Origin of the sequence: Streptomyces sp. NPDC060064 (assembly GCF_042736455.1) — a bacterium.
Classification (GTDB): Bacteria; Actinomycetota; Actinomycetes; order Streptomycetales; family Streptomycetaceae; genus Streptomyces.
The window spans coordinates 1-215,504 of sequence record NZ_JBHWWF010000011.1 but is presented as its reverse complement, the minus strand read 5'-3'; the positions used below and the strand labels follow the sequence as shown (position 1 = coordinate 215,504).

The 215,504-nt window shown below is 69.0% G+C and carries 195 protein-coding genes, 15 tRNA genes, 1 other RNA gene, 7 pseudogenes and 1 riboswitch; of the genes and pseudogenes, 100 read left to right on the top strand and 118 right to left on the bottom strand.

What is annotated here, in order from left to right; all coding sequences use genetic code 11:
* From ACFWDI_RS16130 to ACFWDI_RS16055, 16 genes and pseudogenes are all read right to left on the bottom strand, one after another.
* Positions 1 to 1,250, bottom strand: a pseudogene (locus tag ACFWDI_RS16130) (cell division protein FtsK); the annotation flags it as partial.
* Positions 1,251 to 1,325: 75 nt separating this feature from the next.
* Positions 1,326 to 1,526 (bottom strand): DUF6257 family protein, encoded by a 201-nt coding sequence (locus ACFWDI_RS16125; protein WP_385304413.1) that lies wholly within the window; start codon positions 1,524 to 1,526, stop codon positions 1,326 to 1,328.
* Positions 1,526 to 1,684 carry a hypothetical protein gene (locus ACFWDI_RS16120; RefSeq protein WP_385304411.1) on the bottom strand — a complete coding sequence of 53 codons (159 nt, stop codon included), beginning with the start codon at positions 1,682 to 1,684 and terminating at the stop codon, positions 1,526 to 1,528. The genes ACFWDI_RS16125 and ACFWDI_RS16120 overlap by 1 nt, the downstream gene beginning before the upstream one ends.
* A gap of 95 nt (positions 1,685 to 1,779) precedes the next feature.
* On the bottom strand, positions 1,780 to 2,091 hold the full coding sequence (locus tag ACFWDI_RS16115; protein WP_385304410.1) for a hypothetical protein: 312 nt from the start codon (positions 2,089 to 2,091) through the stop codon (positions 1,780 to 1,782).
* Positions 2,088 to 2,354, bottom strand: a complete 267-nt coding sequence (locus tag ACFWDI_RS16110) for a hypothetical protein (protein ID WP_385304408.1) — start codon at positions 2,352 to 2,354, stop codon at positions 2,088 to 2,090. The genes ACFWDI_RS16115 and ACFWDI_RS16110 overlap by 4 nt, the downstream gene beginning before the upstream one ends.
* On the bottom strand, positions 2,354 to 2,728 hold the full coding sequence (locus ACFWDI_RS16105; protein WP_385304407.1) for a DUF6907 domain-containing protein: 375 nt from the start codon (positions 2,726 to 2,728) through the stop codon (positions 2,354 to 2,356). The genes ACFWDI_RS16110 and ACFWDI_RS16105 overlap by 1 nt, the downstream gene beginning before the upstream one ends.
* Positions 2,725 to 3,429 carry a helix-turn-helix domain-containing protein gene (locus ACFWDI_RS16100; RefSeq protein WP_385304406.1) on the bottom strand — a complete coding sequence of 235 codons (705 nt, stop codon included), beginning with the start codon at positions 3,427 to 3,429 and terminating at the stop codon, positions 2,725 to 2,727. Before ACFWDI_RS16100 ends, ACFWDI_RS16105 begins: the two co-directional genes overlap by 4 nt.
* A 144-nt stretch (positions 3,430 to 3,573) precedes the next feature.
* Positions 3,574 to 3,753, bottom strand: a complete 180-nt coding sequence (locus ACFWDI_RS16095) for a hypothetical protein (protein WP_385304403.1) — start codon at positions 3,751 to 3,753, stop codon at positions 3,574 to 3,576.
* Entirely contained in the window at positions 3,753 to 4,397 is a 645-nt protein-coding gene (locus tag ACFWDI_RS16090) for a hypothetical protein (protein WP_385304401.1), read from the bottom strand. The genes ACFWDI_RS16095 and ACFWDI_RS16090 overlap by 1 nt, the downstream gene beginning before the upstream one ends.
* The gene (locus tag ACFWDI_RS16085; protein ID WP_385304399.1) at positions 4,394 to 5,089 is read right to left on the bottom strand and encodes a hypothetical protein; all 696 of its coding nucleotides are present in this window, start codon (positions 5,087 to 5,089) and stop codon (positions 4,394 to 4,396) included. Before ACFWDI_RS16085 ends, ACFWDI_RS16090 begins: the two co-directional genes overlap by 4 nt.
* Positions 5,086 to 5,283 (bottom strand): hypothetical protein, encoded by a 198-nt coding sequence (locus ACFWDI_RS16080; RefSeq protein ID WP_385304396.1) that lies wholly within the window; start codon positions 5,281 to 5,283, stop codon positions 5,086 to 5,088. Before ACFWDI_RS16080 ends, ACFWDI_RS16085 begins: the two co-directional genes overlap by 4 nt.
* A gap of 17 nt (positions 5,284 to 5,300) precedes the next feature.
* A complete protein-coding gene (locus ACFWDI_RS16075) occupies positions 5,301 to 6,905 on the bottom strand; it encodes a DEAD/DEAH box helicase (protein ID WP_385304395.1) in 1,605 nt (534 codons plus the stop codon).
* Between the two features lie 330 nt (positions 6,906 to 7,235).
* On the bottom strand, positions 7,236 to 10,262 hold the full coding sequence (locus ACFWDI_RS16070) for a DUF927 domain-containing protein (RefSeq protein ID WP_385304393.1): 3,027 nt from the start codon (positions 10,260 to 10,262) through the stop codon (positions 7,236 to 7,238).
* Between the two features lie 91 nt (positions 10,263 to 10,353).
* A complete protein-coding gene (locus ACFWDI_RS16065; protein WP_385304390.1) occupies positions 10,354 to 10,971 on the bottom strand; it encodes a DUF6907 domain-containing protein in 618 nt (205 codons plus the stop codon).
* Positions 10,972 to 10,984: 13 nt separating this feature from the next.
* Positions 10,985 to 11,263 carry a DNA-binding protein gene (locus ACFWDI_RS16060; RefSeq protein ID WP_385304389.1) on the bottom strand — a complete coding sequence of 93 codons (279 nt, stop codon included), beginning with the start codon at positions 11,261 to 11,263 and terminating at the stop codon, positions 10,985 to 10,987.
* Positions 11,260 to 11,502, bottom strand: coding sequence for a helix-turn-helix domain-containing protein (locus ACFWDI_RS16055; RefSeq protein ID WP_385304388.1), 243 nt, complete (start codon positions 11,500 to 11,502; stop codon positions 11,260 to 11,262). The genes ACFWDI_RS16060 and ACFWDI_RS16055 overlap by 4 nt, the downstream gene beginning before the upstream one ends.
* 90 nt (positions 11,503 to 11,592) lie before the next feature.
* Here ACFWDI_RS16055 and ACFWDI_RS16050 point away from each other — a divergent pair, with 90 nt between their 5' ends.
* Both ACFWDI_RS16050 and xerC read left to right on the top strand, forming a co-directional pair.
* Entirely contained in the window at positions 11,593 to 12,366 is a 774-nt protein-coding gene (locus ACFWDI_RS16050; protein WP_385304387.1) for a helix-turn-helix domain-containing protein, read from the top strand.
* Positions 12,363 to 13,961 carry a tyrosine recombinase XerC gene (gene xerC / locus ACFWDI_RS16045; protein ID WP_385304385.1) on the top strand — a complete coding sequence of 533 codons (1,599 nt, stop codon included), beginning with the start codon at positions 12,363 to 12,365 and terminating at the stop codon, positions 13,959 to 13,961. Before ACFWDI_RS16050 ends, xerC begins: the two co-directional genes overlap by 4 nt.
* 15 nt (positions 13,962 to 13,976) lie before the next feature.
* Here xerC and ACFWDI_RS16040 read toward each other — a convergent pair.
* The 10 genes from ACFWDI_RS16040 to ACFWDI_RS15995 form a co-directional block, all read right to left on the bottom strand.
* Positions 13,977 to 14,049 (bottom strand) — tRNA-Lys (locus ACFWDI_RS16040).
* A gap of 88 nt (positions 14,050 to 14,137) precedes the next feature.
* Complete coding sequence (locus ACFWDI_RS16035) at positions 14,138 to 15,727, bottom strand: amino acid permease (RefSeq protein ID WP_385304384.1); 1,590 nt, start codon at positions 15,725 to 15,727, stop codon at positions 14,138 to 14,140.
* A 48-nt stretch (positions 15,728 to 15,775) separates the two neighbouring features.
* A complete protein-coding gene (locus tag ACFWDI_RS16030) occupies positions 15,776 to 18,769 on the bottom strand; it encodes an FG-GAP-like repeat-containing protein (protein ID WP_385304382.1) in 2,994 nt (997 codons plus the stop codon).
* 292 nt (positions 18,770 to 19,061) lie between these two features.
* The gene (locus ACFWDI_RS16025; RefSeq protein WP_385304381.1) at positions 19,062 to 22,115 is read right to left on the bottom strand and encodes an FG-GAP-like repeat-containing protein; all 3,054 of its coding nucleotides are present in this window, start codon (positions 22,113 to 22,115) and stop codon (positions 19,062 to 19,064) included.
* Between the two features lie 268 nt (positions 22,116 to 22,383).
* The gene (locus tag ACFWDI_RS16020; RefSeq protein ID WP_385304380.1) at positions 22,384 to 22,746 is read right to left on the bottom strand and encodes an FG-GAP repeat domain-containing protein; all 363 of its coding nucleotides are present in this window, start codon (positions 22,744 to 22,746) and stop codon (positions 22,384 to 22,386) included.
* Between the two features lie 155 nt (positions 22,747 to 22,901).
* Positions 22,902 to 25,094 carry a DEAD/DEAH box helicase gene (locus ACFWDI_RS16015; protein WP_385304378.1) on the bottom strand — a complete coding sequence of 731 codons (2,193 nt, stop codon included), beginning with the start codon at positions 25,092 to 25,094 and terminating at the stop codon, positions 22,902 to 22,904.
* A gap of 205 nt (positions 25,095 to 25,299) precedes the next feature.
* Complete coding sequence (locus tag ACFWDI_RS16010) at positions 25,300 to 25,899, bottom strand: hypothetical protein (RefSeq protein ID WP_385304375.1); 600 nt, start codon at positions 25,897 to 25,899, stop codon at positions 25,300 to 25,302.
* A 54-nt stretch (positions 25,900 to 25,953) separates the two neighbouring features.
* Positions 25,954 to 26,316 carry a fluoride efflux transporter CrcB gene (crcB, locus tag ACFWDI_RS16005; protein ID WP_362684693.1) on the bottom strand — a complete coding sequence of 121 codons (363 nt, stop codon included), beginning with the start codon at positions 26,314 to 26,316 and terminating at the stop codon, positions 25,954 to 25,956.
* Positions 26,313 to 26,864, bottom strand: coding sequence for a fluoride efflux transporter FluC (locus ACFWDI_RS16000; RefSeq protein WP_385304374.1), 552 nt, complete (start codon positions 26,862 to 26,864; stop codon positions 26,313 to 26,315). The genes crcB and ACFWDI_RS16000 overlap by 4 nt, the downstream gene beginning before the upstream one ends.
* The gene (locus ACFWDI_RS15995) at positions 26,861 to 27,211 is read right to left on the bottom strand and encodes a metallopeptidase family protein (RefSeq protein WP_327324599.1); all 351 of its coding nucleotides are present in this window, start codon (positions 27,209 to 27,211) and stop codon (positions 26,861 to 26,863) included. Before ACFWDI_RS15995 ends, ACFWDI_RS16000 begins: the two co-directional genes overlap by 4 nt.
* Before the next feature lie 74 nt (positions 27,212 to 27,285).
* Here ACFWDI_RS15995 and ACFWDI_RS15990 point away from each other — a divergent pair, with 74 nt between their 5' ends.
* From ACFWDI_RS15990 to ACFWDI_RS15975, 4 genes are all read left to right on the top strand, one after another.
* Positions 27,286 to 28,935: a metallophosphoesterase gene (locus ACFWDI_RS15990; RefSeq protein WP_385304373.1), complete on the top strand. Its 1,650-nt coding sequence runs from the start codon at positions 27,286 to 27,288 to the stop codon at positions 28,933 to 28,935.
* Between the two features lie 64 nt (positions 28,936 to 28,999).
* Positions 29,000 to 29,072: transfer RNA gene (locus ACFWDI_RS15985), tRNA-Glu, on the top strand.
* A 39-nt stretch (positions 29,073 to 29,111) separates the two neighbouring features.
* Positions 29,112 to 29,186 (top strand) — tRNA-Asp (locus ACFWDI_RS15980).
* A gap of 22 nt (positions 29,187 to 29,208) precedes the next feature.
* Positions 29,209 to 29,282: transfer RNA gene (locus ACFWDI_RS15975), tRNA-Phe, on the top strand.
* A gap of 115 nt (positions 29,283 to 29,397) precedes the next feature.
* Here ACFWDI_RS15975 and ACFWDI_RS15970 read toward each other — a convergent pair.
* The 3 genes from ACFWDI_RS15970 to ACFWDI_RS15960 all read right to left on the bottom strand — a co-directional run bounded on the left by ACFWDI_RS15970 (position 29,398) and on the right by ACFWDI_RS15960 (position 31,411).
* On the bottom strand, positions 29,398 to 30,225 hold the full coding sequence (locus ACFWDI_RS15970) for a cytochrome c biogenesis CcdA family protein (RefSeq protein WP_385304371.1): 828 nt from the start codon (positions 30,223 to 30,225) through the stop codon (positions 29,398 to 29,400).
* On the bottom strand, positions 30,222 to 30,953 hold the full coding sequence (locus tag ACFWDI_RS15965) for a DsbA family protein (protein WP_385304370.1): 732 nt from the start codon (positions 30,951 to 30,953) through the stop codon (positions 30,222 to 30,224). Before ACFWDI_RS15965 ends, ACFWDI_RS15970 begins: the two co-directional genes overlap by 4 nt.
* Positions 30,954 to 31,030: 77 nt before the next feature.
* Positions 31,031 to 31,411 (bottom strand): hypothetical protein, encoded by a 381-nt coding sequence (locus ACFWDI_RS15960; RefSeq protein WP_385304368.1) that lies wholly within the window; start codon positions 31,409 to 31,411, stop codon positions 31,031 to 31,033.
* 134 nt (positions 31,412 to 31,545) lie between these two features.
* Between ACFWDI_RS15960 and hrpA the strand changes: the two genes are divergently transcribed.
* The 3 genes from hrpA to ACFWDI_RS15945 all read left to right on the top strand — a co-directional run bounded on the left by hrpA (position 31,546) and on the right by ACFWDI_RS15945 (position 35,990).
* Positions 31,546 to 35,469 carry an ATP-dependent RNA helicase HrpA gene (hrpA, locus tag ACFWDI_RS15955; RefSeq protein ID WP_385304367.1) on the top strand — a complete coding sequence of 1,308 codons (3,924 nt, stop codon included), beginning with the start codon at positions 31,546 to 31,548 and terminating at the stop codon, positions 35,467 to 35,469.
* Positions 35,470 to 35,563: 94 nt separating this feature from the next.
* Positions 35,564 to 35,638 (top strand) — tRNA-Asp (locus tag ACFWDI_RS15950).
* 145 nt (positions 35,639 to 35,783) lie between these two features.
* Entirely contained in the window at positions 35,784 to 35,990 is a 207-nt protein-coding gene (locus ACFWDI_RS15945) for a DUF6274 family protein (RefSeq protein ID WP_385304366.1), read from the top strand.
* 366 nt (positions 35,991 to 36,356) lie between these two features.
* Here ACFWDI_RS15945 and bldC read toward each other — a convergent pair whose 3' ends face one another.
* Positions 36,357 to 36,563, bottom strand: a complete 207-nt coding sequence (gene bldC, locus ACFWDI_RS15940; protein ID WP_003949541.1) for a developmental transcriptional regulator BldC — start codon at positions 36,561 to 36,563, stop codon at positions 36,357 to 36,359.
* A gap of 475 nt (positions 36,564 to 37,038) precedes the next feature.
* Positions 37,039 to 37,878 (bottom strand): hypothetical protein, encoded by an 840-nt coding sequence (locus tag ACFWDI_RS15935; protein ID WP_385304365.1) that lies wholly within the window; start codon positions 37,876 to 37,878, stop codon positions 37,039 to 37,041.
* A gap of 155 nt (positions 37,879 to 38,033) precedes the next feature.
* Between ACFWDI_RS15935 and ACFWDI_RS15930 the strand changes: the two genes are divergently transcribed.
* Together ACFWDI_RS15930 and ACFWDI_RS15925 are read left to right on the top strand one after the other, a co-directional pair.
* Positions 38,034 to 39,119, top strand: coding sequence for a Glu/Leu/Phe/Val dehydrogenase dimerization domain-containing protein (locus tag ACFWDI_RS15930; RefSeq protein ID WP_327324607.1), 1,086 nt, complete (start codon positions 38,034 to 38,036; stop codon positions 39,117 to 39,119).
* Positions 39,120 to 39,397: 278 nt separating this feature from the next.
* On the top strand, positions 39,398 to 39,649 hold the full coding sequence (locus tag ACFWDI_RS15925) for a DUF3073 domain-containing protein (RefSeq protein WP_307662491.1): 252 nt from the start codon (positions 39,398 to 39,400) through the stop codon (positions 39,647 to 39,649).
* An 84-nt stretch (positions 39,650 to 39,733) separates the two neighbouring features.
* On the opposite strand, the gene purM is transcribed toward ACFWDI_RS15925, so the two are convergent.
* Together purM and purF are read right to left on the bottom strand one after the other, a co-directional pair.
* Positions 39,734 to 40,828: a phosphoribosylformylglycinamidine cyclo-ligase gene (gene purM, locus ACFWDI_RS15920; RefSeq protein WP_327324608.1), complete on the bottom strand. Its 1,095-nt coding sequence runs from the start codon at positions 40,826 to 40,828 to the stop codon at positions 39,734 to 39,736.
* 33 nt (positions 40,829 to 40,861) lie between these two features.
* Positions 40,862 to 42,379 carry an amidophosphoribosyltransferase gene (gene purF / locus ACFWDI_RS15915; RefSeq protein ID WP_327324609.1) on the bottom strand — a complete coding sequence of 506 codons (1,518 nt, stop codon included), beginning with the start codon at positions 42,377 to 42,379 and terminating at the stop codon, positions 40,862 to 40,864.
* 182 nt (positions 42,380 to 42,561) lie between these two features.
* Between purF and ACFWDI_RS15910 the strand changes: the two genes are divergently transcribed.
* On the top strand, positions 42,562 to 42,654 hold the full coding sequence (locus ACFWDI_RS15910; RefSeq protein WP_385304363.1) for a putative leader peptide: 93 nt from the start codon (positions 42,562 to 42,564) through the stop codon (positions 42,652 to 42,654).
* A 233-nt stretch (positions 42,655 to 42,887) separates the two neighbouring features.
* On the opposite strand, the gene ACFWDI_RS15905 is transcribed toward ACFWDI_RS15910, so the two are convergent.
* From ACFWDI_RS15905 to purS, 5 genes are all read right to left on the bottom strand, one after another.
* On the bottom strand, positions 42,888 to 43,694 hold the full coding sequence (locus tag ACFWDI_RS15905; protein WP_385304361.1) for an META domain-containing protein: 807 nt from the start codon (positions 43,692 to 43,694) through the stop codon (positions 42,888 to 42,890).
* 57 nt (positions 43,695 to 43,751) lie between these two features.
* On the bottom strand, positions 43,752 to 44,543 hold the full coding sequence (locus ACFWDI_RS15900; RefSeq protein WP_385304359.1) for a sterol carrier family protein: 792 nt from the start codon (positions 44,541 to 44,543) through the stop codon (positions 43,752 to 43,754).
* 478 nt (positions 44,544 to 45,021) lie between these two features.
* Positions 45,022 to 47,271, bottom strand: coding sequence for a phosphoribosylformylglycinamidine synthase subunit PurL (gene purL, locus ACFWDI_RS15895; RefSeq protein WP_385304356.1), 2,250 nt, complete (start codon positions 47,269 to 47,271; stop codon positions 45,022 to 45,024).
* The gene (purQ, locus tag ACFWDI_RS15890) at positions 47,268 to 47,948 is read right to left on the bottom strand and encodes a phosphoribosylformylglycinamidine synthase subunit PurQ (protein ID WP_327324614.1); all 681 of its coding nucleotides are present in this window, start codon (positions 47,946 to 47,948) and stop codon (positions 47,268 to 47,270) included. The genes purL and purQ overlap by 4 nt, the downstream gene beginning before the upstream one ends.
* Positions 47,945 to 48,190: a phosphoribosylformylglycinamidine synthase subunit PurS gene (gene purS / locus ACFWDI_RS15885; protein WP_215092426.1), complete on the bottom strand. Its 246-nt coding sequence runs from the start codon at positions 48,188 to 48,190 to the stop codon at positions 47,945 to 47,947. Before purS ends, purQ begins: the two co-directional genes overlap by 4 nt.
* 279 nt (positions 48,191 to 48,469) lie before the next feature.
* On the opposite strand from purS, the gene ACFWDI_RS15880 reads away from it, so the two are divergent.
* The 8 genes from ACFWDI_RS15880 (at position 48,470) to ACFWDI_RS15845 (ending at position 52,947) form a co-directional block, all read left to right on the top strand.
* Complete coding sequence (locus tag ACFWDI_RS15880; protein ID WP_385304354.1) at positions 48,470 to 48,805, top strand: Lsr2 family protein; 336 nt, start codon at positions 48,470 to 48,472, stop codon at positions 48,803 to 48,805.
* A gap of 99 nt (positions 48,806 to 48,904) precedes the next feature.
* Positions 48,905 to 48,976 (top strand) — tRNA-Gly (locus tag ACFWDI_RS15875).
* Between the two features lie 80 nt (positions 48,977 to 49,056).
* Positions 49,057 to 49,129 (top strand) — tRNA-Gly (locus ACFWDI_RS15870).
* A gap of 133 nt (positions 49,130 to 49,262) precedes the next feature.
* The gene (locus ACFWDI_RS15865; RefSeq protein WP_385304353.1) at positions 49,263 to 50,216 is read left to right on the top strand and encodes an ABC transporter ATP-binding protein; all 954 of its coding nucleotides are present in this window, start codon (positions 49,263 to 49,265) and stop codon (positions 50,214 to 50,216) included.
* A 1-nt stretch (position 50,217) separates the two neighbouring features.
* Positions 50,218 to 50,982 carry an ABC transporter permease gene (locus tag ACFWDI_RS15860; RefSeq protein ID WP_385304350.1) on the top strand — a complete coding sequence of 255 codons (765 nt, stop codon included), beginning with the start codon at positions 50,218 to 50,220 and terminating at the stop codon, positions 50,980 to 50,982.
* A gap of 20 nt (positions 50,983 to 51,002) precedes the next feature.
* Positions 51,003 to 52,247, top strand: coding sequence for a sensor histidine kinase (locus ACFWDI_RS15855; protein ID WP_385304431.1), 1,245 nt, complete (start codon positions 51,003 to 51,005; stop codon positions 52,245 to 52,247).
* Positions 52,244 to 52,852 (top strand): response regulator transcription factor, encoded by a 609-nt coding sequence (locus tag ACFWDI_RS15850; RefSeq protein WP_328674668.1) that lies wholly within the window; start codon positions 52,244 to 52,246, stop codon positions 52,850 to 52,852. The genes ACFWDI_RS15855 and ACFWDI_RS15850 overlap by 4 nt, the downstream gene beginning before the upstream one ends.
* A gap of 22 nt (positions 52,853 to 52,874) precedes the next feature.
* Positions 52,875 to 52,947: transfer RNA gene (locus ACFWDI_RS15845), tRNA-Gly, on the top strand.
* A 74-nt stretch (positions 52,948 to 53,021) separates the two neighbouring features.
* Here ACFWDI_RS15845 and ACFWDI_RS15840 read toward each other — a convergent pair.
* From ACFWDI_RS15840 to ffs, 6 genes are all read right to left on the bottom strand, one after another.
* Positions 53,022 to 53,921 carry a phosphoribosylaminoimidazolesuccinocarboxamide synthase gene (locus ACFWDI_RS15840; protein ID WP_385304348.1) on the bottom strand — a complete coding sequence of 300 codons (900 nt, stop codon included), beginning with the start codon at positions 53,919 to 53,921 and terminating at the stop codon, positions 53,022 to 53,024.
* A gap of 107 nt (positions 53,922 to 54,028) precedes the next feature.
* Complete coding sequence (locus ACFWDI_RS15835) at positions 54,029 to 55,489, bottom strand: N,N-dimethylformamidase beta subunit family domain-containing protein (protein WP_385304346.1); 1,461 nt, start codon at positions 55,487 to 55,489, stop codon at positions 54,029 to 54,031.
* 282 nt (positions 55,490 to 55,771) lie between these two features.
* Complete coding sequence (locus ACFWDI_RS15830; RefSeq protein ID WP_385304344.1) at positions 55,772 to 57,412, bottom strand: hypothetical protein; 1,641 nt, start codon at positions 57,410 to 57,412, stop codon at positions 55,772 to 55,774.
* A gap of 211 nt (positions 57,413 to 57,623) precedes the next feature.
* Complete coding sequence (gene purD / locus ACFWDI_RS15825; protein WP_385304341.1) at positions 57,624 to 58,874, bottom strand: phosphoribosylamine--glycine ligase; 1,251 nt, start codon at positions 58,872 to 58,874, stop codon at positions 57,624 to 57,626.
* A gap of 60 nt (positions 58,875 to 58,934) precedes the next feature.
* Positions 58,935 to 61,118, bottom strand: coding sequence for a DNA polymerase III subunit gamma and tau (locus ACFWDI_RS15820; RefSeq protein ID WP_385304339.1), 2,184 nt, complete (start codon positions 61,116 to 61,118; stop codon positions 58,935 to 58,937).
* Between the two features lie 120 nt (positions 61,119 to 61,238).
* Positions 61,239 to 61,337, bottom strand: an RNA gene (ffs, locus tag ACFWDI_RS15815) — signal recognition particle sRNA small type.
* A 72-nt stretch (positions 61,338 to 61,409) separates the two neighbouring features.
* On the opposite strand from ffs, the gene ACFWDI_RS15810 reads away from it, so the two are divergent.
* Together ACFWDI_RS15810 and ACFWDI_RS15805 are read left to right on the top strand one after the other, a co-directional pair.
* A tRNA-Ser gene (locus ACFWDI_RS15810) sits at positions 61,410 to 61,497 on the top strand.
* 1,017 nt (positions 61,498 to 62,514) lie between these two features.
* A complete protein-coding gene (locus ACFWDI_RS15805) occupies positions 62,515 to 62,679 on the top strand; it encodes a hypothetical protein (protein ID WP_385304337.1) in 165 nt (54 codons plus the stop codon).
* A gap of 232 nt (positions 62,680 to 62,911) precedes the next feature.
* Here ACFWDI_RS15805 and ACFWDI_RS15800 read toward each other — a convergent pair whose 3' ends face one another.
* Positions 62,912 to 64,426 (bottom strand): FG-GAP-like repeat-containing protein, encoded by a 1,515-nt coding sequence (locus tag ACFWDI_RS15800; protein ID WP_385304335.1) that lies wholly within the window; start codon positions 64,424 to 64,426, stop codon positions 62,912 to 62,914.
* Positions 64,427 to 64,589: 163 nt separating this feature from the next.
* Positions 64,590 to 65,093 (bottom strand): hypothetical protein, encoded by a 504-nt coding sequence (locus tag ACFWDI_RS15795; protein WP_385304333.1) that lies wholly within the window; start codon positions 65,091 to 65,093, stop codon positions 64,590 to 64,592.
* A 371-nt stretch (positions 65,094 to 65,464) separates the two neighbouring features.
* Here ACFWDI_RS15795 and ACFWDI_RS15790 point away from each other — a divergent pair, with 371 nt between their 5' ends.
* Together ACFWDI_RS15790 and ACFWDI_RS15785 are read left to right on the top strand one after the other, a co-directional pair.
* The gene (locus ACFWDI_RS15790) at positions 65,465 to 69,082 is read left to right on the top strand and encodes an ALF repeat-containing protein (RefSeq protein ID WP_385304331.1); all 3,618 of its coding nucleotides are present in this window, start codon (positions 65,465 to 65,467) and stop codon (positions 69,080 to 69,082) included.
* Positions 69,083 to 69,095: 13 nt separating this feature from the next.
* The gene (locus tag ACFWDI_RS15785) at positions 69,096 to 69,467 is read left to right on the top strand and encodes a hypothetical protein (RefSeq protein WP_385304330.1); all 372 of its coding nucleotides are present in this window, start codon (positions 69,096 to 69,098) and stop codon (positions 69,465 to 69,467) included.
* A 1,089-nt stretch (positions 69,468 to 70,556) separates the two neighbouring features.
* Here ACFWDI_RS15785 and ACFWDI_RS15780 read toward each other — a convergent pair.
* The 5 genes and pseudogenes from ACFWDI_RS15780 to ACFWDI_RS15760 all read right to left on the bottom strand — a co-directional run.
* Positions 70,557 to 70,783, bottom strand: a pseudogene (locus ACFWDI_RS15780) (site-specific integrase); the annotation flags it as partial.
* Between the two features lie 10 nt (positions 70,784 to 70,793).
* Positions 70,794 to 70,919 (bottom strand): annotated as a pseudogene (locus tag ACFWDI_RS15775) (N-acetyltransferase); the annotation flags it as partial.
* Positions 70,920 to 70,949: 30 nt separating this feature from the next.
* Positions 70,950 to 71,369: an arsenate reductase ArsC gene (locus ACFWDI_RS15770; RefSeq protein WP_385304327.1), complete on the bottom strand. Its 420-nt coding sequence runs from the start codon at positions 71,367 to 71,369 to the stop codon at positions 70,950 to 70,952.
* Positions 71,370 to 71,393: 24 nt separating this feature from the next.
* Complete coding sequence (locus tag ACFWDI_RS15765) at positions 71,394 to 72,140, bottom strand: aquaporin (protein WP_385304326.1); 747 nt, start codon at positions 72,138 to 72,140, stop codon at positions 71,394 to 71,396.
* On the bottom strand, positions 72,137 to 72,523 hold the full coding sequence (locus tag ACFWDI_RS15760) for an ArsR/SmtB family transcription factor (RefSeq protein WP_385304325.1): 387 nt from the start codon (positions 72,521 to 72,523) through the stop codon (positions 72,137 to 72,139). The genes ACFWDI_RS15765 and ACFWDI_RS15760 overlap by 4 nt, the downstream gene beginning before the upstream one ends.
* A gap of 101 nt (positions 72,524 to 72,624) precedes the next feature.
* Between ACFWDI_RS15760 and ACFWDI_RS15755 the strand changes: the two genes are divergently transcribed.
* Both ACFWDI_RS15755 and ACFWDI_RS15750 read left to right on the top strand, forming a co-directional pair.
* Positions 72,625 to 73,134, top strand: coding sequence for an ArsI/CadI family heavy metal resistance metalloenzyme (locus tag ACFWDI_RS15755; protein WP_385304323.1), 510 nt, complete (start codon positions 72,625 to 72,627; stop codon positions 73,132 to 73,134).
* Positions 73,135 to 73,511: 377 nt separating this feature from the next.
* Positions 73,512 to 74,000 carry a hypothetical protein gene (locus ACFWDI_RS15750; protein ID WP_385304322.1) on the top strand — a complete coding sequence of 163 codons (489 nt, stop codon included), beginning with the start codon at positions 73,512 to 73,514 and terminating at the stop codon, positions 73,998 to 74,000.
* Between the two features lie 453 nt (positions 74,001 to 74,453).
* Here the strand turns inward: ACFWDI_RS15750 and proP are convergent, their stop codons facing one another.
* Together proP and ACFWDI_RS15740 are read right to left on the bottom strand one after the other, a co-directional pair.
* Positions 74,454 to 75,971 carry a glycine betaine/L-proline transporter ProP gene (gene proP, locus ACFWDI_RS15745; RefSeq protein ID WP_385304429.1) on the bottom strand — a complete coding sequence of 506 codons (1,518 nt, stop codon included), beginning with the start codon at positions 75,969 to 75,971 and terminating at the stop codon, positions 74,454 to 74,456.
* A gap of 317 nt (positions 75,972 to 76,288) precedes the next feature.
* Entirely contained in the window at positions 76,289 to 76,507 is a 219-nt protein-coding gene (locus ACFWDI_RS15740; protein ID WP_385304321.1) for a hypothetical protein, read from the bottom strand.
* A 733-nt stretch (positions 76,508 to 77,240) separates the two neighbouring features.
* On the opposite strand from ACFWDI_RS15740, the gene ACFWDI_RS15735 reads away from it, so the two are divergent.
* From ACFWDI_RS15735 to ACFWDI_RS15715, 5 genes and pseudogenes are all read left to right on the top strand, one after another.
* Entirely contained in the window at positions 77,241 to 77,513 is a 273-nt protein-coding gene (locus tag ACFWDI_RS15735) for a hypothetical protein (protein ID WP_385304320.1), read from the top strand.
* Positions 77,514 to 77,531: 18 nt separating this feature from the next.
* Complete coding sequence (locus ACFWDI_RS15730; RefSeq protein WP_385304318.1) at positions 77,532 to 77,819, top strand: hypothetical protein; 288 nt, start codon at positions 77,532 to 77,534, stop codon at positions 77,817 to 77,819.
* Positions 77,820 to 78,129: 310 nt separating this feature from the next.
* The gene (locus tag ACFWDI_RS15725) at positions 78,130 to 78,486 is read left to right on the top strand and encodes a PRC-barrel domain-containing protein (RefSeq protein ID WP_385304316.1); all 357 of its coding nucleotides are present in this window, start codon (positions 78,130 to 78,132) and stop codon (positions 78,484 to 78,486) included.
* Between the two features lie 565 nt (positions 78,487 to 79,051).
* Positions 79,052 to 79,438, top strand: coding sequence for a DUF5994 family protein (locus ACFWDI_RS15720; RefSeq protein ID WP_385304314.1), 387 nt, complete (start codon positions 79,052 to 79,054; stop codon positions 79,436 to 79,438).
* Between the two features lie 62 nt (positions 79,439 to 79,500).
* Positions 79,501 to 79,677: pseudogene (locus tag ACFWDI_RS15715) on the top strand (hypothetical protein); the annotation flags it as partial.
* Positions 79,678 to 79,719: 42 nt separating this feature from the next.
* Here ACFWDI_RS15715 and ACFWDI_RS15710 read toward each other — a convergent pair.
* On the bottom strand, positions 79,720 to 79,932 hold the full coding sequence (locus ACFWDI_RS15710) for a hypothetical protein (protein WP_385304433.1): 213 nt from the start codon (positions 79,930 to 79,932) through the stop codon (positions 79,720 to 79,722).
* A 450-nt stretch (positions 79,933 to 80,382) separates the two neighbouring features.
* Between ACFWDI_RS15710 and ACFWDI_RS15705 the strand changes: the two genes are divergently transcribed.
* Both ACFWDI_RS15705 and ACFWDI_RS15700 read left to right on the top strand, forming a co-directional pair.
* A complete protein-coding gene (locus ACFWDI_RS15705) occupies positions 80,383 to 80,970 on the top strand; it encodes an HhH-GPD-type base excision DNA repair protein (protein WP_385304312.1) in 588 nt (195 codons plus the stop codon).
* A 163-nt stretch (positions 80,971 to 81,133) separates the two neighbouring features.
* Entirely contained in the window at positions 81,134 to 82,666 is a 1,533-nt protein-coding gene (locus ACFWDI_RS15700) for a M28 family metallopeptidase (RefSeq protein ID WP_385304428.1), read from the top strand.
* 198 nt (positions 82,667 to 82,864) lie between these two features.
* Here the strand turns inward: ACFWDI_RS15700 and ACFWDI_RS15695 are convergent, their stop codons facing one another.
* A complete protein-coding gene (locus tag ACFWDI_RS15695) occupies positions 82,865 to 84,538 on the bottom strand; it encodes a helicase HerA-like domain-containing protein (RefSeq protein WP_385304310.1) in 1,674 nt (557 codons plus the stop codon).
* Positions 84,539 to 84,633: 95 nt separating this feature from the next.
* On the opposite strand from ACFWDI_RS15695, the gene ACFWDI_RS15690 reads away from it, so the two are divergent.
* Together ACFWDI_RS15690 and ACFWDI_RS15685 are read left to right on the top strand one after the other, a co-directional pair.
* Entirely contained in the window at positions 84,634 to 84,930 is a 297-nt protein-coding gene (locus ACFWDI_RS15690; RefSeq protein ID WP_003955420.1) for a type II toxin-antitoxin system VapB family antitoxin, read from the top strand.
* Between the two features lie 142 nt (positions 84,931 to 85,072).
* Positions 85,073 to 85,672, top strand: coding sequence for a LytR C-terminal domain-containing protein (locus ACFWDI_RS15685; RefSeq protein WP_385304426.1), 600 nt, complete (start codon positions 85,073 to 85,075; stop codon positions 85,670 to 85,672).
* 22 nt (positions 85,673 to 85,694) lie between these two features.
* On the opposite strand, the gene upp is transcribed toward ACFWDI_RS15685, so the two are convergent.
* On the bottom strand, positions 85,695 to 86,330 hold the full coding sequence (upp, locus tag ACFWDI_RS15680; RefSeq protein WP_385304309.1) for a uracil phosphoribosyltransferase: 636 nt from the start codon (positions 86,328 to 86,330) through the stop codon (positions 85,695 to 85,697).
* Between the two features lie 116 nt (positions 86,331 to 86,446).
* Here upp and ACFWDI_RS15675 point away from each other — a divergent pair, with 116 nt between their 5' ends.
* The 9 genes from ACFWDI_RS15675 to ACFWDI_RS15635 all read left to right on the top strand — a co-directional run bounded on the left by ACFWDI_RS15675 (position 86,447) and on the right by ACFWDI_RS15635 (position 92,403).
* The gene (locus tag ACFWDI_RS15675; RefSeq protein ID WP_327324637.1) at positions 86,447 to 86,632 is read left to right on the top strand and encodes a hypothetical protein; all 186 of its coding nucleotides are present in this window, start codon (positions 86,447 to 86,449) and stop codon (positions 86,630 to 86,632) included.
* 141 nt (positions 86,633 to 86,773) lie between these two features.
* A complete protein-coding gene (locus tag ACFWDI_RS15670) occupies positions 86,774 to 87,313 on the top strand; it encodes a hypothetical protein (protein ID WP_327324638.1) in 540 nt (179 codons plus the stop codon).
* A gap of 62 nt (positions 87,314 to 87,375) precedes the next feature.
* On the top strand, positions 87,376 to 87,804 hold the full coding sequence (gene tadA / locus ACFWDI_RS15665) for a tRNA adenosine(34) deaminase TadA (protein ID WP_327328396.1): 429 nt from the start codon (positions 87,376 to 87,378) through the stop codon (positions 87,802 to 87,804).
* Between the two features lie 58 nt (positions 87,805 to 87,862).
* Positions 87,863 to 87,947: transfer RNA gene (locus ACFWDI_RS15660), tRNA-Ser, on the top strand.
* Between the two features lie 1,007 nt (positions 87,948 to 88,954).
* The gene (locus ACFWDI_RS15655; protein WP_385304306.1) at positions 88,955 to 89,119 is read left to right on the top strand and encodes a hypothetical protein; all 165 of its coding nucleotides are present in this window, start codon (positions 88,955 to 88,957) and stop codon (positions 89,117 to 89,119) included.
* Between the two features lie 9 nt (positions 89,120 to 89,128).
* Complete coding sequence (locus ACFWDI_RS15650; protein WP_385304305.1) at positions 89,129 to 89,422, top strand: Dabb family protein; 294 nt, start codon at positions 89,129 to 89,131, stop codon at positions 89,420 to 89,422.
* 177 nt (positions 89,423 to 89,599) lie between these two features.
* Positions 89,600 to 90,442 (top strand): RNA polymerase sigma factor SigF, encoded by an 843-nt coding sequence (locus tag ACFWDI_RS15645; protein ID WP_385304303.1) that lies wholly within the window; start codon positions 89,600 to 89,602, stop codon positions 90,440 to 90,442.
* A 235-nt stretch (positions 90,443 to 90,677) separates the two neighbouring features.
* Entirely contained in the window at positions 90,678 to 91,532 is an 855-nt protein-coding gene (locus tag ACFWDI_RS15640) for an RNA polymerase sigma factor SigF (RefSeq protein WP_385304301.1), read from the top strand.
* Positions 91,533 to 91,593: 61 nt separating this feature from the next.
* Complete coding sequence (locus ACFWDI_RS15635) at positions 91,594 to 92,403, top strand: hypothetical protein (RefSeq protein ID WP_385304300.1); 810 nt, start codon at positions 91,594 to 91,596, stop codon at positions 92,401 to 92,403.
* 28 nt (positions 92,404 to 92,431) lie between these two features.
* Here the strand turns inward: ACFWDI_RS15635 and ACFWDI_RS15630 are convergent, their stop codons facing one another.
* On the bottom strand, positions 92,432 to 92,650 hold the full coding sequence (locus tag ACFWDI_RS15630) for a hypothetical protein (RefSeq protein WP_385304299.1): 219 nt from the start codon (positions 92,648 to 92,650) through the stop codon (positions 92,432 to 92,434).
* Between the two features lie 199 nt (positions 92,651 to 92,849).
* Between ACFWDI_RS15630 and ACFWDI_RS15625 the strand changes: the two genes are divergently transcribed.
* From ACFWDI_RS15625 to ACFWDI_RS15610, 4 genes are all read left to right on the top strand, one after another.
* Complete coding sequence (locus ACFWDI_RS15625) at positions 92,850 to 93,344, top strand: MarR family winged helix-turn-helix transcriptional regulator (RefSeq protein ID WP_385304297.1); 495 nt, start codon at positions 92,850 to 92,852, stop codon at positions 93,342 to 93,344.
* 31 nt (positions 93,345 to 93,375) lie between these two features.
* Positions 93,376 to 95,817, top strand: coding sequence for an MFS transporter (locus ACFWDI_RS15620; RefSeq protein WP_385304295.1), 2,442 nt, complete (start codon positions 93,376 to 93,378; stop codon positions 95,815 to 95,817).
* A gap of 166 nt (positions 95,818 to 95,983) precedes the next feature.
* On the top strand, positions 95,984 to 96,802 hold the full coding sequence (locus tag ACFWDI_RS15615) for a YceI family protein (RefSeq protein WP_385304423.1): 819 nt from the start codon (positions 95,984 to 95,986) through the stop codon (positions 96,800 to 96,802).
* A gap of 17 nt (positions 96,803 to 96,819) precedes the next feature.
* The gene (locus tag ACFWDI_RS15610; RefSeq protein WP_385304292.1) at positions 96,820 to 97,290 is read left to right on the top strand and encodes a PPOX class F420-dependent oxidoreductase; all 471 of its coding nucleotides are present in this window, start codon (positions 96,820 to 96,822) and stop codon (positions 97,288 to 97,290) included.
* A gap of 538 nt (positions 97,291 to 97,828) precedes the next feature.
* Here the strand turns inward: ACFWDI_RS15610 and ACFWDI_RS15605 are convergent.
* From ACFWDI_RS15605 to ACFWDI_RS15560, 10 genes and pseudogenes are all read right to left on the bottom strand, one after another.
* Positions 97,829 to 98,596 carry a TetR/AcrR family transcriptional regulator gene (locus ACFWDI_RS15605; protein WP_385304290.1) on the bottom strand — a complete coding sequence of 256 codons (768 nt, stop codon included), beginning with the start codon at positions 98,594 to 98,596 and terminating at the stop codon, positions 97,829 to 97,831.
* Between the two features lie 71 nt (positions 98,597 to 98,667).
* Positions 98,668 to 99,377, bottom strand: a pseudogene (locus tag ACFWDI_RS15600) (MFS transporter); the annotation flags it as partial.
* A 76-nt stretch (positions 99,378 to 99,453) separates the two neighbouring features.
* Positions 99,454 to 101,775, bottom strand: a complete 2,322-nt coding sequence (locus ACFWDI_RS15595; RefSeq protein ID WP_385304288.1) for an ArnT family glycosyltransferase — start codon at positions 101,773 to 101,775, stop codon at positions 99,454 to 99,456.
* Positions 101,772 to 103,181 carry a glycosyltransferase gene (locus ACFWDI_RS15590; protein ID WP_385304286.1) on the bottom strand — a complete coding sequence of 470 codons (1,410 nt, stop codon included), beginning with the start codon at positions 103,179 to 103,181 and terminating at the stop codon, positions 101,772 to 101,774. Before ACFWDI_RS15590 ends, ACFWDI_RS15595 begins: the two co-directional genes overlap by 4 nt.
* A gap of 25 nt (positions 103,182 to 103,206) precedes the next feature.
* Positions 103,207 to 104,724 carry an ATP-binding protein gene (locus ACFWDI_RS15585; protein WP_385304284.1) on the bottom strand — a complete coding sequence of 506 codons (1,518 nt, stop codon included), beginning with the start codon at positions 104,722 to 104,724 and terminating at the stop codon, positions 103,207 to 103,209.
* 1 nt (position 104,725) lies between these two features.
* A complete protein-coding gene (locus tag ACFWDI_RS15580) occupies positions 104,726 to 105,463 on the bottom strand; it encodes a response regulator transcription factor (protein WP_385304282.1) in 738 nt (245 codons plus the stop codon).
* 66 nt (positions 105,464 to 105,529) lie between these two features.
* Positions 105,530 to 106,450 (bottom strand): amidohydrolase family protein, encoded by a 921-nt coding sequence (locus tag ACFWDI_RS15575; RefSeq protein ID WP_385304420.1) that lies wholly within the window; start codon positions 106,448 to 106,450, stop codon positions 105,530 to 105,532.
* Between the two features lie 40 nt (positions 106,451 to 106,490).
* Complete coding sequence (locus tag ACFWDI_RS15570) at positions 106,491 to 106,826, bottom strand: antibiotic biosynthesis monooxygenase family protein (protein WP_385304281.1); 336 nt, start codon at positions 106,824 to 106,826, stop codon at positions 106,491 to 106,493.
* 121 nt (positions 106,827 to 106,947) lie between these two features.
* The gene (locus ACFWDI_RS15565; protein ID WP_385304278.1) at positions 106,948 to 107,817 is read right to left on the bottom strand and encodes a DUF2797 domain-containing protein; all 870 of its coding nucleotides are present in this window, start codon (positions 107,815 to 107,817) and stop codon (positions 106,948 to 106,950) included.
* Positions 107,818 to 107,979: 162 nt separating this feature from the next.
* A complete protein-coding gene (locus tag ACFWDI_RS15560) occupies positions 107,980 to 108,387 on the bottom strand; it encodes a DUF3291 domain-containing protein (protein WP_385304276.1) in 408 nt (135 codons plus the stop codon).
* An 85-nt stretch (positions 108,388 to 108,472) separates the two neighbouring features.
* Here ACFWDI_RS15560 and ACFWDI_RS15555 point away from each other — a divergent pair, with 85 nt between their 5' ends.
* Positions 108,473 to 109,147, top strand: a complete 675-nt coding sequence (locus ACFWDI_RS15555; protein WP_385304274.1) for a MerR family transcriptional regulator — start codon at positions 108,473 to 108,475, stop codon at positions 109,145 to 109,147.
* A gap of 431 nt (positions 109,148 to 109,578) precedes the next feature.
* Here the strand turns inward: ACFWDI_RS15555 and ACFWDI_RS15550 are convergent, their stop codons facing one another.
* Entirely contained in the window at positions 109,579 to 110,511 is a 933-nt protein-coding gene (locus ACFWDI_RS15550) for a hypothetical protein (protein WP_385304272.1), read from the bottom strand.
* A 94-nt stretch (positions 110,512 to 110,605) separates the two neighbouring features.
* On the opposite strand from ACFWDI_RS15550, the pseudogene ACFWDI_RS15545 reads away from it, so the two are divergent.
* Positions 110,606 to 111,106: pseudogene (locus ACFWDI_RS15545) on the top strand (tyrosine-type recombinase/integrase); the annotation flags it as partial.
* Positions 111,107 to 111,122: 16 nt separating this feature from the next.
* On the opposite strand, the gene ACFWDI_RS15540 reads toward ACFWDI_RS15545, so the two are convergent.
* From ACFWDI_RS15540 to ACFWDI_RS15530, 3 genes are all read right to left on the bottom strand, one after another.
* Positions 111,123 to 111,542 carry a DUF5959 family protein gene (locus tag ACFWDI_RS15540; RefSeq protein WP_385304270.1) on the bottom strand — a complete coding sequence of 140 codons (420 nt, stop codon included), beginning with the start codon at positions 111,540 to 111,542 and terminating at the stop codon, positions 111,123 to 111,125.
* Positions 111,543 to 111,637: 95 nt separating this feature from the next.
* A tRNA-Arg gene (locus ACFWDI_RS15535) sits at positions 111,638 to 111,710 on the bottom strand.
* Positions 111,711 to 111,905: 195 nt separating this feature from the next.
* Positions 111,906 to 111,999 (bottom strand) — tRNA-Ser (locus tag ACFWDI_RS15530).
* 256 nt (positions 112,000 to 112,255) lie between these two features.
* Here ACFWDI_RS15530 and ACFWDI_RS15525 point away from each other — a divergent pair.
* Entirely contained in the window at positions 112,256 to 112,681 is a 426-nt protein-coding gene (locus tag ACFWDI_RS15525; protein ID WP_385304268.1) for an SSI family serine proteinase inhibitor, read from the top strand.
* A gap of 169 nt (positions 112,682 to 112,850) precedes the next feature.
* Positions 112,851 to 116,762, top strand: a complete 3,912-nt coding sequence (locus ACFWDI_RS15520) for a PAS domain-containing protein (protein ID WP_385304265.1) — start codon at positions 112,851 to 112,853, stop codon at positions 116,760 to 116,762.
* Positions 116,763 to 116,847: 85 nt separating this feature from the next.
* Here the strand turns inward: ACFWDI_RS15520 and ACFWDI_RS15515 are convergent, their stop codons facing one another.
* The 8 genes from ACFWDI_RS15515 to ACFWDI_RS15480 all read right to left on the bottom strand — a co-directional run bounded on the left by ACFWDI_RS15515 (position 116,848) and on the right by ACFWDI_RS15480 (position 124,625).
* Positions 116,848 to 118,494, bottom strand: a complete 1,647-nt coding sequence (locus ACFWDI_RS15515) for a long-chain fatty acid--CoA ligase (protein ID WP_385304263.1) — start codon at positions 118,492 to 118,494, stop codon at positions 116,848 to 116,850.
* 220 nt (positions 118,495 to 118,714) lie between these two features.
* On the bottom strand, positions 118,715 to 119,269 hold the full coding sequence (locus ACFWDI_RS15510) for a SigE family RNA polymerase sigma factor (protein WP_327324663.1): 555 nt from the start codon (positions 119,267 to 119,269) through the stop codon (positions 118,715 to 118,717).
* Positions 119,270 to 119,433: 164 nt separating this feature from the next.
* Positions 119,434 to 120,600 (bottom strand): lipid-transfer protein, encoded by a 1,167-nt coding sequence (locus ACFWDI_RS15505; RefSeq protein ID WP_385304261.1) that lies wholly within the window; start codon positions 120,598 to 120,600, stop codon positions 119,434 to 119,436.
* Entirely contained in the window at positions 120,597 to 121,001 is a 405-nt protein-coding gene (locus ACFWDI_RS15500; RefSeq protein WP_385304259.1) for a MaoC family dehydratase, read from the bottom strand. Before ACFWDI_RS15500 ends, ACFWDI_RS15505 begins: the two co-directional genes overlap by 4 nt.
* Entirely contained in the window at positions 120,988 to 122,025 is a 1,038-nt protein-coding gene (locus tag ACFWDI_RS15495; RefSeq protein ID WP_385304257.1) for an acyl-CoA dehydrogenase family protein, read from the bottom strand. The genes ACFWDI_RS15500 and ACFWDI_RS15495 overlap by 14 nt, the downstream gene beginning before the upstream one ends.
* Entirely contained in the window at positions 122,025 to 122,948 is a 924-nt protein-coding gene (locus tag ACFWDI_RS15490) for a bifunctional MaoC family dehydratase N-terminal/OB-fold nucleic acid binding domain-containing protein (protein ID WP_385304254.1), read from the bottom strand. Before ACFWDI_RS15490 ends, ACFWDI_RS15495 begins: the two co-directional genes overlap by 1 nt.
* Positions 122,945 to 124,135 (bottom strand): acyl-CoA dehydrogenase family protein, encoded by a 1,191-nt coding sequence (locus tag ACFWDI_RS15485; RefSeq protein ID WP_385304252.1) that lies wholly within the window; start codon positions 124,133 to 124,135, stop codon positions 122,945 to 122,947. Before ACFWDI_RS15485 ends, ACFWDI_RS15490 begins: the two co-directional genes overlap by 4 nt.
* Before the next feature lie 184 nt (positions 124,136 to 124,319).
* Entirely contained in the window at positions 124,320 to 124,625 is a 306-nt protein-coding gene (locus ACFWDI_RS15480; RefSeq protein ID WP_327324669.1) for a hypothetical protein, read from the bottom strand.
* Between the two features lie 400 nt (positions 124,626 to 125,025).
* Between ACFWDI_RS15480 and ACFWDI_RS15475 the strand changes: the two genes are divergently transcribed.
* The 3 genes from ACFWDI_RS15475 (at position 125,026) to ACFWDI_RS15465 (ending at position 128,223) form a co-directional block, all read left to right on the top strand.
* Positions 125,026 to 125,922, top strand: coding sequence for a bifunctional DNA primase/polymerase (locus ACFWDI_RS15475; protein WP_385304248.1), 897 nt, complete (start codon positions 125,026 to 125,028; stop codon positions 125,920 to 125,922).
* Between the two features lie 143 nt (positions 125,923 to 126,065).
* Positions 126,066 to 126,875, top strand: coding sequence for an MBL fold metallo-hydrolase (locus tag ACFWDI_RS15470; RefSeq protein ID WP_385304246.1), 810 nt, complete (start codon positions 126,066 to 126,068; stop codon positions 126,873 to 126,875).
* 358 nt (positions 126,876 to 127,233) lie between these two features.
* Positions 127,234 to 128,223, top strand: a complete 990-nt coding sequence (locus tag ACFWDI_RS15465; RefSeq protein WP_385304243.1) for an LAETG motif-containing sortase-dependent surface protein — start codon at positions 127,234 to 127,236, stop codon at positions 128,221 to 128,223.
* Between the two features lie 357 nt (positions 128,224 to 128,580).
* Here ACFWDI_RS15465 and ACFWDI_RS15460 read toward each other — a convergent pair.
* Positions 128,581 to 128,667 (bottom strand) — tRNA-Ser (locus ACFWDI_RS15460).
* Positions 128,668 to 128,818: 151 nt separating this feature from the next.
* Complete coding sequence (locus ACFWDI_RS15455; RefSeq protein ID WP_385304239.1) at positions 128,819 to 130,348, bottom strand: S1C family serine protease; 1,530 nt, start codon at positions 130,346 to 130,348, stop codon at positions 128,819 to 128,821.
* Between the two features lie 293 nt (positions 130,349 to 130,641).
* Between ACFWDI_RS15455 and ACFWDI_RS15450 the strand changes: the two genes are divergently transcribed.
* The 3 genes from ACFWDI_RS15450 to ACFWDI_RS15440 all read left to right on the top strand — a co-directional run bounded on the left by ACFWDI_RS15450 (position 130,642) and on the right by ACFWDI_RS15440 (position 133,175).
* Positions 130,642 to 131,451, top strand: coding sequence for a glycerophosphodiester phosphodiesterase (locus ACFWDI_RS15450; RefSeq protein ID WP_385304236.1), 810 nt, complete (start codon positions 130,642 to 130,644; stop codon positions 131,449 to 131,451).
* A gap of 53 nt (positions 131,452 to 131,504) precedes the next feature.
* On the top strand, positions 131,505 to 132,104 hold the full coding sequence (locus ACFWDI_RS15445; RefSeq protein ID WP_327324690.1) for an ATP-binding protein: 600 nt from the start codon (positions 131,505 to 131,507) through the stop codon (positions 132,102 to 132,104).
* A 102-nt stretch (positions 132,105 to 132,206) separates the two neighbouring features.
* A complete protein-coding gene (locus ACFWDI_RS15440) occupies positions 132,207 to 133,175 on the top strand; it encodes a DUF5926 family protein (protein WP_385304234.1) in 969 nt (322 codons plus the stop codon).
* An 864-nt stretch (positions 133,176 to 134,039) separates the two neighbouring features.
* Here ACFWDI_RS15440 and ACFWDI_RS15435 read toward each other — a convergent pair.
* The gene (locus tag ACFWDI_RS15435; protein ID WP_327324692.1) at positions 134,040 to 134,723 is read right to left on the bottom strand and encodes a bifunctional DNA primase/polymerase; all 684 of its coding nucleotides are present in this window, start codon (positions 134,721 to 134,723) and stop codon (positions 134,040 to 134,042) included.
* Between the two features lie 455 nt (positions 134,724 to 135,178).
* Here ACFWDI_RS15435 and ACFWDI_RS15430 point away from each other — a divergent pair, with 455 nt between their 5' ends.
* Complete coding sequence (locus tag ACFWDI_RS15430) at positions 135,179 to 136,729, top strand: PP2C family protein-serine/threonine phosphatase (RefSeq protein ID WP_385304230.1); 1,551 nt, start codon at positions 135,179 to 135,181, stop codon at positions 136,727 to 136,729.
* Between the two features lie 89 nt (positions 136,730 to 136,818).
* Entirely contained in the window at positions 136,819 to 138,303 is a 1,485-nt protein-coding gene (locus tag ACFWDI_RS15425) for an aminopeptidase P family protein (protein ID WP_327324694.1), read from the top strand.
* 46 nt (positions 138,304 to 138,349) lie between these two features.
* Here ACFWDI_RS15425 and ACFWDI_RS15420 read toward each other — a convergent pair whose 3' ends face one another.
* On the bottom strand, positions 138,350 to 138,811 hold the full coding sequence (locus ACFWDI_RS15420; RefSeq protein ID WP_385304228.1) for an ATP-binding protein: 462 nt from the start codon (positions 138,809 to 138,811) through the stop codon (positions 138,350 to 138,352).
* A 191-nt stretch (positions 138,812 to 139,002) separates the two neighbouring features.
* On the opposite strand from ACFWDI_RS15420, the gene ACFWDI_RS15415 reads away from it, so the two are divergent.
* From ACFWDI_RS15415 to ACFWDI_RS15375, 9 genes are all read left to right on the top strand, one after another.
* Positions 139,003 to 139,791, top strand: a complete 789-nt coding sequence (locus tag ACFWDI_RS15415; protein ID WP_385304226.1) for a hypothetical protein — start codon at positions 139,003 to 139,005, stop codon at positions 139,789 to 139,791.
* 93 nt (positions 139,792 to 139,884) lie between these two features.
* Positions 139,885 to 140,622 carry a YcnI family protein gene (locus ACFWDI_RS15410; protein WP_385304224.1) on the top strand — a complete coding sequence of 246 codons (738 nt, stop codon included), beginning with the start codon at positions 139,885 to 139,887 and terminating at the stop codon, positions 140,620 to 140,622.
* A gap of 44 nt (positions 140,623 to 140,666) precedes the next feature.
* Complete coding sequence (locus tag ACFWDI_RS15405) at positions 140,667 to 141,320, top strand: SCO family protein (RefSeq protein ID WP_385304222.1); 654 nt, start codon at positions 140,667 to 140,669, stop codon at positions 141,318 to 141,320.
* The gene (locus tag ACFWDI_RS15400) at positions 141,317 to 141,766 is read left to right on the top strand and encodes a copper chaperone PCu(A)C (RefSeq protein WP_385304220.1); all 450 of its coding nucleotides are present in this window, start codon (positions 141,317 to 141,319) and stop codon (positions 141,764 to 141,766) included. The genes ACFWDI_RS15405 and ACFWDI_RS15400 overlap by 4 nt, the downstream gene beginning before the upstream one ends.
* A gap of 22 nt (positions 141,767 to 141,788) precedes the next feature.
* Positions 141,789 to 143,777, top strand: a complete 1,989-nt coding sequence (locus tag ACFWDI_RS15395) for a copper resistance protein CopC (protein WP_385304218.1) — start codon at positions 141,789 to 141,791, stop codon at positions 143,775 to 143,777.
* A 7-nt stretch (positions 143,778 to 143,784) separates the two neighbouring features.
* A complete protein-coding gene (gene efeB, locus ACFWDI_RS15390; protein ID WP_385304215.1) occupies positions 143,785 to 145,035 on the top strand; it encodes an iron uptake transporter deferrochelatase/peroxidase subunit in 1,251 nt (416 codons plus the stop codon).
* A gap of 43 nt (positions 145,036 to 145,078) precedes the next feature.
* Positions 145,079 to 146,014: a prephenate dehydratase gene (pheA, locus tag ACFWDI_RS15385; RefSeq protein ID WP_385304213.1), complete on the top strand. Its 936-nt coding sequence runs from the start codon at positions 145,079 to 145,081 to the stop codon at positions 146,012 to 146,014.
* Between the two features lie 563 nt (positions 146,015 to 146,577).
* Positions 146,578 to 147,855: a serine--tRNA ligase gene (gene serS, locus ACFWDI_RS15380; protein ID WP_385304211.1), complete on the top strand. Its 1,278-nt coding sequence runs from the start codon at positions 146,578 to 146,580 to the stop codon at positions 147,853 to 147,855.
* Positions 147,852 to 148,661 carry an HAD family hydrolase gene (locus ACFWDI_RS15375; protein WP_385304209.1) on the top strand — a complete coding sequence of 270 codons (810 nt, stop codon included), beginning with the start codon at positions 147,852 to 147,854 and terminating at the stop codon, positions 148,659 to 148,661. Before serS ends, ACFWDI_RS15375 begins: the two co-directional genes overlap by 4 nt.
* Before the next feature lie 2 nt (positions 148,662 to 148,663).
* On the opposite strand, the gene ACFWDI_RS15370 is transcribed toward ACFWDI_RS15375, so the two are convergent.
* From ACFWDI_RS15370 to ACFWDI_RS15335, 8 genes are all read right to left on the bottom strand, one after another.
* Positions 148,664 to 148,755: transfer RNA gene (locus tag ACFWDI_RS15370), tRNA-Ser, on the bottom strand.
* Positions 148,756 to 148,872: 117 nt separating this feature from the next.
* Positions 148,873 to 148,960 (bottom strand) — tRNA-Ser (locus tag ACFWDI_RS15365).
* Positions 148,961 to 149,045: 85 nt separating this feature from the next.
* Entirely contained in the window at positions 149,046 to 149,867 is an 822-nt protein-coding gene (locus ACFWDI_RS15360) for a rhomboid-like protein (RefSeq protein ID WP_385304208.1), read from the bottom strand.
* Between the two features lie 93 nt (positions 149,868 to 149,960).
* Positions 149,961 to 150,680, bottom strand: a complete 720-nt coding sequence (locus tag ACFWDI_RS15355) for a hypothetical protein (protein WP_385304206.1) — start codon at positions 150,678 to 150,680, stop codon at positions 149,961 to 149,963.
* 270 nt (positions 150,681 to 150,950) lie between these two features.
* Positions 150,951 to 151,670, bottom strand: coding sequence for an ABC transporter permease (locus tag ACFWDI_RS15350; RefSeq protein ID WP_385304204.1), 720 nt, complete (start codon positions 151,668 to 151,670; stop codon positions 150,951 to 150,953).
* Between the two features lie 17 nt (positions 151,671 to 151,687).
* Positions 151,688 to 152,599, bottom strand: a complete 912-nt coding sequence (locus ACFWDI_RS15345) for an ABC transporter ATP-binding protein (RefSeq protein ID WP_327324706.1) — start codon at positions 152,597 to 152,599, stop codon at positions 151,688 to 151,690.
* Complete coding sequence (locus ACFWDI_RS15340) at positions 152,596 to 153,501, bottom strand: ABC transporter permease (protein WP_385304200.1); 906 nt, start codon at positions 153,499 to 153,501, stop codon at positions 152,596 to 152,598. Before ACFWDI_RS15340 ends, ACFWDI_RS15345 begins: the two co-directional genes overlap by 4 nt.
* Positions 153,498 to 154,484, bottom strand: a complete 987-nt coding sequence (locus tag ACFWDI_RS15335; protein ID WP_362684651.1) for an ABC transporter ATP-binding protein — start codon at positions 154,482 to 154,484, stop codon at positions 153,498 to 153,500. The genes ACFWDI_RS15340 and ACFWDI_RS15335 overlap by 4 nt, the downstream gene beginning before the upstream one ends.
* 263 nt (positions 154,485 to 154,747) lie before the next feature.
* On the opposite strand from ACFWDI_RS15335, the gene ACFWDI_RS15330 reads away from it, so the two are divergent.
* From ACFWDI_RS15330 to ACFWDI_RS15310, 5 genes are all read left to right on the top strand, one after another.
* Positions 154,748 to 155,596: a M24 family metallopeptidase gene (locus tag ACFWDI_RS15330; protein WP_385304197.1), complete on the top strand. Its 849-nt coding sequence runs from the start codon at positions 154,748 to 154,750 to the stop codon at positions 155,594 to 155,596.
* Between the two features lie 109 nt (positions 155,597 to 155,705).
* Entirely contained in the window at positions 155,706 to 157,490 is a 1,785-nt protein-coding gene (locus tag ACFWDI_RS15325; RefSeq protein ID WP_385304194.1) for an SDR family oxidoreductase, read from the top strand.
* Positions 157,487 to 158,404 carry a metal-dependent hydrolase gene (locus tag ACFWDI_RS15320; protein ID WP_385304192.1) on the top strand — a complete coding sequence of 306 codons (918 nt, stop codon included), beginning with the start codon at positions 157,487 to 157,489 and terminating at the stop codon, positions 158,402 to 158,404. The genes ACFWDI_RS15325 and ACFWDI_RS15320 overlap by 4 nt, the downstream gene beginning before the upstream one ends.
* A gap of 25 nt (positions 158,405 to 158,429) precedes the next feature.
* Positions 158,430 to 159,383 carry a MerR family transcriptional regulator gene (locus ACFWDI_RS15315; RefSeq protein WP_385304190.1) on the top strand — a complete coding sequence of 318 codons (954 nt, stop codon included), beginning with the start codon at positions 158,430 to 158,432 and terminating at the stop codon, positions 159,381 to 159,383.
* Positions 159,384 to 159,527: 144 nt separating this feature from the next.
* Positions 159,528 to 160,112, top strand: a complete 585-nt coding sequence (locus tag ACFWDI_RS15310; RefSeq protein ID WP_385304188.1) for an RNA 2'-phosphotransferase — start codon at positions 159,528 to 159,530, stop codon at positions 160,110 to 160,112.
* A 40-nt stretch (positions 160,113 to 160,152) separates the two neighbouring features.
* Here ACFWDI_RS15310 and ACFWDI_RS15305 read toward each other — a convergent pair whose 3' ends face one another.
* Entirely contained in the window at positions 160,153 to 161,052 is a 900-nt protein-coding gene (locus ACFWDI_RS15305; RefSeq protein WP_385304186.1) for an LLM class flavin-dependent oxidoreductase, read from the bottom strand.
* Between the two features lie 95 nt (positions 161,053 to 161,147).
* Between ACFWDI_RS15305 and ACFWDI_RS15300 the strand changes: the two genes are divergently transcribed.
* Complete coding sequence (locus tag ACFWDI_RS15300) at positions 161,148 to 162,017, top strand: HAD family hydrolase (protein ID WP_385304183.1); 870 nt, start codon at positions 161,148 to 161,150, stop codon at positions 162,015 to 162,017.
* 24 nt (positions 162,018 to 162,041) lie between these two features.
* Here ACFWDI_RS15300 and ACFWDI_RS15295 read toward each other — a convergent pair whose 3' ends face one another.
* The 4 genes from ACFWDI_RS15295 to ACFWDI_RS15280 form a co-directional block, all read right to left on the bottom strand.
* Positions 162,042 to 163,091 (bottom strand): M23 family metallopeptidase, encoded by a 1,050-nt coding sequence (locus ACFWDI_RS15295; protein ID WP_385304181.1) that lies wholly within the window; start codon positions 163,089 to 163,091, stop codon positions 162,042 to 162,044.
* Positions 163,092 to 163,286: 195 nt separating this feature from the next.
* Entirely contained in the window at positions 163,287 to 166,850 is a 3,564-nt protein-coding gene (gene cydD, locus ACFWDI_RS15290) for a thiol reductant ABC exporter subunit CydD (protein WP_385304179.1), read from the bottom strand.
* Positions 166,851 to 166,865: 15 nt separating this feature from the next.
* Positions 166,866 to 167,867: a cytochrome d ubiquinol oxidase subunit II gene (cydB, locus tag ACFWDI_RS15285; RefSeq protein ID WP_385304177.1), complete on the bottom strand. Its 1,002-nt coding sequence runs from the start codon at positions 167,865 to 167,867 to the stop codon at positions 166,866 to 166,868.
* A 22-nt stretch (positions 167,868 to 167,889) separates the two neighbouring features.
* Positions 167,890 to 169,398 carry a cytochrome ubiquinol oxidase subunit I gene (locus tag ACFWDI_RS15280; protein ID WP_385304175.1) on the bottom strand — a complete coding sequence of 503 codons (1,509 nt, stop codon included), beginning with the start codon at positions 169,396 to 169,398 and terminating at the stop codon, positions 167,890 to 167,892.
* Between the two features lie 188 nt (positions 169,399 to 169,586).
* On the opposite strand from ACFWDI_RS15280, the gene ACFWDI_RS15275 reads away from it, so the two are divergent.
* Positions 169,587 to 169,961 (top strand): cyclophilin-like fold protein, encoded by a 375-nt coding sequence (locus ACFWDI_RS15275; RefSeq protein ID WP_385304173.1) that lies wholly within the window; start codon positions 169,587 to 169,589, stop codon positions 169,959 to 169,961.
* Here the strand turns inward: ACFWDI_RS15275 and hisC are convergent.
* Positions 169,958 to 171,037 (bottom strand): histidinol-phosphate transaminase, encoded by a 1,080-nt coding sequence (gene hisC / locus ACFWDI_RS15270; RefSeq protein WP_385304171.1) that lies wholly within the window; start codon positions 171,035 to 171,037, stop codon positions 169,958 to 169,960. The two genes, ACFWDI_RS15275 and hisC, sit on opposite strands and share 4 nt — an antisense overlap.
* Positions 171,038 to 171,394: 357 nt before the next feature.
* Here hisC and ACFWDI_RS15265 point away from each other — a divergent pair, with 357 nt between their 5' ends.
* The 3 genes from ACFWDI_RS15265 to ACFWDI_RS15255 all read left to right on the top strand — a co-directional run bounded on the left by ACFWDI_RS15265 (position 171,395) and on the right by ACFWDI_RS15255 (position 174,912).
* Positions 171,395 to 172,507, top strand: a complete 1,113-nt coding sequence (locus tag ACFWDI_RS15265; protein ID WP_362684169.1) for a LacI family DNA-binding transcriptional regulator — start codon at positions 171,395 to 171,397, stop codon at positions 172,505 to 172,507.
* Positions 172,508 to 172,682: 175 nt separating this feature from the next.
* A complete protein-coding gene (locus tag ACFWDI_RS15260) occupies positions 172,683 to 173,939 on the top strand; it encodes a metallophosphoesterase (protein WP_385304169.1) in 1,257 nt (418 codons plus the stop codon).
* A gap of 148 nt (positions 173,940 to 174,087) precedes the next feature.
* The gene (locus tag ACFWDI_RS15255; protein WP_385304167.1) at positions 174,088 to 174,912 is read left to right on the top strand and encodes a hypothetical protein; all 825 of its coding nucleotides are present in this window, start codon (positions 174,088 to 174,090) and stop codon (positions 174,910 to 174,912) included.
* A gap of 27 nt (positions 174,913 to 174,939) precedes the next feature.
* Here the strand turns inward: ACFWDI_RS15255 and thiC are convergent, their stop codons facing one another.
* On the bottom strand, positions 174,940 to 176,706 hold the full coding sequence (gene thiC, locus ACFWDI_RS15250) for a phosphomethylpyrimidine synthase ThiC (RefSeq protein WP_385304165.1): 1,767 nt from the start codon (positions 176,704 to 176,706) through the stop codon (positions 174,940 to 174,942).
* Positions 176,699 to 176,843, bottom strand: a riboswitch (TPP riboswitch). Its footprint overlaps the gene before it by 8 nt.
* Before the next feature lie 71 nt (positions 176,844 to 176,914).
* On the opposite strand from thiC, the gene ACFWDI_RS15245 reads away from it, so the two are divergent.
* The gene (locus ACFWDI_RS15245) at positions 176,915 to 178,258 is read left to right on the top strand and encodes a YibE/F family protein (protein WP_385304163.1); all 1,344 of its coding nucleotides are present in this window, start codon (positions 176,915 to 176,917) and stop codon (positions 178,256 to 178,258) included.
* A 23-nt stretch (positions 178,259 to 178,281) separates the two neighbouring features.
* Here the strand turns inward: ACFWDI_RS15245 and ACFWDI_RS15240 are convergent, their stop codons facing one another.
* The 3 genes from ACFWDI_RS15240 to ACFWDI_RS15230 form a co-directional block, all read right to left on the bottom strand.
* On the bottom strand, positions 178,282 to 178,716 hold the full coding sequence (locus ACFWDI_RS15240) for an SsgA family sporulation/cell division regulator (protein WP_362684154.1): 435 nt from the start codon (positions 178,714 to 178,716) through the stop codon (positions 178,282 to 178,284).
* Positions 178,717 to 179,054: 338 nt separating this feature from the next.
* Positions 179,055 to 179,267, bottom strand: coding sequence for a DUF5326 family protein (locus ACFWDI_RS15235; protein WP_385304418.1), 213 nt, complete (start codon positions 179,265 to 179,267; stop codon positions 179,055 to 179,057).
* Between the two features lie 127 nt (positions 179,268 to 179,394).
* Entirely contained in the window at positions 179,395 to 179,712 is a 318-nt protein-coding gene (locus tag ACFWDI_RS15230; RefSeq protein ID WP_108150174.1) for a cupin domain-containing protein, read from the bottom strand.
* Positions 179,713 to 179,762: 50 nt separating this feature from the next.
* Between ACFWDI_RS15230 and ACFWDI_RS15225 the strand changes: the two genes are divergently transcribed.
* From ACFWDI_RS15225 to ACFWDI_RS15205, 5 genes are all read left to right on the top strand, one after another.
* A complete protein-coding gene (locus tag ACFWDI_RS15225) occupies positions 179,763 to 180,140 on the top strand; it encodes a phage holin family protein (RefSeq protein ID WP_385304160.1) in 378 nt (125 codons plus the stop codon).
* A 64-nt stretch (positions 180,141 to 180,204) separates the two neighbouring features.
* Positions 180,205 to 180,645 (top strand): low molecular weight protein-tyrosine-phosphatase, encoded by a 441-nt coding sequence (locus ACFWDI_RS15220; protein WP_385304416.1) that lies wholly within the window; start codon positions 180,205 to 180,207, stop codon positions 180,643 to 180,645.
* Positions 180,642 to 181,799 carry a cystathionine gamma-lyase gene (locus tag ACFWDI_RS15215; protein WP_385304158.1) on the top strand — a complete coding sequence of 386 codons (1,158 nt, stop codon included), beginning with the start codon at positions 180,642 to 180,644 and terminating at the stop codon, positions 181,797 to 181,799. The genes ACFWDI_RS15220 and ACFWDI_RS15215 overlap by 4 nt, the downstream gene beginning before the upstream one ends.
* Before the next feature lie 291 nt (positions 181,800 to 182,090).
* Positions 182,091 to 182,981, top strand: a complete 891-nt coding sequence (locus ACFWDI_RS15210) for a LysR family transcriptional regulator (RefSeq protein WP_385304156.1) — start codon at positions 182,091 to 182,093, stop codon at positions 182,979 to 182,981.
* Positions 182,982 to 183,033: 52 nt separating this feature from the next.
* Positions 183,034 to 183,513, top strand: a complete 480-nt coding sequence (locus ACFWDI_RS15205) for an NUDIX hydrolase (RefSeq protein ID WP_327324732.1) — start codon at positions 183,034 to 183,036, stop codon at positions 183,511 to 183,513.
* A 19-nt stretch (positions 183,514 to 183,532) separates the two neighbouring features.
* Here ACFWDI_RS15205 and ACFWDI_RS15200 read toward each other — a convergent pair whose 3' ends face one another.
* Positions 183,533 to 185,125: a globin domain-containing protein gene (locus ACFWDI_RS15200; RefSeq protein WP_385304154.1), complete on the bottom strand. Its 1,593-nt coding sequence runs from the start codon at positions 185,123 to 185,125 to the stop codon at positions 183,533 to 183,535.
* Positions 185,126 to 185,428: 303 nt separating this feature from the next.
* A complete protein-coding gene (locus tag ACFWDI_RS15195; protein WP_385304152.1) occupies positions 185,429 to 186,070 on the bottom strand; it encodes an HAD family hydrolase in 642 nt (213 codons plus the stop codon).
* Between the two features lie 76 nt (positions 186,071 to 186,146).
* On the opposite strand from ACFWDI_RS15195, the gene ACFWDI_RS15190 reads away from it, so the two are divergent.
* Both ACFWDI_RS15190 and ACFWDI_RS15185 read left to right on the top strand, forming a co-directional pair.
* Complete coding sequence (locus tag ACFWDI_RS15190; protein WP_385304149.1) at positions 186,147 to 186,692, top strand: DUF2269 domain-containing protein; 546 nt, start codon at positions 186,147 to 186,149, stop codon at positions 186,690 to 186,692.
* Positions 186,693 to 186,697: 5 nt separating this feature from the next.
* Complete coding sequence (locus ACFWDI_RS15185) at positions 186,698 to 187,552, top strand: GNAT family N-acetyltransferase (protein WP_385304147.1); 855 nt, start codon at positions 186,698 to 186,700, stop codon at positions 187,550 to 187,552.
* Positions 187,553 to 187,572: 20 nt separating this feature from the next.
* On the opposite strand, the gene ACFWDI_RS15180 is transcribed toward ACFWDI_RS15185, so the two are convergent.
* Complete coding sequence (locus ACFWDI_RS15180; protein ID WP_385304145.1) at positions 187,573 to 188,781, bottom strand: MFS transporter; 1,209 nt, start codon at positions 188,779 to 188,781, stop codon at positions 187,573 to 187,575.
* Positions 188,782 to 188,924: 143 nt separating this feature from the next.
* Between ACFWDI_RS15180 and ACFWDI_RS15175 the strand changes: the two genes are divergently transcribed.
* The 3 genes from ACFWDI_RS15175 to ACFWDI_RS15165 are packed head-to-tail and all read left to right on the top strand — an operon-like array spanning position 188,925 to position 191,022.
* On the top strand, positions 188,925 to 189,383 hold the full coding sequence (locus ACFWDI_RS15175; protein ID WP_385304142.1) for a MarR family winged helix-turn-helix transcriptional regulator: 459 nt from the start codon (positions 188,925 to 188,927) through the stop codon (positions 189,381 to 189,383).
* 10 nt (positions 189,384 to 189,393) lie between these two features.
* Positions 189,394 to 189,846: a GNAT family N-acetyltransferase gene (locus ACFWDI_RS15170; RefSeq protein WP_385304140.1), complete on the top strand. Its 453-nt coding sequence runs from the start codon at positions 189,394 to 189,396 to the stop codon at positions 189,844 to 189,846.
* A gap of 15 nt (positions 189,847 to 189,861) precedes the next feature.
* Positions 189,862 to 191,022 carry a winged helix DNA-binding domain-containing protein gene (locus tag ACFWDI_RS15165; protein ID WP_385304138.1) on the top strand — a complete coding sequence of 387 codons (1,161 nt, stop codon included), beginning with the start codon at positions 189,862 to 189,864 and terminating at the stop codon, positions 191,020 to 191,022.
* Between the two features lie 102 nt (positions 191,023 to 191,124).
* On the opposite strand, the gene ACFWDI_RS15160 is transcribed toward ACFWDI_RS15165, so the two are convergent.
* The 4 genes and pseudogenes from ACFWDI_RS15160 to ACFWDI_RS15145 form a co-directional block, all read right to left on the bottom strand.
* Entirely contained in the window at positions 191,125 to 192,507 is a 1,383-nt protein-coding gene (locus ACFWDI_RS15160; RefSeq protein ID WP_385304137.1) for a serine hydrolase domain-containing protein, read from the bottom strand.
* Positions 192,508 to 193,000: 493 nt separating this feature from the next.
* Complete coding sequence (locus ACFWDI_RS15155; protein WP_385304136.1) at positions 193,001 to 193,627, bottom strand: glyoxalase; 627 nt, start codon at positions 193,625 to 193,627, stop codon at positions 193,001 to 193,003.
* Between the two features lie 5 nt (positions 193,628 to 193,632).
* On the bottom strand, positions 193,633 to 194,097 hold the full coding sequence (locus ACFWDI_RS15150; RefSeq protein ID WP_385304134.1) for a helix-turn-helix transcriptional regulator: 465 nt from the start codon (positions 194,095 to 194,097) through the stop codon (positions 193,633 to 193,635).
* A gap of 369 nt (positions 194,098 to 194,466) precedes the next feature.
* Positions 194,467 to 194,876, bottom strand: a pseudogene (locus ACFWDI_RS15145) (VOC family protein).
* A 226-nt stretch (positions 194,877 to 195,102) separates the two neighbouring features.
* Between ACFWDI_RS15145 and ACFWDI_RS15140 the strand changes: the two are divergent.
* Positions 195,103 to 195,225: a hypothetical protein gene (locus ACFWDI_RS15140; RefSeq protein WP_385304131.1), complete on the top strand. Its 123-nt coding sequence runs from the start codon at positions 195,103 to 195,105 to the stop codon at positions 195,223 to 195,225.
* On the opposite strand, the gene ACFWDI_RS15135 is transcribed toward ACFWDI_RS15140, so the two are convergent.
* The 3 genes from ACFWDI_RS15135 to ACFWDI_RS15125 are packed head-to-tail and all read right to left on the bottom strand — an operon-like array spanning position 195,206 to position 197,640.
* Positions 195,206 to 195,997 (bottom strand): ABC transporter permease, encoded by a 792-nt coding sequence (locus ACFWDI_RS15135; protein WP_385304130.1) that lies wholly within the window; start codon positions 195,995 to 195,997, stop codon positions 195,206 to 195,208. The genes ACFWDI_RS15140 and ACFWDI_RS15135 overlap by 20 nt on opposite strands.
* On the bottom strand, positions 195,994 to 196,953 hold the full coding sequence (locus ACFWDI_RS15130) for an ATP-binding cassette domain-containing protein (RefSeq protein WP_385304128.1): 960 nt from the start codon (positions 196,951 to 196,953) through the stop codon (positions 195,994 to 195,996). Before ACFWDI_RS15130 ends, ACFWDI_RS15135 begins: the two co-directional genes overlap by 4 nt.
* Positions 196,954 to 196,968: 15 nt before the next feature.
* The gene (locus ACFWDI_RS15125) at positions 196,969 to 197,640 is read right to left on the bottom strand and encodes a DUF4097 family beta strand repeat-containing protein (RefSeq protein ID WP_385304126.1); all 672 of its coding nucleotides are present in this window, start codon (positions 197,638 to 197,640) and stop codon (positions 196,969 to 196,971) included.
* Positions 197,641 to 197,862: 222 nt separating this feature from the next.
* Here ACFWDI_RS15125 and ACFWDI_RS15120 point away from each other — a divergent pair, with 222 nt between their 5' ends.
* Positions 197,863 to 198,618 carry a helix-turn-helix domain-containing protein gene (locus tag ACFWDI_RS15120; protein WP_385304125.1) on the top strand — a complete coding sequence of 252 codons (756 nt, stop codon included), beginning with the start codon at positions 197,863 to 197,865 and terminating at the stop codon, positions 198,616 to 198,618.
* 108 nt (positions 198,619 to 198,726) lie between these two features.
* On the opposite strand, the gene dnaB is transcribed toward ACFWDI_RS15120, so the two are convergent.
* On the bottom strand, positions 198,727 to 200,190 hold the full coding sequence (gene dnaB, locus ACFWDI_RS15115; RefSeq protein WP_385304415.1) for a replicative DNA helicase: 1,464 nt from the start codon (positions 200,188 to 200,190) through the stop codon (positions 198,727 to 198,729).
* Positions 200,191 to 200,632: 442 nt separating this feature from the next.
* Between dnaB and ACFWDI_RS15110 the strand changes: the two genes are divergently transcribed.
* On the top strand, positions 200,633 to 201,970 hold the full coding sequence (locus ACFWDI_RS15110; RefSeq protein ID WP_385304123.1) for an MATE family efflux transporter: 1,338 nt from the start codon (positions 200,633 to 200,635) through the stop codon (positions 201,968 to 201,970).
* A gap of 145 nt (positions 201,971 to 202,115) precedes the next feature.
* Here ACFWDI_RS15110 and rplI read toward each other — a convergent pair whose 3' ends face one another.
* From rplI to rpsF, 4 genes are all read right to left on the bottom strand, one after another.
* Entirely contained in the window at positions 202,116 to 202,562 is a 447-nt protein-coding gene (gene rplI, locus ACFWDI_RS15105; RefSeq protein WP_326651115.1) for a 50S ribosomal protein L9, read from the bottom strand.
* Positions 202,563 to 202,580: 18 nt separating this feature from the next.
* Entirely contained in the window at positions 202,581 to 202,817 is a 237-nt protein-coding gene (gene rpsR / locus ACFWDI_RS15100; protein ID WP_003956534.1) for a 30S ribosomal protein S18, read from the bottom strand.
* Between the two features lie 43 nt (positions 202,818 to 202,860).
* On the bottom strand, positions 202,861 to 203,451 hold the full coding sequence (locus tag ACFWDI_RS15095) for a single-stranded DNA-binding protein (protein ID WP_362677311.1): 591 nt from the start codon (positions 203,449 to 203,451) through the stop codon (positions 202,861 to 202,863).
* Between the two features lie 74 nt (positions 203,452 to 203,525).
* On the bottom strand, positions 203,526 to 203,816 hold the full coding sequence (gene rpsF / locus ACFWDI_RS15090; RefSeq protein ID WP_004950685.1) for a 30S ribosomal protein S6: 291 nt from the start codon (positions 203,814 to 203,816) through the stop codon (positions 203,526 to 203,528).
* A gap of 260 nt (positions 203,817 to 204,076) precedes the next feature.
* Here rpsF and ACFWDI_RS15085 point away from each other — a divergent pair, with 260 nt between their 5' ends.
* The 3 genes from ACFWDI_RS15085 to ACFWDI_RS15075 all read left to right on the top strand — a co-directional run bounded on the left by ACFWDI_RS15085 (position 204,077) and on the right by ACFWDI_RS15075 (position 206,808).
* Positions 204,077 to 204,391 carry a hypothetical protein gene (locus ACFWDI_RS15085; protein WP_385304120.1) on the top strand — a complete coding sequence of 105 codons (315 nt, stop codon included), beginning with the start codon at positions 204,077 to 204,079 and terminating at the stop codon, positions 204,389 to 204,391.
* A gap of 145 nt (positions 204,392 to 204,536) precedes the next feature.
* Positions 204,537 to 205,655 carry a peptidoglycan bridge formation glycyltransferase FemA/FemB family protein gene (locus tag ACFWDI_RS15080; RefSeq protein WP_327324753.1) on the top strand — a complete coding sequence of 373 codons (1,119 nt, stop codon included), beginning with the start codon at positions 204,537 to 204,539 and terminating at the stop codon, positions 205,653 to 205,655.
* 121 nt (positions 205,656 to 205,776) lie between these two features.
* Positions 205,777 to 206,808 carry an alanine racemase gene (locus tag ACFWDI_RS15075; protein ID WP_327324754.1) on the top strand — a complete coding sequence of 344 codons (1,032 nt, stop codon included), beginning with the start codon at positions 205,777 to 205,779 and terminating at the stop codon, positions 206,806 to 206,808.
* A gap of 31 nt (positions 206,809 to 206,839) precedes the next feature.
* Here ACFWDI_RS15075 and ACFWDI_RS15070 read toward each other — a convergent pair whose 3' ends face one another.
* Entirely contained in the window at positions 206,840 to 208,381 is a 1,542-nt protein-coding gene (locus ACFWDI_RS15070) for a glycosyltransferase family 87 protein (RefSeq protein WP_385304116.1), read from the bottom strand.
* Between the two features lie 119 nt (positions 208,382 to 208,500).
* Positions 208,501 to 211,194 carry a transglycosylase domain-containing protein gene (locus ACFWDI_RS15065; RefSeq protein ID WP_385304113.1) on the bottom strand — a complete coding sequence of 898 codons (2,694 nt, stop codon included), beginning with the start codon at positions 211,192 to 211,194 and terminating at the stop codon, positions 208,501 to 208,503.
* Between the two features lie 359 nt (positions 211,195 to 211,553).
* On the opposite strand from ACFWDI_RS15065, the gene ACFWDI_RS15060 reads away from it, so the two are divergent.
* The 4 genes from ACFWDI_RS15060 to ACFWDI_RS15045 all read left to right on the top strand — a co-directional run bounded on the left by ACFWDI_RS15060 (position 211,554) and on the right by ACFWDI_RS15045 (position 215,387).
* Positions 211,554 to 212,270: a helix-turn-helix transcriptional regulator gene (locus tag ACFWDI_RS15060; protein ID WP_385304111.1), complete on the top strand. Its 717-nt coding sequence runs from the start codon at positions 211,554 to 211,556 to the stop codon at positions 212,268 to 212,270.
* Between the two features lie 59 nt (positions 212,271 to 212,329).
* Positions 212,330 to 213,412, top strand: a complete 1,083-nt coding sequence (locus ACFWDI_RS15055) for an inositol-3-phosphate synthase (protein ID WP_385304108.1) — start codon at positions 212,330 to 212,332, stop codon at positions 213,410 to 213,412.
* Positions 213,413 to 213,489: 77 nt separating this feature from the next.
* A complete protein-coding gene (locus tag ACFWDI_RS15050) occupies positions 213,490 to 214,758 on the top strand; it encodes an MFS transporter (protein WP_385304106.1) in 1,269 nt (422 codons plus the stop codon).
* 50 nt (positions 214,759 to 214,808) lie between these two features.
* Positions 214,809 to 215,387: a hypothetical protein gene (locus ACFWDI_RS15045; protein WP_385304104.1), complete on the top strand. Its 579-nt coding sequence runs from the start codon at positions 214,809 to 214,811 to the stop codon at positions 215,385 to 215,387.
* Positions 215,388 to 215,504: the final 117 nt, after the last annotated feature.

Here is a 215,504-nt window from a genome sequence, read left to right as displayed (position 1 = left end):
CCGAGGACCAGGCGGTGGGCGACGTGCCGCATCCCCATCCAGTCCTGCCCGCCCTTGAAGTCGGCGACGTAGTGCTTGACGTAGGCGTCCAGCAGACCGGCCGCGGTGAGGAGCCGCTGGGTGAAGGTCTTGCCGCGGCGGGGCAGGCCGCCGAAGAACATCGACTGCCAGACGACGGGCACCGAGACGCGGTTGCCGCGGGCGTCCTGCCCGAACGGGACGGCGTCCCAGATGGAGAACGTCTCCATCCCTTCGAGGGGCGACGGGACGGGCGGGGCGAGGTACGGGTCGTCGTCGGCGACCCACATGGAGACGCGTCCTGCGTGACCGCCACCGTGGGCGCGGACGCGGGCCATGATGACCTGAATCTCGTCGACGCCGAGCTCGGCCGCGATGGCGGTCCGCTTGGCGAGGACATCGGCCGCGGTCTTGCCGCCGCCGCGCGGGAGGTCGAAGACGACGGCCCAGCCGTTGCCCTCGCGTAGCGGGCCCATGATGCAGGTGACTTTGGGGCCGTCCTCGTCGCCCTTGCCTTGCTTGAGCAGGCCGACGGCGCGCAGGGCGTCGTTGAGCTGCTGGCCGGACATGTCGATGCGCAGCGGCGCGCAGGCGTGGTCGAGGACCTTGGCCTCATCGCCCCAGCCGAGGGTGGACAGGGTGGTGCACAGGCCGCAGGTCACAAGGGCTTTGAGGCCGAACGGGACGAGGTCGATCTTGTATGTGGCTGTGAGAGCCGAGAGGGCGAAGGCGGCGGAGCCCCAGCGCCAGCGGCGGGCTTCGGTGCGGGCGCGGTGCGCCATCTGGTAGCGGATGGCGAGGGTTTCGTCGTCGGGCTTGGCCTTGGACTGGGCGCGCAGGGCCTTGACGGTGCGGGTGTGGTCCTGGGCGGTGAGGACGGGCCACAGGCGTCGGCCGCCGCGGAACGCTCCGCGGGCGCTGTAGCCGACGATACGGACGGCGTACTTGGGGGTGCGGATGGCGTGATAGCCGGCGTGCCAGCCGATGAGCTTGAACAGGGCACCGGAGTTGGCGCGGACGCTGGCCCAGTTGCGGGCCCACGCGGGGAGGATCGGGACGTCGGGGACGGTGAGCCAGTCGGCGAGGGGGTTGTCGTCGCGGTCGACGGCTTCGACGATCGCTTCGGCGTCGGCGAGGACGGCGTCTTCGTGGTCCGCCTTGGTGAGGGTCACGGCGTCCTCGGGTGCGTCCCCGAAGGTGTCCCACGAGATCGGGATGGTGGTGTCGGTCATGATGGGGGTCCTCTCTCTCAGAGATGGGCCCGGGGCGGTCGAGCAGCTGCCAGGCGGACGGCCGCCCCGGGGTTGCTACTTGGTCTTTGCCTCGCGGGCTTCCCGCCGGCGGGCGCCTTCGAGGACGCGCTCGACCTTGCGCTCAAGGTCGGCCTGGTAGACGCGGCCACCGTTCACGCGGTCATCGGCCAGCCCTCGCTTGGCCATACGGGCCATCAGGCTCGCGACCTTGGCTTTCTCCCACGAGGTCAGCTTCGGTTCGTCGGCGTAGGGCATTAGACGGCCTTCTTCTCGTCGACTTCGGAGATGGCTGCGGACACGGCGGCGAGGCCGAGGGCGATGGCCTCGAGCTCGGCGCCTTCGGGCCGGTCGCCTCCGACGGTGCGGGTGTCGAGGACGGCGGCGAGCTGCTGCCGGAGTTCTGCTGCGGTCATGACGCTCTCTCCTGTCTGGGGCTGGACTGTCCGGCCCCACCGCACCCGCCGAGGGCTTGTATGACATGCAAGGCCTCGACAGGACGGAGGGACTGTCAGCGGCCCTTCTGGACGTCCTTCCAGATGGAGCGGAGGACGAGGACGCAGATCGTGAGCGCCACGGCAGAGATGGCGACGGCCATGGCGGAGATGGCGACGGTCAGCAGGAAGATCGAGCCCCCGACTCCGATGCCGATCCACTTCGCCGCGCTGCCCGAGGAGCGGGCGTCTGTCGGATTTCCGACAGACGACTGCTGCGCCTGCTGGGTGAGCTGCTGCGCCCGAAGTACGGCCGCGATGAGCGCCAGTTGCTCCGAGTTGTGCGCTGCCTCAACCGCTTCGGCGGAGGCCTTCTCGATGTCGCTCATCGCCGACCCCGCTTCTTGCCGTCGTCGCTGAACGTCGCGTACTCGCCCTTGGGGTAGACGTAGTTCGACATCGCGCCCTCGGCAGCCACGGCTGCGGCACCGAGCCCGGCAATGGCGTAGGCGGCGGCGGTGCTGTGGTCGGCCGCCGTGTCGGCGAGCACGGAGGCGGCCTGAGTAGCTCGCTGGGCAAGCGCCGGGGTGGAGCCGTCGGCTCGGGTCGTGTTGTTGAGCACGGCGTCACGGACGCGGTCGCGGATTCCCATCACTCGCCCCTCTCCGCGTGCTGCATGGTGGCCAGCTGGCGGGCGAGGGTCCGCAGGTGCACGGAGTGGATGACCAGCGCGGCGGCGATGCGGTCGAGCTGCCGGGGGTCGGACGGGTGCCACTCGCCGTCGAGCTCGACCGCGACGTACACCCCGCGGTCGGGGTCCGTACCGGCGAACGGACGCCGCACGAATGCCGCGCGCATCGCGGTGACCGGGCCGTCGCTGGTCTCGACGTTGAACGGGATGTCGTCCGAGGTGTGGGTGATGTCGGCGCGGGCACCGCCGGGCTGGTGGAAGCCGCCCGTACACCAAGACGGTTCGGGGATGGTGACGGGACCGTGGTCGCGGGTGTTGATGGTGACCGTCTTCATCGGGACGCCTCCGCGAGGAGGGCGTCCGGGTGGAACAGGTTGTGTCCTCGAGCGTCCTTCTCGTGGACGGGCAGGCGTCCGTTGGCGACCCAGCTGCGGACGGTGGACTGGTTGACGCCGCACCGATCGGCGACCTCGCCGGATGTGAGGAGACGCGGCGGGACGGGCGGCAGCTCCGGCGTCTCGGCGGTGTCCTGCTGCTCGGCCCGCTCGATGATGACCGGCTCGGCGGCCGGCCTCTCCGGGACGGCGGCCGGGCTGACGTGGATAACATCCACGACGTCCGTCTCGACCGGGACGGAGTGCGTCTTGCGTGAGTCCCGGGCCAGGGCGTGCGTCCGCCAGATCGCGATCGGGGCGAGCAGGGACACGACGACGACCATGCGCAGGTCGACCTCGAGGACGCCCGCGTCGAGGGCATGGGCTGCGACCTGTGCGGCGCCCATGAGCGCCAGGCTCAGGGCGATATCGAAGGCGCGGAACCAGCGCAGGGCGGCCATCACGTAGCAGTCGATGACGACCGGCAGCATGACGGCGATGGGCTTCGCTGCGCCCATGCGGCGGGCGAGTTCGTATTCGGCGGTCGCGGTGAAGGCGACGCCGGCGGCGAGGGATGCGCGCCGTAGCCACACGCGGGTGCGGTCGGGGGCGACATCGTCGGGGTTGCGGGCATGGCCCGTGGGCATGGCAGGATTCGCCATAGCCGTCTCCTTGCTAGATCAAGGTTTCGGTCAGGCCCTCGTTCGGTGTTGACGCACCGGCGGGGGCCGTTCTGTTTTTGGTTGTACGGCCGAGCTTGGCACAAGATCAGCCGTTCTGTAAGCCTTTGTTACAAAATCGGCGGGTCAAGTCGCCTGCGTCCGGCGGGGGTTGGGCACGCGTCCCATGGCGTCGCCGAGCAGCTCCACGGCTTCGGCGAGGTGGCGCGTGCAGATCTTGAGCTTGGCCGTGGGGTCGACCGCTTCGGCTGTGCACTGGACGCCGCGACGGGACTGGACGCGGCACGTGATGTAGGTGACGGCCATCAGGACGCCTCCTTCTGCTGTGCGTCCTGGTCGTCCCACTGATTGGCAGCGAGGGCGAGCCAGGACTCGGGCGGATAGGCGGTGTTGCACCACTTGCACTCAACCTTGGTGGTGCCGGACGGGACGCGAAGGACGGCGCCGCAGACGACCCCGTCCTCGAAGACGGCCGGGCAGTTGCCGAGACGCAGCGACGCGTCGGGCGGGCTGACGATGGAGAGCACGGACCGCTCGAGGTCGCGGAGCTCCTCGGCGAACGCGCCGGCCATGGGCCAGCTGGCGGCGATCCATTCGAGATTCATGCCGAGCCCGCGCGCGGCGGCCCTGATACGGGCCTCGGTGTCGCCGCGGACCGCGGGCTGGCCCCAGCCGCGGTCCGCCTGCATCGCGGAGCGCCAGTCTTCGAGGATGCCGACGATGCCGCCGGGCCCGCGCAGGTTGAGTACGGGCTCGGCGATCGGCAGGGGTGCGTGTACGCGGGTGCTGCGGCCGAGCTCCGGCCGGCGCCCTCCGGGGTGGAGGAACGCGGCCAGGGCGGTGTAGAGCAGCGGCGCGCGGTCGAGCCGCTTCGCCGTGCCCAGCGTGCAGCCGGGGCACAGGTATCCGTCCTGCAAGTCCCGCTCGCACAGGCCGCACGATGCGCTCATGCCGCCAGTCCTTCCGTGTCAGGCCACGCGCAGCCGACCAGGCCGCGGGCGTTGTCCTCGGGCACCTCGGCCAAGGGGTGGCCGAGGTGGTGCAGGCCCATGGCGAGCAGGGCGTAGGCGTCGGCCATGTCGTAGCGGGCGACGCCCTCGAGCTCGATGCCGTACCGCCGCGAGACCTCGTCGCGGACCAGGCCCTTGGGTGCGGAGCCCTTGCCCGCGGCGTACAGCGCCCGGCAGCTGGGCGGTACGAGGGCGTAGGGGACGCCGCGGCGCCAGCAGGCCTGCCGGACCATGACGCGCAGCCCGGCGAGGTCTTCGTGCCGGTGGGCGACGCCGCCCCCGAATGACGGGCCTTCGATCACCGCAAGGTCCGCCTTCTTGATGAACGAGGTGACCTCGTCGACCAGGTACGCCAGCCGCGGGTGACCCTTCAGGGCCTTGGGCGGGATGTAGTCGACCCACCCGTCACCCGCAACGCCGGTGCAGGTGAGGGACAGGTCCAGCCCGATGACGAGCGGGCGAGAAGGGGCCCGCGAGCTTGCGTACCCTTCTTCCCGGCTCCGGGAAAAAGCCTGGTCACCGCCGGGGGTCACGGTCTGGCCGTGACCCTGGTCGCCGTCCGACCTGTTACGCAGATTGTGCGCACCAGGGGTCTCAACATTCCTTAGACCCTTCTCGTCGGCCGCGGTCACGCCTGCTCCCGCACGGTGAGGGCGTCGCGCCAGTCGCTGGTGGCGACCGACTTGCGGGCCTGGTTGAGGGCGGCCTGGTCGGTCCGTGCTTCGCGGCGGTCGTCGAGGGCCTGGCCGACAAAGTGCACGGCGATGGTGAAGGCGACTCCGATGTTGGCACCCAGCGCCAGCAGTTGTGTCTCGTGGTCGGTCATCGTGAACTCCTTCGGGTTCAGGCGGCGAGGGCCGCAGAGGTGTAGCTACGCAGGGCCTGGCTGGCCTCGTGGATATCCATCAGGTCCGAGACCTGTCCGGCCGTACTGCCGGCCGGGATGATGACCCGCTTGTAGCGGCACCAGGCCCGCTGCTTTGAGCTCGGCGCCTTGTCCCGGTGGCGGGCGGCCCGCTGGAAGTACGCCGGGTTCACCAGCTGGCGGGCCCGGTGCTCCGTCCAGTGCATCGCCTCCGCCAGGGGGAACTCCCGGTCCGGGTCCGGCTGGAGAACGCCCTCCTGCGCGCCCCAGTAGCGCAGCCGGTACATGCCGGGCTGCGAACCGCGAGCGAGGAACAGGAACATGCGGACCGTCAGGGGTACGAACCACAGCCCGTCGTCGGTCTGGAGCCAGCGCACCGGGGATTCGTGGAACAGGTTGACGTCCTCCCACTCCACCTCGCCGATCGCCGCAGCCAAGTCGTCCGCGTCCGATGCTTCACGGAGCGACTGGCCTTCCTTCGGTGCAGAGACGCTGCGCCCGGTGAGGTCGACGATCGAGGCGAGCTTGTGGCGGGTGGAGGCGCCCATCACGTCGAGGATCAGCGCCTTGTCCTTGCCCGGGTGCAGACGCAGCCCGCGGCCAGCCATCTGGCAGTACAGGCCGGCGGACTTGGTCGGCCGGGCGATGACGACACATGAAGTCCACGGAGCGTCGAAGCCTTCCGTCAGGACCATGCAGTTGGTGAGCACTTGGACCTGGCCGGTCTTGTACCAGTGCAGCGCGGTCGCGCGGGCGTCCTTGGACATGTCGCCCCAGATGGTGGCGGCCGGGATGCCGACGTCGTTGAGAGCGTCAGCCATGGACTGGGCGGTCGCCACGGTCGGGGTGAAGACGACGCCGGGCCGGTCTGAGGCGAACTCCTTGTAGGCGTCCGCGACAACCTCGGCCGCGCCGGAGTCGTCGAGGGCCTGGCCGAGTTGGTTGTCCTGAAGGTCACCGGCCCGGGTCTTGACCTTGTCGAGGTCGAGGCCCTCGACGACGACGCGCTTGCCGGTGACGTCGCACAGGTACTCGTTGCGGATCATGTCGAGGATGTCGAGGGTGTAGACGACCTCTTGCCAGACGTCGGCGAGTCCGCCGCCCTGCCGGGTCATGGTGGCGGTGAACCCTGCGGTGGGTACGCCGCGCCAGGCGCCGAAGTGCTCGAGGACTGTCATGTACGTCTTGGCGGCGGCGTGGTGGCACTCGTCGACGATGATCATGCCGATGTCGCGGATGGCTTCGCGGCGGCGCTTGACGGCCAGTGTCTGGATGCTGGCGACGATGACGTCCGCGTCCTGGTGCTCGTCTCGTTCGGCCTTGACGATCCCGACCCGGAGTTCGGGGCAGACGGCCTTGATCTTGTCTGCGGCCTGGGTGAGAAGTTCTTCACGGTGGGCGATGACGAGGGCGGGGTGCCCGTTGAGGCTGGTGAGCTTGTCGACGATGAGGTTGGAGAAGACGACGGTCTTTCCGGCGCCGGTTGGGAGGACGACTCCGAGGCGGTTGTTGTTTCCCTGCCAGCCGTCGGTGAGGGCGTTGATCGCCTCGGTCTGGTAGGGGCGCGGGCTGTAAGCGGGCATAGCTCTACCTCGATCCGGCGGTGCTGGAGGGGTGGCTTGCTGCGGTGGTACGCGTGCGTACCGGCTGCGTACCGGCTTGCGTACCGGCCCCAAAGGGCTTCTGACCTGCTCTTATGTCTCTATTTCTTAGAGTGGTACGCAAGGTACGCAGGAAGACACGCTCATATACGCGCGCACCTGCGCACGCGCACACGCGCGCTGCCATTTCGGCTGCCATTTCCGGCGAGCTGCGTACCGGCCTCGCCGGAGACAAGAAGTCGCCCTGACCTGCGGAAACGGAGGCTGCGGTGTGGTACGCAGAAGTGCGTACCACCCCCCTATCGGTGGCCTTCACGCTGCCTCCGCCTCGTCAGCGCCGACGTCCAGCGCCTGCGGAGTGAAGGTGATGCACCGCGCCCGGGTGCCGGCGAACCGGGCCGGGATCAGGTGCTTGGGCCGCTGAGAGTCCCGCACCTCCAGGTAGCCGGCGGCGATCCAGCCATCCAGCACGGCGTCGAGCGAGTAGCCCGCGGACTCCAGGATCTTGCGCAGACGCTCGGGCAGGACGGCCGCGCTCGGCTTGTCCGCCGTACCCTTCATGACGCCCAGCCAGCCCGTGTACGGGGGCCGGTCGGAGTCGCCCGGCCACAGCTCCCAGCTGTGCGACGCGATGTATTCGCGGACGACGTCCATGGCCATCTCCGGCCGGTTGTCGGTGGGGTTGTGCGCCGCGAACATGCGCTGCCACTTTTCCTCCGGCAGCGGCTCGTAGGGCAGCACCCCCCACTTGCACGCGAGAGCCTCGGCGAGGGCCAGCACGGCCACCATGGGCGCCCTGCGGCCGGTCATGTCGCTGTCCCCACGGAACTTGTCCGTCAGATCCCTGTGCCTGTCCTTAAGGGCCATGTGGCCGTTCGGCTTAGCCAGACCGTCCTGGAGGTGCTGGACGAAGGCGGGGCCCGCGTGGCCAAAGTTGGCGAGGACCCCCTCGCGGGCCTTCACGGCCGTCTCGCCACCGTTGTTCCCGAAGGGCGGGATGGTGGTGCCGAGGATGCGCGCGGCGGCGCCCTGGCTGGTGGTGAAGGACAGGGCGGGGCGTTCGCCGGAGGAGAGCAGGATCGTCTCCCAGGGCAGCATGTTGCCGAACGCTCCACCGGACCGGGCTTTGCCGTGGTTCATCGGCAGCTGGTACAGGACCTCGTCGATGAGGGTGTCGTCGGAGACGGCCATGGTCTCGTCGAAGACGGTGACGATCCCCTGGACGAGGTTGAGCCGCTTCTCGATCGCGTACAGGGTGGTGCGCCAGTTGGACATGGCACTGGAGTGTTCGCTCGGGTTGGCCCACACGCTGAGCGCGCACTGCAGGGCTGTGGTTTTGCCCTTGGTGCTGCGCGAGGAGATGTCGAGGGTGAAGGAGTTGATGCCCAGCGGCCGGAGGAGCGACGCGGCGAGCGCGGCGGCGATGGCGATACGCGGCACCGGGAACTTCTCGAGCGTCTTTACCGTGCCTTGCCAGTCGTCGAACGTGCCCTTCCGTCCGTGAGCCTTGGCGACCTCACGCATCTCCTCGTAGACGACGTCGACCTTGGTGCCGTCCTCGGGGGAGGAAACGAATGTGCCGTCCGGCTGCCAGCCGAGGCGGCGCGCCAGCCTCTCGCTGGGGATCCGGTCGAGGTTGGCGGCCTCGAACTCGGCGAGCCAGCGCTCAAGTACGCGGGCGTCGCCCTCGACGGCGGGGAGGCCGGCGCCGCCCAGGTGCTCGATGAGCTTGCGGCCGCGCTTGGCGATCTCCCGGGACACGATGCGCGTGACGAGCCTGGGGAACTTGCGGCTGCGGTCGATCCAGGACAGCTCTACGTACTGTTCGCCATCGGGGTCTTCGAACGTCGCCTTGATGACGACGGGCGTGAAGGCGAAGCGCACCCATGCTTCGTCCTTGTCCTTCCCCATCAGCCGCTTGACCCAGACTCCGCGGTTGTCGACGCGGTACCCGTAGGGGGTCTTGGTGTCGGCGGGGAGCCCGAACGCCTTCCCGAAGTCGAAGGGCTTCGGGGCCTCTTCGGCTCCCTGTTCCTCGCGTTCGTCCTGGTCGTTGTCCGGGGCGGCCGCGTCGGGCTGCAGGGCAGCGGTGCCGTCGATGGGAGCCTCCGTCTGTGGGGCGGAAACGATGCTCAGGTGCTGGGACTTGGCCGGCCGTGTGGCGCGAACGTCTGCCAGCACCGCGGGCGGGAGCGCGGACGCCGCTGCGGATGCCGAGGGATGACCTTCGGCGGCCCGGCGGATGTCAGCGGAGGCCGCGGACAGGTTGCCGCCGTGGTGCAGCGCGGCGAACAGCTGGCCGGGCGAGAGCACCTTGTTGACGAAGTCGCCGGGCAGGCCGGGGAAGTTGTCGGTGCGGATCGTGACGGCGGCCCCGCCTTTATGTACGGCGATGCCGGTGGTCGAAGCCCCGGGGGCCCAGCCGGGGCGGAGCCACTGCTGGCAGTCCGGCCCGCAGTACGAGCAGTTGCCCGGCTCTTGCTGGTGGTAGGTGCAGCCGACGAAGGAGAGGATCTCTCCGGCGCAGGCGTGCTCGCCGAGGATCTGTATGGGCCCGGGGCCGCCGGTCGTCGGACTCGAGGTCTTCGCTGACCAGACAGGCGGGGCGGCTGCGGGGGGTGTGGGCCGCGGCTCGGGCTTCGGCTTCAGACGGTCCGCGAATTCGAGCAGTTCTTCAAGCGTGTAGCTGGGGCCGGAGGCATCCAGGATCTGACACATGGCCGGGGTCCGGCCGGGCTTGCGGTTGATGGTGCCCGGCAGGCGGAGCACCCGTGCCAGATCTTTGACGCCAGTCCCGTATCCGTTGCCCATCTTCTTCGCGCCGAGCAGCAGGATGTTCTGCCAGTCGGCGGCGAACTGGGTGGCGGTGGCGAGGTCGAGGTCTTCGCCGATGACGGCCGGGGTGGTGAGCTTCCACCTCTTGTACAGTCCGCCGCCGCTGTGGTGTGTCTCGGTGGCCGCGGGCAGCCCGGCGAATGCGGGGATGTCTGCGGCTTCGGCGGCGTCCTTCGGGAGGCCGGTGGTCTTGTGGCCGTCGTCGCCGAAGTCGAGGTCGGACCACATGTCGATCAGCGCGTGCGAGTCGGCAGCTTTGCCTCGGCCGCTGGTGACCGACCCAGGGGCGATCGTGGTGACTCGGACGTAGATCCCTTGGACCCCGGCCCGGTCCTCGGTCATGGCCCATTGGACGAGGTTGCCGATGTCGGCGGTGCGGATGCCGGCGAAGTTTCTGGTGGAGCAGACGGCGAGGAGACCGGGCGGTGTCGCGCCGAAGTGCTGTGTGGCCCAGTCCTGCATGATCTGCGGGTCGGCCGTCAGCGGCTCGGTGTTGCTGTTCACGAACCGTGGCTCTCTTCCGCTCGGGACGGGTGCTGCCTGGCCGGGCGGCCGGAGGTGGGGTCCCCGGCCGTCGCGGTGTTGTCGGTCGCGGTCACTTGCCGCGCTCCATGTCCATCAGGTGGCGCATGTGGCGGAGGCCGTCGACGAAGGTGTCGAGGTCCGCTATGACCTGGTCGAGCTGGGGACCGTTGAGGAGAACGCCGTTGCCGCCGCTGTTGTACGAGACGAGCGGCTCGCCGGTGAACTCGTCGAGGGCGCCGAGGTTCGCGGAGAGGAGCTGGTCGCCGCGGCAGGCCATGTCGTCCGGGAGGGGCATGTCGATGCGCGGGCCGACGTGCTCGACGACGGGCTCGCCGTCGTCGTAGTGGCGGGTGATGTCGCCGTCGCACCACGGGTAGTGGCCGGGCTCGGCGGCCGCCTCGTCCTTCTTCTCCTGCTCGATGAGGGCGAGGAGCGGCTTGAGGGACTGGTTGTCGACGACGCGCCGGGTGATGCTGGCGAGGCAGTCGACGACGGGGATCAGGTCCTGGTTGTTCTGGTCGTGCACGGCGACAGCGAAGGCGCTGTAGGTCTGGCCGGCGGCGATGGTCTCGCGGGCGGTGTCGATGGTGTCCGTGCTGGCGCCGGTCGCGATGAGCGCCGCGAGGATGGTGTCGGTCAGGCTGTCGCTCTGAACGCCGGACGGCGCCGTTGCCGTAATCTGGTTCATGGCGTGCTTCTCTCTACTTACTGGTGGGTGTGGTGCGCTGAACCGAGGCCGCTGGAGGTGCAACTCCGGCGGCTTCGCTGTTGCTGAGGCCAAGGAAGACGTGAAGGTCGACGGTCCGCGCTACGCGGCGGCGACCGAGCCTGATGACCTCGATGGGCAGCCGGTTCTCGGCTGCAAGCTGATACGTGGTGCTCTCCGCCAACCCCAGGGCCCGGCCGACGATCGGCCACAGGGGCACGAGCGCGGGCTGGTCGAGGATCTCGGCGATGGTGAGGGCGGCCGGGGCGGTCACGCTGCAGCCCCGGGGTGCACGAGGGGCTTGAGGTGGCCGGCGAGTTCGTCGAGATCTACGACGAGGGCGAGCCGGTAGAGCGCTTCGATGGAGAGCTGCTTCTCGCCTCGCTCCACCTTGGACAGGTGCCCCGGGTCGATGCCGGAGCGCTGAGCTGCAGCCCGGAGGGACATCCCCTTCGCTTCGCGAGCAGCGCGCAGCGAGGGAAAGTTCAACGCGGACGTTGAATCAATCTGCATGTTGTTGACCGTAGGCCACCGACGCGTTTGAGTCAACGAGAGGTTGAGTGAATCTGGCGTGGCGTTGACTCTTGGTCTACGGTGGCCAGCATGAGTCGAGACGAGCCACTCCCCTACGAGCGCGATGACCTGCCGGAGCACCTGCGCCGCCCCGAGGATCCCGTGCTGTCGATCAACCAGATCGTTTCCTACAACCTCATGCGCGCCCGTCGTACTCACGGCTGGACGCAGCAGGATGTAGCCGAATTGCTCGAGCGCTACACCGGGCGGGCATGGTCAAACGCGAGCGTGAGCGCCGCCGAGCGTGCCTTTCAAGGCGGACGTCCGCGTCGCTTCGACGCGAGCGAGATCGTCGCGATGTGCAAGATCTTCGACGAGCCCATCTCATATTTCTTCATGCCGCCGGAGGACGAGTACTTCAACAAGTGGGTTGCCATGCGGGAGTTTCCCGACGGCATTCCGGAAGTGGATCCCTCCAAGAGTCACGATCTGATGGCGCTCATCCCCACAGCGGTCCTGGTTGAGATGCTCGGCATGCACGAGGCGCCGGCTGACTTCACGGATCGCATGCGCCGCCTTGCGCTCCAGTGGCTGGGGCTGTCGTGGCAGGGGCCAGGCTTTGTCTTCGCCTTGCGGGAGGTCACAGACTTCGATGACCTCGTCGGTGTGGAGGCTCCGAAGGTGGAGCCTGGCGTGGAAGTGGAATTGGTCGAGGCGCAAGAATTGGCGCAGATTGTGGAGAAGCAGGTGACTGAATCCCTTCGAGCCATCCACCCTGAGCTTGTACGCAGCATCGCTCAGGCTCTAGTGCAGGCAAAGCTGACGGTGATCAAACCGAAGAATGAGGGAGACGCTCTGCAATGAAGGGATCCACGTACCGCCGGTGTTACTGCCGGGGCGCGGACGGCCGGGCGCTGGGCAAAGCCTGTCCGCAGCTGTCGAGCCGACGGCACGGCGTATGGGCGGTACGGCAGGAGCTCCCTCCCCGTGAGGACGGCGGCCGCCGTTCCTTCTCCCGCTCCGGGTACGACTCGGCGAAGGACGCACAGAAGGACTTGGACAAGGTCCGCGCCCTGCTCGACCTCCCCGCCGGCGACGACGCCGAGGGACAGGTCAGGGTCGGAGACCTGCTCGAGGCGGTCAGCAAGAACAAGAAGGCCCCGCTGCCGGACCTGGAGGAAACCAGGCGCCGACTGAACCGCGGGCAGAAGCTGTCGTCTTCGCTGACCGTCGGGGACTGGCTGGACGAGTGGGCCGCAGCAAAGCGGAAGACGCGACGGGTGACCACCCTCAACGGCTACGAGGGCCACATTCGCGTGCACCTGAAGCCGGCGATCGGGCACATCCGCCTGGACCGTCTGGGCGTCGGCCACTTGGTGGAGATGTTCGACGGCATCGACGAGCGCAACGAGGCGATCGTCGCGGCGAACGCAGCCCGGCGTGAGCAGGAGGAGCGCTCCCGCTGGACGAAGCCGGGCCGGCCGCCAGCTGCCGCCCGCGCCCTGCTCGACGTGGAGCGGGCCAAGCTGGCTGAGATGAAGCCGCACCGGAAGGTCACCGGGCCGGCGACGAAGCAGGCCATCCGCCGTACCCTGCGTGCCGCGCTGAACGCGGCGATCGGCCGGGAGTACATCACGTTCAACCCGGCGAGCCATGTGGAGCTCGAGACCGCGGCCCGGCCGAAGGGGCTGCTGTGGACTGCGGAACGCGTGGCCCGCTGGCGGGAGACGGGCGAGAAGCCCAGCCCGGTCATGGTGTGGACGCCCGCCCAGCTGGGGGCGTTCCTCGATGCGGCCGACGGGCACCGCCTGTACGCCTTCTTTCACTTGGTCGCCCATCACGGTCTGCGCCGCGGCGAGGGAGTGGGGCAGGCGTGGGCCGACATCTCTTTCGAGACGCGCCAGTTGACCGTGGCGAAGGAGATCACGGTCGACGGCTGGAAGCCGATCGAGACGCAGCCGAAGACGGCCGACTCGGCTGGGACGATCCGGATCGACAAGGGCACCGTGGTCGAGCTGCAGGCGCACCAGCTCCGCCAGCTCGCTGAGCGGGAGCAGCGCCTCGAAGCCGGGCTGCCGTGGACGGACACAGGGAAAGTGTTCACGCGCGAGGACGGAACCTGGCTCCACCCCGAGGAGGTCTCGGAGGAGTTCCGGCGGATCGTGCGCGAGGTCGACCTGCCGCCGATCAATCTGCGCGACCTCCGCCACGGCGCCGCTGCTCTGGTGAAGGCCGCCGGCGGGGATCTGCACGACGCGAAGGAGAAGCTGCGCCACTCCACGATCGTGCTCACCTCGGACACGTACATGGCGCTGTTCGAGGAAGCGACGGAGGAGTTGACGGAGGCTGCGGCGGCCGTCGTGCCGCGCGCCCGGAAGCCTCTCGACGACACGTCCGCTCACGCATCGCTCACGCAAGAGGCCGAAAACAAGATCAGCCCCAAGCCAGAATCTCTCTGACCTGGGGCTGAGGCGTAGGCCGTGTGGGACTCGAACCCACAACCAACGGATTAAAAGTCCGCTGCTCTGCCAATTGAGCTAACGGCCCTCGGCATTGCATCCCCGAGCATAGCCGGACGGGACCGGTGAGCCGATCGGGTATCGGATCACCGGCCCCGTCGAGACCCCGCCGCAGATCACCGACGTGACGTCTCGCGGGCGATCGTCCGGGGGTGGTTGCGGTTCAGGAACCAGTGGCGGGCCGAGGCCAGCCACCACGCCGCGGCGAAGCCCAGGACGACCAGGACCGCCACCGGGGCGTAGTTGAACGTCTCCGAGGTGACCGGGGAAACCTGCGGAAGCATGAAGAGCACGGTGATCACCGCGACCCAGGTCACCGCCACGATGCCGATCGGGCGGGACCAGCGGCCCAGGTGCCAGGGGCCGCGTTCGAAGCTGTCGCCGCGGAACAGCCGCAGCAGTGTGGGGATGACGTACGCGATGTAGAGGCCGATGACCGCGATCGAGGTCACAGCCGCGTACGCGGTGACATTGATCAGATACGGCAGACCGAGGACCAACGCGCCGACGGTCGCGAGCCAGACCGCGGCGACGGGCGTACGGGTCCGGGGGCTGACCGTGTGCCAGACGTTCGAGAACGGCAGGGCGCCGTCCCTGGAGAAGGCGTAGATCATGCGGCTGTTCGCAGTGACCGACGCCATACCGCAGAAGAGCTGGGCGCCGATGACGACCAGGAGCAGCAGCTTCCCGCCGGTCGCACCGAGAGCGTCCAGCAGGATCTGGGCCGGCGGCGCTCCCGTCGGAGAGGCCAGGGCTCCTTCGTACGACTGGATGGCGAAGGTGAAGCCGAGCAGCAGGACGAAGCCCGCAATCCACGAGGTCCAGATGGACTGGACGATGCCGCGCGGGCCGGCGGTCGCGGCGTCGTGGGTCTCCTCGGTCATATGGGCCGAGGCGTCGTAGCCGGTGAAGGTGTACTGGGCCATCAGCAGTCCGATGAGGACGACATACAGGCTGCTGCTCCAGCCGGTGTTGTTCACGAACTTCGTGAACACGAACGACGCCGACTGGTGGGAGTCGGGGGCGAGGGTGAGCGCGCCGACGATCAGCGCGACGCCCAGCACATGCCACCAGACGCTGACGTTGTTGAGGATCGCGACTATGCGTACGCCGAAGGTGTTGAGGAGGCCGTGCAGCGCCAGGATCGCGGCGAACAGCAGGATCGTGCGGCCCGGTGTGACCTCGAAGCCGAACTGGAGATTGAGGTACGCGCCCAGGAAGGACGCGGCGCCGAAGTCGATACCCGCCGTGACGGCGACCTGGCCGAGGACGTTGAACCAGCCCGTGAACCAGGCCCAGGCGGCCGCGGTGCGCGGCGGTGCCAGCCGGTGGGCCCAGAAGTACAGGCCCGCGGAGGTCGGGTACGCCGAGCAGATCTCGGCCATCGCCAGGCCGACGAACAGGGTCATCAGGCCGACGGCGACCCAGCCCCAGGTGATCACGGCCGGGCCGCCGGTGTTCATGCCGAAGAGGTAGAGGGTGAGACAGCCGGAAAGGACCGAGATGATGGTGAAGGAGACGGCGTAGTTGGAGAACGCCGACATCCGGCGGGCGAGAACCTGGGTGTAGCCGAGCTGGGCCAGGCGCTCCTCGTCGGACCCTGCGGAGGGTGGGGTGGGGGTGGTGGATACGGATTCGGGCGCGGCGACGGGCGCGGGCGCCGAGCCGACTGGCGGGGGCTGCCCCGTACTGGCGTTGTCTGTCATGCCCCCAGCAATTCCCTTGCCGGGGGCACCACATGCGCCAGTCGTGGCCTAAAACAGCGCCCGGTAGTTCTGCCAGCCCGTTCCGATCGTCTCCGTCGCCCCGAACGAACCCTTCCCGTCACCCCTGTTGCGCAGCAGCTTGCCGTTCGTGTCGCGGGAGACGAGATCGTTCCTGCCGTCCCCGTCGAGGTCGCCGACGCCCACGAAGGCGTTGCGCCCGGCCCCCCAGTCCTTGAAGACCAGCACGCGCGGCTTGAGCGTCCCGGCCCCCGTACCGTCGTACCGCCACAGCTCCCCGCCCGCGTCCCGCGCCAGCAGATCGCCACGGCCGTCGCCGTTCACGTCGCCCGCCCCGATGAGGGTGAGTCCCTTCCAGCTCTCCGTGCCCAGCTTGACGCCCGCCTTCAGGCCGCCCGCGCCATTGTCCGCGTACAGATACAGCGCGCCCGTGCTCCGCAGGCGGGCGAGCAGGTCGGCGCGGCCGTCACCCGTCAGGTCGCCGGGCGTGACGAGTGCGTCGAAGGCATTGAAGCCGGAGCCGATCTTCGCCTTGGGGGCGCTGGTGGACGGGATGCCGTGGCACCGGCCGCTGTAGCGGTTGAGGTCACCGGCGGTGGTGCGTACGAGCAGGTCGTTGCAGCGGTCCCCGTCCATGTCGCCGAAGGGAAGGACGTGGTTGATCTCCGCCCAGCCTCCCGACTCGGTCTGGAACGAGCCCCACTCGGAGGACGCGGACATGCCCTCGTGCGCGGTGAGCACGGTCATCCGCTTGGTGAGCAGCTCGGGGACGCCGTTTCCGTCGTAGTCATGGAAGGTTGTGGCGCCGCCGGAGATCCGGACCTTTCCGGCCTGCACCGCGCGTGCCCCCGAGCCGTCACCGGGGTCGGCGCTCAGGGTCCAGCCGTACGCTCCACCGAGCACGACCTTCCCGTCGTCGCCCTTGCCGTCCCAGCCGGCCGTGATCCGCGCGCCTTCGCGCTCCGTGGAGCTGATGGTCCGTACCGCGCGCCCTGCCGCGTCCTTGAAGACGATGCTCCAGCGAGCGGCCGGGCGGGTCAGTTGCCAGGAGCCGTCCCAGGTGCGGTCCTGATCGGCGGGCCAGTTGACCACGGCATCCGTGTCCGCCTCGCCCTCGACGACGCTGATCGGGGAGCGCGGGACGGTGACCGGCTTGATGTGGATGCGCTGCTCGGCGTCCGTGTACGCGACATGGCCTCCGAACTTGTCGACAGTCCACTGCCCGTCGTTCGGCACGTCGGCGAACTCCGTCGTCTTCAGGGCGGCCGGGTCGCGGATGTCGGTGAGCAGAAGCTTCCCGGCCGCATTGTCCTTGCGGACGAGGAAGCCGTCGCCGAGCTTCGCCGAACCGAAGGGGACGCGGGTGGTCTCGCGGGTCTTCTGGTCCCACACACCGGCCTTGGAGCGGCTGTCACCGAAGTCGCAGGCCCAGTAGATCCAGCGGCCCACGGCCTGCAGATCGCTCAGGGAGCATCCGGAGTTGATGAAGAATGTCGGCGACGTCTTCTTCGTCTTCACGTCGTACCAGGTGATGGTCGACGGGTAGTTGGATGAGCTCTCCCGCCACAGCGTGCTGCCCCAGATCGATGCCTTCCTCGAGCCGTTGGTGAGGGTCGCGGCGATGTTGCCGTCGCGGTGCTTCCGCAGGTCTCCGACGTACAGATTCCCCTGGGAATAGGAGACCGTGTAGCGGCCGGTGGCATCGGCCAGGGTCCCCTCGGAGGGCAGGTCCACCGTGTCCAACGTGGTCGGGTCCAGGGGCACCCGCACGCGGGACCCCTCACTGAACGCCGAGCGGCCGTCGCCGAGCGCGCGCAGATCGGTGGCACTCCCGGTGGCCCGGGACCGCAGCGTCCGCTCTCCGGCCTGGGGCGTGCCGGTCACCGCCACCTCGTGGTCGTACAGGGAGGGCAGCGGACTTCCGTCGGCCGTGCTGATGTAGCTGAGCTTCCCTCCCCCCAGCGCAAGCGTTCCGGTCTTCGCCACGACCGGCGGCACCTGCTTCACGACGGACAGCTGCGGCGTCCCGTCCGGCCCCGTGGTGATCCGGCGCACGGCCCAGTCCTTGGATCCGCTGCCCCCGGTGGCGAGGACGCTGCCGTCGGGCGCGGTCGCGAGGTACTCGTTCGCGTACGGCAGGAGCTCCTTGACCGGTCCGCCGCCGACCGGCATGGCCTTGAGCGGCGTGCCCTGGACGTACTGCTCCTGCTCGAGGGGCTGCAGGCGGTTGAAGACGATCCAGTCACCGACCAGCGCGAACCGGGCGAAGGTGCGCTCGTGGCCGGTGGGCGGTGGCATCTGCACGGTGACTGGCTTGGCGTCCGGGTTGTACCGCTCGACGGTGGTCAGCGTGGCGTTCTCGTACGGGTAGACCAGTACGTGTTTGTCGCCCAGGACGACGTAGTCTCCGGCCGCCTGGGGGAGCGGTGTGAGCCGCGCGTGCTCGTAGTCGAAAAGATAGGTGAGGCTGGTGCCGTCGGCCCGCCAGACCTTCAGGATCCCGCCCCTGGTGTCCTGTTCCAAGGTGGTGATGCGCACGGCGTCCGTCGGCAGCCCGCGGACCTGCCGCTCGACGACCCGGCCGTCGACGACTCGGAACAGGCTGAGCGTTGAGTTCTGGCCGTCGCTCCCCCGGTGGTAGGCGAGCACGGAGTCGGAGTTGTACGCGTCCGCCCACCAGTAGTCGAGCGGCAGCGTGATGGAGGTGACCCCGCCCGTCCCGAGGTCGGTGATCCGCACCACGTCGCTCTGCTCCGGCACACCGTCGGTGTACGCGGCCCGCAGCCCGGAGTGTCCCCCCTCCTCCAGCTGCCCCGCGGGACGGGTCGCCCCCGTCGCGTAGTCCGTCCACAGCTTTCCGGTAGTGCCTTCCTGCTGGTGCAGGAAGCCGGCGGCCCCGGCCTCCAGCACCTTCTCGTCGCGCGGAATGAACCGCGCGCCGGCCGGGATGACGACTTCCTGTGCCGCCGGGTCGTCTGCTGCGACAGCGGACTGGACGGTCAGTGGACCGAGGCCCGTTGCCATGATGATGGCCAAGGTGCCCGAAGTGCATGCACGCAGGAGCGCATGACGGTTCAAGAAGGTCCCTCCCCAGGAGCCTGAAAAGGCAGGGGAAAGACACGGCACCTCACAGCCGTTGAAATATCCGGCCGGGCTCCCCTTGCCGTGCCCCCCACCGCAAGTGGACGGATCGTAACAGGTGCCTCACAGACAACGGAAGAGATTTTCGAACTCGTTCAAAAAAGAGCCGGGCCCGTGCCTCGCAAGGAGACAGGGACCCGGCCCGGGTTCAGCCCTGGGAGGTCAGGGGCGGACCCTAGAAGAGCCCCTTGTAGCCTTGCCAGCCGGTCCCGATCCTGACCGTCGACCCGAACGACCCGGCTCCGTTGCCGCTGTTGCGCAGCAGATCTCCCGCAACGTTCCGGGACACCAGGTCGGCCTTGCCGTCGCCCGTGATGTCGCCGACGCCGACGAACACGTTGCGGCCAGTGCCCCAGTTGTTGCCGAAGACCAGCACCCGCGGCTTCACCGTGCCGGCCGCCGTACCGTCGTACCGCCACAGCTGGTTCGTGCCATCCACGGCCAGCAGGTCACCGATGCCGTCACCGGTCAGGTCACCGGCACCGAACACCGCGCGGTACGCCTTCCAGTTGGTGCCGATCCGCCCGCGCGCCTTCAACTTGCCGGCGCCGTCGTCCGCGTACAGATACAGGTCCCCGGTCGACGCCTGCCGCGCCACCAGATCCGGACGACTGTCACCCGTCACATCCCCGGGCGACGTCAGCACATTGAACTGGTTCCACACCGTGCCCAGCGAGGTGTACGCGGTGGTGGGCGTCAGCGCCTTCGCGCAGCCCGGCTTGTATGCCCGCAACTCACCGTTCGGCATCCGCACGAGGACGTCATTGCACCGATCGCCATTGAGATCCCCGAACGGAACGGCAACGGCCGAAGTCGGCCAGCCGCTCCCGGTCGTCGCGCCGGAAAACGCCCCTGTGGCGGTGCCGTGGTGGAAGGCGAAGGTACCGGAAGAGTTCAGCGACAGCAGGTCACCGATCCCGTCGATCGTGCCCCCGAGCCCGGCATGGTCGTGCCGTGCCGCCCCCGCACCGGTGAGTTTGACCGAGCCGGATCCCGTCAGTGGCGCGCCTTGGCCGTCAGCGGGTTTGGCGGCCAGGATCCAGTCGTATGTCCCGCCGGGGACGTACGCGCCCGAGCCCGCTTTCCCGTCCCACGTCACCGACACGATCCCTCGCGCCGACGCCCCTGACAGCGTTCGTACCACTTCCCCCGTGGAGCTGTTCCTGAGGGTCAAGGACCATGATGCAGCGGGCTTCGACAGCCGCCATGTCCCCTTCCAGTACTTATTCGCGGACCGCGCGTCGACGGTCGTCGGTGTGCTGGAATCGATCGTGGTCAGGGCGGACACCGTCCCCGGCACTGTCCTCACATGAACACGCTGTTCGCGGTCCAGATAAGCGATTCCTCCGCCGAAGCGGTCGACTGTCCATGTCAGGCCACGGCCTGTCGGGCTCTCGGTCGCCGCCAGTTCGGCAGGCACCTGGGTCGTGCTGCCGCCCTGCCTGAGATCCGTGATCTCCAGCCCGTCCCCGTTGGCACGCCGCACGAGATAGCCGTCGCCGAGCAGGACCTCACCGTCCGGGACAGCAACGGACTGCGCCGTCATACGGTCGTACACACCGGCCGGACCCGCTGCCGCGCAGCTCCAGTAGATCCGACGGCCGACGGTCTGGATCTCCTGGGGAACACAGCCCGCGCCGGTCTCAACTTCCCCGGTCTGCGTGCCACTGCGCAGATCGACCGAGGTGATCCGGCCCGGCTTCGCTGCATCCGCCGTCCAGAGCTCGGCGCCCCACACGGACGCGGCAACAACAGCACGGGTCTTGAGGACCTTCTGTGCCTCGGTGTCGAGCACCGTCTGGACCGCCGGCTCCTCGCCGTTGTAGACGACGTAGCGTCCGGAGGTACTGACGAGACGGCCCCGGACCCCTTCGGGCACCAGCGTGTACGTTCCCGCGCCGCCCTCGCGCTCCACGTTCACGCCTTCGAAGTCCATGGTCTGCGAGACGATACGGGCGACACCGCCGTCCCCGGTGGCCTGCGCGAGGCACTCTTCACCGCCGAGATGACAGGTGGGAGACGCTCCTGCCCCGAAGTCCGTGCGTACTGCGGGGTCGAGCGTGCCGTCCAGGGCAAGGTCCCGGCGGAAGAGGTGCAGATCTTGACTCCACCTACTGCTGCTGGTGTCACCGGTGATCAATTGACTGTGCGCCAGGGTCAGCACTCCGGTGTGGGCAGTCGCAGGCTCGACGTCTCGCACCCGGCTCACCGTCAGGCTTCCGTCCGCCGCGGCGGACACGCGCTGCACGGCCCAGTTCTGGGCATCGGTGCCACCGACCACGAGCAATGATCCGTCGGGAGCCACCGCGCCCTGGTCCTGGGCCAGATCGAGGATCTTCTGAGTCCGGCCGAGCGGCGCCACTGCCCGCAACTGAATAGGCGCGTACCCCGGAGCCCATCCTCCGTCGCCGTTTCCGATGACCCAGTCACCGATGACGGCGAGCGGCCAGTAGGCATTCGACGGCAAAACCTTGAGAGCCGCCCCCGGCTCGTCGCGGGGGACCACCTTCACCTGGCCGGAGCCTGGAAGGACTACAGAGGTCGACGTCAGTCGAACTCTCAGGGAACCGAGGTTCACCCCAGCCGTACCGAGAGCGGCGAACGCCTGGTCAGTCGCACCCGATTCCATGTCGACAACGAGCGCCCTGGTCTCGTCCGCCAGCGCAAAGGGAAGGACGAGGGACCGGGCGTCGCCCGCCAGCACCCCGGCGCGCCACGCCGCGCCGTCCGGCAGACCAGTGATCGTCCGGTCGGTGGTCGTGCCGTTCAGGTCACGCAGCAGATGGAATTCCACCACCTGGTTCACGCGTGTGTAGGTGAGGACGGAGTCCCCGAAGGCGCCGAGATAGTACTGTCCCGCCGGCCAAGTGATCGAGACAGTCCGACCTGTCCCCATGTCCTGGATGCGCACTTTTCTTGCGGCGCTGTCGGCCTGTAGGAGCACGAAGTCCGAACCCACCCCGTTGCGGTTCGTGCGCGCCGGAGTCACGCCTTCAAACGTGGTCGTCGCCCCGTCGTAACGCGTCCACTGCAGCCCGGGTGCGCCTTCCTGCGAGTGCAGATACCCCGAGCTGCCGGCGCTGATGAGTACGTCCGAGCGCGGCAGGCCTCGCTCCGCCGCCGGAATCGTCACCTCGGCCGGCGGCGGCGTCTCAGCAGCTGCCGCAGGCACAACGACCATCGGCGCCAGCGATGTGATCGTCGCGGCAACGGCAATCGCAGCGGACATGCGGACAGCACGCCGTCTTGGAGCAAAACGCAACAAGGAGGTCCCTCCCCGGGAAACCTGAAAGTCAAGGAGCGGGGAGAGTGTGCGGTGGCCGATGACGGGCGGAACGATTCCGCCGGAGCCCCCCTGCCGTGCCCCCACCGCAAGTAGGCGGATCGTAACAGCCGCCTCACAGGCAACGGAAGGCACATTCGAACCCGTTCAAAGAGCGGGGCCCGCCCAGTGCCAGGACGACACCGAGCAGGCCTCTTTCGAACCAGCCGCGCTGCTAGAAAAGGCCCTTGCAGCCCTGCCAGCCGGTCCCGATCCTGACCGTCGACCCGAACGACCCGGCCCCGTTGCCGCTGTTGCGCAGCAGATCGCCCGCCGCATTGCGGGACACCAGATCCGCCTTGCCGTCGCCCGTGATGTCACCGACGCCGACGAACACATTCCGGCCCGCGGCCCAGCTGTTGCCGAAGACCAGCGCCCGCGGCTTCACCGTGCCCGCCGCCATGCCGTCGTACCGCCACAACTGGTTCGTGCCGTCCACGGCCAGCAGATCGCCGACGCCGTCGCCATTGAGGTCACTGGCACCGAACACCGCCCGGTACAGCTTCCAGTTGGTGCCGAACTTCCCGCGCGCCTTCAACGTGCCCGCGCCGTCGTCCGCTGAAGAATCGCGAGGAGGCGCCCGACCCCCCAGTCGTCGCTCGTCACCCGCACAAGTGCGCGGATCACAGCAATGGGCCCGGACACCACCGCTCTCACGGTGCTGTCCGGGCCCATCAGGCGCGGAGCCGGGGATCAGCCGTTGCGCTTCCAGCGCGGCTTGTCGTCACGGCGCCCGAAGGAGCCGGTGTTCGTGCCGGTGCTGCCACCACGGTGGTCGTCACGACGAGCGTGCGGGCGGTCGCTGGTGCCACCGGAGCGGAAGCCGCCCGCGGGACGGTCGTCGCGGCGGTCGCGGTTGAACGGGCGGTCGCTGCCACGGTGGCCGCCGGTGGGGCGGTCGTCGCGGCGGAAGCCACCGCGCTCGTTGTCACGGTTGAAGCCACCACGCTCGTTGTCACGACGGTCGTCCCGGCGGAAGCCGCCCGACGGACGGTCGTCGCGGCGGAAACCACCGGACGGACGGTCGTTGTCCCGACGGAAGCCGCCCGCAGGACGGTCGTCACGACGCTCGAACGAACGGCCACCACGGTCGTCGTCGCGGCGGAAACCACCGGACGGACGGTCGTTGTCCCGGCGGAAGCCACCACGGTCGTCACGACGCTCGAACGAACGGCCGCCACGGTCGTCACGACGGTCGTCGCGGCGGAAACCACCGGACGGACGGTCGTTGTCCCGGCGGTCGTCGCGGCGGAAGCCACCACGGTCGCCGCCACGACGGTCGAAGTTGCCCCGGTCGTCACGACGCTCAACCTGCTCCGGCACAGCCGCCGCAGCAACCGCCGCCTCGACCTCGGCCTCGGCGGCCTCGGTCACCTCGGCGACCGCCGTCTCCGGGTCGTCGCCCCGCTCGCGCGCCGCGCGCGCCACCAGGCGGTCGGCCTCCTCGCGGAGTTCGGACGCACGGCGCTGGACGCGCTCCAGCTGCTTGGTCAGGTCGACGACCTCGCGCTCCGCCTGCTTGGCGGCGTTGTTCGCGGAGTCGGCCTGGACCTCGGTCAGCGAACGGGCGCCGGTGATCTCGGCGACCTCCGGGTCGAACGCGCCCGCTCCGGCCACGATGTGGCGCGAGGCGTCGACGCCCGCGTCCTCCATCAGACGGAAGATCTGGCGGCGCTGGTGCGGCAGCGACAGCGAGACGACCGTGCCGGACTTGCCGGCGCGGGCGGTACGGCCCGAGCGGTGCAGGTAGTCCTTGTGGTCGCCGGCCGGGTCCACGTTCAGGACCAGGTCGATGCCGTCGACGTGGATACCGCGGGCGGCAACGTCGGTCGCGACAAGCGCGTTGACGTAGCCCTTCTTGAAGTCCTCGAGGACGCGGGTACGCGCGCCCTGCGTCATGCCGCCGTGCAGCGCGTCCGCCTTCACGCCCGACTCGACGAGCTGCTCGGCGATACGGTCGGCACCCAGCTGGGTGCGTACGAAGATGATGGTGCGGCCCTTGCGGGCGGCGATCGCCGCGGTGACCGGCGCCTTGTCCTTCGGCTTCACGACGAGCACGTGGTGCGTCATGGTCGTGACGTTGCCCTGGGCGCTGTCGACCTCGTGGCTGACCGGGTTGACGAGGTAGCGGCGGACGAGCGTGCCGATCTCGTTCTCCATGGTGGCGGAGAAGAGCATCCGCTGGCCGCCGGCCGGGATCTGGTCGAACAGCTCGGTGACCTCGGGCAGGAAGCCCAGGTCGGACATCTGGTCGGCCTCGTCGAGGACGGCGACCTGGACGTTCTCGAGCGAGCAGGCGCCACGGTTGATGATGTCGCGCAGTCGGCCCGGGGTGGCGACGAGGACGTCGACGCCGCGCTCGAGCGCGTAGATCTGGTTGCCCATCGACGTACCGCCGCAGACGACCTTCATCTTCAGGCCGAGTACGTCGCCGTACGGCTGCAGGGCGTCCGCGACCTGCATCGCGAGCTCACGGGTCGGGGTGAGGATGACCGCGCGGGGCTTCTTCTTCTCGGTGTGGCCGCCGGCCAGGGTGGCCAGGGTCGGCAGACCGAAGGAGAGGGTCTTGCCGGAGCCGGTACGGCCGCGGCCCAGGATGTCCTTGCCGGCCAGGGCGTCCGGAATGGTCGCGGCCTGGATCGGGAAGGGGGTGGTGACGCCGTTCTGCGCGAGCTTGCGGACGACACCCTCGGGCAGTCCGAGGTCGGCGAACGTGGACTGCGGCTCCTCGGAAGCCTCGACCGTCTCCGAGACGACCTCGAGCTCGGCCTCGATGTCGGCCTCGAGCTCGGCCTGGATCTCGGTGTCGACGGCGGCGGCCACTACGGCCTCCGCGGTCTCGTCGTTCTCGGGCATGACGGCGTGATCAGTACTGAAAGTGGACATGCGAAATGCGAAACCTTCCGGAGTCTCGGCACGCGCCCAAACTCCGTGATTCGCAATTCGACCGCCTCAATGCGGTCAGCCACGGCTAGGGAGAGTACGCGCCACGCGGCGCTCTTCTGTGTCGGCGCCGGGCAATGGGATCAAACGATCTACCACCATACGCACCCTCACCCACGTATGGCAAACCCGACCCGAGTGACCGCCGTTACACAGGTCCGACCTGCGGCGATGCCGTCGGTTCCATGCACTGCCCGTCCGCCATGCTCCCCTGCCCGTCCGCCATCCTCATCGCCCCGGCGTGCACTTCTGGCGCGGACGAGGCCGACGGGGCATCGGTCGGCTCGGACGGCTGCGGCGTGGGGCTCTCCGGCGGCAGTTCCGACGGGGTCGGCTGCGGCGACGGCTGCTCGGACGGGACCGGTCCGCCGCCGGTCGGCCCGGGATCCCGCGGCGGCTGGGGCCGCTGCCCGCTCCGCGGCGGCTGAGCCTTGGGCGGCGCGGAGGCGTTCGGACTCGCCGAGGCCTTCGCCCCCGCCCCGGCCTTCGCGTCCGGCCCGCCGTGCCCGCCGCGGGCCTGCCGACCACCGCCCGACACGCCATGCCCGCCGTCCGGTTCGCTCACCGTCCCACGCCGACCGGTCGACGAATGGGGCGCCGGCTTCCCGCCTTCGTCGTCGCTCACGCTCATACAGCCCGCCGAGGCCGCGACGGCCAGCGAGGCGGCGGCCCAGACAGCCAACCGGCCGGGGAAGGACGAGGGGACGGACGACTGGCGCACGGGGAGCACCTCCGGGGCACGGGACATGCGTTTCCCTGCCCAACTCCCTGTACCCCACAAGGGACACGCCCCGCGCGCCCCTTACGCCACCAGCCCGCGCGCCAACTCCACGCCCAGGAACACCGATCCGAGCCCGACCAGCAGTGACGCGGCCACATTCGCCACCGCCAGAAACATCCAGCCCCGCTCGGCCAGCCGCAGCGTCTCGTACGAAAACGTCGAGTACGTCGTCAGTGCGCCGCACAGCCCCGTCCCCAGCAGCGCGTACGCCCCCGAGGACACCGCCGCGCCCGAGAGCGCCCCCAGCACCAGACTCCCGGCCGCGTTGACCACGAAAGTCCCCCACGGGAACACCGAGTCGTGCCGCGCCTGCACCGCACGGTCCGTCAGATACCGCAGCGGCGCGCCGATCGCCGCGCCCACCGCCACCAGCAGCCAGTTCACCGGGTGACCGCCCGCCGGGTCACTGCCCACCGGGTGAGCGAGGCCGCCAGCCACACCGCGCCGAGCGCCCCGGCCAGCGTCCCGGACGCGTACCCCAGTGCGGTGTCCGCCTCCTCGCGAGCCAGCAGGTCCGAGAAGTCCAGTGCGTACGTCGAGAAGGTCGTGAACCCGCCGAGCACCCCCACCCCGAGGAACGGCCGCACCAGCGGATGCACCGTCCGGCCGCCCTCGCTGACCAGCACCATCAGCACTCCGATCAGCGCGCAGCCCAGCACATTGACCCAGAAGATCGCCCATGGGAACGCCCCCTCGGCGGCGGGCCACAGCACGGTGGCCGCGTACCGCGCCAGCGTCCCCGCCACGCCGCCGGCCGAGATCACGCCGAGCACCGTCCACTTGTGCCGGCCCGCGGTCTCCACGCGCTGGGCCGGCACATGCAGATCAACATCCGGATCGATCGCCTCCGCTGCGTTCGGAACTTCCGGGAGATCCGGGGTCTCCGGTACCTCAGGGACCTCCGGGACCTCAGGACGACCGGGCGGACTCATCCGTACCCCAGCGCGTGCAGCCGCTCGTCGTCGATCCCGAAGTGATGGGCGATCTCGTGCACCACGGTGATCTCGGTCTCCGCGACGACGTCCTCGCGGTCCTCGCACATCCGCAGCGTCGGCCCGCGGTAGATGGTGATCCGGTCCGGCAGCACGCCCGCGTACCACTCACCGCGATCGGTGAGCGGAGTCCCCTCGTAGAGCCCGAGCAGCTCCGGATCGTCGGCGGCCGGTTCGTCCTCGACGAACACCGCGACGTTGTCCATCAGCCGCGTCAGCTCCGGCGGGATCCTGTCCAGCGCCTCAGCGACCAGTTCCTCGAACTCCTCGCGCGTCATCTCCAGCACGTGGCCATTGTCACGTACGCCGTGCGACCGGTCGCCCCGGCATGGCTGCCCGTCGGGGTGGGCATACGGGACCAATGGCCCGCGAAGCCCCGCAACCGACCCGTTCGATCCGAGCCGCACTCACCCGGCTCCGGCGGCACTACCGCTCGCGCCACACCGGCCCCACCAGCGCCCTGGTCCACACCCCGCACCCCTGGGTCCGCGCACTGGGCCTCACCACCGTGGTCCTGCTCGGCGCCTGGCTCGGCCTGCTGATCGTCGGCAGCGTCCGTACGCCGGTGGGCCCGATGGACACCAGCATGACCCTGCGCCCGTCCCTGTCCGGCGGCACAAAGATCAACGTCTCGCCGCTCGGCGCCCTGGAGCTCGACTCCCATGTCGCACCCATCCGTCTCGACGTCGACGTCGAACAGCTCGACCCGGTCCGTTCCCAGGCCCTGGTCGAACACCCCGAACGGATCTCCGGACTCCAGGACGAGGTCGCCCGCGACGTGGCGGACGGCACCACCGAGCTGGCCGTACGCTCCTGCGTCGCCGTCGTCTCCGGCGCGACCGCACTGGGCCTCGCCGTCTACCGCCGCCCACGCCGGGCACTCGCGGCGGGCGGCCTGGCGCTCGCGCTGCTGGCAGCCTCGGGCATCTCCGCGTACGCCACCTGGAACCCGAAGTCCGTCCTTGAGCCGAGGTTCTCCGGACTGCTGTCCAGCGCCCCCTCGGTCGTCGGCAACGCCCGCTCCATCGTCACCGAATTCGACGTCTACCAGCGGGAGTTGGCGCGCCTGGTCACCAATGTCACCAAGCTGTACGACGCGACATCGACGCTCCCGACGTACCAGCCGGACCCTGGCACGATGCGGGTGCTGCACGTCTCCGACATCCATCTCAACCCGGCGGCGTGGCACATCATCGGCTCGCTCGTCGAGCAGTACGGAATCGACGTGATCATCGACTCCGGCGACACGATGGACCACGGCACCGCCGCCGAGAACGGGTTCCTCGACCCGATTCCCGACCTCGGCGCGCCGTACGTCTGGGTCCGCGGCAACCATGACTCCCGCATCACCCAGGCCTATCTCGCCCGCCTCAAGAACGTGCACGTCCTCGACGACGGCAAGGCCGTCACCCTCGCCGGCCTGCGCATCGCGGGCAGCGGCGACCCCCAGTACACCCCCGACCGCTCGATCGTCGCCCAGGGCGACCCGGCCGAACGCATGACGGGCATCCGCCTCGCCTCGGCCCTGCGCGACCAGCAGCGCGCGGGCACACCGGTCGACATCGCGGTCACCCACAACCCGGTGGCCGCGCGGGAGACCGACGGCGAGGTCCCGCTGGCGCTGGCGGGCCATGTCCACCACCGCGAGACGGAAGTACTCGCACACGGCACCCGCCTCAAGGTCGAGGGCTCGACGGGCGGCGGGGGCCTGCGCGCGGTGCAGAACGACAAACCGGAGAAGGTGCGGGCGTCGGTGCTCTATCTGGACCGTACGACCAAACGGCTGCAGGCATGGGACGAGATCACACTGGGGGGTCTGGGCCTGACGACGGCCGAGGTCAGCCGTCATCTTCCGGGGGAGAACCAGCCCGGGGCGACCCCGTCCCCGAGCAGTCCCTCCACCACTCCCTCGACCAGCCCCTCCACCACTCCCTCCGCGCCCCCCTCCCGCTCCCCGACGGCGTTGTCCTGGGGGCGCCCCGCGGACCCCCGTAAACCGTTTTGGCGATAGCTCCCCGCATCCCATATGCTTCTCACGTCCCCGACGCGCCGAAAGGCGCCCAGGTGGGCCCTTAGCCCTCATCGTCTAGTGGCCCAGGACGCCGCCCTTTCAAGGCGGTAGCACGGGTTCGAATCCCGTTGGGGGCACGCAACACTGTGTGCGAGACTCGTGCTCGCACATTGCTTGGTCCTGTGGAGCAGCTTGGAGTGCTCGCCACCCTGTCAAGGTGGAGGCCGCGGGTTCAAATCCCGTCAGGACCGCTGCGGCTCGCAAGGGCTGCGTGGCTGGGTAGCTCAGTTGGTACGAGCGATCGCCTGAAAAGCGATAGGTCGCCGGTTCGATCCCGGCCCCAGCCACAACCCGAAAGCCCCGCATCCTTCCCGGACCGGGGCTTTCGTCGTGTTCGGGGAGCGGCGCGATCCCGAAGGGCCCCGCCCGTCGGCGGGACCCTTCGGCTTCTACGCCTCTTCCTTACGTCTCTTCCCGGCGGCGCCGGCCGCGGACGCCGAGGGTGATCGACACCACCGCCGCCACCACCACGATCAGCAGTGCCCAGTCCGGGACCGCCCCGCCGAGGCCGCTCGCCCATTCCTCCGCCGCGAACGAGTCGTCGACCGACAGCAGCCCGGGCAGCGCCGTCGTGCCGTCGAAGGCGAGGAAGACCACCCCGAGCACGATGAAGAACAGGCCCGACAGCAGCGAGGTCGTATGCAGTTCGAAGCGGCCCACGCGCATCGAACGGCCGCGCAGCCAGGGGCGTTTGCCCAGGTCGAACCGTTCCCACAGGAGCGCGAGCAGGAAGAGCGGGACAGCCATGCCCAGTGCGTAGACCGCGAGGAGCAACCCGCCGTAGACGGGGCTGCCGCTCAGTGCCGCCACCGTCAGGACGCTGCCGAGGATCGGCCCCGCGCAGAAGCCCGCAAGGCCGTAGACAAGACCCAGGGCGTAGACGGAGACCGCGGTCGTCGGGCGGATGCGGCCGGAGATCTCGGCCATACGGCGCGAGGCGAAGCCCATCCCGAGGATCTGGGCCACCCCGAGCGCGATGATCAGCCAGCCGCCGACGGAGACGAGCAGATCGCGGTGGCCGTAGAAGAACCGCCCGGCGAGGGACCCGGCGGCACCCAGCGGGGCGAGCGTCGTCGCCAGTCCCGCGTAGAAGATTCCGGTACGGGCCAGCAGCTTGCCGCCCGAGTCGAGGGAGTACGCGAAGAACGCCGGGAGCAGCAGCGCGCTGCACGGGCTGAGCAGGGCGAGGAGGCCGCCGAGGAAGGCGGCCAGATAGCCGATGTCCGTCACTTGGCGGCCCGCTCCGCCGCCTCGATGGCCTCGGTGAAGGTCGCCGTCGACTGGGCCCCGGCGATGGGACGGCCGTTGATCAGGAACGAGGGGGTGGAGGTGGCGCCGAGTCCGTACGCCTCCTCCTGGTCCTTCTTCACCGCCTGACCCGCACCTTCCCCGTCCAGGTCGCGCGCGAAGCGGTCGAGGTCCTTGACCCCGGCGTCCCGCGCGAGTGCGACCAGCCGGTCCTTGGCGAAGCCCTTCTCCTTCGAGCCCTCGGCGTAGGCGGCGGCGTGGAACTGCCAGAAGCGGCCCTGCTGCCCGGCCGCCCAAGCCGCACGCGCCGCCGCCTCCGAGTCCTCACCGAAGATCGGGAAGTTGCGCCACTCGATGCGCAGGACGCCCTTGTCCACGTACTCCTTCACCAGCGCGGGCTCGGTGTCACGGGCGAACTTCCCGCAGTAGCCGCACTTGAAGTCGGCGTACTCGACCATGACGACGGGCGCGTCCGCGCGCCCCAGGGCGAGCGGGTCCCTGGCGTCGCGGCGGGCGAGTTTCGCCGGCCCGGAGTAGGCGCCGGCGCCCGGTTCGGCGGAGACCTCGGCGGCTGCGGCGGAGCCCGAAGGCGACTCGGGCCTGGTGGCGGTGTACGAGGCGATGCCGAGCAGCACCGCGGCGACGACGACACCGGCACCGATGGCGATCGGCTTACGGGAAGAGCGAGAGGAACGGGAAGCGGAAGACATGGCGGTTCGGTACTCCTGAGCGAAAGGCGAAAACGGCACGAGCGCGGCCACGCCGAAGCGCGGCCCGTCGGGCGGGCCTAAACGCGCAGGATGGAGAGGTCGACCGGTGAGGGCGTGGCCGGCGTCGGCGGTCCGCGTTCCGGGCTGATGTCCAGGGCCGTACCGTCCTGGCACCAGGGGCCGGAGCCGTCGTGGGCGTGCTGCAGTGCGGGCATCAGCTCGTACGAGGAAGAACCGCGCGGCGGGGTCGAGGGGCGCGCGCCCCTGTCGTCGTCCGGCACTCCCTTGCCGCAGCCGGGCGCCTGGCCCTGGTCGGTGACGACGACGCCCACCGCCCGGCCCTCGGCCGGCTCGGCGCTCGCATGTGCCGTCGAACACAGCAGCAGCGCGAAAAGCAGTCCCAGCAGCGCGGTCACGGTCGCCGGAAGACGGCGCCGGCACTCGCGGCTGAGCGGCATGGACGCGCTTCCCCTTGCTTCGGATCTGCTTCGGATCTTGCTACAGAACTGGACGGATCTGCTCCATACTGCACCAGCTCCTGAGCGAAATGCGTTCGCCAGTGCTTTCCCGGGGGTGCGATCCTGGGATCCGTATGTCTACTTCCTTCGCCGACCTTCAGACCCTCCTGGCCGGGGTGTCGCTGCGCGACGCCCAGCGGCTCGGCCGTCGTCTCGAAGGCGCCCGCCGCATCCGCAAGCCCGAGGCGCGGCAGGCCGTGCTGGACGAGATCGCGTCCGAGGCCGAGCGCTCCGCTGCCCGCGTCACGCGGCGCGCCGACCGGGTGCCCGAGGTCACCTACCCCGAGCAGCTGCCGGTCAGCCAGAAGAAGGACGTGATCCTCGAAGCGATACGGGACCACCAGGTCGTGATCGTCGCGGGTGAGACCGGTTCGGGCAAGACGACCCAGATCCCGAAGATCTGTCTGGAGCTGGGCCGGGGCGTACGCGGCATGATCGGCCATACACAGCCGCGCAGGCTCGCCGCCCGTACCGTGGCCGAACGCGTCGCGGAAGAGCTCCGTACCCCGCTCGGCGAGGCGGTCGGCTGGAAGGTCCGCTTCACCGACCAGGTCAATCAGGACGCCACCTTCGTCAAGCTGATGACGGACGGCATCCTCCTCGCCGAGATCCAGACGGACCGCGAGCTGAGCGCGTACGACACGATCATCATCGACGAGGCCCATGAGCGGTCCCTCAACATCGACTTCCTGCTCGGCTATCTCGCCCAGCTGCTGCCGAAGCGCCCCGACCTCAAGGTGATCATCACCTCCGCGACGATCGATCCGGAGCGCTTCTCGCGCCACTTCGGCGACGCTCCGATCGTCGAGGTCAGCGGCCGTACCTACCCCGTCGAGGTCCGCTACCGACCGCTCCTCGAGGACGAAAGCGAGGAGTCCGACCGCGATCAGATCACCGCGATCTGCGACGCCGTCGAGGAGCTCCAGTCCGAGGGCAAGGGCGACATCCTCGTCTTCCTCTCCGGCGAGCGCGAGATCCGCGACACCGCGGACGCGCTCAACAAGAAGCAGTACCGCTTCACGGAGGTACTCCCCCTCTACGCACGCCTCTCGCATGCCGAGCAGCACCGCGTCTTCCAGCCGCACACCGGCCGCCGCGTCGTCCTCGCCACAAATGTCGCCGAGACCTCGCTGACCGTCCCCGGTATCAAGTACGTGATCGACCCGGGCACCGCCCGTATCTCCCGCTACAGCCATCGCACCAAGGTCCAGCGCCTGCCCATCGAGCGGATCAGCCAGGCCAGCGCCAACCAGCGCAAGGGCCGCTGCGGCCGTACGTCCGACGGCATCTGCATCCGTCTCTACTCCGAGGACGACTTCGTCTCCCGTCCCGAGTTCACGGACGCCGAGATCCTCCGGACGAACCTGGCCTCCGTCATCCTTCAGATGACCGCGGCCGGCCTCGGCGACATCGAGAAGTTCCCCTTCATCGACCCGCCGGACCACCGCAACATCCGCGACGGTGTTCAACTCCTCCAGGAACTGGGCGCGTTCGACCCGGTCCAGAAGGATCCGAAGAAGAAGCTGACGCCGCTCGGCCGCAAGCTGAGCCAGCTGCCCGTCGACCCCCGACTGGCCCGCATGGTCATCGAGGCCGACAAGAACGGCTGCGTACGCGAGGTCATGGTGATCGCGGCCGCGCTCTCCATCCAGGACCCGCGCGAGCGGCCCGCCGACAAGCAGACGCAGGCCGACCAGCAGCACGCCCGCTTCAAGGACGAGACCTCCGACTTCCTCGCCTTCCTCAATCTCTGGCGCTATGTCCGCGAGCAGCAGAAGGAGCGCGGCTCCTCCAGCTTCCGCCGGATGTGCAAGCAGGAGTATCTGAACTTCCTGCGCATCCGCGAATGGCAGGACATCTACGCGCAGCTGCGTACAGTCGCCAAGCAGATGGGTATCCATCTCAACGAGGAGGACGCTCCCGAGCAGTCCGTCCACACCTCGCTGCTGGCCGGTCTGCTCTCGCACATCGGCCTCAAGGACACCGACAAGAACGAGTATCTGGGCGCCCGCAGCGCCAAGTTCGCGGTCTTCCCCGGCTCGGCGCTCTTCAAGAAGCCTCCGCGCTTCATCATGTCGGCGGAGCTCGTCGAGACCTCCCGGCTGTGGGCCCGCGTCAACGCCAGGGTCGAGCCGGAGTGGATCGAGCCGCTCGCCCAGCATCTGATCAAGCGCACCTACAGCGAGCCGCACTGGGAGAAGGACGCTGCGGCAGTGATGGCGTACGAGAGGGTCACGCTGTACGGCGTGCCGATCGTCGCGCAGCGCAAGGTGAACTACGGGCGGATCGACCCGGAGACGTCGCGCGATCTGTTCATCCGCAACGCGCTGGTCGAGGGCGATTGGCGTACGCACCACAAGTTCTTCGCCGACAACCGCAAACTCCTCACCGAGGTCGAGGAGTTGGAGCACCGCGCACGCCGTCGCGACATCCTGGTGGACGACGAGACGCTCTTCGACTTCTACGACCAGCGGGTGCCCGAACATGTCGTGTCGGGAGCGCACTTCGACTCCTGGTGGAAGCACAAGCGCCGGGACGAGCCCGAACTTCTCGATTTCGAGCGCGAGATGCTCATCAACGAGAAGGCCGGATCGGTCACCAAGGACGACTATCCGGACTCCTGGCGCCAGGGTGCGCTGAAGTTCCGGGTGACGTACCAGTTCGAGCCGGGCGCGGACGCGGACGGCGTGACGGTCCACATCCCTCTCCAGGTGCTGAACCAGGTCACCTCCGAGGGCTTCGACTGGCAGATCCCGGGCCTGCGCGAGGACGTGGTGATGGAGCTGATCCGCTCCCTCCCCAAGCCGATCCGTCGGCACTACGTCCCGGCGCCGAACTACGCGAAGGCGTTTCTGGAGCGGGCCGTGCCCCTGCAGGAGCCGCTGCCCACCACGCTCGCGCGTGAGCTGCAGCGCATGGTCGGCGTCCCGGTCACGGCCGACGACTTCGACCTGACCCGGATTCCCGATCACCTGAAGATCACGTTCCGGATCGTCGACGAGCGCCGCAAGAAGCTCGCCGAGGACAAGGATCTGGAGGCGCTGAAGCTTCAGCTCAAGCCGAAGGCACGCCAGGCCCTCTCCCAGGCCGCGGCGGCCGCCACGTCCGGCCCCTCGGGGGAGTCCCTGGAGCGCACGGGTCTGACCGACTGGACGATCGGCACACTGACCCGAGTCTTCGAGGCCCGCAGGGCCGGCCAGCCGGTCAAGGCATACCCGGCCCTGGTCGACGACGGCGCGAACGTCTCGGTACGCCTCTTCGACACCGAGGCCGAGCAGCAGCAGGCGATGTGGCGGGGCACGCGGCGGCTGATCCTGCTCAACATTCCGGTGAACCCTGCCAAGTTCGCCTCGGACAAGCTCAACAACCAGCAGAAGCTGGCGCTGTCCCGTAACCCTCACGGCTCGATCCAGGCGCTCTTCGACGACTGCGCCATGGCCGCGGCGGACAAGCTGATCGCCGACCACGGCGGTCCGGCCTGGGACGAGGAGTCGTTCCGCAAGCTGTACGACAAGGTGCGTGCCGACCTCGTCGACGCGACGGTACGGACCGTGGGCCAGGTGGAGCAGATCCTGGCCGCCTGGCAGGCCTGCGAGCGCCGTCTGAAGGCCACGAACAGCCTGACGCTCGTGAACAACGTCCAGGACGTACGACAGCAGCTCGCGGCCCTCATGCCGGCCGGCTTCGTCACCAGGACGGGCCTGCGGCGGCTGCCGGACCTGATGCGCTACCTGGTCGCGGTGGACCGCCGGCTGCAGCAGATGCCGACGGGCGTGCAGCGCGACACGACGCGCATGGAGAAGGTCCACGAGATGCAGGACGAGTACGCCTGGCTGCTGGAGCAGATGCCGCAGGGCCGCCCGGTCCCGCAGGAGGTCCTGGACATCCGCTGGATGATCGAGGAGCTGCGGGTGAGCTACTTCGCGCACGCGCTGGGCACGGCGTATCCGGTCTCCGACAAGCGCATCGTCAAGGCGATCGACGCGGCGGCGCCGTGACCGGCAGGGCTGCTTGCATCGAGTTCGACCGCACCCCCTGACCTGCTGTACAGTCTCTCTCGCAGCCAACGCACAGTTAGAGGCTGCGAAACCTGGTCCTGTGGAGCAGTTTGGAGTGCTCGCCACCCTGTCAAGGTGGAGGCCGCGGGTTCAAATCCCGTCAGGACCGCAGTAGATCGAAGGCCCGTATCCCTGGGGGATGCGGGCCTTCGTCGTGCCATGCCCCCACGCTGCGTCGTACGGCCGTCTTGACGGCGTCATCTGCCACCGGTACCCAGTCATTAGAGGACGGCACACACCCGGAGGTGACGTGCATGGCGGCGTCCGCAGCGAGGCAGCACGAGACCAGAGCGCTTCTACGCGCCCATCTGAAGGCCGCGTCCGGCTACCGGCATCTCACGCGGCACTGCCCCATATGCCATCGCCTCCAGCGGCTCGCCATGGAACTGCCCATGTCCGCCGCCACGTCCGTCCCCGCACTCACCCCTACAGTCGAGGACGAAGGTCCTGCGACTGAGTGACCTACGCCTCGTTACCGCCGGTTTTTTCGGTGACAGCCGCGTCTTTGGCAAGAGTTGTGCGGTGTGACGGGTGTCACCGGGTGGGTTTTCGAAAGCGGGGAACTTACCCCCTTCTTACAAGCAACCAATTTAATATGTGCAATTGCACCACCCTCCGGGCACTTCCCCGGCCGCCGGCCGCCCCCACCCTCAGCAGCCTCCACGGGTCACCCCGGCCCGTCTGCGGGCACAAAAAAGATCGCGCTGGACCCGGCGGAGTCCAGCGCGATCAATGACGAAGTCTGTTGGGGCAGACGGCCGCCATGTGGCGCTATCGGTGGGCTTGTCCGGGATGGGGGTCCCGGAAATGCCCGATCAATGGGGTGTTCAGGCCTCGCTACGCTGCTGCGGAATACCCGCAAGCAGTGCGCGGACCTCTGCCTCGCGGTACCGACGATGTCCACCGAGCGTGCGGATGGACGTGAGCTTGCCAGCCTTGGCCCAGCGGGTGACCGTCTTCGGGTCCACGCGGAACATCGTGGCAACCTCAGCCGGGGTCAGCAGCGGCTCGGCATCAGGGGTGCGAGCGGTCATGAGCGGCCTCCTCGGGAGAACCGAACCATCTCGGTTCTTTCCTCTAAATTCTGCACCTTGACCCGCGTTGCCCGAAATGGCGGACGCGGGTCGAGTCGGTTATAGGACGAACGGCTTGTCCTCGGCACTACAACTACACCATCCGTCCAGCCACGTCGGCCAAACCGATGGAATTGCCCTCTGAGGTGTTCATCAGCGGCGGAAGCCGATGGACCATGCCATAACGGACAGTCACGCCACAGTGACGATCAGTCACAGGATGATCAGGAGTCATCAGACCCCCCATAGAGTGCAATGCCGAGTAATCCGCCCTTACTTGGACGGAAGGAGCCCTCACCGGGCTCCTTGTCCTATTTTGACACGAGGGTGGGTGATGGGCGCAAGGGGCCAGTAAGTGCCGTCCGTCACGCTTGATACAAAGGCCCGGAACGGGACCTACGTCCTGGACCGATGAGCTCAGTGGTCCCCAGAACGCTCAATTTGCGGACTGAAGGTCCCTGACGGCCCGCCAGCGCTCCACAAGACGCGCGTACGCCTCGCCCGCTCCTTCGGTGTCCCCGGCCCGCAGTGCCGCGATCCCCTCGGCCACATCCGCCGCCGAGCGGTCCTCGGCGAGCTGCGGTCCGGGAAGAGCGTGCACCAGGCCGCCGTAGTCCAGCTCGACCAGGGAGCGCGGATGGAATTCCTCCAGCCACCGCCCCACATCTACCAGGCCTTCGGACAGCTGTCCCTCGTCGATCGTCTCTCTCAGCGTCTTCAGCGCGCGGGCCACCCGCCGCCGGGCCTGCACCATCGGCGTCCGGTAACGCAGCACCGGCGCGGCGGGCCCGGCGGGCTCGTACTCGCGCTCCTCGTCCGAGAAGAGCGCGAACCAGCGCACCGGGATCTGCCAGACCGACGTCCTGATCCACGGCCGCGCGTCCGGGTTGCGCTCGCGCCACTGCTCGTAGTCCGCGGCGGCCTGCCCGCGCACCACCGGCGGCAGCACCGCGTCGAGGAGAGGCGCCGGCAGCTGCTCCGCCAGCTCCTCCAGAGCCAGCCAGCCGCGCAGCCGGGTCCGCCACGGGCAGACGCACACCACCCCGTCCACCTCCGTCACAAAGGCGTCGGCGCTCTCGTGGACCGGCACCGGGACCGGCGGGGTGGGCAGCAAGTCAGCCAGCGAGCGCCGCAGTTCGTCCTGGGCGGTGGGGGTGGCCTCCCGGCGGGCGTAGCGGGCCCAGTGGCTCCGCTCGGGCTCGGGAAAGGCCGCCAGCGGCTCGTACACCCGCAGGTAGGCCGCGTAGGGAACGAGGACCGAGGACAGCGCTGGCATGCCGCGAATCCTTCCACGCCGGTACTCCGCCAGGGGGTGATCCTCAGCACTGCGTCGGATCTACGCACGCGTAGGACTTACCCTCGTCCCCAACTGGGCCTTCCCCACCCACAGGAGGGCCTTCCTCCGCCGCTTCGTACCTGGGAGTCACCACCGTGACCGATCTGACCGACGGCGTCCTGCACACCCTGTTCCAATCGGATCAGGGCGGCCACGAGCAAGTCGTGCTGTGCCAGGACCGCGCCTCCGGGCTGAAGGCCGTCATCGCCATCCACTCGACCGCTCTGGGCCCGGCCCTGGGCGGCACCCGTTTCTACCCGTACGCCACCGAGGCAGAGGCCGTCGCGGACGCGCTGAACCTCTCCCGCGGGATGTCGTACAAGAACGCCATGGCCGGGCTCGACCACGGCGGCGGCAAGGCCGTGATCATCGGTGACCCCGAGACGATCAAGACCGAGGAACTGCTGCTCGCCTACGGCCGGTTCGTGGACTCTCTCGGCGGCCGTTATGTGACCGCCTGCGACGTCGGCACGTACGTCGCCGACATGGACGTCGTGGCCCGGGAGACCCGGTGGGCCACCGGCCGCTCCCCCGAGAACGGCGGCGCGGGCGACTCGTCCGTGCTGACCGCGTACGGCGTCTTCCAGGGCATGCGGGCCTCGGCCCAGCATCTGTGGGGCGACCCGACGCTGCGCGGCCGCAAGGTCGGCATCGCGGGCGTCGGCAAGGTCGGTCACCACCTGGTCGAGCATCTGCTGTCGGACGGCGCCGAGGTCGTGATCACGGATGTACGGGAGGAGTCCGTACGCCGGATCCTCGACAAGCACCCGGGCAAGGTCACCGCAGTCACCGACACGGACGCCCTGATCCGCACCGAGGGCCTGGACGTCTACGCGCCGTGCGCGCTCGGCGGCGCGCTGAACGACGACTCCGTGCCCGCGCTCACCGCGCACGTGGTCTGCGGCGCCGCCAACAACCAGCTCGCGCACCCGGGCGTGGAGAAGGACCTCGCGGACCGCGGGATCCTCTACGCCCCCGACTACGTCGTGAACGCCGGCGGCGTGATCCAGGTCGCCGACGAGCTGCACGGCTTCGACTTCGACCGGTGCAAGGCGAAGGCGTCGAAGATCTTCGACACCACGCTGGCCATATTCGCACGCGCGAAGGAAGACGGTATTCCGCCGGCCGCGGCGGCCGACCGGATCGCCGAGCAGCGCATGGCGGAGGCCCGCGGGCGCTGATCCTCGCGGGGCCGGCCCGCCGACCTGGGAGACAAGACTCACCCCGGTCGGCGGGTCGACTGCCAAGAAGAGGTTAAAATCGCAGTTGACCAGCGAGGACGGGGCTCCTCGAGGGTCCTGTGAAGTGGCACGTCATGCGGGCGGCGTACCGTATGGCCGCGGAAGCAGGTACCGTTGAAGTCCTACGGACCGGTCTCTCCATGGAGAGTCCGTTCCGAATTATGAACGCGTGTCAAGACTCTGGGGCCGTCGAGCCCCGTCACCGAGGGGGTCGAGCCATGGGGCGCGGCCGGGCCAAGGCCAAGCAGACGAAGGTCGCCCGCCAGCTGAAGTACAACAGCGGCGGGACTGACCTGTCGCGTCTGGCCAATGAGCTGGGCGCATCGCCTTCGAGTCAACCACCGAACGCTGAGCCGTTCGAGGACGACGACGAGGAAGATGACCCGTACGCACAGTACGCGGATCTGTACAACGACGACGATGACGAGGACGACGAGTCCGGTCCGTCGTCACAGCGCCGCGGCGCTTGACGTACGTACACCTCAAAAAGCGTTGTTACGTGACCCGGTCCGAGGCCCACGCCCCGGACCGGGTTTCGCGCTGCCCTTGTGGGCTCAGCCTGCGTAGTCACCCGTGAGCGTCGCGCCAGTGGTGTGCTCGCCGCGCTCGGTGATCTCTCCCGCGACCCAGGCGTCGACGCCGCGGTCCGCGAGCGTGGTCAGCGCCACGTCCACCGATTCCTCGGGGACGACGGCGATCATGCCGACGCCCATGTTGAGGGTCTTCTCCAGCTCGAGCCGCTCGACCTGACCGGCCTTGCCGACGAGGTCGAAGACCGCGCCCGGGGTCCAGGTCGAACGGTCGACGACCGCGTGCAGGCTGTCCGGGATGACCCGTGCCAGGTTGTTGGCAAGACCGCCGCCGGTGATGTGGCTGAAAGCGTGCACCTCGGTGGTCCGGGTGAGCGCCAGGCAGTCCAGCGAGTAGATCTTGGTGGGCTCGAGGAGCTCCTCGCCCAGGGTCCGCCCGAATTCCTCGACCTGCTGGTCCAGGGACATCTTGGCGCGGTCGAAGACGACATGGCGGACCAGCGAGTACCCGTTGGAGTGAAGGCCGGAGGACGCCATGGCGATCACCGCGTCACCCGTACGGATACGATCCGCGCCCAGCAGCCGGTCGGCCTCCACCACGCCCGTACCGGCGCCTGCGACGTCGAAGTCGTCCTCGCCCAGCAGTCCGGGGTGCTCGGCGGTCTCGCCGCCGACCAGCGCGCAGCCGGCCAGCACACAGCCTTCGGCGATGCCCTTGACGATGGCGGCGACACGCTCGGGGTGGACCTTGCCCACGCAGATGTAGTCGGTCATGAAGAGCGGCTCGGCGCCGCAGACGACCAGGTCGTCGACGACCATGCCGACGAGGTCGTGGCCGATCGAGTCGTACACGCCCATCTTGCGGGCGAGATCGACCTTCGTGCCGACGCCGTCGGTGGCCGAGGCGAGCAGCGGACGCTCGTAGCGCTTGAGGGCGGAGGCGTCGAAGAGGCCGGCGAAACCGCCGAGGCCGCCGAGGACCTCGGGGCGCTGCGTCTTCTTCACCCACTCCTTCATCAGCTCGACGGCGCGGTCGCCGGCTTCGATGTCGACGCCCGCGGCTGCGTAGCTGGCACCGGCGCCCGCGTGCGGAGCACGCTCAAAAGACTCAGCTGTCATGACGGAGAGAACTTTCGTGTCGTACTGCAGGACTTACGGGCGACGGAGCGCGTCGGCGGCATCGGCGCCGCCCGCCAGCTCCGTCTCCAGAAGCTGCTTGCCGAGCAGCTCGGGGTCGGGAAGGTCCATCGGGTACTCGCCGTCGAAGCAGGCGCGGCAGAGATTCGGCTTGGCGATGGTGGTGGCCTCGATCATCCCGTCGAGGGAGATGTACGAGAGCGAGTCCGCGCCCAGCGAGGTGCCGATCTCTTCGATCGTCATGCCGTTGGCGATGAGCTCGGCGCGGGTCGCGAAGTCGATGCCGAAGAAGCAGGGCCACTTCACCGGCGGGGACGAGATCCGGATGTGGACCTCGGCGGCGCCGGCCTCGCGGAGCATCTTCACGAGCGCACGCTGGGTGTTGCCGCGGACGATCGAGTCGTCGACGACCACCAGGCGCTTGCCGCGGATGACTTCCTTGAGCGGGTTCAGCTTGAGGCGGATGCCCAGCTGGCGGATGGTCTGGGACGGCTGGATGAAGGTGCGGCCGACGTAGGCGTTCTTCACCAGACCGGAGCCGTACGGGATTCCGCTGGCCTCGGCGTAGCCGATCGCGGCGGGAGTGCCGGACTCCGGCGTCGCTATGACCAGATCCGCTTCGACCGGGGCTTCCTTGGCGAGCCTGCGACCCATCTCCACACGGGAGAGATAGACATTCCGGCCGGCGATGTCGGTGTCGGGGCGGGCCAGATACACGTACTCGAAGACACAGCCCTTGGGCTTCGCGTCTGCGAATCGGGAGGTGCGGAGGCCGTTCTCGTCGATGGCGATGAGCTCGCCCGGCTCGATCTCGCGGACATAGCTGGCGCCGCAGATGTCGAGGGCGGCGGACTCGCTCGCGACGACCCAGCCGCGGTCGAGGCGGCCGAGGACGAGCGGGCGGATGCCCTGCGGGTCGCGGGCCGCGTACAGGGTGCCCTCGTCCATGAAGACGAGCGAGAAGGCGCCCCTGACCTCGGGGAGCACCTTGGCGGCGGCCGCCTCTATGGTCAGCGGCTTGCCGTCGTCGTCGACCTGGCCCGCGAGGAGCGCGGTGACCAGATCGGTGTCATTGGTCGCGGCGACCTGGGTGGCCCGGCCGTTCTCCTTGGGGAGCTCGGCGACCATCTCGGCGAGCTGGGCGGTATTGACCAGGTTTCCGTTGTGGCCGAGCGCGATCGAGCCGTGGGCGGTCGCCCGGAAGGTCGGCTGCGCGTTCTCCCACACGGAGGCGCCCGTGGTCGAGTAGCGGGCGTGACCGACCGCGATATGACCCTGGAGGGAGCCGAGGGAAGTTTCGTCGAAGACCTGAGAGACCAGGCCCATGTCCTTGAATACGAGGATCTGTGAGCCGTTGCTCACCGCGATTCCCGCGGATTCCTGGCCTCGATGTTGGAGGGCGTAGAGCCCGAAGTAAGTGAGCTTCGCGACCTCTTCGCCCGGGGCCCAGACACCGAAGACGCCGCAAGCGTCCTGGGGGCCCTTCTCACCGGGGAGCAGGTCGTGGTTGAGTCGTCCGTCACCACGTGGCACGGCACCGAGTGTAGGCGAGATCGACCACTGGTCCGAATTGGGGATGCGGAACGGGCTCGCTCGGGGGTGGTCCGGGGCGGTCCTGACGGGCGCACGGGGGCTTGGCGGGTGTCCATTCGGGTGTCCGCATTTCGAGACGATCGTTGGCAGGTACACGAGGGTTCGGGGAAAGCTCCTCGCTCATGCAGCCTCTTGGTGACCGGACGGTCACGCTGGTGGAGCGCAGACGCGTTGACCTGGTCCGTGTCGCGAGCGCGATCTGTCGCTGCGTGTAGTTCCTCGCTGACTCCGGTTCGGGGGTCCTTTCGATTCCGGTTCCGGGGTCCGGAACGAGTGCGGTCTGCTCACAGGGCGGCCGGTCCGCCCCGCGTTGCGCATTTCACACTGCCGCTCCCTCTCTGGAGCGTGGCCAGTCATGTCTGGAGACACCGTGACCTCGTACGACCACAGGGAGCTGCGGGCGGCCCGGGAGCGGACGGACGCCGGGCTGCTTCCGTACCCCGGCTGATCACTTCTGCGCGGCGGTGGCGGCCAGTCCCTTGCCGTTCGGCGCGGTGAGGGACAGGCCGCGGTGCTGCAGTTTGTACGTCACCGTCCCGTCGAGAACCTTGAGCAGTTCGCGCTCCACGTTCATCTCCGGGCCCGGGCACTGCTTCCGGGTGGTGGCGAGACGGCCGAAGGTGATGTTGGCGCCGGTGATCTTCGCGGTGCTGTGGAAGGTGTTGCAGCCGAGGCTGCCCTGTACGGAACCGTCCTTGCCGAAGGTCAGATACGCCTTCTTGTCCGTGCCGGCCGGCAGGGACGACGCGGTCCCGTCGGAGAGGAGTGAGTTCACCCACCACTTGGTGCCCACCAGCGCGGCCGGACGCTCGGAGGTGAGGGCGATGGAGTCGCCCTTCTCGGTGGTCAGCGTGAGCTTCCCGTCGGCGATCTTCGCCTTGAGCTTGCCGGAGAAGGCGGCCCGCAGCTCGTCCTCGAAGCCCTGGATGTCCTTGGCGCAGGCCATCTCGGTCATCTCGGCCGGGCTCACGGTGACCGTGTCGCCGTCGACCTTGACGTCCGCACCGAAGTGGTTGCAGCCGTAGTTGCCCTGGGCCCGGCCCTTGTCCGTGATCTCGACATGCGCGCCGGCCGGCGCCGCGGACCTCTTACCGCCGACGGTCACGCTGTCGACGGACCAGTGGACACCGGTGAGGGGCAGATCGGTCTTCACCGAGCCGCCTCCGTCGCCGGAGCCGGATCCCGGCTCCGTGCCGCAGGCGGCAAGGGCGAGGAGGGCCAGGACGGTGACAGGAATGCTCAGCTGGTTGCGCATACCGTTGGGACGGGGGAGGTGTGGCTCTGGTTCCCCCGCCGGGTTCCGGCGCTGCGCTCAGCCGAGGATCGGCAGCAGCGCCGAGAGGTCGGCGCGCTCGCCGCTCGCGCTGACCTTCGCCGCGTCGAGCGCCTCGGCCCATCCCGTACGCCCCGTGGCGAGCCGGATCCAGGTCAGCGGGTCGGTCTCGACGACATTGGGCGGGGTGCCGCGCGTGTGCCGCGGGCCTTCGACGCACTGCACAACGGCGAACGGCGGCACGCGCACCTCGGTGGATGCACCGGGGGCCTTCACCGCGAGGGCGTCGGCGAGGAGCCGGGTGCAGGCGGCGAGCGCCTGTCGGTCGTACGGGATGCCGAGGCCCGTCGCGTCGTTCAAGTCGTCTGTGTGGACGATGAGTTCGACGGTGCGGGTGACGAGGAAGTCGCCGAGGCGCATCGCGCCGACGCGGGTGGCGAGCAGCCGGCCGTCGGACGCGGCGGGCAGCAACTCGGCCAGCCGGGCGGCAGTTCGCACATAGAGCTCTTCGGGCTCACCGCTCGCCGCAATCTCCTTGGTGTCGTCGGAGACCTTCCCGGCGAAGGCGACGGTCGCGAACGGCCAGTCCAGCAGATCGAGTTCCTGCCTGGCGGGCTCGCGCTGCTCGAGACTCCGGCCGACCGCACCGACGACCATGGCGATGTGCCCGGCCAGATCGCGCACCGTCCAGTCGCCGAGCCGGGTGGGAAGGGCGAGCTGCTCGGGCGTGAGTGAGCCCACCGCCTGCCGTACGTTCTCGAACTGGGCGAGGACGGCGGCGCGGATCTTGACGGGGTCGTAGCTGCGGGTGCGCTTCTTGGCCGGTGGCATGAGACCGACATTAAGGGGTGGGTACGACAGCGGGCGGGCGTTCACTCCCTGACGAAGTCCGCGGGCTCGGGGAACTTCACGTCCGTGCAGCCGCGGCGGGCGGCGACGTCGTCGACGTACACACCAAGCAGCCCGCTGAGGCGTCCTTGAACGACCCTGTCGCCGGTGGCTTCCGCGGTCCGGAAACATCCGCGGGGGGGCTCGGGGAACGCGATGTGCGAGCCGGATCGTCCGGCCGGCGCGATATGGGCGACGAGTTCATGGACTTCCCGCTCCCCCGTACGACCGCACGGCCGACGAAGCTGTCAGGCAGGCGCGTCCGGCTTCGCGGCGGTGAACGGTTCGCCGTTCACCGGAACGCCGATACCGCGCCGACGTCGGAACGGAATTCCACGCGCCGTATCCACGACCTCGGGGCCACGACTGAACCCCTGCCCGAGGCGGACCCGGACAGGGGCTCAAATCAATCGGTGACGCGTCAGACCAGCAGACCGGGGATGGTCTCCTCGTGTGCCGTACGGAGCTCGCTCAGCGCGATGCTGAACTCGCCCTGGACCTCCACGTCCTCGCCGTCCACAACACCGATACGGGTCACGGGCAGACCCCGCGCCCCGCACATGTCGTTGAAGCGGAGCTCCTCGCTGCGCGGCACGGCCACGACCGCACGGCCCGCCGACTCGCTGAACAGCAAGGTGAAGGCGTCGAGCCCGTCCGGGACGATCAGCCGCGCGCCCGTACCGCCGCGCAGGCACGACTCGACGACGGCCTGGATCAGACCGCCGTCCGACAGGTCGTGCGCCGCGTCGATCATGCCGTCGCGGGAGGCCGAGATCAGGATGTCGCCGAGCAGCTTCTCGCGGTCCAGGTCCACGGCCGGCGGCAGCCCGCCGAGGTGGTCGTGGACGACCTGGGACCAGGCCGAGCCGCCGAACTCCTCACGCGTGTCGCCCAGCAGGTAGAGGAGCTGGCCCTCTTCCTTGAAGGCGATCGGCGTACGGCGGTTCACGTCGTCGATCACGCCGAGCACCGCGACCACGGGCGTCGGGTGGATGGCCACGTCGCCGGTCTGGTTGTAGAGCGAGACATTGCCGCCGGTCACCGGAGTGCCGAGCTGCAGGCAGCCGTCCGCGAGGCCACGCGTGGCCTCGGCGAACTGCCACATGACGGCCGGGTCCTCGGGCGAACCGAAGTTCAGGCAGTCCGAGATGGCGAGCGGCTTGGCGCCGGAGGCGGCGACATTTCGGTATGCCTCGGCCAGCGCCAGCTGCGCGCCCGTGTACGGGTCGAGCTTCGCGTACCGGCCATTGCCGTCGGTCGCCATGGCCACGCCCAGGTTCGACTCCGCGTCGATCCGGATCATGCCCGCGTCCTCGGGCTGGGCCAGCACGGTGTTGCCCTGCACGAAACGGTCGTACTGGTCGGTGATCCAGGACTTCGAGGCCTGGTTCGGCGATGCGACCAGCTTCAGCACCTGCTCGCGCAGCTCCTCGGACGTCGCCGGCCGGGGAAGCTTGTTCGCGTCGTCGGCCTGGAGCGCGTCCTGCCACTCCGGACGGGCGTACGGACGGTGGTACGTCGGGCCCTCATGGGCCACCGAACGCGGCGGTACGTCCACGATCTGCTCGCCGTGCCAGAAGATCTCGAGCCGCTCGCCCTCGGTCACCTCACCGATGACGGTGGCGATGACGTCCCACTTCTCGCAGATCTCGAGGAAGCGCTCGACCTTCTCCGGCTCCACGATCGCGCACATGCGCTCCTGCGACTCGCTCATGAGGATCTCCTCGGGCGAGAGGGTCGCATCACGCAGCGGCACGGTGTCGAGCTCGACCCGCATACCGCCGGAGCCGGCGCTCGCCAGCTCGCTCGTCGCGCAGGACAGTCCGGCGCCGCCGAGGTCCTGGATGCCCGCGACCAGCTTCTCCTTGAAGATCTCGAGCGTGCACTCGATGAGGAGCTTCTCCTGGAAGGGGTCGCCGACCTGGACGGCGGGACGCTTGGCCGGGCCGGTCGACTCGAAGGTCTCGGAGGCCAGCACGGAGACGCCGCCGATGCCGTCGCCGCCGGTACGGGCGCCGTACAGGATGACCCTGTTGCCGGGGCCGGAGGCCTTCGCGAGGTGGATGTCCTCGTGCTTCATCACACCGATACAGCCGGCGTTGACCAGCGGGTTGCCCTGGTAGCACTCGTCGAAGACGACCTCGCCGCCGATGTTCGGCAGTCCGAGGCAGTTGCCGTAGCCGCCGATGCCCGCGACGACACCGGGCAGCACCCGCTTGGTGTCGGGGTGGTCTGCCGCGCCGAAGCGCAGCGGGTCGACGACCGCGACCGGACGGGCGCCCATGGCGAGGATGTCGCGGACGATGCCGCCGACGCCGGTGGCCGCGCCCTGGTAGGGCTCGATGTAGCTCGGGTGGTTGTGCGACTCGACCTTGAAGGTGACGGCGTAACCCTGGCCGACGTCGACGACACCCGCGTTCTCGCCGATGCCGACGAGCATGGCGTCGTTCTCGGGAACCTTCTCGCCGAACTGCTTCAGGTGGACCTTGCTGCTCTTGTACGAGCAGTGCTCGGACCACATGACGGAGTACATGGCGAGTTCGGCGCCGGTCGGGCGGCGCTCGAGGATTTCGCGGATGCGCGCGTACTCGTCCTGCTTGAGGCCGAGTTCCTTCCAGGGCTGCTCGACGTCGGGCGTCTCGGTGGCGTGCTTGACGGTGTCGAGAGTCATACGGAGACCAGCTTCTTCAGGATCGAGGTGAAGAATCCGAGGCCGTCGGTACGGCCCGTACCGATCAGCGGCTCGACGGCGTGCTCGGGGTGCGGCATCAGACCGACGACATTGCCCGCGGCGTTGGTGATGCCGGCGATGTCACGGAGCGAGCCGTTCGGATTGAAGTCGAGATAACGGAAGGCGACCCGGCCCTCGGCCTCGAGCTCGTCGAGCGTGCGCTCGTCGGCGACGTACCGCCCGTCCATGTTCTTGAGCGGGATCTGGATCTCCTGACCGGCGGTGTAGTCCGCCGTCCAGGCCGTCCCGCTCGTCTCCACCCGCAGCTTCTGCTCGCGGCAGATGAAGTGGAGGTGATTGTTCTGGAGCATCGCGCCCGGCAGCAGATGCGACTCGGTGAGGATCTGGAAGCCGTTGCAGATACCGAGGACCGGCAGACCGGCCTTGGCCTGCTCGATGATCGTCTCCATCACCGGCGAGAAGCGGGCGATGGCTCCGGCCCGCAGATAGTCGCCGTAGGAGAAGCCTCCGGCCAGGACCACGGCGTCGACCTGCTTGAGGTCCTTGTCGCGATGCCAGAGCGAGACGGGTTCGGCGCCCGCGAGACGGACGGCGCGAAGACTGTCCTTGTCGTCGAGCGTGCCGGGGAATGTGACGACGCCGATACGAGCGGTCACGACTCCACCTTTACGACGAAGTCCTCGATGACAGTGTTGGCGAGGAACGTTTCGGCCATCTCGTGGATGCGGGCGAGGGCGGCGTCATCGACCGGCCCCTCCACCTCCAGCTCGAAGCGCTTTCCCTGACGTACGTCCGCGATCCCGTCGAATCCAAGGCGGGGCAGTGCGCGCTGCACCGCTTGGCCCTGGGGGTCGAGGATCTCGGGCTTGAGCATGACGTCGACTACGACGCGTGCCACGGGCACTCCCGGTGGTGTGTTGCGAGGGCGGTTCCCTCAGCGTACCCGCCCGAAAAATCTACGCGAGTAGATATCTCGAGAACGCCGGGGGAAAATCCAGAGAAAAATCCCGCTCCCCATTGCCGTCGGACACGCGCATGTAATTGGCTGGGCTTCACAATGCGCCGCCTACCGCTGTACAAAGGAATACAGAGGAAAGCAGCATTGCCCCTCACCAGCCGGAAAGCCGGTATCACCGCATGCCAGAACCGGCGATACCGCAGGAAAGGACCGATATCCGTGGCTCAGCGAGTAGTGGTCACGCTCTCCGACGACATGGACGGCGGAGAAGCGGCGGAAACGGTCGCGTTCGCCCTGGACGGGAAGTCGTACGAGATCGACCTCAATCCCTCCAATGCAAAGAAACTGCGCAAGGCCCTGGCCCCGTACATGGCGGCCGGCCGAAAGCAGACATACACCGGGAAGCGCGACAAGTCCCGCATCTCCTACCGGCACACCTCGCTCGCGCCCGCGCCGGCGGCCGTGCGGGCCTGGGCACAGTCCAACAAGATGGACGTGCCCGCTCGCGGCCGGATCCCCAAGAGGGTCTACGAGGCCTTCCGCGAGGCCAGTTGAGGGGGCTCGCGGATCCGAGTTGCACTGCACCCCTGCAGTTCGGCTAGAGTCTGGAGCACGCCGAGGGGCGAGGCCGCAAGGTCCGACCTCACGCAGCGTGCGGGTGTAGTTCAGTAGTAGAACATCCCCCTTCCAGGGGGAAGGCGCAGTGTGCAATTCCTGTCACCCGCTCTGCATCGCTTTACCGGCCATCCAGGTGGATCAGGTAGGGTGGTGATCGCACCGCCCAGTGAGAGCTGAGCGGCAGCAATGCGGACGTGGCTCAGTTGGTAGAGCATCACCTTGCCAAGGTGAGGGTCGCGAGTTCGAATCTCGTCGTCCGCTCAGAGTGAAGGCCCCGGTTGATTCGACCGGGGCCTTCGTCGTATCCGTACGGCCCGGGTCCGATGACATTTGTCATCGGCAGTGATGACAGCGCGCACTGCCCGTGGCTCACGCTCGGCGGAAGCCTTGAGCCATGACCACAGACCAGTACGTCATCGAGGCGGAAGGGCTGCGCCGGACCTACTCCGGCGGCTTCGAAGCGGTGACCGGAATCTCCTTCTCCGTGGCACGCGGCGAGATCTTCGCCCTGCTCGGGACCAACGGCGCGGGCAAGACCTCGACGGTCGAGCTGCTCGAAGGCCTCGCCGCCCCCGACAGCGGGACCGTACGCGTCCTCGGCCACGATCCGTACCGCGAGCGCGCCGCCGTCCGGCCGCGGACAGGCGTGATGCTCCAGGAGGGCGGCTTCCCCTCCGACCTGACGGCCGCCGAGACGGCCCGTATGTGGGCGGGCTGCACCAGCGGGGCGCGGCCCATCGGTGAGGCGCTGGAGCTGGTGGGGCTCGAACGGCGCGCCGACGTGCGGGTCAAGCAGCTGTCGGGCGGCGAGCGGCGGCGGCTGGATCTGGCGCTGGCCCTGCTCGGGCGGCCGGAGGTGCTCTTTCTCGACGAGCCGACGACCGGTCTTGACGCGGAAGGGCGGCTCGACACCTGGGAACTGGTGCGGACGCTGCGGGAGGGCGGCACCACCGTGCTGCTGACGACGCACTACCTGGAGGAGGCCGAGTCGCTGGCCGACCGGCTGGCGATCATGCACAAGGGGCGGGTCGTGAGCACGGGCACCCCGGCCGAGGTGACGGCGGCCCGGCCGGCGCGCATCCGGTTCGTCCTGCCCGAGGGGGTGGCTGCGGGACGGCTGCCGCTCTCGCTGCGAGCCGCCGCGGACGGCCGGCGGATCGAGATCCGTACGCACCAGTTGCAGCAGGCGCTCGAAGAACTGCTGCGGTGGGCGCGGGAGTCGGACGTACGGCTCGAAGAGCTGGATGCCCGCACCGCCTCGCTCGAAGAGGCCTTCCTCGACATCGCGCGGGGCGCGGCGCAGGACACCGCGCAGGGCATCGCGAAGACAGAAACGGCAGGTGTGTGACATGACCGCGACGGCTGGACGACTGACCGCTCTCGGGCGGGCCGAACTGACTCTTCTGCTGCGGAACCGGACCGCACTCGCCGTGGCGCTGGTGATGCCCGTGGCGAGCGTCGCGGGCATCAAGTCATCACTGGACCAGATCGATCCCGACAAGGCCGGGATGAGCCTCGCGGAGGCGGCGATGACGGGCGGGATCGGGATCGTGCTGATCCTCGTCGTCCATCTCAACCTCGTCTCGGCGTATGTGGCGCGGCGCGAGGAGCTGGTTCTCAAGCGGCTGCGCACGGGGGAGGTACCGGACCGCGAGATCCTCGCCGGGACGGCGCTGCCCGCTGCCGGTCTCGCGCTCGCGCAGTGCGTGCTGATCGTGGTGGCCGGGGTCGCCTTCCTGGGTGTGGGGGCGCCGAAGCGGCCCGAACTGCTGGTCCTGGGTGTGCTGCTGGGGATGGTGCTGCTGGCCGCGCTGGCGGCCGCCACGTCCGCGCTGACCCGGACCGTGGAGAGCGCTCAGCTCACCACGCTGCCGATGCTCCTGATCTCGTATGCCGGCTCCGGCCTGTTCATACCGCTGGAAGTGATGCCGCAGGAGCTCGCGTCGGCGTGCAAACTGCTGCCGGTGACCGGAGTGATGACGCTCGTACGGGCCGGCTGGCTGGGCGGTGCCGACGCCCATGACGTGGTCGGGGCCGCGGTGACGGCTCTGGCCTGGACCGCACTCTCGGTGTTTGCTGTGCAGCGGTGGTTCCGCTGGGAGCCCCGCCGCTGACTTCGGGAGTTTCTGTGCGAGTGAAGGGCTGGAGCGGCCGCAGCGGACTGGCAAAGGTGGACCTGTATACGCGCGGCACGGTCTATCTGATCCCGTGGGCGGGGGTCCTCGGGCTGACCTTGCTGCTGCAGGCCCGGCCGGTCCACGAGGACGGGCAGCTGATGCTGGTCTTGAGCGCCTCGCTGCTCGCCGTCGCGGAGGGGGTGCTCTGCGGACGGCTGGCCCGGCACGCGATGGATGCCTATCTCGGGCAGGGGCAGGTGCCCCGGAGCCTTCTCTCGCGGGCGGCGGCGGTGACGGCCGCGACGACGGCCGCCGTGGTGGCGCTGGCGGCGACGGTCGATCTGACAGGGCTGCTGCCGACCATGCTGGCGGCGGGGCTGGCGCCGTTCCTGACCGTCCACTGTCTGCTCGTACGCAACCGGACCACGGCCCTGATCCAACTCGCGGTGCTGGCCGTGGTGGGCGGGCTGGTTGCGCTGACCGGCCGGACCGCCGCTGAGGCGCTGTTCGCCGTCGTGACGACCGGCTTCGTGACCGGCTGGATGGCGTTCACGGCCCGGGTGTCCATGTGGGTACTGGCGGTGATGTGGGAGCTGCGCGAGGCGCGCGACGTACAGGCGCGGCTCGCCGTCGCCGAGGAACGGCTGCGCTTCGGCCGCGATCTGCACGACGTACTGGGCCGGAACCTCGCCGTCATCGCGCTCAAGAGCGAGCTGGCGGTGCAGCTCGCCCGGCGCGCGCGGCCTGAGGCTGTCGACCAGATGACAGCGGTCCAGCGCATCGCCCAGGAGTCGCACCGAGAGGTACGGGACGTGGTGCGTGGCTACCGCGAGGCAGACCTGCGGGTGGAAGTGGAGGGCGCGCGGGGCGTGTTGGCGGCGGCCGGGATCGTCTGCACCGTCGCGTGGGGGGAGGCGGAACTGCCCGGCGATGTCCAGTCGGCGCTGGGCTGGGTGGTCCGGGAGGCCACGACGAACGTGCTGCGGCACGGGGACGCTCAGCGCTGCACGATCTCGGTGCGCACCGAGGACGACACCGTCGTCCTGGTCGTCGAGAACGACGGGGTGACCGAGGCGGCGCCGGGCGACGCCCCGGGCTCAGGGCTCGCGGGCCTGCGGGAGCGGCTGTCCGCGGTGGTCGGCACGCTGGAGGCCGGCCCGTGTCGGGGCGGACGCTTCCGTCTGACGGCCCGCGTTCCCCTCGATGACGGCAGAAACGACGGGGACGACCTGGTCGGGGATGACGTGAAGGAGGCGGTGTGACCGTACGCGTACTGCTCGCCGACGACGAGCATCTGATCAGGGGCGCCCTGGCCGCCCTGCTCTCGCTCGAAGACGATCTCGTGGTGGTCGCCGAGGCGGCCACGGGCGGCGAGGCCCTGGCCATGGCTCGGGCGCACCGGCCCGATGTCGCGGTCCTCGATCTCCAGATGCCGGGGCCGGACGGTGTGAGTGTGGCCACATCCCTGCGGTCCGAACTGCCCGAGTGCCGGACGATGATCGTGACCGGTCATGGGCGGCCCGGCCACCTCAAAAGGGCGCTGGCTGCGGGTGTGCGGGGGTTTGTCCCCAAGACCGTGAGCGCCCAGCGGCTGGCGGAGATCATCCGTACGGTGCACGCCGGAAACCGCTATGTGGACCCGGAGTTGGCGGCCGACGCGATCTCGGCGGGGGACTCGCCGCTGACCGGCAGGGAGGCGGAGGTGCTGGAGCTGGCGGCGGACGGGGCACCCGTCGCGGAGATCGCCGAACGGGCCTCGCTGTCGCAGGGGACCGTGCGGAACTACCTCTCGTCGGCCGCCTCCAAGCTGGGTGCCGAAAACCGGCACACGGCAGTGCGTCTCGCACGGGAGCGAGGTTGGGTATAGTGGGCTCCGCGCTACGGCGCATGCGGACGTAGCTCAGTTGGTAGAGCGCAACCTTGCCAAGGTTGAGGTCGCCAGTTCGAACCTGGTCGTCCGCTCAGCTTGAAGGCCCCGGTCCTTTCGACCGGGGCCTTCTTCGTGTCTGTCTGTCGGTCGTGTCTCCCGGCCGTGTCTACGACCAGCTCATGCCGGTCAGCAGCTCGTACGCCTCGATGTACTTGCCGCGGGTCGCGTCGACGATCTCCTGCGGGAGGGCCGGGGGCGGCTGCTCGCTCTTCCTGTCCCAGCCGGAGGCGGGCGACGTCAGCCAGTCGCGGACGTACTGCTTGTCGTACGACGGCTGGGCGCGGCCCGGCTCCCAGGTGGCGGCCGGCCAGAAGCGCGAGGAGTCCGGGGTCAGCACCTCGTCGGCGATGACGAGCTCGTCGCCCTCGAAGCCGAACTCGAACTTGGTGTCCGCGAGGATGATGCCGCGCTCGCGGGCGATGTCACGGGCCCGGCTGTAGACAGCGAGGGTCGTCCGGCGCAGCTGGGCAGCGGTGTCCGCGCCGACCTGGCGGGCGACTTCCTCGTAGCTGACGTTCTCGTCGTGGTCACCGACGGCCGCCTTGGTGGCGGGCGTGAAGATCGGGGCCGGGAGCTCGGAGCCGTCGGAGAGCCCCTCGGGCAGCGCGAGACCGCAGACCGTGCGGGACTCGTTGTACTCGACGAGACCCGATCCGGTGAGATAGCCGCGGGCGACACACTCGACCGGGACCATCCGCAGGGACTTGCAGACAAGGGTGCGGCCGGCCCAGTCGGCAGGGGCACCGGCGGGCAGCTCGGTGGAGATGACGTGGTTCGGTACGAGGCTCTCGAGACGCTCGAACCACCAGAGCGAGAGCTGGGTGAGCACCCGTCCCTTGTCGGGGATCTCGGTGGGCAGCACCCAGTCGTACGCGGACATGCGGTCGCTGGCGACCATCACGAGGTCGCCCGCCTCGTTCTGATACAGATCGCGCACCTTGCCGGTGTGCAGATGTACCAGGCCCGGCACCTGAAGCGGCTCGGGCTTTTCGACGAATCCGGACACGGTTCCTCCCCGTGGTGGAACAAGAGGGGCGCCCCGAAGGGGCACCAACGCGTCCGATTGTCCCGTACGCGGGAAGCGCGGGCCCGGCCAGGGGCCCCTCGGCGTCTCTAGTCGCGTTTGCAGATGCGGTCGAGCAGATTGGCGGTCGCCCGCTGGACGCGGGTGTCGACATGGCCGGGCCGGTCCAGCGCCGGGGACCAGGCGAAGGTGCCGGACGCGAAGACCAGGGCGCCGGAAGGGGCCCGGTAGAGGGACGTCTCCTGGTGGCGGGTGGCGTCCTCGCTGTCCCGGTACGGGGAGTGGGCGAGCAGGATCCGGCCCTGGTGCTCGGGGAGCGCGGTGCGCGGGAAGTAGCGGTCGGCCTCGCCCGCGACCAGTCCGGCGAGCTCGTCGCCCTCGCCGGCGCCGGTCGCCTCCCAGAGCCAGTGGTCCGCGTTCCGTACGACCAAGGGATACGGCTCGGGGACCCGTCCCGCGTACTGGATGCCCAGCAGCTGCTGCTCGGCCCGGTCGATCTCGCGCCAGAGTGCGGGCTTGCCGGGGCAGCGGCGCTTGCGGCAGGTCAGGAGACGGTCGGGTACGCCGGAAGGCGCGGGCCCGAGCTCGACCTGCCAGTACATGGTGTTGGCGGAGAGGAAGACGAGCGAGGTGCCTTGGTCGCGGGCGAGCTCGACGGTGCGGCGCATGGGCGCCGACCAGTACTCGTCGTGGCCGGGGAAGACCAGTCCTCGGTAGCGGGAGGGGTCGACCCGGCCGGCGTGGAGGTCGCGGGTGTCGGCGTAGGCGAGGTCGTAGCCGTAGCGCTCGGCCCAGCGGATGAAGTCGTAGGCGTGACCCACGTGGAGGGGGAGGCCGGCGCCTGCGTACGGACGGTCGAAGGAGACCGTGATGGCGGCGTCCTCCTCGCCGAGGAGCCGGCCCGTCTCGTCCCAGGCGTGGTAGAGGCTGGCGCCGGTACGGCCGTCCTCCGGATAGAGGTTGTACGCCTGCCAGGTGATGTCCGGGAGGAGCAGGAGGAGGTCGGCGGGGCGGTCGTCGCGGACCGTGAAGGGAATGTGGGAGCGGTAGCCGTCGCCGGTGGTGAGGACGGCGACGTAGGCACCGATCGACCAGTAGGAGGGGATCTGCAACCGCCAGGAGAGCCACCAGTGGTGGCAGGAGACCGTGCGGTCGGCGGCGAGCGGGGGCGGCTGGACGATCCCGGAGAGACGCGGGCTGGTGGTGATCTTGGCGGCGCCGTCGCCCGCGTAGTGCCCGATGCGGTAGATGTCGACGGAGAACTGCTGGGGCGGATCCACGGTGATGTGGAAGTCGATCGACTCACCGGGTGCGGCCGCGCCGGTGGACGCGAAGCCCTTGATCTGGCGGCGTACGTCGTCGGCGGAACGGGGCCCGCCGGAGCGGCCTCTGGCAAGGGTGGGGTCGGCGTACCAGGGGACGACCTGGCCGGTGTCGTCGAAGTAGTGCTCGCTGCCGCGCAGCCACGGGAGCGGGCCCTGCCCGAAGGGATCCGTGACCGCGTGGGCCAGGGCGCCCGATTCCCATCGCCGGATCTGCTCCGCCCCCATGCCGCGCCCTCCCTCGATGCCCCGGGACCACTGTGATGCGCCGATTGTTCAGCGCCGGTCTCCAGCACATCACATAACGCACGCACTCCGTCACCGTTCGTCGCGAATTGGCGTGAACGGAACGCGCCGTTCCGTCGTGCGGGACCGTGATCGACCGGTTTCGGAAGCGTGGCTCGACCGGTTTCGGAAGCGTGGCTCGACCGGTTTCGGAAGCGTGGCTCGACCGGTTTCGGAGCGTGACTCGACCGGCTCCCGGGGACCGGTGAGTGGGCAGATGCGCGCCTACACCAGGCGGACCGGCTTCTCAGGGCGGATGCCCAGCGTGGTCAGCCAGCCGCGCAGTGGGGCCGCGTCGCCGTCCTCGATCAGGCTCAGGACGCGGCTGCCCAGGTCCGCGCGGCGTTCGCCGTTGATCAGAAGGGCCGGGCCGTCGAGCCAGTCGAGGCCGGGGACGGCGCCCGCGGTGTCGACCGCGGCGCAGCAGACCATGGCCGTGACATGGTCGGCGAGCAGCTCGCGGCCGGTACGCGGCGGCTGCAGCGGGAACAGGGGCAGCGGGTCCGCACCCCAGCCGTTGACGGGGTCTGCCGGGCCCTGCGGGAGCGGCGGCGCCTCCTCCTCGCGGGCGACCTCCGCGCTGATCCCCGCCGCCAGGGTGTCGCCGATGGCGGTGCCCCGCGCCGACAGGTGGTTCATCACCCGCGCGAGCGTCGGGCCGTCGGGGCCGGTCGACGGAGGCACGCCCAGGCCGTCGAGCACCCGGTGGAGCCGGGCCGCCTCCGTACGCCACTTCCGGTCGACGACCTCTTCCGGATACTGCTGCCAGTCCACCGGGGACCAGTCGGGGCCTGCCTCGGCCGGGCCACCGTGGAAGAGGCGGGCCGCCAGCAGCGAAGCCGCCTCGTCGACCGCGCCCGGCTCCTCGAGCAGGTCGCAGGCGGGGCGCTCGCCCAGCCTGGATGCGAAGCCCTCGGCCAGGCGGTCGCGACGGGAGAGCTCGGTGAGGGCCGAGACGACGCCCGCGTCCAGACGGGAGGGCCAGCGGCCCATACGCCAGGCGGGCAGCGCGACCCGGGTCAGCAGCCGGTCCCACCCTGCGTAGGCGAGGCCGACCTGCTCCTGGGCGACGATCCGCAGACCGTAGTCCACAGCCTGTGCACGCTCGGAGGCATCGGCCGCGACCCCGCGCTCCATCTCACCGACATGCAGCTGGCAGCTGCGCAGCAGCAGCCGGGCGATCCGGCCGACAAAGCCGAGCGCGAGCCTGGGTATCGCTCTCCGGCCGGGGCTCGCGGCAACCGCGACCGCCGCGTCCAGTCCCCGTACGAAACGGCGGGCCGCGGCTATGTCCGGGTGTGCGGAGGGCGCGGTGCCGGCCACGACCGGCGCCAGCACCGCCCGCAGCTCCGCGACCCGCATCCACCACAGGAACGGCGAGCCGATCACCAGCACGGGCGCCTCGGCCGTCCGGCGTCTGCGCCCGCCCTGAATCCCCCGGATCGCATGGGCCGGGTGCGTACGGTCCTCGAGCCAGCTGTCGCAGTCGGGTGTGAGCGCGAGCGCGGACGGCGCGGGCACCTCGAGGCGCTCTGCCACGTCCCGCACCAGCCGGTACAGATCAGGGGCGGCCCGCTCCGAGAGCTCCACGGTCGGGCTGAGTGCCGGACTGGCCCGAACGATCACGGTCGCGACCGCCGCGGCGACCAGCAGCACGATCACCGCGCAGAACGTCACACCCCAGCGCGCCGCGTTCCAACTACCGCCGTCCATATGGTCCGTGGTACCGCCTGCCAGCAGCACGACGGCAACGGCCGCGGGCAGCAGCGCCACGGCCAGCGCCCGGCTACGTATACGCAGCACGGCGAGAGCCCGGGACCGCGCGGCCTGCGCGCCCATGGACTCACCGATACCGGAACCCGACACGGCCGGACTCACCCCCTCTGCCCTGCGACGGTGCTGCTCACTCCCCCACTGTGGCACCCACCACTGACATCGCAATGCCGGTGGGCCAAGTGCCGGAATGCCTGCGCCGCACCCTAGTTGGGGCTTCGGCGGGCGTCATCCGGATGGGTCACCCGTCACTCGATGGAATGGCTTTGGGCAAAGGTGATGACGGGCTCCGGGCCCTAGAGGTTCACTCCCCGGCGGCTTTGCGTGCGATGTCCGTGCGGTGCTGCGAACCGTCCAGGCGGATCCGGGCCACCGCCTTGTACGCGCGTTCGCGGGCCTGCGCCAGGTCCTTGCCGGTCGCGGTTACCGAAAGTACGCGGCCACCGGCACTCACGACCGCGTCGCCTTCGTGCCTGGTCCCGGCGTGCAGGACGTACGCATGGGGGGCATCCTCGGCCGCGACCTCGTCCAGGCCCTCGATCGGGTCGCCGGTGCGCGGGGTGTCCGGGTAGTTGTGGGAGGCGACGACCACGGTCACGGCCGCGTCGTCGCGCCACCGCAGCGGCGGCTCGAGGTCGAGGGTGCCCTGGGCCGCGTTGAGCAGGACGCTCGCGAGCGGCGTCGCGAGGCGGGCCAGGACCACCTGGGTCTCCGGGTCGCCGAAACGGGCGTTGAACTCGATGACCCGCACGCCGCGCGAGGTGATCGCGAGGCCCGCGTACAGCAGCCCGGAGAAGGGCGTGCCACGGCGGCGCAGCTCGTCGACGGTCGGCTGGAGGACGGTGGCCATGACCTCGTCGACCAGCTTGGGGTCGGCCCACGGGAGCGGGGAGTACGCACCCATGCCGCCGGTGTTGGGGCCTTCGTCGCCGTCGAGGGCGCGCTTGAAGTCCTGGGCGGGCGTCAACGGGACGACGGTCTGGCCGTCGGTGATGGCGAAGAGGGAGACCTCGGGGCCGTCGAGGAACTCCTCGATGACGACGCGGTCGCAGGCCAGCGCGTGTTCTCGGGCTGCGGCGAGGTCGTCGGTGACGACGACGCCCTTGCCGGCGGCCAGACCGTCGTCCTTGACGACGTACGGAGCGCCGAAGGCGTCCAGGGCCTGGTCGATCTCCTCGGGAGTCGTACAGAGATAGCTGCGGGCCGTGGGCACTCCGGCCGCCGCCATCACGTCCTTGGCGAAGGCCTTGGAGCCCTCCAGCTCGGCGGCCTCCCGGGAGGGGCCGAAGCACGGGATGCCCGCGGACCGTACGGCGTCGGCGACCCCGGCGACGAGCGGCGCCTCGGGGCCGACGACGACGAGCTCGGCCGCCAGCTCGGTGGCGAGCCGCGCCACGGCCGCGCCGTCCAGCGCGTCGACCGGGTGCAGCTCGGCGACCTCGCCGATGCCGGCGTTTCCGGGCGCGCAGTGCAGAGCGGTGACGTCGGGGTCGAGGGAGAGAGAGCGGCACAGGGCGTGTTCGCGGGCGCCGCCGCCGATGACGAGGACCTTCACGGCAGCCAGCCTAACCGCCGGGGGCGGCTGGTCCTGTACGGGCCTCCGAGGACCCGCCCGCTACTCGTTCGTATATTCCTCCACGACCGTGGCACCGAGCTCGCGCACGATCAGGTCGTGGCCGGAGAGCGCGGAGTCGACGAGGTCGGGATCGTCCTCTTCCGGTACGTCGTCCTCGGGAGCGACCGGGGGCGGGGTGTGCACCGGGGCCGCGCGCGGCGGCTCCGGCGCGGAGGTCTGCGGGCCTGATCCGGAGTGGGGAGCCGCCGGGGCGGGGCGGGGCGCGGGGGCTGCGGGGGGCTGCGGGGCCGGAGCCGCCGGGGCACGACCGCCGCCGAATCCGCCACCGAAGCCGCCGCCGCCGGACGGGGGCTGGGCACCGCCGCCGGGACCGCCTGCGCCACCTGTGCCGCCCGCACCGCCCGAGGGATCGATGATCGCCTCGACCTTCCACTGCACATTGAACTGCTCGGAGAGCGCCTGCTTCAGCACCTCCTCGCTGCCACTGCTCGCGAAGTTGTCCCGAGCGCCGGCGTTGATGAAGCCGAGCTGGAGGGTGGTGCCGTCGAAGCCTGCGACCTGGGCGTTCTGACTGAGCAGGATCCAGGTGAAGCGGCGGCGGTTCTTCACGGCCTCCAGGATGTCCGGCCACATGTTCCGCACCTGTACGGCGCCCTGCACCATGCCGGCGCTCGGCGCGGCGGGGGCGGACGCGGCCGACGCGGGGGCAGGGGCCGCGGGCGTGGGCACCGCGGGCTGGCCGCCCTGTCCCGGGGCCGATGCCGTGGGCCAGCCACCGGGACGCCGCCCCGGCTCCGCCGCGGCCGCGGCGGGCCAGGCCCCCGGGCGCGAGTCGGCCGGCTGTGGCTGCTCCGCCGGGGGAGCCACCGCCTCGGGAGCAGGTGCGGGTGCCGTAGTGGGCGCGGCGGGAACAGGAACGGGCGCGGGCGCACCTCCGCCCCGAGCCGCCGCCCGGGCCGCGGCGGGCCCGCCCCCCTGCGGGACCGGCGGTACGGGAGCGTGCGCCTGCGCCTCCGGCCCCGGCACGTACCCCATCGCGGGCCCGGAGCCCCCGGTCGAGAACGTCGCACCCCGCTCCAGCCGGTCCAGCCGCGCCTGCATCGACCGCTCGTCGTCGAAGGCTGCGGGCAGCAGCACCCGCGCACAGATCAGCTCGAGCTGCAGCCGCGGCGAGGTGGCGCCGCGCATCTCCGTGAGCCCGGTGTTGACCAGATCGGCGGCACGGCTCAGCTCGGCCGCACCGAAGACGGACGCCTGCGCCTGCATACGCTCGACCACGTCGGCCGGTGCGTCGATCAGGCCCTTGTCCCCCGCGTCCGGCACGGCGGCCAGGATCACCAGGTCCCGCAGCCGCTCCAGCAGATCGGCGACAAAGCGCCGCGGGTCGTTGCCGCCCTCGATGACCCGGTCCACGACCTCGAAGGCCGCGGCCCCGTCACCCGCCGCAAAGGCATCCACGATCGAGTCGAGCAACGACCCGTCCGTGTACCCGAGAAGGGAGGTGGCCATGGCATACGTCACACCTTCCTCGGTCGCGCCCGCCAGCAGCTGGTCCATCACGGACATCGAGTCACGCACGGACCCGCCGCCGGCCCGCACGACGAGCGGCAGCACGCCGTCCGCCACCGGGATGTTCTCCTTGCCGCACACCTCGCCGAGGTACTCGCGCAGCGTCCCCGGAGGCACCAGCCGGAACGGATAGTGGTGCGTACGCGACCGGATCGTCCCGATGACCTTCTCGGGTTCGGTGGTCGCGAAGATGAACTTGAGGTGCTCCGGCGGCTCCTCGACCACCTTCAGCAGAGCGTTGAAGCCCTGCGGGGTGACCATGTGCGCCTCGTCAATGATGTAGATCTTGTACCGGCTGCTCGCCGGCCCGAAGAAGGCCTTCTCCCGAAGATCACGCGCATCGTCGACACCACCGTGCGACGCGGCGTCGATCTCGATGACATCGATCGACCCCGGCCCGTTCCTGGCGAGGTCCTGGCAGGACTGGCACTCGCCGCACGGCGTCGGCGTGGGGCCCTGCGCGCAGTTCAGACAGCGGGCGAGGATGCGCGCACTGGTCGTCTTTCCGCATCCGCGCGGCCCGCTGAACAGGTACGCGTGATTGACCCGGTTGTTCCGCAGGGCCTGCTGCAGCGGGTCAGTGACATGCTCCTGCCCGATGACCTCGGCGAACGACTCGGGGCGATAGCGGCGGTACAGCGCAAGGGACGACACGCCTACGAGGTTATCGGGGCCCACTGACAAGCGGCGCCGCCCGACGGCGCTGGGGACCGGCCCGCATCCGCATCCGCGTCGCGGACCGGGAGGCGGACCGTCGGGCAGGCAGCGCCCGCAAACGCAAGCGCCCCCCACGCACCCGCCAGAGCCAACCTACCCTTGCTGCCTTCCGGCCCTGGGGGATTTCAGTCAGATAGCGCCACGTGAGGGGCTCCGCACAGGGTACCTGATCGCAGGGGGTGGGAACGAGTTCGCTAGCACTCCTCAACGTCTTGTATTGTTTGCCGCGGAGGATTCGCCTAGTGGCCTAGGGCGCACGCTTGGAAAGCGTGTTGGGGGCAACCCCTCACGAGTTCGAATCTCGTATCCTCCGCCATTGCTCTCACCGGGCAATACGTCGAAGGGCCCCACCGTTCGCGGTGGGGCCCTTCGTCGTGCGTGGTTGCAGTTTTGCTTGCCAGGTGATCGAACGGATCCTCGCGAGTCAGGTCGATCAGCGGAGATCCGACAAGGCCGTCATTTCGGTGCTCGTTTCGCTTGTAGCGACTATTACAGGGGGAACAGGCCAGCAGGAGATTCGGCCTGGCCAGCGCTGGTCGCAGCCCTCACCAACGCCGAGGCCGCCGGCCACGACACGCAACGCCTCCTGGAGCACGCCACCCGACAGCGTGCACTGGATGACGCCCGCTCGGCTGCGCGGACGCTCACCTGGCGCATCCAGCGCCTCTCCCAGAGGCAAGCCCCCAGCGCCCGAGCACGCGCCGCCCAGGCCCGCAGGGCGGAAGCGTCACGGGCAGCACCCTCCTTCCAGGTGGGACGGGGGAGCCGCAACCAGCCCGCCACGCCAGGAGTGCAGGGGCGACGACGGTGACCCTGGAGGTTGGGGCAGAGCCGAACGCCCACGGCTCTGATGCGGCTGAAGGTCGCCAATTACTACGGTTTCTGCCCTCACCGCAGGGCAGAAACCTCACAGGGGGGAGACCCACGGCTCAGATTCTGTCCGCCCGCAAGTGGCCATCCATGGACATCCGCGAGTGCGTGAGCCACGCCGGCGAGGGTTCGGGCAGCACGTGTGATGGCCTGCGTCCTTGTCACCCGCGAGCACCACCCGCTGCAGCGCCAGAGCCTCGAGGTCCTGGGGCAGATGCACTGTCGCGGGCGCCTGGAACTCCTGCTCGTCCTGCCCGACGGCAGCAAGTCCTGGTCCCGGCGGCCTGGACCGACTACGCGGCTGATGCCCAGCCCGGCACGGGGACCGAGCCTGCGGGATACGAGGTCCTCGCAGCGCCCGAGGACCTGCTGGTGGCCCGCGTCGTGGTTTCCGCGCTTCTCGCGCGGACGATCAGCGCCCCGGAGCAGGCTGCACGGCAGTTTTCGTCCAAGGAGGACCACCGTGCAGCCCGTCCAACTCAGTCTGCTCCCCGATCAGTTACTCTCGCCGCCGAACCAGCTGATCGACCAGCTCCCGCCCCAGGACCTACAGGGGGCCCTGGCCCAGTTCGCCCGCCTCGTCGCCAAGATGACCGCCGCCAACCGCCCGGAGACCAGCGATGAGTGACAACAGCAAGGTGCCCCCGTCCCATCGGCAGAAAACGGCGATCGTCTACGTTCGCCAGTCCACCCTCCTCCAGCTCGAACGCAACAAGGAGTCCACCCTGCGCCAGTACGATCCGGTCGAGCGCGCGGTGGAGCTGGGCTGGTCCCGCGCGATGGTCAGCGTCGTGGATGAGGACCAGGGCCACTCCGGCTCCACCGCGGTCGGGCGCCGCATTCAGTTGGTCACATGCGGATCAGGTGGCCGGGGCCGGGGTGACGATGGGGGTGTTGAAGCCACCGTTGCCGTTGCCGGGGTAGGCGTGGATGCTGCCGTTGGTGTGGATGGCGATGAGGTCGCTCTTCTGGTCACCATTGAAGTCGGCTTCGGAGATCAGTCGCATGTTCTGCCAGCCGCCGCCGGTCTTGCTGGCGGTGTTGAAGGTGCCGTTGCCCTTGCCGGAGGACAGGTACAGGTCTCCGCTGTTGTGGACGGCGTAGATGTCTGACTTGCCGTCGCGGTTGAAGTCTCCGGCGGAGAGCAGGCGCATGTTGGTCCAGCCTGTGCTGGACGCGGTGCCTGAGGTGAAGTTCTTGCCGTTGCCCGGGTAGAAGAAGAGGTTGCCGTTGGTGTGGATGGCGAGCAGGTCGCCCTTCTTGTCGCCGTTGAAGTCGGCCGCAGCGAGCAGGCGTATGTCGCCCCAGCCGCTTGCGACGACGGAAGAGCCGGTGACGCCGTTCTTGCCGTTGCCCGGGTAAAGGTAGAGGTTGCCGTTGGTGTTGGCAGCGAGGATGTCGGCCTTGCCGTCACCGGTGAAGTCGGTTGCGGCCAGCAGACGCATGCCGGTCCACTTGCCCGGACTGACCTTGACGGGCTTGCCGAACTTGCCCTTGCCGTCGCCGGGCTGGGCGTAGAGGAAGTCGTCGGCCGCATCGATCGTCAGCAGGTCGGCCTTCTTGTCGCTGTTGAAGTCCTCGGCTGTCATCAGCAGTGCCCACGACCGTCCCGCGGTGGTGGCGATCCAGTCGGCCATGTCGTCCGTGCGGGTGGCGATGGCGTCGGTGCGGGTCTCGGTCTCGGTCTCGCCCAGGCAACCGCCCTGCCGCGAGCGGGTGGCGATACCCACCAGCTCGACGCCTTCTTCGGTCTCCCGCAGCAGCGGGGCTCCGGTGTCACCCTTGCACAGGACGTCGTTTGCGGTCACACCCGTCAGGGTGACATCGGTGCCGGAGGCTGCGCCGACCTTCATCGCCGCGGAGTGGGCCGCGCCGGGCACCCATTCGGTCTTGGTGCGGCCGAAGCCGATCGCCTGCAGAGTGTCGCCCTCGTCCGCCGGGGAGGCGGCCACTGTGAGGGAGGTGATGCCGGTCGCGGGTGTCGCCATGCGGGCCATGACCAGGTCGCCACTGGGGGAAGGGACAAGTTCGGCGACTTCGGCGACGTGCCCGCCGGTCCCGGTCACGGAGCTTCGACCGATACTCGCGGTGGTCTTGAAGGCCGGCTTGCCCGCGGCGATCTGGGTCGGGGTGGCCGGGTTATTCGCGAAGCAGGCCGCGGCGGTCAGCACCCACTGGCGGTCCACCAGGGCACCGGAGCAGGAACGGGAGGTGTCGCCTTCACCGATGTGGAGACGGGCCACAGATGCCTGGCTGTCGGCGGAGGCAGCCGGACCGGAAGCGGCCGTGGCGGGTATACCGGTGAGGACGGCCGAACTGGCGGCAGCGGCTACGACAGTTGTGAGTACGGCGAGACGGGTGTGTATGCGGGACACCGTAAAGATCATCCTTGCTGTGGGGCGGGAGGGACTGCAATAGGGATCGTCAACCGGTGCTAACGCAATCTCAGCCAGTGGAAATGGCCGATGCCGACCCGCTTGAGGGCCGCTGTGCCGTGACTCCCCCGGATACCGCTTCGGACGGATTCCTTACCGGACTTCAAGCACCGGTTCGGATTTCCACGAGAGTGTGCTCGCGCTTCTGCGGGTCGGCGGTGATGCCCACCGGCGTCCACTGGCCCTTAGTCACGTCGAAGGAGACATCGGTGGCCGTTCCCGGAACATTCATGTCGACCGAGACCGTACGGTCGATTCCCTTGACGCCATAAACGCTGGGGAGCTCCAGGGTCAGATAGCCAGAGGGCCCAGTGACCTCGAAGCAGAAGCGACTTCCGGCATCCTGACTGCTCCACACCTCCAGAAGCCCGCCCTTGGAATCACACGCGACAAGGACGATGTTCCCGTTACCCTTCTTGAGCTTGATTTTCTGGGTCTTGAGTATCTCCTCGGCTTGCGGGTAGCCGAAGTCCTCCACTGCGTACGGAATCTCGGCGGACGCGGCCGCGGGAGCATCCGACGGAGCGCCGACGGCAGTGGCCACACCTGCGGCCATGGTCGAGACAGCGAGCACACCGACAGCGGACAAGATTGTGACGCGCTTCACGAAGAAGCCCCCCTCGAAACTGACAACAGGCACAAGCAGCGAACGGCCCAAGTCTGACTGTAGGGAACAGCGGTTTCGGTGCACTTCCCCCAGCACCAAACAGAGGTGGTCAAAATCCACTCTGCATTCCCCCGCTTACCGAGTATCACCCTCGGGCAGCGAAGCGACTTTACACCGCTCCCACCGTGCGTCAAAAATCTTGGTCGCGGATACACTCCGGCTCGCGGCACAGCACAATGCCGCCGGTTTGCCGATGCATGGGGGTATCGGGAACCGAAACAAGCGGAGTTGACAATTCAGTGACCACGTCACAACGAAACGGAATGCGATGGTCCGGTGGGGGAGCCAGGCGCACGGCCCGTCTTCTTACGGTGGGTTCTCTGGCACTTGCCCTGATTGCCTCTTCCGAAGCTCTGGGGGCGTCAGTCGCCTTCGCCGCGGACGAGCCCGCCGATGCCCAACTCACCGACCGGGGCCGGGTCATCGAGGCCTGGCGTGCAGGCGGGGAGAGCACTCGCGCCGCAGCCGAGCAGGCTCTCGCAGGGTCGGACCAGCAGATCGCCACATTCCTCGATGACGGTCTGCGCCGCGCAGCCGAGGAGGACGACCGCCTCCGCGCACTGCGCATGGTCAGCCACAGCGGACCCGGAGTCCGCAAGGGGATCAGCGAGGTCCTGAACTCGCCCGCGCAGCTCTCCAACTATCTGAAGTCGGGATGGCAGAAGCCGCACCAGGACGACCTCCGGCAGGACGTGCTCGAGGTTCTGCACGCGGGGGGCAGCACGGTCAATTCGGTCGGCAGTGAGGCTCTGACCACCGGCACCACCCAGGCGCTCCAGCTGTTTCTGACCAAGGGTCAGTACAAGGCCCGGGCGAACGACGACCGCCTCGAACTGTTGACGCTGATGAACGTTGGCGGCCCGACGCTGAAGAAGGCCGCGCAGGAGGCCCTGACCGGCGGCCCGGCCGAGATCCGGGAGTTTCTGGAATCGGGCCAGCACGTGGCCAGAGCCCGCGACCAGGAAACTATGACGGTCGCCCAGCTTGCCGAGGTGGCTCGTAAAGCGGGTGTGGTGGCCAAAGCGCAGACCGATGCGGCCTCCAAGGCCTCGGCACAGGCGGTTGCCGCCTCCCAGATCGCCAAAGCGGAGGCGGCTCACGCCGCCGACGAGATGGCTGATGCGAAGAACGACTCGGTAAAGGCAGCCAACGCCGCAAGGCGAGCCGCCCGCGCCGCCGAGGGGGCGGCGAATGCTGCCCGCACCGCCATCAGCGCTGCCAGCACGGCCACTTCGGCTGCTCGGACCGCAGCCTCTGCTGCCTCGGCCGCCGCAGCCGCCGCGGCCGCCGCAGGTGAGGCAGCGGCTCGCGCCTTCAATCTGGCTACGGCCACGCTCAAGGACGCCGGCCAGGCCGAGGCCGCCCGCAAGTCCGCGGAGCGGGCCCGTGAGGCGGCTGCCGGGGCACGTACTGCCGCGAAGGCGGCGCTCGCCTCGATGGACGCCGTCAAGGAGGCGGTCAAGGCCGCCCAGGCTGCCGCGGCAGCCGGAGAGAACGCCGCCGCAACCGCAGACGCGGCCGCACAGGCAGGAGCCCATGCCGGTGTCGCGGAGGCGGAAGCTCGTCGAGCCGCCGCCGCAGCCGCCAAGGCCCGCCAGGCCGCTGCTATCGCGACCAGCGCCGCGAACACCGCAGAGCGGCTGGCCGGGCAGGCTGCCCAGGCTGCGCAGCAGGCGCACGCCTTTGCCAACAGTGCCGCCGGCCACGCAGAGGCTGCCTACAAGGCGGCCATGGAGGCTGTGAGCCAGGCCGGCAAGGCCGTCAACTTCGCGAACAAGTCCACGGCCCACGCCGATGCCGCGCTGAATGCAGCGAAGACCGCCAAGGACGCCGTGGACCAGGCGCGCACCGTGGAGGCAACCGCGCGCGCTGCGGAGAACGCGAATCTGGAGAACGAGACCGCTGAGGCGATCCTGGACGCCGAGGAGGTGAAGCAGCAGGAGGAGCAGGCCAACGCGGCCTTCGCCAAGGACCAGGCTGAAGCTACCCGTATCGACACTGAGACCCGGCAACTGCTCGCCGATGCCCGCAAGCAGGAGACCACGTCCGCCGACGTCTTTGCCAAGGGGCGTACGGCCGCGGTGCGGCTGCTGACCACCGGCGGTCCATGGACCCGTAAGGCCGCTGAGACCGCGCTGTCGGGCACCGATGAAGATGTACGGGCCTGGCTCAACGTCACGCAGGCCATCGCCGCCGAGCAGGACGACCGCGCCCGCGTGGCGCACCTGTCCGACACGGGCACGGCGTCCGTGAAACGGTCTGCCGACGCCGCTCTGGCAGGCTCTCACACCGATGTGGTGCGCTTCCTCGAGCGCGGACAGCACGACGTGCAGATCGACGACTACCGCGTAAGGGTGCTGGAACTGTCCCACTCCGGCGGCTCGGGCGTGAGGAAGGCGGCGAGCGCCGCCATCGACGCGGGCACCGCCGATGCTCTGCTGGAGTTCATACGAACCGGCCACGCCAAAGCCCAGCGGGACGACGACCGGGTCGAAACCCTGCGCATCATGAACAGCGGCGGCCCGGAAACCAAGGCCGCGGCGCAGATCGCCATGGCCGGACCGTCGTGGATGGCCCGCGAATTCGTCACCGTCGCCCAGCACAAGGCGGCAAAGCTGGACTACGAGGCCGCAACCCACGAGGCATCGGTCAAGAAGATGATCGCCGAGGCCGCACGGGTCGCCGCCCAGGCGGGCACGGACAGCGCGAAGGCAGCCGAGGTGGCCGCCCGCGCCCGCGACGCGGCGGCTGACGCGACCAAGTACGCCAAGGACGCCCTGAAGTCGGCCAGCGAAGCCGACGGCTTCGCCGATGACGCGAAGGCGTCCGCGAAGAAGGCCGACACCTCGGCGCAGCAAGCTGCCGAGTCCGCCCGTCTGGCCAAGGGCGCCGCGGCCAGCGCGAACCAGTCGGCCGCCCAGGCCACTGCCTCCGAGCGGTCCGCCGCCAAGTCGGCGGCGCAGGCCAGCACGTATGCCTCGATGGCCGCTGATTCAGCCGAGATCGCCCGCCACGCCGCGTTCAAGGCGAACCAGGACGCCCAGGCAGCGGCCAAGGCCGCTCAGGATGCCCTGAGCATCGCGGCGCGCAAGCAGCGTGAGGAGGACGAGGCCCGGCGCGCGAAGGCCGACACGGCCGTTCCCGGCAAGTCCGGTGAGGGAGAGGTCGATGGCCTCCAGGAGTACGAGAACGGCGTCACGCTGTTCTGGTTCGACGGTGGCTGCTACCTCAACGGCACGGCCATGCCGTCGAGCATGACGCTCGGGGCCTGCGAGAAGGTAGCCGCGGACTTCGATGACTGGATGGGCGACTGGGAGGGCAACATCCTGTGGGAGTCGCTGATGGAGACTCCCGACCCCGCGAAGTCACTGCTGGCGGCCTACTGCGGATACGACGACAACCGGCCCTTCGTCAGCGACAAGAAGGCCGATATCTGCGGCCCAGCCCTGATGAAGGAGCTGGAGCAGGTCGTCCCGGCGATGTACTACCTCGAGTCGGGTGCCGGGAAGGCCATCGGCAAGCTCTTCAAAGAACTCGGCAAGAAGGTCGGCATCAGAGCCAAGCCGCGTCTGAACGGACCGGCCTTCGGCCGTACGCAGTTTGAGCTCTACAAGCAGACCCTCCGCGAGGAGATGGCCAAGCCATATGTGGTGGACAAAGCACTCAAGGAGTGTGTGGACAAGCTGTATCGTGCCAATGCATCAATTGGTAGCGGCAGCACGGCAGCTGCTGTGAGGTACGAGGCCATCACTGGGAAGCCGGTAGGTAATGCCTTCCACGCCCAAAAGGCCAAGGACGAGATATCCTTCCTTTACACGTGGCTGAAGAAGAGCCCGATGGCTCGACTGGGCGACCGTGCAGCCGCAGAGAATTTGATCCAAGACATGGAACAGGCTCTCAAATTCGCAGCCAATCTGGCGAAAAAATAGAGTAAGGTCAAGCATGACAGACCCGCAGTGGTGGCGCGAGATGCTGACTGTAGACGCATCTCTCGCGGCCAGAGTGGACGACGACTATCCGCTGACATCAAAGCTTGGCTCCTTCGGCCTCGCATTTTCAGATCTCTGCGGCGATCTCACCGAGCAACAGCGTGGGAGAATTCTGGAAATCGTGGAGAGGGTGCTGGCGTCAGGGGATGAGGAGGATCGGTCCGCTGTGGCAACCGGATTTCTTGAAGCCCTCCTCCATAAGTGGGATGATGGCTTTGACCTGGAGTCCATCTGGCCTTTGATGGGACCGCTCTCCCGAGAACATTGCCTGGCCTGGAATGCTTTCGGTGGCGTCGAATCACCTGCCTGGATGCGTCCGACGTAGCCCTCGTCCGCTCTCGATGAAGACCCCCGCACCGTGTGCCTTGCCGGCCAGGGTGCGGGGGTTCGCATCGTCCCGCCGCGCCGGGCTTCCGGCGGATGCTGAACCGCCGGCGGGCCGCATCCAGCGCGCTGGGGCCAGCTGCCCCGGGACCCCCAAGGCCCGGACCGTCGGAACAGTGCTTTCAAGTCCGCACCGTCGGGCGTCGGGCCGGAACCGTCAGGTCGGGAGCCTCGCAGTGCCCCGATCAGGGCGGCGGCCAGCAGCAGGTAGACCACCACCCGGGCCGGGATCTTCCAAACCGTTGCTGGACGGCGCCGGTATCGGCGAGGGGCTCGTTGCTGGACGGCGCCGGTATCGGCGAGGGGCTCGTTGCTGCCGCTGCTCCTCCGTCAGTTTGCCCACGGGGCCCTCCGCTCAATTGCTCGCGGCCCCAGTGTGAGAGAGAAGATGCACAGCTCGGTCACTTTGACCGTCCTCGGCTTCCGTGTGCTCAGAGCGACCGAACTGGAATGACAACAATCGAATTCGCAGAAGTCATCGCGGTGAGTGACGGCTGATCACAAACCGGAAAGGCCGCTCCGCTCCGCTTCGACGAGACGGCCACGTGGGCGTATCACTGCCCAGGAATGCCTCCGTGCTCCAGGTAGACCATCTCGCCGCGCCGTCATGCCCGGAACGAGGCCATCGAGATCGGTTATGCCGCTGCTCTGAACGACGTGCGCGACGGCGACTTCGACGACGACATCCGGGAGTGGCGACCGGAGCTGTCCGTGGAGTAAGCCCAGGTCGGCAGGACTGAACCCATCTGCTCCGTGGTCTCAGTTCTGGTCTCATTCACGTGCGTCCGGGACCGTTCAGAAGCCCCACCACACCCTGCTCCACCACAGGTCAGAACGCTCCCGCATACCTGCGGACCCCCAGACGAACATTTGGAAAGCGTGTTGGGGGCAACCCCTCACGAATTCGAATCTCGTATCCTCCGCCATTGCTCTCACCGGGCAATACGTTGAAGGGCCCCACCGTTCGCGGTGGGGCCCTTCGGCGTTGTCCGTCTCAGTTTCCGTCTCAGTCTCCGTCTCAGTCTCCGTCTCAGTTGGTCCTCGGCAGCTCCCAGAGCGCATCGCCGACCTGCTGCGCCACCTTCCGCAGCATCGGCCCAGTGACGTGCATGCCATCCGCGCTGCTCCCCCAGGCCCCCAACCCATGATCGCGTCCACCACAACGTCCGGGACACCGAGCAGCAGAAGCACCGTAGCCGCCGTGTGACGTGCATCATGCAGCCGACCGTCCCGCACACCTGCGTCCCGAAGCAGCTTCGGACGGGATGTGCGCGGGCAGCCGGGAGGCGTCGAATGCCTCCCAGGTGGGTGCAGTGGTTTCTATGCCGGCGTCACCGCCGTCGATGCCGAGTTGGTAGATCGCCAGTACCTGTTCGGCATGCTCGGGCAGCATGCTGACGATCCGTACCGCGGACGTCGTGGGTCATGACCGTGCCTCGACGCCGAGTTCGGACAGCAGGCCGCGTATGCGCTGCTCGATCTCGTCGCGGATCGGTCGGACGGCGGCTACGCCTTGGCCGGCGGGGTCGCCGAGCTTCCAGTCGAGGTAGCGCTTGCCGGGGAAGTAGGGGCAGGCGTCGCCGCATCCCATGGTGACCACCACATCAGAGGCCTGTACAGCTTCGGTGGTCAGGATCTTCGGCGTTTGGGCGGAGATGTCGATGCCGGTCTCCTGCATGGCTTCGACCACCGCGGGGTTCACGGTGTCGGCCGGCGCGGAACCGGCGGAGCGGACTTCCACCTGGTCGCCTGCGAGGTGGGCGAGGAACGCGGCGGCCATCTGGGACCGGCCCGCGTTGTGGACGCAGACGAACAGCACAGACGGGGTTTCGCGAGCGGTCACGTGCGGATCTTCCTTCTCTGGAGTTCAGCGGCCGGAGGCGGCGAGCTTGGGCTCACCTTGGGCGACGATCACGGTGTCCGCAGCTGGGCGGGATCGGCCGAACAGCGCGGCGACCAGGACGAGACCGACGACCGCTCCGACGAGTTGGGCTGCGATGAACGGCGGTACGGAGGCGGGGGCGATCCCGGCGAAGGTGTCGGTGAAGGCGCGGCCGATGGTCACTGCCGGGTTCGCGAAGCTGGTGGAGGAGGTGAACCAGTACGCCGCCCCGATGTACGAGGCGACGGCGACTGGGCCGAGGCGCTGCTGCCCCGTGCGAGGCAGCCCGAAGACGAGGAGGACCAGGCCCGCGGTGGCGACGACCTCGCCCAGCCACAGGTGACCGGCGGCCCGGTCGTGCGTCGAGAACCGTACGAGGGGCTCGGCGAACATCGCGTTCGCCAACACCGCGCCGCCGATGCCCCCGGCCACCTGCGCGGGCACGTATGCCGTCACGTCGCGCAGCGTGAGCCCGTCACCGCCTTGGCGGTCGGTCCACCAGGCGGCCAGTGTGACCACCGGGTTGAAGTGGGCGCCGGAGACCGGGCCGAGCAGGGCGATCAGCATGCCCAGACCGAAGACAGTCGCCAGCGAGTTGGCCAGCAGCTGCACACCGACATCGCGCGTCAGCTCGGTCGCCTGGATACCGGAGCCGACCACGACGGTCACCAGAGCCGCCGTGCCCACCAGCTCGACCAGGGCGCGGCGTCCGAGCGAAGGGGTGCCGGTCATCCCGCGACGCCCGCGCCAACGGAGTCGGCAGGAGTCTGGAGGAGAGAGGAGAGCCTGGCGAGGGCGGCGGGCAACACCCAGTAGTAGACCCAGGTTCCGCGCCGCTCCGAACCGACGAGGCCCGCCTCGCGCAGCACCTTCAGATGGTGGGAAATCGTCGGCTGCGACACGTCGAACGGGCCGATGAGGTCACACACGCAGGCCTCGCCACCCTCGTGCGAGGCGATCAAGGACAGCAGGCGCAGGCGTACCGGGTCCGACAGCGCCTTGAACATCCGGGCCAGGTCAACGGCGGCTTCTGCCCCCAGCGGCTCGCGGACCATCGGCGAGCAGCAGGCCGCCTGATCGTCCTGCCCGAGCACGGGCAGCTCTGATTTCGACATGCGTCTATGTTGACAGTCATCTATCCGAGTGGCAACCTCGACTTCATCGAGCTGTATCGACGAACGTCGATTCAGTGCCGGATCAGGACCAGGAGACAGCCATGTCCCGCGTTCAGCTCGCCCTGCGTGTCAACGACCTCGAAGGCTCCATCGCCTTCTACTCCAAGCTCTTCGGCGCGGAGCCCGCCAAGCTCCGCCCCGGGTACGCGAACTTCGCGATCATCGAGCCCCCGCTCAAGCTCGTCCTGATCGAGGGCGAGACCGGCGAAGACACCCGCCTGGACCACCTCGGAGTGGAAGTGGAGTCCACCGAGCAGGTCACCGCCGCGGCAGGCCGACTCCAGGAGGCAGGCCTCGCGACCTTCGAGGAGAACGACACCTCCTGCTGCTACGCCCTGCAGGACAAGGTCTGGGTGACCGGCCCGGGCAAGGAACCGTGGGAGGTGTACGTCGTCAAGGCCGACGCCGACAACCTCGGCAAGAGCAGTGACGGCGCACCGGATGCCTGCTGCGGCACCACCGCCTGCTGCACTCCCGAGGAGCAGGCCCTCGACCCGGCCCAGACCCCGGCCGAGGCGAAGGCCACCGCCGGATGCACCTGCGGCAGCTGACCCACCGCGCAGCGGGAGGGCAACGCCGGCGGCCCGACCGACCCACAAGACCAGCCTTCATATCCCGAGGCCAAGGCTCGAACACGGCCGGCGACCGCATGGGTGAGAGCGGCCCGCAGGGCGTCGCGCGAAGCCTGGATCACCGGCGGGGCGGAGCAGAGGAACCCTCTGCGGCCGGGGGCGGTCGGTAGGGGCGGGGGGCTGGAATGGGAACGTGCGTCACTCCGAGCCATGGAAAACGGGCCCGGAAAAGCCCGACACGCCGGACATTTGGGTGAACTATGTGTTCACCCGTGATGGATGGCGTGTCGCAGGTAACCATTCTTTCGCCAAGCGGATCACGAAATCCGCTTCCACAAAAGGAAGGGGCGTATGGAATGGAACGCAAGCGTAGGCTTGCCGCAACGCTGACCGCCACAGCCATCATGACGGTCATCGGGGCTGGCGGCGCAGCAGCGGCTCAGACACAGCCCGAGGACGGAATTGCTGACCTGCTCGTACACGCTCAGTCGAAGCTGGACTCGCCAAAACCGGACCGGCCAAAAAAGGGCTGCGTGGACCTCGACTCCGTGGGGAACGAATCGAGCCATGCCAAGTACGTCGCGGCGCTGTGCAACGGCAAGGTCTACGCCCTGACAGTCAATGAGAACAACAACCCAGGTACTCCTGTTGGCGGCTGGCAGGCGGTGGGAGGCCCCTCCAACGTTGTCGATGTCACGCTGGCATCCAACGTCTTCGATGTTTCGGCCGGCCCGGTGTTCATCACCGTGCTGACTTCGACGGGAACAGTGTGGGAGGGCAGATGCGCCAATGGTGTGCCGCTCGGGCCGTGCACGTTCTATCAGCTGCCCATTCCGCCGCAGTGATCCCAGGCGTACATCCGAGCCTCCCCGGCGGGCTCGTCGTGGCGTAACCCGTTCGGTCACCAGCGGCCGGGCTGTACAGGAGCGCCGTACCGCAACCACGGCAACCGGCCCTGTCCGGCAGCGCCCCGATAGAGCTTGCGGCGACCGAAATGACCGCCGCTGACCGATCGGCCAGAGCTACAGATCAGAAGGTCGGCCACTCCAGCCTTGAGGCAGAGACTCGAGGTCGACGACGAGTGGCCGGCCTGGCTCACGTACTTGCTCCGTCATGAACCCAGGTGAACGGCCACGACCGCAGTCCTCACCCCCACCAACAGACTGGGAAAGCGTGTTGGGGGCAACCCCTCACGAGTTCGAATCTCGTATCCTCCGCCATTGCTCTCACCGGGCAATACGTTGAAGGGCCCCACCGTTCGCGGTGAGGCCCTTCGGCGTTGCCGTCCAGTGTCCGTCTCAGTTGGCGCCGTGGCGCCCCCATGGATGGCGCAGGCGGAGCCAGGCGTCGCGAGCCCAGCGGCTTGCCTCGGTGCGGCTGCCGGCGACCAGTTCGCGGGCCTCTTCCGGGGTCTCCACCATCGGTCCGGAACCTCGGAGCGGCTTACCGGCCGTCTCGTGCAGGAAAAGGGACGAGACGAAGCCGATCACTCCGGCGGCCATCAGGTAGTACGCGGGGACGAGCTTGTTCCCGGTGCCCTCCACCAGCGCCGCGGCGATCAGAGGCGTCGTACCGCCGAACAGCGAAACAGAGATGTTGTACGAAATCGACAGCGCCCCGTAGCGCAGCCGGGTGGGGAAGAGTGCCGGCAACGTCGCCGCGGCGGTTCCGGCGAAGCAGACCAGGAGAAGGCCCAGGATCAGACAGCCGATGGCCGGCAGCACGACGCCGCCCTCCCGGATCAGGAGTATCGCGGGCAGAGCCAGCACCACCAGCGCGATGCTGCCGATCATGAACAACGGTCTGCGGCCCCAGCGGTCGGAGCTGCGGCCGACCACGGTGATGGTCAGCGCCACCACGAGCATGGTGCCGAGCACCAGCAGTTGTGCGGTGGTCTCGTTCTGCCCGAGAGACTCGATCATGTACGTCGGCAGGTAGGAGGTGACCATGTAGCTGGTGACGTTGTACAGAAGCACCAGCCCCATGCAGATCAGGAATGCCTGCCAGTGCTTGGTGAAGATCTCCTTCAGTCGCCCCTTGCCGGACTGGCGGGCCTGCTCGATCGGGTCCTCGCCCCACGCCCTCAGCGCCTCGGACTCCTTGTGCATCCGTTCGGCCTCGTCCCGGAAGGCTGGGGTCTCCTCCAGCCGCAGCCGCATGTAGAGGCCGATCAGCCCGAGCGGGCCGGCGAGCAGGAAGGGGATCCGCCAGCCCCAGTCCACCATGCTGTCCGGGCCGATGGCGGCGGTGAGCACGGTGACCAGGCCGGAGCCGAGGGCGAAGCCGATGAACGTCCCGAAGTCGAGCCAGCTGCCGAGGAAGCCACGACGCGTGTCCGGGGCGTACTCGGCGATGTAGGTGGTGGCCCCGGCGTACTCACCGCCGGTGGAGAAACCCTGCACAAGACGGCAGACGACGAGCAGCAGCGGGGCGGCGAAGCCGATGGCGTTGTAGCCGGGCAGCAGTCCCACCGCAAAGGTGCCGATCGCCATCATGATCATGGTCGCTGAGAGCACCCGCTGGCGCCCGATACGGTCGCCCAGCGGACCGAAGACCAGCCCGCCGAGGGGGCGCACGACGAACGCCGCGGCAAAGGTGGCGAAGCTCGAGACCACCTGCGCACCGGGGGAACTGGAGGGGAAGAAGACCTTGCCCAGCGTGGCCGCCATGTAGGCGTAAACGCCGAAGTCGAACCACTCCATCATGTTGCCGAGCGCCGCGGCCGAGACCGCGCGCCGCATCTGCGCCGCGTCGGTGACGGTGACGTCCTCGACGGTCAGCGACTTCTTGCGGCGCCGCAGCAGCGTGCGCAGCATGCGGTCGGTGGCGCTGCGGCCGCCATAGGGCGGCCTGCCGCTGCCAGGGGGGTTGGGTGCGCTACGGCCCGTGCTCATCGCATTCCGTCGGCAGGTTCGAGGGTATGGGGCTCACGCTTCCAATGCCGTCTTTGTCATTATATGGACCGTTGCTCACAGTTTCGACTGCAGATGCGCGGCCGACGAGCCTCGTCCAGAACATGCATGAACCCCGGAACTGGAGCGTTCCGGGGTCCTGGCCAACCTACTGGTATGCAGATGCACCGGTGGGTCGAGTAATACTCCTGGCCATTAGACGTTGTCGCAAAATGCCGCTGTCAGATGCCGGTGGTCTGCACCGAGACGAGACCGGCGAGCTGCGAAACGGGCAGGGCGGGCGCGAGGGAACGGGCAGTCCCGACTACGTCGCCGATGCCGACGGAGGCGCCGTTACCGGCGACATGGGCACCGGCGCCGGCGACACCACCGGAAATGTTGTCCAGCTCGCTGTCGGAAATCTCGACGGTCTCAACCTGAGGGGTGAAGTCCTTGCGCACGACTTTCCCTTCCTTTCAATGCTCTGGGGTTCCTGAACGGGCGTCGGCCGGGTTTATGGCAAGACAAATCCGGCCGGTTCAACGGGCGCCTGACACCCAACCGGGTACCAATAATTACGACTCCCGTACTCGCAGGATGCAATCACGCCGAGGGACCGCCGGGCAACTTACCTCCCGGTTCTTTTCGGTGCACACACTTCGTCACCACAACCTGCCTTGAAGTGCAGTTTTGTCTGCCGGTGGCGACGAACCCATCGCACGGAATCTACGGTCAACACTCACGTAAAAGCCCTGCGCACGACCCCGACAGGGCATATCAGCATTTACGGTTCGACGCACACCCAGCGAGACGAGATGGCATGAGATGTCTACATCTTCTACTTATCGATGTATAGGTGAAACGAAAACGGCATTTAGCGACGAAGCTCCCTGGGGCACACGCCGTCTCCCTCGCGATGGACAGCCCAGAGGAAATGACTCAGTCACGCGGAAAAAGCGCGACAAGAAACCGAACCATCACCGAAATTTTGATTCGGAACCGGCGGTTCGGGACCACTCGGAGTGTGAAATCGGGAGCCGGGGCCGGGACATCGAGCGGATGCGAGCCAGGGGCCCCTGTTCGCGCCGGAGTAGGGTGAAGACACCGGGGCCATTTCGAGCGCGCCCGCGCATGCCGTTCTACGCCCTCGCCTCACATCGCTGGGCGCACCATTCGCCGGACAGCGAGGCCATCATGAAATCTGCGGAACCAGTGCCCGGGGCAGGGCTCGCTGAGGTTCGCATCGTCGCCACGTCCCCCGAAGCCGCCCGCCGGGTCGCAGAGGTTCTCCGGCACTTCTTCACCTCCACCGAACAGCGCAGCTACCCCGCCGGCCACGACGGCGGGACCCGGCTCCACATCACCCTGGACACCACGCACACCCCCCAGCCCACCGATTCGGCCCCGCCATGGCTGGTGACCAGCAAGTCAGCGGCGAGTGACCGCCCGCACAAGGACGAGGTCTGAGGAGACCAGGTGGCAGTCATGGCATCTCTGACGGAGCGGAAGGCGTACCGCGAGAAGATCATGCAGGCTCTGTACGAGGCCACTGAAGGCAACCGCCTCCTGGGTGTCACCGGGGCGCAGCTGCTTCACGGTCTCGGGATCCGCGAAGAGGATCTGGCTGCCGCCTGCACCTATCTGGTGGGCGAGGAGCTGATCACGGTCGACTGGGCCACAGGCAACACGCCCGCCATGGTCACGCTGACACACGAAGGAATTCGGCGCATGGAGGCCATGGAAGAAGAGCAGGGACGAGACAGCGGGCAGTAAAATCGACTGTGGGTTGGTGCACTCTCACGTGCAACCGCCCGGAAGGGCGACCCCGGCGTGTATACGCCGGGGTCGTTGCCCAAGTCGTCGGTGCGACAGCGCAGCAGATGCCAGGGCTCGCATGCGGGGCGGGCGCGGATCCGACTGGGTGAGTGAGCGTGGCGTCAGGGGCCCGCGGGGGCAGGCTGGAAAAGTGGAGGGCCACCGATCCAGGTGCTCGGCCGCGACATTCCGTGGGACGGCTCGCACCGACCGGTGATCCGCTCAGACGGCTCGCACCGACCGGTGTCCCGCTCAGGAGGGAGAGGGCATGATCCAGGCAGCCGACATCCGCGAGTGGCGCGACCACGATGTCGTCGACGAGAAGCAGCGCAAGATCGGCGTGCTCGAAGCGGTCTATGTGGACACCACCACCGACGAACCGGCCGTGGTTACCGTCCGGACCGGGCTGCTCAGTCGCCAGCGCCTGGTCTTCGTCCCCCTCGACAAGGCCGTCCTCGGACCGGGATACCTCAAGGTCTCCTACGCCAAAGGACTGGTGAGGAAGGCCCCTTCGATCGGCACGGACGACGTACTGCCCGCCGGGCAGGAGGAAGCGATCTTCCAGCACTACGGCATGACCTACCAGCCGGGCGCCAACGGCGAACGGCAACTCGCGCGCCGCTGACCCGCGACGCTCAGTACAGCTCAGCACTGAAGGCTCAGCACTGAAGGCTCAGCGCTGACGAAGGATTCGGGTGATGGTGCTGGTCTCGGGGTGCTCGGCGGCGTCCCATCCGCCGGCTGCGGCAGCACATTCGAAGCATTTCGGCGGGGTCCGGCCGGGAGTACCCTGGCAACACCGAGAACTCTTCGCGCACCAGCTTCCATTGCTCGTGTCGTTTTCGGCGATTCACGACACCGGGCCGGTTTCGATCGGGCCGGGGCAGGGTCCGCGTCATGACCGCGACCATGTTGCATACGCCCGCGGTCGAAGACCGGACCTCTTCGCTGCCCCTCCGACTCATGCTCGCGCCGGCCACCAGCCCGCCCGGCCTCAGGTTCAGCTGCGCAAGAAGTCGTTGCTCAGGTACCACTCGGCCCACGGCAGTTCCACCCACGTCCCGCGGACACGCGGCTTCGAGTGCCACTGGCGGCGTCTCATGACCTGCGATTCCAGCATCCCGAATCCTCTCCTGCTCCTCGAGGACACAAGCGATCAGCCGATAGTTCCCGGCGCGGCTGTGCTGAGGATGGAGACGACCTCCAGCCGGGTGGGGTTGTTCGACGGCGCGTGGTGGCCGAGCTCCCGTGACATCGAAACCCAACTGCCCGGCCTGATCACCGCCCTGACCGCCCGACTGGGCCCCATCGCAAGCGTCGGCCTGGACGCGAGTGCCTGGAACCACGCTCCCGGCCACCTGGCCATCGACGGCCGCACGGTCCATATCGACTGGTCGGCCGTCGACGACAGCACAATGATCATCACTCGCGGGCCTCAGGACCACTTCTCCTTCCTGGTGATCCCGCCACAGGCTCCCGCATCGGCCGCACGCGCCGCGATGACCATGGCCGTACTGGACAGCAACTGCAGATCGGCGGAGCAGATCCTCACCGTCACCGGCATCACCCCCGCGTAGTCCTGGGTCACTTCACCTACGAGACCGTGAGCACGATCTTTCCCCGGGTACTGCTCGCCGCGATGGGCGGGCAGGACCCGGATCGGGCCGACGTCGCACACGTCAACGAAGCGGCGGCCCGCCCCGACCTCGCACCCCAGCTGGCCCTCGCGGAGACGAAGTCGGACACGGACACAGCCGATGCGGAAGCGGAAGCGGAGAGCGAGCGGCAGCCGGTCCTGCACTGGCGGGCCGAGCACCCCGCGCCCGCGGCCCTCGCGACGGTGGCCCGCGACGCGGTGCTACTGGTCAGCGGCCCCCAGCCAGAACACGCACCGCACCGCCCGCTGCACCTCGCCGCGGCTCAGCCACGCATGGTGGGCCCTCGCCCACACCTCGTCGCTCTCGGGATCCCTGCCGGTCACGTGGGCGGCAAGCGCGAGCCGCTCAAGGTCGTCAGGATCGAGCGGATGCAGCCCGTCGGCCTCCGACAGAATCGCGTACACATCCCCCACGCGTGCCGCGACATCGCTTCGTCGACGGACTGCAGCGCTGAGGCCGGGGGCATGCAACCACTGTCCCAGCATCCGCGGAACGAGGGAACCGCTCGTCGATCCGCCAGGTTTCGGCAGGTCTCGTCAGGGCTCGGCAGGGCTCGGCAGGTCTCGTCAGGGCTCGGCAGGTCTCGGCAGGGCTCAGGGGGGCGCCGGCAGGTCCCCGGCAGATCATGGACGGGCGCGCGGCCCCGTCCGGACGAGGCAGCACCGGCCGAATGGGGCGACCGCGGACCCGGCCGCCCCTCAGCACCGGCCACCTGATCAGCCGCACCGGCCGCCACCGCAGCCTTCCGATCCACGGCAGCGCGGCAGCGACCCTGGGCGCGCACCAGCTCTTGTGCACCCCGGAGCGACCCGATCGCCCGCGTGAGACTGGCGGCGCGTCAGCGGCCGGGTGATCATCGGGACATGAGCCCCACGATTCATCTCGCCCAGCAGCCCGAGGCCGACGAACTGCTCAGCCGCAGTCCGCTCGCCGTGCTCATCGGCATGCTGCTCGACCAGCAGGTCCCCATGGAGTGGGCGTTCTCCGGCCCGTACACCATCGCGCAGCGCATGGGCGCCGACGATCTCGATGCTGCCCAGATCGCCGCGTACGACCCCGACGCCTTCGCCGAGCTGCTGAAGCAGAAGCCCGCCGTCCACCGCTATCCGGGAAACATGGCCAAACGGGTGCAGCAGCTGTGCCAGTACCTGGTCGACGAGTACGACGGCGACGTGAGCGCCATCTGGCGCGATGTGGAAACCGGGGAGGAGCTGCTGGCGCGGCTGAAGGCGCTGCCCGGCTTCGGCGAGCAGAAGGCGAAGATCTTCCTGGCTCTGCTGGGCAAGCAGTTCGGGGTGCGGCCCAAGGGCTGGCGCGAGGCTGCCGGAGCGTACGGCGAGCAGGGCTCGTACCGCTCGGCGGCCGACATCACCGGGCCCGAGTCGCTCGCCAAGGTGCGCGCGTACAAGCAGGAGATGAAACGCGCCACGAAGGCGGACAAGAAGGCCTGATGCACGGCGTGTTGAAGTGGATGGGGCGCCTCCTGGTATCAATGCGATGAAATACGCCGTGAGTTGGGGCACATCGGTTCACAGAGCTCGCAAAGATCGCTAACTTCCCCTCAACCTCGTACACACGGGAAGGATCTCTGTGAAGGCAACCCATCGCAGAGCCGTGGCCACCATGGCCGCAGCCGCACTCGCGACCCCGCTCCTGCTGGCATCCGCATCCCCCTCCGCAGCCCGCCAGAACCCCGGCGAGCAGGCGGCCAAGGACGCGTCGAAACTCGCAAGGAAACTGGTCGAGAAGTCGTCCGCCAAGGACGCGTTCCAGCACCTGAAGAAGTTCCAGCAGATAGCCGACACGACCGACGGCAACCGCGCCGCAGGGACGCTCGGGCACGACGCCTCCGCCGCGTACGTCTACCAGCAGCTGAAGAAGTACGGCTACGACGTCTCGTACCAGCAGTTCGACTTCATCTACACCGAGACACAGGCCGAGAAGCTCTCCGTGGTCTCGCCCGCGCCGCGCGCCGTCGAGATCAAGGCGATGACGTACACCAAGTCCACTCCGGTGGGTGGCGTCAAGGCCGATCTGGCCGCCGTGCCGGTGGACGCGACCACCGGCTGCGAGCCGGCCGACTACGCCTCCGGGACCTTCACCGGAAAGATCGCGCTGATCAAGCGCGGCGGCTGCACCTTCGGCGAGAAGCAGGCTGCCGCGGCGGGTGCCGGCGCGGTCGGCGCGGTCATCTACAACAACACCGACGGCGCGCTGTCGGGCACCCTCGGCGACCCGGCCACCGGCAAGATCCCGACCGGCGGAATCACCCAGGCCGAGGGCGAGCAGCTCGCCGCCGACGTCGCCAGGGGCCCGGTGAACATCTCCTTCGAGATCCGCCAGCTCCAGCAGAAGCGCTCCACCAACAACGTCATCGCGGAGACCCGCGGCGGCAACGCCGCGAACACCGTGATGCTCGGCGCGCACCTCGACTCGGTCACCGCGGGCCCCGGCATCAACGACAACGGCTCCGGCTCGGCCGGACTCCTCGAAGTCGCCCAGGAACTCGCCAAGTCCAAGGCGAGGCCGACCAACAAGGTCCGCTTCGCCTGGTGGTCGGCGGAGGAGAACGGCCTGCTCGGCTCGGAGGCATACGTCGCCCAGCTGAGCTCGCTGGGCAAGAAGGAGATCAAGCTCTACCTGAACTTCGACATGATCGCCTCGCCGAACTACGGGCTCTTCGTCTACGACGGCGACGACTCCGACGGCGTGGGCGCGGGCCCCGGCCCGGCCGGCTCGGCGCAACTCGAGCGTGACATCAACGAGTTCCTCGACAAGCGGGGCAGGCCGCACGAGGGCACGGACTTCACGGGCCGCTCGGACTACGGCCCGTTCATCGAGGCCGGCATCCCGTCCGGCGGTACGTTCACGGGCGCCGAGGGCATCAAGACGGCGGCCCAGGCGAAGAAGTACGGCGGCACGGCCGGGGTGGCGTACGACTCCTGCTACCACGCCAAGTGCGACAACATCAGCAACATCGACATGAAGGCGTTCGCCGTCAACATCGGCGTCATCGCCAACGCGGTGGGCACATACGCCCACGACCTGAGCTCGCTGCGCAAGCCGGTCGTCACGGTCCCGACGGGCGGCGAAGCGGGCAGCGGTGGCGGCCTGCACGACGGACACGACCACGATGTGACCGAGTAGGCCGCGGCTGGGGCGCCGCCCACCGCGCGCCTCAATCGCCGGCGAGGCTCTTGTCGGGGCTCCGCCCCAAGCCCCGCTCCTCAAACGCCGGAGGGGCTGAAATGCCCCTCCGGCGGAAACCCGGCCCGTCCGGCGATTGAGGACACGGCCGAAGGCCGTACGGGGCCTGGGGGCTCGCCCCCCAGTGGGGAACCCGCCCTAGCTTCGCCTGCGGGCCGTGCCGAAGATCGAGCGGGAGATCTCCCGGCCCAGCTGCGTACCGACCGAGCGCGCCAGCGACTTGAAAAGGCCGCTGCCCATAACCTGCCCCACCACAGACTCGTCCTGCGCCCGCGCCCGCGGGGCCTTCGCCGTCCCCGCCGCCTCCTTGGCACGCTCGGCCTCCACCGCCGCCCGCATCGCCGCCGCCTCCGCCTCCTGCTGTTCGGCCGTCAGCTTCTCGTAGGCCGACTCCCGGTCGACCGCCTCCGCATAGCGCGAGTACAGCTGCGAGGACTTCACCGCCTCGCACAGGGCCGCCGCGTCGATCGGGCCCATCAGCGACTGCGGGGCGCGCAGACGGGTCACCGCGACCGGCGTCGGGGCTCCCTTGTCGCTGAGCACGGTGATCACCGCCTCGCCCGTGCCGAGCCCCGTCAGCACCTCCTCCAGGTCGTACGGCGATTTCGGGAAGGTCTTCACCGTCGCCTTCAGTGCCTTGGCGTCGTCCGGAGTGAAGGCGCGCAGCGCGTGCTGCACCCGGTTGCCGAGCTGCGCCAGCACATCCCCCGGAACATCCTTCGGCGTCTGCGTGACAAAGAAGACGCCGACTCCTTTCGAGCGAATCAGCCGCACCGTCTGCGTAATCGACTCCAGGAACGCCGTCGACGCCCCGTTGAAGAGCAGATGCGCCTCGTCGAAGAAGAACACCAGCTTCGGCTTCTCGACATCCCCGACCTCGGGAAGGTCGTGGAAGAGGTCCGCGAGCAGCCACATCAGAAACGTCGAGAACAGCTGCGGCTTGTCCTGCACGGCGGGCAGTTCCAGTACGGAGACGAGCCCGCGCCCGTCCGGAGCCGTACGCAGCAGCTCACTCGTGTCGAACTCCGGCTCGCCGAAGAAGCCGCCCGCGCCCTGCTGCTCGAAGGCGGTGAGCGCACGCAGGATCACCCCGGCGGTGGCCGTGGAGAGTCCGCCGATGTTCTTGAGCTCCGCCTTCCCGGTGTCCGACACCAGAAAGGCGACCACGGCCCGCAGATCCTTGAGATCCACCAGCTCCAGTCCCTTGGAGTCGGCGTAGTGGAAGATCAGCCCGAGCGACTGCTCCTGCGTCCGGTTGAGCTGGAGCACCTTGGAGAGCAGTACGGGTCCGAAGCTGGTGACCGTCGCGCGCAGCGGAACGCCGGGGCCGATGCCGCCGAGGCCGTAGAACTCGCAGGGGAATCCCTTGGCCTCCCACGCCTGCCCGACCTGCCCGGCCCGCTCCTGGACCTTCGCGCCCGACTCGCCCGGGGCGGAGATTCCGGAGACATCACCCTTGATGTCGGCGAGGAAGACGGGCACGCCGTTCGCGGAGAGCTGCTCGGCGATCAGCTGGAGTGTCTTGGTCTTTCCGGTGCCGGTGGCGCCGGCGACCAGACCGTGCCGGTTGAGCATGGACAGCGGGATGCGGATCTGGGCCTCGGGTCGGCACTGGCCGTCCCAGAGCAGTGCGCCGAGGTCCAGTGCGGCGCCGCTGAGGGCGTATCCGGCGGCGATCTCCTGCGCGGGCGGCGGCAGCGCGGACCTGGCGGCCGACGCGCCCGCCGGGGTGGACGCAGCCCCATCAGCCCCGGACACACCCGTGGGCGTTTCCGTTTCCGGCGCGTTCAACGGCTGTTGGCCGGCGCTCATGGCGACCCCCTATTCCCGATATGAGGCACTTCGACCAGCATTACACTGGCGCTGCCTGGCTGCGCCGACCGCCGCTTGCCCGGTAGGCTTTCCGTGTGATCTTCAAGCGCATCGGTAACGGGCGGCCGTATCCCGACCACGGCCGGGAAAGCACCCGGCAGTGGGCGGATGTCGCGCCGCGCCCGGTCCGCCTCGATCAGCTCGTGACCACCAAGGGCCAGCTGGACCTGGAAACGCTGCTTGCCGAGGACTCCACGTTCTACGGCGACCTCTTCGCGCATGTCGTGAAGTGGCAGGGCGACCTCTATCTGGAGGACGGCCTGCACCGCGCCGTGCGCGCCGCGCTGCAGCAGCGCCAGGTACTGCACGCCCGCGTGCTCGAGCTGGGCTGAGGCCGGGGCCGGTCGGCGACCAGTCCGACTGAGCCTTTCGGACCCTTTCGGGACCGTACGGACGCAATCGATTGATCATCTAGTAGGCATCGGCACCAGCCCGCACTACGCTGCGCCCATGAGCATGCTCACTCCCCCCGGCATGGGCGGAAAGTACCGCATCACGGGCGACAAGTACCCGCGTATGCGACGCCCCAGCAACCGCCGCAGGATCGTATCGGCGGCCATCGCCGCGGCGGTCGCCCTCGGCCTGGCCGGCTGGGGAACACTGCAGCTCATCGACGTGTTCGCGGGCGACGGCAAGAAGACAACCGCGGGCGGCCGCACGACGGACTGCAAGCCCGCGCCGAGGTCGTCCGCCGTGCCCCCGGCGCCCAAGCCGGGCCAGATCACGGTGAACGTCTACAACGCGACCCCGCGCGGCGGCCTCGCCAAGGCGGCGGCCGACGAGCTGAAAAAGCGCGGCTTCGCCATCGGCAAGGTGGGCAACGCCTCTCCGGCGTACGACAAGAAGGTCCCGGGCACCGCAATACTGCTGGGCGCCCCCAACGCGTACGAGGGCGCCTTCCGCGTGCTCGGCACCCAGCTGAGGGGCAGCCAGCTGAAGACCGACACCCGCGTAACGGCGGACGTCGACCTGATCCTCGGCACGGCGTTCAAGGCACTGGACACGAAGAAGGACGCCGACGCGGCTCTGGCCACCCTGGCCAATCCCGCTCCGGCGCCCTCCAGGAAGTGCTGAGGAACCACCTGGCTCCCAGCTCCTAGTCCACGGTCCCGTACATGCGGTCGCCCGCGTCGCCCAGGCCCGGCACGATGTAGCCGTGGTCGTTGAGCCGCTCGTCGACCGAGGCGGTGACCACGGTGACCGGCGTGCCCGCCAGCTCGCGCTCCATCACCTCGACGCCCTCCGGCGCCGCGAGCAGCACGACCGCGGTCACATCGTCCGCGCCGCGCTTGATCAGCTCCCGGATCGCCGCGACCAGCGTGCCGCCGGTGGCCAGCATCGGGTCGAGCACGTACACCTGGCGGCCCGAGAGATCCTCGGGCATCCGGGTCGCGTACGTCGACGCCTCCAGGGTCTCCTCATTGCGGATCATCCCGAGGAAGCCCACTTCGGCGGTCGGCAGCAGCCGCACCATGCCGTCGAGCATGCCCAGGCCGGCCCGCAGGATCGGCACCACCAGCGGGCGCGGGTGCGAGAGCTTCACGCCCGTCGTCCTGGTCACCGGGGTCTCGATGTCGACCTGCTCGGTGCGCACGTCCCTGGTGGCCTCGTACGCGAGCAGGGTGACCAGCTCGTCGGCGAGGCGCCGGAAGGTCGGGGAGTCGGTGCGCTTGTCGCGCAGCGTGGTGAGTTTGTGCGCCACCAGCGGGTGGTCGACGACATGGATCCGCATGCGCACAACAGTATCCGCTCGCTTCAAGCCAGGGTCCGGAGGGAAGGTGGAGGGGGTCCCTCCCGGGCCGCAAGGCCCAGGGGGAATACGGACCAAGCCGTGGGGTGGTGTGGCCGATGCAGGAGCCTGAGCAGGAGCAGCACGACATAGAACCCGAGACTGAAGCGCAGCGCAGGCGGCGACGCGCCCAGTTCCTCCGCGAACTCAACGAGGCCAAGGCACTGCGTGAGCGAGTCCAGCCCAGAAGGGCCCGAGCGGCCCGGATGCGCCAGCAAATGCGCATGCGGACCTTTCGCTGGTAGCCCCTCCTCGTAAGAACTGATGGCCGACGCAACGACGGAAGACCTCTCGCAACGGGCTCGTTTCTGCCACGATTCCGAGTGGGCGGGGCACAAAGCACAGCGCCGCCGGTCGTCACACCTCTGATCAGTGGGAGAGTCACGGTGTACTTCGCCGCACTGCTCGCGCGCACTCAAGACGGGTGGCAAGCGAGCGACACAGAGCTCGACGATGTGGAGACCCTGTCGGATCTGACCGACCTGGCCCGTGATGCCTCGGTGGACGAGGACACGGTGCTCGTCTTCATCGAGCAGGAGGACGCCTGGTTCGGTGTCGTCCGCGTGGAGGGCGAGGAGGATCCTCGTATCTACGTCTCGGACGCGGCCGCGGCCGCACGCTCCTCGTACGGGGAGATCCTCACCAAGGAACTGCTCGGCGGGGACGATGACGACCCCGCCGACGATCTCGACACGCTGGACCTCGACGGCACCGAAGACGGAGAGCCGGAAGAGGACGACGAGGAGGAGGCGGACGGCGAGTCCGGACCGGCCGGCGAGTTTGTGCCGGCGGGACCGGTCGGCGACCGCGACATCCTTATGGACCTGGGACTGTCGGAGAAGGAGCTGCTGGCGCTGGACACGGACGCGCTGCTGGAGATCGCGGACGCACTGGGCGCCGCCGAGGTACTGGAGACCGTCCGCTAGTGACAGGACCGGCTTCCGGTGGCGTACCGCCCGATCCCGTACGCGAGCCGTGGGAGGCGCCGATGCGCCTTGCCCTGGCAGCGGCGGAACGCGCGGCGCTCTCCGGCGATGTGCCGGTCGGCGCTGTCGTGCTGTCCGCGGACGGCACGGTCCTCGCCACCGGTCACAACGAGCGTGAGGCGACGGGCGACCCGACGGCGCACGCCGAGGTGCTGGCGATCCGCCGGGCCGCCGCGCATTTGGGAGAGTGGCGGCTGACCGGCTGCACGCTTGTCGTCACGCTGGAGCCGTGCACGATGTGCGCGGGCGCGATCGTGCAGTCCCGGGTGGACCGGGTGGTCTACGGCGCACGGGACGAGAAGGCGGGCGCGGCCGGTTCACTCTGGGACGTCGTACGGGACCGGAGGCTCAACCACCGGCCCGAAGTCATCCTCGGAGTGCTGGAGGCCGAATGCGCCGAACAGCTGACGGGCTTCTTCCGGGACCGGTGAACGACGGGATCCCGGGCGGATTTCAGAGCACGGCCCACCTTGGGCTAAGCTCTCTCCCGGTAGCGTGTCCGAGCGGCCGAAGGAGCTCGCCTCGAAAGCGAGTGTGGCGCAAGTCACCGAGGGTTCAAATCCCTCCGCTACCGCAGATGGACGAAGGGTCCGGCTCCACGAGCCGGGCCCTTCGTCTGTCTGCGTCTGACTTGCGGCGCGCCCGCGCTCTCTTCACTGAGTCGAACCATCGCAAGCGCCGACGCTTACGCAATCGTTTCGCAGACGGAGAACCAGGTCACTTCGGGATTCTGGTCGGTGGAGCCGTTACGCACGTTGGTCGACCAACCCTTGAGTGTCTCGTCGGGGTACGACTGAGCGATCGTCGTGACGGCAGTGTCGGACCTTGCACCCCCCGATACAGGCTCCAGTCCCTCAGGACATTCCGGGGTCCGCAAGCCAGCCGCACCGGCAGGAACGACAATGGGGCCGACGGCAACCACCTCGCGCGTGATCGTCGTACCGGCAGGGCCAGTCGGACCGGTGGGACCCTGAGCGCCCGGCGACCCGTCCCTGCACTTGTCGCCTCTGCTGCCCTCACTGCTGGACACGCTCACGCCGTCAGCCACGCTCTGAGCCGTGGCCGCGACCGGACTGACCACCCCGGCCGCCAGGACCAGCGCAATCGAGGCGAGCGCGCCGCCGGCCATCCCCTTGCCTCAAGGGGGCAGAGGTCCCAGCGGGGACGCTGTCCTGTTGTCAGGAGTCATGCACTTGCTCCTTGTCCTTGAGGACTTCACGTTCGAACCCAAGGCGGAGCCTGACCCGTACACAGTCGACAGGTCGTCACGCTCGGCCGGAACTCACCAGATGATCAGCAATTCGGAGCATTCGACTCAAACCTCGCCGGGGTCCACCCACCGGCATCTTCATCGCGTCCGCACGATGATCGGAAAGAAACGGTCCAGCGCACAACTTTCGGCTTTACCAGCACGAACAGACCTCGCCGGGCCCAGCCGCAGTCAGTGTCGGCAAAGGGCCTCGACACCCGGGACCTTGGTCCACAAGGGCTCGGTTAGACTCACGCGACTGCGCGACCGGGGGACAGCAGGGACCGCAGAGGCTGCAGGGACCACAGGCATCGCAGGGGAGGCAGGGGCTGATGGTGCAAACGAAGAAGATCGCTCTCTACGTTGTCGTTGTCTTCGTGCTGTACACGATCATCACCTCCCCGGACAGGGCTGCCGACATGGTCCAGATAGGCTTCGAGGGCATTTCGAGCGCCGCACAGGGCGTCGGACGATTCATGACAGAGCTCGTCAATTAGGAGTGCCCCTTGATCCGCCATCTTGTCCTCTTCAAGCTCAATGAGGGCGTCGATCGCGACGAGCCGCGGGTGGCCGCCGGCGTGAAGGCCTTCCAGGCGCTCGACGGGGTCGTGCCCGAGCTGGAGTTCTGGGAGTGCGCCTGGAACATCACCGACCGGCCGATCGCCTATGACTTCGCCATCAACTCCGCGGTGTCCGACCGCGAGGCGCTGGCGCGGTACATCGGGCATCCGGCCCATCAGGCTGCCGCCGGACAGTGGCGCGAGTTCGCCACGTGGGTGATCGCCGACTACGAGTTCTGAGCCCCCGGTTTCCCCAGCCCCTCGCCTGTCCGGCGGGGGGCCTTTCGAGTTTAGCCCTCAACTTGCCTTCAACACGGCGTTTTCGGGTGCTTGCACACAGTGGACATGTCTTGTGATGCTATGACCGCTTTTGACGGATGAGTTGACCGTAGTTGACCGCAAAGGGGTGGCGTGACCGTGTCGGCCAGTACTGCGCCTCAGGTGCCACCCCAGAACGAGCGGCCCGACGACACCCCGGCCCCCGGAAAACCCCAGAGCCGGGGCGCGGACACCCGGGCCCTGACCCAGGTGCTCTTCGGCCAGCTCAAGGAGCTGAAGCCGGGCACTCCGGAACACTCCCGGGTGCGTGGGGCGCTGATCGAGGCGAATCTGCCGCTTGTGCGCTACGCCGCCGCGCGGTTCCGCTCCCGCAACGAGCCGATGGAGGACGTCGTCCAGGTCGGCACGATCGGGCTCATCAACGCCATCGACCGCTTCGACCCGGACCGCGGTGTGCAGTTCCCGACGTTCGCGATGCCCACCGTGGTCGGCGAGATCAAGCGGTACTTCCGCGACAACGTACGGACCGTCCATGTGCCCCGGCGGCTGCACGAGCTGTGGGTGCAGGTCAACGGCGCCACCGAGGATCTGACGACGGCTCATGGGCGCACCCCGACGACGGCCGAGATCGCCGAGCGGCTGAAGATCGGCGAGGACGAGGTGCTGGCCTGCATCGAGGCCGGGCGCTCGTACCATGCGACCTCCCTCGAGGCGGCCCAGGAGGGCGACGGGCTGCCGGGGCTGCTCGACCGGCTCGGTTACGAGGACCCGGCGCTGGCCGGCGTCGAACACCGCGACCTGGTTCGCCATCTGCTCGTACAACTGCCCGAGCGGGAACAGCGGATCCTCATGCTCCGCTACTACAACAATCTGACGCAGTCACAGATCAGCCAGGAGCTGGGCGTTTCGCAGATGCATGTGTCAAGGCTGCTTGCCCGAAGCTTTGCCCGACTCAGATCCGCAAACAGGATCGAGGCGTAGCTGAAACGGGTAGACCGTTTCAGGGGCAGCTTTGGGCTGCCCAAATGCCGCACACCCTCTGCTTCCTGCGCAAATTCACCCGATACATGTCGACATGTCACTACAGCGTGTTGCCGACATGTGACATTCTGCGGGAACCGCGTTTGCCGCAGCCCCGCCTCCGGTATTCAGGTGGAGGCTGCGTTCCTCCGATGGTCGTGGCCGCCGCGACCGTCCGCGACCTCAAGGGGGTGGCATGTCCGTAGAACAGGGCAGCTCGAAGGTGCTCACGCTCACGAAGAGCGCACCCGCACCTGTCGTGCCTGACAGCTCGGAAGCCATCGACACGCGCACTCTGTCCCGCTCCCTGTTCCTGCGGCTGCGCGCGCTGGACTCCGAGGGAACGGGCGACACCCCGGAGCGCACCTATGTGCGCGACACCCTCATCGAGCTCAATCTGCCCCTCGTGCGGTACGCCGCGGCGCGGTTCCGCTCCCGCAACGAGCCGATGGAGGACATTGTCCAGGTCGGCACGATCGGCCTGATCAAGGCGATCGACCGGTTCGACTGCGAACGGGGCGTGGAATTCCCGACGTTCGCGATGCCGACGGTCGTCGGCGAGATCAAGCGCTTCTTCCGCGACACCTCGTGGTCGGTGCGGGTGCCGCGCCGGCTCCAGGAGCTGCGGCTCGCGCTCACCAAGGCCAGCGACGAGCTGGCCCAGAAGCTCGACCGCTCCCCGACCGTTCCCGAACTCGCAGCGGTGCTCGGGGTGTCGGAGGAGGACGTGGTCGACGGTCTCGCCGTCGGCAACGCCTACACCGCCTCCTCGCTGGACTCGCCCTCGCTCGAGGACGACGGCGGCGAGGGCTCGCTCGCCGACCGGCTGGGGTACGAGGACACGGCGCTGGAGGGCGTCGAGTACCGCGAGTCCCTCAAGCCCCTGCTCGCCAAACTCCCGCCCCGCGAACGGCAGATCATCATGCTGCGGTTCTTCGCCAATATGACCCAGTCGCAGATCGGCGAGGAGGTCGGCATCTCGCAGATGCATGTCTCGCGGCTGCTGACCCGTACGCTCGCGCAGCTGCGGGAAGGCCTGATCGCCGACTGACCCCGGACCGAAGCCCGCGGACAGGGTTCCTTATTGACGGTGCGTCAGACACACTGACGCGATGCGACGACGTCATGGAGCAGCTCTCGCAGCGGTCGCGCTCTGCCTCGGCGGGGCGCTGACCGCGTGCGGGAGCGGCGGCGGCGACGGCTATGTGGCGGTCGGCGCCGCCGGATCCGGGCCCGATGAGGCGCCCACGGCCGCCGTGCCGCCGAAGGGCAAGGTCGTGCTGGTGCCGCTGGACGGTGCCACGCCGTCCGGTGATGCGGAAGGCACGACACCGGGCAGGCCCGGGAAGCCCGGCGGGACGGGGACGGCGCCAGGCGGGCAGGAGCTGCCCGCCGTACCGGACAGCGGCGGTACGGGACGTACGAGCGAAGGCACCGGCAGCGCGAGCGGCAGCACCGGCGGCGCGGCAGGTTCCGGCGGCAGCACCGGCGGCGCGGCAGGTTCCGGCGGCAGCGCCGGCGGCGCGGGAGATTCCGGCGGTACGAGCGGCGGTGGACCCGCCACCCCGCCCCCGCCCGGCACCACCCCGCCGAAGCCCACTCCCACGCCCCCAGGACCCGCCGCGCTCAGCCTCGGCGTCCCGGTTCGCGCAGCCCTGGAGGTGCGCTGGTGCGAGAAGGTGACCGTGGAGTTCCGCAACACCGGCGGCTCACCGGTGGCTTCGGGCACCGTCACCTTCGCGACGCACATCATCGGCGCGCTCGGGATCGACTGGGCGACCATCGAGTCGGCTCAGCCGCTGCCCGCGCCGATCGCCGCGGGAGCGGTGAGAAAGCAGGCGTACACCGTGTGCGTGGACGCCTGGCGGGTGCCGCTGGGCATGCATATCGAGACCCAGGACGTCACCGCCGTAGGGAAGTGAGCCGACCCGAGGCGGGCCAGGGCACGCCCTAGCCGAGGGCGAGCCAGGCCACCACGCCGAGGATCACGACGGCCGCGATGACGCCGACGATCAGCCCGACCCGCGAGGAGGACTGCGCGGCGGGCGCGGCCTGCCGGCCCCGCGGAGCGCCGTCATCGACGAAGGCGCGGAACATCTGGGTGCTGCCCGCGGGGTCGTAGTTGCCCTCGGGGCCCTGACCTTGGGGAGCATGGGGGTTGTGTGCCATGGGGCAGGACCCTAGCGAACCCTCCTGCCGCGCCCAACCCCGGGCCGGTAGCGCATACCTCCCCCGGCGAGCCATGACCGGACCCATGCAAAGCCTTTGAGGTTCCTTTACTGCCGCAACCCCGCTTTTAGTTTGCCTGCAGCAACCAACAGCTTCTATGGTTGCCCTAAGCAACAAGATGTGGGAGGGGCGGACTGCCATGGCCGCACACAGTCAGTACGCGGAACTGGCCCGCCAGCTCAGCGCCATCGGAGCCGTGAAACGCGGCCTCACGCGGATACTGCCCGCCGAGTGCCCGTCCGGCTCCGCCGCCGTCCTGACCCTGCTCGATCGGCACGGTGAGATGCGGATGAGCCGGCTCGCCGAGCTCCTCGCCGTCGACATGTCGGTGACCAGCCGCCATGTCGCCCACGCCGCCGAGCGCGGCTGGATCGAACGGCTCCCCGACCCGGGCGACAAACGCTCCCGCATCCTGCGGCTGACCCCCGCGGGCCAGAACATGCTCGGCGAACTCGCCGAACGAACCACGGACATGTTCGCCCGCAACCTCAAGGACTGGTCCGACCACGACGTCGGACAGCTCATCGAGATGCTCGCCCGCCTGCGCGACTCCTTCGGAGACTGCCGGGCGCGCCATCCCGACGAACGACAACAGCAACAGCACGGCAGCACGACGACCCGCACACCCGCGTGACTCGACGTAAAGACGCAAGAAAAGGATGAAAATGGCTACGACCACACCAACCGGTGTGCGGGGCGGCCACGCCAAGCACGGAGGCGGCCACGCCTCCGACGGCGGCGCGCCGATGACACACCGGCAGATCATGGAGGCGTTGTCCGGGCTGCTGCTCGGCATGTTCGTCGCCATCCTGTCGTCGACGATCGTCTCCAACGCCCTGCCGGAGATCATCACCGACCTCGACGGCGGCCAGAGCGCGTACACCTGGGTGGTGACGGCCTCGCTGCTGGCGATGACCGCGACCACCCCGCTCTGGGGCAAGCTCTCGGACCTCTTCTCCAAGAAGCTGCTGGTCCAGATAGCCCTCGTTATCTATGTCCTGGGATCGGTGGTCGCCGGACTCTCGCAGAGCGCGGGCATGCTGATCGCCTGCCGTGTGGTCCAGGGCATCGGCGTCGGCGGTCTCACCGCCCTCGCGCAGATCGTGATGGCCGCGATGATCGCCCCGCGCGAGCGCGGCCGCTACAGCGGCTACCTCGGCGCGACCTTCGCCGTCGCCACCGTCGGCGGCCCGCTGATCGGCGGCGTCATCACCGACACCGAGTGGCTCGGCTGGCGCTGGTGCTTCTACGTCGGCGTGCCGTTCGCGATCATCGCGCTGATCGTTCTGCAGAAGACCCTGAAGCTCCCGGTCGTGAAGCGCCAGGTCAAGGTCGACTGGTCGGGCGCCTTCCTCATCAGCGCGGCGGTCTCGCTGCTGCTGGTCTGGGTGACCTTCGCCGGCGACAAGTACGACTGGATCTCCTGGCAGACATACGCCATGGTCGGCGGCTCGGTCGCGCTCGGCGCGCTCTTCCTCCTGGTGGAGGCGAAGGCGAGCGAGCCGATCATCCCGCTGCGGCTGTTCCGCAACCGCACCATCACGCTGGCGTCGCTGGCCTCACTCTTCGTCGGTGTCGCGATGTTCGCGGGCACCGTCTTCTTCAGCCAGTACTTCCAGCTGGCGCGCGACAAGTCGCCGACGATGTCCGGCGTCATGACGATCCCGATGATCGGCGGCCTGTTCATCTCGTCGACCGTCTCCGGCCAGATCATCACCAAGACGGGCCGCTGGAAGGCGTGGCTGGTCAGCGGCGGTGTGCTGGCGACGGCGGGCCTCGGACTGCTCGGCACCATGCGGTACGACACCGAGTACTGGCGCATCGCGGCCTTCATGGCCGTCCTGGGTCTCGGCCTCGGCATGATGATGCAGAACCTGGTGCTCTGCACGCAGAACCAGGTGGCCCCGGCGGACCTCGGCTCGGCCAGCTCGGTCGTCACCTTCTTCCGGTCCCTGGGCGGTGCGATCGGTGTCTCGGCGCTGGGCGCGGTCATGGCCAACCGGGTCACGCGCTACGTCAAGGACGGGCTCACCGAGCTCGGCCCACAGGGCGCTGCGATGGGCCACGGCGGCACGGGCGGCGGCATCCCCGACCTGGACAAGCTGCCGGGCCCGATCCGCACGGTGGTGGAGACCGCGTACGGGCACGGTGTGGCCGACGTCTTCCTCTACTCGGCGCCGTTCGCGCTGCTCGCCTTCCTGGTGACGCTGTTCATCAAGGAAGTCGCGCTGAAGAGCCACGCGGCGCCGGAGACGGCGGACACGGCGGAGACCGTCGCGGCTCCCGAGGCTGTGGACGCTCCCGTCCAGGTCGTCGAGACCCTTCCCGTCCCCACTGCGGGCGGCACGGCGGTATGTGGTGTGGTGCGCGGAAACGAGGGCGTGCCGGTGCCTCAGGCAGCGGTCACGCTGATCTCGCCGACCGGACGGCAGCTCGGCCGCGCGGTCTCCCAGCCGGACGGAAGCTATGCGCTGGATGCTCCGGGCGCCGGTTCGTACGTACTGATCGCCTCCGCCGACGGCTTCCAGCCGCAGGCGTCCACGGTGGTCGTCGGCGACGAGACGCTGGTCCACGACATCCTCCTCTCCGGCACGAGCGGCCTGACCGGGACCGTGCGGGCCGCCGAGGGCGGTGCGCCGATCGAGGGCGCGATGGTGATCGTCACCGATGTGCGCGGCGATGTGCTGGCCACCGGGAAGAGCGCGGAGCAGGGCGAGTTCGCCTTCGGTGAGCTGGTGCCCGGCTCGGTGACCGTCGCGGTGAACGCCGCCGGCTACCGGCCGCTGGCGCTGCCGGTGGACATCGGCGGCCAGGGCGTGACCCGTATCGAGGCGGCCCTGCAGGCCGGAGCCCTGGTCCAGGGCGCCGTCCGCGGCGGAGCCGGCCGGCGTCCGCTGGCCGACGCCCGGGTGACCCTGGTGAACGCCGCGGGGAATGTGGTCGCCACCGCGACGACCGGGGACGACGGGGCGTACGCCTTCGCCGACCTGGACGCGGGGGAGTACACGGTCATCGCGACCGGGTACCCGCCGGTGGCCGGCGCGCTGACGGTGGCCGGTCGCGGGGTCGACGGCCACGACATCGAACTCGCCCACCCCGGCGAGTAGCTGAGCCCCCGGCCGGGCGCTCGCTCTGTAGCGGAGGCGAGCGGCCGGCCGGTGGAAACGGGCCCCGAAGGCGGGGACGGCGGGCAGGGGACGGCCTGCCGCCCCCGCCCGGGGCCCGATCATTTTCTGCGCACGTGCGGCAAGGAGAGAAAACGGGATGAGCGGCATGGGACTTCGCGCACAGGTGAGGACGCGGGACGGCTGGGCGGTCCAGCACGCGGTCGTGACCGTGACCGACATGACCGGCGCGCAGGTACTGCGGGCGACGGCGGACGGGGACGGCGCGGTGACCTCCGCGGATCCCCTGGCCCCGGGCCCGTACACGGTGATCGTGACGGCGCTCGGGTACGCCCCGGCCGCCTCGACCGCGCTGGTCACGGCGAGCGGCCGGGCCGAGGTCGGCACGGTGGTACTGGCCCGCCAGGGCGGCGTGGAACTCCCGCCGCCCGGCGCGTGGTCGGTGGACCCGGCGCACTCGTCGGTGGGCGCGGCGGCGCAGCATCTGGGGATCTCCAGCGTGAACGGGCGCTTCACGGAGTTCGGCGGCCGCATCACCATCGCGCCCGACCTGTCACAGTCCCGCGTGGAGGCGGTCATCCAGGCGGCGTCCATCGACACGGGCAACGGCCTGCGCGACAAGCACCTGTGCTCCGCGGACTTCCTGGACGTCGAGCGGTACCCCGAGATCACGTACCGCAGCCACGGCCTGATCCCGGCGGGCACGGACCGCTGGACGGTGCACGGCCAACTCTCGCTGCACGGCGTCGCACGCGAAGTCGACCTGGACCTGGCGTACTTGGGCACCGGACCGGACCCGTGGGGCGGGGTGCGGGCGGCCTTCCGCGCGACCACGGAGCTGCACCGCGAGGACTTCGCGATGAACTACAACCAGGTGGTGCAGGCGGGCATCTCGGCGATCGGAACGACGCTGAAGGTGGAACTCGCGATCCAGGCGGTCCAGGGCGAGTCGCTTCCGACGGCCTGAGGATTAGGCTGCGGCGCATGGCACCCAACATCGCCACCAACACCCAGGTGGTGCTCGATCAGTTGCTGGAGTTCGTACGCCCCAGGCACCGGGCGATCCTGCTGACCACCCGCGCCTCGGACGGCGCCCCACAGGGATCCCCGCTGACCTGCGGGGTCGACGACTCGGGCCGGATCGTGGTCTCGACCTACCCGGAACGCGCGAAGACGCGGAACGCGAAGCGGAATCCGCGGGTGAGCGTGATCGTCCTGTCGGACGACTGGGACGGGCCGTGGGTCCAGATCGACGGCACGGCGGAGGTGATCGACTCCCCGGAGTCGGTGGAGCCTCTGGTGGAGTACTTCCGGAACATCTCGGGCGAGCACCCGGACTGGGACGAGTATCGCGCCGCGATGGTGAAGCAGGGCAAGTCGATCATCCGGGTGACGCCGGAGCGGTGGGGACCGATTGCGAAGGGCGGCTTCCCAGCGAGGCTCAGCGGGAGCTGAGGCCGGAGGGTGTTCCCCTGTCCCGCCCCTTCCCGAAACTGGGGGCTGCGCCCCCAGACCCCCTGCCGGGGGGAAGGTGGTACGTGGGGGCTGACGCCCCCACACCCCTGAAACTCCAGCGGCTGCGCCGCGTTGCTCAGTTGCTCGGTCATGTGGTGAGCGTGGGCCGGGGGCGTTGGCGGTTGCTCTTCGTGGGTGGTTTCCACCGGCGAACCGCTGAACCCCCCGCGGCGGGCCGCACCCGTGTCGTCCTGCGGCGAACCGCCTGAGCCCCCGGCGAGCGGTCTCGTTCCGTACACGTGGGGAGGGGCCGTGCAGGGTCGTCCCCACAGGGGATTGGCGGCAAAACCGGGGTCACGCACCAAGAGCCTGTACGCCGCCGACCCCGAGGAGTCGAGCCCGGAGGGGCACCGGAGCCCGCACCCCACAAGACCGGACGACCCCGGGCCCGGGCAACAAGACCCCGCACCCCGCCGGAGGCAACCCGCACCCGACAAGACCGGACGACCCCGGGCCCGGGCAACAAGAACCCGCCCCCCTACGCGCGAGCAACCATCGCTTCGATGCCGGCTACCAGCAAGTCCAGCGCAAACCCGAAGTCCCGCTCCCTCATCTCCTCCACCGTGTCCCCGCCCCTCGCCTTCATCAGTTCAGCCGACTCCTCGAACGCCTCCTGCAAACCCGGCTGCTGCCCGATCGCGCCCATGACCTGGTGGAAGTAGTCGTCCTGGCTGATCCCCGCCGTCGCGCAGCGCTGCGCGAAGCGGCCCTCCACCGTGCCGAAGCCGTACACGAACTGGAACACCGCCGAAAGGGCGCCGGTCTGGCCGTGCAGCGGCAGACCCGTGTTGCGTATCACCCGCTGGACCGTCGTGGAGAAGGCCATCGAGCGCGGTCCGATGTTGAGGTACTCACCGATGAGCGGCGACACCCAGGGGTGGGCGACCAGCAGTGACCGGTAGCCGCACGCAAGCCGGCGCAGCTGGTCGCGCCAGTTCGCGCCCGGCTCGTCCGCCGGCGGAAGCGGGAGCTCTCCCATGACCCGGTCGAGCGCCAGCTCCAGCAGATCGTCCTTGGTGTCCACGTACCAGTAGACCGACATCGCGGTGACGTTCAGCTCCGCGGCCAGCCGCCGCATCGAGAACTTCGCAAGGCCCTCCGAGTCGAGGAGCCGGACCGTAGCGGCGATGATCTTGTCGCGGTCGAGGCCGGCGGGCTGCTCGGTCCTCCGTTTGGGGGTCGCCTTGCCGTCGAGCCACACACTGGTCCGCGCGTGACCCTTCGCGCGGTCGGCCGCACTCACCATCGCGCATCCTCCTCGGTTCTTCCCGGCCGGGGCGGACGAGCCGGAACGGGCCGGTCCGCCCGCTCCCGATGCTATGCCGCTGCCTTGGGTGAGTCTGCCCGCTCCGCCCGCCTCAGCAGCATCGCCGCCAGCAGACCGCCGGCCAGCACCGCCACCGCGCCGACCAGCTGGCTCGTCTGAAGGCCCGAGGCGAACGCGTCGGAGATGCGGCCACGTTCCGCGGGACCGTCGGCCGCGGCGAGCGCCGCGGGCAGCGAGGCCGCGCCCACCACCGTCGGCACCAGAGCGGTGAAGCGGGAGTTCAGTACGGCGCCCAGAACGGCGACGCCGAGGCCGTTGCCGAACTCGGCGAGGGTGCCGTTCACACCCGCCCCCACACCCGCCTTCTCCGGCGGAATCGCGCTCATGATCGCGTTGGCCATCGCCGGCATGGAGAGCGCGACACCCGCACCCATCACGATCAGCCCGAGCAGCATCCCGCCGTAGCCGTCGCCGCCGAGCACCGCGATCGCGGCGAGGCCGGCTGCCACCAGAGTCATCCCGGCGGCGATGCTGCCCGGAGTGCCGAGCTTCGGCAGCAGCCGCGCCCCGGCACCCGTGAGGTTGAGGGCGATGACGGTCAGCGCGAGCGGAGAGCCGTACGCAGACCCGCGTCCAGCGGCCCGTAACCCAGTACGAACTGCAGATGCTGGGTCAGCAGAAAGAGCGAACCTCCCATGCCGAAAGCGACGAGGATCGCGCCCGCGACCGCGCCGATGAAGCGCTGGTTGCGGAAGTTGCCGTCATACAGCTCCTTGTACGGCGTACGAGTTCGCTTCTCGAACACCGTACAAGGATTCCTCATACGCCGTATAGGACTATTTCTTGTCCGTCAGGTCGTAGAGGGTCGTGCCGCCCACGGTGACCTTGGTGAAGGTGGAATCGATCCAGGAGGTGATCCCGGAGCTGGAGTTGCCACCGGGGCCGCCGCCCATGCCACCGCCGCTGCCGCTGCCGCTCGAGATGAAGTAGTGGATCTTCCCGTCGGCCACGTACTGCTTGAACCGGGCGAGGCTCGGGGACGGGTCGCTTCCGTTGAAGCCGCCGATCGCCATGACCGGCTTCTCGGTGGCGAGCTGGTAGCCGGCGGCGTTCTGGGAGCCGATGGCTGCGGCGGCCCAGGTGTAGTCGTCGGCGTTCTGCTTCAGCTTGGCCTCGACCGCCGAGTTGACATTCGCGCCCTGGAGGAGGCCACCCATGCCACCGCCTCCGCCGCCGACGCCGCGTTCACCCTGACCGGGGAAGCCGCCGGGCAGCCGGCCCTGACCTTGGCCCTGGCTCTGACCCTGCCCCTGACCCTGGCCCTGGCCCTGGCCCTGGCCCTGACCCATCTGACCGCCGGTCGGAGGCTGCCCCATACCGCCGGCGGGACCACCCTGCTGACCCTGCCCCTGGCCCTGACCCTGACCCTGCTGCCCCGGCGGCTGCATCAGGCCGCCGCCGTCACCGCCGCCCCGAGGACCGCCACCGCCGCCGGGGCCACCCCGGCCGCCCGCGACCGCCGGCCCCGCCGTCACGATCGAACCGGCGTGGCCCTCGCTCACCGTGGTGAAGGAGTACGCGAGCGGGCCCGCCAGCGAGACCGCGATCCCCAGTCCGGCCGCACCGAGCGCCAGTCGACGGCCCATCCGGCCCGCGAGCAGCAGCCCCGCGGCCGCCGCCAGACCGCCGATCAGCACCGCCCAGCGCAGCCACGGCAGATAGTCCGTGCTGCGTCCCAGCAGCGTGTACGACCAGTACGCCGTCACCGCGACCGTGCCGCCCAGCGCCGCCGAGCCGAGCAGTTTCGTCCGCTCCTCCCACAGCACCGTGGCACCCATGCCGACGAGCGCGGCGATGTACGGCGCCAGCGCCACCGTGTAGTACTCGTGGAAGATCCCGGCCATGAAGCTGAAGATTCCCGCGGTCATCAGCAGCGAGCTGCCCCAGACCAGGAAAGCCGCGCGCGCCGTGTCCGTGCGCCTGGCGCGCCAGGTGACGACGATCCCCGCGACGAGCAGCAGCAGCGCTGCGGGCAGCAGCCAGGAAATCTGGCCGCCGATGCCGGCGCTGAACATCCGGTCGATCCCGGTCTCGCCCCAGCCACCGCCACCACGGCCGCCGGCTCCTCCGCCGCCCCCTCCGACGCTGCCGGTCTCATTGCCGTTGATCCGGCCGAGGCCGTTGTAGCCGAAGGTCAGCTCCAGGAAACTGTTGTTCTGCGAGCCGCCGATGTACGGACGCGACGCCGCCGGCCACAGCTCGACGATCGCCACCCACCAGCCGCCCGCGACGACCATCGCCAGCCCTGCCAGGGCGAGTTGGCCGAGCCGCCGCCGTACGGTCGTCGGCGCGCACACCGCGTACACCAGCGCCAGCGGCGGCAGGATCAGGAACGCCTGCAGCGTCTTCGTGAGGAACGCGAAGCCGACCGCGACGCCCGCCCAGACCAGCCACTTCGTCCGCGCGTCCTCCAGCGCGCGCAGCACGCAGTACACGGTCACCGTCATCAGCAGTGCCAGCAGCGCGTCCGGGTTGTTGAAGCGGAACATCAGCGCGGCGATGGGCGTCAGTGCCAGCACCGCGCCCGCGATCAGCCCGGCCGCGGGCGTGAAACGACGGCGTACGGCCCCGTACACCACGCCCACCGTCGCGACGCCCATCAGTACCTCGGGCAGCAGGATCTGCCAGGAGCCGAGCCCGAAGAGCCGTACGGACAGGGCCATCGGCCACAGTGCCGCCGGAGGCTTGTCGACGGTGATGGAGTTCGCGGCGTCGGACGAGCCGAAGAAGAAGGCCTTCCAGCTCTCGCTGCCCGCCTGCACGGCGGCGGAGTAGAAGGAGTTGGCGTAGCCGGACGCGCTCAGGTTGTAGACGTAGAGCAGCGCGGTGGCGAGGAGGATCGCGAGAAAGGCGGGCCGCACCCATGGGGCGTCCTCCTCCCGGCCGCGCCAGATCCGGGCCATGCGCCCGCCCGCCCGGCGGTGCCCGCCGAGTTCCTGCTGGTCGGCGCCGGGCGGGAGCGGGGCTGCGCCGGGCGCGGGCCGGGCGGCATCGGGCGCGGGCCGGGCGGCGTCGGGCGCGAGCCCCACCGCCTGCGGCGAGAGACCGGGCGGGCTCCCCGGTGGCGGGTACGCGTGGCTGTCGTGCGACGTGGTCATCGTGCGTTCCTCTGGTCGTTGTCCTGCGGGACGACGCGCAGCTGCGTCGTCACGTCCCACGTGCGGTCCGCGGCCTCACCGGCGCGGAAGTCGGCAGTGTCGTACAGGTGTTGGGTCTGGCAGGTCACGGGCAGGGCGGTCGCGGATTCGTCCGCCGCAGGCGCATCGCGCCGGTCCGGGAAGACCCACGCCCGGAACAGCAGGAACCGCAGCACCGTCGCCGCCAGGTTCGCGGCGATCAGGACCGCGAGTTCGGTGCTGTGGGAGGGGCTCCCGGCGGCCGCGTCCAGGGCCGCCAGCGAACCGCTGGTCAGCGCGAGCCCGATGCCGAACACGACCAGGCCCTGCGCCTGATGGCGTACGGCGCGGTCCCGGCCGCGTACGCCGAAGGTGAGCCGGCGGTTCGCTGCCGTGTTCGCGACGGCGGAGACCAACAGCGCGCCCGCATTGGCGACTTGGGGCCCCACGCCGGCCCGGAAGAGCGAATACAGCAGCAGATACAGGAGCGTGGAGAGCGCCCCCACCACACAGAAACCGACCAGCTGCCGGGCCAGACCGCCCGGCACTCCGCTGAGCTGCCGGTCCCGCGGGTCGTCGCCGAAGGGCCGCGCCAGCCGGTCGAGCGGCAGCGCGCCGACCGCCAGCGCCCGACCCACCCGCCACACGCCCTTGAGGTCGTCCGTCGCCGTGCTCACGATGTGCACCGTGGAGTCCGGGTCGTCGACCCAGTCCACCGGCACCTCATGGATACGCAGCCCGGCGCGCTCCGCCAGCACCAGCAGCTCCGTGTCGAAGAACCATCCGGTGTCCTCGACCATCGGCAGCAGCCGCTCGGCGACCTCCCGCCGTATCGCCTTGAATCCGCACTGGGCGTCGGAGAACCGCGCGGCAAGCGACCCGCGCAGAATCAGGTTGTAGGCGCGCGAGATGAACTCCCGCTTCGGGCCGCGCACCACCCGCGACGACCGCGCGAGACGCGATCCGATCGCCAGGTCCGAGTGCCCCGAGATCAGCGGCGCGACCAGCGGCAGCAGTGCGTTGAGGTCGGTCGACAGATCCACATCCATATAGGCGAGTACGGGGGCGTCGGAGTGCGACCACACGGTGCGCAGCGCGCGCCCCCGCCCCTTCTCCTCCAGCCGGTACGACCGCACCTCGGCGATCGTGTCGTCGAGCCACGCCGCCACCTCGGGCGTGCGGTCGGTGCTCGCGTTGTCGGCGATGGTGATCCGGAAGCCGTACGGGAAGGTCCGCGCAAGGTGGTCGTGCAGTCGCAGCACGCACCGCTCGAGGTCGGCCTCCTCGTTGTAGACCGGGATCACCACATCGAGTACGGGCAGTCCGGCCGCGGCGGCGAGCAGATGCTCCCGGGCCGGCAGAGTCCCCCTTGGGGTGTCGGTTCGCATGGAACGACACTCGGCGGGCGCGCTGTCACATCTGTGTGATGCGCCTGTGCCCCGTCTGTGAGTCGTACACGGCGGGCAGTTCCACCGCGAAGACGGTGTGACCGGGCCGGGACCACACCGTCACGGTGCCGCCGTGCGCGGTGACGACGGCCTGCACGATCGCCAGGCCGAGACCGGTGCTTCCGGCGCCCCGGGACCTGGACGCGTCGCCACGCGCGAACCGTTCGAAGATGTGCGGTTGCAGCTCGGGCGGGATGCCGGGCCCGTCGTCCTCGATCTCCAGCACGACCTTCGGCCCGCCGACACGTATCCGCGCGGTGACCGTGGTGCCGGGTGGCGTGTGGGTACGGGCGTTCGCCAGCAGATTGACCAGCACCTGATGGAGCCGGGCGCCGTCGCCGCGTACGGTCGCGGGTTCGACCGGCAGCTCGAGCAGCCACTTGTGGTCCTGGCCCGCCGCCCGCGCATCGCTGAGCGCGTCCACGACGAGTGGGGAGAGATCAGTGCTCTGGTACGAGAGCGGGCGTCCGGCATCGAGCCGCGCGAGCAGCAGCAGGTCCTCCACCAGGCCCGTCATCCGGGTCGCCTCGGCCTCGATCCGCCCCAGCGCGTGCCGGGTGTCCGCGCCGACCTCCTCCCGTCCGCGCCGGGTCAGCTCGGCGTACCCGCGGATCGACGCCAGCGGCGTACGCAGCTCGTGGCTGGCGTCCGCGACAAACTGCCGCACCCGTGTCTCGCTCTCCTGCCGCACCGCGAGCGCCGAACCGACGTGCCCCAGCATCCGGTTGAGCGCGGCGCCGACCTGCCCGACCTCGGTCCGAGGATCGGCCTCGGCGGCCGGGACCCGCTCGTGCAGGGCCACCTCACCGCTGTGCAGCGGCAGTTCGGAGACCCGGGTGGCGGTGGCGGCGACCCGCCGTAGCGGCCGCAGCGCGACGCCGACCAGGGCGGCGCCGGCGATCCCGGCGGCGATCAGTCCGGCGCCGGTGACACAGACCTCGACCACTACGAGGGTGCCGAGCGCGTCCTGCAGCTCTCGTGTGGGGAGCCCGACGAGGAAGGAACCGCGGCTCCCGGTGATGTACGTGACCCGGTATTCGCCCAGGCCCGTCAGCTCCGTGGTGTGCTCACTGCGGTCGCGCGGTACCTCCGCCAGGCCTTCGGCCTGCGCCACGGTGAGCGCGCTCACCTGCGGCGCGAGACCCTTCGACGCCTGCTCGGTGCTGGCCACGCCCCGGTCGATGCTGCCGTCCTCGGCAACCAGGGCGCCGACGGTGCCCACCGGCATACCGCCGCCGTTGACGAAGCCCAGCGGATCCTTGGACAGCGTATCGATGGGCGACCGCCCGCCGCCCATGTCCGGCGGGCCCGCGGCCCGGATCGCGACGTTGCGCAGCTGGATGTCCAACTGGCCGTACAAGTAGGTGCGGTACGCGATGGTCGTGACCGTGCCGATCACCGCCGCCACCACCGCGATCAGCGTCACCGCCGAGACCACGAGCCGGGTCCGCAGCGACCATCTGCGGCCCCTCAAACCGCTCAAGCTACTCACCGGGCTTGATCAGATACCCGGCACCGCGCCTGGTGTGAATCATCGGCGGCCGCCCCGCATCGATCTTCTTCCGCAGATACGAGACATACAGCTCGACCACATTGGCCTGGCCGCCGAAGTCGTAGGACCACACCCGGTCGAGGATCTGCGCCTTGCTCAGCACGCGCCGCGGATTGCGCATCAGAAAGCGCAGCAGCTCGAACTCGGTCGCCGTCAGATGGATGGAGTCCCCGCCGCGGCTGACCTCATGGCTGTCCTCGTCGAGCGTCAGGTCGCCGACCGCCAGCATCGACTCGCTCCGTACGGTCGCCGCGCCCGAGCGCCGGATCAGCCCGCGCAGCCTGGCCACGACCTCCTCCAGCGAGAACGGCTTGGTGACATAGTCGTCGCCGCCCGCCGTCAGCCCCGCGATCCGGTCCTCGACCGCGTCCCTGGCGGTCAGAAAGAGCACCGGCACCTCGGGCAGATCGCGGCGCAGCCGCCCCAGCACGGCCAGCCCGTCCATGTCCGGCAGCATCACATCCAGGACCACCGCGTCGGGCCGGAAGTCGCGTGCCGTGCGCACCGCGCCCGTGCCGTCGCCGGCGCTGCGCACCTCCCACCCTTCGTAGCGCAGGGCCATCGACAGCAGCTCGCTCAGCGCTGTCTCGTCGTCCACGACGAGTACGCGGACGGGGCTGCCGTCCGGCCTGAGCATTTCGGTACGCCCATGGGGCGAGGTCGCGGTCATGCTCGTACCCTGCGACCCCGCCCTGAGAAGGTCCTTTCCACTTCCTGTGAATTTCCTGAGAATGCGCTAGAAGTGCGGAAGGCCGAACAGCCTGGCGCCGTTCTCGTAGCAGACGGCTCGCAGCCAGTCGTCCCCGAGCCCGAGGCCTTCGAGCGCGTGGAGCTGATGGACGTACGGATACGGGATGTTGGGGAAGTCCGTGCCCAGCACGATCCGGTCGCCGAGGTCGGCGAGCCGTGCCCGCTCCCGCTCCGGGAAAGGCGCGAACCGCTCGCTGAAGTCCGTGAAGGCCATCGTCGTGTCCAGTCGCACCTCGCCGTACCGCTCGGCGAGATCCAGGAAGTCCGTGTACTCCGGCATTCCCATGTGCGCGACCACCAGCCGCAGTCGGGGATGCCGCGCGAGCAGCCTGCCCACCGGCTCGGGCCCGGTGTGCTTGCCGGGCGCGGGCCCGGAACCGCAGTGCATCACCACGGGGGCCCCGGCCTCGGCGAGCAGCCCCCAGACGGGATCGAGCCGCGCGTCATTGGGGTCGTACGCACCGACTTGGAGATGCGACTTGAAGATCCCCGCGCCGGTCTCGACCGCCTCTCGTACGTAGCGCTCGACGCCGTCCTCCGGGAAGAGGGTCGCCGTATGCACACAGTCCGGTGTGCGCGCCGCGAACTCCGCCGCCCAGCCGTTGAGCCAGGCGGCCATCCCGGCTTTGTGCGGGTAGAGCATCGAGGTGAAGGAGCGCACCCCGAACTCGCGCAGCACAGCGACCCGTCGCTCTTCCTCGTGCCGATAGGTGATCGGCCACTCCAGGCCGGTCAGCGGTCCGGCGGCGTCGAAGTAGGCCCACACCTTCCTGAGGACCTGCTCCGGCATGAAGTGCGTGTGGACGTCGACAAGGCCGGGCAGCCGGAGCCGCCCCCAGAACCTCCGTACGTCCGCCGTCTCGTTGTCGTTCGAACCCTCGGTCCGGCCCTCGATCCGGCCTTCGATCCGGCCTTCGTTCGAGCCCTCGATCCGGCCGTCAGTCCCGTCAGTCCCGCTCAAAACCGTAACTCCGCTCGACCTTGCCGACATGGACGCTGTAGCTCTCGTACCACTCGGCCCGTCCGCGCTTCTGCGCGGCCTGGTGCTCCAGATTCCGCTGCCAGGTGGCGATGGCTTCCTCGTCCCTGAAGTACCCGACGGTGATCCCGAGCCCGCCGGGTGTCCGCGCCGACTCGTACCCGAGGAACCCGGGGACCTCTTCCACCAGTTTCTTCATGCGCTCGGCGGTCTCGCCGTATCCCTCGGGCCGCTCCGTCTGAACCGAGGTGAAGACCACGGTGTAGTAGGGCGGTTCATGTGCCGCGACAGGTTTGATGCTCATGACACTCACCTTCCGTTCCCGGGCACGGAGGTGTCCAGACTCATTGCTCGAAGGGATCCATACGGGATCCAACATTTGACCTTCGGGTCGCACGAATCGGCAGACCCTCCGGAATCAGCCGTCAGAAGAGCCCGTCCTGCACTGCACCGGGAGCGCCCTTCCCGGTGAGGGGCACCGTCACCCCCGCATCGCACTCGGCCCCCACCAGCGCCCACCCGGTCATCAGCCGCGAATCGACCACGACAAGACCGTCACCCGCCGTCCGCAGATGCAGATCGGGCCCGGCGGCCGCCACCAGCAACCCCGCGACCACCCCGCCGTCCACCAGCTCGCGCACCACCCCGGTCGCGGCCGGCAGCCCCTCGAGCCCGAACACCTCGGCGTGATCGACCGCCTCGAAGTCCATCCGCTCCAGCGACTCCGCCCACCCGCCAAGGCCGACCGCTCGCCGGTGCAGCTCTTCGATCTCCGCGGCCCGCTCCACCGCGCCCGGCAGCGCGGCACGTACCGCCCGCTTGTCGGCGTACGGAATCCGGTCCGGCACGCCCAGCGCCGTACGCAGCAGCTCCTCGGTCCGCCGCGCCGCCATCAGCGGCCCGCGCCCCAGCCAGCTGAAGACCACGGCCCCCTGCTCCAGCAGCCGCGCCGCGCCGCGCTCCTCGGCGGTGATCCCTACCTTGACCATGCCGGGACCGAACCAGGCGAGATACACGCGGTACGTCCGCGGGTCATCGGCGATCGTGTCGGCGGCCACCGAGTGCGCCCGGTCCAGCCGCGCACACTCCGCACACCGCGCCTGCGTCGCCCGACCGGACACGACGGCCCGCAGGGGGCAGGGATTCCCCCGCGCTCCGACACACCGCCGCTGCCCCTCGGCCCGGAAGCCCAGCTCTTTCCCGGCGGTGAGCGGACTGATCCGCCCGCCCTCCCACTCGAGCACGGGCATCCGCGTACCGCGGGGCCAGCCGAGCCCCGCACACCGCCACGCCATACACACACCTCCGGCCGAATACGGGGACGCTACCGGAGCGCACGGACCGCGGCCGTGGTAACGCCGGCCGCGACCCGCAATGGGCTGAACACCTGTTCAGTTGTGGCCGGAACTCGCCGCCGCCGAGCCTCGGCGCAGACGGGCCAGGACGAGCACCCGACGTCAGGCTCCGCCGTCGGTCCGCGCCTGCTCCGCGATGCGCCGCTTGGCCTCGTCCCAGCGGATCGGCAACTGCTCCACCGGGACTTCCCAGAACGTGAAGGTCGAGCTGCGCATGGTCGCGCGCAGCCCGGTCATGATCCCGCGGTGCGGCTCGGTCCTCGCGTACGCGTAGAGGACGTCCCGGCTCTCCCACGCGGACAGCGTGAAGAAGACGCGCTTCGTCGGCCGGGCGATGAGGGAAGCACCAAAGGCTCCCGGCGCGGACCGCACCTGCCGCCACGCGGCGAGCGACTTCCAGAAGAAACGCGGCACGTCCCCGAGGGAGCGCACCTCGAAGCGGGAGGCCATGACGAAGGCCTGAGCGCCTGGCGGGGCAGGGTTCGGGGTGACCCAAGGGAGTGTGGGCATGACACTTCTCGCCTTCATGGATAGGCAGTGACACTATCCATATTAGAGAGTGACACTCTCTAATAGCCAGACGAGAGTGGGAACAGTGCGAATTTCCGAGCTGAGCCGCCGCAGCGGGGTGCCGATCACGACGATCAAGCACTACCTCCGGGAGGGACTACTGCCGCCCGGACGGGCGACAGCCGCGACCCAGGCCGAGTACGAGGAGTCGCACGTACGCCGCCTCCGGCTGATCCGCGCCCTCATCGGAGTACGAGGGTTGTCGGTCAACGCCACCAGGGAGCTGCTGAGTGCGGTGTCCGAGCACGAAGCCGACACCCACCAGGTGCTCGGCCTCGTCCTCGGCGCCCGACCGGTCACCGAGCCGGAGCCGGATCTCGAGTCCGAGTCCGCGTCCGCGTCCGCGTCCGCGTCCGCGTCCGCGGAGGAGAACGACCGGCCCGGCATCGCCGCCGCGGATGCGCTGCTGACGGAAATGGGCTGGCAGGTCTCGGAACACGCCCCGGCCAAGAGCGTCATCGCCGAAACCCTGGAGACCTTGCGATCACTCGGAGTCGACTACGACTGGCGGTCCCTTCTCCCCTACGCAACCCTCGCCGAGCGCACCGCCGCCCACGATCTCGATCAACTGGACGACACCACCGACCCCCTGGAACAGGCCGAACGAGCCCTGCTGCTGACCGTGTTGCTGGAGCCGGCACTCCTGGCGCTGCGACGCCTCGCACAGGAGGACGAGTCGGCCAAAAGGTACGGCGGCTGACGAGGGGACCCGCGAGGGCGGTTGCCGTCAGCCGCCACCGTCGGAGCAAAGGCCAAAGGCGAGAGGCCCCGTCGATTTCTCGACGGAGTACGCTCGCTCGATCTCGGGTAGAGCGGTCAACCGGGCCGGAGAAGCTGCTCCGGTTGCATGCCCACGACCCTTCTGTCGCTGCGCGCGATCAAGTCGAGGCCGTCGACAAAAGGTACGTGTGCGTGGCAGTGCCTTCAGGTGGCCCAGGGCAGGTGCCGATGAGCAACGTGCTGATCCGACTGCGCCTTTGGCGATCGGGCGACCTGACCCGAAGCGCATGCGGGGAGGACCTACGCGGCATTGGCCCTTCGTGGCATCATGCGCCGATCGTACTGTCGGCGGCCGCACGCCCACCGGGACGGACGGCCGCCGAAGCCTGCCGGGGCCGGGGTCCTGCGACCCTAGTTGGCCAGCCAGTCCGTGAGGGTCACGGGACGGTCGGTGAGCACGCGGAGGTTCCCGCCATCGGCGGCGTCGACGACATAGGCGCCACTTGTGCCGGCGAAGTCGTCGACGGCGGTGAAGGCGATCCGGTTGCCGTCGGGGGCGAAGACCGGGTTCTGGATGCCGGAGAGGGGCATCGGCCACTGCGGCTCGGTGGCGGCGCCGGTCGCGACGTCCGTGATGCGCAGACCGTGCCCCGTGGAGTGGACGACGCGCTGTCCGTCGGGGGACCAGTCGGCGGGCGTCGACAATGCCTGATGGTCGGTTGTGACGGCGCGGACCTCGCGGGTGGCCAGGTCCAGGATGTAGACGTCGGAGCCGTACTCCCAGCCGCTGGGCGTCTCGTACGAGGTGGCCTTCAGGAAGGCGATGCTCCGGCCGTCCGGGGAGAACGTGCCGCGGCTGCCGGAGGTGAGCACCTCAGCACCGGTGCCGTCCGCGGCGATCCACTCCAGGCCGCGTGGGCTGTCATAGACGATCCGCTTACCGCTCGGGGACCAGTCAGGGTGTCCGACGTACGGCGCGGTGGCGTCTTCGGGCTGGACGCCCTCGGCCAGGACGCGCCGGTCGCTGCCGTCGGTGTCGGCGATCACCAGGTCGCGGGCGTACATGCAGCCCTCGGCCTGCGGTATGCATGTGTCCCGGCGTTGGATGTACGCCACCCGGGAACCCTTGGGCGAGAGGACCCCGTCCTGCGCGGCCTGGGCGAGCGTGGCGGTGACGGAGCCGGTCGCCGGGTCCAGCGCGATGGTGGCGGGCGACCCCGCAGAGTAGTCCGTGGCGGTGATCCGGCCCGCCTCCACCGTTCCCCCCGCGCTGGCGGTCCCCGCCAGTGACAGGCTCGTCGCAACCGCGAGCCCGACTGTCAACGCAGCGTGTGTGAAGCGCACATGCGCTCCTTCCTTGATCCGTGGACCGGCCGTACCGGCCCTGCTGAAACACAGCGCAAACCGATCAAGAAACGTCACGTCCGGCCCACGCCCCGTACTGGGCCTGACGTGGAAGTCCGTCGATTTCGACACCGGCGAGCTGTACCTGGATCACCAGATCCAGCGAGCGGGGAGCAAGATCCTCCACCGCGAGACCAAAACCGAGGACTCAGACGACTTCCTGCCGCTGCCCGCCCTGTGCCTCAAGGCTCTGAGAATGCGCCGTGCGCAGCAGCTCGGCGACCGGAAAGCCGCGGGCGAGCTCTGGCAGGACAGTCACGGCGTGGTCTTCACGACGAAGTACGGCACTCCGATCGAGCCCGGGAACCTGACCCGGATGTCCGCCCTGCGTGCTCGCCGTGCCGGCCTTCGCGTGATCCCGCTGCGGAACACCCGGCACACCTGCAGTTCGCTGCTGGTCGCTCTCAAGGTCCACCCGAAGGTGGCCCAGAGCATTCTGCGGCACTCCCAGATCGCCATGACGATGGAGGTCTACGCCGAGGCGAGCGAGGAAGCTGTACGCGCCGCGATCGGCAAACTGTCCGACGCCATGGGCGCGGATGACCCCGCGCCTATACCCCGAGTGCTCGTCGGACCGCCGCGAGTCGGTCCCTGGCTTCGGCGATCCAGTCAGCCTTCAGGTCGAGCGGCACGTGGACGCAGATCTGTGTGCTGGGCGCGTCGTGGACTTCGACCACGTACGGATCGTCGGCCACGAACCTGAGGTACGCCGAGCGGCCCTCACTCGGCCAGTCGGCCGTGAACACCGAGTCGTCCTCTTCTTCGGCGTCTTCGACGGCATCCAGGAGAGCGCCCCACTCCTCGATGTCCTCGGCGTCGAATCCTGTCCGGACGGTGGCGTTCACGAAGTCGCTTCGGATGTCGATCTCGGCGTCGTAGTAGCCCGGCTGGGTCGACCGCAGTCGGACGACGACGCCCTGCAGCCCGTCATCCAGCCGGATCAGTTCCAGCAGCTCGGCGCTCTCGGCCATGGTTCCCCCTCAGGCTGACGCGGTTGCTGTACTTCGCTGCTGTACGCGCAATGCAAGAGGCCCCCCGGATTTCTCCGGGGGGCCTCTCAACTCTGTGCACTCGGCAGGATTCGAACCTGCAACCTTCTGATCCGTAGTCAGATGCTCTATCCGTTAAGCTACGAGTGCTCGGCGTCCCGGGCTTTTCTGCCTGGTCGGCGTTGCGGGAACAACATTACATGACCCGCGGCGTCAGGTGAAATCCGTTAACCAAACCCATCCTGACCTGCGAAAACGCCGCAGAAACGCCTGCAGAACACCTTCCGGAACACCTGCCGGAACGACCGAAGCCCCGACCATCAGGACGGGGCTTCGGTGATCAACTGGCGGAGGCGGAGGGATTTGAACCCTCGATGGGCTTTAAGACCCAAACCGCATTAGCAGTGCGGCGCCATAGACCGGACTAGGCGACGCCTCCAGCACACCCGCGCGGGCGCGAGTGGTGCGTGCAGATGATGACACAGCCCAGCGGGGTGTCACCAATCGCTGCCCACGGTACTAGGGACGTGGGCCGCAGAGCAAAGTCCGGCCCCTCCGGGAGTCCGGCCGGTCCGGGAGACGTCCCTCGAAGAGCGCAGTCCGGTTGCGCAACGCCCGGACGCCACGAGCGTTAGAGAGTGCGGGGCCTCTCGGTCCCAGCAGGACCCCGTGACTCTCCAGCTCCAGGAGCACCCATGCTGCGCCACCTCGTCCTCACCGCAACCGCGTCCCTCGCCGCGCTCGGCGCCGCCCTGCCCGCCGCCGCCGCGCCCCTTCCGCTGCTGAAGGCGCCGGACAAACTGACCGTGATCGTCTCCGAGACCGGGAACAGGCGGACCGACGGACGGTACGAGCTGGCGTGCGGGCCCGCCGGCGGGACGCACCCCACGGCGCAGGCCGCCTGCGACCGGCTGGACCAGCTTGCGCGGGAGAGGCAGGACCCCTTCGCGCCGGTGCCAGAGGACCAAATGTGCACCGAGCAGATGGGCGGGCCGGCCACCGCACGCGTCATCGGAACCTGGCAGGGGCGGCGCGTCGACTCCACCTTCAGCCGGACCAACGGCTGTGAAATCTCGCGCTGGCGGACGATCGAACCGGTACTGCCGAACACCAGGTCATAGGCCCGGGCGTGCGCCGTGTGCACACAACATTGGTGAGAGCTCCCCCTCATCCGCCGTCGCGTCCGCATCCGCTGCCTTTAGACTCCCTCCAGTGACAGGCTGAAGTCCGAGGAGCAAGATGGGACCGGCCCGTCCGCAATATGCAGTAGGTCAGGGAGGAAGCGTCGTCGTGAGCAGCAGGCCATCCCGAGGCGCTGCTCGCCTCGCAGCCATACTCGACGCCCTTCCGGACGGGCTCGTGCTAGTCAACTGCAATGGCACGGTCGTCAATGCCAACACCATCGCCCTCGAACTCTTCGAGACGCCCGGCACCGCCCTCGTCGGACGCGGGCTGCTCGATCTGCTGCCCTCCTTCGACTCTCGGCTGATTCCCGGCTCCATGCGGCGCCCCGAAGCCGCGGACGAGCGGGGCCGCACCAAGCCGGCCCGGATGGTCGCGCGACGCACGGACGGCAGTGAGTTCCCGGTCGAGGTGACCAGCGCCAGCCTTGAGGACGGGCACGAGGCCTACGCCTCGTCCCCCGGATACACCGGCGACGAGCTGCTGATGCTCGTCGTACGGGATCTGTCGGGCACCGTGGACGCCGAAGCGGAGCTGGCGCGTTCGCAGCGGCAGACCGAGATGATCCTGCGGGCGGCGTCCGAGGGCGTCGTCGGCACGGACACCGACGGACGGGTCGTCCTGGTCAATCCGGCCGCCGCCCAGATCCTGGGGTTCCGGGCGAGCGACCTGGGCGGCCAGGAGCTGCACCCGCTGATCCTGCACTCGCGCGCGGACGGCGAGCCGTTCCCGTACGAGGAATCGCCGCTCGCGGACACGCTCAAGTCCGGCCGCAAGCACCGGGTGCGCGGGCAGGTGCTGTGGGCGAAGAACGGTTCGAAGGTGGCCGTCGATCTGACGACCGCGCCGGTACGGGACGGGGACCAGCTCGTCGGCGCGGTGATGACCTTCACCGACCGGCGTCCGTACGAGGAGCTGGAGCAGCAGCACTCGGCGGAACTCGCGGAGACGACCGAACGGTTCACGGCCGAGATCGAGGAGACGACCGAGCGGCTCACGGCAGAGCTGGCGGACAGGTCGGAGCGGTACGCGGCCGAGATCGAGGGGCGCACTGAGCGGTACGAGGAGCTGGCCGCCCGGCATGCTCAGCTGACCGCCGTGCTCGGCGAGTCGCTGCGCGGGCCGCTGGAGGAACTGCGCGCCGAACTGGGCACGCTGGCCGCCGACCCGGCCGGGCAGCTGTGGCCCGAGGCGAATCAGATCCTGCACCATCTGGCTGCCGGTTATGCCCGAATGACAACGCTTGTCGACAATGTGCTCGGCTTCCAGCGGCTCGACACGGGCGCGGAAGAGCTGGACAAGGCGAACGTGCTGCTCGACGCGGTCGTCGCGGCCGGGATCGAGGGCGCGATCGAACTGATCGGGCCCGGGCGGGCGCAGTTCGCGGTGCACGCGCCGCCCATAGAGGCCGAGGTGGACGGAGCTCGGCTGGCGACGGCACTCGCGCATCTGGTCGCGGACGTGGCCGGGGTCGACTCGACCGGCAAGGCCCGGGTGGTCCCGGGCGGCGGGTACGTGGACTCGACGGTCGTGGTGGCGGCGGCGCAGCGCGGTGAGGTCGTACGGATCGAGGTGCGGGGGCCGTTCGCCGGGGGAGACCCGGTGCACGAGCCGATCGTGCGGGGGATCGTACGGGCGCACGGCGGCGTGCTGCAGACGCACGAGGTGCCGGGGATGAGCGGCAGCGCGTACGTCCTGGAGGTGCCGCTCGGCGAGGGCGCGGGGACCGTGACGGCGTCGCAGGAGGCCGGTCCGGAGACCGGTGCGCTTGCGGAGTCCGGTGTGCTTGCGTTGCCGGAACAGCCGACGGGATCCGCACCGGGTACGTCCGGCGGGGGCGGCGGGCGGCGGCGCGCGCGCAGAGCCTCTACGGACGCGTTCCTGGAGAGCCCCGTGGCCATGGAGGACCCCGTGGCAGCGCAGCCGACCGGGCGGCGCCGGGGCCATGCGGAGAAGCCTCAGCAGGAACTGATCCCGGCCCAGGATTCGGGTTCGCGTGCGGGCTCGGGTTCGGGTTCGGGTTCGGGGAGCGGTCCCGGGAGCGGTTCGGGCAGTGGCGGAACCGGGCGACGACGCGGGCGGCCGAGCCCGGCCGAGCAGGCGACGACGGCTGCCGCCGTTGTCGCGGGGACCCTTGAGCCGACCGAGGGTTCGGTGGTGACGGCCGCGGAGGGCGCGGCCTCGACCGGGCGCGCGGCGCTGGGCCAGGCGGTACCCCCGCAGGGCGTGCCCGTCGACGCACAGGGTTCGGGCGCGTCGGGGCGGCGTGGTGGCGAGGGCGGGCTGCCCGAGCTGTCCGCCGCGCCAGTTGCCGCATCTGCCGCCTCCACTGGTCCGGCCGAGGCACGGCCGGCCGGGCGCCGGGCCAGGCGGGCACTGGCGGCCGCTCCGGCCGAGGTGGAGACCGGCCGCAGCGCGTTCGCGCTCCCGCCGGCCGAGGCCGACCGGATCCGGCCGATCCCGCCGACGGCCGGTGAGGCGGACGCCTCGCTGCCGGGCCGGCACGATGCCGTACGCACCGAACCGGGCACCGACCACCACACGCCACCGCAGCAGCATCCCCTGCCGACGGGCCGCCGTCGCGCCCGCAGGGAAGAGGTTCAGCCGCTGCCGGGCCGGGCGCCGGAGACCCTTCAGGCACCGGAAGCGGCCGGGCAGGTGCCCGCCGCCGCGCAGCCGGAATGGGCGGAGAACGGCTCCTCGGGCACCGGCCTCGCCGCGATCGCCTCGGGCGGCCGGCAGCCGACCGCCGCGGATGACTCGACCGGTCAGCACTCGGCCGGTCAGCACTCGGCCGCCGCGGACGGCGAAGCCGCCGTGGAGAGCGCGCAGGGGACCGTTCAGAACACCGGTTCCGTATCCCTGCCGCTGCCACTGCCGCTGCCTGCCGAGGTGCCGGCACAGCCGGTCGCCGCGCGCGCCGCGCAGCCCCTGCCCGCCGAGGCACCGGTCTCGGCCGACTCGACACAGGGCCGGGCGTTCAGCGTGCGCACGCTCGGTCAGGGCGTGCCGTTCTCGCAGCAGATCGCCCAGCAGCAGAACCAGACGCTCGGCGCCGGCCGTCGCCGCAAGCTGGCCACACCGCCGGACGGCGAGCGGCCCGAACCCGCCGCGCGTCCGCACCCGCAGGCCCCCGCGCAGAACGGGCCGCGGCTGCCCGCCGCCCAGGCCGAGGGCCGGGCGTACGCGATCGGTGCGCCCGACGAGGGCGCGGAGGGACCCGAGCCGCTGGACGGCCCGGGCGGCGCGGTCGAGGTGGCCAACCGGCCGCATCCGCAGCCCGTCGACGACGAACTGCCCCCGGAGCCGCTGGACAACCCGCGCCGGCTGCTGGTCTGGCCCGCGCCCGACGTCTCCACACAGCAGGCGTTGAGCGACCGCGGCTACCGCCCGGTGGTCGTGCACTCGCGCGAGGAGGTCGACGCGCAGATCGCGGCCTTCCCGGCGGCGCTCTTCGTCGACCCGCTGACCGGACCGATCACACGGACGGCGCTCCAGTCCCTGCGCCAGGCAGCCGTGGCCGCGGAGGTGCCGGTGCTGGTGACGGCGGGCCTCGGGCAGGCGACGCGGGAGGCCGCGTACGGCGCGGATCCTGCCGTGTTGCTCAAGGCGCTGGCTCCGCGCGACAGCGAACAACACCCCTCGCGCGTGCTGTTGATCGAGGAGCACGAGGAGATCGCGCTCGCGCTGACGGCCACGCTGGAGCGGCGCGGCATGCAGGTCGCCCGGGCGGGTGCGGACAGCGACGCGGTCACGCTCGCCACCCAGATGCGGCCGAACCTGGTGGTGATGGACCTGATGCAGGTACGCCGCCGGCGCGCGGGGATCATCGACTGGCTGCGCGCGAACGGCCAGCTGAACCGCACCCCGCTGGTCGTCTACACCTCAGCCGGCCTCAACCAGGCGGAACTGCCGCGGCTCTCGTCCGGCGAGACGGTGCTCTTCCTCGCGGAACGCTCGACGAGCAGCGAGGTCCAGGCCCGCATCGTGGACCTACTGGCAAAAATCGGCACGAACTGACAGGCATCAAGTAGCGCAAAAGGGGCGGCAGTCATGACTGCCGCCCCTTCCTCGCTCTTCAATCGGCCAGCGGCTCTTGCATCGGCTAGAGCCGGGTGACGTCCAGCTCGCCGTCCGCGTACTGCTTGCGGATCACCTTCTTGTCGAACTTGCCGACGCTCGTCTTCGGCACCGCGGGCACCATCGCCCACCGCTCCGGCAGCTGCCACTTGGCGAGCCTCCCGGCAAGGAAAGCCTTCAGCGTCTCGTAGTCGGCGCTCGAGCCCTCCTTCAGCACCACTGTCGCCAGCGGCCGCTCACCCCACTTGTCGTCCGGGACGGCGACGACCGCGGCCTCCGCGACCTCCGGGTGTGCCATCAGCGCGTTCTCGAGTTCGACGCTCGAGATCCACTCGCCGCCGGACTTGATGACGTCCTTCGCACGGTCGGTCAGTGTCAGAAAGCCGTCCGGGCTTATGACGCCGACATCGCCGGTCCTCAGCCAGCCGTCCTCGCTGAACTTGTCCGCGGGCCTGAAGTCGTCACCGCCCGCGCCGCCGTAGTACGCGCCAGCGATCCAGGTCCCGCGCACCTCCAGCTCACCGGCCGACTCGCCGTCCCACGCCAGGAACTCGCCGCCGGGGCCGACCAGCCTGGCCTCGACGCCCGCCGGGAAACGGCCCTGGGTGATGCGGTAAGGCCACTCCTCCTCCGCGCTCAGACCCGCCGGCGGGTGGGCCATCGTGCCGAGCGGGGAGGTCTCCGTCATGCCCCAGGCGTGGCAGAGCCGCACACCGAGCTTGTCGTAGGCCTCCATCAGCGCCGGGGGACAGGCCGAGCCGCCGATGGTGACCTGCTTCATGGAGCTCAGGTCCCGGGGGTGGGCGGTGACTTCGGCCAGCAGGCCCTGCCAGATGGTGGGGACGGCCGCGGCGTGCGAGGGCTTCTCGCGCTCGATCATCTCGGCGAGCGGCGCGGGCTGCAGGAAGCGGTCGGGCATCAGCATGTTGATGCCGGTCATGAACGTGGCGTGCGGCAGGCCCCATGCGTTGACATGGAACTGCGGGACCACCACGAGCGTCGTGTCACGGTCGGTCAGCCCCATCGACTCGGTCATGTTGACCTGCATGGAGTGCAGATAGAGGGAGCGGTGGGAGTAGACGACGCCCTTGGGGTCGCCGGTGGTGCCCGAGGTGTAACACATGGCCGCCGCGGTGCGCTCGTCCAGCTCCGGCCAGTCGAAGGTGGTCGGGCGGCCGGCGATCAGCTCCTCGTACTCGTGCACCTGCGCCTGTGCGTCGGCGAGCAGGGCGCGGTCACCGGGGCCGGAGACGACAATGTGCTCGATCGTCGGCAGATCCGGCAGCAGCGGCGCGAGCAGCGGCAGCAGCGAGCCGTTGACGATGACGGCGCGGTCGGCGGCGTGGTTGACGATCCACACCAGCTGCTCCGCGGGCAGACGGAGATTGAGCGTGTGCAGTACGGCGCCCATGGAGGGAATCGCGAAGTACGCCTCGACGTGCTCGGCGTTGTTCCACATGAGCGTCGCGACGCGCTGGTCGCCGACGATTCCGAGTTCGTCACGCAGGGCATTGGCCAGTTGGGCCGCCCGCCCGCCGATCTCCGCGAAACTGCGGCGCTGCGGCTCGGCCTCCCCCGTCCAGGTGGTGACCTGTGACTTTCCATGGATCGTCATCCCATGCTGAAGGATGCGGGTCACAGTCAGCGGTACGTCCTGCATGGTGCTCAGCACGGCGTCCTCCCGGTGGGCGCTAGCGCTACGTGGCAGTTAAGGGTTGTGCAGATTCTGCTCACGTACCGCGCGGTATGTCACTACCCAGGGGTAATGAATCGCCACACAGGATCAGCTCACATCGGCGCGCCGACGCGGCGCGGGCCTGCCGTGTCGGCGCGGTGCCCCGGGGCCGACCGTGTCACCAGCGTGGCGGCAGGGCACCGGCGACAGCGTGGCGTCAGCGCACGGGCGACAGCTCCGGGTCCTCGCGGAGCTTGCCGAGCGCCCGGGACACCGCGCTCTTGACCGTGCCGACCGACACCCCGAGCACCTCGGCCGTCTGGGCCTCGCTGAGATCCTCGTAGTACCGCAGCACGACCATCGCGCGCTGTCGGTCCGGCAGCTTCATCACGGCACGCCACATCGCGTCGTGCAGCGCCTGCTGCTCGGCGGGATCGGGCGTGGGTACCGTCTCCGGCTCGGGCAGCTCGTCGCAGGCGAACTCGTCGACCTTGCGCTTGCGCCACTGCGAGGTGCGGGTGTTGAGCAGGGCACGGCGGACATAGCCGTCGAGCGCCCGGTGGTCCTCGATCCGCTCCCACGCGACATAGGTCTTGGTGAGCGCGGTCTGCAGCAGGTCCTCGGCATCGCTCGGGTTCGCGGTGAGCGAGCGGGCGGTACGCAGCAGTACGGGCCCCCGCGCCCGTACATACGACGAAAACGATGAGTAGGGCGCATACGACGGCACCGGCGCGGCGGCCTTCGAAGCGCTTGTGCAGACTGGCGTGGTCATAGGTCCACGCTAGGAGCGGGTACTACTGTCGCGGATCGGCCCCAGGTCCCGAAGCGTTGTCCGCCTCAGGTTGTACGGGTGGTGCTGCCCCCACCTCCTGAAGGTGGAGGAGACCCTCAGGGATCGGACACGGCTACGGGAGCATCCGCCATATTCCGGTCGCCTCAGCCGTCCGCGCCCAGGATCAATCCGGATGTGGGAACGCCGGTGCCTGCCGTGACCAGGGTCCTGGCCGCGCCCGGTATCTGGTTCACCGAGGTGCCGCGCAGCTGTCTGACCGCCTCCGCGATGCCGTTCATCCCGTGCAGATACGCCTCGCCGAGCTGACCGCCGTGTGTGTTCAGCGGCAGGGTGTCCGCGGCCACGAACTCCGCCGCCTCGCCCGGCTTGCAGAACCCGAACTCCTCCAGCTGCATCAGTACGAACGGGGTGAAGTGGTCGTAGATGATGCCCACGTCCATGTCGCGGGGGGCCAGCCCGGAGGTCTGCCAGAGCTGCCGGGCGACCACGCCCATCTCGGGCAGGCCGGTGAGGTCGTCGCGGTAGAAGCTGGTCATCTGCTCCTGAGCCCGGGCGGCGCCCTGCGCGGCGGCGACGATCACCGCGGGCGGCTGTGGCAGATCCCGCGCCCGCTCGGCGCTGGTGACGACGATCGCCTGGCCGCCGTCCGTCTCCTGGCAACAGTCGAGGAGACGCAGTGGTTCGACGATCCAGCGCGAGTCGGCATGGTCGGCGAGAGTGATCGGCTTCTCGTAGAAGTACGCGGCGGGGTTGTTCGCGGCATGGCGGCGGTCGGTGACGGCGACATGACCGAACGCCTCGGGCGCGAGCCCGTACGTGTGGAGATAGCGCTGGGCCGCCATGGCGACCCAGGAGGCCGGCGTGAGCAGCCCGAACGGCAGGTTCCAGCCGAGCGCCGCGCCCTCGGCGGACGGCTCCCGGTGCTGCACGCCGGAGCCGAAGCGGCGACCGGAACGCTCATTGAACGCCCGGTAGCAGACGACGACTTCGGCGACGCCCGCGGCGACAGCGAGTGCGGCCTGCTGCACGGTGGCGCACGCCGCGCCACCGCCGTAGTGGATACGGGAGAAGAAGGAGAGCTCGCCGATGCCGGCCGCCTGGGCGACGGTGATCTCGGGGCTGGTGTCCATGGTGAAGGTGACCAGGCCGTCGACATCGGCGGGGGAGAGGCCCGCGTCGTCGAGGGCGGCGTGCACCGCTTCGACGGCCAGCTTGAGCTCGCTGCGGCCCGAGTCCTTGGAGAACTCGGTCGCCCCGATGCCGGCGATGGCTGCCCGGCCGCCGAGCGCGTCCCGGCTGCGGATGCTCATGCGTCACCCTCCGGAAGGATCCCGGGCAGAGTCACGGTCACCGAGCCGGTGACGTGGTTGCCGATGCCGTTGGCCCCTATGACCCGCACATGGGCCGTGCAGCCGTCGACGGAGGTGACGGCTCCGCTCAACACCATGGTGTCTCCCGGGTAGTTGGGTGCCCCCAGCCGGATGGCGACCTTGCGGAGCACCGCATGCTCGCCGAAGCAGTCGGTGACGTACCGGCCGACCAGGCCGTTGGTGGTCAGGATGTTCATGAAGATGTCCGGGGAGCCCTTCTCCTTCGCGAGCTCCGTGTCGTGGTGCACATCCTGGTAGTCGCGGGAGGCGACGGCCCCGGCGACAATCAGGGTGCGGGTGATGGGGATGGTGAGCGGCGGGAGTTCGTCACCGGCTTTCACGCGATGGCTCCTTTGCGAGCAACTCGCCCAGTTCGGCGAGGAGTTGTGAACCGCATCCGAGATAGGCGTCCAACTGGCGCCCCCACAGGAAGTGCCGGTGGACGGGGTGATCGAGGTCGGCACCCGTCCCGCCGTGCAGATGCTGCCCGGCGTGGACGACGCGTTTGCCGGCCTCGGAGGCCCACCATGCGGCGGTCAGCGCCTCGGCGGCCGCGTCCAGGCCTTCGTCCTGCCGCCAGGCGGCTTCGTAGGCCGTGACCCGTATCGCCTCGGTGTCCATGTACGCGTCGGCAGCGCGCAGCAGCACACCCTGATTGGTGGAGAGGGCTCGCCCGAACTGCTCACGGGTCGAGGTGTACGCGACGGCCCGGGCGAGCGAGCCCGCGCACACTCCGGCCTGCAGCCCCGCGAAGGCGGTACGGCCCAGGGACAGTACGGACTCGTACGCGCCTGGCCCGCCGAGCCGCTCGCCCGCCGTCCCGGACAGGACGAGCCGCCCAGCAGCCCAGGGCGCGGTGGTCTCCACCTCCGTCACCTCCGCGTCGGCGGTCCGTACGAGCCACAGCGCCCGATTCGTGTCGGGGACCAGGACGTGGGTGGCGTCCCGCAGCCACGGCACGAACGGCAGCGAGCCACTCAACCGCCCGGGCGCAGCGGTCCGTACAGCACCGCCCGCCGGGAACGCCCCGGTCGCCACCGCCGCACCCTCCCGCAGAGCGGGCAGCATTCGGGCCCGCTGCCCGTCCGTGCCGTGCGCGGACACGGCCAGCACTCCGTACACACAGGTCGCCGCAAAGGGCACCTGCGCGGTGGTCCGCCCCTGCTCCTCCAACACCAGCACCAGCCCGAGCAGGCCTATGTCCTCGACGGCCCCGGGCAGCCCCGCCGCACACAACGCCTTCCACAACTCCGTGTCCGTCCCGGTTCCGGCGGCGGCCAGCCGCTCATGTGTGGAGAGATCGCCGAAAATCTGCGCCGCCAGCTCCTGCGCGGCGGACTGCTCCTCCGTGGGCGTGAAGTCCATCAGTCCGCACCCCCGTCCGAGGCCCGGAAGACCGGCAGCTCCAACTCCTGGTCCACCCGCAGGAATTCCAGCTGCACGGGCATTCCGACCCGCACCTTGTCGTACGGCACGCCGACCACATTGCTGACCATGCGGACACCTTCCGCGAGCTCGATCAGCCCAACCGCGTACGGCGGATCGAAGGCCGGGAACGGCGGATGGTGCATCACCACGTACGAGTAGACGGTCCCCGCGCCGCTCGCCTCGACCGTGTCCCACGCGGGCGACCCGCACGCACCGCATCCCGGCAGCCACGGGAAGCGCAGCGTCCCGCACCCCTCGCAGCGCTGGATCAGCAGCCGGTGCTCCGCCACCCCTTCCCAGAACCCGGCGTTGTCCCGGTTGATCACCGGCCGCGGCCGCTTGGCCGCCCCCTTCGGTTTCCGCCGGGCCGGCGCGTACTTGAGGATCCGGAACCGGTGCGTACCCGCCGGCTCTCCGTCCGCCCGGACGTCCATTCGCGTGGTGACGAAGTGGCCCGTGCCCAGCTTCGTCGTCTTGAGCTCCGAAACCGACTCGATCACCGCGTCGAACGTGATCCGGTCCCCCGGCCGCAGCGGCCGCAGATACTCCTGCTCACAGTCGGTCGCGACCACCGAGGTGTACCCCGCCCCGTCCAGCAGAGCGAACAGCTCGTCCTGCGCCGGGGACCGGTCCGTGTGCCCCGACAGACCGCCCATCGTCCACGCCTGCAGCATCGTCGGCGGCGCTGTGGCGTCCGGCCCGGTGTACGCGGGGTTGGCGTCCCCCATCGCCTCGCACCAGTGCCTGATCATCGGCTCATTGACCAGGTCCTTGCCCACGCCCGAGACGGTGGCCGGCCGCCCCTCGTACGCCTTCAGCCGTGCGTACAACTCATCAGTCACCCTTTCCGCTCCGGTCACCTCTTCCCCCTCTTCATGCCGAGCCGCATCGTCGCGACGATCTCCCGCTGCACCTCGCTCACCCCGCCCCCGAAGGTGTTGATCTGCGCCGCTCTGTTCATCCGCTCCAGCTCCCCGTTCCCCAGCGAACCGACGTCGAGCGAGCCCGGCGAACCGGCCCGGATCAGCCCCGCCTCCCCCGTGATTTCCTGGCACATTCGATACACCTCCACGGCGGATTCGGTTCCCGCGAATTTCACGCCGCTCGCATCGCCGGGTGCCAGCCGGCCCGCCCCCACATCCCCCACCAAACGCCAGTTGAGCAGGCGTGTTGCCGACAGCCTGGCGTGCACCTCGGCCGCCCGGAATTGCACCCATGACTCGTCAATCCGGCGCTCACCCGTCACTGGATCAGGTGTACGCGCGCGCTGCAGTGCCGCCTCGTAGAAGTCCTCGGCCTGCATCCCGATCGCCGCCAGCGCCACCCGCTCATGGTTGAGCTGGTTGGTGATCAGTCCCCAGCCGCCGTTCTCCTCGCCGACCAGATTCGCGGCGGGCACCCGTATCCCGTCGTAGTACGTCGACGTCGTGGTCAGGCCGCCCACCGTCTCGATCGGCGTCCAGGCGAAACCCGGTGCGTCGGTCGGCACCAGGATGATCGAGATGCCCTTGTGTTTGGGTGCCTGAGGGTCCGTACGGCATGCGAGCCAGATCCAGTCCGCGTTCTGGCCGTTGCTGGTGAAGATCTTCTGTCCGTCGACGACCCAGGAATCGGCGTCAGCGGTGCGCTCCCGCACGGCGCGCGTCCGCAGCGAGGCGAGGTCGGTCCCGGCCTCCGGCTCGCTGTAGCCGATCGCGAAGACGAGGTCGCCGCTGAGGATGCGCGGCAGGAAGAACGACTTCTGCTCGGCGGTGCCGTACTTCATCAGGGTCGGTCCGACGGTGTTCAGGGTCACCATGGAGACGGGCGCGCCGGCTCGGTACGCCTCGTCGAAGAAGACGAACTGCTCGTCGGGACCGCGCCCCCGACCTCCGTACTCGACGGGCCAGCCGAGCCCGAGCATGCCGTCCGCGCCGATCCGCCGCAGCAGTCGGCGCTGCTCCGCTCCGTCATCGGCGGGCGGCGGTCCGTCCGGCATCACATCGCGGAAGTACGAACGAAGTTCGGTGCGCAGCTGCTGCTGCCGCTCCGTCGGGGCGAGGTGCACGGCGGCCGCCTCCCGGGCGTACGGATCAGGATTTCTGACTGTCCGTCAGATCTGCGTCCGCTGTCAAGGTCACCGCCATGAAGACCCACCACCCCACCCGCACAACCGCCTGCGCGACGGCACCGAAGTACCGTCGCGCAGGCAGTGGTTCACCCCTTGGTCAAACCCCCCATCGGGCCGGCCGTCACCAGAGATTCGTGAAGTTCACCACGGCGTTGGACTGGTCGATGTCCGTGAAGCCGAAGCCGTTCACGCTCGCGGTGTTGCTCTGGTTGGACGCGCCTGCACCGCTCGCCACCTGCTGAGTGGTGGTCGAGTTGCCGTAGTTGTCTCCACCGACCCCGCTGCCGATGATCGAGGCCACGGTCGCATTCGATCCGTCGTCCGCGAAGGCGCCGTTGTCGGCCTGGGCAATGCCCGAGAACAGGGCTGCCGTGAGGGGCAGAGCGGCGACAGCGGCGAGGACGCGTGCGGTACGGATGCTTGCCATGTCATTTCCTCCAGGAACCAGAACTGCAGAAGTACGGCTAGTTCCAAGGCAGTTGGCCTACCGCCCCGGATCGTGGTCACGACGTCGCGAGATCAGAATTGCCCACCGAATCCCAGGCGAACCACCTCGGAGGCCCCAATTCCCCCTCAAGCGTGATGACATGTCGATAAACCCCCTTCGGCCCACAGAACCCCACCCCGGGGCGGAACGGACCCGGAACAGACCCGGAACGGACCCGAGCCCGACCCGAGCCGCACCCAGGAGCGACCCGGAGGGGGGCCCGGTAGGGACCCGGTACGGACCGCCGGGCCCGGTCGCCGCAAGAGATGAACCGTTCCGGCAGGTTTTCGGGCAATCTCTCCCCCTTCCCTTCTTCGAACACTCGTACGAACATAGAGGTATGGCCACCACCGACCGGCAGTCCGTCACCCTGGCCCTCGCCCACGCTCTTTCCGCCGCCGAGCGCGGGCTCCCCGTCATACCCCTGTCCCCCACCAAGCTCCCTGCCCTGCGCTCTCCCCACCGTGGCGACCCCGAGCCGGTCCTGTGCCGCGGCGAATGCGGCCTCCCGGGCCATGGCGTCCACGACGCGACCACCGACCCCGCGGGCGTACGCGCCCTCTTCGCCGCCGCTCCCTGGGCCACCGGCTACGGCATCGCCTGCGGCCGGCCCCCGCACCATCTGATCGGCATCGACCTCGACACCAGGTCCGCCACCTCGTCGACCGACTCCGTGTCCGCGCTCCAGCACCTGGCCCTGCGGCATCTGTTCACGATCCCGGAGACGGTCACGGTCCTCACCCCCAGCGGCGGCCGCCACCTCTGGCTGACCGGACCGCCCGACGTCGTCGTCCCGAACTCCGCGAGCCGGCTCGCCCCCGGCATCGACGTCCGCGGCGCAGGCGGCTACCTCGTGGGCCCCGGCTCGGTCTCCGCCCACGGCGCGTACCGCCTCGCTCCCGGTACCGCCGAGCTGGCACCCGCGCCCTGCCCCCGCGCACTCCTCCGCCTTGTCGCACCTCCCGCACACCCCCACCACCCCACCCGCACCGCACCGTCCCGACCACCCCCGGGCCACGGTCAGGGCCAAGGCCTGGTCCAGTTCGTGCTCGCGGCGCACGAGGGCCAGCGCAACACTCGGCTGTTCTGGGCGGCTTGCCGCGCGTACGAGAACGGCTTCGGCGAGGAGCTCGCGGACGCCCTCACCGATGCGGCGGTCCACGCGGGCCTGACCGAACGCGAAGCCCGGGCGACGATCGCCTCGGCAGACCGACTGACCTCGGGGCGCCGCCACTGACCGGGCGCCCCTGCGCGGCCACCCGGACCGGCCCCGGCCCCTGCGTGCCCTGCTCCTGCACTGGCCCACCCGCCCGGACGGGCCCACCCTGGATATACAGCGGGGGCACGATCCCGCCCGCAGGTGACTCACGGAGACCCGCCATGAGCATTCACAAGGTCGGAAGGGACATCACCGTACTCAGCGATTGCCTGGAGGTGCCCGGGATCGGCTTCCTCCCGGTCAACGCCTTTGTCCTGCACGCCGCCCAGCCCGTCGTCGTCGACACCGGCCTCGGGCTCCCCGACCGGAACTTCGTCGAGACGCTCAGCTCGGCCCTCGACCCCGCCGACGTACGGTGGATCTGGCTCACCCACCCCGATCGCGACCACACCGGCGGACTGTTCGATCTGCTCGCCGCCGCTCCGCACGCGCGCGTGGTGACCACGTTCATCGGCGCCGGGCTCATGTCCACCGAGCGGCCGCTGCCGCTGGACCGTATCTGCCTGGTCAACCCCGGCCAGACCCTGGACGCCGGCGACCGCGCCCTCATGGCCTTCCGGCCACCGCTGTTCGACAACCCCGCCACCGTCGGCTTCTACGACGAGCGATCGGCGGCCTGCTTCAGCTCCGACTGCTTCGGCGCGCCCATGCCCAGCGCCGAACTCGCCCTCACCGACAACGTCGGCGCCTTCCCCGCCGGCCAGCTGCGCGACGCGCAACTGCTGTGGGCCACGGTCGACAGTCCCTGGGTCCACACCGTCGACATCGGTAAGTACCTCGCCACCGTCCAGCCACTGCGGATCATGGACCCCGAGGTCGTCCTCTGTACCCACCTGCCGCCCGCGGTCGGCCTGGCCCCACAGATGACCGACACGCTCGCCGAGGCGCCTGACGCGAATCCGTTCATCGGGCCGGATCAGCTGGCACTCGAGAAGATGCTCGCCGGCTTCGAGCCAGGTGGCGGCAGCTAGCGGCGCGTGCACAGAGAGCGGCGGCAGCTAACGGCGCGTGCACAGAGAGCGGCGGCCGGCGGTGCGTGCACGGACGGGGTGCCCGGAAGCTCTCCTGGCGGGGCGATACCGGTGGCGTGCACAGCGCGCCCGCAGCCGCGCTGCGGCCTTTTGCCGCCCCCTGTGCGGTCGGGTGCGAAGAGGTCCGTCGGCCCGGCTGCGGGTTGTCCGTGAGTGCGCTGTGAGGGTGATCACGCGGGGCAAGTCCTTCTGGTGTGCAACCTTCTGATGAACCGACAGGTCACGTACGTATACGCGTACGGCCATACCGCGCAAACCCCGTCGCGGCGGCCACTTCGGCTCCAAAGAGAAGGTCTCAATGAAACTTCACCGTGCTCTGGCGACCGCAGCTGTCACGGCTGTCATCGGCCCCGTGGCGCTGCTCGCGGCCCCTGCCGCGTACGCGACGGGGGAGGCGCCTGCGCCCGGCGGCATCCCCTCCGCGTCCGCTTCCACCACGCCGGCGCCCGAGCCGTCCTACACCGGTGGCGTAGTCGGCAACGGGGAGCAGCCGACCGGCAAGGCGACCGCCTCCGGACCGGCCGAGCCGACCGCTTCGGTGTCGGCGAAGCCCAGCGACAAGCCGTCCCCTTCGTACACCCGCCCCACCTTCTGCTCCGGCATCCCCGACGAGGAACGCGGCAAGACGGGGCTGCGCGGCTTCCCGAGCAAGATCGTCTCCGGGTCGGGCTGGCACGAGTTCACCTATCGCGTGGTCAACGTATCCAAGATCACGGTGATGGAGACCGACGTCTCTCTCTACCTTGGCACCGCCGATCCGAAGATCAAAGACGTCTCCGAGCTGTTCGTCACTGTCCAGTGGTACAACCCGGCGACCGGCAAGTGGAAGCCCATCGAGGGAGAGGGCGCCAAGTTCCGCGACAATGACGAGTTCGCCACCGTGAAGCGCCTCAAGCCGGGCGAGTACGCGGATGCCAGGATGCGCATCAAGATCGGCGAGAAGGCCAAGTCGGGAACTGGCTATTTCTTCACCATCGGCCACTCGTTCGGCGAGGACGGCCAATGCGGCTTCGACGAGATCAGCCAGTTCGACTTCACGGTCCTCTCCGTCGGCAGCAAGCCCGGCACGATCGAGGACGCCAAGGCCGAGCCGGGCAAGCCGCGCAAGGTCGAGCACAAGGCCGCGCCGCAGGGCGGCCTCGACGAGCTCCAGGTCAGTGGCAGGCTCGCCGAGACCGGTTCGTCCAACGTGCTGCCGACCCTCGCCTCCATCGGTGGCGCCGCGGTCGTCGCGGGTGCCGGTACCGTTTTCGTCGTGCGTCGTCGTAGGGCCGGTTCCGTCGCGTAAGCAGGCGATCGGCATCGGCTCGTGAGAAACGGGGCCGCACCCCGGCTGGGACACCGTCGGCGCAGGGCCTCAGCGCTTCGCCGTCTGCTGGACGTGAGCAGCCGTGGCCGGCCACACCCGACCATTCGCGTCTTGCTCTCAGGATGCCGGTGCTGATTCGCGGGGGGCCGCGCCCACTGATGGCCCCTCCGTGCCAGGGGGAAGGGCGGGCCTTTTGAGGCTCGGATCGTGGCCGCAGCTTGGCGCCATACGCGCTGGTCGACAGCGGGATACCCCCGAACCAGGGTGAGACAACGCAGGAGGGGTGTCTCTCACTGAGAGACACCCCTCCCGACCAGCTCTTACGCTGACCTGCTGCGGTGGGTGTGGGATTTGAACCCACGGTGACATCGCTGCCACGACGGTTTTCAAGACCGTTCCCTTAGGCCGCTCGGGCAACCCACCCGCGCCCCAGCCACCTGCGGCGGAGCGGGCTACAGACTACCGGCCCCGCGTCACGTGTCGCAGCATCGTTCCTCGGTCGGGCCTTGGGACGAGCAACTGGAGCGGGCTGGAGCGGGCAGCAGTGCGGGCAACCGGTGCCGGCGGGCCGACGTCAGCTGTCGCCGTTGCGTTCTCCTAGGACGAGGTCCGCCGTCTTCTCCTTGCCGTCGCGCTGGAACGTGAGCGTCACCTTGTCGCCCGGCTTGTGGTTCCAGATCTCGCTGATCAGGGTCGGGCCACTGTCGATCGGCTTGCCGTTGAACTTGGTGATGATGTCGCCCGGCTTGAAACCGGCCTTCGCGGCCGGACCGTTCGGGGACACCGCCGCGGTGCCGCCCGCGCCCTGGGTGGCGATCTTGGCGCCCGAGTTCTTGTCCGTCATGTCGACCGTGGCGCCGATCACCGGGTACACCGGCTTGCCCGTCCTGATCAGCTGCTCGGCGACGTTCTTCGCCTGGTTGATCGGGATGGCGAAGCCGAGGCCGATCGAGCCGGCCTGCGTCTGGCCGAGGCCGCTTCCCGCCGACTGGATCGCGGAGTTGATGCCGATCACCGCGCCGCCCGCGTCCAGCAGCGGGCCGCCGGAGTTGCCCGGGTTGATCGAGGCGTCGGTCTGCAGCGCGCTCATGTACGAGTTCTTGCCGCTGGAGCCGTCGCCCGAGGCGACAGGCCGGTTCTTCGCGCTGATGATGCCGGTGGTGACGGTGTTCGACAGGCCGAAGGGCGCTCCGATCGCGATGGTCGAGTCGCCGACCGCGACCTTCTCGGAGTCCCCGAGGGCCAGCGGGGCCAGCCCGGAGGGGGCGTTCTTCAGCTTCAGTACGGCGACGTCGTAACCCTGGGCCCGGCCGACCACCTCGGCGTCGTACTTCTTGCCGTTGGAGAAGATCGCGGACAGCGTGCCGCCGTCGGCCGCGGTTGCCACCACATGGTTGTTGGTGAGGATGTGGCCTTCCTTGTCGTAGACGAAGCCGGTCCCCGTACCGCCTTCGCCCTGGCCACTCTCACCCGTACCGCCGCCGCCCGCCTTCGCCTCGATCGTGACCACGCTGGGCAGCGCCTTGCCCGCGACGGCGGCGACCGTGCCGGGCTCCCGCTTGAAGTCCCTGGGTGCCTCGCCCGCGGAGACCGTGGTCGAGCCGGTCGTGTCGTCGTTGCGCTCGGCGGCCCAGTTGCCGATGCCGCCGCCGACACCGCCCGCGACGAGTGCGGCGAGGAGCACCGCGGCGATCAGCCCGCCGGAACGTTTGCGCGGCTGCTCCGGCACCTGAGCCGGCGCTCCCCAGACGGGACCACCGCTGCCGCCCCCGTAGGAGGGGAGGGCCGGCGGGGGCGGCGGCCATGCGGCTCCCGGTTGCTGCGCACCGGCAGGCACACCTCCATGCGCCCCCGCCGACGCGGCAGCGGGTACGGGCCCGGGCAGCGGCGCGGTGGCAGGCTCGGGCTGGGGGGACTGCCCGAGTTGCTCTGCCGCTGCCCGCTCATGAGCCTCACCGTGTGAGGCGTGCGCGTCGTGTGTCCCGTGTGTCTCGGTTCCCGGAGCGGACGCATGCGTGCCATCGGGAGCGGCGGCCGGCACAGGAGGTACGGACGGGGCGGCCGGAACCGCAGTGCCCTCGTTGCCCTCGTTCTCAGTGCTCACAGCTCTTTTCTCCTCAGGTTCCACGTCAGTCTTCAGGTTCCACGTCAGTCTTCGGCTTGCATTCCGCTGTGCAAGTGTCTGCCGTCAGCTTTTCCCAGAGCGCGTCAGGCCACTGTAAGCAGGACCTGTGCGTATGCCCGCAATCCTTTACGTCCGACAAAAGGGACGCATCTTCAGGCACACCTGACGCGCTCGTCGGCCGTCGGAGGCGCCGGCCCACCGGACGGCTCGCCACTGGCTGTCACCGGCTCCCCGCACACGCGCCTACCCCGCCACGGTGACACCATGACGCGGTGACCCAAGCACGACAGCACAACATCCAGGTCGTCGCCCACCGAGGCGCCTCCGAAGACGCCCCCGAGCACACCCTGGCCGCGTACAAGAAGGCGATCGAGGACGGCGCCGATGCCCTCGAGTGCGATGTACGCCTCACCGCCGACGGCCATCTCGTCTGCGTCCACGACCGCCGCGTCAACCGCACCTCCAACGGCCGCGGCGCCGTCTCCGCCCTGGAGCTCGCGGATCTCGCCGCCCTCGACTTCGGAACGTGGAAGGGCCACGAGGACGCCACGGAGAGTCCCGACTGGGGAGACCCCTCGCTCACCTCCGTACTCACCCTCGAGCGACTGCTCGAGCTGGTGGCCGATTCCGGCCGCCGTATCGAGCTGGCCATCGAGACCAAACACCCGACCCGCTGGGCGGGCCAGGTGGAGGAACGGCTGCTCCAGCTGCTCGGGCGGTTCGGCCTGGCGGACCCCGCGACGGTCGGCGACTCGCCCGTACGGATCATGAGCTTCTCGGCCCGCTCCCTGCACCGGGTCGCGGCGGCCGCGCCGAACATCCCCACCGTCTATCTGATGCAGTTCGTGTCCCCGCGGCTGCGCGACGGACGGCTGCCCGCCGGCGCGCGCATCGCCGGGCCCGGTATCCGGATCGTCCGCAGCCATCCCGGCTATATCGCCCGGCTGCACCGGGCGGGCCATCGTGTCCACGTCTGGACGGTCAACGAGCCGGAGGACGTCGAGCTCTGCGCCCGCCTGGGCGTGGAGGCAATCATCACCAATCGCCCCAAACAGGTGCTGACCCAGTTGGGTCGCCTGTAACCCCGATTACAGGGAGTGCACCGGCGCGTTCGGTCCGTATTCGATCGTTACGAGTGCGTCACTGGCCCCGCCATGGCCGGTTTCCGGTCCAGTCCATTGGGGCATTCACACCGTGGCGTGGGGCAAAGGAGGTCTCGGGGGTGGCGTTGGTGGTGGCACAGGAGGTGCCCACGTCGTCGAGCATGGCCGTACCCCATGGTCCTGCGGGCGTGGGTGAGGCACGACACCGAATGCGTGAGCAGTTGAGCCGCAGCGGGGTGTCGGAGACGGTCCTCGACGATGCAGTACTGATCCTTTCCGAACTGCTCAGCAATGCCTGCCGGCATGGCCGGCCGCTGGGGCACGCGGAGGTGGGCGACGGCGATGTCCGCGCCGCCTGGCGCATGGACAGAGCAGGCCGGCTGACGGTCGAAGTGACGGATGGAGGCGGTCCGACCCGACCGGTTCCGGCCACGCCTTCGGTCACCGCCCGCGGCGGCCGTGGGCTCAACATCATCAGCGCGCTGGCCCAGGACTGGGGTGTCCGCGACAGCGCGACCGGTGAGGTCACCGTGTGGGTGATTGTCACCGAAGGTCATCGGCGCGAGGATTTCGCTACGCGCGTCGCAGGCCCCAGCTTCGACTTCGGGGGGGCGTACGACGATCTCGACTGAACCGGGACCAACCGCTGTGGGGCGCTGCACCCCCCGGAAGGCGACGGACGGCTAGGCTCGCGCCCGAGACAAGCACCACCGCAGTCGGGAGAGAGCCACACCATGGCCAAGAAGCGCCCCCAGACCAAGGCCGCCAGGCCCCAGGTGACCAACGGCGAGGTTCCGGCCGTCGGGGCCCGTGAGCCCTGCCCATGCGGATCGGGCCGCCGCTACAAGGCCTGTCACGGCCGGGCCGCCGCGCACGCCGTAACCGAGCTGGTCCAGCGCCCCTTCGGCGATCTGGTCGGCGAGTGCGACTGGGTGGCCCTGCGGGAGCTGGTGCCCGCCGCGACCGTCGCGCTGACCCTCAAGGGCGGACTGCCCGAGGGCGTGCCGTCGGTGACCCTCGCGACCGTACTGCCGATGGCGTGGCCGGCACTGCGCCGCGACGACGGCTCCGTACTGCTCGGCCTGCAGAACGACACCTCGTCCGGCGACCTCAGCCGCCATCTCGCCGACACCCTGCAGCGGGCGCTGGCCGCCGATCCCGGCACCCCGGTCGCCGCGCAGCGCGTGCCTGCCGAGGGGCCGCGACTGCAGGATCTCCTCGACGAGAGCGCCGCCTTCGAGCCGACCGTCCACTCCGGCTTCGAGTTCTGGATCCCGGGCTCGGCGGAGAGCGCGTCCCCCGAGGTGGCCGCATCCCTGGAGCGCGCCAACGCCGCGGCGATCCCGACCGTGAAGCTCTCCAGTGTGGACGCCGCGTACTGGTGCGAGACCCCGGAGAAGAACCACCTCCGCTGGGTCATGCCGCACCCCGAGGAGCAGCTCCTCGACGCGCTCGCCCGGCTGCACGCCGCCGGTACGTCCTCACTCGGCGATGGCACCCGGCTGGTCGGCTCCTTCCGCGCACACGGGCTGATGGTCCCGGTCTGGGACCTGCCGAGCGGGATGGGGGCCGAGGAGTGCGAGAAGCCCGCGGCGGAGTTCGCGGAGCGGCTCGCGAAGGCTCTGGAGACGGACGCTCCGCTGACCGCGGAGGAGCGCCGGTCGCGCGGCGGGCTCACCAACCGCCAAGTCACCCTGAGCTGAGAGTGACGGTTTCTGTCGACCGATAGGTGACTCCAGTCACAACTCGCCCTACGAGCCGGTAAATCCCTGTCCGAATACCCGAGATCGAATTTGCGAACTGCCGATCTCTTGTTACGGTTCTAGAAGCCCGGTCGCTGGTGCATCCCCCGTCGCCAGCGACCGGGCGCTTCCATTTCTGCGGAGCGGTTCGTTCCGTCAACGGCTCGCAGGGGCGCCAGAGTTACTCCCCCGGACCACAGCGGCAAGCGCTCTTCTCCCGCACCGTCCGCAGTTGCGAACTCCGCCACCACCGAATAGCCCTCGGCAGGGTCGCGAGAGGGCTCACGAGGCGTCTCGCAGACGTCCGGGCGTCATTCGCCCCGACCGCCCAGTTGTTCTGCTGAGTGCGCCGGCCGGGGCCCATCGGAGTGAGTACGGAACCCAATTCCTGGCCCGTCGCATTGCGGTAGTAAGTACGTACTCAGGTGCCGCGCCCCTCGGCCGGCACGCAGGTCTGCGCCTCGCCCCCGTCCGGAGAGGCGAGTTCCGGCCCACATCGCGCGGCCGTCCGAGGCAGTGGCCCCGGTCACACCAGAGACCTGGACGGTGGGCACCAACGCCGGCTCGTGCGCTGTTTTCGGCCCTGTTCACGGACGGGGCCGGCGGCAGGCAGCGCGGTGAACACCACGGCGGCGGCAGGCTCGATCGTGCGGAGATTCATGGGATCACCGCGCCGATTGCGCGGAAATTCCTCACGCTGGGCCGAAAATGCCGACGGAATTGGGCGCCGGGTAGCCGCGCGCCCAATTCCGGTACAACTCGGTCCAGCGCTTACCCGTACGAGTGACAGAGCTGGACCGTGAGCACTCGAGCCCTCGATCGAGCTCAGTAGGCGAGCCGACTACCGCCGTCCGGTGCGCTGGTGCTCGCCTCGACCAGCGCGTCCACCACCGCCTCCACATCCGGCAGCCAGGGAGCCGCGGATCCCGGCAGCGGCGCGCGCTCCCAGCGCACCTGCCCCGTTCCCGTCTCCGAGGGCGGCAGCACCAGATAGCCGCCCTCGCCGTGGAAGCGCAGCGAACTGGGCACACAGTCCTTGACGAAGAGCAGTTCGCCGAGCTGTTCCAGGGTGTACGGAGCCACCAGCAGCGACCAGCGGGTCGGCGTCGCGACAACTGGTCCCAGCCGTATGCCCATCCGGTCGAGCGCCGAGAGCGCGAGCGCCCCGGCGACGGCCGGCAGGCTCACCGCGCACGGCGCAAGGCCGCCCGTGGCCAGCACGATCGGGGCGGTGGGCCGGTTGGTCCACCACCAGCGCACCATCCGCTCGTCGGTCGTCGCGGCCAGGATTGCGGGGTCGAAGGGGTGCGCGCCGGGTACGACGCACTCGGAGTCGGGGCAGGCGCAGCCGCGCCCGCGGTCACCGCGAATACCGGCCGCTTTCAGTCCCACACCAGGGAGTACGGGCCATTGCCACTCGGCGGCGCAGGTGAGCGCCGCTTCAAGCTGTACAGGCCCCCTCTTGCGCCGGAACCGGAGCCTGCGTCGCCTTCCGAGGATCTCGCGCATGAGCGCTCGTTCCTTTCCGTTGAACGCCGAGGTCCACATCACACCATGTGTGCAGCTCTTCACTGTGCGTATAATTCGGCGCATCACCGCCCCTTGCCGGTGGCATGGGCGACCCCCCGCTTCGCCTGCGACAGGATCGCCGCCCGGGGGCCGAACGTGGGCTGTAGTCCATTAAACGCGTGGCGAGGGGTGGCGTGCGCCTGGCGCTTGTAGTCCCGCTGTAACTTTTCCCCGCCACTCGGGGATGAGGCGCGGCCTACGGGCTTTAGGACGCCCGGTCCCGCCGCCAGGTTCCGGGGCGGTCCCAACTGCCCCTGGCCATCACCGTTTACGTACCCATCACGCTTGGAATGACGCTCTGCCGAACGACCTCAGTCGACCCCAGTAGACCGCCATCGGGTGCATTTTTCAGCCAAGTTAACGGTCTCGTAGACACCACCAATCCCACTGGTGCAATGCTGGACATCCCCTTACTTGTGCGTGTACATGTGGATGCATTGATAGCGGCGCAGAATGACATGGGGGTTTGCGATGCTATTGAGCGAAACGCACCAGTCGGAAAGCCGGCTGCCATGAGCGCCCCTCACCTGCCGAAAGTGGCTGGAATCGATTCAGCGGTTCCCGCGCCCACGCACACTGCCCCGCCGCTGCCCGCGGTCCCGGCGGCACCGGCCCCTCCCGGAGCGGTGATTCAGGACCGGCTGGCCGGATGGGTCTCCGATCTGACCACGCTCCACGAACTGACCGAGCGCCTGGCCAGGACCGGTTCGCTCGACGACGCCCTCCATGAACTGCTGCGCGCCGGGGCCGCCCTGGTCGGCGCCCCCCGCGGCATGATCGTCCTCGAACCGTCGCACGTCACCTCACGGGCCGAATGCTTCGAGTCGGACAGCGGCCCCGCCCTCACCAAGGGCCTCGGGCTCACGCATGCCGAGCTCGGCCATATCGAGACAGTGCCGCGCGGCGCCACCGCATGCGGCCGGATCCTGGACGGCAGACTCCCGGACGGGCAACCAGGGCCCACCGGGCCGCCGGAGGCCGTCGCCAACGCCGACCTCCTCGGCGACGAGACGCTCGACCCCCGATACCGCGAGGTCGCCGTCCGCCTCGGGTATGCCGCCAGCTACACCGTGCCGCTCGCCTCCCGGGCGGCCGGGACACTCGGCGCGGCCGTCTGGATGTACGACGAGCCGGCCGCCCCGGTGGAGCGCCAGTGCCATCTCGTCGGCCTCTACATGCGATACGCCACCGAGCATCTGGACCGTCTCCTCGAGCTGGAGCACGCCCGCGCCACAGTGGCGACCGTGGCCGAGGAACTGCTGCCCAGCCGACTGCCCCGGGTGCCCGGCGTCCAGCTCGCCGCCCGGCACCGCACAGGACCGCACGGCGGCGGCGACTGGTACGACGCGCTGCCGCTGCCCGAGGGCGCGCTGGGGCTCGCCGTCGGATCGGTCAGCGGCTCGGGGCCGAGCGCGCTGGCGGCGATGGGACGGCTGCGCGCCTCCCTGCGCGCGTACGCCGTGATGGAGGGCGAGGATCCCGTCGCCGTGCTCTCCGATCTGGAACTGCTGCTGCGGCTGACCGAACCCGCGCGCACCGCCACCGCGCTCTTCGCCTACGCCGAACCGGCCCGGGGAAAGATCGTGCTGGCCGGGGCCGGGCACACCCCGCCGCTGATGGTCGGCGAGCGGCGCACCGAGTTCGTCGAGACATCCCTGTCGGCGCCGCTGGGAATGCTCGCCTGCTGGGAGGCGCCGAGCGTGGAGCTCGCGCCCGAGCCTGGAGAAACGGTGCTGCTGTATACGGACGGACTGCTGCGGCATACCGGAGACCCCATGGACCGGGCCTTCGCGCGGCTGCACGCAGCGGCCGTGAGCGTGCCCAAGGCCGCCCGCGACGATCCGGCGGCGATCGCCGATCACGTGCTGCGCACGGTGCTGCCCAAGGGGCTCGACGAGGCCCAGACCGGTGAGGACGTGGTACTGCTCGCCGCCCGTTTTGACTGATTTCCCACACGTTTTCCACAGGGCTCAGGGCCGTCTTCCCGTCGCACATACGATGGAAGGCGGTCCAGAGTCGTATCGAGGAGGCAGACGTGGCCGAGGAGCTCACCCCGGCGGAATCCGATCTTGCTGCTGACGCAGCAGGCCCGGAAGAAGAAGAGCAGCCGATCAAGCAGCGCAAGAACGGCCTGTACCCGGGCGTGTCCGACGAGCTCGCGGAGAACATGACGACCGGCTGGGCCGATACCGAGCTGCGCGATCTGGAGCCCATCGCGCAGGCCTCGCACACGGCCGCCCGCCGTGCCGCGCTCTCGGCGCGCTTCCCCGGCGAGCGCCTGGTGATCCCCGCGGGCAATCTGAAGACCCGCTCCAATGACACGGAGTACGCCTTCCGCGCCTCCACTGAGTACGCCTACCTCACCGGCGACCAGTCCGAGGACGGCGTCCTGGTGCTCGAGCCGACCGCCGACGGGCACCGGGCGACCATCTGTCTGCTGCCCCGCTCCAACCGCGAGAACGGCGAGTTCTGGCTGTCCGGCCAGGGCGAGCTCTGGGTCGGCCGCCGCCACTCCCTCAGCGAGGCCGAGCAGCTGCTGGGCATCCCCGCCAAGGATGTGCGCGAGCTGCCCGAGCAGCTGCGCCAGGCGACCGGCGCGGTCCGCGCCGTACGCGGGCACGACGCCGGCATCGAGGCGGCGCTGACCGACAAGGTCACCGCGGAGCGCGACGAGGAGCTGCGCGTCTATCTCTCCGAGGCGCGTGCCGTGAAGGACGAGTTCGAGATCGGCGAGCTGCAGAAGGCGTGCGACTCCACCGCGCGCGGATTCGAGGACGTCGTCAAGGTCCTGGACAAAGCCGAGGCGACCAGCGAGCGCTACATCGAGGGCACCTTCTTCCTGCGCGCCCGCGTCGAGGGCAACGACATCGGTTACGGGTCGATCTGCGCGGCGGGCCCGCACGCCACCACCCTGCACTGGGTGCGCAACGACGGCCCGGTCCGCTCCGGCGAGCTGCTGCTGCTGGACGCCGGCGTGGAGACCCACACCCTCTACACCGCCGACATCACGCGCACCCTGCCGATCAACGGCCGCTTCAACGAGCTGCAGCGCAAGATCTACGACGCCGTGTACGAGTCCCAGGAGGCGGGCATCGCGGCGGTGAAGCCGGGCGCCAAGTACCGCGACTTCCACGACGCCTCGCAGCGCGTGCTCGCCGAGAAGCTCGTCGAGTGGGGCCTGGTCGAGGGCCCGGTGGAGCGTGTCCTCGAACTGGGTCTGCAGCGCCGCTGGACGCTGCACGGCACCGGCCACATGCTCGGCATGGACGTCCACGACTGCGCCGCCGCGCGCACCGAGGCATACGTCGACGGGACGCTGGAGCCCGGCATGTGCCTCACGGTGGAGCCCGGTCTCTACTTCCAGGCGGACGATCTGACGGTGCCGGAGGAGTACCGCGGCATCGGCGTCCGGATCGAGGACGACATCCTGGTCACCGAGGACGGCAACCGGAACCTGTCGGCGGCGCTGCCGCGGCAGGCCGACGAGGTCGAGGCCTGGATGGCCTCGCTCAAGGGCTGACCGGACAGGGCTGACCGGACGACGGATACGGCGGAGGGCGCGCGGCTCAGGACACCTTGAGCAGCGCGTCCTCCCGCCACTTCAGGATCTTGTCGAAGCTGACCACCGCGCCCCGGCCCGGCCGGTTGCGGAAGTGGACATGGTCGGCGAGCTGCTCGATCAGACAGAGACCGCGGCCGCTCTCCGCGGTCGGCGAGGCCGGCGTCATGGCGTACGCGCACTGCCCGCCGTGCCGCATCGGAAAGCCCGGACCCGAATCGGCCACTTCGATACGGCACGTCTCGCCGTCCAGATATGCGGTCACCCGGTACGCCGCCGAGGCTTCGCCGGACCCCCGGTCACCGCCGTGCTCCACGGCATTCGCGCAGGCCTCGCTCAGCGCGACCGAGAGATCGTACGAAATATCAGGATCAACCCCCGCGGTCTCCATCGTGCCGAGCAGCAGCCGACGGGCGAGCGGAACGCTCGCAGCTTCGCGCCTCAAGTGGAGAGACCACCAGATGCTCATGCTCCAGCCTCCTGGCTGCGCCTCGACATACCGATACGTATTGCCGCAAGACGCGGTCCGTAAGCACACAGTTGACGTGATTCCGCTCATTCGGCGGATGCGCCCCCCGAGCGCGCCGGTGTATGTCGGAAAAGGGATCTTCCGGACCTGCCGTGTGGGCCGTCCCACCGCAGTGCGATGATGGCCCGGCCATGTCGTCCATCCCCGTTGCACGCGCCGGAGCCGGTCTACGGCTGCTGAGGGCCGCGGTGTTCACCGCGGTCTGTGTTGTGCTGTCCGCGACGGGACATGCCTTGGCCGCTTGTGCGGCCGTCCCCTGGTGGACGCTGGCGTTCGGCTTCCTCGCGGTGTTCGCGCTGGTCGCGCCGTTCGCCGGACGGGCGCGCTCACTGCCGTCCATCGCCGTCGCGCTGACCGTCGGACAGCTCGCTCTGCACACTCTGCTCGGCCTCGGGCAGCAGCATCAGCTGCAGCTGGCGCCGACGGCCGACGACGCGCTGATCAGGATGGCCGCGAAGCTGGTGTGCGGCGCGGGCGCCTCGTCCCTGAGCCACACCGACGCGCAGCGGATCGTCACCAACGCGGGCATCGCTCCGGCGGGGCACAGCGCCCATGTTCATATGGCGCAGACCGCCGCCGCATCGCCCGAGCTGCTGCCGACCCTCCCCATGATCCTGGGGCATCTGCTGGCCGCGCTCGCCACCGGCTGGCTGCTGCGGCGCGGGGATCTGGCGCTGCTCCGGCTGATCAGGCTCTCCGCCGACTCGGCGCATGAGGTGGCTCAGGCGGCGTGGCTGCGTTCGCTGCGTGCCGCGCTCGTTCTCGTACGGGCGCTGCGTGCCGGTCTCCCGGGGGCGCCCGCGGTGGATCCGCGCGCTCCCCGGCCGTCCTCCGGTCCGCCTCCGCCACCGGCCGGTGAGGCGCTTCAACACACGGTGATCAGGCGCGGGCCTCCCGCCCGCCTCGCTCTCGCAGCCTGACGCGGCCCACTCGACGGGAGTGGTGTCGCGGTGCCCGCGCACCCGTATGCGCCGGCACTCACTCGCCTCTCCTGATCCGGAGTGTCTTCTGCCATGAACGTTTCCCGTATCGCGCTCGCGACCGGCGTCGCCGCCTCCTCCGTACTGCTGCTTTCCGGCACCGCCTTCGCGCACGTCAGCGTGCAGCCGCAGGGCGAGGCCGCCAAGGGCGGCTACGCGACGGTCAACTTCAAGGTCCCCAACGAGCGCGACAACGCCTCGACCGTGAAGCTCGAGGTCAACATCCCCACCGAGCACCCGCTGTCGTCCGTGATGCCGCAGCCTGTGCCCGGCTGGAAGGTCGAGGTCACCAAGTCCAAGCTGGCCAAGCCGCTCCAGGTGCACGGCAAGCAGATCACCGAGGCGGTCTCCAAGGTCACCTGGACGGCGGACGGCTCCAAGATCGGGCCCGGCCAGTTCCAGCAGTTCCCGCTCTCTCTCGGCAAGCTTCCCGAGGACGCCGACCAGTTGGTGTTCAAGGCCCTCCAGACGTACGACAACAAGGAAGTCGTGCGCTGGATCGAGGAGGCGAAGGAGGGCGCCGCGGAGCCCGAGTCGCCCGCGCCCGTCCTGAAGCTGTCGGCCGCCACCGGGGACGAGCACGGCGGCGGCGCGAAGGACGCGTCCGCGAAGGACGGCAAGAACGCCGGTCATGACGAGGACACGAAGTCCGAGGAGGCCTCGGACGGCAGCAGCGACACCACGGCCCGCATCCTGGGCATCGTCGGCATTCTCGTCGGTGTCGCGGGTGTTGCCTTCGGCGTCCTGGCCGGACGCCGCCGCACGTCCTGATGCGCCGCCCGACGCTTCGTACATCACATTTGGGATATTTCTCCATGCGTAAGAAGACTGTGCTCGCGGCCACGCTCGTCGTGGCCGCCGGGCTCACGCTGTCCGCCTGCGGGGGCGGAGACGACTCGGCCAAGAGCCCCGTCGCCGATGTCTCCGCCGAGGCGAACCGGCCCGCGACCCTGCTCGACCAGCCCTACACCAAGCCGAACCTCGTCCTGACGGACACCCACGGCAAGAAGTACGACCTGCGCGAGCAGACCAAGGGCAAGCCGACGCTGATCTACTTCGGCTACACGCACTGTCCCGACGTCTGCCCGCTGACGATGAGCAATATCGCCATCGCCAGGAAGAAGCTCCCCAAGGCCGACCAGGACAAGCTCCAGGTCGTCTTTGTCACCACCGACCCGGAGCGGGACACCGCGGCCGAGCTCGCCAAGTGGCTGCCGAGCGCAGGCGATCCGTCCTTCACCGGTCTCACCGGCGACTTCCCGACCATCCAGGCGGGCGCGCGCCAGATCGGCATCGGCATCGACCCGCCGAAGAAGGAGAAGGACGGCACGGTCGTCTCCATGCACGGCGCGCAGGTCATCGCGTTCTCCCCGAAGACCGACGCGGGCTACGTCCTGTACAGCCAGGACACCACGGCGGACGACTACGCCAAGGACCTGCCGAAGATCATCCGTGGAGAGAACCCGTGAGCCGCCGTTCGACCCTCGCCGGCGTCATGGCCCTGAGCGCGGGGCTGGCGCTGGCGGGCTGCTCGTCCGACGGCGAGCCCGAGTTGAAGGTCAATGGTGCCTTCATGCCACAGCCCGTCGGCGACGACATGGCAGCCGGGTTTCTGACGGTGCACAACAGCGGGGGCACGGCCGACAAGCTCACCTCCGTCACCAGCGACCTCTCCGACGACATCACGATCCATGAGTCCAAGGACCAGAGGATGCAGGAGGTGAAAACCTTCGACGTACCGGCGGACGGCGAACTCAATCTCGAACGCGGTGGAAACCACATCATGTTCATGAAGCTCAAGCAGAAGCCGAAGCAGGGCGAGAAGGTCACCTTGGAGCTGCGCTTCGAGAAGTCCGGCCCGATCAAGGTCGAACTTCCCGTGAAGGAACCCACCTACAGCCCGAAGAAGCACTGAGCACCGAGGGACTGATCACGCCATGACAGCCACCGCCCCGCGCTTCGGCCCTTCACCGGTCCGGCTGCTGCTCGCCGCGACCGTGCTCCTCGGCACGCTCATCGGCGCACTCCTGGCCGGCGCGAACCCCGCGTCGGCCCACGCCGCACTGACCGGGAGCAACCCGAAGGACGGGGCGGTGGTCGCCACCGCCCCGGGCAACGTCACGCTCACCTTCTCCGAGCAGGTCGCCATGGGCGACGACTCGATCCGGGTCCTCGAACCCAGCGGCAAACGCGCCGACAAGGCCAAGGTCCGCGACCTCGGCACCGGCGGCAAGGTCATGTACGGCGTCGATCTGCTGCCCGGACTGCCCAACGGCACGTACACCGTGGCCTGGAAAGCCGTCTCCGCCGACAGCCATCCGGTCTCCGGAGCCTTCACCTTCTCCATCGGAGCGCCCTCCAAGACCACCGCCGCCGTGCCCGACCAGAAGGCCGGCGGAGGTGTCGTCGGAGTCCTCTACGACATCGCGCGCTACGCCTCGTACGCCGGTTTCGTACTGCTCACCGGCGGCGCGGCCTTCGTCATCCTCTGCTGGCGGCGCGGCGCTTCCGTAAGGCCGCTGCAGCGCCTGGTCGTCCAGGGATGGGTGACGCTCACCGCGGCCACCCTTGCGCTGCTCCTGCTGCGCAACCCCTACACCGGCTCCGGAAAACTGGCGGACACCTTCGACCTCGGCGGGCTGCGGGACGTCCTTCAGACCAAGACCGGGGCCGCGCTCAGCTCCCGGCTGATGCTGCTCGGGGCCGCCGCCCTGTTCATCGCCGTGCTCTTCGGGGCGTATGCGAAGCGGGAGGACGAGACCGAGAAGAAGGATCTGACCTTCGGTCTTGCCATCGGCGGCACGGTCGTCGCGGCCGGGATCGCCGGGACCTGGGCGCTGTCGGAGCATGCATCGACCGGTATCCAGCCGGGGCTCGCGATGCCCGTGGACGTACTGCATCTGCTGGCCGTCGCGACCTGGCTCGGCGGGCTCGCGGCGCTGCTGACCGCGCTGTACCTGGCACCGTCGATCGAGCGCGCGGCGGTACTGAGCTTCTCGAAGGTCGCGTTCGGCAGCGTCATGGTGCTCGCCGCGACCGGGATCTACCAGTCCTGGCGGCAGGTCGGCTCGTGGTCGGCGCTGACCGGGACGACGTACGGACAGCTGCTGCTGGCCAAGGTGGCGCTGGTTGTTGTCATGGTCGCCGTGGCGTGGATCTCGCGGCGGTGGACGGCGCAGCTCAGTGAGACGCGGACGGCCGAAGTTCGGACCGACGAGGCCGAGCGGGAGCCGGTGACCGTCCCCGAGAACGCGGACGCCGAGGAAGCGGAGGACTCGCAGGTCTCGGAGCTTTCGCAGGTCTCGCAGGTCACGGAGGTCTCGCAGGTCACGGAGGTCTCTGCCGACCCGGAGCGGGCGGCTCAACTCGCCCGCCAGAAGGCCGCGGTGGCGACGGCGGAGAAGAAGCGGAACCGGGACGCCGATCCCGAGCGCTCCGGACTGCGCCGTTCCGTACTGGCCGAGGCAGGCATCGCGGTGATCCTGCTGGGCGTGACGACCGTGCTGACGAGCACCGAACCGGGCCGTACGGAGGAAGAGGCGGCCAAGGCCGGCAGCACTCAGGCGGCCGCCACCGTGCCCCAGGGGCCGACCGAGATCAAGATGCCCTTCGACACCGGCGGCCGGAGCGGCAAGGGCACGGTACGGCTCACCTTCGATCCGGCCACCTCGGGCGCCAACGAGATGCACGTCTGGGTCGACCGGCCGGACGGAAAGCCGCTGGACGTGCCCGAGGTGAAGGTCGCCTTCACGCTCAAGGCCAAGCAGATCGGTCCGCTGCCGATCACCCCAGACCGCATCACTGCCGGACACTGGAGCGCGGCCGCGGTCCAGATCCCGATGCCCGGCGACTGGCAGGTCCAGGTGACCGTACGGTCCTCCGACATCGACCAGACGACCATCGACAAGAACATCAAGATCGGCTGACGTACCTGTGAGTGACCCTGTGCGCGACAACGACATCTCCAGGCGGCGGCTGCTCGGCACCGTGGGCGCCGGCGCCACCGGTCTTGCGCTGGGCGCTGCGGGCGGCGCCGCCGCGTACGCCGGCGCGGCAGGCGAAGCCCCCGCCGCGCTGAGCACCGTCGGCGCGACCGGCATCGCCTTCCACGGCGAGCACCAGGCGGGCATCACCACGCCCCTGCAGGCGTGCGGCCATCTGATCGCCTTCGACCTGGCGCCGGGCGCGGGCCGCAAGGAGGCGGCCGCGCTGATGCGCCGCTGGTCCGCGCTCGCGAGCGAACTGATGGCGGGCAGGGCGGCCGGCGACGGCGACACAGGCGTCGCGCTGGACGCCGGGCCCTCTTCGCTGACCGTCACGTTCGGCTTCGGCCGCACCTTCTTCGACCGTACGGCGCTGGTGGCACAGCGGCCGCCGGAGCTGGATCCGCTGCCCGCCTTCTCCTCCGACCAACTGGACGCCAAGCGGTCCAACGGCGATCTGTGGGTGCAGATCGGCGCGGACGACGCGCTGGTCGCCTTCCACGCACTGCGCGCGATCCAGAAGGCGGTCGGGGACGCGGCCCGGGTGCGCTGGCAGATGAACGGCTTCAACCGCTCGCCGGGCGCCACCGGAAAGCCGATGACCGCACGCAATCTGATGGGCCAGCTCGACGGAACGGCCAATCCGAAGCCGTCCGAGGCCGACTTCGGCAAGCGGATCTTCGTGCCGTCCGAGACGTCGGGCACGAAGTACGACTGGCTGGCAGGAGGCTCGTACGCCGTTGTACGACGCATCCGGATGCTGCTCGACGACTGGGAGCGGCTCTCGCTGAAGAAGCAGGAGCTGGTCATCGGCCGGCGCAAGTCCGACGGCGCCCCGCTGACCGGCGGAACCGAGACCACCGAGCTCGCGCTGGACAAGACGGGGCCCGACGGGAAGCTGGTCATTCCGGACAACGCCCACGCCCGGATCTCGGCTCCGGAGCAGAACGGCGGTGCGGCCATGCTGCGTCGGCCGTTCTCCTTCCACGACGGGATCGGCGCGGACGGAACGCCGGACGCGGGGCTGCTCTTCGTCTGCTGGCAGGCCGATCCGCTGCGCGGCTTCGTACCGGTGCAGCGCAAGCTCGACCGGGGCGACGCGCTGTCGGCATTCATCCGGCACGAGGCGAGCGGGCTGTTCGCGGTGCCTGGCGGGGCACGGACCGGCGAGTACGTGGGCCAGCGGCTTCTGGAGTCGTAAGGATCGCGGGCCCTTCGGATCCCGGGCCCATTAGGGTGACGGTATGTCGGCCACGCGCTTCACGTATCTCGGTCCCGAGGGCACCTTCACCGAAGCCGCCCTGCGCACGCTTCCCGAAGCAGCCACCCGCGAGCTCGTCCCGATGCTGTCCGTGCCCGCGGCGCTGGATGCCGTACGGAACGGGGATGCCGCGGCCGCCCTCGTACCGATCGAGAACTCCGTGGAGGGCGGCGTCACCGCGACCCTCGACGAGCTGGCCTCCGGACAGCCGCTGATGATCTACCGCGAGGTGCTGCTGCCGATCGCCTTCGCGCTGCTCGTGCGGCCGGGCACCAAGCTCTCCGAGGTGAAGACGGTGACCGGCCATCCGGTCGCCCAGCCGCAGGTGCGCAACTGGCTGCGGGCGAATCTGCCGGACGCGCTCTGGGAGTCGGCCGCGTCGAACGCGGACGGGGCGCGGCTGGTGCAGGAGGGGCGGTACGACGCGGCTTTCGCGGGCGAGTTCGCGGCCGCGACGTACGGACTCGAGCCGCTGGTCAGCGAGATCCATGACGCGGAGAACGCGGAGACGCGTTTCGTGCTGGTGGGCCGTCCCGCCAGGCCCGCGGCGCCGACCGGCGCTGACAAGACCTCGGTGGTCATCTGGCTGGGCGACGACCACCCGGGTGCACTGCTGGAGCTGCTCCAGGAATTCGCGGTGCGCGGGGTCAACCTGATGCTGATCCAGTCCCGGCCGACCGGAGCGGGCATCGGGAACTACTGCTTTGCCGTGGACGCCGAGGGCCATATCTCGGACCGGCGGGTGGGCGAGGCGCTGATGGGGCTGAAGCGGATCTGCCCGAAGGTGCGGTTCCTCGGTTCGTATCCGCGGGCGGGTGTGGCAGTGGAGGACGTACGGGCGCTGCGCGCGGGGACCTCGGACGCCGAGTTCACGGCCGCGTCGGACTGGCTGGCGCGCTGCCAGGACGGCCGGGCCTGAGCGGTCGGTGCTGTCGGAGCAGCCGGTCCTACCTGCACATTTTCGTTGTCCACAGAAGTTATCCACAGGCATGCTTCTCGACCTGGGGACAAGTCGACAACAGAGGGCGACATGGTCGACATATCGGCTCACTCACCCCACTTCCCTCCACAGAACGGCAGGTTGCCCCGTGTCACCTCAATTCCATTGATCAACCCTTTGGAGCGAGGAATTCCCACCCGAATGAGTGTGTGGGGTGGGTTTGGGTGAGGAATCCTTCGACCCGCGCAGGGCTTTCGGAACGATCGCTTCCGTAGTCCACAGATCCCCCACACAGGCTGTGGATAACTTTACGAAGGCCCGCATCCCTGTGGACAAGGGATGTCCAAATCCCGGACAGGGCAAGGGGGGCAGGTCAATGCGGGCGCTCACCGGGTGCCCCATTTCGGCGAATAGCGTCCTGTTTATTGACGCTTACGCCGGTGATTTACCCGCACCTTTCTAAATTCCGGCAATTCGGGCAAAGTGACACGCAAGGCTATATCGAGTGAGGTGGCGCGAGTCCGCACCGGTAGCCTGGTGGGGTGATTGACCTTCGCCTGCTTCGTGAGGACCCCGACCGTGTTCGCGCCTCCCAGCGCGCCCGTGGAGAGGACGTCGACCTCGTCGACGCCCTGCTCTCCGCCGATGAGCGGCGCAGGTCGTCCGGCCTTCGCTTCGACGAGCTGCGCTCCGAGCAGAAGTCGCTCGGCAAGCTCATCCCCAAGGCCACTCCGGAAGAGCGCGCCGACCTGCTGAAGAGGGCCGAGCAGCTGAAGGCCGACGTGAAGGCGGCCGACGCCGCACAGAACGAGGCCGACGAAGAGACCAGGCGGCTGCTGCTCCAGCTCGGGAACATCGTCCACGGGGACGTCCCGGTCGGCGGCGAGGAGGACTTCGTCGTCCTCGAGACGCACGGCACGATCCGCGACTTCGGCGCCGAGGGTTTCGCGCCCAAGGACCACCTTGAGCTCGGCGAGGCGCTCGGCGCCATCGATGTCGAGCGCGGCGCGAAGGTGTCGGGCTCGCGCTTCTACTACCTGACGGGCGTCGGCGCGCTGCTTGAGCTCGCGCTGGTCAACGCCGCGATCGCGCAGGCGACCGAGGCCGGCTTCATCCCGATGCTGACCCCGGCGCTGGTCCGTCCGCGTGCCATGGAGGGCACGGGCTTCCTCGGCCAGGCTTCGGAGAACGTGTACCACCTGGAGAAGGACGACTACTACCTGGTCGGCACCTCCGAGGTCCCGCTCGCCGCGTACCACATGGACGAGATCATCGAGGCCGACAAGCTGCCGCTGCGGTACGCGGGCTTCTCGCCGTGCTTCCGCCGCGAGGCCGGCACGTACGGCAAGGACACCCGGGGCATCTTCCGGGTGCACCAGTTCGACAAGGTCGAGATGTTCTCGTACGTCGCTCCCGAGGACGCGGAGGCCGAGCACAAGCGTCTGCTGGACTGGGAGAAGCAGTGGCTGACCGGCCTCGAGCTGCCCTTCCAGGTGATCGATGTGGCCACCGGCGACCTGGGTGCCTCGGCCTCGCGCAAGTACGACTGCGAGGCGTGGATCCCGACCCAGGGCAAGTACCGCGAGCTGACCTCCGCGTCGAACTGCGACAGTTTCCAGGCCCGACGGCTCTCGGTCCGGATGCGTGACGGCAAGAAGGTGCAGCCGCTGGCGACGCTGAACGGCACGCTCTGCGCCGTACCGCGCACGATCGTGGCGATCCTGGAGAACCACCAGCTGGCCGACGGTTCGGTGCGGGTGCCCGAGGTGCTCCGTCCGTACCTGGGGGGACGAGAGATCCTGGAGCCGATCTCCAAGTGAGCCCCGCCCCCTTTCCGTACAAGCTTGTCGCGACCGATCTCGACGGCACGCTGCTGCGTGGCGACGACACGGTCTCGGAGCGCACGCGCGACGCGCTCGCCGCGGCCACCGCAGCGGGCGCCGCGCACATCATCGTCACCGGGCGTGCTGTGCCGTGGACCCGGCACATCCTGGACGACCTGGGGTACGACGGCCTCGCGGTCTGCGGCCAGGGCGGGCAGGTCTACCACGCGGGTGAGCACCGGCTGCTGACCTCGGTGACGCTGGACCGGCAGCTGGCCGGACTCGCGCTCTCCAAGATCGAGGCGGAGGTCGGGCCGCTCGCGGTCGCCGCGAGCCGCGACGGGCTCGACGGCGAGGTGCTGGTCGGTCCCGGCTATCGGGTGCAGGAAGGCCCGCTGCCGGTGGTGGCGTTCGAGGACCCGGCCGAGCTGTGGTCCGCACCGCTGAGCAAGGTGTTCATCCAGCATCCGGAGCTCGGTGACGACGCGCTGGCACAGGCTTCCAGGGCGACGGTCGGCAGCCTGGTGGATGTGGTGGTGGCAGGGCCCGGCGTCGTCGAGATACTGCCGCTGGGGCTGAGCAAGGCGACGGGGCTCTCGCTGGCGGCGCGGCGGCTGGGGCTGCGGGCCTCGGACACGATCGCGTTCGGCGATATGCCGAACGACATCCCGATGTTCGGCTGGGCCTCGCACGGTGTGGCGATGGCCAACGCGCACGACGAACTGAAGGCCGTGGCGGACGAGATCACGGCGTCGAACGAGCACGACGGCATCGCGGTGGTGCTGGAGCACTTGCTCGGCTGAGGCGGAAGAGGTGGGGGTCGAACCCACACGGGCATTCACATGCCCCAACACTTTTCGAGAGTGCGGCCGGCGCCTGCTGTCGGCTGGCTCTTCCCGTGGGTACTGCGTGACTGCCGGACCGGGCGACTGCGCAACTGCCGGACCGGGCGGCTTCGTGACCGCGTGACTGCGTGACCGCGTGACTGCATGACCGCGTGACTGCATGACCGCGCGGAGGATGCGCGGATCGAACGCGCGCGGGGTTCACGGCCCCGACGACGGCTTAGCAAGCCGCTGCCTTACCACTCGGCCAATCCTCCGGGAGGGGGCGGCCCGCGCGGATGCGCGCTCGAAGCGGCCGCCCCCGGACAGTCCCCCTGGGCGGCTCGGCGGAGTGGTCGGTGGCTACTCCGCTGCCTGCCCGGGGCTGCCCTGACGGGAGCTCGACGGACTCGCACTCGTACTCTCGGTCATCGCCGCGCTCCTCTCCCGGTAGGTGACGCCGGCCGCACTGGCGTGCTCCGGCTCAACTACTGTGCCTCGGACAGCGGTTCGATGCCACCGAATTACGGTCCGGACGCGGCTCGGTCCGTCCTTGCCGTCGCACGTCAGCAGCCAGCAGACCAGGCCGATGGCGAGAGCGATCGCATGGCCGAGGTCGGTGTAGGTGCCGACGGTGGCGAGCGGCAGACCGAAGAAGGCGAGCGCACCGGCGAGATAGAGCCAGCGCCAGGGCCGCGGGATGCGGTGGGTGAGGATGCCGACCGACGCGGCGAGCCCGTAACTCACCCCGATGTCCACCACATGCGCCATCCGCCGCGGCACCTCGTGGTTCTCGATGCTCATCTTGACGACCTTCTGGCTGATGAGGGTGGCGCAGATATGCGCGGTGGCCACGGTGAACAGCCAGCGCAGAGTGCCGAGCCAGCGCTCGACCGGCGCGTGAAAGACCTCGAAGAGGACCGCGTAGAGGAGGAAGGAAGAGGGGTTCTCGATCCAGAACGAGCTGGTCAGGAGGGACTGGAGGGGATGGGCGGCCAGCTCGTGGATATTGCTGCTGGTGCGGTGGAGCAGGAAACGCTCAAGTCCCTCGGTGGAGAAGGCGATGACGACGCTGGTGATGGCAATGATCAGCAGCCAGATGTGGGTGCCGGGTGAGGAACGGATCCAGCTCCGTACCGGCCGGGAAGGTTCGCCCCGGCCGGTACGGTCTGTCGCTGCGGTCACCCCTCGATCATCGCGCGTACGTCTCGTCGGCGCGCCGTACGACATTGACTGCCGTAGGAACAGGGTGCCCCTGCGGCAGCGTTGTGCGGGGTATCAGCGGCGCTTACGGCGCCGGCTGCGCTGCAGCTCCCTCAGTTGATGGGCGAAGTCGTCCATCCTCCGGTCCATCCGGCGCTCCATCCGCCGCATGTCGTCGGAGAGATCGCAGAGCCGGTTGCTCATGGCCCCGACGACCTGGTTGGTGGCGTCGAGCCGCCGGTCGAGCCGGTCGAGCCGGACGGAGATCCCGTTGATGACCGGACCGAGATCCTGAAGCGCGTGCCCGACGGTGTCCAGGTTCGCCTCGACCTTGGTGACGCGTAGGTCGAGAGAGGCGTAGTCCTGGCGCCGGCCACCGGCCTCCTCGGCGTCGAGGAGGTACGTGCGGACGCAGCGGGCGATATCGCTGTCGCGAAGCAGCATCGCGACATTGAGCACCGTGCGGCGGGTGTAGAGCCTGAGGTGCGCGCGACCCTGTGGATAACCTCTCGAACCGTCGTCCTCTGAAGTGGCCAAGTTGGCCACTTCAAATTCCTGCAGGTCAGATCCCCGGAGCGTGATCATCCCGTTGGAGCCCAGCTCCTCTCGGTGCCGCTTGACGACGCTGTTGATGGCCTCCCTGTGGATTTCGAAGTACCGCGCGACGCCCTCTGTGGATACATGCATTCCGTCCCGGAGCATGACAAGCGCCTTCACCTTGTCCAGGACTTCGACCCGCCCCTGATGCTCGCCGCGCAGCGCGCGCGACTCGAGCAGGGCGACCTCCGATGGCATGAGCAATGCCTTCCGTTCGTGAAACCGATCATGGACGGCCCTCTCCCCGGGCACAGGGGTGGAGGTCGGCTCACGGTGCTGCTCACCCAATGACCGGCCCGGCTTTCGATCCGGCACCGGCAATCCCCAATTTCACGAACTCTCGTCGCTACGAACTCCAGTTGCCTCCACGCACAGTGGACAACGAACCGATAAACGCACAGTTACACGGATATGCGTCAACCCCCGTCCACCGGACGGGGGTTGACTTACAAACGCGATGCTCTACGGTCACTCCTCGCCGGCGAGCTTCAGCACCCGCAGCTTCTGCCCCGCATACCAGGTCGCCACCACCGTGACCCCCACCAGCAGTGCCACCGCCAGCGGCAGGCCCACGTCCGAGCCGATCAGGCCCTCGCCGCCGATCTTCTCGGCGAGCGACAGGGACCACTGCTGCACACTCAGCGTGCGCGCGCCCGGGACCAGGCTGCCGAACAGCGTCTCCCAGACCAGCGCGTAGACGAGCCCTATGACCACCGCGTGCCGGCTGACCGTCCCGAGGAGCAGGAACAGCGCGCTGTAGGCGATCGAGGCGACCAGCGCCGCCACCGTGTACGCCACCGCGACCTGCTGGCCGTTGCCGTTGAGGATGAACCCCGCGACAAAGGTGGGGACCGCCGAGAATGCCATTGTGATCGCGATCGCGACGATCAGCTTGGTGAAGACGATCGTCGACCGCTTCACCGGCTTGGCCAGCAGATAGACGATCGAGCCGTCGTCGATCTCGGGCCCGATCGCCCCGGTGCCCGCGATCACCCCGATCAGCGGCACCATCGTCGCGATGGCGAACCCGCCCAGGACATCGGCGGCGACCTGGTCGTCCAGGCCGTTGAAGCTGCGTACCGCCGCCGCGATGAGCAGCAGCAGACCGGGCAGTACGAACAGAATCGCTGCCCGCCGCTTGCCGAGCACGGCCCGATAGGTGAGCCGGGCGACTGTGGGGTTGTACATGGACGTCACAGCTCCTTTCAGGCCGCTACGAGGTAGGAGAAGACCGACTCGAGGGACTCGTCCGACGGCGAGACCGTGAGCAGCCGGATGGAGTGCTCGCGGGCGACCCGCGGCAGCAGTTGGGTGAACCGGCCGAAGTCGACGGCCTGGATGCGCAGCGCACCTTCGGTCAGGTCGACCTCGATGCCGGCCGTCGACGGGTCGGCGATCAGGGCCGCGGCGAGCGCCCGGTCGTCGCTGGACCGTACGAGATAGCGGTGCGGCCGGTCCGTCATCAGCCGGCGGATCTTGCGGAAGTCGCCGGACGCAGCATGCCGTCCGGCCACGATCACCTCGATATGGGAGGCGAGTTGCTCGACCTCCTCCAGGATGTGGGAGGAGAAGAGCACGGTGCGGCCCTCCGCTCCCATCCGCCGCAGCAGGTCCATCAGCTGCATGCGCTGGCGTGGGTCCATGCCGTTGAAGGGCTCGTCAAGGAGGAGCACGGACGGCTCGTGGACGAGGGCCGAGGCCATCTTCACGCGCTGCCGCATGCCCTTGCTGTACGTCGCGATCTTGCGGTCCTGCGCGTACTCCATCTCCACGGTGGCCAGGGCGCGTTGGGCCTCCTTCCTGCCCAGTCCGTGCAATTCGGCGTTGGCGACGACGAATTCGCGGCCGGTGAGGAAGTCGTACATCGCCTCCCGCTCCGGTACGACGCCGATCTGCCGGTAGACGGACTCGTTGCGCCAGATCGTTCGACCGTCGAGCGTGACGCTTCCCGTGGACGGGTTGAGGAAACCACCCATCATGTTGATGAGCGTGGACTTGCCCGCGCCGTTGGGACCGAGCAGACCCGTGACGCCGGGGCCGATCGTCATGGTCACGTCGTTGACGGCCACGACATTGCCGAACCACCGCGAGGTGTGCTCGATGTTGATGGTGGTCACAGCCCGACCTTTCGGTAGCGGCGCATCAGGACGGCGTACGAGCCGAGGACGAGCGCGAGGACGACGAGCAGATAGACCATGCCCACGCCGGCTTCCGGCCCCGCCTTGCCGGGGAAGGCGGAAGTGGCGCCGAGGAAGGCAGTCTGTACGCCGTCGATGAGCGTGACCGGCGAGAAGAGGCCGAACCACTTGATCACATCGGGCGAGCCGGTCTCCCAGGCGATGGCCTGGACAGTGGAGACGGCGCCGTAGGTGATGGTCAGCGTGGCGATCACGGCGGCGACACCGAAGCCGCGGCGCGGCGTGAGCGCGGCCATCACCAGGCCGAGGCCGCCGAAGAGGACGGAGAGAAGCGCGACGGAAAGCATCCCCTGCGCGAATCCCTTCGTCTGGTCCACGAAGTCCATCTTGGCGAGCAGCGAGCCGACGTAGAGGATGACCAGCGGTGCCGCGGTGAGTACGAAGAGGGCCGAAGCCATTGCCCCGTACTTGGCGAGGACGTAGTCGATGCGCTCGATCGGGCGCGAGAAGTACAGCGGCACGGTCTTGAAGCGCAGATCACGGGAGACGGACTGCGGTGCCTGCGCGGCCAGGAAGAGGCCGATGACCGCCTGGGTGACGATCGCGTAGCGCGTGTAGTCGAGAGGAAGGTCCTTGAGTTTGGTGGCGACGGCGACCGCGACGATGATCGCCGCGGGCAGGCACATCACCGCGAAAAGAATCATCGGCAGCACTTTGGACTTGGCCGAGCGCCCAAGTCCGTACGCCCCGCGCAGGGACTGCGAGTAGAGGGAGCGGCGTGCGTACGCGCGTCCGAGCCGCGGCCCGTCGTAGTTCCGGTAGCCGATGTTGTGGATCCGGGTGGTCTCGGCCCCGGTCACGGTATTGGTCTCGGTGCTCATCGAACCTGCACCTCCTGCTCCTGGGCGCCCTGCGCGCCCTGATCACTCTGTGCCTCGGGGCGGAAGACCTCCGCGATGTGGTGGCGGCGCTGTTCCATCCGTACGAGACCGAGGCCGAGCCCGGCGACGGTGTCACGCACCACGTCGTACGTCTCCTCTCCCGTCGCCTCGAGGAGCAGGATGTGGCCCGCGCCGGGCAGACCGTCCTCCACGCGCGCGTGGAGCGTGATTCCGGCGGCGGCGAGCGCCTCACGGAGCACCGCGGTGCCGTCGGGATGCGTGTCCGTGTCGGTGACCTCGACCGCGAGGGTCGTGGTGATCTGGGTGAAGTCGCTGGTGGAACTGGAGCGCAGCAGCGAGCCGCCGTCGATGACAACAACATGGTCACAGGTGCGCTCAAGCTCGCCGAGGAGATGCGAGGTGACCAGGACCGAGATGCCGAAGTCGGTGTGGACGCGGCGGATCAGGCCCAGCATCTCGTCGCGGCCGACCGGGTCGAGACCGTTGGTCGGCTCGTCCAGGAGGACCAGCTTCGGGTCGTGGACCAGGGCCTGCGCGAGCTTGACGCGCTGTTTCATACCGGTCGAGTAGCCACCGATGGGGCGGTACCGCTCCTCGTACAGACCGACATGGCGCAGGGTGTCTGCGGTGCGCTCGCGGGCGGCCGTGGGCGGCAGCCCGGACATGCGCGCCATGTGGACGACGAACTCGGTGGCCGAGACATCGGGCGGCAGGCAGTCGTGCTCGGGCATGTACCCCACCTGCTCGCGGATGGCGCCGCCGCTGGTGGCGACGTCGAGTCCGAGCACCGCGGCCCGGCCTTCCGTTGCGGGGGACAGACCCAGCAGGATCTTGATCAACGTGGACTTGCCGGCTCCGTTGGCGCCCACCAGGCCGGTCACACCGGGTCCGATGTCCAAGGAGAGCCGGTCAAGAGCGGTCACCCTGGGGAACCGCTTGCTCAGGCTTTCGGTCGCGATCACAGTCACATTTCGAAGGTAGTGGCGCACGACACATCGGGCGTCAGCCCTGGCGGCTGGATCGGTGTCCGACTCGAGAGGTACGGACCCGTAAGGGCCTACGACGAAAGTGGACAGCCGGTCTCGGGGCCCATGACCTTCGGATGGGTTTTCCACAGGCGGGTTTTCCACAGGCTGACGCACGACCCTTGACGCAGCCGCCGAGCATTGTCACATTCATCAGTGTCAAGTTACGGACACGTACCGCGCTCGGGACGGACGGTGGCATGGCCTCAGCAGTGGCAAGCGAACTGACCGCGGAACTGCGGGGGTTCAAGGAAGTGCAGCGCCTCGCGTACGCATGCGCGGAGGCGGTCGCGGCGCAGCTCAAGCCCGGCGTGACGGAGCGCGGGGCGGCGCGGATGCAGCGTGAGTGGCTGCGTGAGCGGGGTGTGCGCGACTGGTTCCACCTGCCCTTCGCCTGGTTCGGGGACCGTACGGCCTTCGTCAACTTCCGGATACCGCTCCAGTTCTTCCCGACCAACCGGGTGCTCGAGGCGGGCATGCCCTTCATCCTCGACATGGCCCCGGTCCACAAGGGCTACACGGCGGACATCGGTTACTCCGGCTGCCTCGGCCCGAGCCCCGTGCACAACAAACTGCTCGCCGATCTGGAGGCGCACCGCGAGCTGATCCTGCGCGAGGTGCGGGAGCGGCGTTCGCTGCGCGAGATCTACGAGGACGTGGACCGGCTGATGGTCCGGCAGGGGTACGCCAACCGGCACCGCGCGTATCCCTTCGGGGTCATCGCCCACAAGATCAACCGGGTGCAGGAGCGCCGCTTCTCGCCGCATCTCTTCGGGTTCGGCACACAGTCGCTGAAGGGGCTTGCCGGCGATGCGGTGCGCGGTCACCGGGACGGCTGGTCACCGCTGTGGAGCCCGTACAGGTTCTCCGACCACCCGCCCCGACCGGGGCTGTGGGCTGTCGAGCCGCACCTCGGATTCAGGGGTACGGGCGCGAAGTTCGAGGAGATCCTGGTGATCACCGACTCCAAGGACCCGCAGCAGAGCGCGTTCTGGCTGGACGACGATCTGCCGCATGTGCGGCGCTGGGCGGAGGAGAGGACCGCGTGAGCGACGCACGGGGGGCCGCCGGGCCGCAGAAGACCACGATGGCCATGGTCGCCGCGATCGCCGCGCCTCTGCGCCGAGCGGGCGGAAATGCGAACGTCAAGGAGGAAGCGTGAGTCTCAAGGGGGCGCGGGAGCGCTGGGTACGTACGGGCGGAATCGAGCTGTGCGTCGCCGAGCTGGGGGACGCCTCGCAGCCGACCGTGCTGCTGGTGCACGGCTATCCGGACAGCAAGGAGGTGTGGTCCCAGGTCGCGGAGCGGCTGGCGGACCGCTACCGGCTGCATGTAGTGCTGTACGACGTCCGGGGGCACGGCCGCTCGACAGCTCCGGCCCCGCTGCGCGGCGGCTTCACGCTGGAGAAGCTGACGGACGACTTTCTGGCGGTCGCGGACACGGTGAGTCCGGACAAGCCGGTGCATCTGGTCGGACACGACTGGGGTTCTGTGCAGTCCTGGGAGTTCGTCACGGTCAAGCGCACCGAAGGCCGTATCGCCTCCTTCACCTCGATGTCAGGACCGTCCCTGGACCACTTCGGGCACTGGATCAAGAAGCGGATGAGCCGGCCCACACCCCGCAGGATCGGCCAGCTGCTCGGACAGGGTGCCAAGTCCTGGTACGTGTACATGCTGCATACGCCGGTGCTGCCGGAGCTCGCCTGGCGCGGCCCGCTGGGCAAGCTGTGGCCGAAGATCCTGCAGCGGGTGGAGAAGGTGCCCGGCGGCGACTACCCGACGGCCTCGCTGCCGCAGGACGCGGCGCACGGCGCCTGGCTCTACCGCGACAACGTCCGTACTCGGCTGCGCCGCCCGCGCTCCGACGCGTACGCACACACACCCGTTCAGTTGATCACGCCGACCGGCGATATGTTCCTGTCCGAGCGGCTCTACGACGAACTGGGCGAATGGGCCCCGCAGTTGACGCGTCGCTCGCTGCCGGCGAAGCACTGGGTACCCCGCACCCGGCCCGATCAGCTCTCGGCCTGGATCAGTGAGTTCGTCACGGCCAACGAGGACAGCGCCGCCGGAGTGGCCGGAGTGGCCGCGCTGGACACCGTAGCCCGGGGCCCGTACGCCGAGCGGTTCGCCGGGCAGCTCGTGCTGGTGACGGGTGCGGCCAGCGGCATCGGGCGGGCCACGGCTTTCGCGTTCGCCGAGGCGGGGGCGCGGATCGTGGCCGTGGACCGGGACGCGGAGGGCGCGGCCAGGACCGCGGAGATGTCGCGGATGATCGGCTCCCCCCAAGCCTGGGGCGAAACGGTGGACGTCAGCGACGAGCAGGCGATGGAGAAGCTCGCCGAGAGGGTCGCCACCGAGTACGGCATCGTGGACGTCCTGGTCAACAACGCCGGCATAGGGCTCTCGGGCTCCTTCCTCCAGACCAGCGCCGAGGACTGGAAGAAGGTCCTCGACGTCAATCTGTGGGGCGTCATCCACGGCTGCCGGCTCTTCGGCAGGCAGATGGCCGATCGCGGCCAGGGCGGCCATATCGTCAACACCGCGTCCGCTGCTGCCTATCTGCCTTCGAAGACCCTGCCCGCATACAGCACCTCCAAGGCCGCGGTGCTCATGCTCAGCGAGTGTCTGCGGGCGGAACTGGCCGGACAGGGGATCGGGGTCTCGGCGATCTGTCCCGGCTTCGTCAACACCAACATCACCTCCACGGCGCGCTTCGCGGGCGTCGACGCGGCTGAGGAGAAGCGGCGCCAGAAGAAGACCGCCCGGCTGTACGGGCTGCGCAACTACCCGCCGGAGAAGGTCGCCGACGCGATCCTTCGCGCCGTCGTGAAGAACCAGGCGGTGGTGCCGGTGACGCCCGAGGCCCGTGGAGCCCTGTTCATATCCCGCTTCACGCCCAGGACGCTGCGTGCGATCGCCCGATTGGAGCCGCCGCTGTGAGCACCGAGGAGCACGCCGGCCACCACGCCATCGCGCCGCGCCGGGTCTCGTTCGACTGGGACGGGACGCCGCTGCACTGGATACCGGACGAGCCCACCGCCACGCATGTCATCAATGTGCTGCATCTTCTGCTGCCGGCCGGCGAGCGGTGGTTCGTCAAGGTCTTCAAGGAAGCGCTGCCCCTGGTCGACGACCCGGAGCTGCTGAAGGACGTCAAGGGCTTCATGGGCCAGGAGGCCACGCACAGCGTGCAGCATGCGTATGTGCTGGACCACCTGGCCGCGCAGCGGCTCGACACCCAGGCATTCACCAAGTACGTCGACCTCCTCTTCGAGAAACTCCTCGGCGAGAAGCCGCCGTTCGGGGCGCCGGTACCGCACCGGGAGTGGCTGCGCTTCCGCCTGTCGGTCATCGCCGCGATCGAGCAGTTCACGGCAGTCCTGGGCAACTGGGTGCTGCACGCCGAAGGACTCGACCGGGCGAACGCCGACAAGATCATGCTCGATCTGCTGCGCTGGCACGGCGCGGAGGAGGTCGAGCACCGGGCAGTCGCCTTCGAGATGTACCAGCACTGCGGGGGCGAGGGACTGCCACGCTATGCCCGCCGCATCGAGGGCATGGCCGTCACCGCGCCCGCGCTGGCCTGGCTCTGGGTGTGGGGCACCGCCTACCTGATCCGGCACGACCCCCAGCTCGCCGGCCGGCTGCGCTACTCCCTGCGCGAGCACAACCGCGCGGTCGGCAAAGGACTGCTGCCCACGTGGCGCGAGCTGGGCGCGGCCATACCTCGATACTTCCGGCGGTCGTACCATCCCTCGCAGGAGGGCTCGCTGCGCAAGGCCGTCGACTATCTCGCGACCTCGCCCGCGGCCCGTGCCGCGGCGGGAGCGGTGGGCCGCGCCGCCTTGTCGTAGGCGGCCTGTCATCGAGGGAGCGGACTTGTCCGAGCAGTCAGTCGCCCAGTCGGTCGCCGAGTACCGGATCGAGGACCTGGCGCACCACAGTGGCGCCACCGTCCGTACGATCCGCGCCTACCAGGACCGCGGGCTGCTGCCGAAACCGGAGCGGCGCGGGCGGGCCAATGTGTACGGGTCCGCCCATCTCGCCCGGCTGCGGCAGATCGCCGATCTGCTCGACCGCGGCTACACCCTGGCCTCGATCAAGGAGCTGCTCGAGGCCTGGGACGCCGGGCGCGGGCTCGGCGGGGTGCTGGGTCTGGTCGCTGAGGTGCAGGGACCGTGGACGGACGAGGAGGCGGCCCGGATCTCCCGCGCGGAGCTGGACAGCAAGTTCGGCGGGAAGCCGGACGAGGCCTCCGTCGCGGAAGCGGTGGACCTGGGGGTGCTGGAGCGCATCCCCGGCCGTGACGACGAATTCCTGGTGCCGAGCCCCCAGGAGCTGGCGGTCGCCGCAGAGTTGTACGCCGCCGGGGTGCCGCTCCCGGCAATCTCCGGTCATCTGCGGGAACTTCGCGGGCAGGTCGAGCACATCGCCTCCCGTTTCCTGGAGTTCACCACCGAGCATGTCTTCGCCCGCTATCTGGGGCATCGGCCGCCGACCGACGCGGATGCGGCTGAGGCGGCGTCCCTGGTCCGGCGGCTGCGCCCACTCGCACAACAGACGATCGATGCCGAACTGGCGCGGGCCATGCGGACGTTCGCCACCCGCCATCTTCAGCAGCACCTGAGTGCGGAAGGACCGCCGCAGGTGGAGAGTGAGCTCCGTCCTGTGACGTTGCCGCCGGAGACAATTCGCTCGGTCCAGGCCCTGGTTGGCAAGGAGAACGCGGCCGCCTTCATCACCGCGGCGACCGAACGGGAGCTGCAGGCCAGGACCTTGGACGCCCTCATCTCAACCGATGGCGATTCCCCGCAACTTGACCAAAGCCCCTAAATGACCGATGAGTTGTCCACAGAATCACCAATTCCCCTGTGGATAACTACAGTTGGCTGTGGATCAAACCTATGGAGCGACATTTTCGATGTGGAGCGAGATTTTCAGTGGCGCTGTCGGCGAGCGGACGGGCACGCTGACGGGATGAACGCAAGACCCGAACGACCCGATGGGCCTGATGAGCCCGATGAGCGACGCACCGTGAAGGTGTCGAAGTACCTCTCGAAGCATCTGCGCCACCAGCCGGAGCGGATCGGCATCGTCCTCGACGAGAACGGCTGGGTGGCCGTCGACGAGCTGATGCGGGCGGCGGCCGAGCACGGCTTCCGGATCACCCGCGCCGAGCTCGACCATGTCGTCGCCGTCAACGACAAGCAGCGCTTCACGATCGACGGCACCCGCATCCGCGCCAACCAGGGCCACTCCGTCGAGGTCGACCTGGACCTGCCTCCGGCCGAGCCGCCCGCGTATCTCTACCACGGCACCGTCGCCCGCAGCCTGGACGCGATCCGCGCCGAGGGACTGCGCGCCATGAACCGCCACCATGTCCATCTCTCGCCCGACCGCGAGACCGCGACCCGCGTCGGCGCCCGCCGCGGCCGCCCCGTCGTCCTCTCCGTGCATGCCGGCGCGATGTATGAAGCGGGCCACCTTTTCCACGTCAGCGCCAACGGAGTCTGGCTCACCGCTGCCGTACCGCCGGAGTTTCTGCGCTTCCCAGGCCACTAGATCCTGCTGCGGGGCCCTCCTGCGGGGGCCCTCCTGCGGGTCAGCGACTCAGCTGGGCAAGCCCCTCTGTGGCGATCTGCTCGAAGACCGCCTGGTCCGCTGCGAAGTCCGAGTCCGGAATCGGGGCGTGGATCACGAGCTCCGTGAAGCCGAGCTCGAAGTGCTTGCCCGCGAAGTCCACAAAGGCGTCGAGGGACTCCAGCGGCCGGCCGGCCTCCGGCGTGAAGCCGGTGAGCAGGATCTTGTCCAGCTCGGCCACGTCACGGCCGATGTCCGCGCACGCCTTGCCGAGCTTGTCGATCTGCCCGCGGATGGCCTCGACGGACTGCTCGGGCGTACCCGTCTCGAAGAGCTTCGGGTCACCTGTGGTCACCCACGCCTGCCCGTGCTTCGCCGCGAGCTTCAGTCCGCGCGGCCCGGTGGCGGCGACCGCGAAGGGCAGCCGGGGCCGCTGGACGCAGCCGGGAATGTTGCGGGCCTCCACCGCCGAGTAGAAGCTCCCGTCGTACGTCACGGAGCCCTCGGTCAGCAGCCGGTCGAGCAGCGGCACGAACTCCCCGAACCGGTCGGCACGTTCGCGCGGCGTCCATGCCTCCTGGCCCAGCGCCGTGGCGTCGAAGCCATTGCCGCCCGCGCCGATGCCGAGCGTGATCCGCCCGCCGGAGATGTCGTCCAGCGAGATCAGGTCCTTGGCAAGGGTCACCGGGTGGCGGAAGTTCGGTGAGGTGACCAGCGTGCCGAGGCGCAGCCGCTCGGTGGCGGCGGCCGCGGCGGTCAGCGTCGGGACCGCGCCGTACCAGGGGCCGTCGCGGAAGGTACGCCACGACAGGTGGTCGTAGGTGTACGCGGTGTGAAAACCGAGCTGCTCGGCTCGGAGCCACTCGTCGCGGCCACCTTCGTGCCAACGGCGGACGGGGAGGATCACGGTACTCAAACGCATGCCTTCGAGAGTACGTGGCTCCGGCAGCGGCCCGAGCCCACTCAAATGTGCGACCCGTCGCACGCCCGTGCGCCCGCGTACGGGAGAATGGATCTGTGACCTCAGCTACCGATCCCAGCCCGCTGCCCGCCACCCCCCGGCTGATCGCCACCGATCTGGACGGCACCCTGCTGCGCGACGACAAGTCCGTCTCGGACCGTACGATCGCCGCCCTGGCCGCCGCCGAGGAGGCCGGGATCGAGGTCTTCTTCGTCACAGGCCGCCCGGCCCGCTGGATGGACGTCGTCAGTGACCATGTCCACGGCCATGGGCTCGCGATCTGCGCCAACGGCGCGGCGGTCGTGGATCTGCACGCCGGGGGGAAGCTGCTGGAGGTCCGCGCGCTGGAGCGGGAGACCGCCCTCGATGTCGTGAGGATCCTGCGCGACGCCGCCCCCGGTACCTCTTTCGCGGTCGAGACGACGACCGGCATCCACTACGAGCCGGACTATCCGCCGTTCCATGTCGACCCGGGCGCGACCGTCGCCACCGCGGAGAAGCTGCTTCACGAGGAGCGGCTGGGCGAGGGCGCCCCGGTGATCAAGCTGCTCGCGCACCACCCCGAGCTGACACCGGACGGCTTCCTCACGCTGGCCCGTACGGCCGCCGGTGACCTGGCATCCTTCACCCGCTCCAGCCCGACCGCGCTGCTCGAGGTCAGCGGCCTCGGTGTGAGCAAGGCCAGCACCCTCGCGTTGTGCTGCGCCCGGCGCGGGATCTCCTCCGACGAGGTCGTCGCCTTCGGGGACATGCCCAACGACGTGGAGATGCTGACCTGGGCGGGCACCTCGTACGCGATGGGCAACGCCCATCCGGACGTGCTCGCCGCGGCCTCCGGCCGGACCGTCGCCAACAACGAGGACGGCGTAGCGGTCGTCATCGAGCAGATCCTCGCCCGGCGTGCGGAAAGCAGCGAAGAGCTCTGAAGCAAGAGCTCTGGACAACGAGAACTACTCGACCCGGACCCCGCGTTCGCTGAACCAGGGCAGCGGATCCACTCCGGAGCCCAGATACGGCGTGAGCCGCACCTCGAAGTGCAGGTGCGGCCCTGTCGAGTTGCCCGTGGTGCCGGACTGCCCGATCCACTGCCCGGCGCGTACCTGCTCGCCCTGATCGACGGTGGTCGTCGCCAGATGCGCGTACTGCGAGTAGTAGCCGCCCGGGTGCTGGACGACGATCTCGATGCCGAATCCACCGCCGCACGAGACAGACACCACCCGGCCCGCCCCGACCGACCGCACCGGGGTGCCGATGTCCACCGCGAAGTCCTGCCCGGTGTGCCGATGGGCCCAGTGCTCACCCGCGCTGTCGAACCCGGCGGACAGTTCGTACTTCTCCACCGGCGTCACCCATGCCGTGCCCGCCGGCGCGCTTCCGCGCTTCCCGAGCCGGACGACGCCCGCGCACTTGCCCGCCGCCACGCTGCGGTCCGCCTCCCCCTGCAGCTCCCACTGTGCCTCTTCCAGCTTCGAGTTGATGCCCTGCTTGATGGTTGCCAGCTGTGCCTGCCGTACCTCGAGCTCGCGCCGGGCCGTCCGGGCATTCCCCTCGGTCACGGCGAGCCGCCGCTCGGCCTGCCTGGCCCGGCCGAGCAGCTGGTTCACTGCCGTCTCCGCCTGCCAGGCGAGCCGCTGTCCGCGCATCAGCTCCTCGGGGTTGTCGGCGAACAGCAGCTGAGCGGTGACGGCAAGCGGGCCGCCGGTGCGGTACTGGGCGCGGGCGACACCGCCGATGGCGTCGTGGATCGTGGTGAGTTCGTTCCGCTGCAGTGCCAGCTGCCCCTGGAGCCGGGCCGCCGCGGTGCGCTGCGCGTCAGCGGCATGCCTGCCTTGTTCATACTTCGCGGTGGCTTTCGCCGCGTCCTCGAACAGTCGCGCCACCTCGGCGCCGGTACCGATAACGGGCCCGTCGGAGGCCATGGCGGCGGGTACCGCCGTACCGAGGAGCGCGCACAGCACCGCCAGGACGAGCAATGGCCGGTCGCGGTGTCTCAAGCACATCCACGGATCGTCGCCCGGCACCGCGGCGATTTCGGGTACCGCTGAGGTGTCGTGACTCCACCTGGCCTACTGGGACGCCTCTCCGTACACCGTCGTACCCCCTTCGTCCTGTCGCGGCTTCCAGCGGGCCCTTCGATTCGGGCGCTGTCACACCCTTCAGAGGAGCAGGTCCTGTGCGGCGACGAGAGCCGGGTACTAAACCGGGTACTCGGCTGTCGAGAGCCGGGTACCGAGCAGGTCCGCGGCCCTCTCGCGCTCCAGCATCCGGCGCAGCGGCCCCTCGGCAGTGGCGAGTTCTGCGTACGAGCCGCGCTGCACGGTCCGGCCTGCCTCCAGGACGACGATCTCGTCGACGGCGTCGAGCCCTTGCAGCCGGTGCGTGATCAGCACTGTCGTCCGGCCTTCCGTCGCCACCAGCAGATCCGCCGTCAGCGCATCGGCCGTCGCCAGGTCGAGGTGCTCGGCCGGCTCGTCGAGTACGAGTACGGGGAAGTCGGCGAGGAGCGCGCGGGCCAGCGCCAGCCGCTGCCGCTGACCGCCCGACAGCTGCGCCCCGTGCTCGCCGACGAGAGTGTCGAGACCGTCGGGCAGCACGTCGACCCACTCCAGCAGCCTCGCCTTGGCGAGCGCCTGCCGAAGCTCGTCCTCCGTCGCCTCCGTACGCGCGAGCCGGAGGTTCTCCCGTACGGAACTGTCGAAGAGGTGGGCGTCCTGCGCGCACAGCCCGACGAACCGCCGGACCGCGTCCCCGTCGAGCGCGGCCGCGTCCACGCCGCCGATCGTGTACGTCCCTTCCCTCACGTCCAGGAAGCGGAGCAGCACCTGCGCGAGGGTGGTCTTTCCCGAACCCGAGGTGCCGACGACGGCGATGCGCCTCCCCGCGGTGAGCGTCAGATCGAATCCGCGGAGCGCGTCCCGCTCCTGTCCGGCGTACCGGGCGCCGAGTCCTCGCACCTGGAGCGGGAATGCCGTCGCGGGCGGAGCCGCCGCCCGGTCCGGCTCGTGTACGGGGACGGGCGCGTCCAGCACCTCGAACACCCGCTCGGCGCTCCGCCTGACCCGCTGCCGGTACTGAACAGCCGCCGGAAGCCCGGTGACCGCCTCGAAAGCGGCGAGGGGAGTGAGCACCACCACCGCCAGGGACACCCCGTCCAGCCGCCCGTCACGCACTGCCTGCACTCCGGCGAAGGCGGCGCACACCACGGTCAGCCCGCAGGCCAGCGCGGAGAGGCCGCCGCCGAGTGCGGTGGCGACGGCGCCCCGGGAGGCGATGCGCGTCAGCTGCCGGTCGGCTTCCCGCGTCCTCTCCACCCGTCCCTTCAGGGCTCCGGCGACGGTCAGTTCGGCTGTACCGCCGAGCAGTTCGACGACACGGGTGGCCAGCACCCCGCGTGCGGGCGCGAGTTGACGTTCGGCCCGCCGTGCGAAAGCGCCACTGATCAGCGGTACGACAACACCTGCGAGGAGCAGACCGACGGCGAGCACGGCCCCGGCCTCGGGCAGCAGCCACGCCGTGAAGCCGACGGCCCCCGCGCCGACGACGACGGCCACTCCTGCAGGCAGCAGCCAGCGCAGCCAGTAGTCCTGCAGGGCGTCCACATCGGCGACGAGCCGCGACAGCAGATCCCCGCGCCGGGACTGCCGCAGCCCGGCGGGCGCGATCCGCTCCAGCCTGCGATAGACCGCGACCCGCATCTCGGCGAGCATCCGCAGCACGGCGTCGTGCGACACCAGACGCTCGGCGTACCGGAAGACGGCCCGCCCGATGCCGAAAGCGCGGGTCGCCGTCACAGCCACCATCAGATAGAGCACCGGCGGATGCTCGGACGCGCGCGAAATGAGCCAACCGGAAACGGCCATAAGCCCTACGGCGGAACCCAGAGCAAGGCTGCCCAGCAGCAGCGCGAGCCCGAACCGGCCCCGCAGTTCCCCGGCAGCGCTTCGTACTCGTGCCAGCGGCGACCGTGTGCGCGCCGACTGCGTCGGCCCTGCGGTGTCAACGGCCTCGGCGGGCTGCTCTCTGTCCCTCTCCGTGCGCGCTGCCGCCGGAGTGTCCGCCGAACTCGATGGCTGAGTACCTCCGTACGCCGTAACTCCCGACCTCGCGGGCCCTGGAATCAGCGATGCGCGGCGGGAGAGCGTGACCACCCGGTCCGCCACCGCCAGCAGTGCCGGCCGGTGGACAACCAGCAGCACCGTCCGCCCCTGAGCCAGCCGTCGCACCGCATCGACGATGCCCGCTTCCGTCTCGCCGTCCAGCGCGGCCGTCGGCTCGTCGAGCAGCAGCAGCGGCCGGTCCGCGAGGAACGCCCGGGCCAGCGCGAGCCGTTGCCGCTGGCCGGCCGAGAGCCCGGTGCCGTCCTCGCCGAGCAGGCTGTCCACACCCTGGGGGAGCCCGGCCACAAAGTCGTACGCACCGGCGTTCCGCAGCGCTTCCCGCACCGCGGCGTCATCGGCGTCCGGTCGCGCCAGCCGTACGTTCTCCGCGATCGTCCCCGCGAAGAGATACGGCCGCTGCGGCACCCAAGCGATCTGCTCGCGCCACCGGTCCAGGTCGAGCGTCGCCAGATCGGTACCGCCGACGCGCACCCGCCCCTCGGCCGGCTCCACGAAGCCGAGCAGCACATCCAGCAGCGTCGACTTCCCGACCCCGCTCGGTCCGACCAGCGCGACCGTGTCACCGGGCTCCACCACCAGTGAGGCCGCATCCAACGACGCCTCGCCACGCCCTGCGTGACGGACGGTCACTCCGTCGAGCTCCAACCGGAGTGTGCCCGGCACCTCGCTCGTACCGCCCGCCCGCGGCTCGGTCTCCAGGACCTGGAAAATCTCCTCCGCGGCCGAAAGCCCCTCCGCCGCTGCGTGGTACTGCGCGCCCACCTGCCGGATCGGCAGATACGCCTCGGGCGCGAGGATCAGAATCACCAGGCCCGTGTACAGATCCAGGTCCCCGTGCACCAGCCGCATACCGATACCGACGGCCACCAGCGCCACCGAGAGAGTCGACAGCAGCTCCAGCGCGAACGACGAGAGAAACGCGATCCGCAGCGTCCGCAGCGTCGCCTTCCGGTACTCCGAGGTGATCGATCGGATCGACTCGGCCTGGGCCTTCGCCCGCCCGAAGACCTTCAGGGTCGGCAGACCGGCGACCACGTCCAGGAAGTGCCCCGACAGCCGGGACAGCAGTCGCCACTGGCGGTCCATCCGGGCCTGGGTGGCCCAGCCGATGAGAACCATGAACAGCGGAATCAGCGGCAGGGTGAGCACAATGACCGCCGCCGAGACCCAGTCCTCGGTCACGATCCGCGCCAGCACCGCCGCGGGCACCACGACGGCGAGCCCCAACTGCGGCAGATAGCGAGAGAAGTAGTCGTCCAGAGCGTCGACACCGCGGGTGGCGAGCGCGACCAGCGAACCGGTCCGCTGCCCACTCAGCCACTCGGGCCCCAGGTGAGCGGCCCGCTCCAGCAGCCGCCCCCGCAGCTCCGACTTGACCGCCGCACTCGCCCGGTGCGCGGCCAGTTCGGTCAGCCAGGAGACAACAGCCCGTCCGACCGCGACCGCCGCCAGGAGTGCCAGCGGCGTCCCCAGAGCGGAGGTGGAGAGCCCCCGCTCAAACGCGCCCACCACCACGTCGGCGATGAGCATCGCCTGGGCAACGACCAGCGCTGCCCCGGCAAGGCCGAGGAGCACCACCGCGGTCAAGAAGAGGCGGGTGGCCCGAGCGTACCGGAGCAGACGCGGGTCGATCGGTTTCACGTGAAACATCCCCCACTAATGAACATCGGCGATGTGCTGCGTGCCGATCCGCTTGCGGAATACCCAGTACGTCCAGCCCTGGTAGAGCATCACCAGCGGCGCGGCGATGCCCGCGCACCAGGTCATGATCTTCAGCGTGTACGGACTCGACGAGGCGTTGGTGACCGTAAGGTTCCACTCCTCGTTGAGCGAGGACGGCATGACGTTCGGGAAGAGCGTCAGGAACAGCATCGCGACCGCGGCAGCGATCGTCACGCCCGACAGCGCGAACGACCAGCCTTCGCGTCCCGCCTTGATGGTCCCGACCGCTCCGACCAGCGCCACCACCGCGACGATCATCGCGATCAGGCTCTTGCCGTCACCGCGCGAGACCTGGGTCCAGAACAGGAAGCCGAGCACCAGCAGGGCCGTGAGCAGCCCCAGCTTCAGCGCCAGCCCCCGGGCCCGGGCCCTGATGTCCCCCACCGTCTTCAGCGCGGCGAACACCGCACCATGGAAGGTGAACAGTGTCAGCGTCACCAGCCCGCCCAGGATCGCGTACGGGTTGAGCAGATCGAAGAGGTTGCCGACGTACTCCTTCTGCCCGTCGATCTTCACGCCGCGCACGATGTTGCCGAACGCGACGCCCCACAGCAGGGCCGGCAGCAGCGAGGTCCAGAAGATCGCGTGCTCCCAGTTGGTCTGCCACCTCTCCTCGTCCCGCTTGTGCCGGTACTCGAAGGCGACTCCCCGCACGATCAGGCAGAACAGGATCAGCAGCAGCGGCAGATAGAAGCCGGAGAAGAGGGTGGCGTACCACTCGGGGAAGGCGGCGAAGGTCGCACCGCCTGCCGTCACCAGCCAGACCTCGTTGCCGTCCCAGACGGGCCCGATGGTGTTGATCAGGACCCGCCGCTCGGTCCGGTCCCGGGCCAGCAGCTTGGTCAGGACGCCGACCCCGAAGTCGAAGCCATCGAGGAAGAAGTAGCCGATCCAGAGGAAGGCGATGAGTACAAACCAGACGTCGTGAAGTTCCATGCCTCAGCAGCTCCTCAGGGCCTCAGTACGAGAAGGCCATCGGGCGGTCGGCGTCACGGTCGTCGCCGCCGATCTTGGTGGGCGGGTTGAGGTCGGCCTCGGTGAGCTCGGGCGGTCCGGCCTTGACGTACTTCAGAAGCAGCTTGACCTCGATGACGGCGAGCACCGCGTAGAGCAGGGTGAAGACGATCATCGAGGTGAGCACCTCACCCTGCGAGGCACTGGGGGAGACGGCGTCGCGGGTACGGAGCACGCCGTACACGACCCAGGGCTGACGCCCCATCTCGGTGAAGATCCAGCCCCAGGAGTTGGCGATCAGCGGGAAGAGCATCGTCCAGAGCGCGACGATCCAGTACCACTTGGTCAGCCTGGGATTCAGCGCCTTGTTCTTGAAGAGCACCAGCTGCGGCACTTCGTCCGCGCCCGTCCGCAGGCCCGGCGGCAGCATGAACTTCTTGCGGGTGAGCCAGAGCCCGAGCAGGCCGATGGCGAAGGACGTCATCCCGAAGCCGATCATCCAGCGGAAGCCCCAGTAGGCGACGGGGATATTGGGCCGGTAGTCGCCGGGGCCGAACTTCTCCTGCTCGGACTTGTTGACGTCGTTGATGCCGGGGACATACGAGGAGAAGTCGTCGTTGGCCAGGAAGGACAGCAGTCCCGGGATCTCTATCGCGACCGTGTTGTGGCCCTTTTCGACGTCGCCGTACGCGAACACCGAGAAGGGCGCGGGCGCCTCGCCGTCCCACAGCGCTTCGGCTGCGGCCATCTTCATCGGCTGCTGCTTGAACATGACCTTGCCGAGCAGGTCACCGCTGACAGCGGTGAGCAGTCCGGCGATGACGACGGTGACCAGCCCGAGCCGCAGCGAGGTGCGCATCACCGGAATGTGCTTCTTGCGCGCCAGGTGGAAGGCAGCGATGCCGACCATGAAGGCGCCGCCGACGAGGAAGGCGGCCGTAATGGTGTGGAAGAACTGGGTGAGCGCGGTGTTCTGTGTGAGTACGTGCCAGAAGTCGGTGAGCTCTGCCCGGCCCCGCTCCTTGTTGATCCGGTAGCCGACCGGGTGCTGCATCCAGGAGTTGGCCGCCAGGATGAAGTACGCCGAGAGGACGGTGCCGATCGAGACCATCCAGATGCAGGCCAGATGGATCTTCTTCGGCAGCTTGTCCCAGCCGAAGATCCACAGCCCGATGAAGGTGGACTCGAAGAAGAACGCGAACAGCGCCTCGAAGGCGAGCGGGGCACCGAAGACGTCACCGACGAAGCGCGAGTAGTCGGACCAGTTCATGCCGAACTGGAACTCCTGGACGAGGCCGGTGACCACACCCATGGCGATGTTGATCAGGAAGAGCTTGCCCCAGAACTTGGTGGCCCTGAGGTACTTCTCCTTCTCGGTGCGCACCCAGGCGGTCTGCAGGCCGGCGGTGAGCGCGGCGAGTGAGATCGTCAGAGGGACGAACAGGAAGTGGTAGACGGTGGTGATGCCGAACTGCCATCGCGCCAAGGTCTCCGGCGCCAGAGCTAGGTCCACGTCGTCTTCTCCTTACATCGCCGTGGTCACTGCGGCAGTCTGCCCCTTTAATCCCGCCGAGGACGGGAGAAACGAGGCGCGCTTGTGAACGCGTTCACATTCACAAGCATTATGGCTCATACGAGATTCGCACCTTCGACCGGGGGTACCTCTTCCCAAGCCCTTCAACATCTTGTTGAATCCGGCGAATGCAGATACGGATCTCCTGGCCCGCCGGGCACCTGACCGCGACCATCGAAGAAACCCCCACGAGCACGGCGCTCATGGGGGCTCTGCCACTCGCCTCCACCGCCCACACCTGGGGCGAAGAGGTCTACTTCGACACGACCATCTCCCCCGCCCTGGAGGCAGCCGCCCGGCAGGTGGTGGAACCGGGCACGGTCGCTTTCTGGACCGAGGGCGACGCACTCGCGCTGCCCTACGGCCCCACACCGATCTCACGCGGCGACGAATGTCGGCTCGCAGGCCCGTGCAATGTCCTCGGCCGGATCGACGGCGATCCCCGCCTGCTGGCGACGGTCCGCGCCGGCGACCCGATCCGCGTGGAGAGGGTCGAGGCCTAGAACTCCTTGCGGAACGCCTCGGTGACGTGCAGGAAGAGGTCGTTGGCCTCGGTCTCACCAATGGTGACCCGCACGCCCTCACCCGCGAAGGGCCTGACCATGACACCGGCCTTCTCGCACGCCGCCGCGAAGTCGAGCGTACGCTCGCCGAGCCGCAGCCAGACGAAGTTCGCCTGGGTCTCCGGCACCGTCCAGCCCTGCTTGACCAGGCTCTCGTGCACCCGTACGCGCTCGGAGACCAGCGAGCCGACCCGGCCGAGCAGTTCGTCCTCGGCGCGCAGCGAGGCTACCGCCGCGTCCTGCGCGAGCTGCGAGACACCGAAGGGGACCGCGGTCTTGCGCAGCGCTGCGGCCACCGGCTCATGGGCGATCGCAAAGCCGACCCGCAGCCCGGCAAGTCCGTACGCCTTGGAGAACGTACGCAGCACCGCCACATTGGGGCGGTCGCGGTAGATCTCGATGCCGTTCGGGACGTCGACATCGCGGACGAACTCGATGTACGCCTCGTCCAGCACCACCAGGACGTCGGATGGCACCCGGTCGAGGAAGCGCTCCAGCTCGGCCCGGCGCACCACCGTGCCGGTCGGGTTGTTGGGGTTGCAGACGAAGATCAGCCGGGTTCGGTCGGTGATCGCATCGGCCATCGCGTCCAGATCATGCACATCGCCCGCGGTCAGCGGCACCTGCACCGGCTTGGCCCCGCTGATCTGCGTGATGATCGGGTACGCCTCGAAGGACCGCCAGGCAAAGATGACCTCGTCGCCGGGGCCCGAGGTGGACTGCAGCAACGACTGGGCGACGCCGACCGAGCCGGTGCCGGTGGCCAGATGCGTCACGGGCACCCCGAAACGGTCCGCGAGCTCGTTCATCAGGCCTGTGCAGGCCATGTCCGGATAACGGTTGAAGCTGTGGGCAGCGGCGATCGCGCTCTCCACCACACCGGTCAACGGCGGATACGGGTTCTCATTGGACGACAGCTTGTACGCGACCGCGCCGCCCGAAGCAGCCGGCTTGCCGGGCTTGTACGTGGGGATGCCGTCCAGCTCGGCGCGCAGCTTGGGGCTCGTCTCGCTCACCGCGGGTCCTCCTCGACCATCTGTACACAGCAGTACTCCAATACTGCTCACCTTATGAGGATTCGCGTCCGCTGCGAATGGGGGCCCAGGAAAAAGGGGGGCGCTCCTCTCATATCGCGCGCGCCGGTAGCTCACTCCGTGGCGCGCATCCCCCGTAGTGGTGAGTTGAGACCTCTTCGAAACATCAACCATTCGACAGGCCCCTGTGGCTGGACGCGCGAGACGCCGTGGGCGCACCACCCAACTGCCTTGATTTCCAAGGTGATTGATGATGAACAGCCATGCAGAAACGTGCCTGTCAACGAGTGAATATGCGACCGGCTCAACCGCCTGCGCGAGCCCTACTATCGGCTCGCCATGACAGCAGCAGGGAAGCACCAGGTGAGCCGGACGGAGACATCACGCCGGGGCAGCCGGCAGAGTCGGGCGGGCATCCGAGATGTGGCCGCCGCCGCCGGTGTCTCCATCACGACAGTCTCCGACGCACTCAACGGCAAGGGCCGGCTCCCGGACGCCACCCGCCGACATGTCCGCGAGGTCGCCGACCGGCTGGGCTATCGCCCGTCCGCCGCGGCCCGCACGCTCCGTACCGGAAAGTCGGGCCTTATCGGCCTGACGGTGACGACGTACGGGGATGAACCTTTCACCTTCACCGAGTTCGCGTACTTCGCCGAAATGGCGAGAGCCGCGACCTCCGCCGCGCTCGCCCGCGGCTACGCCCTCGTCATCCTGCCCGCCACCTCACGCCATGACGTCTGGTCGAACGTCGCCCTCGACGGCACCGTCGTCATCGATCCGTCCGACCACGACCCGGTCGTCACCGAACTTGTCCGCCAGGGCCTTCCCGTCGTCTCCGACGGACGTCCGGCCGGCACGCTCCCGGTCACCGCCTGGGTCGACAACGACCACGAAGCCGCCGTACTCGATCTGCTCGACCATCTCGCCGCCGCCGGCGCCCGCCGTATCGGCCTGCTCACCGGCACCACCACCGACACCTACACACGACTGTCCACCACCGCGTACCTCAGCTGGTGCGAGCGCGTCCGCCAGGACCCGGTCTACGAGTCCTATCCGGCCCACGACCCGTGCGCCGGAGCCGTCGCTGCCGACCGGCTGCTCGCCCGCCCCGACCGGCCCGACGCCGTCTACGGGCTCTTCGACCCCAACGGCACCGATCTCCTCGCCGCCGCCCGGCGGTACGGCCTGCGCGTCCCCGACGATCTGCTGCTCGTCTGCTGCAGCGAGTCGACCGTGTACGCCACCACCGAACCGCCCATCACCACGCTCTCGCTCAAACCGCGCCGGATCGGCACGGCGGTCGTCCAGCTCCTCATCGACGCCATCGAAGGAGTCGACGAGGACCGGCCGGTCGGGCAGGTAATACCGACCGAACTGATCGTACGGACGTCATCACAGCGCCGCCCTCAGCGAACGACTGTGAGCGCCCCGCGATCCCCTTCTCCGGACTAGACCTTCCTAATCGGTACGAAACAGTCGGCGCACCAGGGGTGTGAAACGGATTCACCACCCCTGGTGCGTCACACAGCGCGGAGCTCATTCCTATGATGGGCGCACGACACCGCGGACCACCCCGACCAGGCTGGGCCGAGAGGTGAACGGCGGCGCGACGGTGGTGGAGGGGTCGATGACTCAGGGGGCCGGTCAAGGACCCGTGGTGCGGACGGCGACGTTGCGCGATTTCCGTGTACCGCCGTATGCGCAGGTTCCCGTGCAGTCACAGGAACCACAGTCCGCTGCACCGCAGCAGCAGCAGGAAGTGCCATCCGCGGCGCCGCAGCAGCACGCACCGCAGTCCGCGGTGCCGCAGCCGCAGGAACCACAGTCCGAGGCGCCACAGCAGCACGCACCGCAGCCGCAGGCACCGCAACCACAGCCTCAGCCACAGCGGTCTCAAGTGCAGCAGTCCACGGAGTCCGGCCATCCCGGCAACGCCGTCCCGGAGAGCGAGACTCCGGACGGCTACACCCCCACCGCGCGCGACCTCCCGGTGATCAGCCGCAGCGGCCCCGGCGACACCGTCCAGGTGCAGATCAACCCGTCCGAGACGCCCGCGGCCGACGGGCTCGGCCCGCTCTACGTCGTCGGCGACGTCCACGGATATCTCGACGAACTCCACGCGGCCCTCACCGAACAGGGCCTCATCGACGCGGACGGCCAGTGGGCCGCGGGCAACGCCCGGCTCTGGTTCCTCGGCGACTTCACCGACCGGGGCCCCGACGGCATCGGCGTCATCGACCTCGTGATGCGGCTCTCCGCCGAGGCCGCGGCCGCCGGCGGCTACTGCAAGGCCCTGATGGGCAACCACGAACTGCTGCTGCTCGGGGCCAAGCGATTCGGCGACACCCCCGTCAACTCCGGGGCCGGCACCGCCACTTTCCAGGCCGCCTGGCTGCTCAACGGCGGCCAGAAGACCGATATGGACCGTCTGCAGGACGTCCATCTGCAGTGGATGGCGCGCCTCGACGCCATCGAGCTGGAGGACGAGCATCTGCTGATGCACTCCGACACCACGGCCTATCTCGAGTACGGCGACTCGATCGAAGCGGTCAACGACACCGTCCGCGAGACCCTGACCCGCAATGACGCCGACGAGTGCTGGGACCTGTTCCGCAAGTTCACCAAGCGCTTCGCCTTCCGCGACGACGGCGGCCCGCAGGCCGTACGCGAACTGCTCTCCGTCTACGGCGGCCGACGCGTTGTGCACGGCCACAGCCCCATTCCGTATCTGCTCGGCGAGGTGGGCACCGAGGACGGTGAGGACGGCGCGCGTCCGGTTGTCGAAGGCCCGCATGTGTACGCCGACGGGCTCGCGATCGCCATGGACGGCGGGGTGACCATGGCCGGAAAGCTGCTTGTGGTCGAACTCCCGCTGCATGACTGAGCCAACCCTCGACAGGGGATTTACGGAAACCCCCTGTCACCCCGTGCCGTAACCGCTCTACCATCGGCTTATCCGTAGCAGGCTCTCCTCCGTTTCTGCCCAACCGCCCGGTCAATGCGGGCAATCCGGCCCTACGGAGCATCGGGGGATGCACATGAACAGCGCTCCGCACCTGCTGACCGAGGATCGTGCCGAGTACGAGCGAATCCTCGACGACGCGCTGCGCAACGCCCATGACCGTCCGGATCTCGCTGCCGTGGGGCAGCGCCTGAACGCCGAGCAACTCCGCACGATGGCCCTGAACGCGACAGCGCTCATCACCACAGCGGCCGCAGCCGAGTACGAGCACTATGTGAAGGTCCGCGAGGATCTGCGCGCGCCCACGGCGGCCGCGTCCGTGCACAATTCCGTGCTGGCCCCGGCCGCGGGCGAGGCAGACGAGAGCGGCGCCGGATTCGCCGCCGTCATCGCCGTACTGGCGCCGGTGCTCGCGGGAACGGCTGCGGCGATCTTTCTGCTGGTCGGCTACATCCTGAAGATGCTCAGCCCCACGCCGTCCTTCGCGGACAGCCTGCTCACCGCCGGGTGGTTCTTCGGCGCGGTCACGGCGGCCGGAATCCTGGTCGCCGCGGTCGCGCTGCTGCTCACCGCTCTGCGCAACGGCGCGACCCAGGTCCCGGCCGAAGAGTCGGCGGGCGAGCCGGACGAGGTGGCCCGTGCCAGGGAGGCCTGGCGTCATGCGGTGCTGGAACGCGGCCTGCTGCCGTTTCTGCGGGCAGCGCTGGCCGATCCCAGCGCCGACCCGTCGTCCGCGGACCCGCCGCGCCATGTGAGCCGTATTCCGAAGGTCGGCTACAGCGGCCCGGACTACTCCAGCCCGAGCGAGGGCTCGACGACGGGCCAGAGACCCACCTTCACCAGTCCGGACTTCACCAGTCCGGACTTCGGCGGCCCCGAGCACCAGCCGGAGTGACCCCGGCCGGCGCCCGTGGCCGGGAGTTCACTCGGCGATCGGCAGATAGACCCGGTTGCCGGCCGCGGCGAACTCCTTGGACTTCTCGTCCATGCCCGCCTCGATCTCCTCCTGCGAGTTGCCGTGCTGCCGCCGGATGTCCTGGGAGATCTTCATCGAGCAGAACTTCGGACCGCACATCGAGCAGAAGTGCGCGGTCTTCGCCGGCTCGGCCGGCAGCGTCTCGTCGTGGAACGCCCGTGCCGTGTCCGGGTCGAGGGCCAGATTGAACTGGTCCTCCCACCGGAACTCGAAGCGCGCGTCGGAGAGTGCGTCGTCCCACTCCTGCGCTCCCGGGTGGCCCTTCGCGAGGTCCGCCGCATGCGCCGCGATCTTGTAGGTGATGACACCGGTCTTCACATCGTCGCGGTCCGGCAGGCCCAAGTGCTCCTTGGGCGTGACGTAGCAGAGCATCGCCGTTCCCCACCAGGCGATCATCGCGGCGCCGATACCGGAGGTGATGTGGTCGTACGCGGGCGCGACGTCCGTCGTCAGCGGGCCGAGCGTGTAGAAGGGGGCCTCCTCGCAGATCTCCTGCTGAAGGTCGATGTTCTCCTTGATCTTGTGCATCGGGACATGGCCCGGGCCCTCGATCATCGTCTGCACGTTGTGGCGCTTGGCGATGGTGTTGAGCTCGCCGAGCGTACGCAGCTCCGCGAACTGCGCCTCGTCATTGGCGTCCGCGATCGAGCCGGGGCGCAGTCCGTCGCCGAGGGAGTACGTCACGTCGTAGGAGGCGAGGATCTCGCAGAGCTCCTCGAAGTTCTCGTACAGGAACGATTCCTTGTGGTGCGCCAGACACCAGGCCGCCATGATCGAACCACCGCGGGAAACGATGCCGGTCTTGCGGCGGGCGGTGAGCGGCACATACCGCAGCAGCACGCCCGCGTGGACGGTCATGTAGTCGACGCCCTGCTCGGCCTGCTCGATGACCGTGTCCTTGTAGACCTCCCAGGTCAGCTCCTCGGCCTTGCCGTCGACCTTCTCGAGCGCCTGGTAGAGCGGCACGGTGCCGATCGGGACCGGGGAGTTGCGCAGCACCCACTCGCGGGTGGTGTGGATGTTGCGGCCGGTGGAGAGGTCCATGACCGTGTCCGCGCCCCACTTGGTGGCCCAGGTCATCTTGTCCACCTCCTCCTCGATGGAGGAGGTGACCGCGGAGTTGCCGATGTTGGCGTTGACCTTCACCAGGAATCGCTTGCCGATGATCATCGGCTCGATCTCGGGGTGGTTGACGTTGGCGGGCAGGACGGCCCGGCCCGCCGCGATCTCTTCACGGACGACCTCGGCGGAGACGTTCTCGCGGATCGCGACGTACTCCATCTCCGGGGTGATCTCACCGCGGCGGGCGTACGCGAGCTGTGTCACCGCCTGGCCGTCGCGGCCCCGGCGGGGCTGGCGCGGGCGGCCGGGGAAGACGGCGTCGAGGTTGCGCAGTCCCCCGCGCGGCGAGGTGTGCTTGATCCCGTCGTCCTCGGGGCGGACCGGGCGGCCCGCATACTCCTCGGTGTCGCCGCGGCCGATGATCCAGTTCTCCCGCAGCGGCGGCAGGCCGCGGCGGACGTCGGTCTCGACGGTGGGATCGGTGTACGGGCCGGACGTGTCGTACAGCGTCACGTCCTTGCCATTGGTGAGGTGCACTTGCCGGACCGGCACCCGGAGGTCGGGGCGCGAACCCTCGACGTACCCCTTGTGCCAGCCGGGCTTGCGCTCCGCCTGGTCGGCGGCAGGCGTGCGTGCATCCTGAACGGTCATGAGACCTACTCCCTACGCCGGCATTACCCGGTAACAGGTTCGGCGGTCGACGCAGCGGCTTCCGTACGGTTCGTCACGACTCGTACGAAGGTCAGCGCCCTCTCAGCCCGGTGCTCCGAGCTCCCGCGTGTGCAAAGGTGCCACCACGCTAGCGTCATTTCTGGCGTGCTGAACAGTGGGCCCCTCCCGTTCTTGCGATGATCGGTCGGTGACCTCCTCGCAGCAGAAGCCCGAAGCACACAGCCATGCGCACAGCCATGGGCCGGCCGCGCCCGTCTCCAAGCACCTGCGCAAGGTCATCGCCGCGGTGCTGATTCCCTTCTCCACCGCGGTTTTGGTCGGGCTGTTCGTACTCTGGCCGGGCGGTGCTCCCGACCATCAGCGCAGCGGTGTCGGCTTCGACCGGCAGACCGAGCAGGGCAAGGTGGTGACGGTCGAGGAGGTCAACTGCAAGGACGTGAATGCGGCGCAGGTGCCGCCGACCGGCGACACCTCCACGCCCGAGGGGCGCGAGGCGGTCAATTCCCAGCGGGGCAGCTGCGCGAAGGCGACGATCGAGGTCACCAGTGGTAAGGACAAAGGCCGTACCTTCACCGAGATTGTCCAGCCGGACGCTCCACGTCAGTTGAGCAAGGGCCAGGGTGTGGTGGTGGCGTACGCGCCCGATGCGCCCCGCGATCTTCAGTACTCCGTGACCGATGTGGACCGGAAGTTCCCGATGGTGCTGCTGGCCGGCATCTTCGCGCTCGTGGTGGTGCTGGTGGGACGGATGCGCGGTGTGATGGCGCTGATCGCGCTCGCCGCCTCGTTCGCCGTGCTGACCCTGTTCATCCTGCCGGCGATCCTGCAGGGCTCAAATCCTCTGATCGTCGCGGTGATCGGGGCGAGCGCCATCATGCTGATCGCTCTCTATCTGTGCCACGGACTCACCGCACGTACGTCGGTCGCGGTCCTCGGCACGCTGATCTCGCTGCTGCTGATCGGACTGCTCGGTTCGCTCTTCATCGGCTGGGCGAGCCTGACCGGCAACACCGACGACAGCACCGGCCTGATCCATGGCCTGTTTCCGAACATCGACTTGAGCGGACTGCTGCTGGCCAGCGTCATCATCGGTTCGCTCGGTGTGCTCGACGATGTGACAGTGACCCAGACCTCGGCGGTCTGGGAGCTGCACCAGGCGGATCCGGGTATGGGGGCGCGCGGTCTCTACCGGGCGGCCATCCGGATCGGCCGGGACCATATCGCGTCGGTCGTGAACACGCTCGTACTCGCTTACGCGGGCGCGGCGTTGCCGCTGCTGCTGCTCTTCTCGATCGCGCAGAGCAGTGTGGGCACGGTGGCCAACAGTGAGTTGGTGGCGGTGGAGATTGTTCGGACCCTGGTGGGGTCGATCGGTCTGGTTGCTTCGGTTCCGGTGACCACCGCGCTCGCCGCGATGGTGGTGTCCGCGGACCGGCCGAGTACGGCGGGAGCGTCAGGCGCCGTGAGCGGTCCGCCGGTGCCGCCGGTGCCGCCGGTGCGGAGCGGGAAGGGCCGCCGCCGCAAGAAGTAGCTCATCGGCGCTCCGGCCACCGCTCAACCGGCGTTCTCCTCGGCGAGGATGCGCCCGAGCGCCTCTTCCAGACTGCCCTCGAATTCGCCCAGTGTGCGCTCCTGCCCCAGCGGCACCAGCTTGTCGGTGCGGTCGAGGAAGCCCACCAGTGGCGCCGCGCTCGACCGGAACAGCGCCCGGTCGCGGCCGACCTGGAGCCTGATGCCGACGTCGGACAACCCTGCGGGCCCGGTCGGCGCAATGTGCACATCGCCGTCCCCGCTCGGCCCGTTGATGCCGTCGAGCAGCAACTCACGGCCGAATGCCCAGGTCACGGGGGCGTCTCCAGGTAGATGGAAGGTCATCCGTACCGCGTAGGGGTCCTCCGTCTCGTATCGGAGCTCCACCTGGATCCGGAAGGAGAGCTCCTCTGAGACAAGGAAACTCATGAGGACCTCGGCATGGACCGACTCACGCATCGTGTACCCCGCAGTGGCTGAAGCAGTGAATGAAACCTGCTGAAAACGGCCAGGATTGGCACCCCATGGCCCTCTTGACGCAATGGTGCTGGAAGCGCTGGAAGATCACAAGGAGTGATTTTTCAGATACTGATAGAGAAGGTTAGCGAACTTAGCAGCCCAGCCATACCGCTACGTAGCTGTTCGATCTCAGGCAGTAATCGCTCGTCCAGGCGAAGGGAGGGAAATGGCCATCGCGGCGACAGGATCCGGCCATGACCTCGATTGCGGGCCCGATGTTCACGGCGGATCTGCTGTCGCGCCGGCTCAGCAGACGCTGACCAAGGGCACCGGTCGCTCTACCAGTCGCTGCTCGAACTCGAGGACGCCATGAACTTCCGTACGACAAAGATGAGTCCGCCGACGAGAGCGACGAAGACCAGAGCCTTGAAGAGCAGCCCGATCACAAAGCCGACGACGCTGGCAATCAGCCCACCGAACACAACAAGGGCGATAACGGGCACAGCAACCCACTTCACCCACCACGGCATCCCCGCGAACATCTCTCGCACAGCCATCGTCCTTACCTCGTTTCTCTGAGTTCCTGGCTTCGATGCTAGGCGGGAGAGGGGGGCAACGGGGGCGCGCAGGCCCTTGAACTCCCCTGACCGAACCCCTAGGGACAGGACAGGGTCACGCTCAGCTCTCAGGCGGAGAGAAGACCACCATGACCCGCAGATCCTCGGTGATGTGGTGGAACTTGTGCGCCACTCCGGCCGGGACATAGACCACGCTGCCCCGTCCGACTTGCGTCGTTTCCATCCCGACGGTGATCGCGGCCCGGCCACTGACGACGAAGTACACCTCGTCCTGGCGATGGGGCAGCTGCGGGTCGAGCTCGCCCGCGTCCAGCGCGTACAGGCCGACCGACATGTTCCGTTCGCGCAGGAACTGCAGATACGCACCGTCATTGGCGGCGCGCTCCGCCTCCAACTCGTCCAGTCGGAATGCCTTCATCGTCCGTCCGCCCCTGCCTTGGTCCGATCACGTCTGCCACGATCAGACACATGAAGAATTTTGTAGTCAAGACGATCGCCAACGCGGCAGCCCTGCTGGTCGCGATCTGGCTGCTGCAGGACATCACCCTGACCGGTGACAGCACCGGCAGGAAGGCATGGACGCTGGTTCTGGTGGCCCTGCTCTTCGGGCTGGTCAATTTCCTTGTCAAGCCGGTGGTGAAGCTGCTCACGTTGCCGCTGTTCATCCTCACGCTGGGGCTGATCACGCTGGTGATCAATGCCCTGATGCTGCTGCTGACCTCTTGGCTGGCCGACCAGTTCGATCTGAACTTCCATGTCGAGGGCTTCTGGACGGCCGTGCTCGGTGGCCTGATCATCTCCGTCGTTTCATGGGCGATGAATGTCGCCCTGCCCGACAAGGACTGAGTACCGCGTGAATTCTGCGTATCGCATCTGCTTTGTCTGCACCGGCAACATCTGCCGCTCACCCATGGCCGAGTCCGTCTTCCGCGCGCGAGTGGCGGACGCCGGACTCGACGGGGTGGTGGAGGTGGACAGTGCCGGCACGGATGGCTGGCACGAGGGCGACGGTGCCGACCGGCGCACCGTCGCTGTGCTGGAGGCAGGCGGCTACGAGTCCAGGCACAGCGCGCGCCAGTTCCGCGCCGCCTGGTTCCCGCTCCTCGATCTGGTGATCGCGCTGGACGAGGGGCATCTGCGGGAGCTGCGGCGGCTCGCGCCGACAGCCTCGGACGCCGCGAAGGTACGTCTGCTGCGGGCGTACGATCCATCGGCCGTCGCGGATCTGGATGTTCCCGATCCGTACTACGGCGGCATGGACGGCTTCGAGGAGTGCCTGAACATGGTGGAGGCGGCGAGCGAGGGCCTGCTCGACGCGGTACGCACGGCTGTCGAGGAGCGAGCTGCATGAGCGCGGGACATGAGACCTTCCCACTGAGGACAGGGGATGGCACCAGGGCGGTACGGGCGGGGCTGCCCGAGCCGGTGAAGTACGAACCGACCCTGCCGGGTCCGGTCTTCGCGGCCCACTTCCATCTGCCGGGCGAAGCCACCGGGCCGTACACCTACGGCCGTGACACCAACCCGACCTGGACGTATCTCGAGCGGGCGATCGGCGAGCTGGAGGCACCGGGGGAGTCCGTCGAGACCGTGGCCTTCGCCTCGGGCATGGCAGCGGTCTCGGCCGTGCTTTTCTCGCAGCTCAAGGCCGGTGACGCAGTGGTGCTGCCGGTCGACGGCTATCAGGCGCTGCCGCTGGTGCGCGAGCGGCTCGAGGCGTACGGCGTCGAGGTGCGCACCGCGCCGACCGGCGACGACGCGCAGCTGTCCGTCCTGGACGGCGCCCGGCTGCTGTGGATCGAGACACCGTCCAATCCGGGGCTCGATGTGTGCGATGTGCGGCGGCTCGCGGAGGCGGCGCACACGGCCGGCGCTCTGGTCGCGGTCGACAACACCCTGGCGACGCCGCTCGGCCAGCGCCCGCTGGAGCTGGGCGCCGACTTCTCGGTGGCAAGCGACACCAAGGGCATGACAGGCCACGGCGACATCCTGCTCGGCCATGTGACCTGCCGTGATACGGAGTTGGCCGCGGGTGTACGGCAGTGGCGCAAGGTCGTAGGAGCGATCCCGGGCCCGATGGAAGCGTGGCTCGCGCACCGCTCGCTGGCCACGCTGCAGCTGCGGATCGAGCGGCAGTGCGCGAACGCGCTGGCGCTCGCGGAGGCGCTGAGCGGGCGTGGCGAGGTGACCGGTCTGCGCTATCCGGGCCTGGCGACGGACCCTTCGCACAAGACAGCCTCGCTGCAGATGCGGCGCTTCGGCTGTGTGGTCTCGTTCGTCCTGCCGGACCGCGGCCACGCGGAACGCTTCATGGACAGTCTGCGGCTGGTGGACGACGCGACGAGCTTCGGTGGCGTGCGCTCCACCGCGGAACGGCGCGGACGCTGGGGCGGCGACGCCGTGCCGGATGGCTTCATCCGCTTCTCGGCGGGCGCAGAGGACGCCGAGGACCTGGTGGCAGATGTGCTGCGGGCGCTGGACGAGGCGGCGGACTCGACTCCGTAGGCCGGGGCCGTAGCCCGGGGCCGGGGGCGTACGCCGGTGTACGTCGGCGCGCTGAGAGGCTGTACGTACAACGGGCGGCCCGAGCCTCCCCCCTCATGGCTCGGACCGCCCTCGGTTCCACGCGTCAAGAACCGCGTGACCAAGGCTAGTTGACTCTGTGTCAGTGTCCAATCACAGTAGCGACAGCGACCTATCGACTTATTTATAGTTGGCCGGGTTCGCAGGCATTGCCCGGTGGGCGCAGTCAGGCTGCATCGTCGGGCGCGTATCGTCGCGTCGGGAGGGCATGGCATGGATCTGGCCCTGTTACGCACATTCGTCACGGTGCACCGGGCCGGCTCATTCACCCGCGCCGCGGCGCTGCTCGGCCTCTCCCAGCCCGCGGTGACCGGCCAGATCCGCACGTTGGAGCGGCAGCTTGGCCGCCCGCTGTTCCTGCGCCAGGCGCGCGGAGTGACTCCCACGACCATCGGCGACGAGCTCGCGCACCGGGCCGCACCGCATCTGGACGCCTTGGTGGAGATCGCCGAGACCGGGCTCGACGAGGAGGCAGGCGTACGAACCCTGCATCTCGCCGGTCTCCCGGAGTTCACCTCGCTGCGCGCCCTGCCCGCCCTCACCCCGCTGATCTCCCGGGGACTGGCGCTGCGCGCCTCGTTCGGGAACTCCGAAGAAACACTGGAGGGGCTGGCCGCCGGACACCACGATCTGGCCATCACCACGGCCCGTCCGCGCGGCGGGCTGCTCACCGCGACTCCGCTCTGCGACGAGGAGCACGTACTCGTCGCCTCGCCGCGCTGGGCGGCGCGGCTGGGGCCCGGCCTCCTGCGCAAGGGGCATGTGGTGCTCGAGCAGCTTCCGGTCGTGGAGGTGCACGAGTCCCTGCCGCTGGTCTCGCGCTACTGGTCCGCCGTCTTCGACTCCCGGCCGGCCGCCGCGGGCGCCGTCATCGCGCCCGATCTGCGGGCGGTCCTGGAGGCCGCGGCCTCGGGCGCCGGGCTCGCCGTGCTGCCGCGCTATCTGTGCGAGGACGCCTTGCAGCGCGGCCGGGTGGTGGCGCTGCTCGACCCGCCGGTGCCCCCGCTGCGTACGTACTTTCTGGTCGTACGCACCGGCACACTCGCCCTTCCGCACATCGCGCGGGCGCACGAGTGGCTGCTGCGCGCGGCCGTCGACTGGTGACCGAAGGGCGGACAGGAGTTTCAGAACGGGTGGAGTGGGCCACTCTCTTGCCATGACCGAACGACCTGTGGTCAAGCGCACCGCACGCGCCATCCTGCTGGACGGCAGCGACCTCGTCCTGATCAAGCGCACCAAACCCGGAGTGGATCCTTACTGGCTCACGCCCGGTGGCGGGGTCGAGCCCGAGGACGCCACCGTCGTCGACGCGCTCCACCGGGAGGTGGACGAAGAGCTCGGCGCCAAGATCACCGATGTGGTGCCCTGCTTCGTCGACACTGTCGAACACATCGCGGACGGCGGTGTGACGGGGGTGAAGGTGCAGCACTTCTTCGTCTGCCGACTGGAGTCCATGGACCCGGCGCGGCGGCACGGCCCGGAGATCGACGAGCCCTGCGGGGAGTACGAGATCGTACGGGTGCCGTTCAGCCGGGTCGGGATCGCGGCCGTCCATCTCGTACCGCTGTCACTGCGGCACTACCTGGACGGCAATATCGAGGGCGTACGCGCGATGCACGCACCCGACCTGGGCTAGTACGCCACCCAGCACGCCGCTAGTCGCCGGCCGCCACGAGTTCTTCGAGGGAGTCGTGGCGGATCCGGTCGGACGGGATGCCGATGCCGCGCAGCGCGTTGACACTGCTGCGGATCATTCCGGGCGGTCCGGAGAGATAGGCGTCGTACTCGTACCACGGGCCGTACTCCCGTACGGCGTCCGGGAAATGCGACCGGCCGTCGACCACCGGGCGGACCGAGAGCCAGGGGTGCGTCTGCTGGAGCCGCAGCATCGTGTCGATGTCGTAGAGGTCGAAATCGGTGCGCGCTCCGTAGAAGACCTGTACCGGACGCCGGTCGCCGTGCTCGGCGACATCCTCGACCAACGCCTTGATGGGGGCGATACCGGTACCGCCGCCCAGACAGAGCAGACCGTTGTCGGTGGTGTGGTCGACGGTCATCGAGCCGGCGGGCGGCCCGAGGCGCAGGATGTCCCCGGGGCGGGCGTGGTGGACCAGGGCGTTGGAGACCCAGCCGGCCGGGACCGCCTTGACATGGAACGAGAGCAGACCGTCGGAGCGGGGCGCTCCGGCGAAGGAGTAGTGCCGCCAGATCCGCGGCCACCAGGGCGTTTCCACGCTTGTGTACTGGCCGGCCAGGAAGGCGTACGGCTGGTCGGGGCGAACGGTGATGATCGCGATGTCAGGAGTTCTGAGGTCGTGCGACACCACCTCGCCGTGCCACCAGGCGGGAGCGTGCCGCTCGTTCTCGGAGGCCGCGTCGATCATGATCTGGGAGATCGTGATGTACGTACGGACCCAGGCGGCCTCGGTCTCCTCGTCCCAGGTCGTCGTGGCGTACCGGGCCAGCGCGCCGATCAGCGCTTCTCCGACGGCTGGGTAGTGCGCGGCCTGGGTGCCGTACTTGCGGTGGCCGCGGCCCAGGTGCTGGAGGTAGTCGGTGAGCACGGCCGCATTGTCCATGTGATCGGCGGCGGTGAGCAGGGCTTTGAGGAGCCGGTCACGCTGAGAGTCCATGGCGGCGGGGAAGAGGCCACGCAGCTCGGGATGGCGGACGAAGAGCAGGGCGTAGAAGTACGAGGTGACCTTGTCGGCGACGGGCGCGATCTCCGCCATGGTGCGGCGGATGAGAATGGCGTCGGGGGAAGCGGGGGCGGCGGGTGGTGGTTCATGAGGGGTGGGGGCCTCGTGGCGGCCGGGGGCCTCATGGACTGTGTGGGCCTCTTGGGCCTCGTGGGCGTTGTCGAGCGGGGGGCGCTCGTCCGGGGCGCGCTCGATCGGGTCGTGCTCGATCGGGAGGTCGTCGACGGGGACCTCGTCGAGAGCAGTCTCATCGAGCGGGGCGTCGGCCACGGGGGCGGCGGCAGCGGCCACATGGGCTGCCTGAGTTTCAGCCGCGGGCGACGGGGCGGTACGGGACGGACCGGAGCCCACCGGGCGTATGGAGGCGACGGGGCGCCGCGGGGCGACTATTCGTTCCTGCCCGCCATCACCCGCAGACGCCCCCTCGCCGGGGGCGGGAGTGGGGGCGGCCCGGCCCTGGGCCGGCTGCTTACGAGGGGTGAACCATCCGCCTCCGCCGCTGTCACCTGCAGTGCCGTTGTCGGCCGACGTGGTGGTCGGAGCGTCCATTGTCTGCCTCGCCTCGAACATCTTTCGGTCGGTCCACGCACTTCCGCTGGTCCGGAACGTGCCTCAATTCCCCGTTGCCTCAAGACTGCTGCCGGCCCACACTAACCTCGGCCACGCGCCGATTAGGGAGAAGTAAGCCCGGAATGTGACATTGACCGCAGCGCCCGTCGTCGCAGCATGCCAGGTGGCGGGACCGCATTGGACAAAGAGCGGAAAGTCCGGGCATCCGAACCCGCTTTCCCGTTAGGCTCCAATGCCCCCATGTCCATGTGCCGGGTCTCCCGGACCCCCGGAGCTGCTGAACTATCTGCGAAATCGCACCAGTTCATAGGCCTCGCGCAGATCGCCCCCCATATAGGTGTGTGTAGCCAGACCCGACAGATGGTGGTCGGCATTCACCGCCACCGTTGTGGGCACCGACGCGAAGATCTCCGCGTCGGACATGGAATCACCGTATGCAACACATGCGTCCAGACCAACCCCGAAGTCTGCACAAAGCCGATCAGCGATCTTCACTTTCGCGGCCGCGTTGAGAGTGCCCGCGGGGTCCACGGGCCGGGTGAAGGGCAGCTCGGGAAAGAGTGAGCCGTGCGCCGCATGAGCTCCCCAGCCCAGCAGCCGCTCCACGAAGAAGGAGGGCGAGAGTGAAATGACGGCGCAGTAGTCGCCGCCTTTACGGATCTCCCGCCACACCTCCTGGATACCGTCGAGCCAGGGCGCCGTCTCAAAAGCGGCCGCCACATGCGCCTCGGTGAGATCGGCCCACAGAGCGTGCACACGCACCGCATACTCCGGCGGGCCGATCCTGCGAGCGATGATGTCCCGCTCCAGCTCGCCGATCTCTTCCAGCAGCCCCAGCTGCCGGGATATCTCCACGGGCGCCGCCGATCCGCGGATCAGTGTGCCGTCGAGATCGAATATGTGCAGCCTGCGTGTTCTCTCCATGTACGCCGAGGCTAGTACTCGCGATTACTCCCGCTGCCAGACGCGACGGTCCGGCCCACCCGGCACCGTGTTTCACGTGAAACCACTCAGGCGCCCCGCTCGCCGGGCTCTCCTCGTCGTCCATGTAGCCGCATCCGCCGGCTGGCTCGGGCTCACGCTCGGTCTGCTCGCGCTTGCCGTCACCGCCGCCACCACCGAGTCGGGGCCGATGATCGAGGCCACGTGCCGCTCGATGAAGGTCTTCACGGACTGGCTGGTGATTCCGGTCGCGATGCTGACCCTGGTCAGTGGTCTGCTGCTGTCGCTCCGCACCAAATGGGGCCTTGCCAGACACCGCTGGGTCTATACGAAGTTCTGGCTGACCCTCGTCACCATCACCGCATCACTCTTCGCTCTGCGCCCTGGGGTCAACAACGCGGTCGACACCATCTCGTCCGGCACTCCCTTGGCCGAGCCGCTCGACCTGGTGATGGGCCCGGCCGTCTCCCTGACCACATACGTCTTCATGACCGTCATCTCCGTCCTCAAACCGTGGGGTCTCACGCGGCGCGGCCGGCGGTCGCGCGTCTCGGCCACTTCACCGAAAGCACTGGACGAACGATCACCGCGTCAGAGAGCCTGACCTCTATGTCGACACCGCTCTCCGAGCTGCCCATTCGCCGTCTGACCACGGATGACCTCATTTCCTGCGCCGATCTGTCCGAGGACCGCGGCTGGCCTCGCGAGGAGCACAAATGGGGCCTGCTGCTGACGGCAGGGACGGGGTACGGCATCGACGACCCGGCGGGCAAGGGACTGATGACCGCCTGCGTACTGACTTCGTACGGCCCTGGGCTCACCGCGATCGGGATGGTGCTCGTCGCCGAACGGTTCGCCCGCCAGGGCGTCGGACGGCACCTGATGAAGCATGTGCTCGAGGTGACCGGGGAGACCCCGGTCACCCTGCACGCCACCGCGAACGGACAGCCGCTCTACGAGGAGCTGGGCTTTATGAACACTGGCCGCGCCGAAATGGTCCGCGGCCACTTCCATGCCTCGGGCCCGGCCGCCGAAGTGTTCACCCGCCCGGCGACCGCCGAGGACCTCCCGGCCGTCCTGCGCCTCGACACCGAGGTCTTCGGCCTGGACCGCACCCATATGATCACGCGCCTGCCCGCCTTCGCGGACCAGCTCCGGGTGGCGGAGGAGGACGGCGAACTGACGGGCTACGCGGCGGCCTGGCCGAACATGGAGACTCAGGTCGTCGGACCGCTGATCGCCCGGGACACGGAGACGGCGCAGGCGCTGATCGCCTCGTTGGCGGCGGGCACGGACCGGCCGCTCCGTACGGATATCGACGTACGCCATGAGGAGCTGCTCACCTGGGTGAAGGAGCACGGCCTGGAGCCGATCGCCTTCAACGCGGTGATGACGTACGGCATCCCGGGCCTCCCGGGGGACTGGACCCGCCGCTTTGCACCTTTGACGGTCGCGGCGGGCTAGCCGGTCGGGCAGATCCACCTTCAGTGGCGGGCTGCGGTGGCCAGCGCCGCGTCGGGGCTGGAGGCAGCGATGAACTGGCTGGTGTCGGTGCGGCGCTCGAGGCGGCGTGAGAGGACGGCGAGGGCGAGAGCCGAGGCGGCGAGGGCGGCGCCGACCCAGTTGGGGGCGGTGTAGCCGAGGCCGGCCGCGATGACGATGCCGCCCAGCCAGGCCGAGAGCGCGTTGCCGAGGTTGAAGGCGCCGATGTTGACGGCAGAGGCCAGCGTGGGGGCTCCGGCAGCCTGGTCCAGGACCCGCTTCTGCAAGGGCGGGACGGTCGCGAATCCCAGGGCACCGATCAGCACGATGGTCACGGCCGCCGCGATCTTGCTGTGGGCGGTGAGCGTGAACAGGGCGAGCACGGCCGCAAGGGAACCCAGCGACACATACAGCATCGGCATCAGGGCACGGTCCGCGAACTTGCCGCCGACGAGGTTGCCACCGACCATGCCGAGGCCGAAGAGGACGAGCAGCCAGGTGACGGAGCCATCGGCGAAGCCGGTGACCTCGGTCATCATCGGCGTGATGTAGGTGATGGCGGCGAAGACTCCGCCGAAGCCGAGGACCGTCATCGCCATGGCGAGCAGCACCTGCGCATTGCGGAAGGCGGCCAGCTCGTGGCGCAGCCGTACACCCTCGACCTTCGGCATGTCGGGTATGAGCTTCGCGATGCCGACGAGGCCGATGACACCGAGCCCGGCGACGATGGCGAAGGTCACCCTCCAGCCGATGCTCTGGCCTACGAAGGTGCCCAGCGGAACGCCCACGACGTTGGCCACTGTCAGACCGGTGAACATCATCGCGATGGCGCCGGCCTTCTTCTCGGGGGCGACGAGATCCGCCGCGACGACCGAGCCGATGCCGAAGAACGCGCCGTGCGCCAGCGAGGCGACTACCCGGCCGGCGAGCATCACGCCGAACACCGGGGCGACCGCGGAGAGCAGGTTGCCCGCGATGAAGAGTCCCATCAGCAGCATCAGCATGCGCTTACGGGAGATCCGGGTGCCGAGGACGGTCATCAGCGGGGCGCCGAGTACGACGCCGAGCGCATAGCCGGTGACCAGGAACCCAGCCGTGGGGATCGACACCCCGAAGTCCGTGGCGACCTCGGGCAGCAACCCCATGATCACGAACTCGGTGGTGCCGATACCGAAGGCCCCAATGGCGAGGGCGAGGAGCGCGAGTGGCATGGAACAACACCTTCCAAGACGATTGCATCTGCGCCTTACGAGCGTCGACAATAATTGCAGACGCTGGCTAATTGCAAGCGCGGGCTATTGCACTCGTCGTCTATTCTGGTGAGAAGCCGCTCCGGCCCGGAGGAGGAAGACACATGACCGCGACCGATCCCGCACTCACCGCTCTCTCTCAGAGCTGGTGTGCTCTCTCCCTGCTCCACGGAAAGATCGAGGCCCATATCGAGCGCGCCCTCGAGTCCCGGCACGGCCTGAGCATGCGCGAGTACTCACTGCTCGACGTCCTGAGCCGCCAGCACAGCGGCCCCGGCGGCCATCTGCAGATGAAGCAGGTCGCCGACGCCGTCGTCCTCAGCCAGAGCGCCACCACCCGACTGGTCACCCGCCTCGAGGACCGCGGCCTGCTGACCCGCTATCTCTGTGACACCGACCGGCGCGGCATCTACACCGACGTCACCGAGGCCGGCCTACAGCTGCTCGCCGAGGCGCGGCCCACCAACGACACGGCTCTGCGCGAGGCGCTCGACGAGGCAGCCAAGAACCCCGAGCTGGCTCCCCTGGTCAGGGCTGTCGAGGAACTGCGGGTCCCCGCGTAGTCTGCCGATCATGAGCGATCTGGAAATACGGCCGGCGGCAGTCGAAGACATCCCGGCGATCGTGGCGATGCTCGCCGACGACCCGCTGGGCGCTCAGCGCGAATCGCCGGAGGACCTCACCCCGTACACCGCCGCCTTCGAGCGGCTTGCCCAGGACCCGAATCAGTACCAGGCCGTCGCTGTACGCGAGGACCGGGTCGTCGGCACGCTTCAACTCACGATCATCCCCGGGCTGTCCCGCCGCGGCTCCACCCGCTCGATCATCGAGGGCGTCCGGATCCACGCCGACGAGCGCGGCAGCGGGCTCGGCACCCGGCTCATCGAATGGGCCATCGACGAATCGCGCCGCCAGGACTGCCAGTTGGTGCAGCTGACGTCGGACGTCAGCCGCACCGATGCGCGCCGCTTCTATGAGCGGCTCGGCTTCACCGCCTCCCATGTGGGGTTCAAACTCCCGCTCTGACCAAGGGAATTCACCGTGCACCGGATCAGTGACGAGCAGCGCCGCATCCGGCTCGGCCGCCGCCATCTGCTGGCCCCGTCCGTACGAAGTGACACACCGGTGGCGGTCGCCGACGCGATCGTCGCTCTGCACGCCACCGACGCCTCGACCGTCTTCCTCTCCGCCTGCGCCCGCCTCACCGACCCGGGCGTCCAAGCCGTGGAGCAGTCCCTGTACGAGGACGTGACGCTGGTCCGGCTGCTCTCCATGCGGCGCACGCTCTTTGCCGTCTCCGCCGAACTAGCCCCGTATGTCGATGCGTCCACCGCGCGTTCCATCGCCGCCAAGGAGCGGAGGACACTCATCAGTCATCTGGCGGAGGACGGGAACGGGCTGGACGAACGGTGGCTCGCCGAAGCCGAGGAGGCGGTCCTGGCCGCTCTCGCCGCACGCGGCTCCGCGACCGGCAGCCAGCTCTCCACCGATGTCCCGGCCCTTCGGACAAAGATCACCGTCTTCCCCGGCAAGAAGTACGAGACGGTGCAGGGCGTGGCCAGCCGGGTGATCCGCGTACTCGCCGCCGACGGCCGTATCCGGCGGGACCGGCCGCGCGGCTCCTGGACCTCCAGCCAGTTCCGGTGGACGGCGAGCGAGCCATGGCCTCCGTTGCCGGCCGCCGAGGCACGGGCCGAACTGGCCAGGCGCTGGCTGCTCTCGTACGGTCCGGCCACCGAGGCCGACCTCAAATGGTGGACCGGGTGGAACCTCGGCGACGTACGCAAAGCGCTGGCTGCCGTCGGCGCCGAGGAGGTCGGCCTCGATGCGGGCACGGGCTATGTGGCGCCCGGCGACACCGTGCCCGAACCGCCCGTGGAGCCCTGGGCCGCACTGCTCCCCGCGCTCGATCCGAGTGCCATGGCCTGGGCCGACCGCGGCTTTCATCTCAGCGTCGACCATCGCGCCGCGCTCTTCGACCGCTCGGGCAATATCGGCCCCACCGTGTGGTGGAACGGAGAGATCATCGGCGGCTGGACCCAGCGCGCGGACGGCGAGATCGTCTGGCGGCTGCTGACCGACCCGGGCCGTGAGGCCGCCGCCGCGATCGAAGCGGAGGCCTCACGACTGTCGGCGTGGGTGGGAGAGGCACGGATCACGCCGCGCTTCCGTACGCCGCTGGAGCGGGAGTTGACTGCCTGACGGCTGCCCGGGGAGTGATGTTTCACGTGAAACGGGCGCGAGGCTGACCGTTTCGCGTCCTCATCCGTTTCAGTCCACATCTCTTCCATGCGGACATCCGTTTCAGCTCCGGAGTCCGCGCCAGCCCTCCTTGTCCACACCGCCGGGCACCGCCTCGCCCGGCTCGTACGGCGCACGTGTGAAGACGAACGACCCCAGGTCGAGATGGCTCACCGACCCGTCGTCCCGCCGCACCACGCGCAATGACTCCCCCGCGTAGTAGCCGTCAAGGCCCGTCCAGGTCCCGTCCGCCTCTGCAACGAAGTGCGAACCGCGACCGGTGCCGCGCAGCGGCTGCAGCTCCACACCACGGTCGGCGCCAAGGCGCAGACCGAAGGAGTATGTCCCCCAGTACCAGGGCCCGGTCAGCTCAAGGAGCGACTGATCGACCTCGGGCAACGGTCGCCAGGGCTCAGGGATACGCGGCTCGGCCTCGGCCACGATCCGCACGAGATCGGCGGCGACCACCGCGGTAAGCGGCCCCGAGGTGGCATTGGCGAGCGCGACGGCGGCCACCCCGTCGTCCACGCTCACCCAGAGTCCCGCGACAAAGCCGGGCAGCGAGCCCGTGTGCCCGACCAGAGTGCGCCCGTCCCTCCGCTGGACCTGCATCCCCAGGCCGTAGGCGCTGTCCCACTCGCCCACCTCCGGCGGCACGGACGGTGTCCGCATCTCCCGCACGGACGCGGCGCTCAGCACGCGGTCGTCGCCCTCGGCAAGGAATGCGGCGAACCTGCAGAGATCGGCGGCGGTCGACCAGAGCTGTCCGGCCGGAGCCATCAGACCGAGATCCTCGGAGGGCTCGGGGAGTATCACATCGGCCCAAGGGTGCACCGCCCAGCCGCCGGCATGCGGGGCCCGAGGCTGCGCGCTTGTACGGTCCATGGCGAGCGGTTCCAGAATCTCGCGCTGCAGGACCTCCTCCCAGGACGCCCCGCGTACCGCCTCGATCAGCGAACCGAGCAGGGTATAGCCGGGGTTGGAGTAATGGTGGCGACGGCCGACGGGATGCATCCGCGGCTGTTCACCGAGGACATCGGAGAGTTCGGGGCGGAGCGAACCCGGCGTCCGCTCCCACCACGGCGCCGGGGATTCCGCGCCCAGGCCGGCGCTGTGGCCGAGGAGCTGAGCGATGGTCACATCCCCCACACCCGTGCCGGGGAGATGCTTCTCCAGAGGGTCGTTCAGATCCAGCAGCCCCTCGTCGCGCAGTCTCAGCACCAGGACGGCCGTGAAGGTCTTGGTGATCGAGCCAATGCGGTACTGGGTGCCGGCGTCCGGGGCATGTCCGTCGACCGAGCTACGGGAACCCGTCCAGACCAGGTGTCCCTCGCGCGCCACAGCGGCGACGAACGAGGGGGCGCGCCCTTCGGACTGAGCGACGGCGATGCGATACAGAAGGGCTCGTTGCGTACCGGGGAGCAGCTCTTCAAAAGGTGAAGTCATGGGGCAGGTCTATCGCTGCCGGTCCCCCGCGTCGACTTGAATACGCGGTACACGGAAGCGCGGCGCCGCCTCTCGATACCCAAAAGCTTGACGGGGGCATCGCCGCCGCGGTCGAAGGCGCCGTCGCCATGTGCCGCGCCAAACGCAGCGCCCGCCCCTCTACCAACTCCACCCCACTCGAAGCGCTGGTCAGCACAGCGACCGGCGGCTGAGCACGTCGGCCGATTTGCGAGCCAGCTGGTGGGCCCGCGGCACCTTCTCGGCATCGTCGGGCTCGCGCAGCAGTTGCGCGTGCATGACCAACCCGGCCTGGCTCAGCAGCTCGGCGGCGGCAGTACACGAACCCCATGGCCGGCGAGGCGCGCGCTGCGCTCGGTCCGAGTGACGATGGTGGTCGGCCGCGGCGGGCGCATCAGCTCGGCACCCGGCACCGCCCCGAGCCCGGCGGCCGTCTCGTGATGGGCGACCGGGCAGGGCAGGCAGCAGTGACACATCAGGGCGTGGGTGCCAGCGATGCGGCCTCCCATGCAAACCCGTCCGGGTCGGTGAAAGGCCCGGCATCGCCGCCGATCATGAGCCGGTGCGATCCGGTGCCGTCGGGAGAGACGCCGACGTCCTTGGCAAGGGCACGGCGCCTGTACAGCGCCAGCTTGACGGGACTCGACCCAGCAGCGAACTCGACGTACATGCGGCTGAAGCTCTTCGCCACGGCAAGGCCTTGGTCGACGTAGAACCGCTTGCTCGCTGCCACGTCCGCGACTCCCAGCAGGAGCACGATCTCGTCGACCTGCCGGGTGGCAGGGCCGGTGTCCTTCTTCGCCGAGGTCGCGACCTTCCAGATCGTCCCGTCCGGGGCTTGTACGACACCGCCGTAGCCCCACAGCGACTTCGCGGCAGGCTTCAGCGACGTGGCGCCGGCGTCGAGGGCGGCGTCGATGAGGCTGTTGACGGTGGCCGGCTGGGACACCGTGAGCGCCAGCGTGAACCCACGGAAGCCGGTTGTGGGTGCCTCCGAGGCCCGCAGGCGTATCTGCGTGTCCAAACCGAAGGCGGCGGTGTAGAAGCGGTTGGCGGCCGTGGGGTCGGCCACGTCGAGGGTTACGGATTCGATGGATGCCATGGCCATCACGCTAGTTGCGGCTCGGCGACCGGCGCTTCTTGATTCCTGATCGGTCTTGTCACCTGTTTCGCCACACACGGCGGCATCCCCCCCGCAGCGCCCGTTGCGCGGCGCCGGTAGGCGCTGGGCGACATGCCGACCAGCTCGGTGAAGCGGGTGCTGAAGGTGCCCAGCGATGAGCAGCCGACCGCGAAACAGACCTCGGTAACGCTGAGGTCGCCACGACGCAGCAGCGCCGTCGCGCGCTCGATGCGACGCGTCATCAGATAGGCGTACGGCGACTCGCCATAGGCCAGCCGGAACTGGCGGCTGAGGTGCCCGGCCGACATGTTCACGCCGCGGGCAAGCGCCTCGACGTTCAGCGGCTGCGCGTACTCCCGGTCGATCCGGTCGCGGACGCGGCGCAGCCGCGCGAGGTCGCTCAGGCGCTGCGCCGCGGTGCGTGCGCGCCCCCACGAGGGGTGACACATGAGAGAACTCCTTTTCATCGATGTCCGCGAGCACCTGGGTTGCATGCCGAGGTAGGCGGCGAGGGTGCTCGATGGTGATGACCGGCTTGCCGGAGCCGACGAGCCGGTCGAGCAGGCCGAGCAGGCCGAGCGACTGCTCGACGGCGGCGGGATGGAGGCCGGTGGTCGCCTCGGCGAGGATGTAGGCGGCGCCCTTGTGGGCGGTCGGCGTGCGCGCCTCGGCCTCGGCGGCCGACATCGGAGCACCTCCGCGATGGTGCGGGCGCCGAAGGGGTGGTCGAGGACAGCTGCCTGGAAGCGCTGGCCGCCGCATTCTTCGCAGGTGGTCGCGATGCCGGCCATCATGGCCGGCATCGATGACCCGACGGCTCAGCGAAGCTCCTGGATGCGGATCAGATTGCCCGCGGGATCGCGGAAGGCGCAGTCGCGGCCGCCGTACGGCTGCTCGGTCGGCTCCTGGACGACCTCGGCGTCGCCGGCCTGCACCTTCTCGAACGTACCGTCGAGGTCCCGGGTGGCCAGCAGGATCCAGCCGTAGGTGCCCTTGGCCATCATCTCGGCGATGGTGCGCGCTCGTCCTCGGTGACCCCAGGGTCGGCGGCCGGCGGCGCCAGGAGGATGGACGTGCCGGGCTGGCCGACGGGGCCGACCGTGATCCAGCGCATCTTGCCCTGTCCGGCATCGCTGCGGACCTCGAAGCCGAGGGTGTCGCGATAGAAAGCCAGGGACGCGTCCGGGTCGTCATGCGGGAGGAAGCTCGTGTGAATGGTGACGTCCATGGCCGTCACGCTAGTTGCGGCTCCGTGACCCGCGCTTCTCGATTCCTGATCGATCCGGCCACCTGTTTCGCCACACACGGTCGCGTCCTCATCGTGGTGTGGGTTTCATTGGGCGGCCGCGTTCAGCGCGTTCGAGCAAGGGCTGTTCGAGGTCGCGCTAGAGGCGGTTGATCTGGATCACCCGGGTCGACATTCGGAATGTCCCCCCCGGGGATCCCCAGGCCGGATGGCCGAGAGCGCCGACGGGGCGGCCTACGCCGACGCGGTGTCGGAGTACGCCGCCCTGGGGCGGGACGAGTTGCGGGAGGCGGCCCGCGCTGTCATGGCGGTTACTTCGGGTCGCGGTTGAACTTCGAGGTCGACCAGAAGTAGCCGAGCACCGCGAGACCCAGGCACCAGGCGATGGCGAGCCATCCGTTGTGGCCGATCTCGCTGCCGAGCAGCAGGCCCCGCAGGGTTTCGATGGCGGGCGTGAACGGCTGGTACTCGGCGATCGGCTGGAACCAGCCCGGCATCGTGTCGACCGGGATGAAGGCGCTGGAGAAGAGCGGCAGCAGGATCATCGGCATCGCGTTGTTGCTGGCGGCCTCGGCGTTCGGGCTGATCAGGCCCATGCCGACCGCGACCCAGGTGAGCGCCATGGCGAAGAGCGCGAGCAGCCCGAACGCCGCCAGCCACTCCAGGACCGTGGCGTCCGTGGATCGGAAACCGATGGCCACGGCGACGGCGCCCACGAGGACGACGCTCATGATCGACTGCAGCACGCTGCCGACGACGTGCCCGACGAGCACCGAACCGCGGTGGATCGCCATCGTGCGGAAGCGGGCGATGATGCCCTCGGTCATGTCGTTGGAGACGGACACCGCGGTCCCGACCGTCGTCCCGCCGATGGTCATCAGCAGGATGCCCGGGACGATATAGGCGATGTACTCGGAGCGGTCCGCGCCGCCGCCGCCGATACCCGCGCTCATCACGTCGCCGAAGATGTAGACGAAGAGCAGCAGCAACATGATCGGGGTGAGCAGCAGGTTCAGGGTGAGGGACGGGTAGCGCCGCGCGTGCAGGAGGTTGCGGCGCAGCATCGTGGACGAGTCGCGCACGGCGAGGGAGAGGGAGCTCATCGGATGGTCTCCTTGGGCTGGTTGGGGACGGCGGCGCCGGTCAGTGCGAAGAACACGTCGTCGAGGTCGGGGGTGTGCACGGTCAGCTCGTCCGCCTCGATGCCGGCCGAGTCCAGCCAGTCGAGGATGGAGCGCAGCTCGCGCTGGCTGCCGTCGCTGGGGATCTGCAGCGACAGCGCCTCGTCGTCCCGGGTCACCTCGCGCAGCGCGACGGCGGCGGACTGGTACGCGGCCGGGTCGTCGAACCGCAGCCGCACGTGCCCGCCCGGGATGAGCCGCTTCAGCTCCTCGGCGGTGCCCTCGGCGGCGATCTTCCCGTCGTTGAGCACGGCGATACGGTCGGCGAGCTCGTCGGCCTCCTCCAGGTACTGGGTGGTGAGGAAGACGGTCGCGCCGTCGGAGACGAGCTCGCGGATGATCTGCCACATGTTGTGACGGCTGCGCGGGTCGAGGCCGGTGGTCGGCTCGTCGAGGAAGATGATCCGCGGGTTGCCGACCAGGGTCATGGCGAGGTCGAGGCGGCGCTTCATGCCGCCTGAGTAGGTGGAGGCGGGCTTCTTCGCGGCGTCGGTGAGGTCGAAGCGCTCCAGCAGCTCAGCGGCGGTGCGGCGGCCCTCGCGCTTGGACAGGTGGTGCAGGTCGCCCATGAGGAGCATGTTCTCCTCGCCGGTGATCAGGCCGTCGACGGCGGAGAACTGGCCGGTGACGCCAATCGCGGCGCGCACCGCCTGGGGGTCGGCGGCCAGGTCCTGGCCGCCGATGTGGATGCCGCCGGTGCCTGGGTCGGCGGAGATGAGGGTGGAGAGGATCTTCACGGCGGTGGTCTTGCCGGCGCCGTTCGGGCCGAGCAGGGAGAAGATCGTTCCTTCGGGGACGGCCAGGTCGACGCCGTCGAGAACGACCTTGTCGCCGTAGGACTTGCGCAGCCCGTTCGCCGCGATGGCCAAGTTGGTCATGTTGGTTGCTCCTTTTTAGAGGCTGCGGGCGGTGATGTCGCCGTAGGCGGTGGTCGCGTGGATGTTCAGGCCGGCGGCGGCGCCGTCGGTGTTCTTGAGCGCGTTGTGGATCCGGCCGTAGGTGGTGCCGGCGTCCAGTGAGGCGGAGACTCCGCGGGCGGCGCCGACCGACACCTCGCCGGACTCGGTGCGCAGCACGACCGTGCCGCGCACGGCCTCGGCGATGTGGATGTCGCCCTTCTGGGTGCTGATCTCCGCGGGGCCGCCCAGGCGGCCGACCGAGACGTCGCCGGCGAGGAGGCTGAGGCGGGCGCTCGCGGCCTCGTCGAGCTTGACCGAGCCCTGCGCGCCCTCGAAGGCGACGTCGCCGAGCCGTCCGACGCCCCGGAACTCGGCGCTGGCCGCCTTCGCCTCGATGCGGGAGCCGGCGGGCAGCTGGATGGTCACCTCGACGGATCCGGAAGCGCCGAGGATCCGGTTCTTCGCCGGTGAGGCCTCGATCCGCAGGACGCCGTCGCCGTATTCGACCGTGATCTGCTCCGCCGCCTTCACGTCGCGGCCCTTCGAGGCGTCCGCGGGCAGAACCTCGACCGTGGTGTCGGCCCGGTCGGCGGCGATGAACCGGATGCGTCCCGCGGGGATGTCGAGGACGGCGGAGACCGGGGCGGGGGTGTCGAACTTCTGCATCGTGCTCTCCTTCGATCCGTTGTTTCTGACTTTGGAAACGCTACGTTGCATTCAAAAATCTGGCAACACAGTCGTTGCGCATAATCGCCATCAGCGCAGGTGAAGGCCAAGAAAACGTTGCAATGGCTTTGGTTCTAATGCAACAACAGTCGCCCAGACCGTTGCAATGACTGAGGAGTGAACGCTATACTGGAGACACTAAGGACCACGAAGGAGACCGCGATGCCGGGAGGCAGACTCACCCAGCAGGAACGCCAGCAGATCGCGCTGGGACTGGCCGACGGCCTCGCCTACGCGGAAATCGCCAGACGCCTCGACCGCCCCACCTCGACGATCACGCGCGAAGTGATGCGCAACGGCGGCCCCACCGCCTACCGCGCCGACCTGGCCCACCGCGCCACCGAACGCCGCACCCACCGGCGCAGGCAGGCCGCGCCCCGGGGGTCGGAGGCGCCTCCGCAGGCCCACGGACGCGATGCCGAGGCCGTGCGCGAGTACGAGGAGATGTTCACCGCCCTCCTCATGCAATCGGGCCTGCCCAAGATGACGTCCCGGGTGCTGGTATCCCTCTACACCACCGACGCGGGAAGCCTCACCGCGTCCGAACTCGTGCAGCACCTCCAGGTCAGCCCGGCGTCCATCTCCAAAGCGATCACGCTCCTCGAAAGCCAGGGCCTCATCCGCCGGGAACGGGACGAACGCCGCCGCGAGCGCTACGTCGTCGACAACGACGTCTGGTACCAGGGGATGATCGCCAGCGCCCGATCTCATGCCCAGCTCTCCGAGACCGCACGGCAGGGCGTCAGCATCCTCGGCCCCGACACCCCGGCCGCCGCCCGCCTCGAGAACATCGCCCGCTTCGTCGACTTCGTCGGCGAGAGCATCATCCGCGCCGCGGAGCAGGCCCGCGAGGTCCTCTACACGAAAGCCGAAACGACCTCGGGCGGCACTGCCACGCCAAGTTCAGAACGCGGATAGACAGCCGTCTTGACGGTCACAGCCAGTGGTGCCCGCGCCGGATCCTTCAACCTGTGCCGACCCCATCGCGCGCCCGCCAGGGGGCCTCGTTCATGCGGGGGTCGACGATCAGGTCTGCGCCATGTCCACAAAGCGCGAGTAGTGCCCCTGGAAGGCGACCGTGATCGTGGCCGTCGGACCGTTACGGTGCTTGGCCACGATCAGGTCCGCCTCGCCCGCGCGCGGCGACTCCTTCTCGTACGCATCTTCGCGGTGCAACAGGATGACCATGTCCGCGTCCTGCTCGATGGAGCCCGATTCACGCAGGTCGGAGACCATCGGTTTCTTGTCCGTACGCTGCTCGGGGCCACGGTTCAGCTGGGACAACGCGATCACCGGTAGCTCGAGCTCCTTGGCCAGCAGCTTGAGGTTTCGGGACATGTCCGAGACCTCCTGCTGACGGCTCTCGGCGCGCTTCGAGCCACCGGACTGCATCAGCTGCAGATAGTCGATGACGACCAGCTTCAGACCGTTGCGCTGCTTCAGCCGTCGGCACTTCGCGCGGATCTCCATCATGGAGAGGTTCGGGGAGTCGTCGATATACAGCGGGGCCTGGGAGACATCCGGCATGCGGCGCGCCAGCCGGGTCCAGTCCTCGTCCGTCATTGTCCCGGAGCGCATGTGATGCAGCGCCACCCGCGCCTCTGCGGACAGCAGGCGCATCGCGATCTCATTGCGCCCCATTTCGAGAGAGAAAATCACGCTGGGCAGGTTGTTCTTGATCGAACAGGCCCGGGCGAAGTCCAGCGCCAGCGTCGACTTACCCATGGCGGGCCGGGCCGCGATGACGATCATCTGGCCGGGGTGCAGACCGTTGGTCAGTGAGTCGAAGTCGGTGAACCCGGTCGGTACACCCGTCATCTCGCCGCTGCGCGAGCCGATCGCCTCGATCTCGTCGAGCGCGCCTTCCATGATGTCGCCGAGCGGCAGGTAGTCCTCGCTGGTGCGCTGCTCGGTGACGGCGTAGATCTCGGCCTGGGCGGAGTTGACGATCTCGTCGACGTCGCCGTCGGCCGCGTATCCCATCTGCGTGATCTTGGTGCCGGCCTCCACGAGTCTGCGCAGTACAGCGCGCTCATGGACGATTTCCGCGTAGTACGAGGCGTTGGCCGCGGTCGGCACCGACTGGACCAGCGTGTGGAGGTACGGCGCTCCGCCGACCCGGGTGATCTCGCCTCGCTTGACCAGCTCGGCGGCGACGGTGATGGGGTCGGCCGGCTCGCCCTTGGCATAGAGGTCGAGGATCGCCGTGTAGACCGTCTCGTGGGCGGGCCGGTAGAAGTCGTGGCCTTTGATGATCTCTACGACGTCGGCGATGGCGTCCTTGGAGAGCAGCATGCCGCCGAGGACGGACTGCTCGGCGTCCAGGTCCTGGGGAGGCACACGCTCGAAGCCGGGGGAGCTTCCGTCCCAGCCGCCGCTGTCCCTGCCGCGCTCGTGCTGGTCCTCTCGACCACCGCGGCCTTCGCCGCGACGCTGGCGGGAGACGGGCAGACGATCACTGGGACCGTCTGCGGCCCATGGGTCGTCCAAGGGCTCGGAAATGCTCACCCGGGCCACCTCCTCCCGTCCGCTCCGCGGACCTCGCCGTGCCACTCTTTCTACGGCACGACACTGACAAAACGAACGGCCAGACTCCGCTTCCGGCGCGTCGGGCGACGGTCCACGGTAGGCCCGTCGGCACCGTCAGCCAATCTGGTTATCCACAGGCCATGTGGACGACGGACCAGATGCTGTGGAGAACCCTGCGGAACCTGTGCACGGACCGGGGGACAGCACTGTGGACAAATTCATAGTCACCCCGCCACACATACTCTGACCTGGCTCTTTTCCGTCCACCGGCTGTGGGGGAGAAAAACTTTCCCGACTGGACCAAGATCAGAACAAACGGCACACAGCCGAAGGCGCACCGAGAGGATTGGTAAGGACTGCAAGGCAATTGCATCTCTTACCTGTGGAAGATTAGATTGATGCCATGACAGCGGCTCCCGCAGCACCCAAGGCGCGTCGGCAACGGCACGACCGAGAGATCATCACGCTCGCCGTCCCCGCCTTCGGCGCCCTCGTCGCCGAGCCTCTCTTCGTGATGGTGGACAGCGCCATCGTCGGCCACCTCGGCACGCCGCAACTTGCCGGACTGGCGGTCGCCTCGGCCCTTCTGATGACCGCCGTCAGCATCTTCGTCTTCCTCGCCTACGCCACCACGGCCGCCGTCGCACGCCGCGTAGGCGCAGGCGATCTCGCGGCCGCCATCCGGCAGGGCATGGACGGCATCTGGCTCGCCCTACTGCTCGGTGTCGCCGTCATCGCCGTCACCCTGCCCACCGCCCCCTGGCTCGTCCAGCTCTTCGGCGCCTCCGACACCGCCGCCCCGTACGCCACCACATATCTGCGGATCTCCAGCCTCGGCATCCCCGCAATGCTGATCGTGCTGGCCGCCACCGGCGTACTGCGCGGGCTGCAGGACACCAGGACCCCCCTGTACGTGGCCATCGGTGGCTTCACCGCCAACGCGGCACTCAACGTCGCCCTTGTCTACGGCGCCGGTTTCGGCATCGCCGGCTCCGCCTGGGGCACCGTTATCGCCCAGTGCGCGATGGCCGCCGCCTATCTGGTCGTGGTCGTACGGGGAGCGCGTCGGCACGGTGCCTCCCTGCACCCCGACGCCGCCGGGATACGGGCCAGTGCTCAGGCGGGTGTCCCCCTCTTGATCCGTACACTCTCGCTGCGCGCAGTCCTGATGATCGCCACTGCCGTCGCGGCCCGCCTCGGTGACACCGAGATCGCCGCCCATCAGATCGTCCTCGCCCTGTGGAGCCTGATGGCCTTCGCACTCGACGCGATTGCCATCGCCGGGCAGGCGATCATCGGCCGTTATCTGGGAGCCGACGACGCCGAGGGCGCCCGGCAGGCCTGCCGCCGCATGGTGCAGTGGGGCATCGCCTCCGGCGTGGTTCTCGGCATCGTGATCGTGGCCTCCCGACCGCTCCTGCTCCCTCTGTTCACCACCGACCAGGCGGTGCACAGCACCCTGCTCCCGGCATTGCTGGTGGTCGCCGTCTCTCAGCCGATCGCGGGCGTGGTCTTTGTCCTCGACGGCGTACTGATGGGAGCGGGTGACGGCTCTTACCTGGCCGGGGCGATGCTGGTGACGCTGGCGGTCTTCGCACCGGTCGCCCTGCTCATCCCCACCTTCGGTGGCGGACTGACCGCCTTGTGGTGGGCCATGACGCTGATGATGACCGTGCGCATGCTGACGCTCTGGCTGAGAATGCGCTCCGGCCGCTGGATCGTCACCGGTGCGACGCGCTGAAAGACCGCCTGTCCGGGGTTCCACGGTCGATGTTTCACGTGAAACGGACGACAAACGGACGACTGGGACGAACAGCAAGAGGGCCGCACCCCCAGGGGGTGCGGCCCTCACGTGCTCTGCAGCGCGTGCACTGCAGAGCGCAGCGTTACGCGGCGACGACCTCGACGCCGAGCTTCGCGGCAACCTCGGGGTGCAGACGCACAGACACCTGGTGCGAGCCCAGGGTCTTGATCGGCGAACCGAGCTCAACGCGACGCTTGTCGACGTCCGGACCACCGGCAGCCTTGATCGCCGAGGCGATGTCGGCCGGGGTGACGGAGCCGAAGAGGCGGCCGGCGTCGCCGGAGCGAACAGCCAGACGCACCTTTACGGCCTCGAGCCGGGCCTTGATCTCATTGGCCTGCTCGATGGTCGCGATCTCGTGGATCTTGCGGGCGCGGCGGATCTGCGCCACGTCCTTCTCGCCACCCTTGGTCCAGCGGATCGCGAAACCACGCGGGACCAGGTAGTTGCGAGCGTATCCGTCCTTGACGTCAACGACATCGCCGGCGGCACCGAGGCCAGAGACCTCGTGGGTGAGGATGATCTTCATTGGTCGGTCACCCTTCCCTTATCGCGCGGTGGACGTGTAGGGCAGCAGCGCCATCTCACGGCTGTTCTTCACGGCCGTGGCGACGTCACGCTGGTGCTGCGTGCAGTTGCCGGTGACGCGGCGGGCACGGATCTTGCCGCGGTCGGAAATGAACTTCCGCAGCATGTTCGTGTCCTTGTAGTCCACGTACACGGTCTTGTCCTTGCAGAATGCGCAGACCTTCTTCTTCGGCTTGCGCACAGGCGGCTTCGCCATGGTGTATCTCCTGTGTGATCAAGAAGTGGGGTACGAGCTGCCCTTAGAAGGGAGGCTCGTCCGAGTAGCCGCCGCCGGAACCGCCGGAGCTTCCGCCCCAGCTGCCCCCACCGCCCTGCTGCTGGCCGCCGCCGGCCGGCGCACTGGTGGCCCAGGGGTCGTCCGCGGGTGCACCGCCGCCGCCCTGCTGCTGACCACCACCGGGACCGCCGCCCCAGTTGCCGCCGCCCTGCTGCTGACCGCCGCCATAGCCACCCTGGCCACCGCGACCGGTGGTCTTGGTGACCTTGGCCGTGGCGTTCTTCAGGCTGGGGCCGACTTCCTCGACGTCCAGCTCGTAGACCGTGCGCTTGACGCCCTCGCGGTCTTCGTAGGACCGCTGCTTCAGCCGGCCCTGCACGACGACGCGCATGCCTCGCGTAAGCGACTCCGCGACGTTCTCCGCCGCCTGACGCCAGACCGAGCAGGTGAGGAACAGGCCTTCGCCGTCCTTCCACTCATTGGTCTGCTTGTCGAAAATGCGGGGAGTGGACGCGACACGGAACTTCGCGACCGCCGCACCGGAGGGGGTGAAGCGCAGCTCGGGGTCGTCGACGAGATTGCCGACGACCGTGATGACGGTCTCGCCTGCCATGGGTGAACCTCTCGGCGGGGATTGCTTCTGGCTGCTTACTGCTACTCGAACCCGATGACCTCTGAGCTAGGTGCTCAGTGGGTCTCGGGACGGAGGACCTTGGTCCGGAGGACCGACTCGTTCAGGTTCATCTGGCGGTCGAGCTCCTTGACGACCGCAGGCTCGGCCTGCAGGTCGATGACCGAGTAGATGCCCTCGGGCTTCTTCTTGATCTCGTAAGCGAGACGACGACGGCCCCAGGTGTCGACCTTCTCAACCTTTCCGTTGCCCTCACGGACGACGGAGAGGAAGTTCTCGATCAGCGGGGAGACAGCGCGCTCCTCGAGATCGGGGTCGAGGATGACCATCACCTCGTAGTGACGCATGTGGAACCCACCTCCTTTGGACTCAGCGGCCACGGTCGTTCCGTGGCAGGAGGGTCGTGATGCGTAAGCAACGGTATCGGCCGCCACTGACAATCCGGGAGGATCGCGTTCTGGCCTGGGCAGACACCGGTGCAGATCGTACAGAGTACCTGCAGACAGGCTTCCGGTTGAAATCCGGTGGCCAGGAGACGCAATCTGTACACATCGGGTGTGCGCGGCGCTACGATGCGCCGCCTTCCGGCAACGCCAGGAGGTGCCTCATGGCACAGGCAATGCGACGTCAGTCCTCAGTCTCCCTCTTCGCCACCGACGGCAAGCCCCATCCCCTTCAGGACACCCTGATGGCGGTGACGCTGGCGCTCGGCGCTGTCGCCTTCGTCTCGGCGATGTTCTACAACCTCCATCTGCTCAGCTCGTGGGCCGGGCTGGTGGGAATCATCACGGGCGCGTACGGGCAGTTCATCTCGGCGACGACCCGCGAACGTTTCGTGCTGATCATGGGTCTCGGCGCTTCCGCGGTCGGCTTCTACCTCGGCATGGCACACGGCGGGCTCTTCGGCGGCATCATCAGCTAGGGCAGAGCAGAACAGGAGGGGACGGGGGTCACAAGGACGCTCCTTCCCTACAGCCATCCGGGGCGCTCCCCCAGCGCAGTAGGCTTCGGCGCGAGAGCCGGAGCCCCTGTACCCATGGGGACACACCTGCCGAGGAGCGCCCCGCATGACCCTGACCCTGAGGACCATCAGCCGAGAGCAGCATCTGGCTTACATCCAGAGCCTGCCCGCGGCAAGTCACTGCCAGGTCCCGGCGTGGGCTGATGTGAAGACCGAATGGCGCTCGGAGAACCTTGGCTGGTTCGACAAGAGCGGTGAACTGGTCGGTGCCGGGCTGGTGTTGTACCGCCAGCTGCCCAAGATCAAGCGTTATCTCGCGTACCTGCCCGAGGGCCCGGTGATCAACTGGTACGCGCCGAACCTGGACGACTGGCTGCAGCCGATGCTCGCCCATCTCAAGCAGCAGGGCGCCTTCTCCGTGAAGATGGGCCCGCCGGTGGTCATTCGCCGCTGGGACGCGGCCGCCATCAAGTCCGGTATCCAGGACCCGGACGTCAAGCGGCTGCGTGACGTCGAGGCCACCCACATCGAACCGCGCGCCTTCGAGGTCTCCGACCGGCTGCGCAAGATGGGCTGGCAGCAGGGCGAGGACGGCGGCGCCGGCTTCGGTGACGTACAGCCCCGCTATGTCTTCCAGGTACCGCTCGCCAATCGCTCGCTGGACGATGTCCTCAAGGGCTTCAACCAGCTGTGGCGGCGCAACATCAAGAAGGCCGAGAAGGCCGGCGTCGAGGTCGTCCAGGGCGGCTACGACGACCTCGCCGAGTGGCAGCGGCTCTACGAAGTCACCGCAGAGCGCGACCATTTCAGGCCCCGCCCGCTGTCGTACTTCCAGCAGATGTGGTCCGTCCTGAACGGCGAGGACCCCAACCGGATGCGGCTGTACTTCGCCCGCCACGAGGGCGAGAACGTCGCGGCCGCGACGATGCTGATCGTCGGCGGCCACGTCTGGTACTCCTACGGCGCCTCCGCCAACCACAAGCGCGAGGTCCGGCCCTCGAACGCGATGCAGTGGCGGATGCTGCGGGACGCATACGCGATGGGCGCGACCGTCTACGACCTGCGCGGCATCAGCGACTCCCTCGACGAGACCGACCACCTCTTCGGCCTGATCCAGTTCAAGGTCGGCACCGGCGGCGAGGCCGTCGAGTACGTCGGCGAGTGGGACTTCCCGCTCAACAAGCTGCTCCACAAGGCGCTCGACATCTACATGTCGCGCCGCTGAAGTCGCTACCGGCGACGGCGCGACCGACACCACTGACGTTGCCGTGCACCACGCCGTAGTCTCGTAGATCTCGTACATATCTCTGATACACCGCAGCCACCAGAAAGGTTCCGGGCCGGCCATGGCGCTCTCCCTCTACGTCGACACCGCGCGCTGGCGGGCGCACCAGAAGTCCGTTATCGACCAGTTCCCCGGCCTTGTGCCGGTCTGCAAGGGCAACGGTTACGGCTTCGGTCATGAGCGACTCGCGGACGAGGCCTCCCGCTTCGGCTCGGACATGCTGGCCGTCGGCACCACCTACGAGGCGGCCCGGATCAAGGACTGGTTCAGCGGCGATCTCCTCGTCCTCACGCCCTTCCGGCGGGGCGAGGAGCCGGTCCCGCTGCCTGACCGGGTCATCCGCTCCGTCTCGTCCGTCGACGGTGTGCACGCCCTGGTGGGAGCCCGGGTCGTCATCGAGTGCATGAGCTCCATGAAGCGCCACGGCGTGAGTGAGCAGGAGCTCGGCCTGCTGCACGCCGCGATCGAGGATGTACGCCTCGAAGGCTTCGCGCTCCACCTCCCCCTCGACCGCACGGACGGCTCCGACGCGGTCGAGGAGGTCATCGGCTGGATGGACCGGCTGCGCGCGGCCCGGCTGCCGCTGCACACCATGTTTGTCAGCCATCTGCGCGCCGAGGAACTGGGCCGTCTTCAGCAGCAGTTCCCACAGACCCGATTCCGCGCCCGCATCGGCACGCGGCTGTGGCTCGGCGACCACGACGCCACGGAGTACCGCGGCGCTGTCCTCGACGTCACCCGCGTCGCCAAGGGCGACCGCTTCGGCTACCGCCAGCAGAAGACCGCATCCGACGGATGGCTGGTCGTCGTCGCCGGCGGTACGTCCCACGGCGTCGGCCTGGAGGCACCGAAGGCTCTGCACGGTGTGATGCCGCGCGCCAAGGGTGTCGCGCGCGCGGGCCTGGCGACGGTCAACCGCAACCTCTCGCCGTTCGTCTGGGCGGGCAAGCAGCGCTGGTTCGCCGAGCCGCCGCACATGCAGGTCTCGATCCTGTTCGTACCGTCGGACGCGCAGGAGCCGAAGGTCGGCGACGAACTGGTGGCTCATCTGCGCCACACGACGACGCAGTTCGACCGCCTCGTCGACCGCTGAGCCCCTCTGGCCCGGTCCCCTGCCCCAAGCCCTAAACCGACGGCTGGGGTTCCGTACCGGACTCGTGGGACGACTTCCCCCACTGCACCCGCGGACCCTCCACTGCCTGCGCCGCATGCCGTGGAGGATGGGCCGCATGCCCCAGTACGAAGACGTCGTCGGCCCCGTCGAGAACACCGCCCGACGGGTCGTCCGATCCGTCCATCCGTACGCCGTCCCGCTCCGGCTTGAGGATGTCCCGCACGACCACCGCGCACAGGTACAGCGTCCCCAGCAGGTGCAGGGCGATCGCGACCTGGTAGCCCTCGGGCGGCAGGCCCTTGTGCTTGGGGCTGGTCGTGTACGCGAGGTACATCCAGATCCCCAGGAAGTACATGACCTCACAGGACTGCCAGATCAGAAAGTCCCGCCAGCGCGGCCTGGCCAGCGCGGCGAGCGGAATCAGCCACAGTACGTACTGCGGTGAATAGACCTTGTTGGTGATGATGAACGCAGCGACGACCAGGAAGACGAGCTGTGCGAAACGGGGCCGCCGCGGCGCGCTGAGCGTCAGCGCGCCGATGCCCGCGCACGCCAGGATCATCAGAAGCGTCGCGTAGGTGTTCACCGACTCGACTTCGAGCGGCTCGCCCGTACGCTGCGTGATGATCAGCCAGAACGAACCGAAGTCGACCTGCCGCTCCTGGCTGAAGGTGTAGAACTTCTTCCACCCCTCCGGCGCCAGCAGCATCACGGGCAGGTTCACCGCCAGCCAGGCGGCTGCCGCGCCGAGCGCCGCAGTGGCGAACTCTCGCCATTTGCCCGCCCGCCAGCACAACAGGAGCAGCGGACCGAGCAGCAGCACGGGATAGAGCTTGGCGGCGGTCGCGAGCCCGATGAGGATGCCGAAGGCCAGCGCCCGGCCGCGTGACCACATCAGCATCGCTGCGGCCGTGAGCGCCACTGCCAGCAGATCCCAGTTGATGGTCGCCGTGAGCGCGAAGGCGGGCGCCAGGGCCACCAGCAGCGCATCCCAGGGGCGGTGGCGATGTGTGCGGGTGACACAGACGGCGATGACCGCGGTGCAGATCATCAGCAGGCCCGCATTGACCATCCAGTACATCTGCTCCTGGTTCTGCATGGAGCCGCCGGCCACGTCGAGCCACGACGCGACCTGCATGAACAGCCCCGTCAGGACGGGGTACTCCAGGTACTCCATGTCGCCGGGCAACCGGTCGAAGTACGGAATGAGACCTTCGGAGAAGCCGCGGCCCAGGTACAGGTGTGGGATATCCGAATAGCAGGCATGTGTGTACTGGGAGCTGGCGCCCCTGAACCAGGCCCAGTTGTAACACGGCATCTTCTGCACCATGCCGAGCGCAAACATCCCGATCGCCACGAGTGCGATGACACGTACGGGAGTGAGCCAGCCGTTGCCTCCGCGCCAGGCCCAGCGGCCGGCCGGACCGCCGATCAGCTCGCTGCCGGACGCGGCGACGGAGTCCCGCCGCGTGGGCCGTACATCCGGCTGCTCCGGCCGGTCTCGCCGGTCCCGCCGGTCCTGGTACACGCTCGTCTCTTCTGCGCTGGGCATGCTGCACATCCTGCCGTACGGGGTCGGGGAGACGGCGAGGGCCGCCGCACCGGAGCGCACAGCTGCTGTGCGTACCGGGCGGCGGCCCTCGCGGCGTTGCCGTGGGGAATCGGCGGCCGCTAGCCGGCCGGCCTTCCGAAGATGCCTCCGTTGCCGTTGCCGCCGTTGACTCCTGTCGGTGTCCCCGTCGGACTGGTCGACGGGGAGCCGCTGGGTGCACCGTTGCCTCCGCCATTGCCATTGCCACCCGGAGTGCCGCAGGTCCAGTCCTGCCACGGATCGCACGACTGGCTCGGGCTGGGGCTGGTGGACGGCGTACCCGATGGCGTAGCCGACGGGGTCGAGGACGGGGTGCTGGACGGCGTGCCGGACGGCGTCGGTGCCGGGCTGGACGCGCCGCCACCCCAGACGGCCTCACCGATGGGCTCGGGCTCGGGGAAGCTCTCGGGGTTCGTGTTCTTGAGCGCTGCCTTCATGTACGTCTGCCAGATCTCGGAGGGGAACGACGCTCCGTGGATCTTGTCCTGGCCACCAGTGCCGTACATCTCCAGGAACTCGCGCTTCTTGCTCTTCTCGTTGTCGTCGAGCCGGTACATGTCGATGGCGGTCGACAGCTGCGGCGTGTAGCCGACGAACCAGGCCGACTTGTTGCCGTCGGTCGTACCGGTCTTGCCGGCGACCTGCCGGCCGGGGAGCCGGGCGTTCTTGCCGGTGCCCTCGGGCTCGTCGACGACAGACCTGAGCACGTCGGTCACATTGCTCGCGACGGCCGTGGTGAAGGCCTGCTTGGTCCTGTCCTCGTGCTCGTAGACCGTCCTGCCCTCATGCTCGACCTTTTTGACGGAGAACGGGTCGCGCTGCTTGCCGTTGGCCGCGAACGTCGCGTAGGCGCCGGCCATGCGGATGGCGCTGGGGGAGGAAATACCGATCGAGAAGGACGGAACGTTCGACTTGGACAAGGAGGACTCGAGCAGGCCGGCCTTCACCGCCGACTTCCTGACCTCCGGGATGCCGATGTCCATGCCCAGCTGCACGAAGGGCGAGTTGGCGGAGTGGACCATGGCTTCACGCAAGGTGATGTTCTTGTACGACTCGCCGCCGTCGTTGGTCTGCAGCCACTCCTCTCCCTTCTCGTTCGTCCAGACGGAACCGTCGTACTTCTTGATCTTGAGCTTGTTCTTGCCGTTGTAGACGCTCTTGTCGGGATCGACGAGCTTGCGATCATCCAGCCCCTGGTCCTCGGCCTTGAGGGGGTCACGCACACCGGTTTCCATCGCGGCCGCCAGGACGAACGGCTTGAAGGTCGATCCGACCTGGGCACCGGTCTCGTTGGCGTTGTTGGTGAAGTGCTTGGTCGCATCGTCGCCGCCGTAGACGGCGGCGATCTCGCCGGTCTTCGGGTTGACCGAGGCGCCGCCGAACTGCACGAAGGTGTCCGTGTCCGGGCGCTTCTTGGGCTTGATGTTGGCGTCCTGGACCTTCTTGACCGCGGCCTTCAGCTTGTCGACCTTGTCCTTCTGGAAGGTCGTGTGAATCTCATAGCCGCCGTTCGCGAGTTTGTCGGCGTCGATGCCCTGGTCGTTGTTGTTGAGGAAGTTGGACTTGGCAAGGTCCACCAGGTAGCCGACCTGCCCACTCAGCTGGGCGTCCTTCTTGATCGCAACGGGCATCGGGAGATCTTTGAACCTGGCCCGCTCGGCGGCAGGAAGGTGGCCGTCCTTGACCATCTCGTCGAGGATCCAGTTCCAGCGCTTGGTGGCGCGGACCGTGTTGGCCTGGGGCGTCGCCGCAGGGTCGATGTCCACGGCGCCGGCCGGGTCGTAGTAGGTGGCGCCCTTGAGGAGCGAGGCGAGGAACGCGCACTCGCCCGCGTTCAGGTTCGACGCGTCCTTCCCGTAGTACGTGCGGGCGGCGGCCTGAATGCCGTAGGCACCGCGTCCGTAGTACGAGGTGTTCAGATAGCCCTCCATGATCTCCGGCTTGCCCAATTCGGTGCCGACCTTTATGGAGATGAAGAGCTCCTTGAACTTACGGCTCAGGGTCTGCGACTGGTCGCCGAGCCGTGCGTTCTTCACATACTGCTGGGTGATGGTGGAACCACCCTGGGTCTGCCCGCCCTTGGCCATGTTCACCAGGGCTCGGGCGATACCCATCGGGTCGATGCCCGAGTCGTCCTTGAACGTCTTGTTCTCCGCCGAGATCACGGCGTTCTGCATGTCCTCGGGGATCTGCGAGATCGGGATGATCTGCCGGTTGATCTCACCGCCGGTGGAGGCCATCGGGGTGTCGTCCGCCCAGTAGTAGACGTTGTTCTGCGCCTTGGCAGCCTTGTCCTGGTCCGGAACCTGCACCATCGCGTACGCGATGGTCGCCGCGGCCATCAGACTGCCGACGAAGCCCAGGCACAGCCCGGTGACGAGCTTCCACGACGGCACCCACCGCCGCCATCCGTACTTGTTGTGGCGCGGGTAGTCGATGATCCGCTTCTTGGACGGACGCCCCCCGCGACCGCGGCCGGGACCGTCATGGCCCCCGCCACCGCCGCCGCCACGTCGGCCGCCACCGCGACCTCCGTGACCGGCGCCCGCGCCTTCCTCCGCTCGTCTGCGACCACCGCCGCTGCGTTGGGCGGCACGGCGGGCTTCGGCGCGGCCGCTGTACGGACGCTCCTCGCCGTACGAGGCGGAAGGGGAGCCTGACGTGGTGCCCCGGCTCGGGGCTGCGCGGCGGCCGGCTGGCGGCTGGGCGGCGCGCCTGGCCCCGGCCCGTCCGCCACCCGGCTGCTGCGGCGGTTTGCGACGGTGCTCGCTCATCGAACGACTACTCCTCGGGCAGGCGAGACGCCTGGAAGCGGCAGTTGAGTTCCGGTCCCCCCGAAATGGATACGGACCAGCCCCGCAAAGAGCTCATCCGCTGTGCATCCACGTCAAGGACGCTCTCAGGCGTCACATGGTTCCCGGTGGGCTGCATGCCGCACAGACTACGCACGGTCAAAACCCACCTAGCGCCGAAGTTCACCCCAAATCAGGCAAATCGCCCCCTATGAATTGACGATGTGACGCCGTTCACCATGGCCCCTCTTGTCGCAGCAGAAACCTCGTTCTATCGTGCTGATGTATCGAGTCGATACATCAGCACGGCATAAGAGACCGACACGGCGAGGGAGGCGACGATGAGCAGGCGCTCCGGCATCCTCGAGTTCGCCGTGCTCGGTCTTCTCCGTGAGGCCCCGATGCACGGCTATGAGCTGCGGAAACGGCTCAATACCTCGCTGGGGATCTTCCGGGCCTTCAGTTACGGGACCCTCTACCCCTGCCTCAAGACGCTGGTCGCCAACGGCTGGTTGATCGAAGAGCCGGGCAGCGCTCCTGAGGACGCCCTCGCCGCATCACTCGCAGGGCGCCGCGCCAAGATCGTCTATCGGTTGACGGCGGAAGGTAAGGAGCACTTCGAGGAACTGCTTTCGCACACCGGTCCGGACACCTGGGAGGACGAGCACTTCGCGGCTCGCTTCGCCTTCTTCGGGCAGACGGAGCGCGAGGTGCGGATGCGGGTACTCGAGGGCCGTCGCAGCCGGCTGGAGGAGCGTCTGGAGAAGATGGGCGCCTCCCTGGCTCGTACCCGCGAGCGCCTCGACGACTACACGCTTGAGCTGCAGCGCCACGGAATGGAGTCCGTGGAGCGCGAAGTGCGCTGGCTGAACGAGCTCATCGAGAGCGAGCGAGCGGGGCGGGATCAGCGACAGCCCTCACCCGAGAGCTCAGCTCAGCAGGACAACACACCTGGAGCGACGGGCGGCCTGCCCCGGCACAGGGGTGCCGAGTCGTCCGGGGGCATGTCCCCAGGACCCTCCACCCCGCCGGATCCGTCCGACGACACCGCCAAGTGAGGCTCTGCGATCCGCAGGGTTTCATCCGGAATACCGAGATCACACAGGGAGCAACCGGAATGGGTTCGGTTCGCGTAGCCATCGTCGGCGTGGGAAACTGCGCCGCCTCGCTGGTGCAGGGCGTCGAGTTCTACAAGGACGCCGACCCGGCCGGCAAGGTGCCGGGTCTGATGCACGTCCAGTTCGGCGACTACCACGTCTCTGACGTCGAGTTCGTGGCCGCCTTCGACGTGGATGCCAAGAAGGTCGGACTCGACCTGGCGGACGCCATCGGCGCCAGCGAGAACAACACCATCAAGATCTGCGACGTGCCGAACTCGGGCGTCACCGTGCAGCGTGGCCACACGTACGACGGCCTGGGCAAGTACTACCGCCAGACCATCGAGGAGTCGGCCGAGGCTCCGGTCGACATCGTCCAGACCCTCAAGGACAAGCAGGTCGACGTCCTGGTCTGCTACCTGCCCGTCGGTTCCGAGGACGCTGCGAAGTACTACGCGCAGTGCGCCATCGACGCCAAGGTCGCGTTCGTCAACGCTCTCCCGGTCTTCATCGCCGGCACCAAGGAGTGGGCGGACAAGTTCACCGAGGCCGGCGTGCCGATCGTCGGTGACGACATCAAGTCGCAGGTCGGTGCCACCATCACGCACCGCGTCATGGCGAAGCTCTTCGAGGACCGGGGCGTCGTCCTGGACCGCACGATGCAGCTGAACGTCGGCGGCAACATGGACTTCAAGAACATGCTCGAGCGTGATCGCCTGGAGTCCAAGAAGATCTCCAAGACGCAGGCCGTCACCTCCCAGATCCGCGACCGCGAGCTGGGCGAGGACAACGTCCACATCGGTCCGTCGGACTACGTGGCCTGGCTGGACGACCGCAAGTGGGCCTACGTCCGCCTCGAGGGCCGTGCCTTCGGCGAGGTGCCGCTGAACCTCGAGTACAAGCTCGAGGTCTGGGACTCCCCGAACTCCGCGGGCATCATCATCGACGCCGTTCGCGCCGCGAAGATCGCCCAGGACCGCGGCATCGGCGGCCCGATCCTCTCCGCCTCCTCGTACTTCATGAAGTCCCCGCCGGTCCAGTACTTCGACGACGAGGCTCGCGAGAACGTCGAGAAGTTCATCAAGGGTGAGGTTGAGCGCTAAGCGTTCGTCCTGCTGAGTCGCGGAGGGTCCCCGGGTAATCCACCCGGGGACCCTCCGCGTATGTGACGCTTGCTCGCATGCCTGTCGTACGTGATCTGCGCGTACTCCTGCGCTTGACCGACTTCCGCCGGCTGCTGGCGGTCCGGCTGCTCTCCCAGTCGGCCGACGGCGTCTATCAGGTAGCGCTCGCCACATACGTGGTCTTCTCCCCGGAGAGGCAGACCTCCCCGGCCGCAATCGCCTCCGCCATGGCCGTGCTGCTCCTGCCGTACTCCCTGATCGGCCCCTTCGCGGGCGTCCTGCTGGACCGCTGGCAGCGCCGTCAGGTCCTCCTGTACGGGAATCTGCTGAGGGCCCTTCTCGCCGGCGTCACCGCACTGCTGATCCTGGCCTCCGTACCCGACTGGCTCTTCTACGCCTCGGCCCTGTCCGTCACAGCGGTCAACCGCTTTGTGCTGGCCGGCCTTTCGGCCGCGCTGCCCCGTGTGGTCGACATCGACCGGCTCGTCATGGCGAACTCCCTCTCGCCGACGGCCGGCACCCTCGCCGCGACCGCGGGTGGGGGACTCGCCTTGGCGGTACGGCTGATGTCCGCGGACTCCGATGCCGCGGTGGTGCTGCTCGGCGCCGCCCTCTATCTCTGCTCGGCACTGGCCTCGCTCCGGATGGCACGTGAACTGCTCGGCCCCGAGCAGGAGTTGGTGCAGCCGCGGCTGACTGCCGCGCTGGCGTCAACGGCGCATGGGCTCGCGGCCGGACTGCGACATCTCTCCGAGCGTCGTAGGGCAGCCCGTGTGCTGGCCGCGATGACGCTCATGCGCTTCTGCTACGGCGCGCTGACGGTGATGGTGCTGATGCTCTGCCGGTACGCCTGGTCCGACACGGAGTCGGACGGACTGGCCCTGCTTGGGCTCGCCATCGGCCTCTCGGGCGCGGGTTTCTTCGCGGCGGCCGCGCTGACTCCATGGGCGGTGGGCCGGGTTGGGCAGTACGGATGGATGGTGTGGTGCGCGGGGGCGGCTGCCCTTCTCGAACCGGCGCTGGGGCTGCCGTTCGCGCCTGTACCGATGCTGGTCGCCGCGTTCGTCCTGGGGCTCATCACCCAAGGCGCAAAGATCTCGACGGACACCGTGGTGCAGACATCGGTGGACGACGCCTATCGCGGCAGGATCTTCTCCCTCTACGACGTGCTCTTCAACGTCGCCTTCGTGGGCGCTGCGGGAGTCACCGTGCTGATGCTGCCTCCTGACGGCCGGTCGGTGCCCCTGGTCGTCGTGGTCGCGCTCATCTACGCGGTTGTCGCCGTAACCATGGCCCGTTGGAGCCGTGTTGGCACAGTGCTATAGCGTGCCCGCGTCAAATGAAGGATCGCAAACGTTTACGGGGGACTTCCCGCATGACTTATCCGCCGCAGCAGGGCCCGGGCGCGTACGGACACCCTGACCCGTACGCACAGCAGCCTCAGCAGCCGTACCCGCCGCAGCCCGGCTACGGATATCCGCAGCAGCAACAGCAGCAGCCCTACCCGCAGCAGCCTCAGCCGGGGTACGGCCACCCGCAGCAGCAGGGGCAGCCGTACCCGCCGCAGCAACAGCAGTGGGGCACCCCGCCGCCGGCGCCCTCGTCCCGTGGCGGCGGCCTCGGCGCCAAGACCATCCTGAAGATCATCGTGGCCGTCATAGCCCTGATCGTCTTCGCGATTGTCTACTTCATGAGCCAGGACGACGCCGACAAGGCGGAAGTCGGCGACTGCATGAAGAACAGCGGATCCACGGCCAACGCCGATCTCGAGGTCGTGGACTGTGGCGACTCCAAGGCTGCCTACAAGGTCATTGAGGTGCTCCCCAACACGACGGACGACAGCCGCTGCAAGTCCGAGGTCAAGTCCGATGTCAGCTATGTCGAGCAGACGCGTGGGGGAAGGCGCAGCTCGGGTAAGCAATTCGTGCTCTGCCTGAACGAGATCAAGAAGTAGCCACATACGCCGAGGGCGGTGTTTCACGTGAAACACCGCCCTCGGCGTATCGAAGCGGGGGCCAGTTTTAAAAGTGTAAAAGGGGCGCGAGAACCCCCGCCGCCCCCCCCCGCGGGG

Bases quoted from the DNA above. Each gene is read 5' to 3' on its own strand.
- ACFWDI_RS16125 (WP_385304413.1), bottom strand. From the start codon at position 1,526: ATGCCCTACGCCGACGAACCGAAGCTGACCTCGTGGGAGAAAGCCAAG.
- ACFWDI_RS16120 (WP_385304411.1), bottom strand. From the start codon at position 1,684: ATGACCGCAGCAGAACTCCGGCAGCAGCTCGCCGCCGTCCTCGACACC.
- ACFWDI_RS16115 (WP_385304410.1), bottom strand. From the start codon at position 2,091: ATGAGCGACATCGAGAAGGCCTCCGCCGAAGCGGTTGAGGCAGCGCAC.
- ACFWDI_RS16110 (WP_385304408.1), bottom strand. From the start codon at position 2,354: ATGGGAATCCGCGACCGCGTCCGTGACGCCGTGCTCAACAACACGACC.
- ACFWDI_RS16105 (WP_385304407.1), bottom strand. From the start codon at position 2,728: ATGAAGACGGTCACCATCAACACCCGCGACCACGGTCCCGTCACCATC.
- ACFWDI_RS16100 (WP_385304406.1), bottom strand. From the start codon at position 3,429: ATGGCGAATCCTGCCATGCCCACGGGCCATGCCCGCAACCCCGACGAT.
- ACFWDI_RS16095 (WP_385304403.1), bottom strand. From the start codon at position 3,753: ATGGCCGTCACCTACATCACGTGCCGCGTCCAGTCCCGTCGCGGCGTC.
- ACFWDI_RS16090 (WP_385304401.1), bottom strand. From the start codon at position 4,397: ATGAGCGCATCGTGCGGCCTGTGCGAGCGGGACTTGCAGGACGGATAC.
- ACFWDI_RS16080 (WP_385304396.1), bottom strand. From the start codon at position 5,283: ATGACCGACCACGAGACACAACTGCTGGCGCTGGGTGCCAACATCGGA.
- ACFWDI_RS16075 (WP_385304395.1), bottom strand. From the start codon at position 6,905: ATGCCCGCTTACAGCCCGCGCCCCTACCAGACCGAGGCGATCAACGCC.
- ACFWDI_RS16065 (WP_385304390.1), bottom strand. From the start codon at position 10,971: ATGAACCAGATTACGGCAACGGCGCCGTCCGGCGTTCAGAGCGACAGC.
- ACFWDI_RS16055 (WP_385304388.1), bottom strand. From the start codon at position 11,502: ATGCAGATTGATTCAACGTCCGCGTTGAACTTTCCCTCGCTGCGCGCT.
- ACFWDI_RS16050 (WP_385304387.1), top strand. From the start codon at position 11,593: ATGAGTCGAGACGAGCCACTCCCCTACGAGCGCGATGACCTGCCGGAG.
- xerC (WP_385304385.1), top strand. From the start codon at position 12,363: ATGAAGGGATCCACGTACCGCCGGTGTTACTGCCGGGGCGCGGACGGC.
- ACFWDI_RS16035 (WP_385304384.1), bottom strand. From the start codon at position 15,727: ATGACAGACAACGCCAGTACGGGGCAGCCCCCGCCAGTCGGCTCGGCG.
- ACFWDI_RS16030 (WP_385304382.1), bottom strand. From the start codon at position 18,769: ATGGCAACGGGCCTCGGTCCACTGACCGTCCAGTCCGCTGTCGCAGCA.
- ACFWDI_RS16025 (WP_385304381.1), bottom strand. From the start codon at position 22,115: ATGTCCGCTGCGATTGCCGTTGCCGCGACGATCACATCGCTGGCGCCG.
- ACFWDI_RS16015 (WP_385304378.1), bottom strand. From the start codon at position 25,094: ATGTCCACTTTCAGTACTGATCACGCCGTCATGCCCGAGAACGACGAG.
- ACFWDI_RS16010 (WP_385304375.1), bottom strand. From the start codon at position 25,899: ATGTCCCGTGCCCCGGAGGTGCTCCCCGTGCGCCAGTCGTCCGTCCCC.
- ACFWDI_RS16000 (WP_385304374.1), bottom strand. From the start codon at position 26,864: ATGAGTCCGCCCGGTCGTCCTGAGGTCCCGGAGGTCCCTGAGGTACCG.
- ACFWDI_RS15990 (WP_385304373.1), top strand. From the start codon at position 27,286: ATGGCCCGCGAAGCCCCGCAACCGACCCGTTCGATCCGAGCCGCACTC.
- ACFWDI_RS15965 (WP_385304370.1), bottom strand. From the start codon at position 30,953: ATGTCTTCCGCTTCCCGTTCCTCTCGCTCTTCCCGTAAGCCGATCGCC.
- ACFWDI_RS15960 (WP_385304368.1), bottom strand. From the start codon at position 31,411: ATGCCGCTCAGCCGCGAGTGCCGGCGCCGTCTTCCGGCGACCGTGACC.
- hrpA (WP_385304367.1), top strand. From the start codon at position 31,546: ATGTCTACTTCCTTCGCCGACCTTCAGACCCTCCTGGCCGGGGTGTCG.
- ACFWDI_RS15945 (WP_385304366.1), top strand. From the start codon at position 35,784: ATGGCGGCGTCCGCAGCGAGGCAGCACGAGACCAGAGCGCTTCTACGC.
- bldC (WP_003949541.1), bottom strand. From the start codon at position 36,563: ATGACCGCTCGCACCCCTGATGCCGAGCCGCTGCTGACCCCGGCTGAG.
- ACFWDI_RS15935 (WP_385304365.1), bottom strand. From the start codon at position 37,878: ATGCCAGCGCTGTCCTCGGTCCTCGTTCCCTACGCGGCCTACCTGCGG.
- ACFWDI_RS15925 (WP_307662491.1), top strand. From the start codon at position 39,398: ATGGGGCGCGGCCGGGCCAAGGCCAAGCAGACGAAGGTCGCCCGCCAG.
- purM (WP_327324608.1), bottom strand. From the start codon at position 40,828: ATGACAGCTGAGTCTTTTGAGCGTGCTCCGCACGCGGGCGCCGGTGCC.
- ACFWDI_RS15910 (WP_385304363.1), top strand. From the start codon at position 42,562: ATGCAGCCTCTTGGTGACCGGACGGTCACGCTGGTGGAGCGCAGACGC.
- ACFWDI_RS15905 (WP_385304361.1), bottom strand. From the start codon at position 43,694: ATGCGCAACCAGCTGAGCATTCCTGTCACCGTCCTGGCCCTCCTCGCC.
- ACFWDI_RS15900 (WP_385304359.1), bottom strand. From the start codon at position 44,543: ATGCCACCGGCCAAGAAGCGCACCCGCAGCTACGACCCCGTCAAGATC.
- purL (WP_385304356.1), bottom strand. From the start codon at position 47,271: ATGACTCTCGACACCGTCAAGCACGCCACCGAGACGCCCGACGTCGAG.
- ACFWDI_RS15865 (WP_385304353.1), top strand. From the start codon at position 49,263: ATGACCACAGACCAGTACGTCATCGAGGCGGAAGGGCTGCGCCGGACC.
- ACFWDI_RS15860 (WP_385304350.1), top strand. From the start codon at position 50,218: ATGACCGCGACGGCTGGACGACTGACCGCTCTCGGGCGGGCCGAACTG.
- ACFWDI_RS15835 (WP_385304346.1), bottom strand. From the start codon at position 55,489: ATGGGGGCGGAGCAGATCCGGCGATGGGAATCGGGCGCCCTGGCCCAC.
- ACFWDI_RS15785 (WP_385304330.1), top strand. From the start codon at position 69,096: ATGACAGACCCGCAGTGGTGGCGCGAGATGCTGACTGTAGACGCATCT.
- ACFWDI_RS15765 (WP_385304326.1), bottom strand. From the start codon at position 72,140: ATGACCGGCACCCCTTCGCTCGGACGCCGCGCCCTGGTCGAGCTGGTG.
- ACFWDI_RS15760 (WP_385304325.1), bottom strand. From the start codon at position 72,523: ATGTCGAAATCAGAGCTGCCCGTGCTCGGGCAGGACGATCAGGCGGCC.
- ACFWDI_RS15755 (WP_385304323.1), top strand. From the start codon at position 72,625: ATGTCCCGCGTTCAGCTCGCCCTGCGTGTCAACGACCTCGAAGGCTCC.
- ACFWDI_RS15750 (WP_385304322.1), top strand. From the start codon at position 73,512: ATGGAACGCAAGCGTAGGCTTGCCGCAACGCTGACCGCCACAGCCATC.
- proP (WP_385304429.1), bottom strand. From the start codon at position 75,971: ATGCTGCGCACGCTGCTGCGGCGCCGCAAGAAGTCGCTGACCGTCGAG.
- ACFWDI_RS15735 (WP_385304320.1), top strand. From the start codon at position 77,241: ATGAAATCTGCGGAACCAGTGCCCGGGGCAGGGCTCGCTGAGGTTCGC.
- ACFWDI_RS15730 (WP_385304318.1), top strand. From the start codon at position 77,532: ATGGCATCTCTGACGGAGCGGAAGGCGTACCGCGAGAAGATCATGCAG.
- ACFWDI_RS15725 (WP_385304316.1), top strand. From the start codon at position 78,130: ATGATCCAGGCAGCCGACATCCGCGAGTGGCGCGACCACGATGTCGTC.
- ACFWDI_RS15720 (WP_385304314.1), top strand. From the start codon at position 79,052: ATGGAGACGACCTCCAGCCGGGTGGGGTTGTTCGACGGCGCGTGGTGG.
- ACFWDI_RS15705 (WP_385304312.1), top strand. From the start codon at position 80,383: ATGAGCCCCACGATTCATCTCGCCCAGCAGCCCGAGGCCGACGAACTG.
- ACFWDI_RS15695 (WP_385304310.1), bottom strand. From the start codon at position 84,538: ATGAGCGCCGGCCAACAGCCGTTGAACGCGCCGGAAACGGAAACGCCC.
- ACFWDI_RS15685 (WP_385304426.1), top strand. From the start codon at position 85,073: ATGGGCGGAAAGTACCGCATCACGGGCGACAAGTACCCGCGTATGCGA.
- upp (WP_385304309.1), bottom strand. From the start codon at position 86,330: ATGCGGATCCATGTCGTCGACCACCCGCTGGTGGCGCACAAACTCACC.
- ACFWDI_RS15675 (WP_327324637.1), top strand. From the start codon at position 86,447: ATGCAGGAGCCTGAGCAGGAGCAGCACGACATAGAACCCGAGACTGAA.
- tadA (WP_327328396.1), top strand. From the start codon at position 87,376: ATGCGCCTTGCCCTGGCAGCGGCGGAACGCGCGGCGCTCTCCGGCGAT.
- ACFWDI_RS15655 (WP_385304306.1), top strand. From the start codon at position 88,955: ATGGTGCAAACGAAGAAGATCGCTCTCTACGTTGTCGTTGTCTTCGTG.
- ACFWDI_RS15640 (WP_385304301.1), top strand. From the start codon at position 90,678: ATGTCCGTAGAACAGGGCAGCTCGAAGGTGCTCACGCTCACGAAGAGC.
- ACFWDI_RS15635 (WP_385304300.1), top strand. From the start codon at position 91,594: ATGCGACGACGTCATGGAGCAGCTCTCGCAGCGGTCGCGCTCTGCCTC.
- ACFWDI_RS15630 (WP_385304299.1), bottom strand. From the start codon at position 92,650: ATGGCACACAACCCCCATGCTCCCCAAGGTCAGGGCCCCGAGGGCAAC.
- ACFWDI_RS15625 (WP_385304297.1), top strand. From the start codon at position 92,850: ATGGCCGCACACAGTCAGTACGCGGAACTGGCCCGCCAGCTCAGCGCC.
- ACFWDI_RS15620 (WP_385304295.1), top strand. From the start codon at position 93,376: ATGGCTACGACCACACCAACCGGTGTGCGGGGCGGCCACGCCAAGCAC.
- ACFWDI_RS15615 (WP_385304423.1), top strand. From the start codon at position 95,984: ATGGGACTTCGCGCACAGGTGAGGACGCGGGACGGCTGGGCGGTCCAG.
- ACFWDI_RS15610 (WP_385304292.1), top strand. From the start codon at position 96,820: ATGGCACCCAACATCGCCACCAACACCCAGGTGGTGCTCGATCAGTTG.
- ACFWDI_RS15605 (WP_385304290.1), bottom strand. From the start codon at position 98,596: ATGGTGAGTGCGGCCGACCGCGCGAAGGGTCACGCGCGGACCAGTGTG.
- ACFWDI_RS15595 (WP_385304288.1), bottom strand. From the start codon at position 101,775: ATGACCACGTCGCACGACAGCCACGCGTACCCGCCACCGGGGAGCCCG.
- ACFWDI_RS15590 (WP_385304286.1), bottom strand. From the start codon at position 103,181: ATGCGAACCGACACCCCAAGGGGGACTCTGCCGGCCCGGGAGCATCTG.
- ACFWDI_RS15580 (WP_385304282.1), bottom strand. From the start codon at position 105,463: ATGACCGCGACCTCGCCCCATGGGCGTACCGAAATGCTCAGGCCGGAC.
- ACFWDI_RS15570 (WP_385304281.1), bottom strand. From the start codon at position 106,826: ATGAGCATCAAACCTGTCGCGGCACATGAACCGCCCTACTACACCGTG.
- ACFWDI_RS15565 (WP_385304278.1), bottom strand. From the start codon at position 107,817: ATGGCGTGGCGGTGTGCGGGGCTCGGCTGGCCCCGCGGTACGCGGATG.
- ACFWDI_RS15560 (WP_385304276.1), bottom strand. From the start codon at position 108,387: ATGCCCACACTCCCTTGGGTCACCCCGAACCCTGCCCCGCCAGGCGCT.
- ACFWDI_RS15540 (WP_385304270.1), bottom strand. From the start codon at position 111,542: ATGGCCGAGAGCGCCGAGCTGCTGGAACTGATCCGGCTGGATGACGGG.
- ACFWDI_RS15525 (WP_385304268.1), top strand. From the start codon at position 112,256: ATGCTGCGCCACCTCGTCCTCACCGCAACCGCGTCCCTCGCCGCGCTC.
- ACFWDI_RS15510 (WP_327324663.1), bottom strand. From the start codon at position 119,269: ATGACCACGCCAGTCTGCACAAGCGCTTCGAAGGCCGCCGCGCCGGTG.
- ACFWDI_RS15505 (WP_385304261.1), bottom strand. From the start codon at position 120,600: ATGAGCATCCGCAGCCGGGACGCGCTCGGCGGCCGGGCAGCCATCGCC.
- ACFWDI_RS15495 (WP_385304257.1), bottom strand. From the start codon at position 122,025: ATGGACTTCACGCCCACGGAGGAGCAGTCCGCCGCGCAGGAGCTGGCG.
- ACFWDI_RS15480 (WP_327324669.1), bottom strand. From the start codon at position 124,625: ATGGCAAGCATCCGTACCGCACGCGTCCTCGCCGCTGTCGCCGCTCTG.
- ACFWDI_RS15475 (WP_385304248.1), top strand. From the start codon at position 125,026: ATGGCCACCACCGACCGGCAGTCCGTCACCCTGGCCCTCGCCCACGCT.
- ACFWDI_RS15470 (WP_385304246.1), top strand. From the start codon at position 126,066: ATGAGCATTCACAAGGTCGGAAGGGACATCACCGTACTCAGCGATTGC.
- ACFWDI_RS15465 (WP_385304243.1), top strand. From the start codon at position 127,234: ATGAAACTTCACCGTGCTCTGGCGACCGCAGCTGTCACGGCTGTCATC.
- ACFWDI_RS15440 (WP_385304234.1), top strand. From the start codon at position 132,207: ATGGCCAAGAAGCGCCCCCAGACCAAGGCCGCCAGGCCCCAGGTGACC.
- ACFWDI_RS15435 (WP_327324692.1), bottom strand. From the start codon at position 134,723: ATGCGCGAGATCCTCGGAAGGCGACGCAGGCTCCGGTTCCGGCGCAAG.
- ACFWDI_RS15430 (WP_385304230.1), top strand. From the start codon at position 135,179: ATGCTGGACATCCCCTTACTTGTGCGTGTACATGTGGATGCATTGATA.
- ACFWDI_RS15420 (WP_385304228.1), bottom strand. From the start codon at position 138,811: ATGAGCATCTGGTGGTCTCTCCACTTGAGGCGCGAAGCTGCGAGCGTT.
- ACFWDI_RS15415 (WP_385304226.1), top strand. From the start codon at position 139,003: ATGTCGTCCATCCCCGTTGCACGCGCCGGAGCCGGTCTACGGCTGCTG.
- ACFWDI_RS15410 (WP_385304224.1), top strand. From the start codon at position 139,885: ATGAACGTTTCCCGTATCGCGCTCGCGACCGGCGTCGCCGCCTCCTCC.
- ACFWDI_RS15405 (WP_385304222.1), top strand. From the start codon at position 140,667: ATGCGTAAGAAGACTGTGCTCGCGGCCACGCTCGTCGTGGCCGCCGGG.
- ACFWDI_RS15395 (WP_385304218.1), top strand. From the start codon at position 141,789: ATGACAGCCACCGCCCCGCGCTTCGGCCCTTCACCGGTCCGGCTGCTG.
- pheA (WP_385304213.1), top strand. From the start codon at position 145,079: ATGTCGGCCACGCGCTTCACGTATCTCGGTCCCGAGGGCACCTTCACC.
- ACFWDI_RS15355 (WP_385304206.1), bottom strand. From the start codon at position 150,680: ATGCCATCGGAGGTCGCCCTGCTCGAGTCGCGCGCGCTGCGCGGCGAG.
- ACFWDI_RS15350 (WP_385304204.1), bottom strand. From the start codon at position 151,670: ATGTACAACCCCACAGTCGCCCGGCTCACCTATCGGGCCGTGCTCGGC.
- ACFWDI_RS15340 (WP_385304200.1), bottom strand. From the start codon at position 153,501: ATGAGCACCGAGACCAATACCGTGACCGGGGCCGAGACCACCCGGATC.
- ACFWDI_RS15330 (WP_385304197.1), top strand. From the start codon at position 154,748: ATGGCCTCAGCAGTGGCAAGCGAACTGACCGCGGAACTGCGGGGGTTC.
- ACFWDI_RS15310 (WP_385304188.1), top strand. From the start codon at position 159,528: ATGAACGCAAGACCCGAACGACCCGATGGGCCTGATGAGCCCGATGAG.
- ACFWDI_RS15305 (WP_385304186.1), bottom strand. From the start codon at position 161,052: ATGCGTTTGAGTACCGTGATCCTCCCCGTCCGCCGTTGGCACGAAGGT.
- ACFWDI_RS15295 (WP_385304181.1), bottom strand. From the start codon at position 163,091: ATGTGCTTGAGACACCGCGACCGGCCATTGCTCGTCCTGGCGGTGCTG.
- cydB (WP_385304177.1), bottom strand. From the start codon at position 167,867: ATGGAACTTCACGACGTCTGGTTTGTACTCATCGCCTTCCTCTGGATC.
- ACFWDI_RS15275 (WP_385304173.1), top strand. From the start codon at position 169,587: ATGCAGATACGGATCTCCTGGCCCGCCGGGCACCTGACCGCGACCATC.
- ACFWDI_RS15265 (WP_362684169.1), top strand. From the start codon at position 171,395: ATGACAGCAGCAGGGAAGCACCAGGTGAGCCGGACGGAGACATCACGC.
- ACFWDI_RS15260 (WP_385304169.1), top strand. From the start codon at position 172,683: ATGACTCAGGGGGCCGGTCAAGGACCCGTGGTGCGGACGGCGACGTTG.
- ACFWDI_RS15255 (WP_385304167.1), top strand. From the start codon at position 174,088: ATGCACATGAACAGCGCTCCGCACCTGCTGACCGAGGATCGTGCCGAG.
- thiC (WP_385304165.1), bottom strand. From the start codon at position 176,706: ATGACCGTTCAGGATGCACGCACGCCTGCCGCCGACCAGGCGGAGCGC.
- ACFWDI_RS15240 (WP_362684154.1), bottom strand. From the start codon at position 178,716: ATGCGTGAGTCGGTCCATGCCGAGGTCCTCATGAGTTTCCTTGTCTCA.
- ACFWDI_RS15230 (WP_108150174.1), bottom strand. From the start codon at position 179,712: ATGAAGGCATTCCGACTGGACGAGTTGGAGGCGGAGCGCGCCGCCAAT.
- ACFWDI_RS15225 (WP_385304160.1), top strand. From the start codon at position 179,763: ATGAAGAATTTTGTAGTCAAGACGATCGCCAACGCGGCAGCCCTGCTG.
- ACFWDI_RS15220 (WP_385304416.1), top strand. From the start codon at position 180,205: ATGGCCGAGTCCGTCTTCCGCGCGCGAGTGGCGGACGCCGGACTCGAC.
- ACFWDI_RS15215 (WP_385304158.1), top strand. From the start codon at position 180,642: ATGAGCGCGGGACATGAGACCTTCCCACTGAGGACAGGGGATGGCACC.
- ACFWDI_RS15210 (WP_385304156.1), top strand. From the start codon at position 182,091: ATGGATCTGGCCCTGTTACGCACATTCGTCACGGTGCACCGGGCCGGC.
- ACFWDI_RS15205 (WP_327324732.1), top strand. From the start codon at position 183,034: ATGACCGAACGACCTGTGGTCAAGCGCACCGCACGCGCCATCCTGCTG.
- ACFWDI_RS15200 (WP_385304154.1), bottom strand. From the start codon at position 185,125: ATGGACGCTCCGACCACCACGTCGGCCGACAACGGCACTGCAGGTGAC.
- ACFWDI_RS15195 (WP_385304152.1), bottom strand. From the start codon at position 186,070: ATGGAGAGAACACGCAGGCTGCACATATTCGATCTCGACGGCACACTG.
- ACFWDI_RS15185 (WP_385304147.1), top strand. From the start codon at position 186,698: ATGTCGACACCGCTCTCCGAGCTGCCCATTCGCCGTCTGACCACGGAT.
- ACFWDI_RS15180 (WP_385304145.1), bottom strand. From the start codon at position 188,781: ATGCCACTCGCGCTCCTCGCCCTCGCCATTGGGGCCTTCGGTATCGGC.
- ACFWDI_RS15175 (WP_385304142.1), top strand. From the start codon at position 188,925: ATGACCGCGACCGATCCCGCACTCACCGCTCTCTCTCAGAGCTGGTGT.
- ACFWDI_RS15170 (WP_385304140.1), top strand. From the start codon at position 189,394: ATGAGCGATCTGGAAATACGGCCGGCGGCAGTCGAAGACATCCCGGCG.
- ACFWDI_RS15160 (WP_385304137.1), bottom strand. From the start codon at position 192,507: ATGACTTCACCTTTTGAAGAGCTGCTCCCCGGTACGCAACGAGCCCTT.
- ACFWDI_RS15155 (WP_385304136.1), bottom strand. From the start codon at position 193,627: ATGGCATCCATCGAATCCGTAACCCTCGACGTGGCCGACCCCACGGCC.
- ACFWDI_RS15150 (WP_385304134.1), bottom strand. From the start codon at position 194,097: ATGTGTCACCCCTCGTGGGGGCGCGCACGCACCGCGGCGCAGCGCCTG.
- ACFWDI_RS15140 (WP_385304131.1), top strand. From the start codon at position 195,103: ATGGCCGAGAGCGCCGACGGGGCGGCCTACGCCGACGCGGTGTCGGAG.
- ACFWDI_RS15135 (WP_385304130.1), bottom strand. From the start codon at position 195,997: ATGAGCTCCCTCTCCCTCGCCGTGCGCGACTCGTCCACGATGCTGCGC.
- ACFWDI_RS15130 (WP_385304128.1), bottom strand. From the start codon at position 196,953: ATGACCAACTTGGCCATCGCGGCGAACGGGCTGCGCAAGTCCTACGGC.
- ACFWDI_RS15125 (WP_385304126.1), bottom strand. From the start codon at position 197,640: ATGCAGAAGTTCGACACCCCCGCCCCGGTCTCCGCCGTCCTCGACATC.
- ACFWDI_RS15120 (WP_385304125.1), top strand. From the start codon at position 197,863: ATGCCGGGAGGCAGACTCACCCAGCAGGAACGCCAGCAGATCGCGCTG.
- ACFWDI_RS15110 (WP_385304123.1), top strand. From the start codon at position 200,633: ATGACAGCGGCTCCCGCAGCACCCAAGGCGCGTCGGCAACGGCACGAC.
- rplI (WP_326651115.1), bottom strand. From the start codon at position 202,562: ATGAAGATCATCCTCACCCACGAGGTCTCTGGCCTCGGTGCCGCCGGC.
- rpsR (WP_003956534.1), bottom strand. From the start codon at position 202,817: ATGGCGAAGCCGCCTGTGCGCAAGCCGAAGAAGAAGGTCTGCGCATTC.
- ACFWDI_RS15095 (WP_362677311.1), bottom strand. From the start codon at position 203,451: ATGGCAGGCGAGACCGTCATCACGGTCGTCGGCAATCTCGTCGACGAC.
- rpsF (WP_004950685.1), bottom strand. From the start codon at position 203,816: ATGCGTCACTACGAGGTGATGGTCATCCTCGACCCCGATCTCGAGGAG.
- ACFWDI_RS15085 (WP_385304120.1), top strand. From the start codon at position 204,077: ATGGCACAGGCAATGCGACGTCAGTCCTCAGTCTCCCTCTTCGCCACC.
- ACFWDI_RS15080 (WP_327324753.1), top strand. From the start codon at position 204,537: ATGACCCTGACCCTGAGGACCATCAGCCGAGAGCAGCATCTGGCTTAC.
- ACFWDI_RS15075 (WP_327324754.1), top strand. From the start codon at position 205,777: ATGGCGCTCTCCCTCTACGTCGACACCGCGCGCTGGCGGGCGCACCAG.
- ACFWDI_RS15070 (WP_385304116.1), bottom strand. From the start codon at position 208,381: ATGCCCAGCGCAGAAGAGACGAGCGTGTACCAGGACCGGCGGGACCGG.
- ACFWDI_RS15065 (WP_385304113.1), bottom strand. From the start codon at position 211,194: ATGAGCGAGCACCGTCGCAAACCGCCGCAGCAGCCGGGTGGCGGACGG.
- ACFWDI_RS15060 (WP_385304111.1), top strand. From the start codon at position 211,554: ATGAGCAGGCGCTCCGGCATCCTCGAGTTCGCCGTGCTCGGTCTTCTC.
- ACFWDI_RS15055 (WP_385304108.1), top strand. From the start codon at position 212,330: ATGGGTTCGGTTCGCGTAGCCATCGTCGGCGTGGGAAACTGCGCCGCC.
- ACFWDI_RS15050 (WP_385304106.1), top strand. From the start codon at position 213,490: ATGCCTGTCGTACGTGATCTGCGCGTACTCCTGCGCTTGACCGACTTC.
- ACFWDI_RS15045 (WP_385304104.1), top strand. From the start codon at position 214,809: ATGACTTATCCGCCGCAGCAGGGCCCGGGCGCGTACGGACACCCTGAC.